General features: G+C 70.7%; 207 protein-coding genes, 15 pseudogenes and 1 riboswitch (2 of these 223 cut by a window edge). Of the genes and pseudogenes, 120 read left to right on the top strand and 102 right to left on the bottom strand.

The features are described 5' to 3' along the window. A pseudogene (locus ACFPIJ_RS16880) lies at positions 1-639 on the top strand (catalase) (its annotated part extends 633 nt beyond the left edge of the window); the annotation flags it as partial. 208 nt (positions 640-847) lie between these two features. Here the strand turns inward: ACFPIJ_RS16880 and ACFPIJ_RS16875 are convergent. Together ACFPIJ_RS16875 and ACFPIJ_RS16870 are read right to left on the bottom strand one after the other, a co-directional pair. Then, on the bottom strand, positions 848-1168 hold the full coding sequence (locus ACFPIJ_RS16875; protein ID WP_380115943.1) for a hypothetical protein: 321 nt from the start codon (positions 1166-1168) through the stop codon (positions 848-850). A gap of 25 nt (positions 1169-1193) precedes the next feature. Continuing rightward, positions 1194-1640, bottom strand: coding sequence for an Hsp20/alpha crystallin family protein (locus tag ACFPIJ_RS16870; RefSeq protein WP_380115942.1), 447 nt, complete (start codon positions 1638-1640; stop codon positions 1194-1196). 118 nt (positions 1641-1758) lie between these two features. On the opposite strand from ACFPIJ_RS16870, the gene ACFPIJ_RS16865 reads away from it, so the two are divergent. Further along, positions 1759-2376 (top strand): hypothetical protein, encoded by a 618-nt coding sequence (locus ACFPIJ_RS16865; protein WP_380115941.1) that lies wholly within the window; start codon positions 1759-1761, stop codon positions 2374-2376. A 32-nt stretch (positions 2377-2408) separates the two neighbouring features. Here the strand turns inward: ACFPIJ_RS16865 and ACFPIJ_RS16860 are convergent, their stop codons facing one another. Both ACFPIJ_RS16860 and ACFPIJ_RS16855 read right to left on the bottom strand, forming a co-directional pair. Beyond that, a complete protein-coding gene (locus ACFPIJ_RS16860; protein ID WP_380115940.1) occupies positions 2409-3542 on the bottom strand; it encodes a carboxylate-amine ligase in 1134 nt (377 codons plus the stop codon). 11 nt (positions 3543-3553) lie between these two features. Continuing rightward, entirely contained in the window at positions 3554-4507 is a 954-nt protein-coding gene (locus ACFPIJ_RS16855; protein ID WP_380115939.1) for a methyltransferase, read from the bottom strand. Positions 4508-4568: 61 nt separating this feature from the next. Between ACFPIJ_RS16855 and ACFPIJ_RS16850 the strand changes: the two genes are divergently transcribed. Further along, positions 4569-5603 (top strand): iron-containing redox enzyme family protein, encoded by a 1035-nt coding sequence (locus ACFPIJ_RS16850; RefSeq protein WP_380115938.1) that lies wholly within the window; start codon positions 4569-4571, stop codon positions 5601-5603. On the opposite strand, the gene ACFPIJ_RS16845 is transcribed toward ACFPIJ_RS16850, so the two are convergent. After that, positions 5555-5788, bottom strand: a complete 234-nt coding sequence (locus tag ACFPIJ_RS16845; RefSeq protein ID WP_380115937.1) for a CDGSH iron-sulfur domain-containing protein — start codon at positions 5786-5788, stop codon at positions 5555-5557. The genes ACFPIJ_RS16850 and ACFPIJ_RS16845 overlap by 49 nt on opposite strands. 35 nt (positions 5789-5823) lie before the next feature. Here ACFPIJ_RS16845 and ACFPIJ_RS16840 point away from each other — a divergent pair. Further along, positions 5824-5985, top strand: a pseudogene (locus ACFPIJ_RS16840) (transposase); the annotation flags it as partial. Between the two features lie 31 nt (positions 5986-6016). Here the strand turns inward: ACFPIJ_RS16840 and ACFPIJ_RS16835 are convergent. Beyond that, complete coding sequence (locus ACFPIJ_RS16835; RefSeq protein WP_380115935.1) at positions 6017-7666, bottom strand: sensor histidine kinase; 1650 nt, start codon at positions 7664-7666, stop codon at positions 6017-6019. Positions 7667-8160: 494 nt separating this feature from the next. Here ACFPIJ_RS16835 and ACFPIJ_RS16830 point away from each other — a divergent pair, with 494 nt between their 5' ends. After that, the gene (locus tag ACFPIJ_RS16830; protein WP_380115934.1) at positions 8161-8385 is read left to right on the top strand and encodes a hypothetical protein; all 225 of its coding nucleotides are present in this window, start codon (positions 8161-8163) and stop codon (positions 8383-8385) included. On the opposite strand, the gene ACFPIJ_RS16825 is transcribed toward ACFPIJ_RS16830, so the two are convergent. After that, entirely contained in the window at positions 8353-9549 is a 1197-nt protein-coding gene (locus tag ACFPIJ_RS16825; protein WP_380115932.1) for a cytochrome P450, read from the bottom strand. The genes ACFPIJ_RS16830 and ACFPIJ_RS16825 overlap by 33 nt on opposite strands. A gap of 36 nt (positions 9550-9585) precedes the next feature. Next, positions 9586-11163: an FAD-dependent oxidoreductase gene (locus ACFPIJ_RS16820; protein ID WP_380115931.1), complete on the bottom strand. Its 1578-nt coding sequence runs from the start codon at positions 11161-11163 to the stop codon at positions 9586-9588. 138 nt (positions 11164-11301) lie between these two features. Here ACFPIJ_RS16820 and ACFPIJ_RS16815 point away from each other — a divergent pair, with 138 nt between their 5' ends. Continuing rightward, the gene (locus tag ACFPIJ_RS16815) at positions 11302-12993 is read left to right on the top strand and encodes an NAD(P)/FAD-dependent oxidoreductase (RefSeq protein ID WP_380115930.1); all 1692 of its coding nucleotides are present in this window, start codon (positions 11302-11304) and stop codon (positions 12991-12993) included. A gap of 121 nt (positions 12994-13114) precedes the next feature. Here the strand turns inward: ACFPIJ_RS16815 and ACFPIJ_RS16810 are convergent, their stop codons facing one another. After that, on the bottom strand, positions 13115-13282 hold the full coding sequence (locus tag ACFPIJ_RS16810; protein ID WP_380115929.1) for a ricin-type beta-trefoil lectin domain protein: 168 nt from the start codon (positions 13280-13282) through the stop codon (positions 13115-13117). A 505-nt stretch (positions 13283-13787) separates the two neighbouring features. Between ACFPIJ_RS16810 and ACFPIJ_RS16805 the strand changes: the two genes are divergently transcribed. Then, positions 13788-14288 carry a hemerythrin domain-containing protein gene (locus ACFPIJ_RS16805; protein WP_380115927.1) on the top strand — a complete coding sequence of 167 codons (501 nt, stop codon included), beginning with the start codon at positions 13788-13790 and terminating at the stop codon, positions 14286-14288. A gap of 284 nt (positions 14289-14572) precedes the next feature. Here ACFPIJ_RS16805 and ACFPIJ_RS16800 read toward each other — a convergent pair whose 3' ends face one another. Continuing rightward, a complete protein-coding gene (locus ACFPIJ_RS16800; protein ID WP_380115925.1) occupies positions 14573-15889 on the bottom strand; it encodes an ABC transporter substrate-binding protein in 1317 nt (438 codons plus the stop codon). A 179-nt stretch (positions 15890-16068) separates the two neighbouring features. On the opposite strand from ACFPIJ_RS16800, the gene ACFPIJ_RS16795 reads away from it, so the two are divergent. Continuing rightward, positions 16069-16305, top strand: coding sequence for a hypothetical protein (locus ACFPIJ_RS16795; RefSeq protein WP_380115924.1), 237 nt, complete (start codon positions 16069-16071; stop codon positions 16303-16305). Between the two features lie 44 nt (positions 16306-16349). Here ACFPIJ_RS16795 and fucP read toward each other — a convergent pair whose 3' ends face one another. Further along, entirely contained in the window at positions 16350-17723 is a 1374-nt protein-coding gene (gene fucP / locus ACFPIJ_RS16790; protein WP_380115923.1) for an L-fucose:H+ symporter permease, read from the bottom strand. Positions 17724-17957: 234 nt separating this feature from the next. On the opposite strand from fucP, the gene ACFPIJ_RS16785 reads away from it, so the two are divergent. From ACFPIJ_RS16785 to ACFPIJ_RS16775, 3 genes are read left to right on the top strand one after another with little or no spacing between them, the layout of a single operon-like run. Then, complete coding sequence (locus ACFPIJ_RS16785) at positions 17958-18170, top strand: hypothetical protein (protein ID WP_380115921.1); 213 nt, start codon at positions 17958-17960, stop codon at positions 18168-18170. After that, the gene (locus ACFPIJ_RS16780; RefSeq protein ID WP_380115919.1) at positions 18071-18592 is read left to right on the top strand and encodes a penicillin acylase family protein; all 522 of its coding nucleotides are present in this window, start codon (positions 18071-18073) and stop codon (positions 18590-18592) included. Before ACFPIJ_RS16785 ends, ACFPIJ_RS16780 begins: the two co-directional genes overlap by 100 nt. Next, positions 18583-18870: a ribbon-helix-helix domain-containing protein gene (locus ACFPIJ_RS16775; protein WP_380115917.1), complete on the top strand. Its 288-nt coding sequence runs from the start codon at positions 18583-18585 to the stop codon at positions 18868-18870. The genes ACFPIJ_RS16780 and ACFPIJ_RS16775 overlap by 10 nt, the downstream gene beginning before the upstream one ends. 311 nt (positions 18871-19181) lie before the next feature. Here the strand turns inward: ACFPIJ_RS16775 and ACFPIJ_RS16770 are convergent, their stop codons facing one another. Then, positions 19182-19817, bottom strand: coding sequence for a TetR/AcrR family transcriptional regulator (locus ACFPIJ_RS16770; RefSeq protein ID WP_380115916.1), 636 nt, complete (start codon positions 19815-19817; stop codon positions 19182-19184). 136 nt (positions 19818-19953) lie between these two features. Here ACFPIJ_RS16770 and ACFPIJ_RS16765 point away from each other — a divergent pair, with 136 nt between their 5' ends. The 6 genes and pseudogenes from ACFPIJ_RS16765 to ACFPIJ_RS16740 form a co-directional block, all read left to right on the top strand. Then, positions 19954-21087: a VOC family protein gene (locus ACFPIJ_RS16765; protein WP_380115915.1), complete on the top strand. Its 1134-nt coding sequence runs from the start codon at positions 19954-19956 to the stop codon at positions 21085-21087. Beyond that, entirely contained in the window at positions 21084-22022 is a 939-nt protein-coding gene (locus tag ACFPIJ_RS16760) for a fumarylacetoacetate hydrolase family protein (RefSeq protein ID WP_380115914.1), read from the top strand. Before ACFPIJ_RS16765 ends, ACFPIJ_RS16760 begins: the two co-directional genes overlap by 4 nt. After that, positions 22019-23908 (top strand): acyl-CoA synthetase, encoded by a 1890-nt coding sequence (locus ACFPIJ_RS16755; RefSeq protein WP_380115913.1) that lies wholly within the window; start codon positions 22019-22021, stop codon positions 23906-23908. Before ACFPIJ_RS16760 ends, ACFPIJ_RS16755 begins: the two co-directional genes overlap by 4 nt. After that, a complete protein-coding gene (locus tag ACFPIJ_RS16750; protein ID WP_380115911.1) occupies positions 23905-24261 on the top strand; it encodes a DoxX family protein in 357 nt (118 codons plus the stop codon). The genes ACFPIJ_RS16755 and ACFPIJ_RS16750 overlap by 4 nt, the downstream gene beginning before the upstream one ends. Beyond that, complete coding sequence (mhpA, locus tag ACFPIJ_RS16745) at positions 24258-25763, top strand: bifunctional 3-(3-hydroxy-phenyl)propionate/3-hydroxycinnamic acid hydroxylase MhpA (protein WP_380115910.1); 1506 nt, start codon at positions 24258-24260, stop codon at positions 25761-25763. The genes ACFPIJ_RS16750 and mhpA overlap by 4 nt, the downstream gene beginning before the upstream one ends. Positions 25764-25873: 110 nt before the next feature. After that, a pseudogene (locus tag ACFPIJ_RS16740) lies at positions 25874-26175 on the top strand (IS6 family transposase); the annotation flags it as partial. Between the two features lie 94 nt (positions 26176-26269). Here the strand turns inward: ACFPIJ_RS16740 and ACFPIJ_RS16735 are convergent. Beyond that, the gene (locus tag ACFPIJ_RS16735; RefSeq protein WP_380115909.1) at positions 26270-26911 is read right to left on the bottom strand and encodes a TetR/AcrR family transcriptional regulator; all 642 of its coding nucleotides are present in this window, start codon (positions 26909-26911) and stop codon (positions 26270-26272) included. Positions 26912-27013: 102 nt separating this feature from the next. On the opposite strand from ACFPIJ_RS16735, the gene ACFPIJ_RS16730 reads away from it, so the two are divergent. Genes ACFPIJ_RS16730 through ACFPIJ_RS16720 form a run of 3 tightly spaced genes read left to right on the top strand, consistent with a single transcriptional unit; the run spans position 27014 to position 29651 of the window. Further along, entirely contained in the window at positions 27014-27934 is a 921-nt protein-coding gene (locus ACFPIJ_RS16730) for an NADP-dependent oxidoreductase (protein WP_380115908.1), read from the top strand. Between the two features lie 10 nt (positions 27935-27944). Beyond that, a complete protein-coding gene (locus tag ACFPIJ_RS16725) occupies positions 27945-28967 on the top strand; it encodes an LLM class flavin-dependent oxidoreductase (protein ID WP_380115907.1) in 1023 nt (340 codons plus the stop codon). A 9-nt stretch (positions 28968-28976) separates the two neighbouring features. Beyond that, positions 28977-29651 carry an SDR family NAD(P)-dependent oxidoreductase gene (locus ACFPIJ_RS16720; RefSeq protein WP_380115906.1) on the top strand — a complete coding sequence of 225 codons (675 nt, stop codon included), beginning with the start codon at positions 28977-28979 and terminating at the stop codon, positions 29649-29651. On the opposite strand, the gene ACFPIJ_RS16715 is transcribed toward ACFPIJ_RS16720, so the two are convergent. The 3 genes from ACFPIJ_RS16715 to ACFPIJ_RS16705 form a co-directional block, all read right to left on the bottom strand. Beyond that, the gene (locus ACFPIJ_RS16715; RefSeq protein ID WP_380115905.1) at positions 29536-30105 is read right to left on the bottom strand and encodes an SbtR family transcriptional regulator; all 570 of its coding nucleotides are present in this window, start codon (positions 30103-30105) and stop codon (positions 29536-29538) included. The two genes, ACFPIJ_RS16720 and ACFPIJ_RS16715, sit on opposite strands and share 116 nt — an antisense overlap. Before the next feature lie 273 nt (positions 30106-30378). Then, positions 30379-30726: a DUF6401 family natural product biosynthesis protein gene (locus ACFPIJ_RS16710; protein ID WP_380115904.1), complete on the bottom strand. Its 348-nt coding sequence runs from the start codon at positions 30724-30726 to the stop codon at positions 30379-30381. A gap of 232 nt (positions 30727-30958) precedes the next feature. Continuing rightward, entirely contained in the window at positions 30959-31876 is a 918-nt protein-coding gene (locus ACFPIJ_RS16705) for a mechanosensitive ion channel family protein (protein WP_380115903.1), read from the bottom strand. A 395-nt stretch (positions 31877-32271) separates the two neighbouring features. On the opposite strand from ACFPIJ_RS16705, the pseudogene ACFPIJ_RS16700 reads away from it, so the two are divergent. After that, positions 32272-32751 (top strand): annotated as a pseudogene (locus tag ACFPIJ_RS16700) (helix-turn-helix domain-containing protein); the annotation flags it as partial. Here ACFPIJ_RS16700 and ACFPIJ_RS16695 read toward each other — a convergent pair. Beyond that, positions 32734-33201 (bottom strand): annotated as a pseudogene (locus ACFPIJ_RS16695) (IS701 family transposase); the annotation flags it as partial. The pseudogenes ACFPIJ_RS16700 and ACFPIJ_RS16695 overlap by 18 nt on opposite strands. A gap of 195 nt (positions 33202-33396) precedes the next feature. Here ACFPIJ_RS16695 and ACFPIJ_RS16690 point away from each other — a divergent pair. Beyond that, positions 33397-34587 carry an IS630 family transposase gene (locus tag ACFPIJ_RS16690; protein WP_380115902.1) on the top strand — a complete coding sequence of 397 codons (1191 nt, stop codon included), beginning with the start codon at positions 33397-33399 and terminating at the stop codon, positions 34585-34587. Positions 34588-34658: 71 nt separating this feature from the next. Here the strand turns inward: ACFPIJ_RS16690 and ACFPIJ_RS16685 are convergent, their stop codons facing one another. Beyond that, a complete protein-coding gene (locus ACFPIJ_RS16685; RefSeq protein ID WP_380115901.1) occupies positions 34659-34931 on the bottom strand; it encodes a hypothetical protein in 273 nt (90 codons plus the stop codon). 151 nt (positions 34932-35082) lie between these two features. Continuing rightward, positions 35083-35484: a hypothetical protein gene (locus tag ACFPIJ_RS16680; RefSeq protein ID WP_380115899.1), complete on the bottom strand. Its 402-nt coding sequence runs from the start codon at positions 35482-35484 to the stop codon at positions 35083-35085. A 155-nt stretch (positions 35485-35639) separates the two neighbouring features. On the opposite strand from ACFPIJ_RS16680, the gene ACFPIJ_RS16675 reads away from it, so the two are divergent. The 8 genes and pseudogenes from ACFPIJ_RS16675 to ACFPIJ_RS16640 form a co-directional block, all read left to right on the top strand. Next, positions 35640-35822, top strand: a complete 183-nt coding sequence (locus ACFPIJ_RS16675) for a hypothetical protein (protein ID WP_380115897.1) — start codon at positions 35640-35642, stop codon at positions 35820-35822. A 419-nt stretch (positions 35823-36241) separates the two neighbouring features. Next, the gene (locus tag ACFPIJ_RS16670) at positions 36242-38548 is read left to right on the top strand and encodes a zinc ribbon domain-containing protein (protein ID WP_380115895.1); all 2307 of its coding nucleotides are present in this window, start codon (positions 36242-36244) and stop codon (positions 38546-38548) included. A 188-nt stretch (positions 38549-38736) separates the two neighbouring features. Then, complete coding sequence (locus ACFPIJ_RS16665) at positions 38737-38934, top strand: DEAD/DEAH box helicase family protein (RefSeq protein WP_380115893.1); 198 nt, start codon at positions 38737-38739, stop codon at positions 38932-38934. Positions 38935-39317: 383 nt separating this feature from the next. Continuing rightward, positions 39318-40211 carry a YihY/virulence factor BrkB family protein gene (locus ACFPIJ_RS16660; protein ID WP_380115891.1) on the top strand — a complete coding sequence of 298 codons (894 nt, stop codon included), beginning with the start codon at positions 39318-39320 and terminating at the stop codon, positions 40209-40211. Between the two features lie 616 nt (positions 40212-40827). Next, positions 40828-41628, top strand: coding sequence for a vWA domain-containing protein (locus ACFPIJ_RS16655; protein ID WP_380115890.1), 801 nt, complete (start codon positions 40828-40830; stop codon positions 41626-41628). Next, positions 41625-42944, top strand: coding sequence for a hypothetical protein (locus ACFPIJ_RS16650; protein ID WP_380115889.1), 1320 nt, complete (start codon positions 41625-41627; stop codon positions 42942-42944). Before ACFPIJ_RS16655 ends, ACFPIJ_RS16650 begins: the two co-directional genes overlap by 4 nt. Continuing rightward, complete coding sequence (locus ACFPIJ_RS16645; RefSeq protein ID WP_380115888.1) at positions 42941-44200, top strand: protein kinase domain-containing protein; 1260 nt, start codon at positions 42941-42943, stop codon at positions 44198-44200. The genes ACFPIJ_RS16650 and ACFPIJ_RS16645 overlap by 4 nt, the downstream gene beginning before the upstream one ends. A gap of 428 nt (positions 44201-44628) precedes the next feature. Beyond that, positions 44629-44697 (top strand): annotated as a pseudogene (locus ACFPIJ_RS16640) (hypothetical protein); the annotation flags it as partial. Positions 44698-44775: 78 nt separating this feature from the next. On the opposite strand, the gene ACFPIJ_RS16635 reads toward ACFPIJ_RS16640, so the two are convergent. The 3 genes from ACFPIJ_RS16635 to ACFPIJ_RS16625 form a co-directional block, all read right to left on the bottom strand. After that, the gene (locus tag ACFPIJ_RS16635) at positions 44776-45849 is read right to left on the bottom strand and encodes a fatty acid desaturase family protein (protein ID WP_380115887.1); all 1074 of its coding nucleotides are present in this window, start codon (positions 45847-45849) and stop codon (positions 44776-44778) included. Further along, positions 45797-46030, bottom strand: coding sequence for a 2Fe-2S iron-sulfur cluster-binding protein (locus tag ACFPIJ_RS16630; RefSeq protein WP_380116199.1), 234 nt, complete (start codon positions 46028-46030; stop codon positions 45797-45799). The genes ACFPIJ_RS16635 and ACFPIJ_RS16630 overlap by 53 nt, the downstream gene beginning before the upstream one ends. Before the next feature lie 949 nt (positions 46031-46979). After that, entirely contained in the window at positions 46980-48029 is a 1050-nt protein-coding gene (locus ACFPIJ_RS16625; RefSeq protein WP_380115886.1) for a fatty acid desaturase family protein, read from the bottom strand. A 108-nt stretch (positions 48030-48137) separates the two neighbouring features. Here ACFPIJ_RS16625 and ACFPIJ_RS16620 point away from each other — a divergent pair, with 108 nt between their 5' ends. The 3 genes from ACFPIJ_RS16620 (at position 48138) to ACFPIJ_RS16610 (ending at position 51762) form a co-directional block, all read left to right on the top strand. Then, positions 48138-49445 carry a sensor histidine kinase gene (locus ACFPIJ_RS16620; protein ID WP_380115885.1) on the top strand — a complete coding sequence of 436 codons (1308 nt, stop codon included), beginning with the start codon at positions 48138-48140 and terminating at the stop codon, positions 49443-49445. Continuing rightward, a complete protein-coding gene (locus ACFPIJ_RS16615; RefSeq protein ID WP_380115884.1) occupies positions 49397-50032 on the top strand; it encodes a LuxR C-terminal-related transcriptional regulator in 636 nt (211 codons plus the stop codon). The genes ACFPIJ_RS16620 and ACFPIJ_RS16615 overlap by 49 nt, the downstream gene beginning before the upstream one ends. Positions 50033-50880: 848 nt before the next feature. Next, complete coding sequence (locus ACFPIJ_RS16610; RefSeq protein ID WP_380115883.1) at positions 50881-51762, top strand: hypothetical protein; 882 nt, start codon at positions 50881-50883, stop codon at positions 51760-51762. A 389-nt stretch (positions 51763-52151) separates the two neighbouring features. Here the strand turns inward: ACFPIJ_RS16610 and ACFPIJ_RS16605 are convergent, their stop codons facing one another. After that, positions 52152-53144, bottom strand: a complete 993-nt coding sequence (locus ACFPIJ_RS16605) for a hypothetical protein (protein ID WP_380115882.1) — start codon at positions 53142-53144, stop codon at positions 52152-52154. A gap of 537 nt (positions 53145-53681) precedes the next feature. Next, entirely contained in the window at positions 53682-54146 is a 465-nt protein-coding gene (locus ACFPIJ_RS16600) for an SRPBCC family protein (RefSeq protein ID WP_380115881.1), read from the bottom strand. Positions 54147-54334: 188 nt separating this feature from the next. Between ACFPIJ_RS16600 and ACFPIJ_RS16595 the strand changes: the two genes are divergently transcribed. Then, positions 54335-54742 (top strand): STAS domain-containing protein, encoded by a 408-nt coding sequence (locus ACFPIJ_RS16595; RefSeq protein ID WP_380115880.1) that lies wholly within the window; start codon positions 54335-54337, stop codon positions 54740-54742. A 343-nt stretch (positions 54743-55085) separates the two neighbouring features. On the opposite strand, the gene ACFPIJ_RS16590 is transcribed toward ACFPIJ_RS16595, so the two are convergent. The 3 genes from ACFPIJ_RS16590 to ACFPIJ_RS16580 all read right to left on the bottom strand — a co-directional run bounded on the left by ACFPIJ_RS16590 (position 55086) and on the right by ACFPIJ_RS16580 (position 56432). Beyond that, the gene (locus ACFPIJ_RS16590) at positions 55086-55241 is read right to left on the bottom strand and encodes a hypothetical protein (protein WP_380115879.1); all 156 of its coding nucleotides are present in this window, start codon (positions 55239-55241) and stop codon (positions 55086-55088) included. Next, a complete protein-coding gene (locus ACFPIJ_RS16585; protein ID WP_380116197.1) occupies positions 55220-55774 on the bottom strand; it encodes a GAF domain-containing protein in 555 nt (184 codons plus the stop codon). The genes ACFPIJ_RS16590 and ACFPIJ_RS16585 overlap by 22 nt, the downstream gene beginning before the upstream one ends. 208 nt (positions 55775-55982) lie before the next feature. Next, positions 55983-56432: an STAS domain-containing protein gene (locus ACFPIJ_RS16580; protein WP_380115877.1), complete on the bottom strand. Its 450-nt coding sequence runs from the start codon at positions 56430-56432 to the stop codon at positions 55983-55985. Between the two features lie 753 nt (positions 56433-57185). Between ACFPIJ_RS16580 and ACFPIJ_RS16575 the strand changes: the two genes are divergently transcribed. Then, a complete protein-coding gene (locus tag ACFPIJ_RS16575; RefSeq protein ID WP_380115876.1) occupies positions 57186-57917 on the top strand; it encodes a GAF and ANTAR domain-containing protein in 732 nt (243 codons plus the stop codon). A gap of 37 nt (positions 57918-57954) precedes the next feature. Continuing rightward, positions 57955-58686, top strand: a complete 732-nt coding sequence (locus ACFPIJ_RS16570; protein ID WP_380115874.1) for a GAF and ANTAR domain-containing protein — start codon at positions 57955-57957, stop codon at positions 58684-58686. A gap of 373 nt (positions 58687-59059) precedes the next feature. Here ACFPIJ_RS16570 and ACFPIJ_RS16565 read toward each other — a convergent pair whose 3' ends face one another. Next, complete coding sequence (locus ACFPIJ_RS16565) at positions 59060-60133, bottom strand: SRPBCC family protein (RefSeq protein WP_380115873.1); 1074 nt, start codon at positions 60131-60133, stop codon at positions 59060-59062. Positions 60134-60187: 54 nt separating this feature from the next. Then, complete coding sequence (locus tag ACFPIJ_RS16560) at positions 60188-60805, bottom strand: hypothetical protein (protein WP_380115871.1); 618 nt, start codon at positions 60803-60805, stop codon at positions 60188-60190. Between the two features lie 888 nt (positions 60806-61693). Here ACFPIJ_RS16560 and ACFPIJ_RS16555 point away from each other — a divergent pair. Continuing rightward, positions 61694-62095, top strand: a pseudogene (locus tag ACFPIJ_RS16555) (transposase); the annotation flags it as partial. 85 nt (positions 62096-62180) lie between these two features. Further along, entirely contained in the window at positions 62181-62576 is a 396-nt protein-coding gene (locus ACFPIJ_RS16550; protein WP_380115870.1) for an SPW repeat protein, read from the top strand. Positions 62577-62934: 358 nt separating this feature from the next. Here ACFPIJ_RS16550 and ACFPIJ_RS16545 read toward each other — a convergent pair whose 3' ends face one another. The 8 genes and pseudogenes from ACFPIJ_RS16545 to ACFPIJ_RS16510 form a co-directional block, all read right to left on the bottom strand. After that, a complete protein-coding gene (locus tag ACFPIJ_RS16545) occupies positions 62935-63663 on the bottom strand; it encodes a GAF and ANTAR domain-containing protein (RefSeq protein ID WP_380115868.1) in 729 nt (242 codons plus the stop codon). 31 nt (positions 63664-63694) lie between these two features. Then, positions 63695-64393 (bottom strand): GAF and ANTAR domain-containing protein, encoded by a 699-nt coding sequence (locus ACFPIJ_RS16540; protein ID WP_380115867.1) that lies wholly within the window; start codon positions 64391-64393, stop codon positions 63695-63697. 277 nt (positions 64394-64670) lie between these two features. Next, positions 64671-64908: pseudogene (locus ACFPIJ_RS16535) on the bottom strand (transketolase); the annotation flags it as partial. Positions 64909-65093: 185 nt separating this feature from the next. Continuing rightward, a complete protein-coding gene (locus tag ACFPIJ_RS16530; protein ID WP_380115866.1) occupies positions 65094-65657 on the bottom strand; it encodes a hypothetical protein in 564 nt (187 codons plus the stop codon). A 68-nt stretch (positions 65658-65725) separates the two neighbouring features. Then, positions 65726-67090 (bottom strand): AI-2E family transporter, encoded by a 1365-nt coding sequence (locus ACFPIJ_RS16525; RefSeq protein WP_380115865.1) that lies wholly within the window; start codon positions 67088-67090, stop codon positions 65726-65728. 29 nt (positions 67091-67119) lie between these two features. Next, a complete protein-coding gene (locus ACFPIJ_RS16520; RefSeq protein WP_380116196.1) occupies positions 67120-68016 on the bottom strand; it encodes an acyl-CoA desaturase in 897 nt (298 codons plus the stop codon). 167 nt (positions 68017-68183) lie between these two features. Next, positions 68184-69422: a PP2C family protein-serine/threonine phosphatase gene (locus ACFPIJ_RS16515; protein WP_380116194.1), complete on the bottom strand. Its 1239-nt coding sequence runs from the start codon at positions 69420-69422 to the stop codon at positions 68184-68186. Positions 69423-69455: 33 nt separating this feature from the next. Beyond that, on the bottom strand, positions 69456-70454 hold the full coding sequence (locus tag ACFPIJ_RS16510) for a diacylglycerol/lipid kinase family protein (RefSeq protein ID WP_380115864.1): 999 nt from the start codon (positions 70452-70454) through the stop codon (positions 69456-69458). 344 nt (positions 70455-70798) lie between these two features. On the opposite strand from ACFPIJ_RS16510, the gene ACFPIJ_RS16505 reads away from it, so the two are divergent. From ACFPIJ_RS16505 to ACFPIJ_RS16445, 13 genes and pseudogenes are all read left to right on the top strand, one after another. Next, a complete protein-coding gene (locus tag ACFPIJ_RS16505; RefSeq protein WP_380115863.1) occupies positions 70799-71476 on the top strand; it encodes a hypothetical protein in 678 nt (225 codons plus the stop codon). Next, positions 71473-71907, top strand: coding sequence for a phage holin family protein (locus ACFPIJ_RS16500; protein WP_380115861.1), 435 nt, complete (start codon positions 71473-71475; stop codon positions 71905-71907). The genes ACFPIJ_RS16505 and ACFPIJ_RS16500 overlap by 4 nt, the downstream gene beginning before the upstream one ends. Next, on the top strand, positions 71865-72515 hold the full coding sequence (locus tag ACFPIJ_RS16495) for a DUF3618 domain-containing protein (protein WP_380115859.1): 651 nt from the start codon (positions 71865-71867) through the stop codon (positions 72513-72515). The genes ACFPIJ_RS16500 and ACFPIJ_RS16495 overlap by 43 nt, the downstream gene beginning before the upstream one ends. A gap of 345 nt (positions 72516-72860) precedes the next feature. Then, the gene (locus tag ACFPIJ_RS16490; RefSeq protein ID WP_380115857.1) at positions 72861-72989 is read left to right on the top strand and encodes a hypothetical protein; all 129 of its coding nucleotides are present in this window, start codon (positions 72861-72863) and stop codon (positions 72987-72989) included. 263 nt (positions 72990-73252) lie between these two features. Continuing rightward, positions 73253-74098, top strand: coding sequence for a SigB/SigF/SigG family RNA polymerase sigma factor (locus tag ACFPIJ_RS16485; RefSeq protein ID WP_380115856.1), 846 nt, complete (start codon positions 73253-73255; stop codon positions 74096-74098). Between the two features lie 49 nt (positions 74099-74147). Then, positions 74148-74882, top strand: a complete 735-nt coding sequence (locus tag ACFPIJ_RS16480; protein ID WP_380115855.1) for a CsbD family protein — start codon at positions 74148-74150, stop codon at positions 74880-74882. Between the two features lie 204 nt (positions 74883-75086). Then, a complete protein-coding gene (locus tag ACFPIJ_RS16475; RefSeq protein ID WP_380115854.1) occupies positions 75087-76046 on the top strand; it encodes an alpha/beta fold hydrolase in 960 nt (319 codons plus the stop codon). A gap of 259 nt (positions 76047-76305) precedes the next feature. Beyond that, on the top strand, positions 76306-76875 hold the full coding sequence (locus ACFPIJ_RS16470) for a DUF2231 domain-containing protein (protein ID WP_380115853.1): 570 nt from the start codon (positions 76306-76308) through the stop codon (positions 76873-76875). Between the two features lie 121 nt (positions 76876-76996). Further along, positions 76997-77401, top strand: coding sequence for a nucleoside monophosphate kinase (locus ACFPIJ_RS16465; RefSeq protein WP_380115852.1), 405 nt, complete (start codon positions 76997-76999; stop codon positions 77399-77401). 17 nt (positions 77402-77418) lie between these two features. Continuing rightward, on the top strand, positions 77419-77637 hold the full coding sequence (locus ACFPIJ_RS16460) for a hypothetical protein (protein WP_380115851.1): 219 nt from the start codon (positions 77419-77421) through the stop codon (positions 77635-77637). A 52-nt stretch (positions 77638-77689) separates the two neighbouring features. Continuing rightward, complete coding sequence (locus tag ACFPIJ_RS16455; protein ID WP_380115849.1) at positions 77690-78538, top strand: SMP-30/gluconolactonase/LRE family protein; 849 nt, start codon at positions 77690-77692, stop codon at positions 78536-78538. 117 nt (positions 78539-78655) lie between these two features. Next, complete coding sequence (locus tag ACFPIJ_RS16450; protein WP_380115848.1) at positions 78656-78937, top strand: GlsB/YeaQ/YmgE family stress response membrane protein; 282 nt, start codon at positions 78656-78658, stop codon at positions 78935-78937. Positions 78938-79146: 209 nt separating this feature from the next. Continuing rightward, positions 79147-79355, top strand: a pseudogene (locus tag ACFPIJ_RS16445) (DUF6158 family protein). A 75-nt stretch (positions 79356-79430) separates the two neighbouring features. Here ACFPIJ_RS16445 and ACFPIJ_RS16440 read toward each other — a convergent pair. Continuing rightward, positions 79431-80912 carry a serine/threonine-protein kinase gene (locus ACFPIJ_RS16440; protein ID WP_380115846.1) on the bottom strand — a complete coding sequence of 494 codons (1482 nt, stop codon included), beginning with the start codon at positions 80910-80912 and terminating at the stop codon, positions 79431-79433. Between the two features lie 288 nt (positions 80913-81200). Here ACFPIJ_RS16440 and ACFPIJ_RS16435 point away from each other — a divergent pair, with 288 nt between their 5' ends. Together ACFPIJ_RS16435 and ACFPIJ_RS16430 are read left to right on the top strand one after the other, a co-directional pair. Continuing rightward, positions 81201-81431, top strand: a complete 231-nt coding sequence (locus ACFPIJ_RS16435; protein ID WP_380115845.1) for a hypothetical protein — start codon at positions 81201-81203, stop codon at positions 81429-81431. An 80-nt stretch (positions 81432-81511) separates the two neighbouring features. Further along, positions 81512-81664, top strand: coding sequence for a hypothetical protein (locus ACFPIJ_RS16430; RefSeq protein WP_380115844.1), 153 nt, complete (start codon positions 81512-81514; stop codon positions 81662-81664). Between the two features lie 15 nt (positions 81665-81679). On the opposite strand, the pseudogene ACFPIJ_RS16425 reads toward ACFPIJ_RS16430, so the two are convergent. Next, positions 81680-82279 (bottom strand): annotated as a pseudogene (locus tag ACFPIJ_RS16425) (catalase); the annotation flags it as partial. A 318-nt stretch (positions 82280-82597) separates the two neighbouring features. On the opposite strand from ACFPIJ_RS16425, the gene ACFPIJ_RS16420 reads away from it, so the two are divergent. From ACFPIJ_RS16420 to ACFPIJ_RS16400, 5 genes are all read left to right on the top strand, one after another. Next, positions 82598-84019 carry a GDSL-type esterase/lipase family protein gene (locus ACFPIJ_RS16420; RefSeq protein ID WP_380115843.1) on the top strand — a complete coding sequence of 474 codons (1422 nt, stop codon included), beginning with the start codon at positions 82598-82600 and terminating at the stop codon, positions 84017-84019. A 451-nt stretch (positions 84020-84470) separates the two neighbouring features. Continuing rightward, positions 84471-88283, top strand: coding sequence for a GTPase (locus ACFPIJ_RS16415; protein WP_380115842.1), 3813 nt, complete (start codon positions 84471-84473; stop codon positions 88281-88283). Next, positions 88280-89899, top strand: coding sequence for a hypothetical protein (locus ACFPIJ_RS16410; protein WP_380115841.1), 1620 nt, complete (start codon positions 88280-88282; stop codon positions 89897-89899). Before ACFPIJ_RS16415 ends, ACFPIJ_RS16410 begins: the two co-directional genes overlap by 4 nt. Before the next feature lie 295 nt (positions 89900-90194). Continuing rightward, positions 90195-92465 (top strand): ATP-binding protein, encoded by a 2271-nt coding sequence (locus ACFPIJ_RS16405; RefSeq protein WP_380115840.1) that lies wholly within the window; start codon positions 90195-90197, stop codon positions 92463-92465. A gap of 129 nt (positions 92466-92594) precedes the next feature. After that, positions 92595-92807, top strand: coding sequence for a hypothetical protein (locus ACFPIJ_RS16400; RefSeq protein ID WP_380115838.1), 213 nt, complete (start codon positions 92595-92597; stop codon positions 92805-92807). Between the two features lie 54 nt (positions 92808-92861). On the opposite strand, the gene ACFPIJ_RS16395 is transcribed toward ACFPIJ_RS16400, so the two are convergent. The 7 genes and pseudogenes from ACFPIJ_RS16395 to ACFPIJ_RS16365 form a co-directional block, all read right to left on the bottom strand. Then, the gene (locus ACFPIJ_RS16395; protein WP_380115837.1) at positions 92862-94046 is read right to left on the bottom strand and encodes an MFS transporter; all 1185 of its coding nucleotides are present in this window, start codon (positions 94044-94046) and stop codon (positions 92862-92864) included. A gap of 193 nt (positions 94047-94239) precedes the next feature. Further along, the gene (locus ACFPIJ_RS16390; RefSeq protein ID WP_380116192.1) at positions 94240-95010 is read right to left on the bottom strand and encodes a LacI family DNA-binding transcriptional regulator; all 771 of its coding nucleotides are present in this window, start codon (positions 95008-95010) and stop codon (positions 94240-94242) included. Between the two features lie 84 nt (positions 95011-95094). After that, a pseudogene (locus ACFPIJ_RS16385) lies at positions 95095-95238 on the bottom strand (LacI family DNA-binding transcriptional regulator); the annotation flags it as partial. 76 nt (positions 95239-95314) lie between these two features. Then, positions 95315-95650: a hypothetical protein gene (locus tag ACFPIJ_RS16380; RefSeq protein ID WP_380115835.1), complete on the bottom strand. Its 336-nt coding sequence runs from the start codon at positions 95648-95650 to the stop codon at positions 95315-95317. A gap of 100 nt (positions 95651-95750) precedes the next feature. Then, positions 95751-96020: pseudogene (locus ACFPIJ_RS16375) on the bottom strand (Gfo/Idh/MocA family oxidoreductase); the annotation flags it as partial. 64 nt (positions 96021-96084) lie between these two features. Beyond that, complete coding sequence (locus tag ACFPIJ_RS16370) at positions 96085-97353, bottom strand: cytochrome P450 (RefSeq protein WP_380115834.1); 1269 nt, start codon at positions 97351-97353, stop codon at positions 96085-96087. A 55-nt stretch (positions 97354-97408) separates the two neighbouring features. Beyond that, on the bottom strand, positions 97409-99100 hold the full coding sequence (locus ACFPIJ_RS16365) for an FAD-dependent oxidoreductase (RefSeq protein WP_380115833.1): 1692 nt from the start codon (positions 99098-99100) through the stop codon (positions 97409-97411). An 85-nt stretch (positions 99101-99185) separates the two neighbouring features. Here ACFPIJ_RS16365 and ACFPIJ_RS16360 point away from each other — a divergent pair, with 85 nt between their 5' ends. Then, the gene (locus ACFPIJ_RS16360) at positions 99186-99488 is read left to right on the top strand and encodes a methyltransferase family protein (protein WP_380115832.1); all 303 of its coding nucleotides are present in this window, start codon (positions 99186-99188) and stop codon (positions 99486-99488) included. 225 nt (positions 99489-99713) lie between these two features. Here ACFPIJ_RS16360 and ACFPIJ_RS16355 read toward each other — a convergent pair whose 3' ends face one another. From ACFPIJ_RS16355 to ACFPIJ_RS16340, 4 genes and pseudogenes are all read right to left on the bottom strand, one after another. Then, positions 99714-99815: a hypothetical protein gene (locus ACFPIJ_RS16355; protein ID WP_380116191.1), complete on the bottom strand. Its 102-nt coding sequence runs from the start codon at positions 99813-99815 to the stop codon at positions 99714-99716. Between the two features lie 110 nt (positions 99816-99925). Beyond that, positions 99926-100099: pseudogene (locus tag ACFPIJ_RS16350) on the bottom strand (putative nucleotidyltransferase substrate binding domain-containing protein); the annotation flags it as partial. Then, the gene (locus ACFPIJ_RS16345; RefSeq protein WP_380115831.1) at positions 100045-100992 is read right to left on the bottom strand and encodes a CBS domain-containing protein; all 948 of its coding nucleotides are present in this window, start codon (positions 100990-100992) and stop codon (positions 100045-100047) included. The pseudogene ACFPIJ_RS16350 and the gene ACFPIJ_RS16345, both read right to left, overlap by 55 nt. Before the next feature lie 100 nt (positions 100993-101092). Next, a complete protein-coding gene (locus ACFPIJ_RS16340) occupies positions 101093-101413 on the bottom strand; it encodes a three-helix bundle dimerization domain-containing protein (protein ID WP_380115830.1) in 321 nt (106 codons plus the stop codon). A 32-nt stretch (positions 101414-101445) separates the two neighbouring features. Here ACFPIJ_RS16340 and ACFPIJ_RS16335 point away from each other — a divergent pair, with 32 nt between their 5' ends. The 4 genes from ACFPIJ_RS16335 to ACFPIJ_RS16320 all read left to right on the top strand — a co-directional run bounded on the left by ACFPIJ_RS16335 (position 101446) and on the right by ACFPIJ_RS16320 (position 103184). Then, positions 101446-102084: a hypothetical protein gene (locus ACFPIJ_RS16335; RefSeq protein ID WP_380115828.1), complete on the top strand. Its 639-nt coding sequence runs from the start codon at positions 101446-101448 to the stop codon at positions 102082-102084. A 62-nt stretch (positions 102085-102146) separates the two neighbouring features. Further along, positions 102147-102332, top strand: a complete 186-nt coding sequence (locus tag ACFPIJ_RS16330) for a hypothetical protein (protein ID WP_380115826.1) — start codon at positions 102147-102149, stop codon at positions 102330-102332. Positions 102333-102530: 198 nt separating this feature from the next. Beyond that, positions 102531-102959 carry a spore germination protein GerW family protein gene (locus tag ACFPIJ_RS16325; RefSeq protein WP_380115824.1) on the top strand — a complete coding sequence of 143 codons (429 nt, stop codon included), beginning with the start codon at positions 102531-102533 and terminating at the stop codon, positions 102957-102959. Between the two features lie 66 nt (positions 102960-103025). Beyond that, on the top strand, positions 103026-103184 hold the full coding sequence (locus ACFPIJ_RS16320) for a hypothetical protein (RefSeq protein ID WP_380115823.1): 159 nt from the start codon (positions 103026-103028) through the stop codon (positions 103182-103184). 49 nt (positions 103185-103233) lie between these two features. Here the strand turns inward: ACFPIJ_RS16320 and ACFPIJ_RS16315 are convergent, their stop codons facing one another. The 4 genes from ACFPIJ_RS16315 to ACFPIJ_RS16300 all read right to left on the bottom strand — a co-directional run bounded on the left by ACFPIJ_RS16315 (position 103234) and on the right by ACFPIJ_RS16300 (position 107711). Then, positions 103234-104088 carry a universal stress protein gene (locus ACFPIJ_RS16315; RefSeq protein ID WP_380115822.1) on the bottom strand — a complete coding sequence of 285 codons (855 nt, stop codon included), beginning with the start codon at positions 104086-104088 and terminating at the stop codon, positions 103234-103236. Between the two features lie 154 nt (positions 104089-104242). Further along, on the bottom strand, positions 104243-105475 hold the full coding sequence (locus tag ACFPIJ_RS16310) for an acetyl-CoA hydrolase/transferase family protein (protein WP_380115820.1): 1233 nt from the start codon (positions 105473-105475) through the stop codon (positions 104243-104245). Between the two features lie 218 nt (positions 105476-105693). Continuing rightward, positions 105694-107376, bottom strand: a complete 1683-nt coding sequence (locus tag ACFPIJ_RS16305; RefSeq protein WP_380115819.1) for a SulP family inorganic anion transporter — start codon at positions 107374-107376, stop codon at positions 105694-105696. Beyond that, positions 107373-107711 (bottom strand): ArsR/SmtB family transcription factor, encoded by a 339-nt coding sequence (locus ACFPIJ_RS16300; protein WP_380115818.1) that lies wholly within the window; start codon positions 107709-107711, stop codon positions 107373-107375. The genes ACFPIJ_RS16305 and ACFPIJ_RS16300 overlap by 4 nt, the downstream gene beginning before the upstream one ends. A 193-nt stretch (positions 107712-107904) precedes the next feature. On the opposite strand from ACFPIJ_RS16300, the gene ACFPIJ_RS16295 reads away from it, so the two are divergent. The 5 genes from ACFPIJ_RS16295 (at position 107905) to ACFPIJ_RS16275 (ending at position 114618) form a co-directional block, all read left to right on the top strand. Then, on the top strand, positions 107905-108594 hold the full coding sequence (locus ACFPIJ_RS16295; protein WP_380115817.1) for a CBS domain-containing protein: 690 nt from the start codon (positions 107905-107907) through the stop codon (positions 108592-108594). A gap of 51 nt (positions 108595-108645) precedes the next feature. Continuing rightward, complete coding sequence (locus tag ACFPIJ_RS16290) at positions 108646-109539, top strand: universal stress protein (RefSeq protein WP_380115816.1); 894 nt, start codon at positions 108646-108648, stop codon at positions 109537-109539. Positions 109540-109843: 304 nt separating this feature from the next. After that, positions 109844-112501: a bifunctional acetaldehyde-CoA/alcohol dehydrogenase gene (adhE, locus tag ACFPIJ_RS16285; RefSeq protein ID WP_380115814.1), complete on the top strand. Its 2658-nt coding sequence runs from the start codon at positions 109844-109846 to the stop codon at positions 112499-112501. Positions 112502-112675: 174 nt separating this feature from the next. Next, the gene (locus ACFPIJ_RS16280; RefSeq protein WP_380115813.1) at positions 112676-113656 is read left to right on the top strand and encodes an Acg family FMN-binding oxidoreductase; all 981 of its coding nucleotides are present in this window, start codon (positions 112676-112678) and stop codon (positions 113654-113656) included. A gap of 2 nt (positions 113657-113658) precedes the next feature. Beyond that, positions 113659-114618 carry an Acg family FMN-binding oxidoreductase gene (locus tag ACFPIJ_RS16275; protein WP_380115811.1) on the top strand — a complete coding sequence of 320 codons (960 nt, stop codon included), beginning with the start codon at positions 113659-113661 and terminating at the stop codon, positions 114616-114618. 38 nt (positions 114619-114656) lie between these two features. Here the strand turns inward: ACFPIJ_RS16275 and ppdK are convergent, their stop codons facing one another. Together ppdK and ACFPIJ_RS16265 are read right to left on the bottom strand one after the other, a co-directional pair. Then, the gene (gene ppdK / locus ACFPIJ_RS16270; RefSeq protein ID WP_380115810.1) at positions 114657-117329 is read right to left on the bottom strand and encodes a pyruvate, phosphate dikinase; all 2673 of its coding nucleotides are present in this window, start codon (positions 117327-117329) and stop codon (positions 114657-114659) included. Further along, the gene (locus ACFPIJ_RS16265) at positions 117310-117783 is read right to left on the bottom strand and encodes a CBS domain-containing protein (protein ID WP_380115809.1); all 474 of its coding nucleotides are present in this window, start codon (positions 117781-117783) and stop codon (positions 117310-117312) included. Before ACFPIJ_RS16265 ends, ppdK begins: the two co-directional genes overlap by 20 nt. A 197-nt stretch (positions 117784-117980) precedes the next feature. Between ACFPIJ_RS16265 and ACFPIJ_RS16260 the strand changes: the two genes are divergently transcribed. Continuing rightward, positions 117981-118676 carry a CBS domain-containing protein gene (locus tag ACFPIJ_RS16260; protein ID WP_380115808.1) on the top strand — a complete coding sequence of 232 codons (696 nt, stop codon included), beginning with the start codon at positions 117981-117983 and terminating at the stop codon, positions 118674-118676. 103 nt (positions 118677-118779) lie between these two features. Here ACFPIJ_RS16260 and ACFPIJ_RS16255 read toward each other — a convergent pair whose 3' ends face one another. The 3 genes from ACFPIJ_RS16255 to ACFPIJ_RS16245 all read right to left on the bottom strand — a co-directional run bounded on the left by ACFPIJ_RS16255 (position 118780) and on the right by ACFPIJ_RS16245 (position 122515). Then, a complete protein-coding gene (locus ACFPIJ_RS16255) occupies positions 118780-121338 on the bottom strand; it encodes a bifunctional acetate--CoA ligase family protein/GNAT family N-acetyltransferase (RefSeq protein WP_380115807.1) in 2559 nt (852 codons plus the stop codon). Positions 121339-121427: 89 nt separating this feature from the next. Then, on the bottom strand, positions 121428-122111 hold the full coding sequence (locus ACFPIJ_RS16250) for a CBS domain-containing protein (RefSeq protein WP_380115805.1): 684 nt from the start codon (positions 122109-122111) through the stop codon (positions 121428-121430). Between the two features lie 89 nt (positions 122112-122200). Continuing rightward, positions 122201-122515, bottom strand: a complete 315-nt coding sequence (locus ACFPIJ_RS16245; protein WP_380115803.1) for a hypothetical protein — start codon at positions 122513-122515, stop codon at positions 122201-122203. A 397-nt stretch (positions 122516-122912) separates the two neighbouring features. On the opposite strand from ACFPIJ_RS16245, the gene ACFPIJ_RS16240 reads away from it, so the two are divergent. The 11 genes and pseudogenes from ACFPIJ_RS16240 to ACFPIJ_RS16190 form a co-directional block, all read left to right on the top strand. Beyond that, a complete protein-coding gene (locus ACFPIJ_RS16240) occupies positions 122913-123458 on the top strand; it encodes a DoxX family membrane protein (protein WP_380115801.1) in 546 nt (181 codons plus the stop codon). Positions 123459-123560: 102 nt separating this feature from the next. Next, positions 123561-125813: a formate C-acetyltransferase gene (gene pflB, locus ACFPIJ_RS16235; RefSeq protein WP_380115799.1), complete on the top strand. Its 2253-nt coding sequence runs from the start codon at positions 123561-123563 to the stop codon at positions 125811-125813. Continuing rightward, positions 125810-126622: a pyruvate formate-lyase-activating protein gene (gene pflA, locus ACFPIJ_RS16230; protein WP_380115798.1), complete on the top strand. Its 813-nt coding sequence runs from the start codon at positions 125810-125812 to the stop codon at positions 126620-126622. Before pflB ends, pflA begins: the two co-directional genes overlap by 4 nt. Before the next feature lie 21 nt (positions 126623-126643). Continuing rightward, positions 126644-127117, top strand: a complete 474-nt coding sequence (locus ACFPIJ_RS16225; RefSeq protein ID WP_380115796.1) for a CoA-binding protein — start codon at positions 126644-126646, stop codon at positions 127115-127117. Positions 127118-127130: 13 nt separating this feature from the next. Next, complete coding sequence (locus ACFPIJ_RS16220; RefSeq protein WP_380115794.1) at positions 127131-127295, top strand: hypothetical protein; 165 nt, start codon at positions 127131-127133, stop codon at positions 127293-127295. Then, a complete protein-coding gene (locus ACFPIJ_RS16215) occupies positions 127292-128302 on the top strand; it encodes a zinc-dependent alcohol dehydrogenase (RefSeq protein WP_380115792.1) in 1011 nt (336 codons plus the stop codon). Before ACFPIJ_RS16220 ends, ACFPIJ_RS16215 begins: the two co-directional genes overlap by 4 nt. Positions 128303-129231: 929 nt before the next feature. Then, complete coding sequence (locus ACFPIJ_RS16210; RefSeq protein ID WP_380115791.1) at positions 129232-131346, top strand: sigma-70 family RNA polymerase sigma factor; 2115 nt, start codon at positions 129232-129234, stop codon at positions 131344-131346. A 113-nt stretch (positions 131347-131459) separates the two neighbouring features. Beyond that, entirely contained in the window at positions 131460-131735 is a 276-nt protein-coding gene (locus ACFPIJ_RS16205) for a hypothetical protein (RefSeq protein ID WP_380115790.1), read from the top strand. Next, complete coding sequence (locus ACFPIJ_RS16200) at positions 131732-133180, top strand: pectinesterase family protein (RefSeq protein WP_380115789.1); 1449 nt, start codon at positions 131732-131734, stop codon at positions 133178-133180. Before ACFPIJ_RS16205 ends, ACFPIJ_RS16200 begins: the two co-directional genes overlap by 4 nt. Further along, entirely contained in the window at positions 133177-134646 is a 1470-nt protein-coding gene (locus tag ACFPIJ_RS16195) for an RICIN domain-containing protein (protein ID WP_380115788.1), read from the top strand. Before ACFPIJ_RS16200 ends, ACFPIJ_RS16195 begins: the two co-directional genes overlap by 4 nt. Before the next feature lie 2 nt (positions 134647-134648). Further along, positions 134649-136892 (top strand): annotated as a pseudogene (locus ACFPIJ_RS16190) (rhamnogalacturonan lyase family protein); the annotation flags it as partial. A gap of 376 nt (positions 136893-137268) precedes the next feature. Here ACFPIJ_RS16190 and ACFPIJ_RS16185 read toward each other — a convergent pair. Continuing rightward, complete coding sequence (locus ACFPIJ_RS16185) at positions 137269-138111, bottom strand: SDR family oxidoreductase (RefSeq protein WP_380115787.1); 843 nt, start codon at positions 138109-138111, stop codon at positions 137269-137271. A 150-nt stretch (positions 138112-138261) separates the two neighbouring features. Between ACFPIJ_RS16185 and ACFPIJ_RS16180 the strand changes: the two genes are divergently transcribed. Continuing rightward, positions 138262-139167: a helix-turn-helix transcriptional regulator gene (locus ACFPIJ_RS16180; RefSeq protein ID WP_380115785.1), complete on the top strand. Its 906-nt coding sequence runs from the start codon at positions 138262-138264 to the stop codon at positions 139165-139167. A gap of 491 nt (positions 139168-139658) precedes the next feature. On the opposite strand, the gene ACFPIJ_RS16175 is transcribed toward ACFPIJ_RS16180, so the two are convergent. From ACFPIJ_RS16175 to ACFPIJ_RS16165, 3 genes and pseudogenes are all read right to left on the bottom strand, one after another. Further along, complete coding sequence (locus ACFPIJ_RS16175; protein WP_380115784.1) at positions 139659-140096, bottom strand: TetR-like C-terminal domain-containing protein; 438 nt, start codon at positions 140094-140096, stop codon at positions 139659-139661. 28 nt (positions 140097-140124) lie between these two features. After that, a pseudogene (locus ACFPIJ_RS16170) lies at positions 140125-140292 on the bottom strand (serine hydrolase); the annotation flags it as partial. 78 nt (positions 140293-140370) lie between these two features. Further along, the gene (locus tag ACFPIJ_RS16165; RefSeq protein ID WP_380115783.1) at positions 140371-141285 is read right to left on the bottom strand and encodes a helix-turn-helix transcriptional regulator; all 915 of its coding nucleotides are present in this window, start codon (positions 141283-141285) and stop codon (positions 140371-140373) included. A gap of 189 nt (positions 141286-141474) precedes the next feature. Here ACFPIJ_RS16165 and ACFPIJ_RS16160 point away from each other — a divergent pair, with 189 nt between their 5' ends. Together ACFPIJ_RS16160 and ACFPIJ_RS16155 are read left to right on the top strand one after the other, a co-directional pair. Next, entirely contained in the window at positions 141475-142335 is an 861-nt protein-coding gene (locus ACFPIJ_RS16160; RefSeq protein ID WP_380115782.1) for an SDR family NAD(P)-dependent oxidoreductase, read from the top strand. A gap of 225 nt (positions 142336-142560) precedes the next feature. Then, positions 142561-145440 (top strand): AAA family ATPase, encoded by a 2880-nt coding sequence (locus tag ACFPIJ_RS16155; RefSeq protein WP_380115781.1) that lies wholly within the window; start codon positions 142561-142563, stop codon positions 145438-145440. Positions 145441-145757: 317 nt separating this feature from the next. Here the strand turns inward: ACFPIJ_RS16155 and ACFPIJ_RS16150 are convergent, their stop codons facing one another. The 5 genes from ACFPIJ_RS16150 to ACFPIJ_RS16130 form a co-directional block, all read right to left on the bottom strand. Beyond that, positions 145758-146591, bottom strand: a complete 834-nt coding sequence (locus ACFPIJ_RS16150; protein WP_380115780.1) for a hypothetical protein — start codon at positions 146589-146591, stop codon at positions 145758-145760. A 318-nt stretch (positions 146592-146909) separates the two neighbouring features. After that, positions 146910-147350 carry a nucleoside hydrolase gene (locus ACFPIJ_RS16145; protein WP_380115779.1) on the bottom strand — a complete coding sequence of 147 codons (441 nt, stop codon included), beginning with the start codon at positions 147348-147350 and terminating at the stop codon, positions 146910-146912. 40 nt (positions 147351-147390) lie between these two features. Next, a complete protein-coding gene (locus ACFPIJ_RS16140) occupies positions 147391-147579 on the bottom strand; it encodes a hypothetical protein (protein ID WP_380115778.1) in 189 nt (62 codons plus the stop codon). Positions 147580-147639: 60 nt separating this feature from the next. After that, positions 147640-147876, bottom strand: coding sequence for a hypothetical protein (locus tag ACFPIJ_RS16135; RefSeq protein ID WP_380115777.1), 237 nt, complete (start codon positions 147874-147876; stop codon positions 147640-147642). A 120-nt stretch (positions 147877-147996) separates the two neighbouring features. Then, a complete protein-coding gene (locus tag ACFPIJ_RS16130; RefSeq protein ID WP_380115776.1) occupies positions 147997-149931 on the bottom strand; it encodes an ABC transporter ATP-binding protein in 1935 nt (644 codons plus the stop codon). Between the two features lie 267 nt (positions 149932-150198). Between ACFPIJ_RS16130 and ACFPIJ_RS16125 the strand changes: the two genes are divergently transcribed. Beyond that, complete coding sequence (locus ACFPIJ_RS16125) at positions 150199-150531, top strand: hypothetical protein (protein WP_380115775.1); 333 nt, start codon at positions 150199-150201, stop codon at positions 150529-150531. 150 nt (positions 150532-150681) lie between these two features. After that, positions 150682-151215, top strand: coding sequence for a GNAT family N-acetyltransferase (locus tag ACFPIJ_RS16120; RefSeq protein ID WP_380115774.1), 534 nt, complete (start codon positions 150682-150684; stop codon positions 151213-151215). On the opposite strand, the gene ACFPIJ_RS16115 is transcribed toward ACFPIJ_RS16120, so the two are convergent. After that, entirely contained in the window at positions 151188-151478 is a 291-nt protein-coding gene (locus ACFPIJ_RS16115) for a hypothetical protein (RefSeq protein ID WP_380115773.1), read from the bottom strand. The genes ACFPIJ_RS16120 and ACFPIJ_RS16115 overlap by 28 nt on opposite strands. A gap of 195 nt (positions 151479-151673) precedes the next feature. Next, on the bottom strand, positions 151674-152645 hold the full coding sequence (locus ACFPIJ_RS16110; protein ID WP_380115772.1) for an SDR family oxidoreductase: 972 nt from the start codon (positions 152643-152645) through the stop codon (positions 151674-151676). Between the two features lie 203 nt (positions 152646-152848). Here ACFPIJ_RS16110 and ACFPIJ_RS16105 point away from each other — a divergent pair, with 203 nt between their 5' ends. Next, positions 152849-153703: a helix-turn-helix transcriptional regulator gene (locus tag ACFPIJ_RS16105; RefSeq protein ID WP_380115771.1), complete on the top strand. Its 855-nt coding sequence runs from the start codon at positions 152849-152851 to the stop codon at positions 153701-153703. Between the two features lie 15 nt (positions 153704-153718). Here ACFPIJ_RS16105 and ACFPIJ_RS16100 read toward each other — a convergent pair whose 3' ends face one another. Genes ACFPIJ_RS16100 through ACFPIJ_RS16085 form a run of 4 tightly spaced genes read right to left on the bottom strand, consistent with a single transcriptional unit; the run spans position 153719 to position 161206 of the window. After that, positions 153719-156460 carry an FtsX-like permease family protein gene (locus ACFPIJ_RS16100; protein ID WP_380115770.1) on the bottom strand — a complete coding sequence of 914 codons (2742 nt, stop codon included), beginning with the start codon at positions 156458-156460 and terminating at the stop codon, positions 153719-153721. After that, positions 156457-159609 carry an FtsX-like permease family protein gene (locus ACFPIJ_RS16095; protein ID WP_380115769.1) on the bottom strand — a complete coding sequence of 1051 codons (3153 nt, stop codon included), beginning with the start codon at positions 159607-159609 and terminating at the stop codon, positions 156457-156459. The genes ACFPIJ_RS16100 and ACFPIJ_RS16095 overlap by 4 nt, the downstream gene beginning before the upstream one ends. Then, positions 159609-160286 (bottom strand): ABC transporter ATP-binding protein, encoded by a 678-nt coding sequence (locus tag ACFPIJ_RS16090; RefSeq protein WP_380115767.1) that lies wholly within the window; start codon positions 160284-160286, stop codon positions 159609-159611. Before ACFPIJ_RS16090 ends, ACFPIJ_RS16095 begins: the two co-directional genes overlap by 1 nt. After that, positions 160283-161206 (bottom strand): ABC transporter ATP-binding protein, encoded by a 924-nt coding sequence (locus tag ACFPIJ_RS16085; RefSeq protein ID WP_380115766.1) that lies wholly within the window; start codon positions 161204-161206, stop codon positions 160283-160285. Before ACFPIJ_RS16085 ends, ACFPIJ_RS16090 begins: the two co-directional genes overlap by 4 nt. A 293-nt stretch (positions 161207-161499) precedes the next feature. Between ACFPIJ_RS16085 and ACFPIJ_RS16080 the strand changes: the two genes are divergently transcribed. After that, positions 161500-161790, top strand: coding sequence for a TraR/DksA family transcriptional regulator (locus ACFPIJ_RS16080; protein ID WP_380115765.1), 291 nt, complete (start codon positions 161500-161502; stop codon positions 161788-161790). Positions 161791-161831: 41 nt separating this feature from the next. Here the strand turns inward: ACFPIJ_RS16080 and ACFPIJ_RS16075 are convergent, their stop codons facing one another. After that, complete coding sequence (locus tag ACFPIJ_RS16075) at positions 161832-162185, bottom strand: FKBP-type peptidyl-prolyl cis-trans isomerase (protein ID WP_380115764.1); 354 nt, start codon at positions 162183-162185, stop codon at positions 161832-161834. 147 nt (positions 162186-162332) lie between these two features. Further along, a complete protein-coding gene (locus ACFPIJ_RS16070; RefSeq protein WP_380115762.1) occupies positions 162333-163208 on the bottom strand; it encodes a helix-turn-helix transcriptional regulator in 876 nt (291 codons plus the stop codon). 122 nt (positions 163209-163330) lie between these two features. Between ACFPIJ_RS16070 and ACFPIJ_RS16065 the strand changes: the two genes are divergently transcribed. Both ACFPIJ_RS16065 and ACFPIJ_RS16060 read left to right on the top strand, forming a co-directional pair. Then, the gene (locus tag ACFPIJ_RS16065; RefSeq protein ID WP_380115761.1) at positions 163331-164218 is read left to right on the top strand and encodes an aldo/keto reductase; all 888 of its coding nucleotides are present in this window, start codon (positions 163331-163333) and stop codon (positions 164216-164218) included. Positions 164219-164240: 22 nt separating this feature from the next. Next, entirely contained in the window at positions 164241-165224 is a 984-nt protein-coding gene (locus ACFPIJ_RS16060; protein ID WP_380115760.1) for an aldo/keto reductase, read from the top strand. A gap of 95 nt (positions 165225-165319) precedes the next feature. Here the strand turns inward: ACFPIJ_RS16060 and ACFPIJ_RS16055 are convergent, their stop codons facing one another. The 4 genes from ACFPIJ_RS16055 to ACFPIJ_RS16040 all read right to left on the bottom strand — a co-directional run bounded on the left by ACFPIJ_RS16055 (position 165320) and on the right by ACFPIJ_RS16040 (position 167058). Further along, on the bottom strand, positions 165320-165817 hold the full coding sequence (locus ACFPIJ_RS16055; protein WP_380115758.1) for a hypothetical protein: 498 nt from the start codon (positions 165815-165817) through the stop codon (positions 165320-165322). A 42-nt stretch (positions 165818-165859) separates the two neighbouring features. Continuing rightward, positions 165860-166060, bottom strand: a complete 201-nt coding sequence (locus ACFPIJ_RS16050) for a hypothetical protein (RefSeq protein WP_380115756.1) — start codon at positions 166058-166060, stop codon at positions 165860-165862. Positions 166061-166156: 96 nt separating this feature from the next. Further along, positions 166157-166687, bottom strand: a complete 531-nt coding sequence (locus ACFPIJ_RS16045; RefSeq protein WP_380115754.1) for a hypothetical protein — start codon at positions 166685-166687, stop codon at positions 166157-166159. Between the two features lie 2 nt (positions 166688-166689). Next, on the bottom strand, positions 166690-167058 hold the full coding sequence (locus tag ACFPIJ_RS16040) for a hypothetical protein (protein WP_380115752.1): 369 nt from the start codon (positions 167056-167058) through the stop codon (positions 166690-166692). Between the two features lie 142 nt (positions 167059-167200). Between ACFPIJ_RS16040 and ACFPIJ_RS16035 the strand changes: the two genes are divergently transcribed. Further along, positions 167201-167644, top strand: coding sequence for a MarR family winged helix-turn-helix transcriptional regulator (locus tag ACFPIJ_RS16035; protein ID WP_380115751.1), 444 nt, complete (start codon positions 167201-167203; stop codon positions 167642-167644). A gap of 84 nt (positions 167645-167728) precedes the next feature. Here the strand turns inward: ACFPIJ_RS16035 and ACFPIJ_RS16030 are convergent, their stop codons facing one another. Both ACFPIJ_RS16030 and ACFPIJ_RS16025 read right to left on the bottom strand, forming a co-directional pair. Further along, a complete protein-coding gene (locus tag ACFPIJ_RS16030) occupies positions 167729-168925 on the bottom strand; it encodes a cytochrome P450 (protein ID WP_380115749.1) in 1197 nt (398 codons plus the stop codon). Between the two features lie 32 nt (positions 168926-168957). Next, the gene (locus tag ACFPIJ_RS16025; RefSeq protein WP_380115747.1) at positions 168958-169695 is read right to left on the bottom strand and encodes a GbsR/MarR family transcriptional regulator; all 738 of its coding nucleotides are present in this window, start codon (positions 169693-169695) and stop codon (positions 168958-168960) included. Positions 169696-169914: 219 nt separating this feature from the next. Here ACFPIJ_RS16025 and ACFPIJ_RS16020 point away from each other — a divergent pair, with 219 nt between their 5' ends. From ACFPIJ_RS16020 to ACFPIJ_RS15990, 7 genes are all read left to right on the top strand, one after another. After that, a complete protein-coding gene (locus ACFPIJ_RS16020; protein WP_380115745.1) occupies positions 169915-170580 on the top strand; it encodes a DUF4097 family beta strand repeat-containing protein in 666 nt (221 codons plus the stop codon). Positions 170581-170621: 41 nt separating this feature from the next. Then, complete coding sequence (locus tag ACFPIJ_RS16015; protein WP_380115744.1) at positions 170622-171398, top strand: alpha/beta hydrolase; 777 nt, start codon at positions 170622-170624, stop codon at positions 171396-171398. Positions 171399-171636: 238 nt separating this feature from the next. Continuing rightward, a complete protein-coding gene (locus ACFPIJ_RS16010) occupies positions 171637-172071 on the top strand; it encodes a VOC family protein (protein WP_380115743.1) in 435 nt (144 codons plus the stop codon). 20 nt (positions 172072-172091) lie between these two features. Then, on the top strand, positions 172092-172940 hold the full coding sequence (locus ACFPIJ_RS16005) for an SDR family oxidoreductase (RefSeq protein ID WP_380115742.1): 849 nt from the start codon (positions 172092-172094) through the stop codon (positions 172938-172940). A gap of 95 nt (positions 172941-173035) precedes the next feature. After that, positions 173036-174046, top strand: coding sequence for an alcohol dehydrogenase catalytic domain-containing protein (locus ACFPIJ_RS16000; protein WP_380115741.1), 1011 nt, complete (start codon positions 173036-173038; stop codon positions 174044-174046). A gap of 90 nt (positions 174047-174136) precedes the next feature. Then, the gene (locus ACFPIJ_RS15995; RefSeq protein ID WP_380115740.1) at positions 174137-174640 is read left to right on the top strand and encodes a SigE family RNA polymerase sigma factor; all 504 of its coding nucleotides are present in this window, start codon (positions 174137-174139) and stop codon (positions 174638-174640) included. After that, entirely contained in the window at positions 174637-176010 is a 1374-nt protein-coding gene (locus ACFPIJ_RS15990; protein ID WP_380115739.1) for a TolB family protein, read from the top strand. The genes ACFPIJ_RS15995 and ACFPIJ_RS15990 overlap by 4 nt, the downstream gene beginning before the upstream one ends. A gap of 179 nt (positions 176011-176189) precedes the next feature. Here the strand turns inward: ACFPIJ_RS15990 and ACFPIJ_RS15985 are convergent, their stop codons facing one another. Further along, the gene (locus ACFPIJ_RS15985; protein WP_380115737.1) at positions 176190-177755 is read right to left on the bottom strand and encodes a DUF2142 domain-containing protein; all 1566 of its coding nucleotides are present in this window, start codon (positions 177753-177755) and stop codon (positions 176190-176192) included. 476 nt (positions 177756-178231) lie between these two features. Here ACFPIJ_RS15985 and ACFPIJ_RS15980 point away from each other — a divergent pair, with 476 nt between their 5' ends. Together ACFPIJ_RS15980 and murJ are read left to right on the top strand one after the other, a co-directional pair. Beyond that, positions 178232-179398 (top strand): LCP family protein, encoded by a 1167-nt coding sequence (locus ACFPIJ_RS15980; RefSeq protein ID WP_380115736.1) that lies wholly within the window; start codon positions 178232-178234, stop codon positions 179396-179398. A 69-nt stretch (positions 179399-179467) separates the two neighbouring features. Next, positions 179468-181090, top strand: coding sequence for a murein biosynthesis integral membrane protein MurJ (gene murJ / locus ACFPIJ_RS15975; RefSeq protein ID WP_380115735.1), 1623 nt, complete (start codon positions 179468-179470; stop codon positions 181088-181090). On the opposite strand, the gene ACFPIJ_RS15970 is transcribed toward murJ, so the two are convergent. The 4 genes from ACFPIJ_RS15970 to ACFPIJ_RS15955 all read right to left on the bottom strand — a co-directional run bounded on the left by ACFPIJ_RS15970 (position 181072) and on the right by ACFPIJ_RS15955 (position 188304). Next, positions 181072-182085 (bottom strand): sugar transferase, encoded by a 1014-nt coding sequence (locus ACFPIJ_RS15970; RefSeq protein WP_380115734.1) that lies wholly within the window; start codon positions 182083-182085, stop codon positions 181072-181074. The genes murJ and ACFPIJ_RS15970 overlap by 19 nt on opposite strands. Positions 182086-182125: 40 nt before the next feature. Further along, on the bottom strand, positions 182126-184009 hold the full coding sequence (gene asnB / locus ACFPIJ_RS15965; protein ID WP_380115733.1) for an asparagine synthase (glutamine-hydrolyzing): 1884 nt from the start codon (positions 184007-184009) through the stop codon (positions 182126-182128). Positions 184010-184055: 46 nt separating this feature from the next. Next, positions 184056-184835 (bottom strand): WecB/TagA/CpsF family glycosyltransferase, encoded by a 780-nt coding sequence (locus ACFPIJ_RS15960; protein WP_380116189.1) that lies wholly within the window; start codon positions 184833-184835, stop codon positions 184056-184058. 820 nt (positions 184836-185655) lie between these two features. Further along, positions 185656-188304 carry a DUF6493 family protein gene (locus ACFPIJ_RS15955; RefSeq protein WP_380115731.1) on the bottom strand — a complete coding sequence of 883 codons (2649 nt, stop codon included), beginning with the start codon at positions 188302-188304 and terminating at the stop codon, positions 185656-185658. Between the two features lie 305 nt (positions 188305-188609). Between ACFPIJ_RS15955 and ACFPIJ_RS15950 the strand changes: the two genes are divergently transcribed. The 7 genes from ACFPIJ_RS15950 (at position 188610) to ACFPIJ_RS15920 (ending at position 194339) form a co-directional block, all read left to right on the top strand. Beyond that, entirely contained in the window at positions 188610-188819 is a 210-nt protein-coding gene (locus ACFPIJ_RS15950) for a hypothetical protein (RefSeq protein ID WP_380115729.1), read from the top strand. A gap of 48 nt (positions 188820-188867) precedes the next feature. Continuing rightward, on the top strand, positions 188868-189158 hold the full coding sequence (locus tag ACFPIJ_RS15945; RefSeq protein ID WP_380115728.1) for a hypothetical protein: 291 nt from the start codon (positions 188868-188870) through the stop codon (positions 189156-189158). Then, positions 189044-189898 (top strand): sulfite exporter TauE/SafE family protein, encoded by an 855-nt coding sequence (locus ACFPIJ_RS15940; protein ID WP_380116187.1) that lies wholly within the window; start codon positions 189044-189046, stop codon positions 189896-189898. The genes ACFPIJ_RS15945 and ACFPIJ_RS15940 overlap by 115 nt, the downstream gene beginning before the upstream one ends. Before the next feature lie 83 nt (positions 189899-189981). Beyond that, positions 189982-191226: a D-alanyl-D-alanine carboxypeptidase family protein gene (locus tag ACFPIJ_RS15935; protein WP_380115726.1), complete on the top strand. Its 1245-nt coding sequence runs from the start codon at positions 189982-189984 to the stop codon at positions 191224-191226. A gap of 272 nt (positions 191227-191498) precedes the next feature. Continuing rightward, positions 191499-191642: riboswitch (cyclic di-AMP (ydaO/yuaA leader) on the top strand. Positions 191643-192114: 472 nt separating this feature from the next. Then, positions 192115-192942 carry a hypothetical protein gene (locus tag ACFPIJ_RS15930; protein ID WP_380115725.1) on the top strand — a complete coding sequence of 276 codons (828 nt, stop codon included), beginning with the start codon at positions 192115-192117 and terminating at the stop codon, positions 192940-192942. 156 nt (positions 192943-193098) lie between these two features. After that, positions 193099-193836: an IS6 family transposase gene (locus tag ACFPIJ_RS15925; protein WP_380115723.1), complete on the top strand. Its 738-nt coding sequence runs from the start codon at positions 193099-193101 to the stop codon at positions 193834-193836. Between the two features lie 62 nt (positions 193837-193898). Continuing rightward, positions 193899-194339 carry a class I SAM-dependent methyltransferase gene (locus ACFPIJ_RS15920; protein ID WP_380115721.1) on the top strand — a complete coding sequence of 147 codons (441 nt, stop codon included), beginning with the start codon at positions 193899-193901 and terminating at the stop codon, positions 194337-194339. A gap of 99 nt (positions 194340-194438) precedes the next feature. Here ACFPIJ_RS15920 and ACFPIJ_RS15915 read toward each other — a convergent pair whose 3' ends face one another. The 5 genes from ACFPIJ_RS15915 to ACFPIJ_RS15895 are packed head-to-tail and all read right to left on the bottom strand — an operon-like array spanning position 194439 to position 198913. Next, positions 194439-195269 (bottom strand): class I SAM-dependent methyltransferase, encoded by an 831-nt coding sequence (locus ACFPIJ_RS15915; protein ID WP_380115720.1) that lies wholly within the window; start codon positions 195267-195269, stop codon positions 194439-194441. A gap of 10 nt (positions 195270-195279) precedes the next feature. Continuing rightward, the gene (locus tag ACFPIJ_RS15910) at positions 195280-196425 is read right to left on the bottom strand and encodes a glycosyltransferase (RefSeq protein WP_380115719.1); all 1146 of its coding nucleotides are present in this window, start codon (positions 196423-196425) and stop codon (positions 195280-195282) included. A 10-nt stretch (positions 196426-196435) separates the two neighbouring features. Continuing rightward, positions 196436-197272, bottom strand: a complete 837-nt coding sequence (locus tag ACFPIJ_RS15905; RefSeq protein WP_380115718.1) for a class I SAM-dependent methyltransferase — start codon at positions 197270-197272, stop codon at positions 196436-196438. After that, on the bottom strand, positions 197265-197774 hold the full coding sequence (locus ACFPIJ_RS15900) for a GrpB family protein (protein WP_380115716.1): 510 nt from the start codon (positions 197772-197774) through the stop codon (positions 197265-197267). Before ACFPIJ_RS15900 ends, ACFPIJ_RS15905 begins: the two co-directional genes overlap by 8 nt. Further along, positions 197774-198913: an alkaline phosphatase family protein gene (locus tag ACFPIJ_RS15895; protein ID WP_380115714.1), complete on the bottom strand. Its 1140-nt coding sequence runs from the start codon at positions 198911-198913 to the stop codon at positions 197774-197776. Before ACFPIJ_RS15895 ends, ACFPIJ_RS15900 begins: the two co-directional genes overlap by 1 nt. Before the next feature lie 594 nt (positions 198914-199507). On the opposite strand from ACFPIJ_RS15895, the gene ACFPIJ_RS15890 reads away from it, so the two are divergent. Genes ACFPIJ_RS15890 through ACFPIJ_RS15865 form a run of 6 tightly spaced genes read left to right on the top strand, consistent with a single transcriptional unit; the run spans position 199508 to position 206281 of the window. Then, positions 199508-200191: a nucleotidyl cyclase domain-containing protein gene (locus ACFPIJ_RS15890; protein WP_380115712.1), complete on the top strand. Its 684-nt coding sequence runs from the start codon at positions 199508-199510 to the stop codon at positions 200189-200191. An 11-nt stretch (positions 200192-200202) separates the two neighbouring features. Continuing rightward, on the top strand, positions 200203-201276 hold the full coding sequence (locus ACFPIJ_RS15885; RefSeq protein ID WP_380115711.1) for a hypothetical protein: 1074 nt from the start codon (positions 200203-200205) through the stop codon (positions 201274-201276). Then, complete coding sequence (locus ACFPIJ_RS15880) at positions 201273-202391, top strand: enolase C-terminal domain-like protein (protein ID WP_380115709.1); 1119 nt, start codon at positions 201273-201275, stop codon at positions 202389-202391. The genes ACFPIJ_RS15885 and ACFPIJ_RS15880 overlap by 4 nt, the downstream gene beginning before the upstream one ends. Beyond that, the gene (locus ACFPIJ_RS15875; RefSeq protein ID WP_380115707.1) at positions 202384-203421 is read left to right on the top strand and encodes an HAD family hydrolase; all 1038 of its coding nucleotides are present in this window, start codon (positions 202384-202386) and stop codon (positions 203419-203421) included. The genes ACFPIJ_RS15880 and ACFPIJ_RS15875 overlap by 8 nt, the downstream gene beginning before the upstream one ends. Next, complete coding sequence (locus tag ACFPIJ_RS15870) at positions 203418-204239, top strand: methyltransferase domain-containing protein (protein WP_380115706.1); 822 nt, start codon at positions 203418-203420, stop codon at positions 204237-204239. Before ACFPIJ_RS15875 ends, ACFPIJ_RS15870 begins: the two co-directional genes overlap by 4 nt. Next, positions 204236-206281 (top strand): phosphoketolase family protein, encoded by a 2046-nt coding sequence (locus tag ACFPIJ_RS15865; RefSeq protein ID WP_380115704.1) that lies wholly within the window; start codon positions 204236-204238, stop codon positions 206279-206281. The genes ACFPIJ_RS15870 and ACFPIJ_RS15865 overlap by 4 nt, the downstream gene beginning before the upstream one ends. Before the next feature lie 10 nt (positions 206282-206291). On the opposite strand, the gene ACFPIJ_RS15860 is transcribed toward ACFPIJ_RS15865, so the two are convergent. Continuing rightward, a complete protein-coding gene (locus ACFPIJ_RS15860; protein WP_380115703.1) occupies positions 206292-206966 on the bottom strand; it encodes an L-threonylcarbamoyladenylate synthase in 675 nt (224 codons plus the stop codon). 48 nt (positions 206967-207014) lie between these two features. Here ACFPIJ_RS15860 and ACFPIJ_RS15855 point away from each other — a divergent pair, with 48 nt between their 5' ends. The 7 genes from ACFPIJ_RS15855 (at position 207015) to ACFPIJ_RS15825 (ending at position 216077) form a co-directional block, all read left to right on the top strand. After that, entirely contained in the window at positions 207015-208928 is a 1914-nt protein-coding gene (locus tag ACFPIJ_RS15855; RefSeq protein WP_380115702.1) for an ABC transporter ATP-binding protein, read from the top strand. After that, positions 208925-210730 (top strand): ABC transporter ATP-binding protein, encoded by a 1806-nt coding sequence (locus ACFPIJ_RS15850; protein ID WP_380115700.1) that lies wholly within the window; start codon positions 208925-208927, stop codon positions 210728-210730. The genes ACFPIJ_RS15855 and ACFPIJ_RS15850 overlap by 4 nt, the downstream gene beginning before the upstream one ends. Then, positions 210727-211731, top strand: coding sequence for a carbohydrate ABC transporter permease (locus ACFPIJ_RS15845; protein ID WP_380115698.1), 1005 nt, complete (start codon positions 210727-210729; stop codon positions 211729-211731). Before ACFPIJ_RS15850 ends, ACFPIJ_RS15845 begins: the two co-directional genes overlap by 4 nt. Beyond that, on the top strand, positions 211728-212576 hold the full coding sequence (locus ACFPIJ_RS15840; RefSeq protein WP_380115696.1) for a carbohydrate ABC transporter permease: 849 nt from the start codon (positions 211728-211730) through the stop codon (positions 212574-212576). Before ACFPIJ_RS15845 ends, ACFPIJ_RS15840 begins: the two co-directional genes overlap by 4 nt. Next, on the top strand, positions 212576-213850 hold the full coding sequence (locus tag ACFPIJ_RS15835) for an ABC transporter substrate-binding protein (RefSeq protein ID WP_380115695.1): 1275 nt from the start codon (positions 212576-212578) through the stop codon (positions 213848-213850). The genes ACFPIJ_RS15840 and ACFPIJ_RS15835 overlap by 1 nt, the downstream gene beginning before the upstream one ends. A gap of 4 nt (positions 213851-213854) precedes the next feature. Continuing rightward, positions 213855-214928, top strand: coding sequence for a glycosyltransferase family 2 protein (locus ACFPIJ_RS15830; protein ID WP_380115694.1), 1074 nt, complete (start codon positions 213855-213857; stop codon positions 214926-214928). Between the two features lie 678 nt (positions 214929-215606). Beyond that, positions 215607-216077, top strand: a complete 471-nt coding sequence (locus ACFPIJ_RS15825) for a hypothetical protein (protein WP_380115693.1) — start codon at positions 215607-215609, stop codon at positions 216075-216077. Between the two features lie 23 nt (positions 216078-216100). Here the strand turns inward: ACFPIJ_RS15825 and ACFPIJ_RS15820 are convergent, their stop codons facing one another. Then, entirely contained in the window at positions 216101-216571 is a 471-nt protein-coding gene (locus ACFPIJ_RS15820) for a DUF1707 SHOCT-like domain-containing protein (RefSeq protein ID WP_380115690.1), read from the bottom strand. A gap of 47 nt (positions 216572-216618) precedes the next feature. Here ACFPIJ_RS15820 and ACFPIJ_RS15815 point away from each other — a divergent pair, with 47 nt between their 5' ends. Then, positions 216619-216921, top strand: coding sequence for a hypothetical protein (locus ACFPIJ_RS15815; protein WP_380115689.1), 303 nt, complete (start codon positions 216619-216621; stop codon positions 216919-216921). A gap of 38 nt (positions 216922-216959) precedes the next feature. Here ACFPIJ_RS15815 and gdhA read toward each other — a convergent pair whose 3' ends face one another. The 8 genes from gdhA to ACFPIJ_RS15775 all read right to left on the bottom strand — a co-directional run. Further along, positions 216960-218303, bottom strand: coding sequence for an NADP-specific glutamate dehydrogenase (gene gdhA, locus ACFPIJ_RS15810; protein WP_380115688.1), 1344 nt, complete (start codon positions 218301-218303; stop codon positions 216960-216962). A 333-nt stretch (positions 218304-218636) separates the two neighbouring features. Then, on the bottom strand, positions 218637-219527 hold the full coding sequence (locus tag ACFPIJ_RS15805) for an SDR family NAD(P)-dependent oxidoreductase (protein ID WP_380115687.1): 891 nt from the start codon (positions 219525-219527) through the stop codon (positions 218637-218639). Positions 219528-219565: 38 nt separating this feature from the next. Further along, a complete protein-coding gene (locus ACFPIJ_RS15800; protein WP_380115686.1) occupies positions 219566-220414 on the bottom strand; it encodes an SMP-30/gluconolactonase/LRE family protein in 849 nt (282 codons plus the stop codon). Beyond that, entirely contained in the window at positions 220411-220794 is a 384-nt protein-coding gene (locus ACFPIJ_RS15795) for a RidA family protein (RefSeq protein WP_380115685.1), read from the bottom strand. Before ACFPIJ_RS15795 ends, ACFPIJ_RS15800 begins: the two co-directional genes overlap by 4 nt. Beyond that, complete coding sequence (locus ACFPIJ_RS15790) at positions 220791-221993, bottom strand: CaiB/BaiF CoA transferase family protein (protein WP_380115684.1); 1203 nt, start codon at positions 221991-221993, stop codon at positions 220791-220793. Before ACFPIJ_RS15790 ends, ACFPIJ_RS15795 begins: the two co-directional genes overlap by 4 nt. Next, positions 221990-222985 carry an NADPH:quinone oxidoreductase family protein gene (locus tag ACFPIJ_RS15785; RefSeq protein WP_380115683.1) on the bottom strand — a complete coding sequence of 332 codons (996 nt, stop codon included), beginning with the start codon at positions 222983-222985 and terminating at the stop codon, positions 221990-221992. The genes ACFPIJ_RS15790 and ACFPIJ_RS15785 overlap by 4 nt, the downstream gene beginning before the upstream one ends. Then, positions 222986-224242 carry an aminotransferase-like domain-containing protein gene (locus tag ACFPIJ_RS15780; protein ID WP_380115682.1) on the bottom strand — a complete coding sequence of 419 codons (1257 nt, stop codon included), beginning with the start codon at positions 224240-224242 and terminating at the stop codon, positions 222986-222988. 91 nt (positions 224243-224333) lie between these two features. Further along, a protein-coding gene (locus ACFPIJ_RS15775) for an ABC transporter substrate-binding protein (RefSeq protein ID WP_380115681.1) crosses the window boundary here: on the bottom strand, positions 224334-225110 show its 3' portion. The gene runs 447 nt beyond the window's last position; only the last 777 of its 1224 coding nucleotides appear in the window; the start codon falls outside the window, past its right edge — the gene reads right to left on this strand; the stop codon is at positions 224334-224336.

Genomic DNA, 225110 nt, shown 5'->3' with positions numbered 1-225110 from the left:
ATCAAGGAGCGGCAGCTGCTGGCGCTGGCGAACATCGACCCCGTGCTGTGCGCGCGGGTCGCCGCCGGGCTGGGTCTGCCAGCTCCGGAACCGACCGAGCTCCTGATCGACGTCACACTCAGCCCCGCCCTGTCCCAGATCGGCGAGGTGTGGCCAACCGACGGCCGGACCGTCGGCGTCGTCGTCGACCCGAGCGGCGACCTCGGCGTAGTGGCCGCTGTGCGTACGGCGGTGTTCGCCGCGGGGATGACGCCGCTGCTGATCGCGCCGCACGGCGGTGTCGTGGGCGACCTGCCGGTGCAGCGGACGTTCGCCACCGCACGGTCGGTCGAGTTCGACGCGATCCTGCTCGCCGGCGCCCCGCGGCCGGCACCCGACGCGATCCCGGCCCGTGACGCGAAGGCGGGCGCGAAGCCGTCCGCCGTCGACCCGCGGGTGCTCCTGTTGGTCGAGGAGGGCTGGCGGCATGGCAAGGCGATCGGCGCGTACGGCGCGGGTTCGGCGGTCCTGACCGTCGCCGGCGTCGCCGGCACGCCCGGTGTGATCGCCGCCGATGACGCGGCCGACGTCTTCACCGAGGTGCAGGCGCTGATGGGCGCGCACCGGGTCTGGGAGCGGTTCCCGGCCTCTGTCGCCTGATCCCGTGCGAAAAATTGCGGCCGTCCCTCACCTCGAGGTGAGGGACGGCCGCCGCTTCAACGCCAGCACAGGCCTCGGGCTTGTGGACTGGCCTCGCCGCCGAGCTTGTCGCTGCACAGCCAGGTACTGCGGCTCGTCCGCGAGGCGAGCACGGTGCGCCCGGCCGCCTCGGTGTCGGATGTCAGCTTGCGCGCCACCCTCCCACCGCCTACCTGCCGTGGGACTTCCAGGTGACCTTGTCACCTGGAACGAATGTGGTCATGAAATGCGTGTACCCGTGCGTGTCCGGGACATGCACCACGCGCCGAGGTGACGGCCGACAACCCAAGACCCCCTCGCTGCCGACCGTCACGTCAGATGCGCTACCGCTCTTTGCACCGGTGGTGTCCTCCGGGCTCGAGCGGGTCGGCCACGACCGCTGGATCAGGCCGGTGAACTCGGCGCGGACGAGGTCATCGTCGTGGCTGACGAGGTCGGTGAACGCCTCGTCGAACCGGCGGTCCCATTCCGGCGACAGTCCGGTGTGCATGATGGCTCACCACCTCGTGCTCCGCTTAGCTGTCGAGGACCTTGTGCTCCTGCTCGGCGTGACCACCGACGGTGATCTTGCGGGGCTTCGCCTTCTCGGCGATCGGGATCCGAAGGGCAAGGACACCGTTCTGGTACGTCGCGTCGATGCGGTCGGTGTCCAGGGCTTCGCCGAGGAGCATCTGCCGGGAGAAGACGCCGAACGGTCGTTCGGTCAGGGCCGCCTGGGCCTGCTCGCCGAGGTCGATGGGGCGTCGCTCTGCGCGGACGGTCAGCACGTTGCGCTCGATGTCGATGTCGATCGCGTCTTTATCCACGCCGGGAAGGTCGAACACGATCACGAACTCGTCGCCGTTGCGGTACGCGTCCGCGGGCATGGCCGTCGGGCGGGACCATGTGCCGGTCGACGGGGCGCCGAACAGCTGCTGGGCGAGCCGGTTGACCTCGGTGAAGGGTTCGCTGCGCACCAACATTTGGACTACCTCCTGGGTCTCGACTGGTGGGTCAATGCGCGATACATTCGTTGTACCACGTCATCGGAACGATGACAAGCGGAACGTCAACGAATCGATGACACATGAGGAGAGGTTGATGGGCATGGCCGGACCGGACGCGCTGAGCACGGCCGTGGCGGCGATCGAGGCGGTGGCCGAGCGGTGCGCCGACGACCGGGAGGCCGTGGACGCCGACGCCGTCCTTGAGGCGCTGGTGCTGCTCCGGTCGGTCCAGGAGCGGCTCGCCGCCACCGAGCCGGCGCTCATCGCGGCCGCCAGGCGGTCCGGTGTCAGCTGGCAGGCCCTCGCGCCCGCGCTTGGCGTGGCCAGCCGTCAGGCCGCTGAGCGGCGCTACCTCAGGGCCGTACCGGCCGCCGGCAACCAGGGAACCCGCGAGGACCGGGTCCGCGCCGAGCGGGACCACCGGGCCGGGGTGCGCGCCGTCGCGCAATGGACCGCCGACAACACCGCGCACCTGCGCAGCCTCGCGGGGCAGGTCGCCGCACTGGCCAACGCACCCTCCGCTGCCGCCGCGGACCTCGACCGGCTCCACCGTGCCCTCGCCGATCCCGACGCGACCGCGCTGCCCGCGCTGCTCGCCGCGGTCCGGCAGCACCTGGGCCGGCACGCCGCGTTGGCGGAGCGGATCGACCAGGTCACGGCCAGCACCGACGAGGTGCTCCGCAACACGCAGCGGCACCGCGACGGAACGTAGACCGGCGCCGCGACGGACTGGAGGCGACGCCCTCAGACGCGCACGGCCAGCTCCCGCAGCACCGCCGGCAGGTCGCCGGTCCGCTCGAACGCCCGCCGCTGCCGGGTCGCGCCGGTGCCCTCGACCCGCAGCCTGGTCAGCTCGCCAGCGACCGCGTCCCGGTCGCCGTGGTGCACCAGCGCCGCCTCGACGGTCGCGACGAGCGCATCGATCATTTCCCAGACCGGTCTGGCCATCCGCCGCCGCACGTCCGTCAGCGAGCCGTCCAGGCCGCTGTGTGCCGCGCCCCAGTGCGCCGCCCGCAGCAGGTGGCCGGGCACCCGCGGCGCCGACCGGCCCGCTGCGATGTCAGTGAGCGCCGTAGCGACCAGCGCCCGGACCAGACCAGCGATGAGGACGGTGTCCTCGACGGCGAGGCAGACGTCGGCGACCCGGACCTCGACCGTCGGATAGCGGCCGGACGGGCGCGCCCACCACAGCACCATCGTCTCGTCGAGCATCGCGCCGGACGCGACGAGCTCTGCCACGGTCCGCTCGTAGTGTGCGACCGACTCCAGGTACGGTGACGGTCCCAGGCTCGGCCAGCGCTCCAGCTGGATGCTGCGCCAGCTGGCATGGCAGGTGTCCCCGCCCGCGTGAAACGGAGAGTTGGCCGAAAGCGCCTGCACGACCGGCAGCCACGGCCGCAGGTGATTGCAGACCTGGACGGCCACCTCCTGGTCCGGGACACCGACGTGGACGTGGCAGCCGCACAGCGCAGGGTCGTGGGCGATGGGCCCGTAGTGCCGGGCGATGGCGTGGAAGCGAGGGGTGTCCTCGACGGTGCGGTCCGGCTCGCCGATAGGGGTGGCGCCCACCGGTACCAGCGCGGCGCCGACCGATGCGGCGGCGGCTGCGGCGGCGGACCGGTTGCCGGCCAGGTGGCGGCGTAGCTGCGGCAGGGATGTGCACACGGGCGTGACCATCTCCATCATGCTGCGTCGGAACTCGACCCGGCTCAGCCCGAGCATGTCGTCGCTGAGCGCCGCGCGGGCGTCGTCCGCCATCGGCGTGTTTTGACCAGTGAAGGGGTCCAGCAGCAGGAACTCCTCCTCGACCCCGACGGTGAGGCGCTGCTGGGCGATGGTGCCGGCAACGGCCGCCGGACCGGATGCGGTCAGTGACATCGGTTTGCCTTTCAGGGCCGGGTCGCGGTGAGCACGGCGAGCGCGATCCGCTCCGCGTGTGCGTAGGCGGGACTGTCCAGGTTTTCGCTGTAGACGTCCGGATCGATCTCCCGATAGGTCCAGCGCAGGTCCGTGCCGGCCAGCCGGTACGCGGCCGCCGCCAGCAGAGGGTCTTCGCCGTCGACGATGTCGGTGCCGCTGAACAGCACCAGCGAGCCGCCCGCCGCCAGCCGCTGCACGGCGGCCTCGAGGATCGACAGCGGTAGGTCGTGGCCGTGCGGGCCGCCTCCGTCGCGGTAGGTCCGGCCCTCGGGGTCAATCATGAACGGCGGGTTGGACACGATCAGGTCGAAGTTGCCGTCGACGCCGTCGAGCAGGTCGCTGTGCCGGACGTCGACCCGCTGGGTGCCGGCGAGCGCGGCGTTGATCCGGGCGAACCGCACGGCCGCCGGGTTGATGTCGACCGCGACCACCTCCGCCTCCGGGGCGTGCTTGGCTACGGTCACCGCCACCGCACCTGACCCGCAGCCCACGTCCACGACGCGGCGCGGCTGGCGCTGGAGGGCACGCAGGTGCGCGACGGTGACGTCGGCCGTGCGGTGGGTGTCGGGCCCGAAGAAGACCGCATCCGGTGCCGACGGCGGGAACGCCGAGTGGAAGAACAGCTCACCGCCGTAGGTGGAGCACCGGACCATGCTCCGCCACACATCGCCGTCGCGCCGCAGCACGCCGGCGGCGTGCATCAGCGTCACGATGTCCTCGGGCAGCACGTCGGGTCCGAACGGGCGGCTCCAGCCGAACACGGCCCGCAGGTCACCGGCGCGGGCGCTACCGGGGCGATGGTTGACCCGTTCATGCGTGGCAGGTGTGACGGTGGTGAAGTGGTAGCCGGCGGCCTTCAACGCGCCGCCCAGCTGCCCAAGGGCGGTGTCCTGGTGCGACAGCGTCTCGGTGGCGGTGGCCATGACCTCCGGTTCCCCCGGAAAATACCCGCTTAACCCGCCCGGATGAGGGAATCCAACGGCCATGCTCATCCCCACCCCCCGAGGTCCCGTCTCCGCCGCGCTGGTCCGCACGCTGACCGGGAACGCGCCCGACCTGCCTGCCAGGCTGGGCCGGGACCTGGCCGCCGTCGGCGACCCGTTCACCGACGAGGACCTGCAGCTCACCCTGCACCTGTGCTACGAACTGCACTACCGTGGCTTCGACGATGTCGACGACCGATGGGAGTGGGACCCACATCTGTTGGCGCTGCGTCGCACCGCCGAGGACCGCTTCGAGTCCGCGCTGCGGCGCCTGGTGCCGATGCCCGCCCCGCTGCCGGCCCGCGACGTGCCGGCGGCGCTGACGGCGCTGGTCGAGCAGGACGAAGGGCCCTCACTGTCGAAGTTCCTCGCCGGGCGGGCGACGATGGAGCAGTTCCGCGAGTTCGTTATGCACCGGTCGGTGTACCACCAGCGAGAGGCCGACCCGCACACCTGGGCGATTCCCCGGCTGGCCGGCCGGGCGAAGGCCGCACTGGTCGAGATTCAGGCTGACGAGTACGGCGGCGGCCGGCTACCCCGGATGCACGCGGAGCTGTTCCGCGTCACAATGCGGGAACTCGGTCTGGACGACACCTACGGCGCATATCTGGACGCGGTGCCCGCCGTAACCCTCGCCACCAATAACCTCATGTCACTGTTCGGGCTGCACCGCCGGCTGCGCGGGGCAATCCTCGGCCACCTCGCCGTGTACGAGATGACCTCGTCACTGCCGAACCGCCGCTACGGCAACGGCCTGCGCCGGCTCGGCGGCAACGCCGACGCAACCCGCTTCTACGACGAGCACGTCGAGGCCGACGCGGTGCACGAGCAGATCGCCGCGCACGACCTGTGCGGGTCGTTCTGCGCCGACGACCCGAACCAGGCCACGACGGTGCTGTTCGGCGCGGCCTGCGCCCTCGCCCTCGACGCACGGTTCGCCGAGCACGTCCTTGACCGCTGGACCGCGCACGAGAGTTCCATGCGGGATCAGACGTCATCCAGCGGCCGCTTGCTGGCCGGAGCGCTCGGCGCCTGAAACCCGATGGCCTTGTGGGTGCCGTCGCAGAACGGTTTGATCGCGGACCGGCCACAGCGACACAGCGCGACGGTGGCCCGGCCGGGGTCCACGACCGCACCGTCCTGCGTGCGGAGCGTGAACGGGCCGCGCAACAGCAGCGGCCCGTCCTCGCAGACGGTGACGGAGGCAGGAGGATCTTCCATGACCATTGGGGTGCCCGCTGACCAGCAGAGCAAAACTGCGGTCCTGCCGTCAGCGGGTCTGTTCGAGGTTCACGTCGCTTCCCGCCGACGCGGTATGCGGCGCTGGCTACGGCGAGCGCAGCGATGAACGCACGAACCAGCGCAACGGCTACCGGCACCGGGACTGGGACACCCGCGCCGGCACGGAGGCTGTTGCGTTTTGGATGGTCAGTGGGCCCCACCCCGTGATCACCGTGCAGTGACGCCGTTGGTGTCGGTGAGCGGGAGCTCCGCCCGCAGGGTGGTCCCCGCGCCGGGTGGGCTGTCTAGTGAGATCCGGCCGCCGAGCGGGTCCACGCGGTCTTTGAGGCCGATGAGACCGGTGCCGCCGGTGAGGTTCGCGCCGCCGATACCGTCGTCGCGGACCGAAATGCGCAGGACTTCGTCGGTGGTCTCGAGGGTGACCGTGGCGGTGGAGGCTCGCGCGTGCTTGGCCACGTTCGTCAGCGCCTCGGCGACGACGTAGTAGGCGGTGACCTCGACCGGCTCAGGCAGTCGCGCCGGTGTCCGCACGTCCAGTTCCACCGGGAGGGATGAACGGCGAGCGAGCGCCTTGAGCGCGGGAGCGAGGCCACTTTGGGTGAGGATCGCCGGGTGGATTCCGCGCGCGATCTCGCGCAGGTCGTCCAGCGCGCCGGTCAGCCCGGCGGCGATGTTTTCGAGCTCCGCACTGAACTCGGCCTGCGCCGCACGCACCTGCAGCCCCAGGGAGACCAGCCTTTGCTGGGCTCCGTCGTGCAGGTCCCGCTCGATCCGTCGGCGCGTGTTGTCGGCGCTGGCGACGAGACGCGCGCGCGACTCCGCCAGTTCGCTGCGTGCCTCGGCGTTCGCGATCGCCTGTGCGATGAGGCCGGTGTACTCGAGCATCCGCTGCTCGGTGTCCGAGGGTAGCCGGTCACTTCGCGACGCGACGCCGATCGTGCCCCAGATGCGACCCTCGACCCAGATCGGGACGTCGACCGCGGAGCAGACTCCTTCTGCCCGGACGGTGTCGGGCAGGCTCGTCGATGTCAGGTCGTCGATGTCGAAGCGGGCAGCGCGGCCAGTCTCCCGAATCAAGGTCTGGGCGTGGCGACAGTCCAGCTTCCGGCGTACTCCGGGTTCAATGTACGCGAACCCGTGGCCGCCCATCACCGACGCCTCTCCGTCCGGCTCGAACCGCAATATGACGGTGACGTCGGAGTTGAAGAGCGCGCCGACCTCCTCGGCCACCGCGGCGAACACCAGATCCGACGCCGCCCCGCTGGCGATGAGCGTCGCCACCTGTCGCAAGGCGCCCTGCTCGTCGGCGACCCGACGAAGGTTGTTCCGCGCTTCGGCGTTGGCGATCGCGGTCGAGGTCAGCTCGGCGAAATCTGCCAGGCGGTCTTCCGTGCCGGCGGGGAATGCTGCTTCGCGTGGCGACCACACGGCCAGCATTCCCCAGAGGCGCCCTTCGACGGTGATCGGCGCGCCGACGGCCGACCGCATCCGTGGGCCATGCATAGTGGCTGTTGCGGCGCCGGAGTCGTGAGCCGAGAATCTGTCGATCCGCGCCGGTCGCCGTGTCTCGAACACGCGCGTGACCACGTTCCGGCCGTTGAGTGGCATTCGGACGCCTGTCGCAAGCAGATCACTCGTCCTGCTCCACGAACCGATCGCCACAGCGCTATCGGAGTCATACCGCGCTACAACCGTGGCCTCGGCAGCCAGTAACCGGCCCACCTCCTCGGCAACCACCGCAAATACTGACGCCGGCGGCGATCCCTGTGCGATGAGCGTCGTGAGCCGCCGGAGCGCAGCATGCTCGTCGGCGAGCCACCGCAGCTCGTCCGGGTCCCGCTCCGGCGCAGTTCCCATCATGTCCCATCATGACCGAGTCGGCTCCGGCCCGGGCCTCAGCGGTGGCGCGCACACCCACGGCCGGTTCGCCTCGCCGCAGGGCGGCCACCCGCCTCACATGTTCACTCAGGCAACGCTAGCCCACAGTGGTCAGTCCGTCTGATCGTGCCTCGGTACGCAGTCTCGCTTGTGGATGTCAGCCGCCGTTGACCACCGACCCTTGGGCGGTACGCCGCGGTGACGTGCGGCAACACCGTCGGCGGCGTGGGTGCTGCCAAACGACGAGCTGTCCTGTGCCGTCGTGCAACAGCACAAGGACGCTGGCCCCGGATCCCCGCCGACGCAATCCGCCGCACCGGCCGCGCCCTGTCTGCATCCTATGACCCGATCCACTGCGTACGGAGCGATCTTGCGGATTCCTTCTTGTCTCGTCGTACCTGATCGGGCTGATCGCCACGCTCGCGCCGACCGACGGGAGACTCGAATTTCTCCGCATCGATCAATGGGGCGAAGTGCTGACCCATCTCGGCAAAGGCATCATCGGCGTGCCGACGTGCATCTTCGACCTCCTGGGCTTGCTGGCCGGGGCCCTCGACAACGGCGTGGCCCAGACGTGGAACCGGGGCTCGTCCTCCAACGGCATGCCGAGCAGCCGGCAGATCGCCGTCACCGGGAGCGGGTGCGCGAATCTCCACGCTGCGCCGTCAGGCCCGGACGCGGTCGAACTGGATGGGTAGGTGTCGTGGGCCGCGTAGCACCGGGTTGAGCCGGTACGGTGGCGGGTCGGCGAGCAGTCGCGGATTTTCCAGCCGCCGGGCCAGCTCGGTGAGCGCGATCTGGGTTTCCAGCCGGGCCAGCGGGGCGCCGAAGCAGTGGTGGACCCCACCGCCGAAGCCCAGGTGCTGGCTCTCTTCCGGGCTGAAGCCCATGCTCTGCAGGTTGTGCCGGTCCGGCTCGAAGCGGTCGGGATCACGCACGTGGTCGGGGTCCCGGCTACCGGAGGCCAGGACGAGCCGGATCGTGGCGCCGGCCGCGATCGTGGTGTCGGCGATGTCGATGTCGTCCAGCGCCTTTCGCACCAGCATGTGCACAGGCGGTTCGTAGCGCAGCAGTTCCTCGACGATCGGGATGACGAAGTCGGGTTCCCGGCGGATCCGGTCGAGCAACTCGGGGTACCGCAGCAGGGTCAGCATGCCGTTGGTGATGAGGTTGACCGTGGTCTCGTGCCCGGCGACCAGCAACAGGGAGGCGGTGGTCAGCAGCTCTGCCCGCGACATCGCGTTCCTCGTGCGGTCGTCGGTGACGATCGCCGAGAGCAGGTCACCGCCCGGCATCTGCTGGTGGGCGTCGAGCAGCGCGGCGAAGTACCGGCCCATTTCGGCGGAGGCGTCACCGGCGTGGAGGTGCGCCTCGGGGGAGGCCTGCGGGCCGATGCCTTCGACGATGGCGTCGGCCCAGGCGTGGAACCGGGGCTCGTCTTCCACGGGCACACCGAGCAGCCGGCAGATCGCGGTCACCGGAAGCGGGTACGCGAAGTCGTCCACCAGATCGACCTCGGTCCGGCCGGACCAGCGGTCGATCAGTCCGGACACGATATCGAGCAGATCCGGGGCCATGCGGTCGATCCGCCCAGGCGTGTCAGGCGGGCCGTAATGCCGGTTCATGACCCGTCGCAGCTGGTCGTGCTCCGGCGGATCCGTGGAGATGAAGCCTCCCAGCGTCACCACATCCCGCGAACTGGTCCGGGGGTCATGCAGCAGGGCGACGATGTCCCGGTACCGGCTGACCACATAGCTGCCGTCGGCCTCGCGCACGACCGGGGTGGTGCGCAGCTGCCGGTAGAGCGGGTAGGGGTCAGCCCGGTTGGCATAGTCCAGGATCTGCTCGAAGACAGTGGCCATTGACGCGTTTCCCTTCCGCCGGTGGACAAACCAGGCTCAGCCGCCGTGCACGAGCACGGCGCGGCGCTGGCTGGGTCGGTGGCCGGTGAGCACTACAGTGGCGTGCGCGGACGGCTCCGACCGCACCTCGGCCGGCACCGGTTGCCGCGTCGCCGGCTGGTCGACGGTACGCAGCCGGGGCGGGAACGGTGCGGCCTGCTCGATGAGGCGACCGTAGAACTCCAGCCACATCCCGTGGTCGAAGCTGACCGCGGCGGTGATCCGACCCTGACGGCCGTAGACGGCAACGAACCGGCGCTGGGCGGTCGACCCCTGCGTAATGACGACCTCGTCGGCGTACGTGGGCACCCCGATCGACTTGATCTCGACGCCGAACTGGGTCGACCAGAACACCGGCAGCGCGACGTGCGGCCACAGGTCCGGCCCGGCGCTGATCATGTTGTGCGCCGCGATCTCGGCCTGATCGACGGCGTTACCCCAGTGCTCCATGGCCATGAACTGGTAGTCGTAGACCGGGTGCGGAAACCGTGCCACGTCGCCGGCCACGAAGATGTCGTCGGTGACCAGGCCGTTGACGTCGAACGCGCGGCACCCCGCGTCGCAGGCGACCCCCCAGTGCCCGGCCGCCAGGCCCGAACCGGCGAGCCACTCGACGTTGCGTTTGCCACCCAGCGCTGCCACGGCCACATCGACGTCGAGGGTGCTGCCGTCCGACAGCCGCGCCCGGCGGAGGCGACCGCTGGCGTCGCCCTCCAGCGCATGGACCGAGACCCCGCAGCGCAGATCGACGCCCGCATCGCGCTGCAGCTCGGCCGCGACCCGGCCCACTGCGGCGCCCAACGCCCCGGCCAGCGGTGCCGGCCCCCGGTCGACGACGGTGACGGGAAGGCCCAGCCCCCGGCAGTCGGAGGCGACCTCGCTGCCGATGAACCCAGCGCCGATGACCAGCACGTGCCCCGGGCCGGCGGCCAGCCGCTGCCGCAGCGCGGCAGCGTCGTCGCGGCCGCGCACCGTGTGCACGCCGTCCAGCGCCGCCTCGTCGGCGTTGGGCCATGGCCGGGCTCGTGCCCCGGTGGCGATCAACAGCCGGTCGAAGGCCACTTGCGAGCCGTCGGCGAGCAGCACGCGCTTGGTGTGCCGGTCCAGCCCGACGGCTGGCTGCCCCAGCAGCCAGTGGGCCTCCAGTGCGTCGCTGCGCGGCAGCGCCGTATGTTGCGCCGGCACCCACCCGGTCAGCACGTGTTTGGACAGCGGGATTCGATCGTACGGCTCGTAGGGTTCCTCCCCGATCAGCGTCAGCGACCCGGTGAACCCTTCACGGCGAAGGGTGTCCGCGGCGCGTAGCCCGGCCAGCGACGCACCGACGACGACAATCCGCTCGGCCCCGGCGGCGGCCTCGCGCGCCCGCGTGTCAGCTGGCTGCGCCTGATAGTCGAGCACGATCGCTCGTACCGGGCAGGCGGCCGCGGCCCGCAGCACTTTCTCCCGCTGTTCCTCGCCAGGGTTCGGCTCGTACAGCAGCGCCTCATCGCCGGGCATCCGGAACACCTCGGGCGCGGCGAACGCACATTGTCCGTACCCCTGGCAGCGGGTCAGATCGACCACCAGCCTCATGGGGCGAACGGTAGGGTGGCGTCTCGTACCACCACCTCACCCGAGATGGGTGAGCCACCGTGGGACCGATCAGGATTGTCGGACGGCGCTGCGGGTAGTACGGCACCTCCACCGTGATACGCGGGGAGGCGGTGCGCGATGAACGGGGCGGGTCCGCCGGTGCTGTTCATGGTCGGCGACGATCAGAAGGACCTCGACGCGCTGCGGCAGGCGCTGGACCGGCGGTTCGGCGCCGACTACCGGATCGTCGCGGAGACCGTGCCCGCGCGGGCACTGTCCGTGCTGGAAACGCTGCGCGACCGTGACGAACACGTCGCCGCCGTCATCGCGGAGCATCGGATGCCGAAGATGAGCGGCGAAGCGTTCCTGGTACGGGCACACCGGCTGCACCCGTTCGCCGGGCGTGCGCTGATCGCACCGGTTTTCGACCGCCCGGCCGAACAGGCGATCTTCCGCGGGATGGCGCTCGGGCGGATTGACATGATCCTGGTCAGGCCGTGGGACCCGGCCGACCACTGGCTGTACCCCCGCATCGGCGTCCTGCTCGACAACTGGGTGCAGGCGACCGAACAGCCGGGCGTCAGCGCGATGCGGATCGTCGCCGAACCCGGCGCGCCGCGCACCCACGAACTGCTGGACCTGCTCTACCGCAACGCCGTGCCGGTCCAATCGTTCCCACCCGACTCACCCGAGGGCCGGCACCTGCTGGAACTGGCCGGCCACGACGGGCAACAGGTGCCAGTGTGCGTGTACTTCGACGGGCGGGTCCAGGCCGACCCGTCGGTCCCGCAGATCGCCGAAGCAATGGGTTTTCACGCCCGGCCCGAGGCCGACCACTATGACATGACCGTCATCGGTGGCGGCCCGGCGGGCCTGTCGGCCGCTTTGTCCAGCGCCTCGGAAGGGCTGCACACCCTGGTGCTGGAGCCACTGACCACTGGCGGGCAAGCCGGCACCACCTCCATGATCCGCAACTATCTGGGCTTTCCGTACGGGGTCGGCGGCCGGGGGCTCACCATGCTCGCCCGCGGCCAAGCGCTGCTGTTCGGCGCCGAACTCGTCTTCGACCGCGCGGTCGGACTCGACGTACGCGACCGCCGACAGCTCATCACGCTCGCCGGCGGCAGCGAGGTGACCAGCGACGCCACCGTGCTCAGCACCGGCGTGCGGTACCGCCGGTTGCGCGCACCCGGCGTCGAGGACCTGCTCGGCGCCGGCGTGTTCTACGGCGCGGCCCTCTGCGAAGCACCCGCCACCCGCGGCCAACCCGTGTACATCGTCGGCGCCGGCAACTCCGCCGGCCAGGCCGCACTGCACCTGGCGCGGTACGCCGAACAGGTCACGATCGTCGCCCGGGGGGAAACCCTGTCCTCGACCATGTCGACCTACCTGGTCGAGCAGATCGCTCACCAGCGCAACATCACCGTCCGCACCAACACCCACATCACCCGTGCCACCGGCGCCGGGCGGCTGGAACAGCTCCAGCTGCACGACGCGGCGACCTGCCGCACCGAACAGGCTGCCGCATCGGCCCTGTTCATCCTCATCGGCGCCCATCCATGCACCGACTGGCTCCCCGCTGCACTCGCCCGCGACCCGGCCGGCTACCTGCTCACCGGACCGGACCTCGACCCCAACCGTCAGCCACCCCGCGGCTGGCCCCCGGCCCGCTGCCCGCTGCCGATGGAGACCAGCATCCCGGGCGTGTTCGCCGCCGGCGACGTTCGCCACGGATCAACGAAACGCGTGGCAGCGGCCGTCGGCGAAGGCGCCGCCGCCGTCCAGTTCGCACATCAGCACCTCGACGAGCTCGCCGACCGGCCCAGATGAGTCAGGCGGTCCTGCAGAGCTTGGAGGTTCGGGTCCAGAACGAATCGCGAGCACGGCAGAACCCGGGGGTCGAGGCTGGTCGGCTTCGACCTCCGGATCGGTGCCTGAGTCGCACACGGTGTCAGGTGCGCAGGCTCCACTGCTGGTTGGCGGCGCCGGTGCAGGACCAGAGCTGGCTTTTCGTGCCATTGGCGGTGGCGAGGGCGCCGGCGTCCAGGCACAGCCCGGACTGGACCCCGGTGATGGTGCCGTTGGCGTTGACGGCCGCTCGTTGGTGTTGGTTGATCACGCCGCCGAGGACTCGTCGCCGTCGAACAGGTGTGTCGATGGCGACGACTACATCTGGGTTGTGGTTGGGCGGATGCTGATCGTGGCCGGTGGCCGTTGAAGTGGCGTTCGTACTCGGCGACCACGGCACGGGCGTGTCGTTCGTCGGACACCAGCACCCGTGCAGTCGTACTCGTCGACGTTGGCCCCTGGCTGTGTCCCGGTGTTTCCTCGAGCGTCCCGGCGAGGGGGCGCTCGCCGGGACCAACAAGGTCGCCGACGCCGGCAAGGAGGCCGTCGACGACGGCACCAAGATCCACATGCACCGCTGGGGCGAGGAGACCGAGGCGGACCCGACCAGGACCAAACCCGACCTTACCGCCAGGAAGACTTCGAGGGCGAGGACCGTCCTGCCGTCCGACCTGTTGCATTCGGCCGGGCTATCCGGCGCCACCAGGCGTTTGCCGGTGTACCGCCGGGGTAGCCGTGCAGTGTCCCGTCAGTTTCGTAGCGGAGAGGCAAGGCCGATGTCCACCGACGCCATCGTCGTGCTCAAGGAAGACCACAAGAATGTCAAGCGGCTGTTCAAGGAGTTCCAGGCCGCGCAGGACGGTCCGGCGGCGAAGAAGGCGCGGATCGTCACGCAGATCCTGTCCGAGCTGACCGTGCACACGTACCTCGAGAACGAGGTCATGTACCCGGAGGTCCGACGCCTCCTGCCGGACCTGGACGACGACATCCTCGAGTCCTACGAGGAGCACCATGTCGCCGACGTGCTGTGCATGGAGCTCGCCACGATGACCCCGGACGACGAGCACTTCGACGCGAAGGTCACCGTCCTCATCGAGAGCGTCTCGCACCACATCGACGAGGAGGAGCAGGAGTGGTTCCCGAAGGTCCGTGACGGCCTCGGCCGTGCCCAGCTGCAGGAGATCGGCGCCCGGATGCAGGAGCTGCGCCCGGACGCGCCGACGACCCCCACCGAGCCGAAGGCGCTGAAGAAGGCCCTCGACGCGATCCGCGCCTGAGGGCCAGCTGCCGGGTCTGTCACGGACAGATTCGGCAGCTGGGCCGCGCCGGGTGTTCGAGGGGACTCCTCGCAACACTGCCGCCGCGTCGTGGTACGTGGTGGTTTCGTCCGACAGGCCACACCGATCACTCGACCAACGACCACCGAACCCGCCACCACAGGTCGTCGACCTCACCACCGCCCGGGTCCAACGACACCCGATCCTCGGCGGCATCAACGAATATTCGCAGGCAGCGTAACCGAACCACCTCGGCGCGCCTACCGTCCATGCCTGGCGCCGCGTCAGCGTGGCGGAATCTTGTCCTTGGTGACCGCGTTTTCGAGATCCCGGGCGAAGGCGTCCGGATCGCGGGTACGCACGTAGGTCGACACGGCGTCATAGAAGCCCTCCTGGAACTCCGGGCTCATGGCCTCGCCGTGGGCGACCGAAAGCAGCACCGATGAGCCCCAGAGGCTCTTCGAGGCATCCTGCTGGTAGTCGGACAGGGACGAAATATCGATGTTCCGGAGCACCGGTACCGACCCCTTCGCCTTGCTGAACGGAATCTGGGTCGCCGGCTTGCTGATGTCGCTGAGGAAGGCAAGGGCGTTCTTGGCGTTCTTGGCCCTGGTCGCGGCCACGAAGACGTCGACAACCGCGAGGAAGCTGTCGCCGGTGCCGGGAAACGCCACAGCTGCGAAGTCCTTGCCCTCCTGCGCGCCGTCGGCGACCAGCTCGCCGTACGCCGAGTCGTTCAGGGACTCGAAGGCGCAACCACCGGTGGCGAGCTTCTTTGTCGCCGCGTCCCAGGTCAACGTCCCGGCCTCGGGATCAGCGTAGGCGAGGATGTCGCCGAAGGTCCGCAGCGCCGCCCGCACCTGCGCGCTGCGCCAATTGAGGCGGTCGCCGGCCATGTCCTGCCAGCCCTTCACCCCGATCGTGCTGAGTAGCACGTTCTCGAACAGCTCGACGGTGGTGAACCGGTCCTTGCCGCCGAGACACAGGGGGGTGGCCCCGGACGCCTTGACCTTCTGCAGGCCGTCCAGGAAGACGGCGAGGGTGTAGTCGCCGGAGGGCAGCGGGACGCCGGCTCGGTGGAGTAGCTCGGCGTTGAGCCACAGCATGTTGCTGCGATGGGCACCCGTCGGCACCCCATACGGCTTGCCGCCGTGCATGAGCGAACGCAGGATGGTCGGCTGCATTGTCGCGTGGAGGTCACTTCCGGTGAAGACCGACGTGACGTCACGGATGACGCCGCGGTCGGCGTAGCCTTGCACGGACTTGCCCGCGAAGGTCTGCCAGACGTCGGGTGGGTTGCCATCCTGTAGCTGCTTCGCCAGTGCCACGACCGCCTGTGACCCGGCGCCGCCTGTGACCGCGGCGTTGACGACGTCGACATTCGGATTCGTCTGGTGCATGGCGGACAAGAGGACGTTCAATGCGGCGGCCTCCGACCCCGAGGTCCACCACGACACGACCTCGAGCTGCTTGGTGTCCGTCGTGGCGCTCGTCGGCTTCTGCGCGCCGCAGCCGGCCACGGCGAGCACCATGACCGCGACTGCCGCGACTGCCGCGACTGCGCGGCGCCGGCGGCTGACGGCATTGCCTTCCTTCGTCATCGGGAGCCTCCGAGGAACGCTTTCGCGGCTTGTCCCAGGACGACTGACATGAGACGGCGTCCTCCGAGATGACCGGTGGGGGTCTGACGCCTTCGAGGGTGTTGTCCTGTGAGGACTGGTCCATCAGCACGGCGCCGTGCCTCCACCGACCCTGACCGGCGAGTTGGAAGGAGGTACCGATGCTCCCCGCCGCGATCGACATCGCCGACGGCGACCTGGGCGCCGCAGTGCAGTTCACCACGCCCAACGCACTGCAATGCCGACACCGCCCGGTCACCTTCTACGACGTCAAGGTCGCCGCCGGCGGCAGCCACCACGCCGCCCTGCGCGCCCTCGGCAACCGTTGGCTGGAAATCCGCTGGGACTGCCTGCGCCTCGGCGTCACGTACGACGAGCAGGTCCACACCGCCGACTGACAACAACACCTGGTCCTCGCGGCGTGAGATTGGCAGCGGGTGTTTCATGCCGCGCCCCCGGTGACGGTGCTCGGCCCGGCGTCCCCGGGCTGGCTCGACTCAGTGCTTCCGCGGACGGAACCGGGCGCGGCCCTGAGGTCGTAGAGGGCGTAGAGCCCGACGACGGCGAAGCAGGCCGCTGGGACGACAAAGGAGATCGCCGCGCTCGTCTTGTCCACGAGCTTGCCCTGTACCAGCGGCATGATCGCGCCGCCCACGATCGCCATCACGAGGCCGGCGGCGCCGAACTTGGTCGCTGGCCCGAGCCCTTTGAGGGCAACGCCGTAGATCGTCGGGAACATGAGCGACAGGCAGAAGGACAGCGCGACCACGGCGAGGACCCCGGCGAGGTTGGGATTCAATATCGCGAACACGCAGAGCACCACCGCCAGCAAGGCCAGCACGGCGAGCACCTTGGTGGCGCGCACGCGACCGATCACCCACGTCATCAGGAAGCGTGATCCAAGGAAGACGAGCAAGCTGACCTGAAGGTAGGCGCCGCCCTTCTGCAGGCTGCCGCCCTGTGCCTGCTGCACATACTGGATCAGGAACGTCCAGGTGCACACCTGAGCCGCGACGTTCGCAAACTGGGCGATGACCCCGAAGCGGTACCGCTTGCTGCGCCACAGCACGCCGAAGAGGTGGCCGGTGCCGCCGGTGTGCGGGCCGGCATCAGGGAACTCCTCGACGATCGGCGGCGCCTTCTGAATCGCGATGGCGACGGCGATGACTAACAGGAGGAAGGCCAGCCCCAGATAAGGGCCCATGACGGCGCCGAGCTCGCCAGCGCGGATGACGTGCAGCTGGGCCGGGCTCAGCGACGAGATGTCCACCGGGTCCGCGAGTTTGGGCAGGATGAGCGTCGAAGCTAGCAGCACACCGATGTTCGTCCCCACCGGATTGAATGCCTGGGCGAAGTTCAGCCGCCGGGTCGCCGTCTCTTCCGGGCCGAGCGACATGACGAACGGGTTCGCGGAGGTCTCCAGGATCGAGCAGCCGGCGGCCATCGCAAACAAGGCCACTAGGAACGCCTCGTACGTCATGATCTTGCTCGCCGGATAGAAGAGGAAGGCACCCAGCGCCGCCAGCCCCAGTCCGGTAAGGATTCCCGTCTTGTAGCCGAAGCGCTGGTTGATAAGGGCCGCAGGGAGCGCTAACAGGAAGTATGCGCCGAAGTACGCCAACTGGACGAGCGACGCCTGGAAGGTGCTCATCTCGAAGATGCGCTTGAAGCCCGCCACCATCGGCGTGGTCAGGTCCTGCGCTATGCCCCAAGCGGTGAAACAGCCGACCAGAGCTATGAAGAGCAGTAGCATCCCGCGGCCAAGCAGTGGCCCCCGCTGTCCCCGCTCGTCTTCATCCGCTAATGGCGGCGCCATGCTGGCCGTCGGCGCTCCTTCCGTGACTCGCGCGTACCGGTGAGCGTGCCACCTGCGTGCCGCAACCCGCCCCGCACGGCACGGGCACGACCTGGCATGTAGGCAAGCTTGCACAGTTGCGTCACCCCGCGGGCCGCAAACCCCTGGAAATCGCCCGGATCCCGCCAGCCCCACCGCCCCGGCCCGCCCCGCGGGGTCGGCATGGAAATGGGAATGGATAGCGGCGGTCGGAGGTTGGATCCTGACAACCGCGCTCGTGCGCTGCGGCTCATCGCCGAGGCTCGGGATCTGATGGCCCCTGAAGGGTTGGCGATGCCGAAGGTGGAGGGGCTGAAGCGCCTGACCGGGTGCCCCCACGTCTGGAGCTATCTGTTCTTCGAGAATCCGCGCCTGACCGACGTCGAGGTGCTGGAGAAGGCGCTGCAATATCGGATTATTGCTCTTTGACCCACCGATTGGGTGGGGGGAGTAGAAGGTCGCACCGGCTACGCGCCGCACCACATAGTCATGGAGTGTGGCTGGCTCAGCGTGCTGGGGGCGAGCGTCGAGGGCGGCCACTCGGCGTTTGCCGGCAGTGCGGCGATAGCTGGCGTCCAGCAGTACACGCGGACGACCGCCTGTTCCAGATGGACGTGACCCGCCGCCAGACGTCCGGCACGCTCGCCGAACTGCTCGGCGCGTCGGCGATCCCGAGCGATGTGCAGATGCACACGATCGGGTTGCGGCGCGCGGCGGCGCGCGGCCTGCCGGCCCAGTCGCCGCCGGTCCGGGACAACCTGCAGGCGTACGCGGACGGCGTCAACGCCTTCACGGCGAGGCATGCGCCACCCGCGCAGTACGCGAGGCCGTGGACGGACCGATGCCGATGATCAGCATCCGGCCGCCAGTTGCGATGGTTGAGGAGTTGGACGGTCTGGCAGACGCGCAGCAGGCGCGGCGCTCCGATGTCATCCGGGAGGCGCTGGCGTTCTACGTCAGGGAGCGGACGGCTCCGGTGGGCCTGACAACGCCCAGCAGGCGCTTGAGGTACTGCGGAAGGTCGTTGCCGGTCGGTTCGGCAATCAGGCTGGGGCGGCGTAGCCGCAGGGATTCTGGCTCGGACCCCTTTACTCGGCCGGTCTATGCTTCTGGCGACCTGGGAGCTTGAACGAGCGCCGCTGCGCAGCCGGAATTGAACGCATTCAAGTTTGTGCCCAAAGCGCGTTGAACGCGTTCAACACCTGCCGGCGCTGAGCACCATCATCAACCTGCCATACGCACGCTGGGCTGCACGGATGAGGTTCTCGGCACTCGCACGGTCGGGCCGGCGCGGCGGTCGGCGCAGGTCTTCCGCGACTTCTTTGAACAACGCGATTGCTGGGTCGCGGAACGCGCACTCCTGGTCGGTTGCCGCCGGGCAGGCGGTCGCCGCCGTCGTAGCCGAATGCGTCTCGGTGCGCAACCCGGCGCGGTGCCCCGTCACGCGAGGTCGGGCAGCGGCCGCTGGCAGATCTCGTGGGCCTGGTCGCCGGGGAGGCCGAGCATGCGCAGCAGGTCCTCGGTGACCTGATCGGTGGCTTCGGCGTCGTCCCGCTCGGGCTGGTCGTGTAGCAGCTGGCCGAGGCACAGCGCGGCGCCGGCCACGATGACCATGGCCAGCTCCGGGTCGCGCACGCTGAAGCGTCCGGTGCGGACGCCGTCGGTGATGTCGCGACGGGCTCGCGGCGCGAGTCCCTTGTCGGAAGTGGCGAGGGCCAGGCCGTCGGTGAGCAGGACCCTGCTGAGCTCGGGACTGCGGCGGTGGAGGCGCCCGGTCAGGCGGAAGCTCTGGGCGAAAACATGGGCCGGGTCGTCCAGATCCTGCGTCAGCTCGTCGAGCAGGGCGCCGTGGCGCTCGAGGGCGTCCTCCACGGCGGCGTCGAAGAGCTGTTCTCTGCTGTTGAAGTGGTTGTAGAACGAGCCCATGCCCACGTCCGCGGCTTGTGTGAGCTCGAGGATCGGGGCGTTGAGCCTCCCGGCGGCGATGAAGGTCTGGGCTGCACGCACCAGTGCGGCCCGCGTGCTGGCCTTGCGCCGTTCCAGACGGTTCGGCGCGTCGCTGGTCTGCTGGGCCATGCGTGCTCCTCTGCAGGTCGGTGTCCGTCTGCAATCGTATCGTGACCTTCAGGAATGACGAAATCGTCAGAGACGCTTGACTGACGGTACGCTCGGAAGTGACGATTTCGTCATCGTTACGGAGGGGGCGGTCAAGGTGATCGACCAGCATGACCCGCACACCGGTCTGCACAGTGAGCAGGGCGCCCTGCGTGGCGAGCATCCGGGCAGAGCGCGCAACCCGATCGTCAAGGTCCGCGACCTGGCCTGGCTGGAGTTCGAGAAGCCGGACCTTGATCGGGCCGAGGTGTTCGCCCGGGCCTTCGGCTTCACGGTGTCGCTGCGCACCCAGGACGAGCTGCAGTTGCGCGGTGCCGATGCGGGTGTGCCCTGCGTGCTCATTCGCCGGGGCGCCCGCTCGCGGTTCATCGGCCCCGCCTTCATGGCCGCCGAACCGACGGACGTGCTGCGGCTCGCGGACGTGACCGGCAGGACCGTCACCGCGCTCCCGGAGAGCGTGGGCGGGGTGACAGTGGATCTGATCGACCCGAGCGCGGCGCGCGTACGCGTGGTCGCGGACACGCACGAACTCCCCGCGCTGCCCACCCAGCAGCCGCTGACGGTCAACGTCGGACACGACGTGACGCGGGTGAACGCCACCCAACGGCCGCCACGGGAGTCGGCCGCGGTGCAGCGGCTCGGTCACGTCGTGCTGCAGACCACGAAGTACCTCGCGACGCTCGACTGGTATCTCGAGCACCTGGGCCTGATCGTCAGCGACTTCCTCTACTACCAGGGACAGCGTGAGCGCGGCCCAGTCATGAGCTTCATCCGCTGCGACCGTGGCAGCACGCCCACCGACCACCACACACTCGCGATGGTCCTCGGCCCGGCCAACCGCTACGTGCACTCGGCCTACCAGGTCTCCGACCTCGACTCGCTGGCCGCCGGCGGCGAGTACCTGCTCGAGCGGGGCTACCGGCGGTCCTGGGGGATCGGCCGGCACATCCAGGGCAGCCAGCTCTTCGACTACTGGCGCGACCCGGACGGATTCCTGGTCGAGCACTTCAGCGACGGCGACCTGTTCGACTGCACGCTCGAGCCGGGCTGGGCGCCGATGACCGCCTCGGGTCTCGCCCAGTGGGGTCCGCCCGCGACCAAGGACTTCCTCGGCATCAAACCCGGCCGGGAAGCGTTTCGCGAGCTGCGCGCCGTCATCGGCGCGCTGCGCCAGGACAACGAGTTCGACCTCCACCGCCTCCGCGGTCTGCTGAAAGTAGCCACCTCATGAGCATTTCCGTCCTGCATACCGCTGACGCCTGGTGGGTGCTCACCTCCACCGGCGCCGCTAAGGTGAACACCAGGGCCACGACCACCGCTGGCCTGCTGGCCGACCGGCAGGCGGTCCTCGCGGCCGCGACGAGCGGGGACACCGTTCCGGTCGACGGCCTCGCTCCGGTCTCCCCGGTGACGGCGCCCTGCCGCGTCGCCGCCCAGATGACGAACTTCGCCTCCCACGTCAAGGACACGAACGGGAATCCCGGGACCGTCCCGTTGACGTTCTTCCGCAAGACGTCGGGCTCGGTCAGTGGCCCGTTCGACGACGTGGTCCGCCCCGGCCACGTGCGGCTGCTGGACTACGAGGTGGAGATCGGGCTCGTCTTCGGCCGCGAGATGCCCGTCGGCACGACCGTCACCGCGGACAATGTTGCCGACTACGTCGCGGGCCTGGTGGTCACCAACGACATCTCGGCGCGTGACGTGCAGCTTCCGCAGACGCAGTTCTACGAGGCCAAGTCGTACCCGACGTTCACCCCGGTCGGCCCCGCGCTGGTGCTGCTCGACGCCGACGAACTCAAGCGGTTCGCCGACCTGCGGCTGCAGTTGTGGGTCAACGGCGAACTCCGGCAGAACATGACGGCCGCCGACATGATCTACCAGCCCGTCCAGACGCTGCAGGCGCTGACCCGCTTCCAGCGACTCGACCCCGGTGACCTGCTGCTGACCGGCACGCCCGTCGGGACGGCCCTGAGCGCGCCGCCGAAGCCGGTCGAGATCGTCGCCTCGCTGCTGCCACCCGCAGTGAAGTGGAAGCTCTTCTTCCGCGGCCAGGCCCGCAACCCCAGGTATTTGAAGGACGGCGATGTCGTCGAGACCGCGATCGCCACCGACGACGGCGCGATCGACCTCGGCCGGCAGCGCACGGTCGTGAGGTACGCCCGATGACCGAGGACCTGCTGTGGCCGGACTACGCCACGCCCGACGATCTCGCCGCGATCGAGGCCGTGCCGCTCGAGGCGCGGGGGCTGCCCGAATCGACCTACGCATTGCTCGCACGAGCGGCGAGGCGCTGGCCGGACCGCACGGCGATCGCCGTGCTGCCCGACGCCGACCGCTGGCAGGAGCCGCTGCGCCGCACCTTCGCCGAACTGCTGGCTGATGTCCACCGGTACGCCAACCTGCTGCACGATTTCGGAGTGCGGCGCGGTGACGCCGTCGCTCTGATGGCACCGAACTGCGCCGAACTGATCATCGCGACGCTGGCCGCGCAGCTTGCCGGGATCGCGGCGCCCCTGGGCGGCGGCCTGTCCCGGCAGCACCTCGCCGAACTGCTCCGGCGCTCCGGCGCCCGTGTGCTGGTCGCGGCCGGGCCCGACCTCGCGCCGGACACCTGGGACACCGCGCAGGCGCTCGCCCGCGACGGCCTGCTCGAAGCCGTCCTCGTGCTCCGGCCCACCGGGGCGGCGGGCATGCCCGAGCCGCTGCCCGCCGTCGACGGCGTGCGCATCGGCTACCTCGGCGAGCTTGCCGCCGTCATGGACCCGTCCGCCATCGAGGGTGACCTGCCCCGATCCTTGGATCTGGCCGCGATGTTCCACACCGGCGGCACCACCGGTGCCCCGAAACTGGCGGCGCACACCCACGCCAACGAGGTCACCGATGCCTGGATGCTGGCCGCCAGTTCACTGTTCGACGCCGAGACCGTGGTCTTCGCAGCGCTTCCGCTGTTCCACGTGAACGCGCTCGTCGTCACCCTGCTCGCGCCCCTGTTCAAGGGGCAGACGGTGGTGTGGGCCGGCCCGCTGGGCTACCGCGAGCCTGCACTGTACGGCGAGTTCTGGAAGGTCGTCGAGCGTTATCGGATCGCAGCCATGAGCGCGGTGCCGACCGTGTACGCCGCGCTGGCACAGTGCCCGGTCGACGCCGACATCAGCAGCCTGCGGTTCCCGATGGTAGGGGCCGCGCCGCTGCCCGCCGCGGTCCGGGACAGCTTTCAGGCCCGCAGCGGGGCGATCCTGGTCGAGGGATACGGGCTGACCGAGGCGACCTGCGCGAGCGCGCGCAGCTTCCCAGAAGCATCGCGGCCACGCTCAGTCGGGCAGCGCCTGCCCTACCAGCAGATGAGGGTGATGCGTGCCGGCGCCGACGGAACCTGGGTGGACCTGCCCGCCGGCGAGAAAGGTCTGCTGGCAATCAGTGGCCCCACTGTCTTCCCCGGCTACGTCACCGGCCGTGACGGCAACGGCCACGTCCTGGACGGCCTCGGCAAGCTGGTCGACGGCTGGCTGGACACCGGTGACCTCGCAGGCATCGACGATGACGGCTTCGTATACCTCTCCGGCCGGGCCAAGGACCTCATCATCCGCGGCGGGCACAACATCGACCCCGCTGTCATCGAGGACGCGCTGCTGGCCCACCCGCAGGTCACCGCGGCCGGCGCGGTCGGGCGCCCCGACGCCCACGCCGGCGAGGTACCCGTCGCCTACGTCAGCCTCGCCTCCGGCGCCACGGTGACCGAGAACGACCTGCGTGACTGGGCACGCGAGCGGGTGCCGGACCCCGCCGCGGCACCCAAGGCCGTGACGGTCCTCGACGCGCTGCCCGTCACCGCCGTGGGCAAGCTGTACAAACCCGTGCTGCGGGCGGACGCCACCCGTAGGCAACTCCTCGCTGCGCTCGACGAGATCGCCGGGGTGCACGACATCGAAATCACGATCGAGGGCAGCGCCATCGTCACCACCGTCAAGGTCGCTCCGTCCGCCGACGAGGCGGCCATCAAGGCCGTCCTGGGCCGTTATGCCATCGAATGGCGATTGGTGGTGCTGTCATGACAACTACGTCCGCCATCCTCGCGGGGCTGCTCGCGTTGGTCTTCCTCGCCCTGGGCACGGCCAAGATCCTGGCGCTGGCGCCGATGCGCGAGCGGGCCGCGGAGGCAGGCTTCTCCACCGCCTCCTATCGCCGCATCGGCGTGCTCGAGATCGCCGGCGCGGCGGGATTGCTCACCGGCCTGATCGAGCCGCTGATCGGCGGTCTGGCCGGTGCCGGCCTGCTGCTCATGCTCGGCGGAGCCCTCGTTGTGCACCTGCGCAACGGCGACGGCACACGGAAGTTCACCCCCGCCGTCATCTGCGGAGTCCTCGTCGCCGCCTACCTGATGCTCCTGTTCGGTGCGACGCGGTGAGCGCGGTTCCTGTGGTGATCATCGGCGCTGGCCCCACCGGGCTCACCGCCGCGACGCTGCTCGGCCAGTACGGCGTCGATTGCCTGGTGCTCGAGCGGTGGGGGGCGGTGTACCCGCAGCCCCGCGCGGTCGCCCTCGACGACGAGGTCCACCGCATCCTCGCGCGCATCGGGCTCCGCGACGAGTTCGCCGCAATCTCCAGGCCGCACAAGGGGCTGCGGCTCCTCGACCGGAGGATGCGGGTGCTGGCCGAATTCCGGCGCGACGGCGAGCACGGCCGGCACGGCTACCCGGAAGGGAGCATGTTCGACCAGCCCGAGTTGGAGACGATCCTCCGCAGCAATCTCCAGCAGTACGGCAGCGTGACCCTCCGCGGCAGCACCGAGGTCACCGCCCTCACCCAGCAAGCCGGCGGCGTGCGGGTCGACTTCACCGACCAGATCACCGGCAGGCCGGACCACGTGCTCGCGCAGTACGCCCTGGGCTGCGACGGCGCCAACAGCCTGACCAGGACCTCGATCGGCGTCACCATGCGGGATCTGAAGTTCACGCAACACTGGCTCGTCGTCGACGTGGTCACCGACGCCGACCTCGGCCAGTGGGAAGGCGTGCACCAGGTCTGCGACCCCGTCCGCGCGGCCACGTACATGCGCGTCGGGCAGACCCGCTACCGCTGGGAGTTCCGCCTGACGCCAGGTGCAACGGCCGAACACTACCGCGACATCACCAGGTTGCATCCGTTGGTCACGCCGTGGACCAAGGACATCCCCGCCGAGGCGCTGCAGATCGTACGGGCGGCCGAGTACACCTTCCGCGGGCAGGTCGCCGACCGGTGGCGCGACCGGCGGGTTTTTCTGCTCGGCGACGCCGCCCACCTCACCCCACCGTTCATCGGCCAAGGCATGGCGGCCGGGCTGCGCGACGCGATGAACCTCGCCTGGAAGCTCGCCGGCGTGCTCGACGGGACCCTGCCCGACACCGTGCTCGACACCTACGAGATCGAACGCCAGGCACACGCCCGCTCAATGATCAGGCTGGCGATACTGCTCGGCGCCGCGATGACGGGGGGCGGCAAGCTCGGCAACATCATCCGTCATGTGGTGGCGCCGCGGTGGCGCCTCATACCCGGCCTCAGGCAGCGGGTCATGCACAGCGAGACACCTGCGCTTCGCCGGTCCGCGCTGGTGGTACGGCAAGTGCTGCGCCGCACCCTGGCCGGCACACTGTGCCCGAACGTGGTCCTCGACGGCGCCCGCCGTTTCGACGACGTGGCCGCGGGCCGGTTCGCGATCGTCACGTCCGTCACGCCGTCCGCCGCGCAACGAGCCGCAATCGAAGGCTGCGGCGCAGCTCTCGTCGTTGCCCGACCTGGCAGTGAGCTCCATCGCTGGCTGCGGCAAGGCGGCGCGCACGCCGCCGTCGTGCGCCCCGACGGCACGGTCATGCGCTCTGGGCGCGACCTGTCGGAGCTGTGCACCGCCCTGCCGGGTCCGTTGCATTAATCGATGCCCTGGTCAGGCAGGCTTGAACGGTGAAGTACTCGAACCGCCGACGTCCAGTCCTGCCACCGCGGTCAGCGTTCGCCGGGTTCCGGTTCCCGCCTGACATCATCATGGTCGCCGTCCGGCGCTTCTTGCGCTACAACCTGTCGTACCGCGACGTCGAGGAGCTGCTACTCGAGCGTGGTGTCGAGGTCGACCATGTCACCGTCTTCCGGTGGGTGCAGCGGTTCACGCCGCTGCTGGCCGACGCAGCCAGATTCGGCCGGCATGCGCCTTGGCGACAGATGGTTCACATGAGACCTATGTCAAGGTCAGCGGCGTCTGGCGGTATGTGTACCGCGCCGTCGATCAGGATGGGCAGGTCATCGACGTGCTCGTCTCCGCCCGCCGCGACGCTGCGGCGGCACGACGGAAGACCGGTCGGCACTCGCTTCAACGCGCCCTCCGATCGGCAAATGCAACAGCGCCCTTCCGCCTCCCGGGCGGTGACCACCGGCCGGGTTCGGTCAGCGTTTGTCCGGGGCGAAGCGGAGCATCGCCCGGTACATGCGGCGGGGCGCCGCCTGGGGCGGCAGCGGCTCGGCCGTGGTGGCGGCGCAGGCCTGCAGGAAGTACGCGACGAGGCGGCGTGAGGTCTCGGGGGCGGCGTCGGCGGTGGCGGTGAGGACGCCGGCGTTGGCCATCAGGAACATGACCATGTCCTCGGCGACGAAGTCGGCGCGGAGCCGGCCGGCGGCTTTGGCGCGCTCGACCACGACCAGGAAGTCGGCGAAGGAGCGGTCCCGGTCGGCCTCGAAGCGTTTGGCGGTGGGGAAGCTCATGGTCAGCACCAGGTTGAAGCCGCGGTCCTCGGCCTGCATCGCGCAGACCCGTTCGACGTACCCGCGGAACCCCTGCCACGGGTCCGGCTCGGCGAGCGCGTCGCGGGCGATGCCGGCGTACGCGGCCATCTTCTGCTCGAACGCGGCGGCGACGAGGTCGGCGCGCGTCGGGTAACGCCGGTAGAGCGTGCCGACGCCGACGCCCGCGCGGCGGGCGACCTCGTCCATGGGCACGTCGAGTCCGCACTCGGCGAATGCCTCCCGTGCCGCGGTGATGATGCGCTGCCGGTTGCGTTCGGCGTCCACGCGCAGGCCCGGCGTTGTCATGTGGGTCACGATACCGGCAAGTGGAGGATGTCGTCCACTTGTCTGCTACGCTCGGTCACACAAGTGGAAGGAAGCGTCCACTTCTTGTCTCCGGAGGTTTTCATGCGTGCTGTCGTCACTGCTGAGCAGGGCGCGAGCCCGACGCTGGCTGAGCTGGCCACGCCCGAGCCGGGCGCCGGCGAGGTGCTGGTGCGGGTCGAGGCGTCGTCGCTGAACGGGTTCGACACCGCGGTCGCCGCTGGGTACCTGGCCGGGATGATGGAGCACCGCTACCCGGTGGTTCTCGGTAAGGACTTCGCCGGCACGGTCGAGGCCGTCGGCGACGGCGTGACCCGCTTCGCCGTCGGCGACCGGGTGTTCGGCGTGGTCACGAAGGCGTTCCTCGGCGACGGCGGCTTCGGCGACTACGTGGTCGTCGGCGACGAGGTCGGCACGGCTGCGATCCCGGCCGGCCTGGACACCGTCATCGCCGGCGTCCTGGGCCTGGCCGGTACCGCCGCCGTCGACGCGCTCACCGCGTCCGCTCCCCGGGCGGGCGAGACCGTGCTGATCAGCGGCGCGACCGGCGGCGTCGGCGCGATCGCGGTCCAGTACGCCGCCGCGGCCGGCGCCCGGGTCATCGCCACCGCCCGCCCCGGCGCGGAGACGGACCTGGTCCGCTCGCTCGGCGCGACCGAGGTCGTCGACCACACCGGCGACCTCGCCGCGCAGGTCCGCGACCTCGCCCCGGACGGCGTGGACGTGGTGCTGCACCTGGCCGGCGACGGCGCCGCCCTGGCCACCCTGCTCGCGGAGAAGGGGCGCCTCGCCAGCACCCTCGGCCTCGGCCCGGACCAGCACCCGGCCGCCACCGCGGTCATGGCCCACCCGGCCCCCGCGACGCTGGACCGGCTCGCCGCCGACGCTGCCGCGGGACGGATCACTGTCCCGGTCGCCCGCACCTACCCACTTGCGGAGGTGCCGGCAGCGTTCGGCGACTTCGCGGGCGGCACCCTCGGCAAGCTCGCCATCACCTTCGACTGATTCGCGCGTCATGGAACTCGGCATCCTGTCGCTGAGCGACCTGCAGACCAGCCGCGACACCGGACGCAAGGTCGGTGCGGCCCAGCGGATCGCGGACACCATCGAATACGCCGTCCTCGGTGAGGAACTCGGGCTGGACGTGTTCGCGCTCGGCGAGCATCACAGCCTCGACTTCGCTGTGTCGTCCCCGGCCGTGGTCCTCGCCGCGATCGCCGCCCGCACCCAGCGGATCCGCCTCACCAGCGCCGTGACGGTGCTCAGCGTCCTCGACCCGGTCCGGGTCTATCAGGACTTCGCGACGCTGGACCTGGTCAGCGCCGGACGGGCCGAGATCATCGCCGGCCGCAGCGCGTTCACCGAACCGTTCGCGCTCTTCGGCGAGGACATGGCCGACTACGACGCGCTGTACGCGGAGAAGATCGACCTGCTGCTGCGGCTGCGCGCCGACGACCACGTCACCTGGACCGGGAAGTTCCGGCCACCGTTGCGGGACGCGCCGATCGCGCCCCGCGCGGTCCAGACCGAAATGCCGGTCTGGGCCGGGGTCGGCGGCTCACCCGGCAGCGCGGTCCGGGCTGGGCTGCTCGGCCTGCCGATGATCCTCGGCTACATCGGCGGGCCGCTCAGCCACGCCAAACAGGCCGTGGACCTGTACCGGGAAACGGGCGAACGCGCCGGGCACCCGGAGCGGCTGAGGGTCGGCATCTCCACCCACTTCTTCGCCGGCGCCACCGCGAAAGCCGCCCGCGACGTGTACCCGTACTACCACGAATATCTGCGGCCGAAGACACCCGGCGGGCGCGGCTTCCTGGTGAACCGGGCCGCGTTCGAGGCCGGCACCGCCCGCGGCCAGGCCATCATGGTCGGCTCGGCCGAGGAGATCGCCGAGAAGATCCTCGACGCCCGGGACATGCTCGGCATCGACCGGTTCTTCGGCCAGTTCGACTGGGGCGGCCTGCCCCGCAGCCTGGTCGAGGAGTCCCTGCACCGCTACGGCACCGAGATCGCCCCGGCCGTCCGCACCGCCACCTGAAGGAGATCCATGCCCGTCATCGCTGTCATCGGGGCCGGTCCCGGCCTCGGACTGTCCATCGCGAAACGGTTCGGCCGCGAAGGCTTCGCCGTCGGCCTCGTATCGCGCACCCAGCAGCACCTCGACACGCTTACCGCGACCCTGACCGCCGCCGGTATCCAGGCTGCCGGGTTCGCTGCGGACGCGACCGATCCCGCCGCCCTCGGCGGGGCGGTTGAGCAGATCGCCGCCCGGTTCGGCCCGATCGACGTGCTCAGCTTCTCCCCGAGCGCCCCCGACAACGCCGACCTGCGGCCGGTCGGTATCACCGACGTCACCCTCGCCGCCGTGCAGCCGCAACTGGAGTTCTACCTGGGCGGCGGGCTCGCCGCAGCCCAGCAGGTACTACCCGCGATGACCGAGCGCGGTGCCGGCACGATCCTGTTCACCACCGGCGGTACCTCCGCCGACCCCGGCATGATGCCCGCCTTCGGCAACATCGCCATCGGCGCCGGCGCCCTGCGCACCTACGCCCTCAGCCTGCACGCCGCGGTCGCCGAACACGGCGTCCACGTCGCGCACATCCCGCTCAGCGTGTGGATCGGCCGCGGCGGACCCGAGACCCAGCCCGACACCATCGCCGAGCACTACTGGACCGTCTACACCTCGGCAGAAGGCGCGGAGCACCCGTACGCCGCCCTATGACCGAGGTCCGGCCGCCGGGCGCGGCTGGGCGCTGGGCAGGCCACTGCCGGGCGATCGCGTCGGCCTCTGCCGGGTTCAGCGGGATGCCGAGCTCGCCGGTCTCCGGCGACCGGCGCAGACCGTTGATCAGCAGCTGCAGATAGCGCTGGTACGCGTAGGGGCGGACGGCGTGACCGTGGCGGGCCACCTCGCTGACCATCATCAGCCGCAGCTGCACGTCCTCGACGGTGACGTCGGTACGCAGCGAGCCCTCGGCATGCGCCTGTTCGAGGATCTGGCGGATCAGCGGCTCGATCCGGTCGCGGATCCGGTCGATGGGCGAGAAGCCGAGGTCGGGGGATGCCCCGGAGTCGGCGCCGAGAGCCAGGTCACGCAGCCCGCGGTCGGTGGCGTGCATCTGCGCGGCGTGCCGCAGGAACGTCGTGAGTCTCTCCCAGCCGGTCGGCGCCCGCAACGCTCCTCGACCACGCGGCCGTGCTCCTCCAGCCGCTCTTCGAAGGCGACCGCCAGCAGCGATTCCTTGGTCGGGAAGCGCCGGCAGGCGGTGCCGACGCCGACGCCCGCCCGGTGCGCCACGTCGTCGTGCCGGGACAACCGGCACGCACGGTTCTTAGGTGGCCCCGGCGCAGCAGTGCGCCGGGGCTACCCGACGCTGATTACAGTCGGCTCAAACAGCGGTTGAGACCGATGCGCAGCCGGACGGGTTTAGGCGCCGCTGCTCCTGCCTCTACGCCATGGCGCTGAAGGCCAAGCCGCACAGAGCCGTGAGCCGGACCGTAACGCCGTCTGCGCCGACCCAGCCCGCCAGATCGTGCTGCGGCGGTTGCCATCCGCGGTCGGTCGCCCCGTCCAGTAGTCCGTCGGCGTAGCTGGCCAACGCTGCGAGCGTCGGCCGACGGCCGCGGATGCCGAGCAGGTCCCGCACCTCGGCTGCGTGCTGGTCGACCTGCGCCGACAGGCCGGGAATCACAGCTGCTGCCGCGAGCCCGGCGGCGCCGATCCGTCGGTGGAGGCGGTCGAGCAGCATCTGCACGGTCGCGTGGTCGGCGCCCAGGTTCGAGGCGGGGATGCTCATGAAGTACGACCATAGAGCGGCCGTACCGGGGCGAAAAGACCGCAACCGCTCCTTTACCGGCATCATGACCGTTCGGCTGCCGACCGACTGGCCGACCGGGCGAGTCCGGGACGATCCGCTTGACCCGGCAACCTGGCAGGCATGCGGGACTGCCGGGTTGCCGCTGACACGAGCGGCGGTGGCATGGCCCGGGAGGGCCGCAACCACCACCGCCGCGGTCGAGCACCCCGCGCTACCGGGCTGTGGGGGGCCGTTGATCGGTCTGTGGCGGCACGGCCCGTGTGTCGTCATCCGCCGCGGACGGTGGCGACGGTGGGCGGGTGGCACGTTGGCCGGACTGGTCGCGGTACGCCGAAGAGGCTTGCTGGCCAGCGGCGACCGGCGTGGCGGCGGGCTGCGGCTTTTCTGCCATCAGTCGGTCGGCGTCGCTCTGGCCGGCCGTGTACGCCTTCGAGAGTTCGGAGCGGCGGGCCGACTCTGTCTCCACCCGGTCCAGCCATCTGTCCCAGCGCGCCTGCATCGGCTTCACCAGTCCGCCGCCGACGCCGACGATCAAGATGCCGGCCACGGTGGCGAGAACCGCGATCAGGACGGGGGTCGTGACAGTGGTCGCCACCCCGATCTGGTTGAGCGCGGCGATGACGCCGATACCGAGGATGAACACGGAGGCGATGTTCGCCACGGCGCGGCCGTAGGAGAATCCTCCCAACGCTGTAGCAACGATGTCTCTCACTGCGGAGGCGATGGCCGCGGCGACCACGATGATCAGGATCGCGACGAAGAGCCGCGGCAGCCAGGCGATCACAGCCGAGATGAGCGTGGAAACCGCATTCGGGCCCCAGATGTCGAACGCTATCCGCAGGGTGATCAGCAGCACCGCGTAGAAGACGAGCTGTGCAACGATGCCGGAGGCGTCGTAGCGGGACCGCGCCAGGCCTGTCTTGAGACCGCCGCGTTCTACCAGCCGGTCGAAGCCGACACGCTCCAGCAACTTGTCGACCGCCGTGCGCAGCAGGCGAGCCACCAGGTACCCGACGATCAGGATGACGATGAATGCGATCGCCCGAGGAAGGAAGGCAGCCGCGGATTGGAGCATGTTGCTCAGCGGGTTGCTGATGTCCACACTCCGCACGGCGAGGTAGTCGGACATTGTGACTCCTCGATTGTGGCCAGTGACTGGACCAGCCCCATACCCGATAAATCACCCGAAAACCAAAAATCACCACACCAGCCGGTCGCTCGGAGCACTCGAAACCGCAGCACCTTGATGTGTCACGGTGATCGCCGAGGGTCGGCGACCGTGTCCGCGGGCCGTGTCGCCCTCGGCGGAGTGCTACCTGACGTTGCACGGGCGCATGGCGCCCACCGGGTCACCGCCGTGCCAGGGCACGCTGGCGGCTCGCCAGCCGGTGCCGCTGACCCGCACGGCATCTCGGCACCTACTGCTGCCAGCGGTGTAGACAGCAGGCGGTCGATATGGCACGCCGTTGTCCTGCCTAGGTTCTGGCTTGTCGAAGGTCAGAACTGTGTTGGCGGGAGAACGGCGTGCGTCAGGCAAGGTTATGGGCCCGGCTGGCGGGAGTCGAGAAGGCGGTCGTTGAGCGTGTCGTCTTCGACGAGGGCGACGGTGTGGTGGTGTCGGTGCGGCCGGCTCGAGATCAGCGGCGCCGGTGTGGGGTGTTGCCGGCGGAGGTGCCCGGTTATGACCAGGGGCAGGGACGGCGTCGTTGGCGTGCGCTGGATCTGGGTCAGGTGCGGGTGTTCGTGGAGGCGGACGCGCCGCGGGTGCGTTGTCCGCGGCACGGGGTCGTGGTGGCGGCGGTGCCGTGGGCGCGGCACGGCGCTGGGCATACCTACGCGTTCGGCGAGCAGGTTGCGTGGCTGGTCACGCAGTGCTCCAAGACCGCGGTGACGCAGTTGATGCGCGTCAGCTGGCGCACGGGCGGCGCGATCGTGGCCCGGGTGTGGGCAGACGTCGACAGTCTGGTCGATCGGCTGGCCGGGCTGCGCCGCATCGGCATCGACGCCCGCCTCCCGTCGTTGCGGCAGATCGTCGCACCAGGTCCTGGGCAGATGCAGCTCCCGGTCCAGCAGCACCCGTCCACGCGGACTTGCATAGGCTAGGAATACGCCCAGCTGGCAGTTCTCGATCCTGCCGGCGGTGCCGGAGTACTGCCGCTGGACTCCAGCGGACTTGACGCCCTTCTTCAGGAATCCGGTCTCGTCGACGATGAGCACCCCATCGGGATCGCCGATCCGCGCGGCGACATAACTGCGCAGGTCGTCGCGGATCTCGTCGGCATCCCAGCATGCCGCGTTGAGCAGCCGCTGCATCTTGTCCGGCGCCCGGTCGCCCGCCGCCTCCGCGAGGGTCCAGCCGTTCTTGTCCGCCAGCGGCGACAACAGCCCGAGCAGATAACTGCGCGCCTGCCGACGCGGTTCCACCCGACCGAACCGAGGGGCGAGATCCGCCATCAAGTCCTCGAAGTCAGACAGTCAAACGGGAGCTGCGCGAATCGACACGACACAACAGTCTACATAGGATGATCAATTGGTCGATATCAGGCGATGGAAGCGCGTGATCAAGCCTCAGACCAGCAAAGATGTCAGACCCAGAAGTGCGGCTGGAGTGCTAGTGCCGCATCAGATAACCATTGCCCGTTTTGACGGGTGACGCTGCGGTGTGGCTTCCGCTCGGATGCCGCTGGCGATTTCAAGCTGGTGGTCGTGGCCGAACGAGTGCGGGTCCGGGAGATCGATGATGACGAGGGACAGCGGCTGCTGCGTATCGTGCGGCGAGGTACCGGGTCGGTGGTGACCTGGCGGCGGGCACAGATGGTACTGCTGTCCGCGCAGGGCATGGACCCGGTAAAGATCGCCCGGGTGACGTTCACCAGCCCGGACCGGGTCCGGGACGTGATCAGCAACTTCAACAGCGGCGGGTTCGACTCGCTGTATCCGAAGTACGCCGGCGGCCGACCACCGGTCTTTACCCTGCCGGCACGCAGGGAGATCAAGAAGATCGCCAAGTCCAAGCCGGCCGAACACGGCCTGCCGTTCTCGACCTGGAGCCTGGCCAAGCTGGCCGACTTCCTGGTCGCTGAGGGGGTGGTCGACGACATCAGCCACGAGGGCCTGCGAGAGGTTCTGCGTAAGGAAGGCGTCTCATTTCAACGGATAAAGACTTGGAAGACCTCACGCGACCCCGACTATCAGGTCAAGAAGGCGCGGGTCGAGCACTTGTACGCGATCGCCGACGGTGACGTCGCAGCCGAGCCGGGCGAACCGGCGGTGGTGTTCAGCATGGACGAGTTCGGTCCACTGAACCTGCAACCCCATCCCGGCCGGCAATGGGCCGAACGCGGTGGCCGGCACAAGGACCCCGATCGGCAACCCCGGCCCAGGCGGCGGGCGACTTACACCCGCCCACACGGGGTACGTCACTTGTTCGCCGCCCTGGAATTGGGGCGCGACACGATGTACGGGCACGTCAAGAAAAGCAAGAAGCGGGCCCAGTTCCTGGAGTTCTGCCGGTACCTGCGTAGCCTGCACCCGACCGAGGTGCGTATCACGACCATCGCCGACAACTACAGCCCGCACCTGAGCACCAAGGCCGACACCTCCGTCGGAGACTGGGCAGCGGCCAACAATGTGGAGATCGCCTACACCCCCACCAATTCGTCGTGGCTCAACCGCATCGAGGCCCAGTTCACCGCGTTGCGGTACTTCACTCTCGACGGCACCGACCACCAGAGCCACCGCGAACAGGCCAGCATGATCCGCCGCTACATCGCTTGGCGGAACCGCAACACCGACAACCCTCGGCTACGAAAGATCGTTCGGAAGGCAAGCGTCGCCTGAAGCGGAAGAAACGCGGCCAGAACAGCTTCAGAGAGGTGCACGTTCTCCGGTAGCGCAGTTCCGATCCCGTGTCACGTCTGTGATGCCCTGCGGCGCCGTAACTCTCGCAGCCATTCACGCACCTGGTCATCGTCATGCAGGTAGCCCCCACCCAGTCCATCTGGGAGGTCAATGCCATGCAGCAGATTCAGCGCCCACCAAGTCAGGTCATCCCAGACGAGGGCGTCGTCTCCGACCCAACGTGCGGCCCAGCGGTCGGCTTCATCCCGGCTCACCCGCCCCTCAACGACTGCGACGAAGAGTGCTTCGACCTCATCAAGAACCGGCTGACCGCCGAAACTCATGGAGCAACCGTACCGCCGGGGCAAACGTTGCCTGACGCGGCACTAGGAAAGAGCTGAGCCGTATCGGCTTGCCGCTCCAGGTCGCCGGCGGCATCAGCTGGGTCCATTCTCAATTGTGGCTGAGGCTGGTCGCGCTCGATCTGCGACCTGATCACCGTGTGGCGGCTCGAATGCCTGCGACGATCGCGGCAACTAGTAGCGCGAGCACGAGCACGAGCAGTACAACAAGACCCAGCAATAGCGTCAGTATCAAGATCAACACCACAGCAAGTTTCAGTTCGGGGCTTGTCCCTGACCAAGCACCCTTGATCGCAGCCCAGACAGGGTTCTTTCCCCGCAGCTTGGCTTTCAGCCCCTCGAAGACCGCCTGCGTGGTGGGCCCTCGGCTTGCCGCAAAATCGTTCAGATCGGCGGCCCAGTCCTCCACCTTCCGCGACGCCTTCGCAGTGGCGTAACGCAGGGCCGCTTCTCGCAGGTCACTCAGCGCAGGCGCGAGGCTCGTCGCCACGGGGGCGCTCTTGGTCGCGCCGCTGGCGGTGTTCGATGCTGTCATGTCGTGCTCTCCTCAGCAAGAGTACCTCCACGGTGCACTCGACTTTCGGAAAGCGCCGGGATGAACCGGCATGGCGGAGGAGATGGAAGAGCTCCATGTCGAAGGGTTAGCAACCCACGGCGGCCCCGAGCCATGCGTCGCCGTTCCGCGAGGGCGTGGCGAACGCCGAGCGGCCGTGCTTGGAGCCGACCATCTACACGGATCTGACATCGGCCCGCGTGCGGATCTGGGTGTGGACCACCATCCGCAACCAGCAGCCAGAGGCATGCCCGCCGACCGTGCTGAACCCCGTCACCCAGCGCCGCATCGACCGGCTCAAGCCCCAGATCGTGCGATAGGGCCAAGGCAGCACACCGCGACGGCGGCGCTCCAGCACATCAGGTCACCGGTCGGCGAGAACTCCTCGCCGACCGGCGGCCCTGCGCCAGTACGGCGCAGAGCCCGATGCGCTCCAAGCGAGCACCCAAGGCGGGCACCCAGGCGCCTACGGCACATCCGTGGAGCCGTCGCCGAACTCCCGAGCTGAAAGGCAGGCACATGGCGAGCCGCACCATCCAGCTGCTCGACGACGACCTCGAAGGAGGTCCCGCAGATGAGACCGTGCGCTTCGCGCTACGGCGTGTTTCAGAAATAGGTCTGGGCGGGGCTGCAGTATTGGCCATGTGGCCTTAGGGTCGGGTTCGTGGCGGGGGAGGCTGGTGTCCGGCGGCGTGGGCCGAACACGGCGGTGCCGTGGCGGTGGGACGGTCCGAGGTCGGTGTTGCGTCTGCCGGTGGATGTGCATGATCCGCGGGTGCGTCGGCATCTGGAGCGGGTGTTCGCGGCGGCGTTCTCGGTGCGGCGAGCGGTGCAGCGTGACACCCGGGCACGGGTGGATGCGTTCTGGGCGGCCCACCGGGAACGTGCCACAGTCGGCCCGGCCGCGGTGCGGGACCGGCTCGGTCTGACCCTGTCCGGTTTGGAGCATGCCGCCTACCGGCATCTGGACGCTGCCCCGCATCTGCGCCGGTATCTGACGAAGGCCCTGGCGATGCATCTGGCGGGTGGGGTGTGGCAGGCGGTGGACCGGCACCTGTTCCCCGACGTGTCCGGCCGCCGCCACGGCCCGCCACGCCCGGGTGGCTGGTGGGAGTTCAACACGATTCCTGGTCGGGCGCGGTCGCATACGAGGGCGCGGAAGTGGGAGACGTGGCGGCTGGTCGGTTCCCTTGCGGGGCACCGGGCCGTGTTCGAGCGTCCCTCGGCTGAGGGTGGCCGGTTGTGGCAACCACGCCGGATGCCTGTCGTGACCCCAACCGCGAGTTCCGCCGTGAGTTCCACCGTGGGTGCTGCGGCGGGTGCGCGGGCGCGGTCGTGGTGGGATCACGACGGTGCTCTCGCCGTGGTCCTGACCGGCACCGGCGACCGGGACCTGGTCCTGCCGGTCCGCCTCCCGCAAGGCCCCGCCCGCCGTCCGGTGCTGGAGCACTACCTCGCCGATCCGGACCGCTGGCACAAGGTCGACCTGGTCCGGCACCGCGACCCCGCCGCGTCTGGTGGCTGGCGGTACGAGGCACACCTGATGATCCTCGCCGACGGCCACACCTCACCAGCGGTCGCTGCCCGCCGGGAGGCAGCGGCTGGTCTGCACCGGCGGGGTGGGGTGGACGTCAACGTGTCCAACCTCGCCGTCGTGTCCATCCCGACCAGCCCAACCAGCCCGACCAGGCTCGCCGGTCCCGGCCGACCGACCGGCGACGCCGGGCTCCGAGCGACCCGCATCGCCAAGACCGGCGACGACGTCGAGCGACTGGCGGTGGAGGGGGTGCGGCAACGGCGGCGGAACCGGGCCCTGCAACGTTCCCGCCGTTGCAGCAACCCCACCCAATACCAGCTCTCCACCCGCCAACAACAACGTGCCGACCGGCGCCGCGCCGCAGGGCTCCCCGCAGTGCAGGTCGCGACACCCGCCGGCCCGCGGATCGCGAACGCGGCCGGGGTGCCGGTGCGCGCGTACCGCCACGATCAGCTGTCCACCAGCTACCGGCGGCTGCGCGCAGCTGCGGCCGCTGCCGGTGAGGCCCGCACCCAGGCGGGCCGGACCCGGGCCCGGACCGTCGCCGCCGACCTGGTCGCCATCCACGGACCGGACCTCATCGTCGAGACCGGCGACCTGCGGGTCTGGGCCCGACGGTGGGGCCGCAGCATGCACGCGTTCACCCCCGGCATGCTCCTGACCGCGCTGGACCATGAAACCGCGAAGGTCACCGCGGTGACCGCATCGAACGGTGCGACCGGAGGTGGGTTGGTGCGCGCGGGCACCCGGCACACCGCCTGGACCCAACACTGCCTCTGCGGCACCCGCGCCCCGAAATCCCTGGCGCACCGCCGCCACACCTGCCCGAACTGCGGCATCACCGGCGACCGGGACCTCGTCGCCGCTCGTCGGCGCCCACACCATCCTCACCGAACCCAGCACACCCGCATCGGCACGTATCGACTGGACCAACGCCCACACCACCCACGCCACCCTCGGCGTGGACACGATCAACCAAGGGCTGCAAGGAGCCCTGACCGAGTCAACCGGACACCACCGCCCCCACCCACACCCCCACGGTGCCAGTGGACGGCGACCGCAGCGCAGCACCCACCACCTGATACAGGACAGTGGATGCCGGCGTGCTCGGCGAACTACCGGAAAGGTGCCCCCGACAACCCCGGACGAGACCCCCACCGCACCACCACGCGGACAAGGGACCGCACCGGAACGACGAGACGCACACCCCGGACTGTTTCGTACCCGGACACCGACCGGATTATGAAACAGGTCTTAGACGGCGTCGATCACACGATCGACCTGAACGCGGCCAACGCGGCGGAGCTCCGAGACACCCTCGGACCGTTTCTGCGGGGCGCGACCTGCGTCCGGCGACGCAGCCCGTATCCGACTTCCCGCAACGACCGGCGCCCCGGGCGGGACGGTACCGCGATCCGCGCCTGCCCGCTCCGCCGGCTACGAGCTCAAAGACCGGGGACGGCTTCCCGGACCCGTCGTCGATGCGTACAAAGCTGCCACGGCTGGTGACGCATGAGCACCGACGGGACCGCAGGGGCGCCGACCCGAGGATGGCCGGTGCCGCAGCCCGCCCGGCCCGGCGGGCCACTCAGAGCGACCTGTCATCGGGTGCCGCGCACGGTGCCGGCGCAGCGCCCGACCCCAGCGATGCATGCACTTCCGGCGGCCTTCGGCCAGCGGGGTGTGCGGTGCTGACGATGCAGCAGGAGACGCCGGGTCCGGGGCCGGCCGATCGTGTCGACGCGGTCCTGCCGGACCTGCGGGTGTATCAACGGCAGGGCCTGGAGGCATTAGCTGCCGGGTTGGTCGGCGGCGGGCGGGGGCAGCTGCTGTCCGCATGCGGGACGGGCAAGACGCTGGTCGCTGTCCACGCGGCGGCGCAACTGGTCGCGTAGGGATTGGTGGTGATCGCCTGCCCGTCATTTGGTCTGATCGCGCAGACGTTGGCGGTCTGGGCCCGGTACGGCGCAGCGGACGATCCACGCACTGGGCTTCGCTGTTACCGCGGCCGGCAGGTCGAGGTGAGCCCGGCGGTACTTGGGGTGATTGACGACGTTCGGCTCGGGAACGTTCTGGCCGGAGAAGTGAGACCACGATGACGGATCGGCACCATACAGACCGCACAGATCACCATGCAGACCGCGACGCAGCTGAGGAACACCGCAGCGTCGAGCGAGGGCGGACACCGGCCGACGACCCGGACACCGCGCCGGCGCAACCCACAGCGACCCGCGGCCCGGACGAGCTCAGTGACTTGCCGGGCCGGTCGTATCTTGCGGTGCTGAAACGGACGATCAAGGAGCTCAGCAACGACAACGTCACCGTCTGGGCCGCCGCACTGACCTACTACGGCGTCCTGTCGATCTTCCCCGGCCTGCTGCTGCTGGTGACCGTGCTGCGGCTGTTCGGCTCCGGCACCGTCGGCAAGGTCACCGACAACCTCGCCGGGATCGCCCCGGGCGGGGTCGCCGACATCGTCACGGGCGCTGCGGAGAACCTGCAGAAGGGCCAGCAGGGCACTGCCGGGATCGTCGCTGTGCTCAGCCTCGTCACCGCGTTGTGGTCCGCGTCCGGCTACATCGGCGTGTTCATGCAGGCGTCCAATGCCATCTACGACGTGCCGGAGGGCCGCCCGGTGTGGAAGACGATCCCGATCCGGCTCGGCGTCACCCTCATCACCGGCGTCCTGCTCACCGCTGCCGCGCTCATGGTCGTCTTCACCGGCAGTCTCGCGGATCTGGTCGGCCACGCCCTCGGTATCGGTTCGTCCGTGGTGACGGTCTGGAACGTCGCGAAGTGGCCGGTCCTCGTCGTGATCGTCAGTTTGTTGTTCGCGATCCTGTACTGGGCCTCCCCGAACGCCAAACACGGTGGATTTCGGTGGGTCAGCCCCGGCGGTGTCCTTGCGGTCGTCATCTGGCTGGCCGCGTCGGCCGGGTTCGGGTTCTTTGTGGCGAACTTCGGCTCGTACAACAAGACGTACGGCAGCCTCGCCACGGTGATCATCTTCCTGGTCTGGTTGTGGATCAGCAACATCGCCATCCTCCTGGGCGCCGAGTTCGACGCCGAGATGCAACGCAGCCGTGCCATCCAGTCCGGCCACGACGAAACCGACGAGCCCTACATGGACCTGCGCGACACCCGCAAACTCGACATCGGCCACGACGAATGACCGACCCCAACTGATCCGTGCCGCGCCGATGGTCTCGGGCTGTGCGCCGACCGACGGGTGCCTGGTGCTGGGCTGCCGCGCGGGCCCGGGAACAACCGCTCATCGCCTCGGGCGGCCGGGTGATCCAGCGCAAGGTCAATCGGGCGGCTCCGGGAGACCGGCGCCGTCGCTCAGTGCGCCGTGGTGTTGCGGGCTAAGGCGCACAGCGCCACGAGCCTGACCGTCACACCCGTCCGCGCTGGCCCAGCCCTGCCAGATCGTGCCGCGGCAGCTGCCATCCGCGGTCGGTCGCCCCGTCCGACGGGGCATCTGGACATCCTTCCCCAGGGCACTGTCTGGTTTCAACGCGTCTGATCCGGAGGTGGAACCTCGGACAGCGGGGTACCCGCGACAGGTGGCCGAACCTGTGTGGCCATGCTGCTCGGTGCCATTGCGGCGCGGGCCATCTTGACGTCGCGATCATGATCGCTCCGCACGGCCACTTCCATGATCGAAGCGGGTCGGTCAGCTACCCGCGCACCATGTCGTGAGTTTTTCGGGTGCGCGTCGGCCGTGGTTGTTTTCCTGTGCCTGGGTAGTTGACTCGGCGATTCGTTCCCGCACTGTTGGAGTGGCTATGACCGACGCAATCCCTGGTCCTCCGGCCGGGACGCCCGCCGAGCCCGCCGAGCCCGCCGAGGCCGCAGCAGCCGCACCCGTAGCACCTGCCGTGGAGCAGACCAGCCTTGCCGCCCCGCCGCCCGCACCGCGCGGGCTGAACTACGCCGTGGACATTGTCTTCTGCGTCGACGTCACTGGCAGCATGACGCCGATCCTCGACCAGGTGAAGGCAAACGCTCTTCGCTTCTACGGCAACGTGCAGTCGAACCTCACGGCGAAGGGCAAGACCATCGACGAGCTGCGGGTTCGCGTCGTCGCGTTCCGTGACATCGTCGCGGACGGCGATGCGGCGCTGCAAGAGTCGCCGTTCTTCGAGCTGCCGGCCGAGGCGGCGGGTTTCAGCGACTTCGTCAACGGCCTGGTCGCCGAGGGTGGGGGCGACGCGCCCGAGTCCGGTCTGGAGGCCCTCGCGCTGGCCATGACTTCGCCGTGGACGACGCGCGGTGACCGTCGCCGCCAGGTCATTGTGGTGTGGACCGACCAGCCGGCGCACGCTCTGGACGCCTCCGTGCTCCCGCCCACGCTCACTGGGCGGGTGCCCGCCGACTTCAGCGCACTCACCGACATGTGGGAGGACCCGCAGGGCCCGCTCGGCTCGAGCAGCAAGCGTCTCATCCTCTTCGCGCCGGACGGACCCGGTTGGAGCGACATCTCCGGCGTTTGGGAGAACGTCGTCCACCATCCGTCGAAGGCTGGCGGCGGGCTGTCCGACGTCGACTACGGCACGATCATCGACTCGATCGGCAACTCCGTGTGAGCGACCAGCAGAAGGTCGAGCACCAGGAGCCCGAGGTCTTCGACGACGAAGAAGGGGCGGTGGCGGCCGACGTCGCTGCAGCCGACAGTGGGCCTCGAGACCCGAGCCGCGGCGGGGCCGGCGGGGCGGCGACCGAGGACGTGGAGGCCGCCGACAGCGGGACGTTGCAGGAGCGTGCGGCGCGTTTGGATACCGCCGAGATCGAGCAGGGTGAATCGCCCGTTCGAGAAGTCACGGACGCCCGGCGGTCGGCGGCGTGGGCCTCGCCCGCGCTGGAGGTGTCACCGGCGGGCCCGACGCTGTCCTTCGGCTTCAACCTCGGGAAGGTGCCGGGCCAGGGCGAGGACTCCGACCCGATCGTCCGCGAGGGGCGCGAACTTGGGCTGGTGGCTGTCTTCGACGGCATGGGCGGCGCGGGCGGCACCGTCTACGAGACTCCGGACGGGCCTCGTAGCGGTGCCTATCTCGCTTCCCGCGTCGCTCGGGACGTCGTCGAGGAGCGCATGCTCGCGCTGCTCGACCCGGAGTGGAATCTGGATGGCCCGGCAGCGGCGCGTGATTTGAGGCGCAGCGTCAAGCGTGCGCTCGCCGACACGCTGGCGGGGCTGAACGCGCCGCCGAGCGGCCTGCGGTCGCGGCTGCTGCGGGCGCTGCCGACGACAATGGCGTTGATGGCTCTGCAGTGCCGTGAGCCTCGTAGGGGGCGCTGGGCCGGGCATGTCTTCTGGAGCGGCGACTCGCGCGTCTACGTCTTCGATCCGGCGACCGGGGCCCACCAGCTCACCAGCGACGACTTGCGCGACCGAGGCGATGCGCTGGTGAACCTGCGGCAGGACTCAGTGGTGAGCAACGCGATGTCTGCGGACACCGACTTCGTTGTTCACCACCATCAGGTCGAGCTCACCGCGCCGTTTCTCGCGGTGGCCGCCACGGATGGGTGCTTCGGCTACGTGCGCACCCCGATCCACTTCGAGCACCTCGTCCTCGCTTCGCTGCGGGACTCCACCGAGTCCGAGTCCGGGTCCTGGTCACGGCTCCTGCAGCAGCGCATCGCCGCGATCGCGGGCGACGACGCCGCGATGGGCGTACTCGGCGTCGGCGCGGATCATGAGGAGTTCCGTCAGTTGTTCGCCGCACGGACGGCGGAGATCGAGCAGCGCTGCGTCGTCCCGCTCGACGAGCTCGAGTCCGAGGTGGGCCGCGCGGAGCATGCGGCCGCCGAGGCGCGCCGCCGCCATGCAGCGGTGCAGACGTCGCTGTGGGCGGCGTACAAGCCCGAGTACGAGCGCTATCTGGGCCGTGAGGAGGACAGGTGACCCGCAGTGTCGTGTTCCGGGCCGGCGACGTGCTGAACGGTTACCGGCTGTTTGAGGACTTCCGCGTGGTCGGCGCGGGCCTCTCCGAATGGAGCTTCGCCGAGCGCGGCGGCCGGACTTTTTTCATCAAGCGTTTCCTCAGCCCCACCTACCCAGAGGCCGACGCGCCGGGCAGCGAGCGGATCAAGGCGAAGAAGCGGGCGCGCTGCGCGGCGTTCGAGGCGCACCACCGCGGCGTCCAAGCTGCGATGGCGCCGCTCACCACCTACGGCGGTAACCTCATCGCCACGCTTGATTTCTTCCGCGTCGGTGCGAAGTACTACAAGGTCACCGAGAAGGTCGACGTGGCCGGCTTGCAGACGCGCGACGTCGCCTCCCTCGACTTTCCCACCCAGCTGGTGCTGCTGAAGACCGTCGCGCACAGCCTGAAAATTCTGCACGACCTGCGGATCGTGCACAGCGACCTCAAGCCGAGCAACGTGCTGATCAAGCGCACGGAGCTCGGTTACACAACCAAGCTCATCGACTTCGACAGTTCCTACATCGTCGGTAACCCGCCGCCGCCGGAGGAGATTGTGGGGACGATGAACTACTACTCGCCCGAACTGGTGCGCTACATCCAGGGCAGCGCTGCGCCCGGCGAGCTGACCGAAGCGTCTGACATCTTTGCCCTGGGGCTCATCTACGCCGAGTACCTCACCGGCGCCATGCCGTCTTTCGACCCCGCCCACCACGAGCCCGCGATCGCCGTGCTGCACGGACAGTCGCTGAAGCTCGGCCCCAGCCGGGCCCCGACATCGATCATCGATCTCGTCGAGCGGATGCTGGTGCCAGACCCGGCGGCACGACCGAGCGTGGCCCAGGTGCATTCGACGTTGATGAGCCTACGGGGCGGTGCCGCCCCGTCGACGACCGCGCGTGCGCCGGTTCCGATCCGCCCCCCCGTCGTGCCGCGCGACAGCGCAACGACTGCTGCGGCCACCAGCTCATCCACCCCCGGACCGCGCCGCGTGTCCGGCGACACTCCCTCCGCACTGCGCGGCAAGGGGGTGCGGATCGCGGGCGAGACCACCGCCACCGGTGCGCCGGTCCCGACCGCTTCGGCGCCCCCAACGCCCTCAGTGCCGTCAGCACCGCACACCTCAACGCCGCCTCACCCGACGACCGCTGACGACACTTCCGAACACCCGAAAGGCCGCGGACGCGCACTCCTGGGCAGATTGCTCGGCAAGACCGACAAGCGGCGGACACGATGAACACCCTCTGGCGGTGCAGTGTGTGCGAGGCGGTGAACCAAGGCGGCCGCGAGTGCTCGGCCTGCGGGGCGATGATGACACACCGATCAGCCGCGGCCACCGCCGTCCGGGGCCGGGTAGCACCAGTCCCGACGCTGCCCGACCCCCACCAGCCGCTCCCACCACCTGTCAAGCGGGCGATCAATCGGGAGCCCGTCATCGAGGAGGAGTGGCCCTACGACGACGAGCTCAGCTTCAAGCTGGTCCCACTGCCGGGCGGCTGCATCATGGTGGGCACACCGCGCGGCCGAATGGCGGGACGTCGTACACAACCCGTGGGTCGGCCTCGTCGTCGATGACGTGCCCTCGCCGTGGCGGCCATAGGCCGCCCACCGCGAAGGTTGCAGCTTCCCTGAACCCCGTTCGGGTAGGAACGCCGCTAGCAGCTCGGAATCTCGCGGATGCACGTCTCCCGGCTGCTGAAACGGTCCCTGCATCAGCTCCGGGCGGCATCCTGATCCCGGCAGCGGGGCCGTCTGAGCGAGAACCGATCCCCACACGTCCTTGACCCGCAATCGAGGGGCCCGCAGAGCACCCTACGCACTGGCTGACTTCCGGTTGGGCAGGGCGAGGCGGAAGATGGTTTTCCAGACGCTGGCGGTCTGGTGGGTGAGGGAGCCGGTGTTGTAGCGGAGGCCGAACCGTTCGCAGAGGTCGCGGATCTTCGGGGCGATCTCGGCGTAGCGGTTGCTGGGCAGGTCGGGGAAGAGGTGGTGTTCGATCTGGTGGCTGAGGTTGCCGGACATGAGGTGGAACAGCGGGCCGCCGTCGATGTTGGACGAGCCCAGCAGTTGGCGCACGTACCACTCGCCGCGCGTTTCGCCGTCGAGTTGGTCCTCGGTGAACACCTCGGAGCCTTCGGGGAAGTGGCCGCAGAAGATGATGGTGTGTGACCACACGTTGCGTGCCACGTTCGCGGTGAGGTTGCCGAGCAGGGCGGGCACGAACGACGGGCCGGCCAGCAGTGGGAACGCCACGTAGTCCTTGATGACCTGGCGGCGGGCCTTGCGCAGCACACCGCGCAGCTGGGTCAGTGCCTCGCTCCAGCTCTTCTCGCCACGCCAGGCACGTTCCAGTTCGACGTCGTAGATGGCGATGCCCCATTCGAACACAGCGGCCAAGGCGGCGTTGTAGATCGGTTGGGTGAGGTGGATCGGGTGCCAGGGCTGTTCGGGACTGACGCGCATCGTGCTGTATCCGATGTCGCGGTCCTTGCCCAGCACGTTGGTATAGGTGTGGTGCACGACGTTGTGTGAGTGTTTCCACATGCCGGCCGGGGCGGCGTGGTCCCATTCCCAGGTGGTGGAGTGGATTGCGGGGTCGTGCATCCAGTCCCACTGTCCGTGCAGGACGTTGTGGCCGATCTCCATGTTCTCCAGGATCTTCGCGACGGCCAGTGCCGCGGTGCCGGCCAGCCAGGCCGGCGGCAGGATCGAGACCGTCAGCAGTGTTCGGCCGCCCACCTCCAGGCCCCGCTGGACAGCGATGACCCTGCGGATGTAGCGGGCGTCGTGATCGCCGAGGCCGGCGGTCACCTCGTCACGGATCTGGTCGAGTTCACGGCCGATCTCCTTGAAGTCGACCTCGGTGAGATGTTCGGGCAGAGGCACAGTTGGTTCTCCTACACATCGATCTCGACGGGACGGCCGCCGCAGTGACGCAGGTCTGGATGAGCTCGTCCCAGTCGCCGTGCACGCGGCCGGTGCGCAGGTCGCGGACCCGGCCGGACCGCAGCCGCACCACGCAGCTGTGACAGATGCCCATGCGGCACCCCGCTGGGCATGAGCACACCGGCGTGCTCACCGACGGCCAGCAACGATGTGCCGCCGTCCGCGTGAGCTGTGCGTCCGCTCGCGACGAACCTGACCCCGGCCGCCGGCACCGCCGGACACCGGCGCGGCGGTGTCGGCAGCCGGGAAACGCTCCACCCGCAGGCGGTCACCGACGCCGGCCCGCCGCCAGTGCCGCTGCGCGGCGTCGAGCATCCCGGCCGGGCCGCACGCCCAGGTCTGGCGTTCACACCGGTCCGGGCAGATGTCACGAACCTGCGCCATCGTGATCCGGCCAGGAGGCACCCTCTTGGTGCGGGTATGCCGCTCGTACAACCGCAGCCACGTCGACCGTGTGGCCAGTGTTCGCAGGTACGAGCCGAAGACGACTCCTCGGCGGCCGACGCGCAGAGCACCAGCACCACGTCGGACATCCGATCCTGGGCGGCCAGGCTGTGCAGCGTCGCCGCCACCGGCGTGACCCCGCCGCCCGCCGTCAGGAACAGCAGCCGGTCGGGCAGCGGCTCAGGCAACATAAAGTCACCCTCTGCCGGGGTGAGGCGGATGATCGTCCCGGGCAGCAGCGGCGTGGTCAGCCGGGACGCCGCGTTCAGCACACGCCGACGCACGGTCGACCCACGGCTCCACCCGCCGGCGGTGGCCAAGGCGTCAGATGACGACAAACCGGTGCACCCCCTCAACGGCGCGCCACCTACCCTTGCGGAACCGCCGCTAACCTTGTCCCGCCAGCAGACCGCGGTCTCGTTCGCGTCGCCGGGACGCACCATGGCGTGTTCACGGATGCCGAAATGCAGGGTCCTGCCGTACAGGCCGCCGACCATGCGCGGGTTCGGCGGTCGGCGGGGATGAACGACGGCTCGTCGGCCATGGTGGTGTTGTTGCTCTCGAGCGAGGTCGGCAGAACGGTCGACCCTGCTGGGCCGGCCGACGCGCCTGAAGCGACCGTCGGCTCAGCGCGCCGCGTGTTCGGCCCGGGCCGGTGCGCCCACCTGGTGCAGGTATTGCAGGGCTTGGCGGTAGGAGGCGATGAGGCTGGTCTGTTCGTAGGCGACGCCGAGCTCGGCGCAGTACGCCTGCACGATCGGCTGGGCCTTGCGCAGGTTCGGGCTGGGCATGCCGGGGAACAGGTGGTGCTCGATCTGGTAGTTCAGGCCGCCCAGTGCGGCGTCGGTGAGCCAGCCGCCGTGGACGTTGCGGGAGGTCAGGACCTGCTTGCGCAGGTAGTCTTCGTCGCCGGTCGGGTGTGGCATGCCTTTGTGGTTGGGTGCGAACGTCATGCCGAGGTAGACGCCGAACAGCGCCTGGTGTACGAGCAGGAAGGCGATGGCCTGCAGCGGCGACAGGACGATCAGCAGTGCGGCGAGGTAGCCGACGGCGTGCAGGGTCAGCAGCGAGCTTTCCAGGCCGCGACGCTTGACCGTGCCGTTGCGCAGCGCCTTGATGCTGGACACCTTCAGGTCGGCGGCGAGCAGGGTGAGGAGGGGGAAGAACAGCGCGGCCTGGTGCCGGGTGATGAAGCCCTTCAACCCGCGCCGGCCCGGAGCCGACTCGGTGGCCCAGATGAGCACCTCCGGCGCGACGTCCGGGTCGAGGTCGTCGTGGTTGGGGTTGTTGTGGTGACGGGTGTGCTTGTCCATCCACCAGCCGTAGCTCATTCCGACGGCGAGGTTTCCGGCCAGCCGGCCGGCGACTTCGCTGGGACGTTTGGTGCGGAACACCTGGCGGTGTGCCAGGTCGTGTGCGACGAGCGCGACCTGGGTGAATGTGACGGCGAGGAACACGGCCGTCGCCAGCTGCCACCAGGACGCGCCGATGAGGAAGAACGCGGTCCAACCGCCGATGAACATGGACGCGACGACGCCCAGCCGTACGGCGTAGTAGGCGGGCCGGCGCTGCATCAGCCCCTCGCCGCTGATCCGGCGGGACAGGACGGCGAAGTCGCTGCCGGTCGTTGTCCGCGACGGCGGCACGGTGATCGTCGGTGTCGTGGTGATCTTCATGCCTCCAGTCAACCGGCCGGGGCATGGATCGTCAGGAGCGCTACGTCCTGCGGCCCGGTGGTGCTAGCACCACCCTTGAACCGCGCGCCGATGGGCACTATGTGACCTGTGGACGTAGCCGGGACCGGTGCACGGCTGGGCCGATGGGTCCGGCACGGTGTGCGCGGCGTACTGGCCGGCCTGGCCGCGGTCGGGCTGGCGTTCACCAACATTCCGCTGCTGGCCGTATCGGTTGTCGCCTTCGCCCTGGCGCCGGTGCCGTACCTCGGTCTGGCGCTGGTGCCCTGGACGATGACGCTGGTCCGGATGCGCGCCGATCTTGAACGTAGACGTGCCTCACGCACTGGTGTCCTTGTGACACGTCCCTACCATCCGCCCCCGCAACCGGCCGTGGCCGGCGGCTGGCAGCGCTTCCGGTGGACCGTGACGGATCCGGCCACCTGGCGCGACCTCGCCTGGCTCCTGCCCGGCGCGATCGTCGGGTTCACACTCGGGATGGTCGGCGTGCTCGTGCCGCTGTACGGCCTGGCCGGTCTGACGCTGACGCCCTTGTGGATCTGGCTCGGCACCGGCTGGTACGGGTACGGCGCCACCTGGTCCATCGACACGGTGCCCGCCGGCCTGCTCTGCCTACCGCAAGGCGCCGTCATCCTTGCCGCCGGCCTGTGGGTGGCGCCGTGGCTGCGCCGCGTCGACGCCCGCTTCGCCCGGCTCTTCCTGGCGCCCACGGAGGCGGCCGAGCTGCGGCTGCGCGTCACGCAGCTGACGACCACGCGCGCTGACACGGTGGACGCTCAGGCGGCCGAGCTGCGCCGCATCGAACGCGACCTGCACGACGGCGTCCAGGCTCGCCTCGTCTCGCTGAGCATAATGATCGGCCTGACCGACGAACTCATCGACCGGAACCCGGCCGAGGCCCACAAGCTGCTCGCCGAAGCGCGCGAGTCCAGCGGCGCGGCGCTCGTCGAGTTGCGGTACCTCGTCCGCGGCATCCATCCACCAGTCCTCGCCGAACGCGGACTCGGCGGCGCGGTCCGTGCACTTGCGCTGAGCCTACCGGTCCCGATCACGGTCGACATCGACCTGCCCGGAAGGCCAGACACACCCGTGGAGTCCGCGGTGTACTTCGCCGTCGCCGAGGCGCTGACCAACATGATCCGACACAGCCGCGCTCATACCGGATCGGTGTCCGTGCGGCACGCCGACAGCGCACTGACCGTAGTGGTCACCGATGACGGCACCGGCGGCGCCGACCCGGCCGCCGGCACCGGTCTGCGCGGTATCGAGCGACGCCTGGCCGCGTTCGATGGCACGATGGTGCTGTTCAGCCCGCCCGGAGGACCCACCGTCATCACCATGGAGGTGCCGTGCGCGTTGTTCTCGCCGAGGACCATGCCCTCCTCCGGGACGGACTGACCCGGCTGCTTCAGGCGTTCAACTTCGACGTTGTCGCAGCCGTCGACAACGGCCCCGCCCTGCTGCCCGCCCTGATCACCCACAAGCCCCAGGTGTCGATCATCGACGTCCGCCTCCCCCCGACATTCACCGACGAAGGTCTCCAGGCCGCGGTCGCGGCCCGAACCCGGATACCCGGCCTGCCGGTCCTCATGCTCTCCCAGCACGTCGAGCCCCTCTACGCCCGGGAACTGCTCAGCACTCCCCACGGCGGTGTGGGCTACCTGCTCAAGGATCGCGTGTCCAACGTCGGCGAGTTCGTCGACGCGGTTCATCGGGTCGCTGGCGGCGGCACCGCCATGGACCCCGAAGTGATCGCGCAACTGCTCACCCGCCGGGAGCCGCTCGCGGTGCTCACCAGCCGGGAGCGTCAAGTGCTCGGCGAGATGGCAGAAGGCCGCTCCAACGCCGCGATCGCGGCCAAACTCCGCATCACCGAGAAGGCCGTGAGCAAGCACATCAACAACATCCTCACCAAACTGGACATGCCACCCTCCGACGACGACAACCGCCGCGTCCTGGCCGTCCTGGCGTACCTCAACGCCTGAACGAACAGCAACGGACACCGACCGCCGATCACGCCGCCGGTTTCGACACTGCCCCCGGCCCCCGCCGCGAGCTGCCGTTCAACCCCAGCCGGGTCGTCGTCTACCGTCATCACCAAGGTGCCTCCGCACCGCAGCGGCCCTCCCGAGCGCCTGGCCAAAGGAACATTGTGAGGGCGCTGCCTGCATCAACGTCCTCACGGTGATGACGCGCACGAATAAGCGCAGCCCTCAGGGCCGCGCCGCAGGCATCCTCGAGAGCAATGCTCGCGCGGAGCGGCCCTTACCCGTACAGGGGTAGTCGGGCGCTGTATCGGTGCGACACATGGGACATCGAACGGGCGAAACGGTCCAGCTTCGGCACCACCACGTTGCACCGGACGTTGACCTCCGCAGCGCGGCTGGCCGTGCCGCGCCCGACAACGTGGCCGCCAGGAGGGGAGACGACGACCGACACTCCCCACCGGTACGGCATCGTCGACAGAGAGGCCGCTTTGCCGGGTAGGCGGCGAGTCACGCCGACCACCCATGGTGTCGCGCGAGTCGGCGTGGGGCCTCGCCCTGACGGCCCCGAACCAGCTGGAGACCACCGACGCGCCGCAGTGTCGTCGCCCGGCGGTGGCGGGAATGCCGTTTGCCGGGCCGCGGTCCGGGTACTGAGGGAGGTTGAGTTTGGGCACCAGCGATGTCTGGACCAACGCGTCGTTGACGAACCCGCGTAGGTCGTCATGTCCCTTCTGGTTGTGTGTCTGTCGCTGGTCATCCCGCCGCACGTGAACCGGTATCACTGCTCGTCGTGTCGACGGACCGGCGTGCCATCACCGGCACCCCGAGTGCTCCCGGAGGGAATCATGAGCAACAGCTTCGACCCCGACCACACCGACGACCGGAACCCATCCAGATCGCGCGCCGCACGGTCCGCGACGAGCGACCGCGACGCCCGCCGGCGTCCCGGTGGCCGTAACGGTCGCCGGCCCGGCGACCGGGGCGAGACCGACGCTCGGGCGTCGGACCTGGACGATCGCCGTGGCGTGGACCGGGAGACCGTCGTCGACCACGAACCCTTCGACGACCAGCCTGCACCCGACACACGGGATGCCCGGTCCACAGCGAGCTACCGGGACGACACCGACGCTCGGGCGTCGGACCTGGACGATCGCCGTGGCATCGATCGGGAGACCGTCATCGCCCGGGAGGAGGAGCGGTACGGAGGTGTCAAGATCGGCGCGGCCTTCTTCGGATGGCTCACCGCCATTGGCATGGCGGTCCTGCTCACCGCGCTGATCAGCGCCGCCGGAACCGCCATCAGCCTCGCGACCGGCACCGACCTCGGCAACGCCGCCGCCCAAGCCACCCAGGGATCCAAGACGATCGGTGCCATCGGTGCGCTCGCCCTGCTGATCATCACGTTCGTCGCCTACTACTGCGGCGGGCACGTCGCCGCTCGGATGGCCCGGTTCAACGGCGTCAGGCAAGGCGTCGCCGTCTGGCTGTGGGCCGTGGTCATCGCCGTCGTCGTAGCCATCCTCGGCCTGGTGGCCGGCGACCAGTACGACGTGCTCGCCAAACTCAATAGCCTGCCCAGGGTGCCGGTCAATGAAGGCACCGTGACGGCCGCAGGCGTCATCGCCCTGCTCGCCGTCGCTGTCGCCAGCCTCATCGGCGCCGTCCTCGGTGGACGCGCCGGCATGCGGTTCCACCGCAACGTAGACCGTGCCGGCTTGGGCCTCTGAACACCCCGATGAACCCCACCCCGACATGAGCAGGGTCTCGTGGCCGTTGACTGGGCGCTGGTCCACGCGCCGCGGACCCGGTCGGCAGCAAACGAAAAGCCGACCCCAGTAACACCCACCCCAACTTGTACCGCAGTCAGGCAGCCAGCGGCAAAGGGGGCAGCCCAAGGGCCCCCCGGGATTGGGGCCAGCGACTGTCGTAGCCCCTGCGCCGCAAAGGCCGCCCTGGGGCTACGAACGCCGGTCCTCTGCCGTCAAAACGCTCTGATGGCAGCGGCCACCGACCGGGGTCGTGTCCTGGTCGGTGGCCGTTGCCCACATCCTCTAAGCAAGGTGGGGTGAGATCCTCACCAATCTGGTAAATGCAGATCCGTACCGTACGCGGCGTGTCAGACGGCGGCGGCTTGAACCTCGGGAGCGTTGAGGATCGAGGACCTGTCCTTATGGCCTCGCTCGTATTCGAGCACCGCGCGGACCTGGTCGTCGTTCGCGTCCCGCAAGCGGGAACGGATCTCCGGGACGTTCATCGTGTCGTATCCGGGCCAGGGCTCTCTGCCTTGCAGGCTGCGGATGGCCGTCACGATCGGGGTACGGTTGCGGTTCGCGCGCTCATAAGCGTCGACCGTGGTCAGTTCGGTCTGGGAGAGTCGAGTCATCCGGTCCCGGATCTGCTCGACGGACAGACTGTCGTAGTCGGGAATGATGGTCCGCGCCTCCAGTTGCGCCCCGTCCGGCATGGCCCGGTCTCGAGCGAACCGCAGCACGTCGACGGCTGCGTCCCTGAGCTGATACATGTTCTCCCGCAGCTGCGGGAGCCGAAGCATCTGCACCGCGCCGATATTCTGGATCTGGTAGGCCGGTTCACCCTCGGCCTCTCCGAAGATCACCGCCTCGGCAAGTCGGTCCAGCGCCGTGAAGCACTCGGACAGCATGTCTTCGCTCCCTGCGCGCAGGTCAACGGCGAGTTTCGCGGTGACCTCGTCCCTGCAGGTCTGGGCGATCTGCTCCAACGCCCGATAGTTGGCGTCCAGCACGGCTGAGGCTGCGCACAGGTCGCGGGTGTTCTTCAACACCCGGTCTTCGCCGTCCGGGCTACGCAACAGTTGCAGGGGCATGGCCGACAAGGCGACGGCCTGCCCGCCGATGATCAGAGCTGCGTTGACGCCCAGGTATTGCAGGCTGCGGCGCGCTCCGAGATCACCCAGCCGATCGGACAGCTGATACGCCCGCTCGCGGGAGCGTCGCCGCTGAGACTCCAGCCGCCGCCGAAAGTCACCCTCAGGGGTGACAGCGATGTTCGTGGCGAGGAGGGTGGTCACGGAGAACTCGGCCGCGCGGGTTTCCTGCAGGTACTGAATGACCTTCGCCCGGACAGTCGCCATAGCGCTCACTCCTTGGATCGAATCGTGGTGGGATCTGACTCAGATCAGTGCCGAGTCCAGCTATTGCTCTGTGCAGCGGTTCGGCAGATAACCATGTCTGCCGGTTGTGGTGAACGCGCGCGCTCTGTCCGCAACGCCGTGTCACCTCAGGCGGCCGGTTGGCGTCGAACGGCAGCGGACCCGTGGCCGCCCGAACTGCCGCCGCCGCTGCGTCGATGTCGGCACGGACGCACCGACCGGAACATATCCGTCGTGAAATTTGCGGCCCGCATCGTCCGAATCCGATGGTCCGCTACTGCCGTCAGAAGCCTATGCAGTCGGCTCGGCGTTCTGCATCCGAATCGGATGCCAGGCCGAATGAAGAATGGATGACCCATCGGACCAGCAATCCACGTCGACTCCACCTGGCCGCGGTTCCGGAACTCTTCCATGAGCGCCTCCGCGAGTGCATCAGCGCCCCTGATGCCTACCTGTAGGTCGCCGACGAACCCGTCGGCGACCTGCGGGAGCGTGTCCGGCGACCTCGGGAAAGACGATCTACCTGTCGCTGCGTGGGGTGTCGCCACGCCACGCACCCGTGGCGTTGCCGCGCTGCTCGATGAATTCCTTGAATCGCTTGGTGGCCGCCTTCACCTGAAGATCGTCGACGCCGACGGCGCTGCCGATCTTCTCGGCCGTGCCTTCCGGCTGCCAGTTCATCTGGATGGTGACGCGTGTGTCCTGCTCGCCGAGGGGCTGGAAGCTGACCACGCCGCCATGTTTGGTGTCGCCGCCGACGCTCGACCACGCGATCCGCTGGTCGGGGTGCTGTTCGGTGATTTCGGCATCGAATTCGCGGCGGACGCCGCCGATCTTGGTCACCCAGTGTGTATGTCGGTCGTCGACCTGTCTGATCGACTCGACGCCACTCATGAACTGCGGGAACGACTCGAACTGCGTCCACTGGTTGTACGCCGTGCGCACCGGGACATGGACATCGACGGACTCTGTGACCGTGCTCATCGCGGCCTCCTCAGAACGGGTTCTTGGCGCAACTGCCCGGCAGCGCACGGAAGTAACGTCGCATCATCGCGACGTCACGGACCATAGACGTTTGCCGTCCGGCTCACCTGTGCCTACAGGTACCGTCGACAGTCGAGTGATCGCACCGGGTGGTGGCAGTTCGGTCTGATCGCGGTGATGATGTCGGTATGGACGCCGAAACGTCACCGTCGGCGGGGCTGGAGGCCACAGGTGGGCAGTTGACATGCCCGGTCGGCGCACGGCGGGACCTTGCAGTGTGCTGTCGGGTCGAGCACGGCGAGGTCTGGATCAGCGTGGCGGGCGTGCTCGACTACGCCACCCGTGACCTGCTTGCGGTTGTCGTGCACGACGCGCTGATGGCCAAGTGTCCGGACAGTCTGGTGGTGGATCTCGGTCGGGTCCGGCTGCTGGACGCCAGCGTGATCGGCATGCTGCTGCGGGCTCAGCAACTGGCCGACGGATGCCATGCCGCCCTGCGGGTGGCCAATCCACATGGAATCGTGCGTGACGCGTTACAGGCCACCGGGTCGTTATCGGTCCTGGCCGGTTCGCCCACCGAAGCCGGCCCTGCGTAATCAACCGCTTCCCGGGCAGGGCCCCGGTCGCCGCCGTCGTCGGGCTGCTCACCTACGGGCAGTTGCTGGTGGTGGCGGCGGTGCAGACCGCGGGGTCGCTGGTCGTCCATTCCGTTCACCGAACCGTTGCCGTAGGTCCCGTACGGCGATGTGCCGGTTCGCTTGCAGAGCGGCGGCGGGTTGTCCTCATGGCGGCAGCCTTCAACTGAGGCCAGGTACTGCCGAAGGCCAGAGCAGTCACGCGTCAAGATTCTCGGTCCCGCGTCGACGGTGCCCCGGCGCCGGTCGGGCGGCTGGACTGCGGCGAATCGGTGATTGGCGGTCCAGGTGTGTCGATCGGTGCTCAGCGGCGGTTGAGGTAGGCGTCGAGGCCGGCGAGGTCCTTGTCGGCGATGAAGACCTCGGTGACGTTGAGGGTGGCTTCCTCGACGTGCGGCGTGCAGCCCCAGGCCGAGTCGCCCCACCCGTCGGCGATCTTCAGCTCCGGCGGGCGGGGCACGGGGTGGCGCCGCCGAGTTGGCAGCGGTCGGGGTGCGGGCTGTTGGCGTGGGCGGCGGCAGCGGCGCGCAGTTTGTCGGCCAGCCGGTCGGCGGTGGCGGCCCGCCGGTCGGCGGTGGCGGCCCGCCGGTCGGCGTCGTCGCGGAGCTGCCGTTCCTTGACGACGGTGTGCAGGGCCACCAGTCGCAGGTCGAGGTGGCGGGCGACCAGGCCGGCGAGCTGGGTCAGGATGGTGGTCTGCGCGGTGGTGACCTGCCGGGGGTGGTAGTCCATGACGTTCACGGTGCCCAGCCGGTGGCCGTCGGAGGTCACGATCGGGGCGGCGACGTAGAAGCGGATGCCGAGTTGGCCGCGCACCAGAGGGTGGTCGAGGGTGCGCGGGTCGAGTTCGGCATCGGTGACCAGGTACGGGCCGCTGCTCAGGATCGCCGAGGTGCACAGGCCGGGTTCGGTGCCCACCTGCCGGACCCCGTCCAGACCGTGGGTGGCGGCGAGGAACACCCGATCGGCGTCGACGACGCTGACCGTGGCGATCGGGGTGCCGAACGCGGTCGCGGCCAGCTCGACGATGTCGTCGAATGTGCCGTCGGCGGCGGGATCGCTGCGGTCAGGTGCCCGGTGGGCGCGTCGAGGATTTCGTAGCGGCGCACCGCGGCCAGCCGCGCCGTCTCATCGTCCGAGGCCGCACCGGGCAACGTGTTGGTGATTGGGATGTGCTGCGTCGCGTCTGGCGACATGATGATCACCTTTCGGTGAGGGCTGTTTCGGGATTCGCGGCGCGGCGAGGTACCGCCACGGCGGCGCTGCGGTCGGGCCGGTACGGGGCGTGGCGGTCGGATGGCTGCGCGGCTGGTGTTGCAGCGGGTTGCGGGCCGCCGGTTTCGTCGCCGGGTGTCAGCAGCGCCAGGACTCCGGTCAGCTCCAGGACCCGGCGGACAATGCCGTGCGGCCGGCTGATGGTCAACGTGTGGCCATGCCGCTGCGCGCCGTTGTAGGCGCGGACGAACACGCCGATGCCGGAGCAGTCCAGGAACGTGAGGTCGTGCAGGTCCAGATTCGTGACACCCGGCGCCGCGGCGATGACGGTGTCCACGACGCTGCGGAGCTCATCACGCACGGACAGGTCGATCTCGCCGGATAGGGCCAGACCTACGTCATCAGGGCTGCCGAACACCTGATAGGAGAAGACCATGATGCGGTGCCTGCCCTCGGTGAAAGCCCGGAAAACAGGCCGACTCACCTGCTCCCAAAACCCAACGCCAGGGTCTGGGGCGGTTGGTCCGTCACCGCACAGTCTAGCCCCGCTTCGGCCAAATCGGCGTTGGCGTATGTGGGCAATCACGCGTCGATGAGGACACCTGCGGGTCGCTCACCACAGCGTGAGGGGCGGTAGTCATCGTGACCCCACCGGGCTGCGACCGGCCAGATAGGCAACGATCAACGACTGCATGGTCCGGTCCTGGTGACCCTCCAGGTGGCCCGGGAGTCCGTAGCCTGCAGGACAAATCCGTCGGAAAGGCCCCTCCGGGACGTCGGGCAAGTCCCGACGCGCGCCCTCAGCAGCCGACCCGGAAATCGTGCCGACGTCGGTGGCGCCCGTGACCAAGAGCGGTCGGGTCAGCGCAACTGCGTCCCCGGCGAGCGGGACCGAGCAACCCTGCCAGTCGAACAGGGCCGCTCAGGGGCTGAAGTGGTCGCCGCCGATGCCGTCGCAGGTCAGATGGGTGTCCGGAGGAACTGCGAGGGGTGCGCCCAGGTCCGCAGCCAGGCCGTCGGGGCAGCCAGGATACGATCGGTTTCGAGATGGCGGGTATTCGACCCGCGGCTGCTCCGGCCCCATGGCAGTGCCAATCTCCGAACTCGTTTTCGGAAGGTGTGCCATGAACCCGACGATGCGGGGCCGTCCCGTGCACCAGCAGCGCCGCTGGTTGGCTGTGCCAGCCCGGTGAGCGACAGCGACGACCCCATTGCCAGAGCGGTGGAATACGTGGCGCGGCAGCCGGTGGCGGGCGCCGCCGACGGTGTCGTGGGCGCGTTGCAGCGGCTGTGCAAAGCCGCGGTGGGGGCGTTGTCCGCGTCGGGTGCCGGGGTGAGCGTGATGGTAGAAGGCGGTGGCCGGGGCGTCGCGGCCGCCTCCGACCCGGCCAGCGAACGGATCGAGGAACTCCAGTTCGTCCTCGGTGAAGGGCCGTGCATCGACGCGTTCGCGTCGCGCCGCCCGGTCCTTGTGCCAGATCTGACGGACGGGGGGGCGCACCGGTGGCCGGCGTACACGTCTGCGGCGCACGATGGTGGCGTGCGCGCGGTCTTCGCCTTCCCGCTGCAGGTCGGCGCGGCCCGACTCGGGGTGCTCGATGTGTTCCGCACCCGAGCGGGGCTGCTGTCCAGTGTGGAACTGCGCCAGGCATTCGCCTTCGCCGACCTGGCGGTCAGGACGTTGCTCGACGGGCAGGACGACGCCATCGAGGGTGCGGCGGCCGACGGGTTGGACGAGGCGATCGGGCACAGCGCCGAGTTGTTCCAGGCCCAGGGGATGGTCATGGTCCAACTCGGGGTATCACTGGCTGAGGCGCTGGTCCGGATCCGGGCCTACACCTATGCGGAGAACCGTCGGCTCAACGACGTGGCCGGCGACATCGTCTCTCGCCGGCTCCGCTTCGACCCGGACCACTCGTGAGCACCCGTGAACCATGTCAGGAAGGCTAGGAGCACGCATGACCACGATCTCCGCGCAGCGGCTCGCGAATATCTTCGTCGAGGTAGCCGACACCCTCGTCGACGAATTCGATCTGATCGACTTCCTGCACATGCTCACCGACCGTACCGCGAGTCTCGTCGGCGCGTCGACGGTCGGGCTGTTGCTGGCCGACCCGCACGGCCAGCTGCAGTTCATGGCCGCCTCCGACGAGAACACCAAGCTCCTCGAACTGTTCCAGGTCCAAAATCATGAGGGCCCATGCCTGGACGCCTACAACACTGCCCAACCGGTGATCAACGCGGACCTGCGCGAGGCCGAAGCTCGGTGGCCGCGTTTCGCCCCCCGCGCCACCACGGCCGGGTTCCGCGCGGTGCATGCGTTCCCGCTCAGCCTCCGCAAGGACGTGATCGGCGCGTTGAACGTCTTCGGCACCGAGGTGGGTGGCGGCTTGGATGATGGCGACGTACAGATCATCCAAGCGCTCACCGACGTCGCCGCGATCGGGCTGCTCCAGGAACGGACCATCCGCCGTGGCGAGATCCTCACCGAACAGCTTCAAGGCGCGCTCAACAGCCGCGTCGTCATCGAACAGGCCAAAGGCGCGATGGCGCAAGCCCGCGGGATCAGCGTCGACGAGGCGTTCACGGTCATCCGCGGCTACGCCCGGCGCAACAACAAACGGCTCAGCGACGTCGCCCACACCATCGTCACCGACCCGGCCGGCCTGGCCAGCATCGCCGCCTTCTGACTTCCGCAATGCCCAGATCCAACGCCGCGCGCCCGCACCGCCGCTCCGACTGCCTCGATGGACCAGCCTGCCTGGATCCGGCGCCGGGCAGCGACCCTGGCCTGTCGTGCGTCACGGACCGCAGCCGTGAACGCGGCCGTCGCGATGACAGCCCCAGCCACCACTGCACCTAGCGGCAGTGGCAGCGCGGGCAGCGTCAACTGCAGGAGCGAGGCCAGCACGACGCTGCCGGCGATCGAGAGTGCAACGCGACGACGCATGATCAGTCCATCGGCACCTGGAGCGACGGAGTTGACGAAAACGGGCGACCGACGTTTCGGCAAAGTGCGTGATGAATTTCCTGCTGCATGCCTCCTCGTACGGCCGCGGCCGGTCAGCGAGCCCGGACGGCGTCCTGCCGCTGTCGCGTTGAGCGCGGCGGCCGCTGATGGGGCTCTTCTCCCTCCTCTTCCTCCTCGAACTGGCCCTCTGCCTCATCGTCGGATTCGCCTTCCTCATCGACCGGGCGGTCCTCTTGCTGCGCAGACCGGTCCTCCTCGCGGCCGCCCTCCTCCCGCTCACGCGCCTCCTGCTCCTCGCGCATCGCGGTCTCGTGGTCCTTGACGACCTCGCCGTCGCGGATCTCGCCGCGCCAGCCCTCGACCTCGTCAGGATTGAGGATGGTGTGCGTCATCACGTGGCGCCGGAAGTGCTTGAACTCCAGGCGGGCCCGGCGTCCCTGCGCACGCCAGAGGTTCCCGGTGTGCTCGAAGAGGCCCTGGGGGTGGTACTCCATGGCGAGCATGATGCGCGTCAGGTTGGGCGTCAGCTCGTGGAACGTGACGGCCCCGTCGACGTGGCCCTTCGCTCCCTTGGAACGCCAGACGATGCTCTCGTCGGGCACCTGCTGGGTGACCGTGGCCTCCCACGTGCGGTGGGACCAGAAGACCTGCGCCTTCCAGTTGGTCTTCTCGTCCGACGGCCGATCGACGCTCTCGACCTTCTTCATGAAGCTCGGGAACTCCTCGTACTGCGTCCACTGGTTGTAGGCGACCCGCACGGGCACGCCGACGTCGAGCGTCTCCTCGATGTTGATCAGCTTGAGCTTCTTGGCCTTGCCGCCCTTGCCGCCCTTGCCGCCCTTGCCGCCGCCGAACAGGCCCTTAACCTTCTCCTTCATGCCGGCCAGCCCTCCGCTGAACGCCGCCCGCATGGGCGACTTGCCCTCGGCCATCATCTGCGCCCCGGTCACCGCGGCGGCGAGGCCCGCTCCGCTCATGGGCGACTTGCTCTCGGCCATCTTCTGCGCCCCGGTCACCGCGGCGGCGAGGCCCGCTCCGCTCTTGCCGCTCGCGTAGTCGGTCAGGCGCTCGGTCACCGCGCCGATCTTGTGCTCGACGGCCGAGACCGCCCGGTCGCCGGCGGCCGAGACGAGGTTCCGCAGCTCGTGTACGAGCAGCTCTTGCACCTTCTGCCCGATGCCACCGTCGGGGTGCGGGCTCGATTGTCCAGTCATCGCACGCTACCCTTCCCTCCGCCGCACGGGTGGCCGCCCACCCGTTCGCGCGCCGGCCGCCACCGGCTCCTTGTCTTCCTCTTCGTCGTCCTCATGCTCGTAGTCCTCGGCAGGCGGCGGTGATTGGCGGGCGCCCTGCCGCGCCGAGCGGTCGTCGCCGCGCTCTCCGCGCTCTCCGCGCTCTCTGGGCGACGCGTTCTCTTCCTCGTCGTCCCATTCCGGCTCGCGCGCCGCCGCTCGGGGCCGCCGCGGCGGCCGCTCGCGCTCTTCGTCCACCGGCTCCCGGTCCTCGGGTCGCTGCTCCTGCTTGCGGGCCTTCCGGGGCTCGCGGAGCGTGTCGGCCCGCTCGCGCAAACGGCCGCTCACCGAGTCGATCCGACCGGTCACCGCGGCCCGTGCCGCATCCTTCGTGGCCTCCACCAGGGGTGCACCCAGCTCGCCCAGCTTGCCGATCTCCGGCAACGAACCGAGCGCTCGCACCCCGTGCTGCAGCAACCCACCCGGGCGGCCGAGCCGACCACTGGCGGCAGCGGCGGCCAGCAACAGTCCCCATCGCAACTTGCGCTGCCGCCCCAAGAGATAACCGATTCCGGCAGCCAGAGCCACCTGCGTCCTGCAGTTCACGGTCTCCCCTTTCGGCTCAGGTCCACCCAGCCGACATGCGCGGCCCGTGCTCTGCGGGAAGGACAGCGACCGGCGCGAACATGAGCAAAACTATCGTTTCGCTGCACTGAACGGGTGTGCTACCCCCTGTCCAGGGCAGAAACTCGGATTTCACGGCCACTTCACACCCACGTGTGACACGCGAATGGCCTGCCATCGGAGCCACCTCGCCGCCTGCCGACCGCAGGCGGCAGTAGCTTGCAGCGACGTCTGCGGGAACCCGCTCGACAGGGCCGACGCGCGGACTCCAACGGGTCAAGGACAGGAGACGGGAGACGCTGATAAGCACCAGCAAGCCCGCAGGTACCGAGGCCGGTGTCGACAAGCTGCGAGCCGACATCGCCGAGACGCGTACCGAACCGGAGAACACGGCGGAGGCACCGGCGGCCAAGGCCGACGTGAAGGCCCGGGCCATGGGCGCGGCGCGGCAGGCCGCTACCAGGACCCGTGAGCGTGGGCGGCAGGCTTTCGCCAAGATCAGCGAGCGGGGACACCAGACCAAGATCAACGCGCGGGAGTGTGGGCAGCCGTGACGAGAGTCAGGCAGTCCGCACAACGCCGCCCGGCACGGTGGGCCGGCACCGGCCTTGGTGCGCTGGCTGCGGCGGCGGGTGGCACCGCGCTGGCGTGGCAGCGCAGTAGGCGCAAGCCGCGGCGCCGTGCCGCGCGCTCTGCGGGCGCTAGCCGACCGGATCGACTGACTGCTGACCACCTGCTGCTGGCGTTCCGGCTGTTTCACCCCACCCACCTTCATCACGTTCCAGGCGCTGGTCGTCGGGTCGATCGCGCAAGGCCGACGCACGGTGTGCGGCATGCTGCTGGGTACCGTGCTGGAACGACTCTGGGCATCACGCACGGGCGCACCGGTTCTTCGCCACCGCCCGCTGGTGCGCCGACACGGTCGTCCTTGCCCTGCTCTCCCTGATCGTGGATCGGTTGCTGCCAAAGGGATCGCCGATCACCGTGGCGGTCGACGACACCCTGTTCAAACGCTCCGGTCGTAAGGTGTTCGGCGTCGCATGGCATCACGATGGTGCGGCGAAAGGGCCCAAGCCGATCGGGTTCGACAACTGCTGGGTCGTGGCCGGAATCGTTGTGCAGCTACCGTTTCTGCTCTGGCCGGTGTGCCTGCCGGTCCTCGCGCGACTCTGGCGGCCCCGATATGCCGGAAGCCTAGGTTTGTTCGGCGCGAGACTGGCTAGTGCATCGCCAGACTATGAGGGGGTGTGTGATGACTCGCCCAGATGCTGAAGGCTTCACCCCAGACAGCAGCTACCAGCGAGACAGAGCCGGCCAAGCCCGAACGGCAGTCAAAGAACGACCGGACGTTTCCGCAGTGCGAGCGCGGTACGACGAGGTCGCCGAGACGCCGACGTCGCAGTCCCTCGACGGGCTGATGCTCCTGGCCGGAGTATTCCTCGCGATCTCACCGTGGGTCGTCGGGTTCCGACCAGCCGAGGCCGACCTGGCCGTCAACAATCTGATCATTGGGGTCGTGGTCGCTTTGCTCGGAGCGGGTTACGCGGTGGCGTACGGCCGTACGCACGGCCTGGCGTGGGTATCGGCGGTCCTGGGGGTGTGGACGATCGTGGCACCGTGGACAATCCAGGGTCGCGACGTCGCCGGCGGCACCGTGATCACCAACGTCCTCGTCGGTGCCGTGATCACACTGTGCGGCCTCGGGGCGATGAGGATGGCGGCGAGCCGTCACGGCGCCAGCACGAATAGATAGGCTCGGCGCATGTTACACCGCGGCAAGCCGCATATGTGACGCCGCGGCAAGCACCGCCCACTGCGCGTCGCTGAGGTCATGCCGCCTCGTCACCGCTACGCTGCCACGAGGTCTCCGGTATTCAGGTTTGCTTGGTCGCTAACCCACTTACCGGAGACCTCACCGCATATCGATCACTGCCACGCCCGACGAACAACCGACACCCCCACTTACCAAACACGCCACAACAGCACGATCGTGCCAATCGGCCATGCACGCCGCAGCGAGCCTGTCACCCCGCGAGGGTGGCGAGCGCCCGCACCCCCCGCTGGCCGTGTGGCCAGGTCGCTGCCGGGCTGGCCGCGGCGCCTGCCCTCGCTCAGGTCGGCATGAGGTCGGGCAGGCTGTTCAGGTCGGTGACGACCAGGTTGGCGATGTCGCTGAGGCGCCGGTTGGTGCGTCTGGCGTACGCCCGCATCACGTTGAACGCGACGTCGACGGTGACACCTTGGGCCTGGGCGATCGCGCCCTTTGCCTGTTCGATGATGATCCGGCTGTTCAACGCGCCCTGCAGCTGCTCGGTGAGGACCTCCCCGCGGCTGATCGTTCGTTCCTGCAGCAGGCCGATGGAGGCGACGTCGGCCAGCGCCTGCATGATTTGCACGTCGGCGTCGTCCAGGTCGCCGACCTCGGTGCCGAACACCCCCATCGCGCCGATCACCTCTTGGCGGAGCCGCAGGGGGAACGCGTGGACCGACCGGAACCCGACCGAGGCGGCGACGGGCGCGAACCTCGGCCAGCGCTGGGTTGCGCGGCGCAGGTCGGCGTTGATGACCGGTGCGGCGGTGCGGTACGCGTCCAGGCACGGACCGTCGATGCCCTGGATCTGGAACAGTTCCAGGAGGCTGGTCGTCTCGTCCGAGGCCGCCATGAACTGCAACTGCCCCTTCGGGTCGGCCAGCAGCAGCCCGACGGTCGAGGCGTCGAGCAGGTCGGCGGCGCGGTCGGCGAGCATCTGCAGGAACTCGATCAGGTCGAACTCGTCGACCAGGGTGTCGGCGACCTCGACGAAGATCCCTGCGAGACGTTCCGGGGACACGGTGCTCATGATGGCCTCCCGACCTTGCCGAGTTGACGGTTCATGCGGAGCCCTCGGCGATGTCATGGTCGAGGCGGAGCCGGCGGGCGACGATGTCCGCGGCCACCTCGCTCAGCGGTCGGCCTGCCGCGTAAGCGTAGGCCCGCATCCGCACCAGCGCCTCGGCGATCGGGACGCCGAGCTGGATCATGACCATGCCTTGGGCCTGGAACAGGTCGGCGCGATGTTCGAACGCCTCGTCGAGCCCGTCCGAGCCGGGGGCGGTGCGTTCCTGACCATCCAGCAGGACGGTCACGGCACGGTCGGCGAACGTGAACGCCTGACCGAGATGCGACCGTGACAACGGACCCGGCTGGTCGCGGAACACGTCGATGACCCCGAGGCGGGCCGCACCGACCTGCAGGGGAAACGCGAACACCGCCCGCACCCCGGCGTCGGTCACCGCCGGGGTGTAGACGGGCCACCGGCGGTCTGCCGCGCCGTCGAGTTCGGGCATCAGCACGGGCCGGTTGGACGCGAACGCGTCGATGCAGGGTCCCTCGCCGAACGTGAACTGCAGCTCCTCGATCCGGGCGGTGTCCGGGTCGGAGGCGGCGGCCATGCCGTGGACACCGTCCACCGTCATCACGCTCACCCCCACCCCGGACGCGGCAAGGGCCTGCGCCGCGTCCACACACACCTGCCGCAACAGGCTGACCAGACTGCCGGGGAGCACCCGGTCGGTATCCGCGTCGTCCATGCCGGTCATCACCCCACCGGATCCGTGCCGGGGGACCAGATGCGCTGTCGTCGACTTCTGGGCATGGCAGCACCTTCCAAGCCAGGTGCTGCCAGTGGGCCAGGGCAGCCGGACGCCGCGCCGGCGCCTCTGCTGACCAGCCTACCCACAGGCGCCGGGCCGGGCATCCGCGGCGCGGGCCGGTCACGCGGGCCGGTCACCGGTGCCGCCGGTGGCGGGGTGGCAGCCTGCTGGACGCCGCCGGGCCGGGGTGTGCCGGCGGCGTCACCGATGCTGGCGTCAGCGAGTTCCAGCCCGTATCCGGACAGGTAGAGCTGGACGTACAGGGTGAGGCTGGAGTGGCCGCAGGACAGCACGAAACGGTCCCGGCCGAGCCACTGGTCGTCGGCCGGGTCGTGCCGCATGACCCGCTGGAACAGCAGGTAGGCCAGCGGGGCGAGGCTCATCGCGGTGCCTGGGTGGCCGTTGCCGACCTTCTGCACCGCGTCGGCCGCGAGGAGCCGCGTCGTGTCCACCGCTCGCACGTCGAGCGCGCCCCAGCCGGCCCGCTCGGCGACGGGCAGCGGAAGGGCCGGGTCGCGGTCGGACTGGACTTGCAACATGACGGTGTTCTCCCTCGTCGGTACGACCGCGGCTGCGGCTGGACGTGCAGGCACCGAACCACCGCCACCATTGCTGGCGGCGGTGGTTGGGTGAGCGCCTATCGGCCGGCGACGCCGGCGAGCCTGGCGCCGATTCCGGCGATCATCGTGGCCGGGCGTTGCTGCTCGCCCTGCTTGGCGCCGAGCGCGACGATCGCGCCGGTGAGGGCCGGGGTGACCCATTGCAGGGCCCGCAGCTGCTGCTGTGCGGTGGCGACGTCGCCGGGGGTGGCCGCGGACGGGATGGTGCCGCCGGTGGCGGGGACCTTCCCGGCGCGGGCGATCCTGGCGCCGAGGACGCCGCTGTACGCGGTGGTGCCGAGCGCGGCGACGGTCAGCACGGACTTGACGACCGTGTTGGCGGTGACGCCGGACTGGCCGGCGACCCGGTCGCGGTTGGCGATGAGGAGGCCGAGGCCGCCGATCAGGTGTGCGCCGATCGCGGCGGCGGACACCGGCGCCCACCGGGCCCAGCCGCGGGCGGCGGTGCGGGCCCGGTCGTCGGAGTCGGTGACGTCGTTGGCGGCGCCGTTGAGGCCGACCGCGCCCATCAGCGACCCGCCGAGCCAGACTGCGGCGCCGACGTCGTGCAGGGTACGGACCAGGGTGTGCTGCTCGTTCATGACGATCTCCTTGTGGTGTCGAGTGGTGTCGGATCGGTGCTCGGTGCGGGTGTCCGGTCGTGGTGCGGCTACGCCGTCGCCGTCGTGGACCGGTGTGCGGTGCCGATGCCGGCCGGTACGCGGTCCGGGCTGACCGAGGTGTCCCCGGCCGGCGGTGCGTCAGGGTCGGCTCGTTCGGTCTCGTCGTCGGCCGCGTGTTCCGCCGCGGCCTGGTCGGGGTCGGTGGACTCGGTGCCGGGTGACTTCCGGTCGGGGGTGGGTTCGCCGGCCGGGTGGGCGGCGAGGTACCGGATCGCGGTGTTGCCGACGGCGAGCAGCGGCACGGCGACGAGGCCGCCGACGATCCCGGCGGTGACGACCCCCGTGGCGATGGCGAGGATGACCGCGAGGGGGTGCAGGGCGACGGCGCGGCCCATGATGAGCGGCTGCAGCACGTGGCCTTCCAGCTGTTGGACCGCGATCACGATGCCCAGCACGATGAGTGCGGTGACGGGTCCTTGGGTGACGAGCGCGACGAGGATGGCGACGACACCGGACAGGGTGGCGCCGACGACGGGGATGAACGCGCCGAGGAACACCAGCGCCGCGAGGGGCAATGCGAGCGGCACGCGCAGGATGGCGAGGCCGATGCCGATGCCGGCGGCGTCGACGAACGCGACGAGGACGGTGGCCCGGACGTAGGACACCAGGGTGTGCCAGGAGTAGTGCCCGGCCCGCGCGGCCGGCACCTGGGCGGGGCGGGGCAGCAGCCGGCAGAGGAACTGCCAGATCTGGCCGCCGTCGCGGAGGAAGAAGAAGAGGGTGAACAGCACGACGAAGAACCCGGCGAGGACCTCGCCGAGGGTGGCGGCGGTGCTCAGCGCACCCGAGGTGAGGGCGCCCTGGTTCTTCGTCACGGTCTGCTGCAGCTGCTCGATGCCGTCGCTGAGCTGGGTCTGGGACAGGTGCATCGGACCCTGCGCCAGCCAGGTCTGCACCTCGTCGACGCCCTGACCCACCTGGGTGGAGAGCTGGTCGAACTGGCTGATGAACGTCTGCACGATCAGGGTGAGACTGCCACCGACGACCACGAGCCCGCCGACCAGGACGGTGGCGGCGGCGAGGGAGCGGTGCACGCCCCGGGTGCGCAGTGCGGCGGCGGCCGGCTCGAACAGCGCGGCCAGCAGCAACGCCACCACGACCGGGATGACCACCACGCTCAGCACGCCGATGAGTCGCAGCAGCAGGTAGGCGGCGGCGATGAACAGGATCAGCCGCCACGACCACGCCCCGGCGATCCGTATCCCGCGTGGGATGCCGTCGTCGACGGTCGGTCCGGCGTCCCCGACCAGAGCCTGTCCGGCGTGGCCGCTGAAGGGTGGCGCGACGGCGCCCTGCCGAGCGGTGTTCAGACGCGTCCGGGTCCGTTCACGTGCCTGCCTCAGCCAACTCACGGTCGTGCTCTCATCTCTGCTCGTCACGGTCATGTGGTGATGCGCTTGGCGGCCAGGCGCGCCGGGTCGGGCCAGCGCACGTCGCGCACCCAGCCGAACCGTTCGAACAGCCAGATGAGCCGCGCCGCCGGGTCGAGCTGCCCGCGCAGGACGCCGTGCCGGGCGCCGGTCGGATCGGCGTGGTGCGAGTTGTGCCAGCTCTCCCCGAAGGACAGCAGCGCGAGCGGCCAGAAGTTCGTGGCCTTGTCCTTGCTGGCGAACGGGCGCTCGCCGACGACGTGACAGATCGAGTTGACCGACCAGGTGACGTGGTGCAACAGCGCCATGCGCACGAGCCCGCCCCAGAAGAATCCGGTCAGCGCGCCGGTCCAGGAGCCGGTGACGAGGCCGCCGATGGCGGCGGGGGCGAGCAGCGACAGCGCCAGCAGCGGCGCGAACAGCCGGTCGACGATGCGGATGTCGCGGTCGGCGACGAGGTCGGGGGCGAACCGGGCCTTGTTGGTGATCTCCTGGTTGAGCAGCCAGCCGCAGTGCGCGTAGAGCAGCCCCTTGGCGAGCGCGCCCACGCTGGTGCCGTACCGCCAGGGGGAGTGCGGGTCGCCGTCCCGGTCGGTGAACGCGTGGTGGCGGCGATGGTCGGCGACCCATTTGGTGGGCGCACCCTCGATCGCGAACGACCCCGCCACGGCGAGGGCGATCCGCAGCGGCCGGACGGCCTTGAACGAACCGTGTGTGAGATGCCGGTGGAAGCCCACCGTCACCCCGGCGATCGCGACGAGGTACCCGCCGACGAGCAGGGCCGTGTCCAGCACGGACAGGCCCCAGCCCCAGGCGACGGGAACCGCCGCGAGCAGCGCCACGAACGGCGCCGCGACGAACACCCACAACATGACCAGTGCGCCAGTCGACTGGGTGCCTTCCAGCATGGGCTTCGGCCCCGGCAACCTGGCCGGCGCCTGATGGGATGGTTTGGTGGAGACGAGCACGCTCACGCATGACTCCTTGGCAAGACGGTCTCCTGATCGACGCCACGCATGGGTCCGGGCGGATCGGGACGAGGTGTGCGAAGGGGCCGCGGGAGTCTGGGCGGCGGTCAGCTACAGGCCGGTTTCTCGTTGCGCGAGGCCGGCGACGTACAGGCTGGGTGACTGTCGAGTACCCGGTGCCCGGTCCGGCAAACGGGCGGAGGTGACGGGCGCCGGTGAACGTGCGGGAAAGCGAGCGTTTCGCCACGTTCCAGTGCGGGTAGTATCGCCGCTGTCACCCCGGCCCCCGGTGATGCAACCGCCGACACCGCAGGTTGCGTCAGCCGCGAAGGGGAGGCCACCTGTGCACGTGATGCGGCCCGGCAGTTCCGGGATCTTCGTGCATCAGGCGCGGTCACCCGTCGGTCCGGGTCGCTGCCTACGGCCGAGGTCGCTGCTCGGCCCCTCCCCAAGCTCGATCCATCCGGTGACGTCCGGCCCGGTCGCCGTCGCCGTTCGGCACTTGAGAGCTTTGCACGCAACACAGGGGGAGTAGGAAAAAGGGGGGGAACGGGGGTTCCCGGACAACGACGTCCGGGAACCCCCTCACCGCGGGCGGCGACGGGCGTCATGGCGTTGCCGGCGGGACGTGCAGCACGAGGATGGCGGTGTCGTCGGTGATGCGCCGGTCGGGTGAAATTGAGCACCGTGCTCTCGATCAGGGCCGTGAGCACCTCCGCGGACGTGTCCGGGGCTGCGGCGAGCAGGCGGTGAAGCCGTTCGGTGCCGAACATTTCCCGTTCGGCTGGGCGCCGCGCCTCGGTAACCCCGTGGGTGTACATGATCAAGCTGTCGCCCGGAGCCAGCAGCGCCCGGCGGTCGCGGAGTCCCGGATCGGGCATGACGCCCAGGAGCAGTCCGGGGCTGCCCAACTCCACCACGTCGCCGTCGCCACGCCGGATCAACGCCGGCTCATGACCCCCGCAGCTGACCCGGACGCTGAACCCGCGCGGGTGTGGCCGGACGGCGGCGTAGACAGCGGTGAGGAACGGGCTGTCGTCGGTGAACCAGTCCAGCAGCGCCGCGTTCAAGTCGGTGAGGTTCACGCTCGGCGAGGCCCTGCGGGCGGCGACCGCCCGCAGGGTGTACCGGGCCAGCGCCGTCGTCTTCGCGGCGTGCGGACCCTTGCCGGACACATCCCCGACGACCACACCCCAACTGCCCCGTGCGGCGTGGAACACGTCGTAGAAGTCCCCGAGGACCTCCGCTTCCTGACCACCACGCAGATACCGGGCCGCGGCCTGCAGACCGGGAATGTGCGGCAGCCGTGGCGGAATGAGGCTCTCCTGCAGGGTGTGCGACAGCATCGCCGTCTCCTCGGCGGCGTCCAATGCCTGCGGCTACCGCCGCGGTCGTCCCCGGTCGTCGAGGAGCACCGCGGCGCGGCGAGCGGCGGCGTCGGCGTCCTCGGCCAGGTCTGGGTCGGCCGCGGGTTGCGGTACGCAGAGCCACAAGACGTCCGGCATCACCTCGACGGACAGCGTGGCGGCGGCCTCGATGAGGTCGCCGTCGAGCTGGCGTGGCTGTGACCGGTCGCTGATGACCTCGACCCTGGCACCTTGGAAGACCTCCATCGACGGGGTTCGGCCGTTGCGGCGGAGCAGGCCCCAGCCGAGCGCGGCCCACTGGCGCAGAGTTCGCGGCGTGAGCACCGCGATGTCGAGGACACCGTCGTCGGGCGCGGCTTCCCGCAGCAGTCGGACGCCTCCCTGGAGGCGCCCGACGTTGGCGATGAGCACCGAGCGTGCCCGCCGCCGGATCGGGGCTTCGTCGTCGATGCGGATCGTCACGCGCATCGGCCGGTCCTTGAGGTGCCGCACGGCGCCGAGCACGTATGCCGGCCAGCCGATGCGGGCCTTCGCCCGGTCCGAGGTGGCCTCGAGCATGTGCGCGTCGAAGCCCATGCCGGCCATGACGGCAAAGTGCTGACCGTCGACGACGCCCACGTCGAGGCGGCGCAGCCCGCCCTCGACCGCCACTTCGAGTGCCGTGGCGAGATCGGTGGAGAGGCCGAGGTTCGCGGCGAGCAGGTTGCCGGTCCCGGCCGGCAGGATCGCCATGGAGGCGTCCACGCCGACCATCGCCGAGACCGCCGACATCACGGTGCCGTCCCCGCCACACACGAAGATCACTTCTGCGCCCGACTCGACGGCGGCGTGGGTCTGGCCCGCGCCCGGGTCGGCCGGGGTCGTCTCGAACCACCGCGGAACGGGCCAGCCGGCGCCGACGAGGGCGTCGTCCACCGTCCGGCGCAGTGCACCGGCATCCTCGACCTTGGCCGGATTGACGACCACCGCAGATCGTGGCGACCGGTTGGCGCGGGTCGTGATTGTCATCATGGCGACGCTGCTTTCAGCACATAAGAATGACGATCTTATTCGAGGCAGTTGCGAATTACCCTCGCGACGGGCGGGCAAACATTTCTGCGGCTGAATAACACGCTGCATAACCCGGGTGATGAGGGGTAATCCAATGACGTCACCCGGGACCACGTTGGCGAGGCGTGATGCCACCGCTGCGCATGGTGGTCCGACATTTCCGCAGGCCGGTTGCGCTGTCACAGGTGTGACGGCCGCTGACAGCTGCTTCCAGAACCCGACGTCTGGTGATGTTCTATTCGTCGCTGTGATTGCCAGCATTTCGGGCACGCGGCGTTCACCCCCGTATTTGTGGAGGAAAAACAATGGCCGAACTCGACTTCGAGGATCGGATCCACGCCCCGAACGGAACCGCCGACGGTGGCGGCACCCGCGAGAAGGTGACCGCCGCGCTTGACACGGCCGGCTCCGCGGTGCGCGACACCGCGGGCACGGCGAAGGAGCAGGCCGGCCAGGTCGCCGGGGAGGCGAAGGCGCAGGCCCGCAACCTGGCCAGAGACGTCCGTGACCGCGCCGGTGCCGAGGTCCGCAGCCAGAACGACCGGCTCGCCGACGGTGTCCGCCGCTTCTCCGATGAGCTCGACGAGATGGTCGGCCAGCGCGGCGACTCACCGGCGAGCAAGGTCGTGTCGCAGGTGTCCCAGGGCGGCCGCCGGGTCGCGGACTACCTCGCCGAGCACGGTCCCGAAGGTGTCCTGGACGGCGTGCAGGACTTCGCGCGCCGCCGGCCCGGCACGTTCCTGCTCGCCGCGGTGGCAGCCGGTTTCGTCGCCGGACGGCTCGGCAAGGGCGTCTTCAGTGCCGGCGACTCATCGGACAGCACCGGCGCCAGGCCCGTGATGACGACCGTACCGGTGCAGCCGCAGACCGCCGGCATGCCCAGCACCTACGTGGGTTCGCCCGCCGTCCCCGCGGAGCCGTTCTCCGAGCCGTACGCCGAGCCCTACGCGGAGCCGTACGAGCCGGTCGGCACGCGCCCGTGACCACGGCACGGACGAACCACAGCGCTCCACCGGAGGAGCCCGGTTCGCTCGGCGAGATCATCGGCGACATCAGCGAGGGTCTGTCCCGGCTGTTTCGCCAGGAGGTCGAGCTGGCCAAGGTCGAGCTCAAGACCGAGGCGTCGAAGGCCGGAAGGGCCGCCGGCATGTTCGGCGGCGCCGGCATTGCCGGGCTGCTCGCCGCGATCATGCTCAGCTTCGCGCTGACGTACGCGCTGGACAACGTCATGCCCCTCGGTTGGGCCGCGCTGATCGTCGCGGTGCTGTGGGCGGTCGTCGCCGCGGTGCTGTTCACGGTGGCGCGCAGCCAGGCGCGCAGCATCTCACCGATGCCCACCCAGACCATCGAGACGCTGAAGGAGGACGCGAAATGGCTGAAGCACCCGACCACATCCGGGACGACATCGAGCTGACCCGGGCCCAGCTGGCCCACGACGTGGACCGGCTCGCCGACAAGACCAGTCCCACCCGCGTCGCGCAGCGCGGGTGGCAGAACACGAAGGCGAAGGTACTCGACGTGAAGGACCGCGTGAGTGATCGCGTGATGGGCGCTGCCCACGACGGCGGCGGCTCGATGCACGACAAGACGTCCGATGCCATGACCACGGTCAAGGACAAGACCACCGGTGCCGTGGACTCCGTCAAGGACACCGCCGGCGACGTCGCGGCACACGTCCAGCAGGCGCCGGCCGCCGTCAAGCGGCAGACGCAGGGCAGCCCGATCGCCGCTGGGCTCATCGCGTTCGGTGCCGGTCTGCTGGTCGCGTCGCTGCTGCCGGCGACGGACCTGGAGAAGCGGGCCGGACGGCAGGTCCGTGACCACGCCGACGACCTGATCGACCCGATCAAGGAGCCGTTCACCGAGGCCGCGCACGACCTCGGCGACAGCGCGAAGGACGCGGCCTCCGCGGTGCGTGACACCACGAAGGACGCGGCGCAGACCACGGCGCAGTCGGCGAAATCGACGGCGCAGGACGCGACCGCCGACGTCAAGCAGAACCTCAAGGCCACCAACGCGTAAGCGTGACCGCGGCATGAAGCATTCCGGTGGGAGTCCCGAACTCGGGGCTCCCACCGGGTGTTTGCAGGAGACCGCATGGCCGGCATCGAGTACACACAGCGCTTGGAGGCAGGGAGACCGACATGGCGGACCAGACTGGACACCGGCGCGGCCGGCGGGACGACACGGGGACGGATCACGGCAGCCGGCGGGAGAAGGCCGCACCCCCGCCGACGAGCCCGACCAGATGCCGAAACGACCGACCGCCACGCAAGGGCCGGACGAGCTCGGTCCGCTGCCCAGGCACTCCTATCTGCAGATCCTGAAACGGACGGTGAAGGAGTTCGGTGACGACAACATCACCGTGTGGGCGGCGGCCCTGACCTGCAGCGAAGCCGCGCGATCCAGGCCGGACATCCGGAGACCGAGGAGCCGTACGTCGAGCTGCGCGACACCCGCAAACTGAACACCGAACCGGCGGAAGCGGACGTGTAGCCGGGCGCCTGGGCGCGGCGCCGTGCTGCGTGTCGTGGTGAGAATCGATGCAGAATTCGACGCAAAAAGTGGTGTCGGTGGACGCCCACCTGTCGTATTCTGGGATCCGGGTCCACAGGCGCCGTGAGCGGTGCCTCGCCCAGTCAAATGGTGACCGCCAAGTCCCCGCGGATGCCCTTCGCCGTAGTGCAGCGGAAGCGCCACAGCGCTTGCCGAGTTGGCGCATGTGCCGACCAGCTGCGTGACCGCAAGGAGCGCCGTCAATGTCTACAGCTGTCCACCTTGCATCCCCACCGGCCGTGCCCGCCGGGACCACTGGCGGGAACACCGCCGACGGGCGACGTGCCAGATGGCGGCGGACCGACGCCGCCGCGTGGTCGTTACTGACCCGGCTTGCCGAACTCCCACCGGATCACGCCGACCGCGCCGGGCTCCGCAACCAGCTGATCGAGATGTACCTGCCACTCTCGCGCTACATCGCTCAGCGCTTCCGGTACCGTGGCGAACCCCTCGACGACCTCGTTCAAGTCGCGAACGTGGCGTTGGTCAAGTCGGTCGACCGGTTCGACATCGTCCACGGCGTGCCGTTCCCGAGCTATGCCATCCCGATGATCACCGGCGAGCTCAAGCGACACTTCCGCGACAGGTGCTGGGACGTCCGAGTGCCACGACGGATCCAGGAACTCCGGCTGCGAATCAACGGGGTCCTCGAGGAACTCACCCACGAACTCGGCCGGTCCCCGACCGTCGCCGACCTTGCCGCCCGTCTCGATGAAACCGACGAACGCATCATCGAAGGGCTCGAAGCAACGAGGGCGTACCGGACGCTGTCGCTGTCGACGCCGGCACACGGTGACGACAGCACCACCGAGCTCGGCGACCTGCTCGGCACCACCGATCGGGACCTCGAACAGGTGGACACGCGGGAATCCCTCCGCCCACTGCTGGCCCGGCTGCCGATCCGTGAGCAGCGGATCGTGACGCTGCGCTTCTTCGGCAACCTCACCCAGTCACAGATCGCCGCGGAGCTCGGCATGTCGCAGATGCACGTCTCGCGACTGCTCACCCAGATCCTGCGGACCCTCCACCACGCGCTGCTCGCCGGCTGAGGAGAGGCTCGGCATGGGACGCGGAACGGACAGGCGGAAGGTCGTCGTGGTGACCGGCGCGTCGAGCGGCATCGGGCGCGCCTCGGCACTCGCCTTCGCCGACCGGCGCGACCACCTGGTGTTGTCGGCCCGATCGGCCCGGGCTCCGGCCGAGGTGGCGGAGGAATGCCGGGCGCGTGGCGCCGTGGTCCAGGTGGTCACCGCCGACGTGACGGTGCCGGCAACCGTTGCGGCCCTCGCCGAGGCCGCCGTCGACGCTCCGAAGCGGGTCGCCGCCACGATCGTCCGATGTGCGCTCCGGCCCCGGACAGCCGTGTCGGTCGGACGCGCAAACCCCTTGTTCCAGCTCGGCTTCGTCGCGTTTCCGAGGGTCTACGACTGGCTGGTCGGCCCACTGATGCGCCGTGCGGCATTCTCACGCGAGCCGATGGAGCCGCACGAAGGCAACGTCTTCGCCGCCGACGCCGGTGACGCACTGCACGGACAGTGGTTGAACCAGACGCGCGAGGGCATGGAGAACATATGTCGTTCGCATGCGACGCCAACCCCGATCGATTCGGCGAGCAATGCGGGCGAACCTGGCGACACCAAAGACGGAAGAAGGACCCTCATGGGCCTCGACAACAAGATCGACAACAAGGCACAAGAGACGACTGGCAAGGTCAAGGAAGGTCTCGGCAAGGCCACCGACGACGACCAACTGGAAGCCGAAGGCAAGACCGACCAGGCGTCCGGCAGCCTGAAGCAGGCGGGCGAGAAGATCAAGGACGTTTTCAAGGGCTGATCGCCCCTGCATGCACACGCCCGACTCGATCCGCTGCGAGCCGGGCGTTGTGCGTAAGAGGCCCCGCGGCCGCGATTGGCAGTGACCCAGCTATCGCCCGGGTCGCGATTCGCCACCGGGCACCCGGGTAGTCACAGGGTGCACGGAAGCGCACCAGACGCCACCCGGCACCGCAGACAGCAGGAGCTACCCATCACCAGGACCATGCACCGACCGTCGCTCGATGCGGCGATGTCCACCGCCCGCACCGAAGGCCGGGCAGGAGTCGCGGGCCGGGCGATGGCGTACACCAAGGCGGGTGCCGGGGACCTGCTGCTGCTCGTCCACGGTCTGGGCGGTGACCGGCGAACCTGGGACCACGTCATCGACACGCTCGCCGCCACGCACACCGTGATCGCACCCGACCTGCCGGGACACGGCGAGTCCGACGCGCCCGCCGGCGACTATTCCCTCGGCGCGCACGCCTCGGCATTGCGGGATCTGCTCGTCGCCCTGGGGTATCAGTCGGCCACCGTCATCGGGCACAGCCTCGGCGGCGGTATCGCCATGCAGTTCGCCTACCAGTTTCCGGACCGCGTCGACCGGCTCGTGCTGATCAGCAGCGGGGGACTCGGTCCCCAGCTGACGCCGATGCTGCGGGCCGCGACCCTCCCCGGGGCGGAGACCGTCGTCGCCGGACTGGCCCGCCTGCCGGAGGCGCTCACGCTCGGCCTCCTGTCGGCCGCGTCCCGGCTTCCCGGCCTGGTCGCGAGGCCGGACGCCGGGCCGCTGGCCACCGGCCTGCGGCAGCTGCAGGATCCCCGCTCGCGACGTGGGTTCATCCGCACCGCCCGCACGGTCATCGACTGGCGCGGGCAGACCGTCAGCGCTGTCCAGCACCTGCGCCAGCTCACAGACCTGCCCGTCCTGCTCGCCTGGGGCAGCGACGACAGGACCATCCCCCCGTCCCATCACCGCGCCGTTGCCGAGCTTGTCGCCAACCCGCAGTTCATCGAGATCGCCGGTGTCGGGCACTACCCGCACGAGACCGCGCCAGGCCAGTTGCTGCCGGCCATAGCCACGTTTCTTGCCTCCACTGTGCCGTTCCGGTACAGCGAGGCACGGTGGCGCCACCTGCTGACACCGGACCCGGACCCGGACGCGCGCGACACGACATTGCTGTAGCAGCGGGCGCGGCGAGCCGCGCCGTTCGCCGAGTAGTTCGACCTTCTCCGTCGGGCCGGACACGATCAGGGTCGCCGCGCTCGATGACGGTGTCCGGCACGGCGGTCTCAATCCATGAGCGGAGGGACGCGACGGCGAGCGGCGCGCCGACGCCTTGGCGCCGGTCGGGGTTGTGACCCGCCGCCGCGGCGAGGCTTGCCGAGTATCCTGGCCAGGAGCGACTTCGTTTCGGCGGTGCGCGTCGGGGCAAGGGAACGCCATGCGCAGACTACTCGCCAAGCTTGAAGGTGCCGGCTCGCTCGATGGCGTTGCGGACCGGCTGCGCCGCGTTGCGGGCGCGACGTTCGGCAAGGGGCGGCTGGGCTCGGCGCTGCACGGGACGCCCTGGTTCGGCCACCCGCTGCACCCGGCCCTCGTGCAATTCCCGGTCGGGGCCTGGATGAGCACCGCCGTGCTTGACCTCCTGCCGGGCACCGAGCGCCCGGCGGCTGCGCTGCTGACCGTGGGCACCGCCGCGGCCGTGCCCGCGCTCGCGACCGGGCTGGCCGATTACACCACGCTGTCCCGTGAGCAGCGCCGCGTCGCGCTCGTGCACGTCGGTGCCAACACCGCGGCGTTCGGCCTCTTCGTCGCCTCGATCGCGGCCCGCGCGCGCGGCGATCACAGCCGGGGGCGCACGCTGTCCTTCGCCGGTCTCGGCCTCGCCGGTCTGGGCGCCTACCTCGGCGGCCACCTGGCCTTCAGCCAAGCCGCCGGTGTCGGGCCCGATGTTCGGCAGGCCCTGCGCGAGGAACAGCGGGAGGAAGCACCGGAACCCGCGCTGCCATGAGCTTGATGGGCCGGTCCGTCGGTCGGGCCGGAACGCTGCTCAGCCGAGCGGATCTCGGTGGCGGCGCGGGCGTTGAAGGCCGCGTCGCGCACGAGCGTCGCAGCGGTCCGTCCTTGCGGCGATGTGGCCCCGCCCCGCCCGCGCGTTACGTCACGTCAGCTCCGTCGTACGGACGGTCCCTCAGCCTTCACGGGGCGCTGATGAGCCGGATTTTCAGCAGGAGGGGTTCGAGCTGCGCGGGGGCGAGCGGCCTGGCGTGCGGGCCCACCTCGACCGCGGTGAACTGGTACCCGACGAGATCATCATGACCATGATCCGTGAGGCGTTGGCGGCCGCGAAGGCAGCCGGAGGCGGCTACGTCCTCGACGGGGTACCGCGGACCATGGAGCAGGCCCGGGCAACCTACGAGATCGGCCGGGAACTCGGCATGACCGCGGACGTGGCACTGCACCTGCGGGCCGCCGATGAGGAGCTGCTGCGCGCGCGGGCCGTGGTCGAGCGCCACCCGACGACACCGAGGACGTGATGCGGCACCGGCTGCGGGTGTACTACGACGTCACCCACCCGATCATCGCGTGGTACCGCCAACGCGGCATCCTGATCTCCATCGACGCCATGCGGCCGGCGAAGGATGTCGCCCACGACATCATCGACGCCCTGGAAGCCAAGCGGCGCACGACCCGCACGGATGCCGACGACGCATCGCACACCGCGGCCGCTGCCGGCGGGGGATGGCCCGTCGACTCGGGACCGGTCACGTAGGCCGTGGCGTCCCGGCCGGTCAGATATCGTTGAGGCCGTCTGGAGGCAACGCGTGCGCGCTGAACAGATCACGGATCCGGTCACGTATCACGGTGAGGGGCCGGTCTGGTCCCAGCGTTGGGGCGGACTCCGCTGGGTCGACATGCTCGCCGGTGATGTCCTGTCGCTGGCCGCCGACGCCACCATCACCCGCCGTCATGTCGGGAACGTCGCGGCGGCCGTGCGCCCCCGCAGGCACGGCGGCGCCGTCATCGGCGTCGAGCGGGGCTTCGTCCTCGAGGAGGTCGACGGCACGCTCACCCACCTGCCCGAGGTGTGGGCCGATCGCAGGAGCCGGATGAACGAGGGCGGCTGCGATCCCGACGGTCGCTTCTACTGCGGCTCGATGGCGTACGACCAGCGCACCGGTGCCGCCGCCCTGCACCGGCTGGACCCCGACCGCTCCGTGCACCTCATCCTCGACGGCGTCACGATCTCCAACGGCCTGGAGTGGAGCCCGGACGGCGCTCGCGCCTATTACAACGACACCGCAACCGGCCAGGTCGCGACGTTCGACTACGAGCCGGGCCGGGGATTGACCGGCCGGCGGTCCTTCGTGTCGATACCCGAGCGGTCCGGGCGGCCCGACGGATTGACCGTCGACGCCGAGGGCGGCGTCTGGGTCGCGTTGAACAAGGGTGGTGCCGTGCGCCGTTACACCGCGGCCGGCGTCCTGGACGACGTGGTCGAGGTGCCGACCGTGCATGTCACCGCCTGCGCGTTCGGCGGTGAGCGCCTCGACGAGCTGTTCATCACGACCTCGCGGGAAGGCGTCGAGCCGGGCGAGGACCCCGTCGCCGGCGCACTGTTCCGGACCACCGTGGGGCTGCGGGGCCTGCCCGTCCGGGAGTTCGCCGGCTGACGTACATGCGTGTCGGTCACTGGCCGGTGCTCCGGTGGTGTTTGTCGACGGGCAGCCGTGGGAAGACCTGTCGTGAAGCGGTACATCGATGCCGCAGACAGGAACGAGGAGGAACCAGTGACCGTCACCGGCATCATCACCGCACTCATCGTCGGCCTCATCGTGGGTGCGCTCGGGCGGCTCGTCGTGCCCGGCCGCCAGAACCTCCCGATCTGGCTGACCATCGTCGTCGGCGTCGTCGCCGCGCTGCTCGGCACCGTTCTCGCCAACGCCATCGGCGTCTCCACCGACACCCCCGGTGTGGACTGGGGCGAGCTGGTCGTCCAGGTGATCGTCGCCGCGATCGGTGTCGCTATCGTGGCCGCCGTCACTGGCCGTGGCCGCCGCAGCACGCTGTAGGGATCGCCGTTCCACGAAGAAGCTCTGTCGCGGTCCCCGGCCTCCCGGCCGGGGACCGCTTCGCGTGCGCTTGGACATCTTGATGCACGTCATGAGCGGACGCCGGCGCACGAGGGGTTGCCGTGGTACAGATGTTCCGCGCAGCGGAAGGCGGGTAACGGTCCGGCACGGATGAAACAGCGAAGCCTGAGCGTGCCGACGACGGCGCCATCGGGGGGTCGGCCGAGGCGCTGTCGGACGACGATCTGTCCCGTGAACTCGGTCATCTGGACGAGACCCGTGATGACACGTTCCGGCACGGCTCACCGCAGGCGTTGGAGCATCACGACGCACGCACCGCGAGCTGGAAGCCGAGTTCCTGCGCCGGTTCCCGGACCGCTCTGTGGACTCGAGGCGGCTGCACACCGAAAGCGAGTGACGACCCAGCCGGGCCATGACGACATCGTCCGGGAACGGCTCGGGCTGCCGCCGGCACCGGCGATGCCGTCGCCGCCTACCTCGTGTGGCTGGTGGTGTCGACGACCGGGTCGGTGCCGGTGCAGGTGACGGTCATGTCGACGGTGCGGTTGCCGTGCCCGAAGGTCACTGTGGCGGCTGCCGCCGGTCCAGCGTTCACCCAGTCGACCTTGAACGGGGCGGCCGGTGTCCACGACAGCAGGCGGGCGGCGCCGGACGCGGTGCAGTCGGCGCGCACGGTACCGCCGGTCGAGGTGAACGTCGTTGCCTGTCCGGGCGGTGGTGTCGTGCCCGGCGACGCGCTCGTGGTGCCACCAGCCGGGGTTGGGCTGCTGGCCGCCGGTGTGGTGGCGTCGCCCGACGCGATGCCCGCCGTGGGCAGGCTCGTCCCTGCCGCCGGCAGGGTCGTGGCCCTGGCCGACGGCTGGCCCGCACCGCCCGGCATGGTCACACCGTTGCTTGGCTCGGTGGGCCCGGGCCGCGCCGCAGTGGCATCGCCGGTGCTGCTGTGGGCGTCGGCCGACGGGGCCGGGTCCGGCGTGGGTAGCAGCGCCCAGCCCACGATGGCGGCCGTCGACGCCGCGAACACGCCCGCGGCGATGCGGGTGCGCTGTCGTCCCGGCGACGGCCGGGCCGAGCCCTCGACGGATGGCGCGCCACCGGAACGCTGCGGGGCACCGGCGACGGCAGCCGCGTCGGCGGCGGAGGCGAGCGCCGTGAGCGTGATGGCGACCTCACCGGCGGTGGGCCTGCCGGCCGGGTCTTTGCTCAGGCACCGCCGGCACAACTCGTCGAGCTCGGGTGCAACGCCGGGGATCGGCGGCAGCGGTGCGGGGTCGGTGTAGAGGTGCGCGTCGATCAGCTGGGTCGCGCCGGCCACGGTCCACGGCAGGTGCCCGGCGAGTAGCCGGTAGAGCAGCACACCGAGGGAGTACACGTCGGAAGCGGGAGTGACCGCGTCGTCGGTGATCCGCTCGGGCGCGAGGTAGTCGGGAGTGCCGAGTAGTTCCTCCTCGAGGTCGCCCGTGCCGGCGGGAGCGACGGCCGCGGCGATCCCGAAGTCGACGACCTTGGCACCGGCCGGGGCGATGATCACATTGGCCGGTTTGACGTCTCGGTGTACGAGGCCATCGGCGTGGGCGGCGGCCAGCCCGGCGGCGACCTCCGCGCAGATGCGGAACACGGCTGCCGGCGTCAGCGGCGCCGACGCGGCCCGCTCCTCCAGCGTCGGGCCCGGCACCAATTCCATCACTACGTACGGCGTGCGACGCCCCTCATGGACGGTCTCACCGAAGTCATGGACCTGCGCGACGTTCGGATGCGATAGCGCGGCGGCGGCCCTGGCCTCGACCCGGATACGCTGCCGCGACACCGTGTCGCCGGCATAGCGGCCGGCGAGCAGCTTCACCGCGACGTCACGACCCAGGACCGTGTCGTGCGCGCGCCACACCGTCGACATGCCACCGACGCCGAGCACGGCACCGAGGTGGTACCTGCCGCCGAGCACCTGTCCTTCCACCCGTCCAACCGTTCCCCATCGACACCGACCGAAACGTCACGGTTCGATCACCGGCCGCGCACAACGTTTCGTGGGATCAGGGCGGTCAGTACTGACGGCCGGCCGAGACGGCTTCGACCGTGCGTCAAGGAGACCTGACGACATTGTTCGGCGGTAGCCACGCTTCCGCCGTCGCGGAGGGGCTCAGACGTCGTCCGTGTCGCCGTCGGAACGCTCGACGTCGGCGCGCAGGTCGTCACGGCCGACGGGGGCGCCGTTGGTGTCGCGGGTGGCGTCATCGCGGGCCTCGTGGCCGCCGCTGTTGCCGGCCAGGCAGGTCCCGCGGTTTCCGAAGGGTCCTGGCGGCCCGGCAGGTCGGACCCGGCCGCTCGACCGACCGCCTCGGCGGCCGACGCTTCCCCGTCCGACCCGTCGGTGGCGTCGACGTGCAGCGTCACGTACCAGGTGAAGGGCACCTGGGACCGTGGCGCGTCCGTGCCCCTGTCGATCGTCAACACCAGCAGCACCGACGTCAGGTGATGGGCGCTGCAGTTCGACCTCCCGGACGGTCTCCAGGTGCGGGACGGCTGGAACGGTGTCTGCCAGCAGCAGGGCAACGGGTGAACGTGACGGCCCTGCCCGGCCACCCGGACCTCGCATCCGGCGCGTCGGTGCACGACGTCGGGACCACCATTGACGGCCCGGGCGCCGCCGGCATCCCCGACAGCTTCCTGCTCAACGGGGTCCACTGCCGCACGGCAGCCCAACCGTAAGCGCCGGTTCGTCCGCTACCGCGATGCGGCCGTCAGACCTATTTCGCGGGCGACGCGGGCGCCGAGGTCGGGGTCGACCCTGGCCCAGTAGTCGTTGATGGCACGTTCCTGGATGAAGCGCTCCACCCCCTGGTTCAGGTGCCAGGCGATGTTGTAGTTGTGCACGTCGCCCAGCGGCTGGTTGACCGGCAGCTGGGCGTAGTTCGGGCCGGTGCGGTAGCGCTGCGAGTCGCCGTACGCGAACATCCGCCCCAGCACCATCCGGTCAGGGCTGGGGCCGATGCCCGGGACCATGTTCGACACCTCGAACCCTGCCTGGACGACCTGGGCGAAGAAGTTCTCCGGGTTGCGGTTGAGCACCATCCGGCCGATCGGGATCGTCGGATAGTCCTTGTGTGGCCAGACCTTCGTGATGTCGAAGGGATTGAACCGGTAGTCGGCCGCGTCCTCGTACGGCATGATCTGCATCTCGAGGCGCCACGCCGGGTAGTCCTGGCGGCCGATCGCCTCCCACAGGTCGCGCCGGTGGAAGTCGAGGTCCTCGGCTTTCATGGCCCTGGCCTCGGCGTCGGTCATGTTCTGGATGCCCTGCTCGGTCTTGAAGTGGTACTTGACCCAGAACTGCCTTGCTCCCTCCGTTTCAGGGCCGTGCCACTACATCCAGCCGAATCCCAGCCGTACCCTCCGGTGCACGCATCACACCGGCCGGCGACCAGCACTGCGCTGCTCACGACAACGGCGGTGTAGCCGCTGCTCCGGGTACTGTTGCCGCCACCTGCGGGAGGTACGCGCCGAGCCGGCGGTCCCCGCCGGGTTGCTCCGGTATCCCTTGAACGGAAGTGCTGAAACGTCGTGACGTTCGACAACGGTTCCCGACGGCGTCGACTCGGCGCCGTGCTGCGGGAGGCCCGCTCCCTGCCAACGGTGCTCCTGATGGCATTCTGCCTGCTGGTCGGCATTCCAACGACGGTTGGGCTGACGCCGCACCAGGAGCTGGCGATCGCCGGCCAGGAGCTGTCGGTGGGTGCGCGCCCGCCCGGCTTCTCGCTGTCCGGACCGGCCCAGTTGGTGCAGATCGGCAACACCCGGATCGACATCGCGCCGCTGCAGGTCTTCGGACCCTTGCGCCCCCAGTTGACGCTGGGCCCGATCCAGCGCAACGCAGCGGCCGCGGCCGCGGTCGACCCCGCGACAGGCCCACACGTGCGTGCCGCCGCGATGTCCGCAGTCGGTAAAGGGTTTCTGCGCTGGTACGGCTGGGCGACGCTCGGCCTGCTCGCCTTCACCCTCGCCGCGACCGCGGTCACTGGCCACATCCGCGTGCTGGCCACCCTCCGGCGGCAGAGCCGGGCATCGTGTCGACAGCTGTCCGCGTCGCAGTTGTGGCACCGTGGCGCGGCGCAGAGCCTGCGGATGACGGCCGTCGCCGTCACGGTGACGATGCTGGCCTGGGCCGGCGCCGGGACGTTGGCCTACACAGGCACGGTGCAGGGTCTGCACGGCGTCCGGTCGCTCGCCGACCTCGTTGGTGCCCGGCACCTCGCGCCTATGCCGGTGGGTCCGAAGGTCACCGGCTACACCGGTGCGGTCATCGGCGACTCGCGTGCAGCGCGGGTCGGGGGCGCCCCGGTCGCCAACGCCACCGCGGACGACACCGCCTGCGGGCGCAGCTCGGACTCCCTCGCCGACGAGATCGGCAGGATGCAGGGTGCGCGCGTGCGCAACCTGGCCTGCTCCGGCGCGTCCATTCCGGGTGGCCTGCTCGGTCCGCAGATGCGGGGCGGACGGACGCTCCCCAGTCAGGTCGGGCTGCTGCAGCAGATGCGGGGGCTGAAATACGTCGTGGTTGTGATCGGCCCGAACGACCTTGCCTGGGGTGACTTCCTCACGTACTGCTACGCCGTCGCCGACTGCCACGACAACCTCACCCAGGGGGAGTTCGACTACCGGCTGGCCGCGTTCGACCGGGACTACGGCGAGCTGCTGCAGACACTCGACAACCTGCCGGACCGGCCGCAGATCATCGTCATGACGTCGTACGACGTGTTCAACCCCGACGCGAACTGTGCCGACGCCAGAGGGCCGGCCAACGCGAACGGGCTCGACCAGTCGAGCATCACGTTGCTGTCCAACCGGAACGCGGCGCTCAACGACGTGCTGCTCAGCGGTGCGCACAAGTACAAGTTCAGTACCGCCACCGCGCGGCTGGCCCCGTTGTGTTCGCCTGACAGCGACCGTCTCGGCGCCGACATCCAGGGACTGGACGGTTCGAACCCGTTCCATCCGACCGGTGTCGGGTCGATCCGGATGGCCTCGGCCGTGGTTCAGGAGATCAGGCCGGACGCCGGCGTGTGACGGTGCCAGGACGGCAGCGGTGGCTCGACGCGCTTGACCGGCGCCTGGATACTCGCTTGCCATCCCTGCGCGGCCTGCAGGCGTGGCGCGCGTACTGGTGCTGACAGGTGGTTGCCGGATCGGTGGAGGCGCCGCTGGCGTCCGGGGTCGGTTCATGGCCTTCCGGAGTCTTGTCGAGGGCTTGGCCGTCAAGTAAGAACGATCATTGTGACCGGTCCAGGCGGGTTGACCGCAGAGCGTGACCTTGTGACGGTGACGGTGCCTGGGGTTCAACGATTCGTTGGCGAGGCGCGGTCGACGGCGGATGTGGCGTCGGCGAGCGGGATCGTTTCGGATTTGACCGCTGCGATGGTGGCTGAGGTGACCGCGTCGTCTGAGGTGGTGCGGCCGGCCGGTGGCCGGGGGGATCTCGGCAAGTGTTTCGCCGGGGAGTTGGCGCTGCGTTCGCGCCGTGACCGGTCTGTCAGCGGAAAGTGATGGCGAGTTGACGACAGAGGTGGTGTCGCTTGAGGAGGCCGTTCGATCGGCCGTCGAGCAGGGACACGCGGAACTGAGGCGCCTGGATGACCTTACGGACGACCTGGTCAGGGCATTTGCGCAACGGCAGAGCGTTGCGCCGTCCTCGTCTGGCTTGATCACCCGGCTGGACGACTTCACCCGTGGGTTTCCGGGGGAACTGCGACGTCACCTCGATCGTGAGCGTGGGTCGCTCGGGTCGTTCAACATCGCGTTCTTCGGGCGCACCGGCGTCGGAAAGAGCACCCTGCTGTCGGTGTTCGGCCGGCTCGACGGGGAGTATGTCTCACCGGGCGTCAGCGATTGGACCACTGAGGTGCGTCCAATCGAGTGGCGGGATTGCCGGCTGATCGACACACCCGGGATCAACGGCTGGGGACGGACCGAGAGCCGCGACCATCTCGAGGCCAAGGCCCGCGAGGCAGTCGAGATCGCCGACATCGTGCTTCTGTGCTTTGACAACCAGTCTCAGCAGGAGATGGAGTTCGAGAAGATCGCCGCCTGGATCCGCGACCACGGAAAGCCGGTGGTGGCTGTCCTCAACGTCCGCAACCCGCGCTGGCGCCACCCCGCGAAAGTTCCCGAGGCTCGCCGCAGGAATCTGTCCGAATCGGTTCGCCAGCACACCGACAACATTCGGACCCAGCTCGTACAGATCGGGTTGCCCGACACGCCGGTCGTCGCGATCCACAGCCGACGGGCCTTGTTCGCACGCGCCACGACCCCCTTCCACGGCCCAGCCCAGAAGGACTTCCACCACGAACGGGAGGAGTTCGGGAAGGACTACCTCGATCGCTGGTCGAACTTCGGGACGCTGGAGCGCCTGGTCGTCGCCTCGATCGCGGAGGGCGGCGCCGATCTCCGGTTGGCCGCGCTGCGCGAGGACATCCGATCACGGTGCCGCCGAGGGGTCGGCGAACTCGAAGACCTGGCGGTCGAGATCGAGCAGGAAGCGGAATCCCGCGAACGCGAGGTCGAGTCGCTGTTTGCCGTGCTGGGCTATCCGGAAGACGCCGAACGTGCCGTGTGGCTGCACGATGCGGCTCTCAGCGGGGATCTGGTTGACGTGTCCGAGCAGGCGCGGGGCCGCCCGTACACGTCGCCGGTCAAAGGGTCGTTGGACCGCTTCGTCCGGCACCTCGCTGCCTCGCACCTCGCGGGATGTCACCGACAGGCGAAGGCCGACACGGATGACCTGATCCGGAGGGCATTCGACGAGCGCATGGCGATCGACGAGTCGAAGTTCACGGAGGTTGTGTTCGATCAAGGTGCCATTTCCGCTGCGGCGGAAGCCGTTTGGGCGGATCGCCGGGCGTTCCTGCAGCGTGAGCTTGAGGTCGTGGTGGAGCATCAGTCCATCGCCAGCGGGCCGGCGGTGTCGCACACCGCGATGATCCGCGGCGACGAGGGCGGCGGCGCGACGGGTGGTGTCGTCAGGGGGACGGGCATCGCGGTCGGTGCGGGCGCCCTCGCGGTGCCTGCGGTGGCCGCTCTCCTCTCGAACCCCGTAGGTTGGGTGATCGGCGCAGCTGCCGTGGGCGTCGGGATCGTAGGACAGGTCCAGCAGCATCTCGGCAAGAAGATGAGCGAGAAAGCGTCGGAGGAAGCACGAGAGGCGAAGGCTCAGGCGATCGTCGACTGCCATCGCGCTGTGGATCAGACGTTCGCCGGCTACGAGGATGCCCTCGTCTGCGACAGCCGGAAAGCGGCGTGGACGCTGTTGGCTCCTGCGGTCGGCGAGTCGCTCCGCGCCGCGATCGAGCTTCGCATGGCGCGCAGCCGGATCGCGCGGTTGATCCACAGCCTGCAGACCAACGCCGGTTCGATCAGGCCCGCACCCGCTGTGACCGACGTCCTGCTGCGGGCGCAGCGTCGGATGGGGGCATCGCCGGCCGAGGTGACCCGGGTATTGCTGGGCGAGGACTGGCTCGAGTCCGGCGTCGACCACCCGCCGGCGCAGATCGACCCTGCCGTCCACGAGGCGTACTCGCGTCGCCGGGAGGAGGACCACAGCCGGCTGACGCGGGCAATAGGTGCGGCATGGAGCGCACCGTCGACGGCAGACATCCACACGTGGCGAGACGACCTCGAGGACGCGGCCCGACACGACCCGGCGCTGTTCGACATCGCGCGAACCTTCTGGCGCGTCGACGGGGCACGACCAGCTCTTGCCGTTCTCGGTGACTACAACTCCGGAAAGACGTCGTTGATCCGCCGGATCGTGGTGGACAGCGGCCGGCAACCGCACGCGGCGTTCGACATCCGGGCGTCGCCCGCGACCGCAGCCGCGAACCGCCACCAGTTGCCCCGGTTCGATCTCGTAGACACGCCGGGCTTGCAGAGTGGACACGACGAGCACGACACCGCCGCGCTCGAGGCGATCGCCGAGGCGGCCCTCGTGTTCGTCGTCGTCCACATCAATCTGCTGGTCGGCGACACCTCGATACTGGAAGAGCTTTCGCGCGGCTCGGAGATGGTTGCCGCAAAAGGCGGGCGGATGGTGTTCCTCGTCAATCGATGCGACGAGCTGGGCGTGGATCCGCTGACCGCACCCGAAGCATTTCTCAACCTGCAGAACCGCAAACGCGAGGAACTGCGGGCAGCCCTCGCAACTCGTTCCATCGACGTCGAGATCGACAGAGTTCACGGCTTGTCTGGCGATCCGTTCGGCCTGGTGGGAGGCGATGCAACTGCAGAACCCGGTGATTTCGACGAGAATCGGATGTGGGACGGCGTGGCCGCATTGACGAACGCCATGTCGGCGCTCTCCGACGAGCAGCTGTCCGCTGCGGCGTCGTCGGCCGCCTTCGATGCGGCGGTCACCGGCCTCAAGCGTCACCAGCACACGCTTCAACAGGTGCGGGCCGACGGTACGAAAGACCTGCGTCGCTCGGAACCGGTGATCGCTGCCCTCCGGTCTGCAATGAAGGACGCCGTGGTCCTCGAAGGTTCACTGCGAGAGGACGCCCGCCGTATGGTGGACCGCCACTCGGCGGCGACGAAATCCGCAGTCGCGAGACTCGATCGGAAGGCCGGCCAGAAGCTGAAAGACCTTGTCGAGTCCTGGTGGAAGACTCCGCAGTTCGAAGCTGATCTCGAACGGTACCTTGCCGACGCGGCACGCAAACTGGACGAGTGGCACAGTGACCACATCTCAGCAATCGGACGGGAGATGAGCGCTGCTGAGTTCCAGGTGGCACCCGAGCTCGCGGCAGAGTTCAAGGCCCGGGGAAGCGCCTGGCACGAGGATCTGGCCGAGAACGCCGGCAACGTCGCAGGAGCCGCAGCGTCGCTTGCGAAAGCCCTGGGAAATCGGGACGCGGTCTACGCGATCGGCAAGCAGTTCGGCCACAAGTTCAAGCCGTGGGGTGCGGTGAAGGGCGGCGCCAAGGTCGCCAAGGCCGGGTTCGTCCTCGGGGCCGTCGCTACCGCCGTGGATGCCGCGACGATGGCCAATGACATCCACAAGGCCGTGAAACACAAGGACCAGCAGGAGTCGGCGTCACGGGAGATCGACGAAGCGGCTACCAGGATCGTCGAACAGATCGTGCGCGGTGAGCAGGGCGAAGGTCCCGTCGAATACCTCGAACAGCGGACCAAGGAGCTCGAGACATTGCTCGACGAGCACCTCGACCTCGAATCGTCGATCAGGGAACGGATGGACTCGGCGAAAGAGCAGGCCGAGGTGGCCGGGGCTCTGATCGCGACCGCGGACGAATTGATCGGCACGTCGGGGAGGAACGAATGACAGTTGTTGACATCGATGCAGTGCGAGACTGGCTGGGGCGACTCCCGGGCGGTTCGCTGGCTGGGCGGTACGTCGAGGACTGGGACGCGTTCGCGAAGCTGGACAGGCCGGTCGTGACCCTCTTCGGGTCCTACGACACCGGCAAGAGTTCCCTGCTCCGCCGGTTGCTCGTTGATTCGGGCGGCGACGTTCCCGGCTGGCTCACGATCAGCGCACGCCACGAAACCTTCGAGGTCAACGACATCGAGGTCGGTGGGTGCATCGTCCGCGACACTCCCGGATTCGCGGTCGGTGCGTCCGACATTCGTGCACAGAACAATTCGCGCCGAGCGATGGCGGCGGTCGGACTCACGGACGTCGGCATCGCGGTGCTGACCCCGCAGTTGGCGACCGCCGAACGTGACGTGCTCAAGAAGCTGTTCACGCGGGGATGGACGGCGGGGACGATGTGGTTCGTCATCTCGCGGTTCGACGAGGCGGGTGTGGACCCGGAGTACGACCTCGCGGAGTACCGGGAACTGGGTGATCGCAAGGTTCGCGAGTTGCGGGAACTGTTCGAACTGGACGACCGGACACCGGTTTTCGTCGTCTCGCAGGACCCGTTCCAGACGGCCGGGCCGGACACCGATCTCAGCAGGGAGACCTGGGATGACTTCCGGGGCTGGGACGGCATGAGGGATTTCGCGGATGCTTTCGAGGCGGTGTCCCTTTCGGCACTGCCCGGATGGCGACATGCGGCCGGGCAACGGTACTGGGCAGCGGTCCTGGACGAGACCGTGACCGAACTGCGCAGGCAACTGGCGGACTACACGGCACGTGCCGAAGTAGCTGCCAGTGGCGTCGCTCGCCGCGACGTATGGGAGAGCGAACTCGACACTCTCGATCGGGCCGCCCAGGCCAGCCTCGACGGTCTCGTCGAGGAGGTGATGCGGCGGTCGTGGGAGCCGAGTTCCGGCACCGATGAACTTCAGGCCGAGATTCAGCGCACGCTCGACGAGTGGTTTACCAAACACGAGGTCCGCCTCCAGCGGTTGCGGCAGTCGATCCGCAAGACCAAGGAGCGAGAGCGCGCCCGACCCTCCTGGGCCGGCTTTGCTTCGCTGGTCGCGACACTCGGATCCGGGCAGGACACGTCCACGACCCCGGCAGGGCCCGGCGGTGCCGCAGAACATGTCGAGACGGTCGGGACCATGGTGATCGGTCTGTTGAAGGCCGCGGCCAACGCAGCCGAGCCGACCGCCGGCAAGAAGGCCCGTTCGGCGAAGGCGGCTGGAAACCTGGGACGGCACATCGGCACCGCCGAAGCCGTGCTTCCCCTTGCCGTCTACCTGGCGAAAATCGTTGACGGGCAGCGAGCGGATCGCGCGCGCCTGAACCAGGACAAGGCTGCGGCCGGGCAGCGACAACAGGTCGTCACTGAATGCACGCAGCGCGCCCGTGACACCTGGCAGCCGTTCGTCGACGACGTGCGTGAAGAGATCGTGGCGGAGACGAGAGACCAGGTCGACCTCGACGCGAACCTGCGCCGACTCGTCGAGCAAATGCAAGAAGCTCTGGCGGAAGGCGAGGGTCTCGTTCGAGCGGGTACCGGGCCGCTGCTCGAGACAGAGGCATAAGGTGGGCGGGCCGCGATGAGGGTCATGATCCGCCGGTGATCGCATGTCGCCACGGCCCAACGGACCAGATGCTCTCGATCTTGATGAGCCACCCAGTCCGGGCATCGGCCTGGTCCCGGAAAGCGGTCACCGGACGCGGCTTGGCTGTTTGTGTCGTACCCCCTGGCGTGCGCGGATTGCCTGGTCAAACCCCGTTTTCAGTGCCTCGCGTGCCGACAGACCGCGGACCGCGGGATGGCGGCACCGGCGTACGCTCTCGGGATCAGATCGGTCGAGCGGTGTGTTTGGTGAGTAGGTGTCTCGAATCACGGAACAGCAGAGCTTCGGGGAATTGTTGCGTCGCCATCGGCACGCGGCGCGCCTGACGCTGGAGCAGCTCGCGGAAGCATCCGGGGTCAGCACGCGGACGCTGTCGGACATGGAGCGTGGGCGCAGCCGGGGACCTCAGCACCGGACGGTGACGGCGCTCGCCGACGCGCTCACCCTCGGGGAGGCCGACCGTGAGCAGCTGCTCCATCTGGCCCGGGACGGCCGTCTGCGGGATCACTGGACGCGCCCGACGGGGCTGTGCGAACTGCCCCGATCCGTCGGCGATTTCACCGGCCGCGCCGCGGAGCTCGCCTGGCTGGACGATCTGGTGCAGGAGGGCGGTTCCCCGGGTGTCGCCGGGGTGGGGCTCATCACCGGGCCGGCCGGGTTGGGGAAGACCACCTTCGCCGTCCGCGCCGCCCACGTCCTGCTGCCGAGGTTCCCGGACGGGGTGTGCTTCCTCGACCTGTACGGCATGTCCCCGCAGCCGCTCGCCACCGCCGACGCCCTGCTGCAGCTGCTGCGCGCGCTCGGTGTCGCCGACCCGCGGATACCGGGCGACACCGCCGGCCGGGCGTCGCTGTACCGGTCGCTGCTGCGGGACAGGCGGGTCCTGGTGGTGCTCGACAACGCCGCGTCCGAGGAGCAGGTCCGGGCACTGCTGCCGGGCGGCGGCGCGGCCCGGGTGGTGGTCACCAGCCGGCGGCTGCTGACCGGCCTGGAGGGCGTGCGCCGGCTCAACCTCGGGCCGCTGCCGGTGGCGGAGGCCATCGACCTGTTGACCGGGATCCTGGGCGAACGCTCCGCTTCGGACGGGGAGCCGGCGCTGACCCAGCTCGCGCAGTTGTGCGGTGGTCTGCCGCTCGCGCTGCGGATCGTCGGCAACCGGCTCGTCAGCCGGCCGGGCTGGAACGCCGCGGATCTCGCCGCCCGGCTGACGAACGAGAAGCGCCGACTGGACCAGCTCAGCGCCGGCGATCTCAAGATCGCGACGGCGTTCGGCTTGTCCTACGACCAGCTCGTCGGATCCGCCCGCCGGGTCTTCCGCCGGCTCGCGCTGGTGCCGGGCCGGGACTTCGACGCCGCGCTCGCCGCGGTGTTCGGCGGTACCCCGATCGAGGAGGCGTGGGATGCCCTCGACGAGCTCGTCGACCTCGGTCTGCTGCAGGACGGCACGTCGGGGCGGTACCGCTTCCACGATCTGGTCCGGCTGTTCGCCCGTGACCGGCTGCAGCAGGAGGACACCGCGGCGGAGCGCGACGCGGCCACCGCGAGGACGACGTCGTGGCTGCTGCGGATGGCCACCACCGCAGGGCGATGGTTCGAACCCGCCCACGGTCGTCCGGCCCGGGCCGACGCCGACCTCGCGGGCCTGTCCTCGCTGCAGGACGCCGAACGCTGGTTGCACGTGGATGCGGACAACTGGCTGGGGGCACTGCGGTATGCGGCGGATCACGGGCAGTACGAGGTCGTGCTCGACTGCGCCGAGGCGATGCGCTGGTTCGCTGACCGGTGGAAGCCGTGGACTCCGTGGCAGGAGGTCTTCGGCCGGGGTGCCGACGCCGCCACCGCGCTCGGTGACCGGGCCTATCAGGCTGCTCAGCTGAGCTTCCTGGCCCGGGTCCATCACGCGGTGCCACCCGCCGACCCGGACGTCACGATGCACCACGCGAACGCGGTGCTGGACGCCGCCACCCGCGGCGGTGTGACGGCGCAGATCGCCTGGGGACACATGTACGTCGGGCGCGCGCTGATCCGTTTCGGCCGGCTCGACGAGGCCGCCGCGTCGTTGTCCACGGCCGCGGACATGTTCAAGGCCGACCGCGACGTCGACGCGTATTCCCAGTGCCTCGGAGGGGTGGGGGAGTGCCTTCGCGGCGCCGGACGATACGCCGAGGCACTGGAGCGATACCTCGAGATGGCCGAACTGGCCGGCGACGAGGGATCGGGGATGACGCCCAGCATCGCGCCGCTCACCCGGGCGAACGCGCTCGCCGCCGCCGGCCTGTGTCTGGGGCTGCTCGACCGCCGTGCCGAAGCGATCGCCACGTTCGCCGAGGCGGTCGGCCTCTTCGAGCACTTCCCGCCGTCCGGTTCGCAGGGCCGCTGCCTGCAGGCCCTCGCAGGTGTCCTGGCCGACGAGGGCCGCGCCGACGAGAGCCGCCAGAAGTACGCGCGGGCGGGGGACGTGTTCGACGCCGCCGGTGATGCGGAGGCGGCCGGCCGCTGCCGTGACCTGGCGGCCGCCGAGCGCTGAACCGTCCCGCGAACGGCAGTCCCGGTTCTGCGTGCTGTTCTGCCCGGGCCGACAGTGCCGCTGGGTCTTGCATGGAGCGCGAAGCGGCGCGGCGAAGTGCCCACCGCCCGGCACCCACAGGAGCATTCCATGAGCGCACCGGGCATCCGTAACGTCGTGCTGGTCCACGGCGGTTTCGTCGACGGGTCCGGCTGGCAGTCCGTACACCGGCTGCTGACCGCCGACGGGTACACCGACTATCGGGTGGCAGAACGTTCGCCGCGGCCACTCCGAGGTCGCCGTCGACGCCCCGCAGCGCTGCGCGTCGCCGCAGCGTTCGCCGAACTCGCCCAAGCGATCTGACCGTGGACCGGCACGGGTCAACCGCGTCCGCCGATGCCACAAACGCAACGCCCCTCAGGCCGGCAGACTGCGTTCTGTCGAGCGGGTCATGACGGCCAGACCTGTCACGGCGAGCAGCGCGGCCGCGGCCGGGATGAGGAACACCGTGGGGAGCCCGATGACGGCGGCGCCGATGCCTCCGGCGGCGCCTCCGAGGGCGGAGCTGATGGCGGTGGAACTGAGGAAGATGGCTGACGCGGTCGCCACGGCGGTGGGAAGCAGGCCTTGGGCGACGATGATGCCCAGTGCGGCGAAGATGCCCCACACGCCGCCCATGAGGACCTGCCCGGTGAACAGTCCGGCGGCCGTACCGGTCGTGGCGAAGCAGATGTTGGCGGCGACGCCGAAGGCTGCGCCGAGCACCATCAGGCGCATCATGCCGATCCTGCGGGCCACGAGCACCGCGAGGGGCATCAGGACCAGTTCGACCAGCGGCTGGATGCCGATGACGGCGCCGCTCAACGCGGCGGGGTAGTGGAGCTGGTCGTTCATGTAGATCGGCAGGTACGCGTACTTGATCGATTCGCCGGCATAGACCAGGACGTAGAGTGCCGTGAACGCGAGCAATGGCAACATCGCCCGCAAGCCGGGACGGCGGCGTGTACCGGGCTCTGAGGTCGGGTCTGCTACGGCTGCTGCGGGGGATGTTCTGAGCGTCCCGAGCGGGATGATCTGGGCCAGCGTGGCGACCGCTGTCGCGAGCAGCATGATGCGGAGCGAGGTGTGGGCGGCCAGGAAGGAACCGGTGACCGGGCCGACGACCCAGCCGGCGGTCAGGGCCATCCGCACGATGGCGACCACACCGTCGTTGTTCGGGTTCGGGTGCGCGCTCGTCTCGTCGTGGATCGCGGCGAACAGCTGTGAGGTCGCGGCGCCGCCGAACGCGCCGATGACGGCGCTGAGCACGAAGGGCATCCACAGCTGGGTCGAGAACGCGATGGCCGCCCAACTGGCGAACCCGGCGACGGCACAGATGCGGAACAGGCCCAGGCGTCCGCCGGTGCGGTCCGACCGCGCACCGACCAGATAGCCGGCCACTGGTGCCGTCAGATTGGTCAGGTAGAACAACCCCGCGGCGGTCAGCGAGCCGCCGAGGTCGTTGACCAAGAACCGTGCGATCTGCGGGGCCGCCGCCGAGAAGCCGAGACCGGACAGGAACATCGCGATGGTCGTCCCGCGGTAGAGCGGTGAGGCGAGCATCAGCCGAACTGCCGACCTGTGCACCGCAGGCTCGGTGAACGGCACGTCCGTAGGAGGTGCCGACTCGGGGAGCGCCATGAGCTGTGCCCTTTCCACACGACCGTCGGTGCCGTGACAGCGTCCCGGCACATTGCTTACGGGCTGGGACGGTAAGGGCGAGAGCGCTCTCATGACCAGTGCCGGCGGCCAGCCGTCAGGGTTGCGGGGCCGTGCTCTCCCGCACGATCAGTTCGACCGGGAAGCGTTGCCGGTAGCCGGCCGGAACCGGGCCGTCCAGCAGCAGCCGCGTCGCGGTGGAAGCCATGTCCTCGACCGGCATCCGCATCGTGCTCAACGGAGGGTTCGCGCACACCGCGGCGATGCTGTCGTCGAACCCCACCACGCTGACGTCCTGCGGGACGCGCCGGCCGGTCGCAGTGATCGCCTGGACGGCGCCGGCGGCCATCAGATCGCACGCCACGAACATCGCATCGATGTCCGGGTGCAGGTCGAGCAGCTCGCGCGCGCCGTCGAAGCCGACCTCGCGTCGGAATCCCCCGCCGGTGCTCAGATCTGGCAGTCCGAACTCGTCGACGGCCCGCCGGTAACCGGACCGGCGGCTGATTCCGCAGGTGTCGTCGGGACCGTGGACAGCGGCGATACGCCGCCTGCCGAGCTGATGAAGGTACTGCACAGCGGCGTAGGCACCGTCGGCGTTGTCCGCCTCGACGGCCGGCACCGACCGTGAGGTCGCGACCAGTGACACCACTCGTCTGCATTGCTGGTGCAGCCGTGATGCGAGGGTGGGCGGGCCGTCGGCGAGCACCGCGCCGACCGACACCCGCCGGGCGATCGCGTCGACGGCCTCGACATCGTCCGGATTGGTGACGGTATGGATGCGCAGCTGCACGTCCCTGCCGTCGAGCACCGTCATGATCCCAGCCAGCACCCGGCTGTAGTACGGGTGCGAACTGATCCATCCCACCGCAGACACGGGCGAAGCCACCACGACATCGACGGCCGGTTGCTGACGCGACGCAAGGGCTCGCGCCGTCTGGTCAGGCACGTAACCCAGCTCAGCGATGATCTCCTTGACATGACGCCGGACCGACTCGGTCGCACCGGGCACGCCGTTCATCACCCGCGACACGGTCGAACGCGACACACCAGCCGCACGCGCGACGTCCTCAATCGTCAGCTTGGACCCAGCCATCTTGCGCACCCTTCACGGACAAGCCCTCAACAGCGGCGGCCGTAGGTCCGCGGACGACAACCCTTCCCGCCAGCCCTCAACCGACGTAAGGGCGTAACAACGGTACGCGATGGTCTGGCCGACATGAGGCGAGGGAAGCTTCCGCAACCGCTGGTAGCGGACGGGAACCGGAAGTTCGGTCAAGCCGCTGTCGTCTCCTCGGGCGCCGTACAGCCGCAGGCGACCCCCCGAACAGACTGTGGTCGGCCTTGACGACGAGTTCCCCCTGGGTGCCGTTGATCTCCCAGTGGAACCCGGTGGCGCGGGACGTGCCGCCGCGGAACTGCATCACGGCCACGGCCCCCGACTCGAGCAGACCGGTGACGGCGACCTGGTCCTCGGCACTCTTCGTCGCGACCGCCCCGCTCGTCACGTGGGTGATACCGCAACGGCGGAGCCGACCGGGCCTGCCGGCCGACGGCCGTCAGCACCCCCCTGCGGTGCGCGAGGTCGGCCAGCTCCTCGGCCTGCGCGAGGTCGGCACCGAGCGGCCACTCACTGAACACCGTCTTCCCCGCTTCGAGCGCAGGTCGGATGAGTTCCAGGTGCTGCGGAACCTTCACCGTCACGACCACGAGATCGACCTCCGTACTGCGGGCCAGCTCCGCTGCACTGCTGAAGGTCAGCGGCACCGCGTACTGCTCGCCGGCCGCACGCGCCGACTCGGCGCTGCTGGCACTGAGGCCCGCAACTCGTACCCATCGAGCCCGGCCAGTGCCGGCACATGGGCGGTGGCCGCCCATCCGCCGCTCGCGCTCAGGCCGACGACGCCGACGCGAATCAGCTGCTGATCAGGGGAGGTGGATGTCATCGCAGCACGCGTTCGCGGGCCGCCGTCTCGGTCACCGGGGCGACGGTGTCGAGGTCGACCTGCAGATGGCGGGGGCCGCGCAGGCTCGGGCTGGGCCGGTATGGTGGCGGGTCGGCCACCAGCCGGGGGTTTTGCAGCCGGCGAGCCAGCGTGGACAGGGCAACCTGGGTCTCGACCCGGGCGAGGGGGGCGCCGTAGCAGTAGTGGATGCCGCTGCCGTAGCCGAGGTGGGCGTTGTCGGTGCGGTCGGGGTCGAAGCGGTCCGGGTCGGGGAAACGGGCGGGGTCGCGGCTGCCGGCGGCGAGCATCAGCGCGAGCGGGGAGCCTTTCGGGATGGTGATGCCGGCGATGTCGATGTCGGCCAGGGTGCTGCGGCTGGACAGGAACTGGACCGGGGGTTCGTAGCGCAGCAACTCCTCGACCAGCGGGGTGTTCAGGTCGGGTTCGCGACGCAGCCGGTCGAGCACGTCGGGGTGGCGCAGCAGGGTGAGCATGCCGTTGGTGATGAGGTTGACGGTGGTTTCGTGGCCGGCGACCAGCAGCAGCGCGGCGGTGCTGAGCAGGTCGGCGCGGGACATCGGCCCGTGTGGGCCGGTGTCGGTGAGCAGCCCGGAGATCAGGTCGTCGTCGGGACGGCGGGCGTGGGCGTCGGCCAGCCCGTCGAGGTACCCGCCGAGTTCGGCGTTGACCTGGGCTCGCTTGCGCTGGCGCTCGGCGAACGTGCCCGTGGTCGGGTCGGCGGTTTCGACGATCGCGTCGGCCCAGTGATGGAAGCGCGGCTGGTCTTCGCGGGGGACGCCGAGCAGCCGGCAGATCGCGGTGACCGGCAGCGGGTAGGCGACGTCGTCGACGAGGTCGACACGGTGTCTGCCGGCAATGTTGTCGATCAGGTCGTTGGTAATCTCGGTCAGCCAGGGGCGCATGCCCTCGACACGGCCGGGGGCGCAGGGCGGACCGAACGGCCGGGTGGCCAGCTCCCGTAGCCGGTCATGCTCAGGCGGGTCACGGCTGATGAAGGACAGTGGCGGTCCGGGCATTCCCTCCTCAGGCTCGGGGATGGCGCCGGCCAGCTCGGGGTGACTGCGGGGGTCGGAGCTGACCCTGCGGTCGTGCAACAACGCGACGATCTCGCGGTAGGTGCTGACCAAGTAGGTGCCGTCGGGCTGGCGCGCCACCGGGGTCTCACGTAGCAGCGCGTACAGCGGGTATGGGTTGGCCCGGTTGGCCGGGTCGAGGATCTGCTCGAAGATGCTGGCCTGTGCCATGGCGGTTGCCTTTTCCTCGATGTTGCGGCGCCCTGCGGTGCGGCTGGCCGGCGCGCTAGTGGAGGTGGAGCAGCTCGGCGCGGCGCTCGCTGGGGTCATGGCCGGTCACCGCGACGGTGGCGTGGCGGTTGCGGGTGGTGTGGTCGGGAATCTGCGCCGAGACCGGCTGGGCGTCGGTCGGCTCGTCAACCCCGTGAACATCGGGCGGGAACGGCGCGCCGGTCTCGATCAGGCTCTGGTACGACTCCAGCCACTTGCCCTGGTCGAACCCGACTGCGGCGACGAGCCGGCCGCGGTCGCCGTAGGCGGCCACGAACTTGCGCTGTGCAACCGAGCCCTGGGCGATGACGACCTGGTCGGCGAGGGTCGGCACCCCGACGGATTTGATGTTGGTGCCGAACTGCGCCGACCAGAACACCGGGACGGCCTGGTGCGGCCACCGGTCGGCCGGGGCGCAGACCATGTTGTGGGCGGCGACCTGGGCCTGGGCGACGGCGTTGCCCCAGTGCTCCAGGGCCAGGAACTGGTAGTCGTACAGCGGGTGCGGGAAACGTGCCACGTCACCGGCCACGAACACGTCGTCGGTGGTCACCCCGTTGACGTCGAACACCCGGCAGCCGGCGTCGCAACCCACGCCCCAATCGCCGACGGCCAGGCCGCAGTCGCGCAGCCATTCGGTGTTGCGGACCGCCCCCAACGCCACCACGGCCACCTCCGCGTCCACCGTGCTGCCATCGGACAGGTGGGCGCGGCGTAGCCGCCCGGCGGTGTCACCCTCCAGGCGCGTGACGGTGACCCCGCAGCGCAGGTCGACGCCGTGCTCACGCTGCATGTCGGCGGCCACCGCGCCGATCATGCCGCCCAGGGCGCCGACCAGGGGTGTGGGTCCGCGCTCGACAAGGGTGACCGCCAGGTCCCGGTCCCGGCAGGCCGAGGCGACCTCGGAGCCGGTGAACCCGCCACCGATGACCAGCACCCGGCCGGGCCGGTCGGCCAGCCGGTGTCGCAGGCCGGCGGCGTCGTCCCGGGTGCGCAGCACGAATACCCCGTCAAGGGCTGCCTCATCGCGATTGAACCAGGGCCGGGCCCGGGTGCCGGTGGCGATCAACAGTCGGTCGTAGTCGATGATGCCGCCGTTGCCGAGGTGTACCTGCCTGCCGGCCGGGTCCAGCCCGGTGGCCGGCGTGCCGAGCAGCCACCGCACGCCGAGTTCGTCGACGCGGGGCAGGCCGGTGTGGTCTGGGGCCACCCATCCCTCGAGAACCTGCTTGGACAGCGGCGGCCGGTCGTAGGGCTGGTACGGCTCGTCCCCGATCATCGTCAGGGAGCCGGTGAAGCCATCCCCGCGCAGGGTCGCCGCGGCGGCAAGGCCAGCCAGCGACGCACCCACGATCACGATCCGGCCGTCGCGGCGGAAAGCCTCGGTCGCCGCATCGTGCCCGTCCGGCGAGGGTTGCTCACCTGTTTGCCGCCACCCGGCCGTCCGCGATGATGCGGCCGTCCTCGCAGACACTGCTGGCCCGGTCGTCGCGGATTCCACGGCGGCCTCCCGATCGTCGGCGCGGTCGACCAGGATCGCCTGCACCGGGCAGGCCGCCGCCGCCCGCAGCACCCGCTCCCGCTGAGCGTCATCGGGCTCCGGGTCGTACATCAACGCCTCGGCGCCCCGCATCCGGAACACGTCGGGGGCGAGGAAGGCGCACTGTGCGTACGCCTGGCAGCGCGTGAGGTTCACCACGACCCGCATAGCCGCGCCCTCCCACCAGAGGCAATTCGGTTTCGGTGTCCTTCCCGGCAGTCCTACCGAGAAACCCGCGAGGTGCAGATAGCTGGTGACCAGCGGCGGCGTGTTCGGCGTGATCAGGCACCGCACGACCATCGTGCCGCACCACCGGGTGGCGAGCCTGGTCACGACGGGTGCGTACCGGCTGTCCCGCAACCCGATGTACACCGGCCTGGCCGTCATCTACCTCGGCGTTGCGCTGGTGATCGGCTCGTGGTGGCCGGTGGTGCTGTGGCCGGCCGTGCTCCTGGCCGTGCACCGGCTGGTCATCCGGCCCGAGGAGCGCTACCTCGAGCAGCGGTTCGGCCCGGCCTACGCCGAGTACCGCGCCCGCGTGCGTCGCTGGCTCTGAGTCGGCTCCCCGTCAACTTCGTGGCATTCGAGTCCCATGAAGGTGCCGTGATGCCATGAAGCGCTTGATCAGCATTCCGCAGCACGAACGAGGAGGCTTGGCACGATGACCGATTTCTTGCAGGACCACGTCGGCGCGGACGACCACGCAGAACTCCGCTTCCCGCCAGGGTGTGCGCGGGCCGGCACCGGCCAGCGGCACCCGGCGGCGCGGTCGGATCACGGCTCAGCCGGGCAGCCGGGTGAGCCACGCCCGATCCACCCGCGACTGGACGAGGGCGATCGCGCGGAACGTCTCACGCAGGTGCCGGCGGGTGAGCGAGTCCAGGTCCTTCGGCGCGATGAATGTGCTCGTCGGCGTGCCTGAGGTGCGCAGCGCGCTCGGACCTCGTGGCGCAGCAGCAGCCCGTACACGTTGTCGAATCCGCCGGCCAGAGTGTCAGCCTCGTCAGTGGTGAGCAGCCCGAGCGCGGCGCCGCGGTGCAGCCGTTCGATCGTGGTGCCGCTGGCGTCGCCGGCCGTGATGGCGATCCACCGGGCGAGGGCGACGACGGGGGTCAGGCCGCCCGGTTTGAGGTCGAGTTGGCCGCGGTGTTCGCCGCTGTGGTGCACGACGAAGTCCCGGATGAACCCGGCTCAAGGCCGGAGACCTCCACAGGAGGGTCGGCCCAGACGAGCGCGGTGTCCACATCGGACATCGGTAGCGGCTCGCGCCGGGCCAGGGAGCCGAGCAGGACCCAGGAGTGCCGCACTCCGTCGAGTGCCGGGTGCTGCTGCAGGTGCAGCAGGCGCCGGATCGCCGCGTCGACGACCGCGGCGTGGATTGCCCCGATGTGTGTGGCGGGCACGGCGTCGTCGCACAGCTCGCCGAGCATCCGGGGCAGCAGGCGGCAGGCCGCGGCCAGCTCCGCGATGTCCCCGGCCGCGTCGATCGCCGACCGGATCAGCAACGGGTCGCGGACCTCGGCACCGGCGAGGTCGACTGCCCGGAGCACGCCGACCGGTCGCCCCGCCTGGTCGACCACCACGAGGTGGTGCACACCGCGTTCGATCATGCGCAACAGACCTTGGGCCCGCGTGGCGTTGCTCTCGACGATCAGCGCCGGCACCGTGGCGAGTTCAGTGACCGGGGCGTCGATGCCGATCTGGCCGGTCGCCACCGTCCGGCGGAAGTCGAGGTCGGTCACGATGCCGACACGCCCGCCGGTGCGGACGAGCGCACACGACAGTCCGGCCGCGCCGATGCGTTCGGCGACGTCACGAATCCGGTCCGTGGCGGCGCACCAGACGATCGGACGCATGAGGCGATCCAGTGGCTGCACGGCTTCGTGCAGCCCGACATCGTGGATGAGCCGAGGACGGGCGGAGCCGGGGTGCATCGCGGCGAAACGCAGCCGTTCGGGCCGGGCGAGAATGGCTCGTGGATCCGGTATCCGCAGGCACAGGCTCTCCTCGTGCGCCCGGACCCGTACCTGCCCGCCGAGGAAGTCCACGAACTCCTGCATGCCCGGCCCACCTTCCAGTTCCGGATACGGCAATCCTCGAGACGAATGTGGAGGTCGCCGTAACGTCCTGGTCGGCAAGCTCCGGGCATGGGGAGCCGGCCTAGTCATTGGGCTCGTCGAGGATGCGACGGGCGTCGCGCTCGATGAACACCGGGACGAACGCGTGCACCTCCGCGGTCGCGTACAAGTCCGTTACCTGATTGACGGTCTGGCGGACCACCTCGGGATCGTGGCGCCCGGCGTACCGCAGGATCAACCGTTGCGTAGCGTGTTCAGACGCATCGTTGCTGGCCGCTGCGCCGATGATCGTGGACTCGCGGCTGGACGTCCCGTGGCCGAGGGGACGTAGGTCCCGCCAGCATGGGTGCTTGTCCTCTGCACCGGGACGCCGCCGGCGCCGGATGCTGCTGGCACCACACAACGGGCACCAAACCAGAAGCCCCGGAGGGCACCATGAAGCGGAAGACGCTCGACATCCTCGTCGGTCTGGGCCTCGTCGTCCTGGCCGGACTGCTCCTGGTCGCCGGCCTGGTGCTGACCAGCAACGCGAACTTCGCCAACGACTACGTCAAGGACCAGCTCGGCCAGCAGCAGATCACGTTCAAGGCCGCAGATACGTTGACCGCGGAGGAGAAGCAGTCCGCGTGCCTGGTCAAGTACGCGGGGCAGCAGCTCACCACCGGCAAACAGGCGGAGTGCTACGCCAACGAGTTCATCGGCCTGCACCTCAAGTCCATCGCCGGCGGCAAGACCTACGCCCAGCTCGGCGACGTCCAGACCGGGCTGCGGGCCCAGATCGCCGCACTACCCAAGGACGACCCGGCCGTCACCGACCTCCAGAAGCAGCTGACCGACGCCACCGCCGCCCGGGAGACCGTGTTCAAGGGCGAGACCCTGCGCGGCCTGCTGCTCACCTCCTACGGGTTCAGCGAATTCGGCGTCAAGGCCGGCCAGGCCGCGCTCGTCGCCTACTTCGCCGCCGGACTGCTCCTCCTGGTCGGCGCCGCCGGCCTCGTTCACGCCGCCGCCACCCCGGCCAGCAAGGGCTTCGCCGTCCCGGAGAACACGGGCAAGGGACTCGTCAACGCCTGACCTGTCCACATGCGTCGCACTGCGACCCGGGCCTCCCAGTGAGTGCCCGGGTCAAGTGCGTCATGATCGACTACGTCCAGGCGGGCGACCACGAAGGCGTGCTGACCCACGGCATCGGCATCACCTGGCCGAACGCGCAGTCGAATCCGCAGATCGCGGTGCGCGCGGATGAGGCGGTACGGGTCGACGCGATTGGGTACCGGCAGCACGTGGTGGCGATCGACGTCGACGCGACGCAGGCGCGCTGAGCGTGCCGATCGCTGGCGGACCGCACATTCGGGTGAATTCGGGACGGGTCTCGCCGGAGTGCCGGACGGCACGCCGGGCCCGGGTCGGCCGACCTTGTCGGCAGCGTGGATCAGGCTGGAACCGCACGACAAGCGGGCGGAGTCACGACCGTGCGGCTCCGCGCGTCGGCGAAGGGAGATGTCACCATGAACCGGGCTGTGTTGGACGAGGCCGCGACGCTGCAGACCATCCGTGAGGTGATGGAGCAGGTGAGTGTCGGGCGGGTGTTCGGCGCCCCCATCAACCAGGCCGGGCTGACTGTGGTGCCGGTCGCGAAGATCGGCGCAGGTGGCGGCGCGGGCGGCGGCAGCGAACCCGCCGCGGGCGAGGAGAACGCCAGCGGCTCGGGCGGCGGCTTCGGCCTGACGGCCAAGCCGCTCGGCGTGTTCGTCATCGGCGGCGGCAAGGTCCGCTGGCGGCCCGCGGTTGACATCAACAAGATCATTCTTGGTGGGCAGGTCGTGGCGGTGACGGCGCTGCTGGTCGTTCGTGCACTGATCAAGGCGGGTGCTGTCGGTGGCGGGCGCCGCTGCCGCCCGGCCGGCCGTTTCGGCGCCGGTGTGCAGCGTTCGCCGCGCGCGCGGTGAGCTGCCGTACTCCGCGGGCCGGGCCACGCTGATCGCGCGCCCGCCGAGGCGGTCCGCTCGGTCACCGTGACCGGACCGGACCTGCTGTGGGTCGACGTCCAGGCCACCGCCGCCGCGGCGCGGGGCCCGCGATCACTGCCCTGGCTGGACGCCCTCGACAGCCACGCCGCGCTCCTCGTCTCCGCCTCCGGGCTGCGCCAGGTCACCGCAGACGTGGAGGGCTGAAGGTCACCACCCGTGACTGCCGTCGGCCCCACGACGCGATGCCGTAGCTTCACGCCGCCTTGGACGGATGTGCGATCAGCACCGGGCATTCGGCGTGGTGCATCAACTGCTGACCGACGGAGCCGAGCAGCAGACCCGTGAACCCACCATGGCCGCGGCTGCCGACCACGACGAGCTGCGCGGTGTGCGACACACCGATGAGGACCTTCGCCGTCCGGCCGACGGCGAGGTGCGCCTCGAGGGTGACGGACGGGTACTTGTCCTGCCAGCCGGACAGCGAAACCTCCAGCATCTCGCGTTGGATGGCCTGGACGGCGCTCAACGGCAGCACCGTCGGCGACGGCGGGACATATGCCCTGATCGCGACGACGTGGGTCCCGAGCGCGGCTGCGGCGTCGAACGCGAGGCCCAGCGCGGCGTCGGTGGCCGGTGAGCCGTCGACCCCGACCACGACCGGGCCGCCCGCCGCGGAATGTCCTCGCACGACCACGACAGGGACGCGGGCGTGGGTGGCGACCTGCTGACTGACCGAACCCATGAGCAGGTTGGTGATCCCGCCGGCGCCGCGGTTGCCGACGACGAGCAGCCGCGCTTGGTCGTCGCCGAAGTCGAGCAGTGTCGTCGCCGGTGCCGCATGTACCACCGTCGCGACGGCGTCGATGCCTGTGCCGCGGGCGCGGACGTTCGCGACGGCGGCGGCCGCCAGCTGCTCGGCCCGTCCCCGCACTGCCTCCGCCTCCTCGGCGGTCGCGCGGTAGTAGCTGCCCGCGGGCCAGCCGATCTGGTACGTGTGGACGATCTGCAGCGGTGCGCCGGTCCGCTGGGCCTCATCGGCCGCCCAGTCCACCGCGCGTTGCGACTCTTCGGATCCGTCGTATCCGACGACGATCTTCGTCTTGTCCATGGTCTCCTCCTCAGGTCCTGAGTGTTCGGCACCAGCGTGGGCCGGTCGGAACGGACGAGATAGAGGACTCTGGATCGTCTGGCGCGGGTCGATGGTCCCGCTGGCGTCCTGGCGTCCTGGCGTCCTGGCGTCCTGGCGTCCTGGCGTCCTGGCGTCAGGTCAGCAGCATGCCGAAGGTCCGGCCGGCGGCGCGCAGGCCGTCGCGGGCGTCCGGGTGCGCGGCCCGGTCGATGATCTGTTGGGCCTGTTCGACCGAGTCGCGGCCCCAGATCGAGGCGGTGCCCTGTTCGGTGACGATGTAGCTGTGCTGGAACGACGTCACGGGCCCGGACACCAGCGGCACGACGGAGGACACATCAGCCTTCGGGTGCCAGGACCGCAGTGCGATGACGGCATGCCCGCCGGGGGAGTGCATGGCGCCGACGATGAAATCTGTCTGCCCGCCGAAGCCCGAATGCGTCCGGTTGCCGATCCGGGTCGCGTTGGCCTGGGCGAACAGGTCGACCTGCAGGGCGCTGTTGACGCTCATCAGGTTGGGGTGCGCGGCGATCGTGCCCGGGTCGTTGGTCTTCTCGGTGCGCAGCATCCGCACCCGCGGGTTGCGGTCGACCCAGTCGTACAGCTCTGCCGAGCCGAAGCAGAACGACGCGGTGACCGGCGTGTCCCGGTCGAGGCAACCGGCCTTCTCCAGGGCGAGCGCACCGTCACTGAACATCTCCGACCAGATGCGAAGGCCCCGCCGGTCCAGCAGCGCTTCCAGGGTGGCGTCCGGGATCGCGCCGATCCCGAGCTGCAGCGTCGCCCGCGGCGGCACCAGCACGGCGACCCGTTCGCCGATCGCTGCCGACACCGTGTCCGGGGCGGCGACAGTGTGAGTGGCCAGTGGCTCGTCGATCTCCAGGAGGTAGTCGACCGCTTCGAGGGGCACCATGGCGTCGCCGTGGGTGCTCGGCATCGCGGTGTTGACCTGGGCGACAACGATGCCGCCGCGGGCGCGGGCCGCTTCGATCGCGGCGGGCAGGATGTTGACCTCGACGCCGAGGCTGACGGCTCCGCCGGTGGGGCGCGACGTGTGCAGGAGGACCACGTCGGGCGCGAGTCGCTGCTGGAACAGGTGCGGCACCAGCGACAGTCGGCATGGGAAGTAGTGCAGGCGTGGGTGTGCGCGCATACCGGGTCCGACGAACGCGGACTCGTAGATGACGCCGTCGCGGTCGGGCAGGCCGGGCTGGGCGTTGAGCATGAAGAGCCGGAACTCTGGGATTGAGGCGTCGGCGATGGCGAGCAGCCTGCGCGGGGCGGCGTAGTTGCCGCTCGCCACGATCCGGGGGCTGCTCGGCAGCGCGCTGAGGATCCGCCCGAGTTCCGACTCGGTCAGTGTTCGCATGCCGTGCTCCTCATCGAGGGTCTGCCGGCCGTGCCGCACGGCCTGGTCCACCCGCTCGGCTGCCGTCGCGCGGCATCCGGACTCGTGGATCACGCTAAGCGGCGTTGCGGGACGGCAGCAGGGCCGAACGGCACCGGTCACGGCGTACCAATGACCCATGCGGAACAGTCGGCGGGTGGTTGCGGCGCCGCGGAGTCTGTGGAGTTCGCACCGGCCTGTTACGGAAGCGGGGACTGGAGTCCGACGACGTGGGTCCGGGCATGGCCGATGGCGGCAAGGGTGTCGGGGAAGATCAGTCCGTCGCGGCGGAGGTCCTCGGCCACCCCGAGCGCGGCGAGGACCTTGTCGTGGCCGGTGGCGACGCCGGACAGCAGGACCGTGACACCACGCCGCCGCAGATGGGTGATCGTCTCGCCGAGCATGTGCGCGCCGGTCGCGTCGATCGTGGTGACGCGCGACATCCGCAGGATCACCACTCGCACGTCGGTGACCTGGGACAGTTCGATCAGGAAGTGGTGGGCGGCGGCGAAGAACAGCGGGCCGTCGAGGCGGTACGCGACGATGTGCTCGGCGAGCAGGCGGTGCTCCTCGGCGCTGTGGTCGCCGGGCTCCAGCGGCACCTGTTCCAGGCGGGCGCTGCGGGCGACGGCCCGCAGCGCCAGGACAGCCGCTGCCCCGATCCCGACGATGACGGCGGTGACCAGGTCGAACGCGACGGTCACAGTGAATGTCAGCGCCAGCACCACGGCGTCGCCGCGGGTGGACCGGGCCAGCGCGAGCAGCGTGCCGACCTCGACCATCCGCACCGTGGTCGCCAGCAGGACACCGGCCAGTGCCGCGAGCGGGATGCGGGACACCAGCGGCGCCGCGGCCAGCACGATCACCGCGAGCGCAACGGCGTGGGTCAGCGCCGCGAGCTTCGACCCGGCGCCGGCGCGGACGTTGACCGCGGTGCGGGCGATCGCCGCGGTCGCCGGGATCCCGCCGAACAGCGGCGAGGCGAGGTTCGCCAGCCCCTGACCGAACAGCTCCCGGTCCGGGTCGTGGCGTTGGTTGACGGTCATTCCGTCGGCGACGGTGGCCGACAGCAGGCTCTCCAGCGCGGCGAGCGCCGCGACGGCCACGGCGGACGGCAGGAGCGTGCCGATTGTGGCGAGATCGAGGAAGCTCAGCGACGGTGCAGGCAGGCTGTCCGGCAGTGTGCCGATGCGGGTCAGGCCGAGCGGGGCGATCTCGGCCACGGCCGTTGCCGCACCGACGGCGAGCAGTGAGAAGGGCAGCCCGGGTCGCAGTCGTGCGCCGATCAGCATCACCGTGGCGACACCGGCGGCCACGCAGACGGGCGCTGGGTGCGGATGGCTGGCGTAGCGGGCAAGGGCATCGGCCGCGATGGACCAGACCTTGTCGCCGTGGGCGCCGGCGACGCCGAGCGCTGCCGGCACCTGCTGCAGGGCGATGACGACCGCGATCCCGGCGGTGAATCCCTCGATGACGGGGGTTGGCAGGTAGCGCACGGCGCGGCCGAGCCTGGCCAGGGCCAGCGTGATGAGCAGCAGGCCGGCGAGCGCACCGACCATGAGGACGCCGGGGCCACCGAACTGCTGGACCACCGGCACCAGCACGACGGTCATCGCGCCGGTGGGACCGGACACCTGCAGGTTGGACCCGCCGAAGACGGCCGCGACCGCGCCGGCCACCACTGCGGTGACCAGCCCGGCCTGGGCGCCCAGGCCCGATGTGGCGCCGAAGGCCAACGCCAGGGGCAGGGCGACGACTGCCACCGTGAGCCCGGCGAGCAGGTCCCGGCGTGGTGCGCGGCGTACGGCGGTCCAGTCCGAGCGTTGCGGCAGCAGGCCGGTCAGGCGCCGGGTGGTGGTGCGCAACGCGGCCGACGCGGTCATCGGTCCTGCGGCTGGGCCTGGAGCTGCACCAGTAGCCCCTCGCGGTCGGTCAGCACCGCACCCAGGATCCGCCGCCCCGCGGCCAGCAGGTCGGCGACGTCCGGAGTGCTCAGGGCGTATGTCACGAGCGATCCGTCGCGGGTGGAGGTGACCAGGCCGGCCCGGCGGAGCACAGCAAGGTGCTGTGACATGCCCGGTGCCTCGATGCCGACCTCGGCCAGCAGGTCGCGCACCGGCTTCGGCCCGTCCTGCAGGAGCTCCAGCACCCGGATGCGGACTGGATGGCCCAGCGTGCGGAACAGTTCGGCCTTGGCCTGATACAGCGGTACGGACATGCTCTTCCCCGATCGTGTGGGCCGTAACTTGCTGACTTTAGCAGTTGCGAACATCTGCAACTCAAGAGCCTGGGCGGGAATCTGGCGAGGGGTCGTGTGCCCGGGACCAGGGGACTTTCGGCCCGTGCGCCGCTTCGGTCCCGCGGGTCAGCGTGGAGAGCAAGCCGAACGCCGCATGGAAGGGAACAGGTCGATGAGCTCGCTGCTGGTACGTGATGTGATGAGCACCGGTGTCGTCACGGTCGCACCCGATCTCGGGTACAAGCAGATCGTCGACCTCCTCATCGAGTTCGGGGTCAGCGCCGCGCCGGTCGTCGACGACCACCGCAGGGTGCTGGGGGTGGTGTCCGAGGCGGATCTGCTGCACAAGGTGGAGTTCAACGGCGCCGACGTGCACGCCAGACTCTTCGAACGCCGGCGCCTGCGCCTGGCGAAGGAGAAGGCGTCCGGTGAGACCGCCGCGGCGCTGATGACGGCCCCGGCGGTCACGGTCAAAGCGACGGCGACCCTCACTGAGGCGGCCCAGCTCATGGAGCACCGCAACGTGAAGCGGCTCCCTGTCGTCGACGACGATGGCAACCTGGTCGGCATCGTCTCGCGGCGGGACCTGTTGCGCCGGTACCTGCGCACCGATGATGCCATCCGCGGCGATGTCATCGAGTCGGTGCTTCGCGGCATCATGTGGATCGACCCGATTGAGGTCGACGTCACCGTTGTGGACGGGCACGTCACCCTCACCGGGAGGATCGACCGGCGCAGCAGCGCCCAGATCGCGGTCCGGCTGATCCGGGGGCTCGACGGTGTCGTCGGTGTCACGGACGACGCTCTCGCATGGGGCTTCGACGACACGACGACCCGGCTGAGCCATACGTTCGACGCCTGAGCGGACGCGGATGGCCAGGATTTCCACCGCTCTGACCTGACGGAGGACGACATGTCATCACGGATCAGGATCGTCGTGGGGTTCGACGGTTCCGTGGATTCCTGGGCGGCGGCGCGCTTCGCCGTCGTGGAAGCGGGCGTGGGCGGCGGTCTGGTCCGTCTGGTGCACTCGCTCCTCGACCGGATCGCGTACGCCACCCTGCTGCCGCCGGAACTGACCGGTGATTGTGACGCCGAGGCGGTCCGGCTGCTCGACCTGGCCCGTGCCGAACTGCTCCGAGCGAATCCTGGCGTCGACGTGCAGAGCATGATCGTGCAGCGGGCGCCAGGTGCCGCGCTGGTCCGGGTCTCCCGCTCGGCCGACCTCATCGTGCTCGGCCGGCACGGTCACGGCCGGGCTCCGGCCGGCGGCCGGTTTCAGCGCGTACACATCGGCGCGGTCGCGACGCACGTGTTGGCCTATGCCGCGTGTCCCGTGGTCGTCGTGGGCACCGTGGACGAGGACGCGCTGCGACGTCCGGTCGTGCTGGGACTCGACGCGGCAGCGCCGTCGTCGCCAGCGATCTCCTACGCATTCGAAGCTGCGCAGCGCCACGGCACCAGCATCCGGGTGTGCTACATCAGCAGGCCCGCCGGCCGGACCGACGATCCGCACGCTGATGCCGACGCGCGTCTGCAGCTCAGCCAGGCTCTGGCCGGCTGGCGAGCGACATTCGCCGATGTTCCTGTTGCGCTGGACGTCCTGCATGGGGTCGACCCCGCGGCGCGCCTTCTCGACGCGGCCGCGGACGCTTCACTCGTCGTCGTCGGCGCCAGGGACCGCTCGGGGGCGCCGCATGTGGGCTTCGGCGCGGTGCCAGAGACCTTGGCCCGCAACGCGGTGTGTCTGGTCGCTGTCGTCCGGACGCAACGGCAGGCGGTCACGCGTCCAGCCGTCATCGGCTGAATCGGCAAGGCTCCCGACGGCAGGTGAGTCACTGTGCGCCATCTTGTCACCGCAGCCGGCAGGCCCCGGTTCGACCGCGGAGATCGGTGCCAACCTCGGCGCGATCCTCACCGGTCGCGCGGCGGTGTGGCTGTTCGCGACTGGGTGGACGTCCGGCGCTGGGCCCACGGCGTTGCGGCGTGAGCGCCGATGGCGGGGCCTTGGTCATTCACTGCCGGGCCTTCGGGCACTGTGCCCGACGCCGCGACCGTCAAAGGATGAAGATGTGGACCGGACCGGTCCGTGCCGCCTCGGGAAGGAAGTGATGACGGTGACCGGGACCCTCGCTCCGTCGCTCGCCGAACAGGTCGACGTGCCCGTCGAAGGAGCAGCACCGGCCGTTGACCGGTTGGTGACCAGGGCGCTGCGGACACTGGACGCCTATGCCGCGCTGGGCCAGCAGCAGATCGACCACATCGTGAAGAAGGCGTCCGTCGCGGCGCTCAGCCAGCACGGCCGTCTTGCCGAACTGGCGATCGAGGAGACCGGCCGGGGCGTGTTCGAGGACAAGGCCGTCAAGAACGTCTTCGCCTGCGAGCACATCGCGCACAGCCTCGCCGGGCTGCGCAGCGTCGGTGTCGTGTCCCGCGACGAGATCAACGGCATCGTCGAGATCGCCGAGCCGGTCGGCGTCGTGTGCGCCGTCACGCCGGTGACCAACCCGACGTCGACCACCATCTTCAAGGCCCTGATCGCGCTCAAGACCCGCAACCCGGTCGTGTTCGCCTTCCATCCCGCCGCCCAGCGGTGCAGCGCCGAGGCCGCGCGGGTCGTCCGCGACGCCGCCATCGCCGCCGGCGCGCCCCGGGACTGCATCCAGTGGGTCGAGGCTCCGTCGATCGAGGCGACCCAGATGCTCATGCGGCATCCAGGGGTTGCCGTCATCCTCGCCACCGGCGGCGGTGGGATGGTCCGCGCCGCCTACTCGGCCGGTAAACCCGCCCTCGGCGTGGGCCCGGGCAACGTCCCCGCCTATATCGAACGCAGCGCAGACGTGGTGCGGGCTGTGCACGACATCGTGGTCTCCAAGACCTTCGACAACGGTATGATCTGCGCCTCCGAACAGGCCGTCATCCTCGACGCCGCCATCGCCGAGCAGGCCGTGGCGCAGTTCGAGCGGCTGCACGCCCACGTGGCGACCACGCACGAGAAGCAGCTGCTGGAGCAGTTCATCTTCGGCGCCGTGGCTGGCAGCAACTGCGCCGGCGCGAAGCTCAACGCCGACGTGGTCGGCCGCTCCGCGGCCTGGATCGCGGCAGGCGCCGGCTTCGACGTCCCCGCCGACACGTCCGTCATCCTCGTGCCCGTCGATGGCGTCGGTCCGCACGAGCCGCTGACCCGGGAGAAGCTCTGCCCGGTCCTGGCCATGCTGCGGGCCGGCTCGCAGGAGGAAGGCTTCCGCCTCGCCGAGCAAATGGTCGAGCTCGACGGGCTCGGCCACAGCGCGGTCATCCACACCGCCGACACCGCGACCGCGGAAGCCTACGGCAAACGCGTCAAAGCGGTCCGCATCATCTGGAACTCGCCGTCGTCGCAGGGCGGCATCGGCGACGTCTACAACGCCTTCATGCCGTCACTGACGCTCGGATGCGGTAGCTACGGCCGTAACTCCGTGTCAGGTAACGTGTCCGCGGTCAACCTGCTCAACATCAAGCGCATCGGACGGCGCACCAACAACCTGCAATGGTTCAAGGTCCCACCGAAGATCTACTTCGAGCCCAACGCCATCCGGTACCTCGCCGACATGCCCGACGTCCACCGCGTCACCATCGTCACCGACCCGACCATGACCCGCCTCGGCTATGTCGACCGCATCCGTGGCGTCCTGCGCAGCAGCGTCAACCCGGTCACCGTGCAGATCCTCGACAACGTCGAACCGGAACCGACGATGGCGACGGTCGAGCGCGGCGCCGAACTCATGCGCTCGTTCCGTCCGGACACCATCATCGCACTCGGCGGCGGCTCGCCGATGGACGCGGCCAAGGTGGTGTGGCTGCTGTACGAACACCCGGGCGTCGAGTTCACCGACATGCGGGAGAAGTTCTTCGACATCCGCAAGCGCGCCTTCACCTTCCCCACCCTCGGCCGGCTCGCCCGCCTCGTCTGCATCCCCACGACGTCCGGCACCGGCGCCGAGATCACCCCGTTCGCAGTCATCACCGACACCAAGACGGGCATGAAGTACCCCCTGGCCGACTACGCGCTCACCCCGAGCGTCGCGATCATCGACCCGGTGCTGACCGCGGACCTGCCGCCGAACGTCACCGCCGACAGCGGCTTCGACGCCCTCACCCACGCCACCGAGGCGTTCGTGTCCGTCTACGCCAACGACTACAGCGACGGCCTCGCCCTCCACGCGATCAAACTCATCTTCGAACACCTGCCCGCCGCGGTGCGGCACGGCAGCACCGATCCCCTTGCGCGAGAGAAGATGCACAACGCCGGAACGATCGCCGGCATGGCCTTCGGCAACGCCTTTCTCGGCATGGTGCACGCCCTCGCGCACACCCTCGGCGCCACCTTCCACATCGCGCACGGACGCACCAACGCGATCCTGCTGCCGCACGTGATCCGGCACAACGGCCAGGTCCCGGCGAAGCTGACCGCCTGGCCGAAGTACGAGCGCTACGTCGCCCACGAACGGTTCCAGCAGATCGCCCAGGCACTCGGCCTGCCCGCGAGCACGCCGGAGGAAGGGGTCGAGTCGTACGCCGCAGCGGTGGAGCGGCTGCGCGCCGAGGTCGGCATCGAAGCGTCGTTCCAGGCCGCCGGCGTCGACGAGCAGACGTTCCTGGACGCCCTGCCCCAGCAGGCGATGAACGCCTACCTCGACCAGTGCGCCCCGGCGAACCCCAGGATGCCGATGCTGGAGGACCTCCGCGACATCATGCGGACCGCCTACTACGGCACCACCCGGTCGTGAGCACAGGGCGGTGGTGAACCCGCGGCGAAGGTCCCGGCCAGGGCGGAACCTCGCCGCGGCGACCTCGCCGGCGCTCAGCGGGGCCATCGGTCCCACGAAGGTGTGACCATCGGCTCTGCTACCGGGTCCGCGTACAGGCGATCGTTGATGTGAGCCACTGATAGGGAGCCTGCCATGACACAGCACCTGCGAGCCGAGATCGACCAGGTCGCCGAGGCCTCGATCGCGGCACTGCGCGCACCGTCCATCCTGAACACCCAGCCGTGGCGGTGGCGGCTGGCCGGCAACCACGCCGAGCTGTGGGCCGACCGGTCCCGCCAGCTGGACGGTCTCGACCCTGACGGCAGGCTGCTGCTACTCAGTTGCGGCACCGCCCTGCACCACGCGACGGTCGCGCTGCTGGCCGCCGGCTTCGACGCCGACATCGCCAGGCTGACCGACCCCGCCCGGCCCGACCTGGTCGCCCGGGTCCGCCAGGGCAACCGGTGCACGGCGGACGATCTGCTGTACCGGGCGATCTATCAGCGACGTACCGACCGTCGCCCGTTCGGTGACGAGCGGCCCGTCGACGCGGTCCTCGACGAGCTGCGCGCCGCTGCTGAGCGGCACGGCGTCCACCTGCACGTGGTCCGCGCCGACCAGGTGACCGCGTTCGCCTCGGCGGTCGCGCACGCCGGCGACGTCGAACACGCCGACCCCCGCTTCCGCGAGGACCTGCTCGCCTGGACGACCCGGGCCCGCGAGGACCGCGACGGCGTCTCGGCCCGCAGCACTGTCACGCCCACGCACCGCACGATCGCCCCACGGGACTTCGACCTGGCCCGGCCTGCCGCTCTCGACGCCGGCACCGGCACCGACCGCGGCACCGTCTACGTCGTCTTCACCGTCGACGCCGAAGAGCCCGCAAACTGGGTCGCTGCGGGGGAGGCGCTGTCCGACGTCTGGCTCACCCTCACCGTCCGGGGGCTCGCCGCCTCGCCGATCAGCGAGGTCGTCGAGGTACTCCCGGTCCGTGTGGCGCTGCGCCGGCTGCTCGGCGGCGTGGGACACCCGGCGATCGCGATGCGGATCGGGACCCCCGTCGACGGCATCGAACCGGTTCCGGCGACCATCCGGCGCTCCGGCACCGACACCGTCGGCTCACCCGGACAGTAGGGATGACCACGGCAACTGTGGCGCTGGCCCGGGCGGCTGACACCGCCCGGCTGGCGCCGTCCGTGCACAACACCCAGCCGTGGCGGTGGGTCGTCCGAGGCGCCCGCCTGGAGCTGTACGCGGTGACCGGCCGGCAACTGCGCGAGCAGGACCCAGCCGGCCGGCTGATGCTCCTCAGCTGCGGCGCCGCCCTGCACCATGCCCGGGTCGCCCTGGACGCCGAGGGCTGGACGCACCGGGTCGAACGGCCCGCCGCCGAACCGCTCGCCGTCATCCACGCCGAAGCGGCAGGATCAGTGGACCCGCACGCGATGCATCGCCTGCAGCTGCTGCTGATCCGGCGGACCGACCGCCGGGTGGTCAGCGATGAGCCGGTCGCGCCGGATGTGCGGGAGGCGCTCGTGGACGCGGCCCGGCTGGGAGGAGCGCGCCTGCAGGTACTGAGCCGGGATCAGGTCCTGGAGCTCGCCGTCATGATCGAACACGCCGGTGACGCCCAGCGGCACGACGTACGGATGATCGCCGAGACCGCGACCTGGGTCGGCGGGGACCGCCCGGCCGGCACCGGGCTGCCCGACGCTGTGATCCCCGCCGAACTGCCGCTCACCACGGTCGCCGAACGCGACTTCGGAGTCAGCGGCACCCTGGAGGCCGGCGCCGGTCACGACAACGCCGCTGCCTACGCGGTGCTGTACGGCGACGGCGACGAGCCGGCCGACTGGCTGCGCGCCGGGGAAGCGTTGAGCGAGATCTGGCTCGCCGCGATCCATCGGGGGGCTGCGGTGCTGCCGCTGAGCAGCCCTGTCGAGCTGGACTTCACCCGGCAGGCACTGCGGCGGATACTCGGCGAGGTTGGCTACCCATACCTGGTGCTGCGGTTGGGTACCAGCGATCCCGACCACGCGGGCCCGGCGCACACGCCACGCCTACCGGGCGAGCAGGTCATCGAGATCGTGGACTGACCGCCCGGGACCTCCGTCCCGGGCGCGCGTCGGTCACGTCAGCGGGTGTCGGAGCCGGACGCAGCGACTGCGCTGCGTCCCGCCTCCAGCCGTGCGACCGGCACCCGGAACGGGGAGCACGACACGTAGTCCAGCCCGGCGTCGTGGAAGAAGTGGATGGACTCGGGGTCGCCGCCGTGTTCACCGCAGACGCCGATGTGCAGATCCGGGCGGGTGCGGCGGCCCTCGTCGACGGCGATGCGGACCAGCCGGCCGACGCCGTCGCGGTCGATCGACTCGAACGGTGAGACGCCGAAGATGCCGAGCTCCAGGTAGCGGGTGAAGAACGCCCCCTCGACGTCGTCGCGGGAGAAGCCCCAGCCCATCTGGGTGAGGTCGTTCGTGCCGAAGGAGAAGAAGTCCGCGGCGCGGGCGATCTCACCGGCGGTGAGCGCGGCACGTGGCACCTCGATCATGGTGCCGATCCTGGCGTCCACGCCGAGCGCACGCAGCAGCTGCAGCGCCTCCTCGCGGACGGCCTCGAGCTCCTGCACGGCACCGACGAGCGGCACCATGATCTCGGGGCGGACCGTGACACCCTGCTCCCGGCAGGCGAGGGTGGCCTCGGCGACGGCGCGGATCTGCATCGCGAACAGCCCGGGCACGACCAGACCGAGGCGGACCCCGCGCAGGCCGAGCATCGGGTTCTCCTCGTGCATGCGCTGGACCGCGTCCAGCAGCGCCCGGTCGTGGCCGTCCGGCTCGCCGCGTGACTCGGCGAGGGCGACCTTGACCGACAGTTCGGGAAGCGTCGGCAGGAATTCGTGCAGCGGCGGGTCGATCAGCCGGATCGTGACCGGCAGCCCGTTCATGGCCTGGAACAGATGCACGAAGTCCGCGCGTTGCAACGGCAGCAGGTCCGCCAGTGCGGCATCGCGTTCCGCGCCGGTGCGGGCGAGGATGAGCCGCTCGACGAGCGGTCGCCGTTCCCCCAGGAACATGTGCTCGGTGCGACACAGGCCGATGCCCTGCGCGCCGAAGCGGCGGGCGCGGGCGGCGTCGTCGAACGTGTCGGCGTTGGCCCGCACCGCGAGCCGCCGAACCTTGTCGGCGTGGCTGAGGAGCCGGTCGACGGCGGCGACGAGTGGGTCGGCGCCGGGAGAGAGGGCGCCTTCGAAGTAGCGCACGACCGGCGACGGCTGGACCGGGACCGCGCCGAGGAAGACGCTGCCGGTGGTGCCGTCGATGGAGACGATGTCGCCCTCGCGCACGACGTGTCCGCCGTCGATGGTGAATTGCCGGCGGTCGACGTCGACGTCGATGCCGTCGGCGCCGCACACGCACGTCTTGCCCATCCCGCGGGCGACGACGGCGGCGTGGGAGGTCTTGCCGCCGCGGCTGGTCAGGATGCCCTGCGCGGCGATCATGCCGGGCAGGTCGTCGGGGTTCGTCTCCCGGCGGACCAGGATCACCGCCGTCCCGCTTGCGGCGACCTCCGCGGCCTGCCGGGCGTCGAAGACCACCGCGCCGACCGCCGCGCCGGGCGACGCGGCGATGCCGGTGGCGATGCGTTCCGGCCGGCCGGCGAGGTCGAAGGCGGGGAACATCAGCTGCGCGAGCTGCGCCCCGGTCACCCGGGTCAGCGCCTCGTCGGCGTCGATGACGCCGTCGTCGATCAGTTGCGTGGCGATGACGAACGCCGCCGCCGCGGTCCGTTTGCCGACCCGGGTCTGCAGCATCCACAGCTTGCCGCGTTCGATGGTGAACTCGATGTCGCACAGGTCCCGGTAGTGCGTCTCGAGCTTCGCCATGATCGCCAGGAGTTCGTCATAGGAGCGCCGGTCGAGGCGGGCGAGGTCCTGCAGCGGCATGGTGTTGCGGATGCCGGCGACGACGTCCTCGCCCTGGGCGTTGGCGAGGTAGTCGCCGTAGACGCCGGGGGCGCCGGTGGCCGGGTCGCGGGTGAACGCCACGCCGGTGCCGGAGTCGGGGCCGAGGTTGCCGAAGACCATGGCGACGATGTTGACGGCGGTGCCGAGGTCGGCGGGGATGTGCTCCTGGCGGCGGTACAGCACGGCACGTTCGGCGTTCCAGGAGCTGAAGACGGCTCGGATCGACTGGTCGAGTTGGTCTCGCGGGTCCTGCGGGAACGATCGTCCGGTGTGTGCGGTGAAGATCTCCTTGTAGGTCGTGACGAGCGCCTGCAGGTCGCCGGCGTCCAGGCCGAGGTCGTCGGCGGTGCCCTTGGTCGCCTTCACCGCGTCCAGCGCGCGGTCGAACTGCTCGCCGGGGACGTCGCAGACGGTCTTGCCGAACATCTGGATCAGCCGCCGGTAGGAGTCCCAGGCGAACCGCTCGTCGCCGCCGGTCTGCGCGGCCAGGCCGATGACGGTCGTGTCGGTCAGCCCGACGTTGAGGATCGTCTCCATCATGCCCGGCATCGAGAACTTCGCACCGGAGCGCACGGAGACCAGCAACGGGTCGGCGGTGTCGCCGAGCCGCCGGCCCGCCTGCCGTTCCAGCCGCTCCAGATGCAGGTCGATTTCGTCGGCGAGGCCGAACGGTTCGTCGCCGGTGCGCAGGTACGCGCGGCACGCGTCAGTCGTGACTGTGAAGCCGGGCGGCACCGGCAACCCGAGATTCGCCATCTCGGCGAGGTTGCCACCCTTGCCGCCGAGCAGGTCCTTGAGTTCCTTGCTGCCCTCGGCGAAGTCATACACGTACTTGGTCACGGCCGGCCTCCTTCGGCGCGGTACGAACCGCTGGCGCCGGCTGGCACTGGCGGATGGTGAGAGTGCCCCGTACGACGCCCAGGTCGTCCACGACAAACGCCGCGTCGACACCGGCCGCGATGAGCGCTCGCGAGGCCCGGGCCACCGGCCACGTCTCGGGCACGGCGAGGGCGGCGGTCATGAGGTCACCGGCGACCGCCAGGCGTTGCCCGGCGCGGCGGCGACGGTGTCGGGGCGTGCCGGCGACGCGGGACCCGGCGGTGCAGCCGAACAGGTCCGGGTGATCAGCGGCTTCGACGGCACCGAGCAGACGGCCGAAGTCGTCGACGACGGCCACGATGGCGGCATCAACCGCCCAGCGACTGTCGACAACGTCGACAAGGTCCTGCAGGCAGGCACGTTCACCGATGGTGGCCGCTCCCGCGGTCATCCTGGTCGCCACGGTCAACGCCACAGCGCACCTCCAAGGGGTCCGTCTCGAAGCTATGCACCGCTGCTTGCCCGGGACAGGGCCGATGGACCTGGACGGGGGGGCCGGTCGAACGTCACCCGCAGAGGTGCCGTTGTGCCCTGCTGCGCATGTCCGTCGAGCCATACGGTCGGCTCAGGACAACGAGATGGAAGACATCAGCGTGACAAGGAGGCAATGCCATGGGCCGCTGGAACGTCACAGATGTGATGACGATCGGCGCGATATCGGTGCAGGAGGACACGCCGTTCAAGGAGATCGTCGACCTTCTGGACGCGCACGGTATCAATGCTGCCCCGGTCGTCGACGGATTCGACCGGGTCGTCGGCGTGGTGTCGTCGGCGGACCTGGTCCCGAAGATCGAGTTCGCCGGTGAAGACGACCATCTGCGGTTGTTCGAGCACCGGCATACCCGCCAGGCGCGCGGCAAGGCACACGCGACCGCTGCAGGTGAGCTGATGAACGCTCCGGCCATCACGGTCATGAGCACCACGTCCGTCGTCGCCGCCGCACGGATCATGGAGTCGGAAGCGCTCAAGCGGCTCCCGGTCGTCGACGACATGGGCCGGCTCATCGGCATGGTGACCCGCCGGGATCTGCTGAAGGTGTTCCTGCGCCCCGATGAGGAGATCCACCGGGAGATCGTCGCCGAGGCCATGGACGGGCTCGTCGGCGTCGACGGGTCGAAGCTGCGGGTTGAGGTCGACGACGGCATCGTCACCCTGCTGGGCGAGGTCGAGCGTGGCTCGTTCATCCCGGCCCTGGTTCGACAGGTCGAGCGCGTCGACGGGGTTGTCGACGTCGTCATTCAACTGTCGTTCGACCTGGACGACGCCAGTGACCAGTCGACGGGGTATCAGGCGCCCGTGATGTTCTGACACCAACCAGGTCGTGACCTGTCAGCGCGGTGCTCCGTCGCCGGCACCAGTATCGTGCCGTGAGGACTGGCGACGGTCGACGGGCCCGCGACTTCCAGGTGTGTCATGGGTTCGGCTCCCGGTTGGCGTCGATGCTCGGACGTTGCAGCAGGTCCCGCAGGTACGGATCCGGTTCGCTGCCGACCGCGGACAGCCTGAGCCGCACGTCGACGACCATGCACCCGGACTTTCCTGCCAGCACCGGTTCGAGCGCGAGTTCCGCGACCTCGGGGAGGTCCTCCGCGAGCCGCCCCAGCCGGAGCAGAAGATCTTCCAACGCTTCCGTGTCCGCGGCCGCGTCACCTCGATGGCTGGCCAGCAGCGACGCGCCGCGCAGCGACCGCCACATGGTCGCGGCGTCCCGGTCGGTGACCGGCAGGAGCCGCAGGACCGGGTCACCGCGCAACTCGGCGGGCCCGCCGAGGCCGACCGTCACCAGCGAACCGAACAACGGGTCGTGGGTGATCCCGGCGAACAGTTCGACACCAGGGGCGGCCATCCGCTGCACCACCACTGCCGGATCGTCCTCGCCGAGCGCCGCACCGATCAGGTGGCAGGCGTGCCGCACAGCCGCTTCATCGGCAAGACCGAGCTGGATCGCGCGGTCCGTACGCTGCCCGGGGTCGGCCGCCTTCAGTGCGACCGGATAGCCGAGGCTCGCGGCGACGGCGACGGCTGCGGCGGTGCCGTCGGCACGGTGGGCCTCGAGGACCGGTATGCCGTACGCCCGCAGCAGCTGCCGGGCGACACCTGCCGGCTGCCACCCGCCGCCGCGGAGCGCCCGACCGACGATCTCACGAGCGGCGGGTGCGTCAACGCCGGACAGTGCGGGACGCCCGCCGAGCGGTTCGCGTTGCCACGCGGCGTACCGCACCGCCCGGCCCAACGCATGCACGGCGGGCTCCGGCAGGCGGTACACGGGCACGCGGCGCCGGCCGAGCGCGGCGGGGGTGTCGGGGACACCGACCGCCACGACCGCGACCGGCAGGTCCGGGACCGCGTCGGCGGCCGCGGCCACCGCGCGCAGCGCCGCCGCGCCGTCGTTCGTGCGGGTCGCGACAAAGGTGACCACGAGCAGGTCCGCCTCGCCGGAATCGGCCGCCAGCCGGACCGCGCCGGCCATGGACTCCGCGGTGGCCGCGGTGCCGAGGTCGACCGGGTTGCCGTTGTCCTGCCCATCAGGCACCAGCCGTCTGAGCCGGTCGGTGGTCGCGGCACCGAACGCGGTCAGGGTGAGGCCGGCGGCTGCGGCGGTGTCGGCCGCCAGCACGTTGAGCCCGCGGGCGTTGCCGACGACCGCGAGCCGGCCGCCGACCGGCAGGGGCTGATCGACCAGGATCCTGGCCGTGTCGAGCAGTTCGCCGAGCGTGTCGGTGCGGATGACGCCCGCCTGCCGGAAGAGCGCGTCGACCGTGCCGTCGGCCGCCGCGTGCCGGCCGCTCTTCACGGCCAGCACCGGCTTGCGGCGGCCGATCGCCCGGGCGACCGTGGCGAACCGTCGTGGGTTGCCGAACGACTCGAGGTACAGCGCGACCGCTTGGGTGGCCGGGTCGTCGTGCCAGTACGCCAGCAGATCGTTACCGCTGACGTCGGCCTTGTCGCCGAGTGACACGAAACTGGACACGCCGACGCCGTCGTGGGCGGCGGCCTCCAGGATCGCCACGCCGATCGCCCCGGACTGTGACGCGACGGCGAGTCCACCGGCAGGGGGGAGCGTCGCGGCGAACGTTGCCGTGAGCCGCACCTTCGGGTCGGTGTTGAGCACACCGAGGCTGTCGGGGCCGACCAGCCGCATGCCGTGCCGTCGTGCCATGCGGACCAGGTCATTTCGTACGGTGTCGTCCAGGTCGGAGGTCAGGACGACCGCGGCGCGGACGCCGGCGGCGCAGCACTCGCGTAGCACGTCGGGCGCGGCTCTGCCGGGGACGGCGACGATCGCCAGGTCGATCGCCTCACCGACCAGCGCGACGGACGGCAGCGCGGGCAGGCCGCAGACGTCCCGGGCGCGAGGGTTGACCGCGAAGAGTTCGCCGTCGTACCCGCTGGCGATGAGCGCGGCGAGGACCTCGTGGCCGGCGCTGCCGGGTTGCCGGCCGGCGCCGATCACCACCACGGAGGCCGGCGCGAGCAGTGGCCTGAGCGACTGGTAAGCGGCGGTGCGGTCACGCTCGTCGACGGCCGCGAGCGCGGCCTCGTCAGGCAGCGTCGGGATCCGTACCCGGACGACACCAGGATCGCTGGACGTGCGTGGCACGCCGGGCGCGACGCCACGGCTGACGCGCAGCATCGCGCCGTTGCCGGCCAGGACGTCCCCGATGAGCTCCGTGACGCCCTGACGCCGGGCGGCCGCGGCCAGGTGTTCCAGCAGCAGGGTGCCGAGGCCTTCGCCGTGGTGCTCGTCGTGCACGAGGAGGGCGAAGTCCGCCTGGTCCGCGCCCACCCGTTCGTAGGAGCCGGCGGCGAGGACCTCGTCGCCGTGCAGGACGAGCAGCGCGAGGTGCTGCTCGTCCGCGGGCCTGGTCAGCCGTCGGACCTCCGCGTCGAGCCCGGCGCCGGCGCTGAAGAACCGTAGGTAACGGTTCTGCGCGGACATGCCCTCGTGCAACGCGAGCAGGGCGGGCATGTCCGATGTCGTGACGGGCCGGACCCGGACGACCCTGCCGTCCGCAGTCAGGCAGTCGGCCGGGGCCGCCGGCCTCGCCGGTCCGGCGTTCATCCGGACGCCGTACCGGCGAGGCCAGCGGCAACCACAGGCGCTGTGTCGATCGGTGAGCTGGTGTTGTCGAGGACTGTCACCACGCCGTCCACGGCGCCGGCGATCCTGACCGCCGTCAGCGCGTCACGACGGTGCTCTGCGCTGCCGGACAGGGTCACCACGCCGTCCTGGACCGCGGCGGTGATGCCCGCCCGCTCGAACCACAGACCGTGGACGAGCAACTCCTCCATGAGCTCACGTTCGATCGTCTCGTCGGATCGCAGAGCGCCACGCAACAGATCCCGGCGGGTGACGATCCCGACGAGGATCCCGGTAGCGTCGTCGAGCACCGGCAGCCGCTTCACCCGGTGCTGTTCCATCAGCGCGGCGGCGGTGCTCACGAGAGAGCCGGCGGTCACCGTGACCGGCGGTGCGGTCATCAGCTCTCCGGCGGTGTGGGCGTCCGCCTTGCGCCGTACTGCCGCGGGTTCGCCGGGCGATGGCACGGCATCGGCCGGATGCAATCTCGGCAGCAGGTCCGCCTCGGAGATGATGCCGATCACCCGGTCGTCGTCGCGGACGACCGGGACACCGCTCACGCCGAATTCGGTGATGACGTCGACGACGTGCTCGCAGGTGCAGTCGGCGGTCACGACGACCACCGACGGGTTCATGACATCTCGGACGCGTAGGTCGTTCATCGGTCTACCCCCTTCGCCGCCCACGATGCCCTGCGGCTGCCCCCGGCGTACGGGCCGAAGGACCCCTTCACGGCGGGTCCGTGGCACTATCAGGGCGGTTCGGGCGCGGTGAGCGGGTGCGACACGGCGTCCTGCGCTGCGATCGCTGCCATCGTCCGCTGGTATGCGGCCGGGTCGAGGCGTCCGGCGACCACCCGCCGGGCGACGGCGGCCTCGGCCAGCCCGAGCTGCTCATCGGCCGGGCGCTGCTGCTGCTCCGCCCGTCGTTGCGTGATCCGCCGGACGGCCAGCGCCGCGCGGGTCCCTGCGGCGTCGTCGGCGGCCCGGTAGACGGCCAGCACGGCCGCGGCTGCCAGGCCATACACCAGGACGACGACGGCGGTGACGATCAACATGTGCGCCATGGCTCAGCTCCGTGGAATCTAGGCGACAAGTGCGCTGCCGTACGTCACGACGACCACGAGTGCCGTCTGTGCGTGCGCCGCTGCGCCTCCGCCTGTGCGTCCCGGACCCGGCGAGGCGTCGTTCGTGCCTGTGTACCCATGCCGGCGGTCTCCAGTCGGTGTGAGCGCTGCCGTCAGCCTCCGTGCGCAAGGCGCGTCGGCGGATGGGGCGAAGGTCATCAATCCGCGTCCGTGCGGCCCTTCCCGCCCGGGACCTTCGGCGCTGTACCGACGACGCCGCAGGACCTTTGTCCCGCCGCTGGGGACCGGTCGACTCTGCTGGCGATCATCAATGAACGCGAGTCTGGTCACGTCAGCACATGAGGCCGATACCTCACCCCGAAGGGATGCGAGAACAATGGCCACCCTCGCCCACGGCGGCGCACGCACCGACACCACCACGACCGGCCCGAAGGCCGCGAACGCCAGCCGGTACGTCTTCGCCGGCGTGCGCATCGCGCTCGGCTGGGTCTTCCTGTGGGCGTTCCTCGACAAGCTGTTCGGGCTCGGCCACGAGACCGCCGAGAAGGCCGCCTGGATCAACGGCGGCAGCCCCACCAACGGGTTCCTCGGCCGCGCGGTTGCCGGCCCGTTCAAGGACTTCTACCACAGCTTCGCGGGTGCCGGCTGGGCGGACTGGCTGTTCATGCTCGGGCTGTTGGGCATCGGTGTCGCGCTGATCCTCGGCATCGGCATGCGGGTCGCGGCCGTCGCCGGGGCGCTGCTGCTCGTGCTCATGTGGACTGCGGTGCTGCCGCCGGAGAACAACCCGTTCATGGACGATCACCTGATCTACGCCGGCACCATCGTCGGGCTCGCGCTGACCCAGGCCGGCAACACGCTCGGCCTTGGGACGTGGTGGGGGAAGACAGCGCTGGTCAGCAGGGCGCCGTGGCTGAAGTGAACACCTGACAGGCATCCCAAGGCGGCAGGACTTCCGGCCCTGCCGCCGCCGGCCGTGCAGGGCGAGGCTTGAACCGCAGCAGGAACCATCGAGGAGGAACCGATGACCACCATCAGCGCCCCGGTCGAGGTCGCCGCCTGGCGCGGCTTCCACGGAGGCGCGTGGCGTGACCAGGTCGACGTGGCCGGGTTCGTCCGCGCCAACGTCCACCCGTACCACTGGGACGAAGGATTCCTGGCCGGTCCGACGCCGCGGACCACGCACGTGTGGGGGCTGCTGACCGCGATGTTCCCGCAGGAGCGGGAGCGTGGGATCTACGACGTCGACGCGCACACTCCGGCGTCGATCACCGCGCACGCGCCCGGGTACATCGATCGCGAGCACGAACTCATCGTCGGGCTGCAGACCGACGCGCCGCTGCGCCGGGCGATCATGCCGTTCGGCGGGTTGCGGATGGTGGAGAACGGGCTGCAGGCGTACGGGTACGAGCTCGACCCCGCCGTCAAGGAGGTCTTCACCCGGTACCGCAAGACCCACAACGCCGGGGTGTTCGACGCGTACACGCCGCAGATCCTCGCCGCGCGGAAGGCGGGCGTCATCACGGGTCTGCCGGATGCGTACGGGCGGGGCCGCATCATCGGCGACTACCGGCGGGTGCCGCTGTACGGGGTCGACTTCCTCATCACCGCGAAGCGCCTGGAAAAGGCCACTCTCGACACCTGCGCGGCGGTCGCCGACGTCATCCGCGACCGCGAGGAACTCGCCGAGCAGCTGCGGGCCCTGGAGGAGCTCAAGGCGATGGCCGCGGGCTACGGCTACGACATCTCCGGCCCGGCCCGCACCGCGCGGGAGGCCGTGCAGTGGCTGTACTTCGCGTACCTCGCCGCCACCAAGGAGCAGAACGGCGCCGCGATGTCGCTCGGGCGCACCTCGACGTTCCTGGACATCTACTTCGAACGCGACCTCGCCGAGGGCCGGCTCACCGAGTCCGGCGCGCAGGAACTCATCGACGACTTCGTCATGAAACTGCGCATCATCCGGTTCCTGCGCACGCCCGGGTACGACCAGCTGTTCTCCGGCGACCCGACCTGGGTCACCGAGTCGATCGGCGGGATGGGCGCCGACGGGCGGACCCTGGTGACGAAGACGTCGATGCGATACCTGCAGACGCTGTACAACCTGGGCCCGGCACCGGAACCGAACCTGACGGTGCTGTGGTCGCCGGCGCTGCCGGAGCCGTTCAAACGCTTCTGCGCGAAGGTGTCCCTCGATACCAGCGCCATCCAGTACGAGAACGACGACCTGCTGCGCCGCTACAGCGACGACGACACCGCGATCGCCTGCTGCGTCTCGGCGATGCGCGTCGGCAAGGACATGCAGTTCTTCGGCGCCCGGGTCAACGTCGCCAAGGCGCTGCTGTACGCCATCAACGGCGGCCGCGACGAGATGACCGGGGCCCAGGTCGCACCCGCGACCCCGCCGATCACCGGAGACGTCCTGGACTACGACGAGGTCCTCGCCGCGTTCGACCGGACCCTGGACTGGCTCGCCCGCACGTACGTGGAGGCGCTCAACATCATCCACTACATGCACGACAAGTACGCCTACGAGCGCCTCGAGATGGCGCTGCACGACTACCCGGTCCGCCGGTTCCTCGCCTGCGGCATCGCCGGACTCTCCGTCGCCGCCGACAGCCTCGCCGCGATCCGCTACGCCCACGTCGAGCCGATCCGCGACGCCACCGGCCTGGTCGTCGACTACGTCGTCGACGGCGACTACCCGGCCTACGGCAACGGCGACGACCGCGCCGACAGCATCGCCGTCTGGCTGGTCGAGGCATTCATGGACAAGGTCCGCGCCAACCCCACCTACCGCGACGCGATCCACACCCAGTCGGTGCTCACCATCACCTCCAACGTCGTCTACGGCAGGCACACCGGCAACACGCCGGACGGCCGCCGGGCCGGCGAGCCGTTCGCACCCGGCGCCAACCCGATGAACGGCCGCGACACCCACGGTATGGTCGCCTCGGCCCTGTCGGTGGCGAAACTGCCATACGCCGCGGCCCGCGACGGGATCTCCCTCACCAGCACCGTCACCCCCGACGGCCTCGGCCGCGCCGACACCGAACGGATCACCAACCTCGCCGGCATCCTCGACGCCTACACCGCCGCCGGCGGCTTCCACCTCAACATCAACGTACTGGACCGGGCGACCCTGCTCGACGCGATGGAACACCCGGAGCGGTACCCGCAGCTGACCATCCGTGTCTCCGGATACGCGGTCAACTTCGTCCGGCTGACCCCGGAGCAGCAGCGCGACGTGGTCAACCGCACCTTCCACGGCTCGACATGAGCCTCCCGATCGTCCCGTCAGCGGCCCCCCGCGACGGGACCACCCGGCCGGACGCCGCCGGTTCCCCCGATTGGTGGCGTCCGGTCCAGGGCCGGCTGCACTCCTGGGACGTCTCCACCGGTGTCGACGGGCCCGGCACCCGGTTCGTGGCGTTCCTCGCCGGCTGCCCGCTGCGCTGCCTGTACTGCCAGAACCCCGACACGTGGCACCTGCGTGACGGCACCTCGACCACCGCCGAGCAGGTCATCGGCCAGGTCCGCAACTTCGCCACGTTCGTGCAGACCACCGGCGGCGGCCTCACCGTCAGCGGTGGGGAACCGTTGCTGCAACCCGGGTTCACGCACGCGCTGTTCGCCGGTGCCAAGGAACTCGGCCTGCATACCGCCCTGGACACGTCCGGCGCGCTCGGCGCCCGCGCCACAGACGGCCTCCTCGACGTCACCGACCTGGTCCTGCTCGACATCAAGTCGTGGAACCCGGACCGGTACCGCCGCCTCACCGGCGCCGGGATCGGCCCGACACTGGACTTCGCCCGCCGCCTCGCCGACCGCGGAACTCCCGTCTGGGTCCGCTACGTGCTCGTCCCGGGCCTCACCGACAACCCGGCCGACGTCGCCGGCGTCGCCGGATTCGCGGCCGGTCTCGGCAACGTGGAACGCGTTGACGTCCTGCCCTTCCACCGCCTCGGTGCCGCCAAGTACGACCGGCTCGGCATCCCGTTCGCGCTGCGCGACACGGCCCCACCGGACGCCACTCTGCTGACCCGGGTCCGCGAGACGTTCGCTGCCGCCGGGCTCACCACCTACTGAACGACACTCAGGGAGGACGACATGCGCACCAAAGTGGCAGCATCGCAGTTCCTTGCCAGCAAACGCATCGCGGTGACCGGTGTGTCCCGCACACCGCAGGGTCACGGCAGCAACGTCGTGTACCGGCGGCTGAAGGAACGCGGCTACGACGTGTTCGCGATCAACCCGAACACCGACAAGGCCGAGGGCGACCGCTGCTACCCGAACCTCGGCGCAGTTCCCGGCGGCGTCGACGCCGTGGTCATCGGCACCCGACCGGAGACCGCCGAAGCGACGGTACGGGAGTGCGCCGACCTCGGCATCCGGCAGGTGTGGATGCACCGCTCCGTGGACGCCGGCAGCGTGTCCGCGACAGCCACCGCATACGGCCGCAGCCACGGCATGACCGTGATCGACGGCGGTTGCCCGCTGATGTACGACCCCGCCGCGGACCCCGGCCACAAGGTGATGCGCTGCGTGCTGGCGTGCACCGGCAGGATCCCCCGGAACGTGTGACGGGGAACCGGCGATGAGCAGGCGCGTCCGGATGTTCGGGGCCGCCCTCGTCCACCGGCTGGTCGACCTGTTCGTGATGGAACGCAAGTTGCTGCTCGGCATCAAGGAACGCGCCGGACGGCTCACACGGCAACACACCGAAAACGGGGGAGTGCAAGCACAGGAGGTACCGTCATGAAGGCCGCCGTCGTCACCGGATTCGACCAACCGTTGCGGATCGAGGAACTCCCGCGGCCCGTCCCCGCACCGGACCAGATGCTTGTGCGCATCACGGCGTCCGGGCTGTGCCACACCGACATCCACGCCGCGCACGGCGACTGGCCGGTGAAGCCCACACCACCGTTCATCCCCGGCCACGAGGGCGTCGGCGTGGTCGAAGCGGTCGGCAACGGTGTCGCCGGCGACTGGCTGGGCAAACGGGTCGCGATTCCCTGGCTCGCCGCCGCATGCGGGCGCTGCCGGTACTGCCTGACCGGCTGGGAGACGCTGTGCGAGCACCAGCTCAACAGCGGCTACTCCGTCAACGGCGCGTACGCCGAATACACGGCCGCCTACGAACGCGGCGTCGTCGAAGTGCCGGACGCTGTCTCCTCGCTGGATGCCGCACCGCTGACCTGTGCCGGGGTCACCACGTACAAGGCGATCAAGGTGGCACACGTGCGTCCCGCCGAACGGGTCGCCGTCTTCGGCGTCGGCGGCCTCGGCCACCTCGCGGTGCAGTACGCACGGCTCGTCGGCGGCCTCGTCACCGCCGTCGACGTCGAGCCGGAAAAGCTGGAACTGGCCCGCCGGCTCGGCGCGGACCACCTCGTCGATGCGCACGCCAGCAACCCCGTCGCGGAGATCCAGGCGATCGGCGGGGCGGACGTCGCGGTCGTGCTTGCCGCCAACGAGAAGCCGTTCGAGCAGGCGCTGCGGTCGCTGGCCCGGGGCGGCCGTCTCGTGTGCGTGGGCCTGCCCGCGGGCGGCAACATCCCCGTGCCCATCTTCGACACGGTGCTCGGTGGTAAGTCGATCATCGGCTCGATCGTCGGCACCCGCCAGGACCTCGCGGAGGTGTTCGCCCTGCACGCCGCCGGCCGGACCCGGGTCATCTCACAGACCCGCAAGCTCGACGAGGTCAACACCTGTTTCGACGAGATCCTGGCGGGCACGGTGCCGGCCCGGCTGGTGTTCGAGTTCTGAGGCCCTTCCCGGGACGGGCCGGATGACCCTGGCCCGTCCCGGCGCGGGCGGCGTAGGTCGGCGCAGGTCGGCACGACGGACTGACCGTCGGACGTAGGAGGTGGGAAAACCATGGTGGTCGGTGTCGAGCAACGACAGGTGGGTCCCGGCAGCGGCGGGCTTCCGGCTCTGTTCGGTGGATCTGGACGCACGGCCGACGGCGGTGGCGCATGGGCGGGTCCCGTCCGCCGAACTCGCATCGTGGCTCCCCGGGGCGCTCAGGCGGATCACCCATGAACTGCAACGCCAACGGGCGGCCATCGTCGAGGACCCGTTCGTCCGTCACCTGCGCACGGCAGCCGGCGTCAGGGTCGAGGCGGGTCTCCTGGTCCTCGAGCCGATCGAGACGCTGGCGGCGTCGTCGCATCCGGGCTGCCGGGCGGCCCGGCGATCATGGCGGTCGACGTGCTGCGTCACCACGAGTTCGAAGACGCCCGGACCGCACTTCGGACGTGGCTGTCCGCGAGGGGTTTCCGCCCGACCGGATCGAGCTGGGAACACCACCGGACAGGGTCCCGCAGGGACCCGACCCACGCGGTTGCCGACATCGTCGTGCCGTGTCGGTGGCGGTGACGAGTGCGGTCGGACCGCCGGTTGCGAAATCTGTTCCGCCAACTCACGTTCGATATTTGGGCTGGTGGCGGCGAGCACAAATCCCTCCAGCCCGTTCCAGCTCCAGGCCGTGACGGCATCACGGAGCGTGACTGTCGCAGAGGCCGCATCGAGTAGATGCCGCAGCGATGGGGGCGATAACAAGAATTGCGAACCAGTTTCGGCCCGTGTTTCCGGAGCTTTACACGCCTGTTCGGTTGTGCCAACATTCGGCTCGGCCAGGAGCGGCGGGTGGTTGCGGCCGCCGGGCGCCGAGGGTGCTGGTGAAGGGAACAGTGGTGACACAGGGTGAGGCCGTACCGGTGCAGGACACGACCTCGCTTGTGCAGGCCGCGCAGCGCGGCGACGACCGGGCCCTTGACGCGCTCGTCTCGGCGCATCTGCCGCTGGTGTACAACGTCACCGGGCGGGCCCTGCGCCGGCACGCCGACGTCGACGACGTCGTCCAGGAGACGATGATCCAGGTCGTCCGGGGGCTGCCGGGGCTGCGGGAGCCCGACCGGTTCCGGTCCTGGGTCGTGGCGATCGCCTACCGGCAGGTGCAGATGCACCTCCGCGGCGCGACCCGACGGCATCTGCCCGCGCGGGAGGTGCCGGAGGAGCTGCCCGACCCCGGGGGTGACGTCGAGGAGCGCAGCCTCACCGGGCTCATGCTCACCGGGCAGCGCAAGGAGCTGTCCGAGGCGACGCAGTGGCTCGACGACGCCGACCGGCACCTGCTCGCGCTGTGGTGGCAGGAGGTGACGGGGGAGCTGACCCGGGCCGAGCTGGCCGCGGCCGTGGGAATCAAGGCGACGCATGTCGCTGTGCGGGTGCAGCGGATGCGGGCCCAGCTCGACGGCGCCCGCGGTCTCGTCCGCGCCCTGCATGCCACGCCGCGATGCCCCGACCTGGCGGAGGTCCTCACGGCGTGGGACGGCGCGACCGACGCGCTCTGGCGCAAGCGGCTCACCCGGCACGTGCGCGGATGCCCGCGCTGTTCGGAGCTCTCGGCCGACCTGCTGGCGCCGGAGAAGCTGCTGCCGGGCATCGCCGCGCTGCCGCTGCCGCTGCTGTTCCCGGTCAAAGGCGTGCTCGCGAACCTGCAGCACTTCGTGCAGACGAAGGCGGCCGCGATTGCCGCCGTCGTCGTCGTGGCCGGCGGCGGGCTGGCGTTCGCGGTGTACGAGACACCGCTGACCGGTGAGGACCGCCCGGCCGACGTCGCCGCGCCGCGGGCCACCGGGGGAGGGGTCGCCCCCGACCCGCCGGGCGCCGCCGGGTCCGCGGCCCCGGGCGGCCAGGCGGGGCCTTCGAGCACCTCCGGCCTCGTCGGGGCCGAGTACTTCGTCGCCCCGGACGGCAACGACGGCGGCGACGGCAGCATCGGGCACCCGTTCGCGACGATCAACAAGGCCGCGTCGGTCGTGCAGCCGGGCCAGACGATCGCGCTGCGCGGCGGAACCTACCGGCTGGGCGCACCCGTCGTGTTGGACACCAACGGCACCGAGACGCACCGGATCACGCTCAGCGCGTTCCAGGACGAGAGGCCGGTCATCGACGCGAGCCGGATCCCGGCCGGCAAGTGGGCGTTCACGCAGCACGGCAGCTACTGGACCGTGCAGGGCCTGGAGGTCAAGAACTCCCTCAGCCACGCGTACGTGTGCGTGTCGTGCCGGCAGAACGTGTTCCGGCGCCTGTCCATGCACGACAACGTCGAGTCCGGGCTGACCCTGCGGGGCGAGGGCACGACCGGCAACCAGGTGCTCGACAGCGACTTCTTCGGCAATCACAACCCCGCCGACCAGGGTTCGTCCGGCATCGGCCTGGGCATCAAGTTCGGCTCCGGCGCGGACAACATCGTCCGCGGCTGCCGCGCGTTCAACAACGCCGACGACGGCTTCGACTTCGGCGACTTCGCCAGCCCGATCGACATCCAGCACAATTGGGCCTTCGGCAACGGCGTCAACCGCTGGAACGTGGCCGGCTGGAAGAGCAACGGCAACGGCTTCACGTTCGGCGGCGGCAGCCCACCCGCCGCGGCGAGCCACAGCGTGCGGCACAACGCGGCCTGGGGCAACATCCACAACGGCTTCGCCGACGGGGGGAATCCGGCCGAGCTGCGGCTGTCCAACAACACCGCCTACCGCAACGGCGCCACCGGCTTCGGCCTGCCCACCACCCCGGCGACGCTGCGCTCCAACGTGGCGATCGGCAACGATGACTCCGCCAGCCTGAGCGTTGGCGCCCACACCAGCCGCAACACCTGGGACGAGGGCACCTGGGACGCGACGATGTTCCGGTCCACCGACGCCACCGCCGCGCAGGGTCCGCGCCGCGCGGACGGCACCCTGCCGGCGACGGACTACCTGACCACGGGCAACGGCATGGGCGCGTCGATGTCCGAGTCGTGAAACTTTCACCGGTACCTCAGCGCTTTCACCAAAGTATTCCGAGTTCTCGTTATCCAGCGGAGTCCTCGTCATCTACGGGAGTGGTTCAGCCCCCGTTGTGAAAGAGGACTGTCATGTCCCCACCCCGCACCATCACCGCGGCCGCCGTCACGGCCGCGACATCCGCCGCCGTCACGGCCGCATCCGTCAGGCCGTCGGTAGCGGCCGCGACGCCGGCCGGCGGCAGCGTGCACACCCTGGCCGCCGGTGTGTCGTCGGCCAGGAGCGCCCCGCCTGGCCGCCCGTGGCGGCAGGACGCGCAGGTGTTGTACCGCGAGTCGAACGTCCGCATCACGGTGAAGACGCCGCAGCTGTCTCTGGCCGGCTCCGAAGGATGGAATCCCCTGTGAACACACGCAGAACGCTCGCCTTCGCCCTGGCCGCCGCCGCCGTGCCGGTGACCGTGCTGACCGTGGCCGTCTGGCCGTCGCAGGCGGCCACCGCACCGGTCGGCGGCGGGGTGTACACCCTGGCCTCCGGCGCGTCCGGGAAGTGCGTCGACGTCGTGGGTGCGTCGTTGGACAACAGTGCGCTGCTGGTGCAGGTCGCCTGCGACGCGACGGCCACACACATGCAGTGGAAGGCGGTGGCCCAGGCGAACAGCCAGTTCAACCTGGCCAACGGCAACAGCGGCCGGTGCATCGACGTACCGTCCGCGTCCACCACGCCCGGCACGCAGCTGCAGCAGTACGGTTGCGGCAACGGCACGAAGGTCAACCAGCTGTGGACGTTCACCGCGTCCAGCGCCGCGTCCGGCAAGTATCTGGTGAAGTCGGTCGCCACCGGCCTGTGCATCAGTGACAAGGACGGTTCGACGGCGGGCAACAACCCGATCGTCGAGGAGACCTGCTCCGACGTCTCCCGGATGCAGTTCTCGTTCAACTACGTCACCGGCGCCACCTCGGGGCCGAGCACCGGCACCGGGACCAGACCGACGGTGGCCGCCGACGGCTCCGGCACCTACAGGACGGTGCAGGCCGCGATCGACGCGGTGCCGGCGAACAACACCAGCCGGCGGGTCATCACCATCAAGGCCGGCACCTACCGCGAGATCGTGACCATCCCGGCCAACAAGCCCTTCATCACGCTGCAGGGCCTGGGCTCCGGGCCGAGCAACACGGTCATCGTGAACAACCACAGCTCGGCCGGCGGCTACGGCACCGCGGGCAGCGCGACCGTGTTCATCAACGGCCACGACTTCATCGCCCAGAACCTCACCATGTCCAACGACTACGGCGAGGGCAGCCAGGCGGTCGCGGCCAGCCTGAACGCCGACCGGGCCGTCTACAACAACGTCCGGTTCCTCGGCAACCAGGACACGATGCTCGTCTACCACTACCGCTCCTACATCGTGAACTCCTACGTCGAGGGCACCGTCGACTTCATCTTCGGCGGCGGCACCGCAGTGTTCAGCAACAGCTCGATCCACGAGCGGCGCACCTCCGGCGGGCCGATCACCGCCGCCAACACCGACGCCGGGCAGACCTACGGCCTGCTCTTCTACAGGTGCACCATCACCGGCGCGGTCAACAACACCACGCAGCTGGGGCGCCCGTGGGGCGCGGCCGGACAGGTCCTTTACCGGGAGTCCAGCCTCAGCGCGACGATCAGGACGTCCCAGCCGTGGATCGACATGTCGGCCAACTCGTGGAAGAACGCCCGGTTCTCCGAGTACAGGAACACCGGCGCCGGCGCCGGGACCAACAGCAACCGGCCGCAGCTCAGTGACGCGCAGGCCGCCAACTACACGCCGCAGAAGTATCTGGCCGGCACGGACGGATGGAACCCGCTGTGAACACTCGCAGGAAGCTCGCCATCGCACTGGCCGCGGCCACGGTCCCGGTGACCGTGCTGACGGTCGCCGTGTGGCCGTCGGAGGCGGCCACCGCCCCGGTCGCCGGCGGCGTCTACACCCTCGCGTCCGGCGCGTCCGGCAAGTGCGTCGACGTCACCGGCGCGTCGCCGGACAACAGCGCGCTGCTCGTCCAGGTCGCCTGCAACACGGCCGCGAAGGACCAGCAGTGGACCGCGGTCGACCGCTCCGGCGGCCGGTTCAACCTGGCGAACGTGAACAGCGGCCGGTGCGTCGACGTGCCGGGCTCGTCGACGACGTCCGGCACCCAGCTGCAGCAGTACGGCTGCGGCGACGGCACGAAGGCCAACCAGCTGTGGACGTTCACCGCGTCCAGCGCGGCCGCCGGCAAGTATCTGGTGAAGTCGGTCGCCACCGGGCTGTGCATCAGTGACAAGGACGGTTCGACGGCGGGCAACAACCCGATCGTCGAGGAGACCTGCTCCGACGTCGCCCGGATGCAGTTCGCCTTCAACTCCGTCAGCGGGTCGACGTCCGGTCCGACGACGGGAACCGGCGGACGGACCTGGTCGAACACCGCGGACGGTTTCGCGCAAGGGACCACGGGCGGCGCCGGCGGGACCACCGTCACCGTGACCACCTACGCGGATCTGCTGAAGTACGCCACGAACAGCGCGGCCTACGTCATCCGGGTCAACACCACGATCACGTATCCGACGTACGGGTACGAGATCCCGGTCGCTTCGAACAAGACCATCATCGGCGTCGGCCGGAACGGCAGGATCAAGGCCGGTGGCTTCTTCCTCGGCTCCGGCGTCCACAACGTCATCATCCGGAACCTGACGATCGGGGACACGGCGGTCGCCTCCGACGACCCAGACGACAAGGACTTCGACTACGACGGCATCCAGATGGACACCGCCGACCACGTGTGGATCGACCACAATACGTTCACGAACATCAACGACGGCTACATCGACTCGCGCAAGGACACCACGTTCGTCACCGCGTCGTGGAACGTGATGGGCAACCACAACAAGACGTTCGGCATCGGCTGGACCGACAACGTCACCGCCCGGATGACCATCCACCACAACTGGATCCACGACACCAACCAGCGCAACCCCAGCGCCGACAACCTGGCCTACGCGCACCTGTACAACAACTACCTGGCGAACATCTCCAGCTACGGCAACTACAGCCGCGGCTCGACCAGGATGGTGCTGGAGAACAGCTACTTCGACCACGTCACCAACCCGTACTACCCGGACAGCACCGCGCAGCTGAAGCAGTCCGGCTCGATCGTGGTCAACAGCAGCGGCCGCAAGGAGACGTCGGGTTCGGCGTTCGACCCGCACAGTTTCTACTCCTACACGCTCGACCCGGCGGCCGACGTGCCGAACCTGGTCAAGACCTACGCCGGCCCCCAGCCGAACATCGGAGTCTGACGATGAACACGTGGAGAGCGGCGGGAATCGCCGCAGCGGTCGCCCTGCCCGGTGTGGTCCTCGCGGTGTCGATCTGGCCGTCGCAGGCGGCGACGGCACCGGTCGGCAACGGCGTGTACACCCTCGCGTCCGGTGCCAGCGGCAAGTGCGTCGACGTGGTGGGCGGCTCGCTGGACAACAGCGCGCTGCTGGTCCAGGTGGCCTGCGATGCGGCCGCGACGCACATGCAGTGGAAGGCGGTCGCGCAGGCCTCGTCGCAGTTCAATCTGGCGAACGTGAACAGCGGCCGGTGCATCGACGTGCCGAGCGGGTCCACGACGTCCGGGACGCAGCTGCAGCAGTACGGCTGCGGCGACGGGACAAAGGTCAACCAGCTGTGGACGTTCACCGCCTCCGGCGCCGCGGCCGGGAAGTATCTGGTGAAGTCCGCCGCGAGCGGTCTGTGCCTCAGCGACAAGGACGGCTCGACCGCCGGGAACAACCCGATCGTCGAGGAGACCTGCTCCGACGTTGCTCGGATGCAGTGGAACTTCACCTACGTGAGCGGCGCAACCTCCGGCCCTACGACGCCGTCGGGGACGGGGCGCCAGGCCGAGAAACTCAACCGGGGACTCGTCAGCGTCCGATCCGGCAGTGGCAACTACGTGTCGTGGCGGCTGCTCGGGACGGACCCGTCCGGCGTGGCGTTCAACCTCTACCGGGCCGGGACCAAGGTCAACGCGAGCCCGATCACGAACTCCACCAACTACTACGACGCCGGCGCCGCCGCCGGTGCCGCCTACACCGTGCGACCCGTCGTCGGCGGCACGGAACAGAGCAACTCGGAGGCGGCGTTCCAGGTCGGCAGCAACGGATACTTCGACATCCCCATCACGGCCCCGGCCGGCGGCACGACACCCGACGGCGTCGCCTACACCTACACGGCCAACGACGCCTCCGTCGGTGACCTGGACGGCGACGGGCAGTACGAGGTCGTGCTCAAGTGGGACCCGACCAACTCGAAGGACAACTCGCAGTCCGGGTACACCGGCAACGTCTTCATCGACGCGTACCGGCTGGGCGGCACCCGGCTGTGGCGCATCGACCTGGGCCGCAACATCCGGGCCGGCGCGCACTACACCCAGTTCCAGGTGTACGACTACGACGGTGACGGCAAGGCCGAGATCGCGATGAAGACGTCCGACGGTACCAAGGACGGCACCGGCGTGGTCATCGGCAGCTCCTCCGCCGACTACCGCAACTCCTCCGGCTACGTGCTGTCCGGGCCGGAGTACCTCACCATGTTCAACGGCCAGACCGGTAGGGCGATGTCCACGGTCAACTACGACGTGCCGCGCGGGACGGTCTCCAGCTGGGGCGACTCCTACGGCAACCGCGTCGACCGGTTCCTGGCCGGCACCGCCTACCTGGACGGGCAGCGCCCTTCGCTGATCGAGTCGCGGGGCTACTACACCCGGACCGTCATCACCGCCTGGGACTTCCGCAACGGTGCCCTGACCGAGCGCTGGAAGTTCGACTCCAACAGCGCCGGCAGCCAGTACACCGGCCAGGGTAATCACCAGCTCGCCATCGCCGACCTCGACCAGGACGGCAAGGACGAGATCGCGTTCGGCGCCATGGCCGTCAACGACAACGGCACCGCCATGTGGAACACCAAGCAGGGTCACGGCGACGCCTACGACGTCGGCGACCTCGACCCGAGCCACGCGGGCCTCGAGGTGTTCAAGGTCGACGAGAACACCGGCTCGAAGGCCGGCTGGATGGCCGACGGCAGGACCGGTTCGCTGCTGTGGTCCTGGCCGACCTGCGGCTGCGACAACGGCCGCGGCCGATCCGACGATGTCTACGCCGGCAGCGCCGGGGCCGAGTCGTGGAGCACCGGCACCTCGGGCCTGTACAACACCAAGGGCGTGCAGATCAGCACCCGCCGCCCGGCCGCGGTGAACTTCGTGGTCTGGTGGGACGCCGACCCGGTGCGGGAACTCCTCGACGCCACGCACATCGACAAGTACGGCACCAGCGGCGACACCCGCCTGCTCACCGCGAGCGGCGTGCACTCCAACAACAGCACCAAATCCACCCCGTCGCTGACCGCCGACCTGTTCGGCGACTGGCGCGAGGAGGTCATCTGGCCCACGTCGGACGACAAGGCCCTGCGGGTCTACGTCAGCACCGCGGTCACCGACCGGCGGCTCGTGACGCTGATGCACGACATCCAGTACCGCGAGGGTGTGGCCTGGCAGAACACGGCATACAACCAGCCACCGCACCCGAGCTTCTTCCTCGGTGACGGCATGGCACGCCACCCGCCCCGAAGATCTACACCCCGTGATGACAGGGGCCGGCGGGCGGGCCGGCTGGCACCCCCGCTCGCCGGCCCCTGCTCCGGGGACCACGCTGCGGGGCGGCAGCGGCGACCGTCATCGCCGGTATCGCTGGAACCATGCTGCCGGAGCAGGCCGCCGAGGTGGTCGGCGATCCGGCTGCCGAGGGCTTCGCCCGGACTGCGACGGCGCAGACCGCGACCGTGGAAGACGACGGCTTCGCCGGGATGCTCACACGCCTCGGCCTGGTGCCGGACAACCACTCCGCCCTGTCACCCCCGACTCGTGGCGGTGCTGCTCAGGCGCCGGTGTGGGCGAGCGAGGACGACAGTTCCCGGTAGGCGTCGGCCTGGGCGAGCAGGGTCTTCGCCTTCTGCTCGAGAGCCGCCACCGCGTCGGCGCCGGCCGCCCAGCGCACCGGCAGGTCGTCGGACCCGACGAGCTGGATCAACGCGCCCGCGAGCCTCGCGGGGTCGCCGCCCTGCCGACCGTTCATGCCGCTCCACATGGTGACGGTCTGCTTGGTGCGTTCGATGTAGTCGTCGATCGTCGGCTCGGCGTAGCGCGTCGACTCGGCGCTGAGCAGTTCGGTGCGGAAGAAGCCGGGCTCGACGAGCATCGTGCGGATCCCGAACGGCGCGACCTCCGGCGCGAGGGACTCCATCCAGCCTTCGAGGCCGAACTTCGCCGCCGCGTACGCCGACGTGAACTCCGCGCCGACGAAACCGGCCACCGACGAGATCGACACGACCAGCCCGGAACGCTGGGCGCGCATGACCGGCAGGACCGCACGGGTGACGTTCAGCGGACCGAACAGGTTCGTCTCGACCTGGGCCCGGAAGTCCTCGTCGGTGAGCTCCTCGAAGAACCCGGCGTAGAAGTTGCCGGCGTTGTTCACCAGCACGTCGACGTGGCCGAACCGGTCCACGGCGGCGCGCACTGCGGCCTGGGCGCTCGCGGGGTCGGTCACGTCGAGCCGGACCGTGAGCAGGTCGCCGGCGTCGCCGACCGCCTGGGACACCTTCTGCGGGTCACGGCCGGTCGCGACGACCGCGTACCCGGCGGCGAGCGCCGCCTTGGCGATGTCCATGCCCATGCCGCGGGCGGCGCCGGTGATCAGTAGAACCTTCTGCTCAGCCATGATCTTGTCCTTCGTCGAGTGGACCACCGAGGCTGTGGCCGGGTGGATGCCTTCCAGGCAACCCGTTCCCGCGGACGCGGAGAAGTCACTGCCGGAGGGTGTACCGGCAGCCCACCTCTCCCGCCCGCGATCCGGCCTAGCCTGGAGGTCATGGACAACCGTGCCGAGGTGAAGGCGTTCCTCAGCTCCCGCCGCGCCAGGCTCACACCGGAGCAGGCGGGCCTGGCGGGCTGGAGCCGCAACCGCCGGGTGCCCGGCCTGCGCCGCGGCGAGGTCGCCGACCTCGCCGGGGTCAGCGTCGAGTACTACGCGCATCTCGAACGCGGCGACCTCGCCGGCGTCTCCGACAGCGTCCTGGACGCCCTCGCCCGCGCCCTGCAGCTCGACGAGGCCGAACACCAGCACCTGGCCGACCTGGCGCGCACCGCCGGTCCCGCACCCCGCACCCGCCGCAAACCTCCCGCGCCGCAGGTCCGGCCGAGCGTCGCCCGCGTGCTGGAACTGATGACCGACATCCCCGCCTGGGTCGGCAACGGCCGCGGCGATGTCCTCGCGGCGAACGCTCTCGCCGAAGCCCTGTACGCGCCCATGTTCGACGAACCCGCCCGCCCCGCCAACCACGCCCGCTTCATCTTCCTGAGCCCGCAGGCCCGCACCTTTTGGCGCGACTGGGACCGCATCGCCTCCGACACCGTGGCCATGCTGCGCACCGAGGCCGGCCGCGACCCGTACGACAAGGCACTCACCGACCTCGTCGGCGAGCTCAGCACCCGCAGCGAGGACTTCCGCACCCGCTGGGCGGCCCACGACGTCCGCCTGCACCGCACCGGCACCAAACAGTTCCGCCACCCGGCCGTCGGCGACCTCGACCTGCAGTTCGAGACCATGCTCCTGACCGCGGACGCGGGCCTGGCCATGACCGTGTTCAGCGCACCGGCCGGCACCGCCGCCGACGACGCGCTCCGCCTGCTGGCCAGCTGGGCCGTCACCCGACACACCAACGACCGTGGAGCCGAGGCCCCGCCGCCTCGCCATGGGCGGGGAAACGACGCCTGACCTCCGTAGTCCGCCCCTACCCGTTCGCCGGACGATGCCGTCAGGGGGTCGCCGAGGCGGTCGCGGGTGTCGGCCTGGCCGCGACGGTCGCCGAGGCGGCGGTGCAGGGTGAGCGCCTGCGTGCAATGGACGAAGGCGGTGCGGTGGTCGCCGAGTTGCCGTGGTATCAGCCCAGGTTGTTGAGCGCCCGGGCGATCGCCTGGAACGGTGGCCGGTCGGTCTGCGTACGGGACGTGTATCTCATCGCCGGTCAGCAGGTCACGGTGACCGTCAACCCGGCCGACGTCGCGTGCCTGTTCGCCAGCGGCCGGGCGGACAGTTCCACCTGGGTGCAGCCCCGTGACCTCGCGAGCACGCGGACCAGCGGCGGCCGGATGCGTCACACCGCTGTGTGGACCGGCTGGCACGGGCTGGTGCTTCGGGGCTTACCACCGCACACGGCGGGCGCTGTGCTGCGGAGGTCGGCAGCACTTCCGGCCGGTGCGGCCGCTTCAGGACCTGGCGGCGCGGAAATGGGCGAGCAGGATCTCGATTCGGGCGACGGCATGCCCAGGGCGTAGCCGGCCGTTGCGGCCGAGCACGACCAGTCCGTGCAGCGCTGCCCATATGACCTCGGTGAGACTGTCGATGTCGCTTGTAGCGGTAACGGTGGCGACCGCCTCCCGCAGTTCACTGAATGCCTCGGCTGGCGGCGCCGGGGTGTCCTGCGCACCGAAGTGCAGTCGCGTGGACCGGGTGAACATCGCGTCGTAGAGCGCGGGGCTCTTCGCGGCGAAGTCGTTGAAGGCGGCGGCTACCCGGCCGATCTCGTCGCCGGGCGCGGCACTGTCGCGACGGGCCGCCCGCAGCGTCCCGGCGAGTTCGCCGAAGCCCTCCAGCGCGACCGCTTCGACGATGTCCTCCATCGATCCGAAGTGCTTGTACAGCACCGGCTGGCTGTATTCGCAGCGGAAGGCCGGTCAGGCGGTGCACCAGTTCGCCGAGCAGGTGGCCGTAGTTCAGGACGTGGTACCCGGAGGCCGAGCCGGGCCGCCACCAGGGCGCCTGGGCCGCCATCCGGGCCGCCGCGGCCCGGACGTCGTACAGGTCCGTGGGCTGCGCCGGGTGATCGAGGCCCGAGACACCCGAGGTGTGCGACTACCTCAACGACCTCCGGCAGCATGCGCACTGAGCCGCCGAGCCGCCGAGCCGCCGAGCCGCCCGTCAGGCCGGGTCGGTCACGGCGTCGTGGGGGGATGCGCGCCGCACGACGTCGGGTGCCCGGGTGGGGCGGGCCGGACCCTGCTCGATGGAGAGCGCCAGGAGCCGCATGTTGTCGTGCGACGGGCTGCCGGGATCCGTGGAGTAGATGAAGAGCGTCTGTTCCTCGTCGCCGGGCAGCGCCAGCGCCTCGTAGCGGACGGTGATCGGTCCGACGGCGGGATGCCGCATGTGTTTGGTTCCGTGCGTACGCTCGTGCACCCGGTGTCCGTTCCACCAGGACCGGAACTCCGGGCTCTTGATGGTCAGCTCACCGACCAGCTCGTTGAGCTGGGTGTCGTCGGGGAACCGGCCGGCATACAGACGCAGGGTGCCGACGACCTCGGCCGCCACGGTAGACCAGTTGACGAAGGCCTCCCGGGCGGCCGGATCGAGGAAGACCCACCGCGTGTAGTTGCGCTGCCGCACGGGCAGGTTGGGCCAGTCGGTGAGCAGGGCCCGCGCGAGCGGGTTGGCCGCGAGGACGTCCGTGCGGCGGCCGACGATGAACGCCGGATGGTCGACCATCGATGCGATGAGCTGCTGCATGGCCGGCCGGACGCGCTGGACCGGTAGCTGCGTGGCGCGATGCCGGGCCGGCCGGGCCAGATCGGCGAGGTGGGCGCGGGCGGCCGGCTCGAGCTGGAAGACCCGGCTCAAGGCGTCGAGAACCGCGGCCGACGGGCTGGCGTGCCGGCCCTGCTCCAGCCGGGTGTAGTAGTCGACGCTCACCCCGGCGAGCTGGGCGACCTCTTCCCGGCGCAGGCCGCGCACCCTCCGGCCGGGCTCGCCCGGGTAGCTGGCGATGCCCGCCGCCTCCGGCGTCATGTCGGCCCGGCACTTGCGCAAGAAGTCACCCAGATCTGCCTGTCCTGCCATGCCGCAATGATGACGCCGGGCGCGATCCGGCGCCCATACGTTGGGTGGGCACGCCGTTCCCAGGCACGCCGTTCCCAGGCATGACAGGGCTCGGCTGACCGTGTCGGCGACCAGCGAGGCGTTCCACGATGCAATGGCACCCCGCCACCGGGGACGCCATCGATCGCCGACCGTCAAGGAGACATTCCCATGTCGTACCCCACCACCCGACCCGCAACCTGGTTCGTCACCGGCGCGTCCCGCGGGCTCGGTCTCGAGCTGGTGAAGCAGCTGCTGCGGCGCGGTGACAACGTCGCCGCGACCACCCGCTCGGCCGAGCGGCTCAGCGCGGCGCTGGGCTCCGCCGACACGTCCCGGCTGCTGATCCTGCCGGTCGACCTCGCCGACGAGAAGGTCGTCGGCGCGGCCGTGGCCGAGACCGCCGACCGGTTCGGCGGCGTCGACGTCGTGGTCAACAACGCCGGCTACGGCCTGCTCGGCGCCGTTGAGGAGGTCACCGACGCCGAGGCGCGGGAGCTGTTCGACGTTCAGGTCTTCGGGACGTGGAACGTCCTGCGCGCCGTCCTGCCGGGGATGCGGGAGCGCCGCGAGGGTCACATCCTCAACATCTCGTCCATCCTGGGGCTGACCGCCTTCCCGGGCTGGGGCGCGTACTGCGCCGCCAAGTACGCCTTGGAGGGCCTCACCAGCTCCCTGGCCGGCGAGCTCGCCGGCTTCGGCATCAACGTCAATCTGGTCGAGCCCGGCTACATGCGCACCGACTTCCTGCGTACCGACAGCCTGCGCCTGCCCGAGCGGGTCGCCGACGGCTACGACGCCATCCGGGAGATGACCGACGCCCACCTTGCCATGCCGGGCACGCAGCTCGGGGACCCCGCGAAGGCCGCCACCGCGATCATCACGATCGCGCAGACCGGCGTCGCCCCGTTGCATCAGATCCTCGGCTCGGACTCCTACGGCCTGGCCAAGGCCCGCATCGAGGCGCTGAGCGGCGACATCGAGGCCGGCCGGCAGCTCGCCGCCAGCACCGACATCGCCGTTGGCGCCTGACGGCGTCCGGAGCACCCCGGCCGGACCCGGCCGCTTCCGGAAGGGCGGCGCGCGCGACGGTGTGAGGTAACTCATGCGGTCCTGACTACGCAGAGTGGCAGAGTTTCCCATGACGGTATTGCTGGTCGCGCCCGCCCGCAGGACGGGCGAGGACCGTAGGCGCCGGTGGGTCGGGCATGAGCCGCTCAGGAACGCCAGGTGCCGCAGGGACGTGGGGATGTCGCGGTGATCGATGCAGACGCCTCCCGGCGGGATGGACACCACCACACCGGGCATCCGGTGGGATCACGGCCCGGCGTCGAGCTGCTTGGCCGCGCCGACGAGCTGGAGCTGATCGACTCGTTGCTCGCCGGGCGCGGCCACGCCTGCCCAGGCTTGATCTTGCGTGGCGACCCCGGCGTCGGCAAGACCGCGTTGCTGGACGTCGCCGCAGCGCGGGCCGAAGCGGCCGGGACACGGGTCCTGCGGGCCTCCGGCGTGGCGTTCGAGACCGAGATAGGCCTCTCGGCACTGCATCAGCTGATCTACCCGCTGAGCGACCTTGTCGATCGGCTCGTCGGCCACCACCGCGACGTCCTTCGCCACGTCCTCGGCCTCGGGGCGGGATCGTCACACGACCCGTTGGTCGTCTCGACGGCGGTGCGCGCCCTGCTGCGCGAAGCGGCCGCCGAGCGCCCGCTCCTGGTGCTGATCGACGACGTGCCGTGGATCGACCGCGCCAGCGCCACGGTCCTGGGCTTCAGCGTCCGCCGCATCGGCGACGATCCGATCACGTTCCTCGCCGCCGCACGCATCGACGCCGACTGCATCTTCGACCAGGCCGGGCTGCCCGAGCGGGAGATCGGGCCACTGGCAGAGCCGCAGGCGGCCACGCTGCTGGACGCGCGGTACCCGGACCTGGCACCTCCGGTACGCCGGCGATTGCTGGCCGAGGCGGCCGGCATCCCGCTCGCACTGCGGGAACTGCCCGCATCGCTGACCGACCGACTGCGCCGCGGCCAGGACCCGCTACCCGCCCACCTGCCGCTGAACAGGCGGCTGATGGCAGCCCTGGCCGCCGAGATCCAGGCACTGCCCGCGCCGACCCGAACGCTGCTGCTGCTGGCCGCGCTGGAGGCCGACGGGCGAATGGCCACCATCCGGGCCGCTGCACAAGACTCCATGGACGTCGATGACCTCACCCCGGCGCGCCAGGCGAACCTGATCCGCGTGGACATGAGCGCCGACGTCGTGTCGTTTCGCTACCCACTGATCCGCTCGGCGATCGTGCAACTGTCGTCGCAGCGTGAGCGCCGGACCGCGCACCTGGCCCTGGCCGCGGCCCTGACCGACGACCCGTCTCGCCGGGCCTGGCATCTGGCGGCGGCGGCGACCGGACCGGATGAGGTCGCAGCCCGAGCGCTGGAAGAGGCTGCCAAGGCCGCCTGGCAGCGCGGCGCCCTGCCCAGGGCGGCGACCCGGGCGTTGGACGATGCGACCATCTCCGACCAGAGGCATGGCGCGTCCGCCGCGGTGGCCGCGCTGATACGCGCCGGCGAACTCAGCCCACATGCCGCCGATCGGTGCCGCCGGCTGGTCGAGGCCGCCTTCCTCGCCAACATGACAGGCCAGTTCGACCAGGTGCCGCGGCTGCTGGCAGCCGCCGGGCAGGCACAGGACTCGCCGACCGGACTGATCTTCGCCGTCACGGCTTACCTCCTGACGGCTGTCGAGGGCGATGTCGATGCCGCCCACCAGCTGCTGGCCCGGGCGCTCGATGACGTCGGCGAGGCCCCCGGACCCAACGACTGGGACGCCTACGGGATCCTGTTCACGCTGTTGCTCGTCGGCATCTACGGCGCCCGCCCCGAGCCGTGGGAACTGCTCAACTCCGCGCTGACACGGTTCGCACCGCAGACCGTAACCCCGTTCCGGCTGTGCTACGACGCGTTCGTCGACCCCGCCCGCACCGCCGGCACGGTCCGGGAAGGCCTCGCCCGCGCCTTCGCGGCGCTGCCCGCCGACGCGGCGCCCTGGCAGATCCTGCCCCTGGCCTACGCGGCCGTCGGGGTGGATGCGCTGTCCGACTACCGGCGCGTGGTCCGGCGCATGGTCGAACACGAACGCGACGGCGGTGCCATCACCATGGTCACCGCCGGGTTGCTGCTGCTGTGCATCGACTCATATCACCGCGGGCAATGGGACGAGGCCGAGGACCTGGCGCGGGAAGGGCTGGACCTGGCAGCGGCTCACGGCTACCACCTTCTCGAGGGTCAGCATCGCGTGCATCTGGCTTACCTCGCGGCCGGCCGCGGGAACGTCGAGCTCGCCCGGACCCTCGACGAGATCACGACCTGGGCGGCGCCGCGCCGCGTCGGGATGACGCAAGCGTCCGCCGGGCACACCCGCACCCTCATGGCGTTGGGCCAGGGTGACTACGAAGGCGCGCACGCGCATGCGACGCAGGTCAATCCGGCCGGCGATCCCAACACCGGGGTCCCGGGTCGATGGACGCTGCTGGATCTGGTCGAAGCGGCCGTCCGTACCGGGCGGACCGCCCAGGCCCGCGCGAACGTCGCCGCCGCCCAGCAGGCCGGCATCGACCGCATCTCCACGCGCACAGCGTTGATCACCGCCGGAGCCGCCGCCCTGGCCGCCGACGACGAGCAGGCCGGCCCGCTGTTCGAAGCCGCGCTGTCCCTACCCGAGGCCGACCGCTGGCCCTTCGAACAGGCCCGCATCCAACTCGCCTACGGACAACGACTACGCCGCACCCGGGACACCGCCCGCGCCCGCTCGCAGCTCCGCGCCGCCCTGGCGACGCTCGAGCGGCTCGGTGCCCGACCCTGGGCGACGCGGGCCCGCAACGAGCTGCGCGCCACCGGGATCGCCACCGTCGCCGGGCCGGACGTCGGCGTCGCACTCACCGCGCAGGAACGACAGATCGCCACGTTGGCCGCCACCGGCCTGACCAACAAGCAAGTCGGCCAACGGCTGCACCTGTCCCACCGCACCGTCGGCGGCCACCTGCACCGGATCTTCCCGAAGCTCGGCATCACCTCACGCGCCGCACTCCGCGACGCGCTGGAGACGATCACTCCAGGTGGCGACGAGCACGCGCCATAGCCGCAGTGCTCCTCGGTCTCGGCGTTCGGGTTGTCGCTCCAGACATGCACGACGGTGCCGAGGTTGCGGGCCGGGGCGTTGATCGTCTGGTTGCCCTGGAACCGGTCCGGGGTCCAGGTTTCGTAGCCCCACGTCGGGTTCGGCTTGCCGCCGCCGAGCACGTAGTACGTCGGGTCCCACGACTGGTTCGTGATCGTGTGCCCGCGGTCGAGCAGCGCCTGCGGTGAGAGGCCGTAGTTGTACCAGAACTCCACGAGGATGTTCGTCGCCGGCTCGCAGGTGTGCCTGGAGCCGCTCGTCGTCGCGGACGAGGTCGTTCAGGCCACCGAACCGGATGCTTCTGTCGGTGGCCAGGAACGCCTCCAGCCGCTCGGCGGCCTGGGTCGCGTGCAGGCGCACGACCAGGGCGACGGCCCGGGTCGCGGCGTGGTGCTGCCAGTACTCGAAGCCGGCGGGTGCGGGCAGCACGGCCCGCACCACCGCGTCGGTGGCCAGGTCGCCGACCGGTGCCGGGCGCCGGCGGCGCGGACCTTCACCCACTCGATGGAGGTGCCGTCGTACACGTTGCGCAGGTGTGGCAGCAGGGCGGTCAGCCCGGCCTGCTCGACGAGGTCGAACGCCTGCTCGGACGGCATCCTCTTGGTGAGGTCGGCGGCCAGCGGCGGCACGATCTCGTCGCTGTCGCCGTCCATGGTGTACAGGATGTCGGCGATCCTCGTGTTGCTGCCCAGCCGCTGCGGGAAACGCTGCAGGTGGGCGCGCAGCGCCGGCAGCAGCGGCCGGGCCGCCTCGCCCATGGACGGCAGCAGCGACAGCAGGAACGTGTCGTGCTCCCGGTCGTCGGCCACCAGGTTGGCCTCGACGAGGCGCAGCAGCGGATCGCCGGTCAGCTGCCACAGCGCGAAGGCGGCCTGGCCCCGCTCGTACGGGCGGAATCCGCGCTCGAAGCAGGTGCGGACCTCATCGACGGCGCTGCCGGTGCCCCCGATCTCGCCGATGGCCCGGCACAGCTGGCTGCCGAAGACCCGCTCGTGGGTGTTCTCGTGGGCGAGGGCGGCGGTCAGCGGCTCCAGCGCCCCGGTCGCGCCCCGCACGCCCAGCTGCCCGGCCAGCCAGCCGATCTCGGCGTGGCCGTAGTCCTGCCGGCCCACGAGGGCGACCCGCTCGGTCGGGCGGCGATGTCGGCGCGGGCGTCGCGGGTCCAGGCGCCGCCGTCGAGGGGTCGCCGGCGCGGAACGCGTCCACGACGGCGTCGACGAGCCGCGGCGGCCACGAGCGGACAGTGTAGGGCGTCACCTACGGGGTCATCGGGTGGTGAGATCTCCGATCGAGCGGACGGCGGCGTCGGTCAGGGCGGGAAGGTGGCGAATCGGGGCACCGTCGCGCGGGTCATGCGGGAGACGTGTTCGGCCGCTGCGCGAACAGCGGCGGAACATAGCCAGGGACGGAGCTCGCGGGGTGGGTGGCCCTCACCTGCGCGGGACGCGGTCGATGAGGGCGTCGATCGCGTTGGTGAGGTGGGCGGCGTCGGTCATGACGAGGTACCGCTGCCCGTGTCCGCCCGGCACCCAGGCGTTGGTGCCGTCGGCGGCGACGGTGTTGTGGCCGCCCGTCCCGGCGAGCGTGTAGACGCGGCCCGTCCCGGCAACGGCGTAGTAGGCGGCCGTCGGGTCCCAGGTGCCGTCGGTCTGGCTGGTGCCGCAGCCGTAGAGCAGGTCGAACACGGCCCGGACGGGGTTGCTGGCCGGGTGGGTGGCGCAGACACGGTTGCCGGCGAACACCTGTGCGCCGATCTCGAATCCGTCGTAGACGGTCGGCGTGGCCCAGGTCGCGACCACCTGCCGCGTGGCGGGCAGGTCCAGCCCGAAGTTCCATTCCGGTGCGCTCGCCACCGGATACTCGCCGCCCATGATGACCGTCCCGGCGACCTTGCGGGCAATGAGCGCCGCGTCAGTACGGGGCGAGCTGCGCGAGGTTGGTGAGCGCGCCGATCGACAGGATTGTCACACTGTGGTCGGGCTGGGACCGCAGCAGCCGGCGGTACAGCGCGACCGCGTCGACCGGCCGGCCGGTGTGCGGGTAGCGCTCGGCGAGCAGGCGGCTGTAGGTCTGGTCGACGGGTGCGGCGCCCGAGGGCACGCCGATCGGGATGTCCGGCCTCCCGTACCAGGTGTTGAGGGCGTCGAGCCCGGCCGCGTTTCACGGATTGTCCACGTCGGACATCACCCCGAGGATCTGGACCCGGCCGGTGCTGGCGGCGCTGTGCACCACGGACAGCGCCGCGACGTCGTCCCACCACTGACCGAAGTCGGTGTCGACGATGAGCCTGACCGGCCCGGACGGCGGACCACCGGCAGGCTCGGCGGCGGCGGGCTCGGCCACCGCGACGAGGAGCATGGCGAGGACCGTGGCGAGAGCGAGGCGCGGCAGGCGCACGGGAACTCCGATGATCGTCGGGATCGTTGCCCCACCCTTGCGCGTATGGTGATCGTTTGGCAGCGCCGAGTGACCGGGATGCCGCTGCTGATCGGCCCGTATCCGGCGGGCCGGAGGCGGTCACCGCGGCGACTGGTAGCCCGCGGACTGCAGCGCGAACAGTTCGGCGTACTGGCCGCCGGCCGTGACGAGCTCGTCGTGGGTGCCGGATTCGATGAGCCGGCCGTGGTCGAGGACGAAGATGCGGTCGGCGTGGCGGACGTTCGCCAGCCGGTGGGTGATGAGGATGGTCGTCGCGCGGCCCTGCCGGTCGCGGATCGCCTGGAACAGGGCGTCCTCGGCGCGCGGGTCGAGCGCGGAGGACGGCTCGTCCATGATGAGCAGGTCGGCGGTGCGCAGGAACCCGCGGGCGGCGGTGATGCGCTGCCATTGACCGCCGGAGAGGTCCTGCCCGTTGGCGAACGTGCGGTCCAGCAGCGTCTCGTACCCGTGCGGCAGTTCGACGATCATGTCGTGGGCGACGGCGCGGGCGGCGGCGGCCTCGATGCGGTGCTGGTCCGGTTCGGCGTCGATGTCGCCGAGGGCGATGTTCGTCGCGGCGGTGAACGGCCACTTGTGGTATTCCTGGGTGACGACCCCGATCCGCTCGCGCAGCCGGTCGGTGTCCCAGTCGTGCAGCGGCCGGCCGTTCCAGGTGACGGCGCCGGTGTCGGGTTCGCGGAGGGCGGCGATGATCGCGGCGAGCGTGGTCTTGCCGGAGCCGTTCTCGCCCACGAACGCCACCGTCTGCCCGGCCGTGATGGACAGGGTGACGTCGTCGACGGCCGGACTGTTCCGCTCCGGGTAGGCCAGGCTCACCGCCTGGACCTCGACGGCCTGCAGCGGTCCCGGCGCGGGCCGGCCGGCCCGTTCGGCGGGCAGGTAGTCGGCGGCGCGGGTCATGAAACCGGTGTAGTCGCTGACGTGCTGCCCCTCGGCGTAGATCCGGTCGATCTGGAACGTGACCGCGGTCAACGCCCGCTGCGCGGCCTGGACGGCGAACACGCACGTCGCCGCGGCGGCCAGGGGGATCTGCCCGTCGAGCAGCAGGATCCCGAGCAGGGCGTAGACGGCGCCGGTGGCGACGCCGCCGACGACCGAGCCGAGACTGGTCGTGGTGGTGACCTTGCGGGCCAGGTCGAGCTGGATGCGGGTCTCGGCGCCCATCACCCGGTCGTACTGGTCGAGCAGGAACCCGCGCAGCCCGTAGGAGCGCAGCTCCGCCGCTGAGTCCCGGTCGGCCATCAGCTGATGCAGCAGCCACAACCGGCGCCGCCGCACCGACCCGGCGATGTACGTCCGGTACCGCTCGTGCCCGGCCCGCAGCGACGCCCACGCCTGCGGCAGCGTCGCGACCAGCAGGGCGAGCAGCAGCAGCGGGTGGATGACGACGACCGCGACGGCGACGGCGAGCAGCCCGGCGAGCCCGGCGAGGAAGTTCAGCGCGCCCTCGACCAGGTCGATGACCGAGCTGCTGCCCCGCGACGCGCGCTCCATGTCGTCGGCGAACGCGTCGGCGTCAAACGCGTCGAGCCGCACCGCCGTCGTGGTGGCGAACAGCGCCCGCTCGACCTCGCAGTCGACGCGCGGCGTGAGGCCGTTCAACGCGTACCCGGTGGCGATCCCGAGCCCGGACCGGATCGCGATCGCCGCGGCCAGCCCGAGCAGCGCGGGCAGCGCCGCCCACACCCGATCCGGGGTCGGACCGGCGGCGAACAGCTCGACCAGCACCCGCTGCGTGGCCAGCAGCCCGAATGTCGCCATCACGCCGGAGCCGATCGTCGAGCCGGCCACGACCAGCGTCCGGGTCCGGTCGGCGCGCCAACTGGTCCGCAACGCCTCCGCGAGGAGCCGCGGCAGCTCGGCGAACACCGCCAGCACACCCGCCTCGGCCCGTGCGCGCACGCCGGTCTCCCACCACATCGCGCGCAGCTCCGGCAACGCCGACTCGCCCTCGGCCGGGCCGGGCTGCTTCGGTACGCCGGTGCTGGATGCCGCTTCAACCTGGGATGTCATCGAATCGTCCCCCTCCGATGCAGGCGGTGCCCTGTGCTCAACCGTGCCACCGCATCGGCCGGCGCCGTTGCGATTCGGGAATGAACGCCCTGAATGAATCAGGGCATCCTCGCGTGGCACGATGGCCGGCGATGCAGCACGTATCCCTGACCTGGGCGGACGTCGACCCCGCCCGGCACCCGTTCGACCCGGACGCCGTGCACGACCTCGTGCGGGCCCTGGCCCCGGCGGGCGGCGGGCCGGCGCCGTACCGGTACGACCCGGCCCGTGCACGTCGACCACGACAGCAGTGCCGTCAGCCAGTCGCGCGAAGAAGCCCGGCGCGTGCGAACGCCGCCGACCCGAGTGGTCGTCCCACATGAGCCAGAACGCCTGCGAGGAAATCGTCACCAGCGCTGGGTCGACGTCGAACAACGTCAGCTGATCGGCCCGCTGGAGACCATCGAGGGCATCGACCGCATCACCGTTGCAAACCCTGAGCTGACCGCGATCGCACAGCGGTACACCGGCGAACAGCACCGCCCGACCGCCTCCGTGATCGTTGCAGCCGAGGCACTGCTCCCGGCCTTGGTCTCGCTGATCGACACAACCGTGCGATGACCCCCGACCCGGGAGACATCGCGCTGGTCCTTGTGGTGACCGCAGCACCGTTCCCGGCCCGCCGAGCAGGCGCGTTGGCGTTCGGGTCTGCCGATGAGCGCCTGCGTGGTCATGGTTTCGACCCGAACCGCGGCAAAGGATCATGCTCCGATGAGCATCCATATCCGACAGTTCCAGCGAGGTGCCGAGGCCGAATTCGTATCGGGGTTGGAGTGGCTCTTCGACCCGCCCGGCAGCCGTCCCTCGGATTGGGATCGCGACCGCGCCGTCGAGCGCACCGCACAGGTCCTCGACCACGAAAACGTGGCGCTGTTCGCAGCCCGCTCGTATCAGGATCAGCTGGTCGGCGTAGCCAGCGTCTACCTCGACATCCTTTCGGTTCGCTTCGGTCGTCGGGCTTCGATCGAAGATCTCGCCGTGCATCCCGAGTGGCGCTCCGGAGGTGTCGGCGCCAGCTTGCTGACGGCCGCAAGGGCGTGGGCGCACGACCGCGGCGCCAACTACGTCTTCCTGGAGTCCGGCGTTGCGCGGACCGACGCACATCGCTTCTACCTTCGCGAAGGTGCAATGCACGCGGCCTCGGCGTTCAGGTGGACCGCTCAGCGTGTTGATGCTGGTGGGTCGGGCAGAGAGGGGTGCCATGAGTGCGCGGGCAGTCAGTCCCCGGACCAGCCCCAGAAGTAGATCTCGGTCGGTACACCGGCGGTGTCATGTAGGACGGCGCATCGTCCGAACCAGCGGCGTTCGGCCAAATCGTCGATCACCTCCAGGTGGTCGCGAGTGACCTTCTCGACGCCGGCCCGGTCGAGCGCCTCCGCGGTGGTCACCGGAGCGATCGTTCCGTACTCGGGCTCGCCGTGCTCGGCGAAGCGCCGATCAAACTCGAACGGCGAGGTCACAGCCGCATCGAGCCAACCGAACTTCTGCGGCTCGCCGTCGGGCAGCACTCGCCGCATGTCGAGGATCGAATGGGTGCCCGACTCTTGGACCCTCTCGTCGGCGAAGAGCTCGTCGATGGTTCGGGGGCGGTTCGGATAATCGCGCGCGCACTTGCCCCACTCGCCCGGAACCGCCGTGGGTCGGCGGGCGAGCCGCGAGCTTGTGCATCACAGTGTCCGCTGATCGGATGTGGCGTCGAGTCGTCACCGCGTTGACGGGCCTTTGGCCCGTTGCTCGTTCGGGAAGGACGCGTGGGTGAGGTCCTCCGAGATCCGCCACATGCGCCTGGCGTCGTCCTCGCTGCGCAACCGGGAGTAGGTTTCCTGCTCGGCGGGCGCGCCGCCGAGATGCCCTGGACCGCTCGGGCCGTAGAAGCGGCCGCCCTGGGCCTCGGCGGAGGTGGCCGCGAGCAGCGCCGGAAGCACCGCCGTCTCGACGGTGCCGAGGAGGATGCCACGGCTGGACAGCGCGCGGATGAGGCGCACGCCGGTGGAGTCCTTCGTCCGGCCGAGCTCGGGACGCGCGGCCAGGAGGCTGGTGGGCGCGACGCCGGGGTGGGAGATGTTGCTGGTGATGCCCCAGTCGCCGGCCCGGCTGCGCCGCTCCAGCTCGAGCCCGAACAGGCCGAACGCGATCTTGGACTGGCTGTACGCCTTACGGCCGTGGTAGGACCGTTCCCAGTTCAGGTCGTCCCAGTTGATGGCGTTCGAGTTCGCCGCGACGCTGAGCTGTGAGGTCACCCGCGCGCGTCCCGCCCGCAGCAGCGGCAGCAGATGGCTGACGAGTGCGAAGTGGCCGAGGTGGTTGCTGCCGAACTGCAGTTCGAACCCGTCGGTGGTGCGCTGCCGCGCCGGCGGGGTCATCACGCCGGCGTTGTTGACGAGGAGGTGGATCGGCCGGTCCTCGGCACGCAGGTTGGCGCCGAGCGCCGCCACCGACTCCAGCGACGACAGGTCCAGCGCGCGCAGCGACAGGACGGCGTTGGGGTACCGCTGCCTGACGGTCGCGATCGCCGCTTCGCCCTTGCGGAGGTTCCGGACGGGCATGACGACCTCGGCGCCGGCGGCGGCGAGGCGCGTCGTGAGGCCCAGGCCGATGCCGTCACTGGCGCCGGTGACCACGGCGAGCTTTCCGGTGAGGTCGGGGACGGTGATGTCCGGTTGCCTGCGTGCCATGGAGCACTCCTCGGATCGGCGCCGCGACGACTGCGCAGCGTGACGTGGTCCCAGGCTGCGCCCGATCCGCGGCGACATCCACGGCCTGGTGATCCCAGGCTGTCCGAACCCCCAATGGCGGGAGGGGCGGATCGGTGATCCCAGGCTGCGGTCCGGTTGCGGTGTCAGGATCGGAGCATGCACCGCAGAGCAGGAGAACGGACATGATCGACCGGGCCGGGCTCGCCGAGTTCCTGCGCCACCGCCGCGAGGCGCTGCAGCCTGAGGACGTCGGCCTGCCGCGCGGGCAGCGGCGCAGGACGTCCGGGCTGCGGCGCGAGGAGGTCGCCGCGCTCTGCCACATCTCCGCCGACTACTACAGCCGGCTGGAGCGCGCGCGTGGGCCGCACCCGTCCGCGCAGATGATCGCGTCGATCGCGCAGGGGCTGCACCTGTCCCTGGACGAGCGCGACCACCTGTTCCGCCTCGCCGGGCAGAACCCGCCCACCAGGGGCGCGACCAGCGAGCACATCAGCCCCGGGCTGCTGCGCATCTTTGACCGGCTCACCGACACACCCGCCGAGATCGTCACCGAGCTCGGTGAGACGCTGCGGCAGACGCCGCTCGACGTCGCGCTCAACGGCGACCTCACCAGGTACACCGGCCCGGCCCGCAGCATCGGGTACCGGTGGTTCACCGATCCCGAGTGCCGGGCGCTGTACCACCCCGACGACCACGCGCTGCACTCGCGCGTCTTCGCCGCCGGCCTGCGCAAGACGGTCACGCTGCGCGGGCAGGATTCGTGGGCCGCGCATCTGCAGCGCCTGCTGCTCGCCTGCAGCGAGGAGTTCCGTGCCGTCTGGGACCAGCACGAGATCGGGGTCCGCTACAGCCACACCAAGCGGTTCATCCACCCGGAAGTCGGTGAGCTCGAGCTGGCCTGCCAGGGGCTGCTCGACCCGGACCAGTCGCATTCGCTGCTGGTGTACACGGCGGTGCCCGGCAGCGAGACCTACGAGAAACTGCAGCTGCTCTCGGTCGTCGGCACCCAGCGCATCAGCGCGCCGGCCAGCAGCTGAGGGCGGCGTTGAGCGTCATTCGCCGGCGCGGAGCACCTCGCCCAGCTGCCGGCGGCGGCGCAGCGCCGCCTCGGCCGGGACCACGACGGCGACCGCCGCCAGCAGCGCCGCGCCCAGCAGCGCGAGCCACCCCCACGGCAAAGCCAGGGCAGGGTCGACGGCCTGGCGGGTGAGCAGCCGCATCTCCAGCGGGCCGAGTGTGAGCCGGGCCAGCGCCGCGCCGAGCAGCGGGCCGCCGACCGCGGCGAGCAGCACCGCGGGCAGCAGTTCGCCGGCCGCGATCCAGCGGGCGTCGCGTGGCCGCAGACCGAGAGTGCGCAGGCGGGTCAGGGTCTGCCAGCGCTGTGGTGCGCCGGCGGCGGCGCCGAGCGCGAGCCCGAGCAGTCCGAGTGCCAGCAGGGTGGCGGCGGCGGTACGGGCAAGCCGCAGCAGCCCCGCGGTCAGCGGCGCGGCCCGGCGGGTGCGTTCCACGTCGGCGCGCAGCACGACGTTCGCGGTGGCGTCGCCGGCGGTGGCGACGGCGCGGGCGGTGCCTACGCCGGTGACCCAGACGGTGTTGGGGACGGTGGGCAGGCCGGCGGCGGCGAGGCCGGCGGTGTCCACGACGACGACATCGGTGGCGTCGCCGATCGCCGGGGCGGTGCCGACGGCGGTGAGCCGGATCGCCGGGGCACCGTCCGGCTGGGGCAGTTGCAGGTGCATGCCGGGTTGGAGGGTGCCGTCGCCGGAGAGCACCAGCGCCGGGACGTCGCCGGGGGCGGGGTCCGCGAGCCGGTCGAGCGCCGGCACGTCCGGCAGCGGGGTCGCGGCGAGCAGCCGCCGGAACGCGGCGGTGTCGACGACCACCAAGCGGGGGGCGGTGATCACGGTGTCGGCGATGACCCGGGCCCGGTCGGTGACCTGCGCGACGACGACGTGGTCGATACCGGGTGCAGCGGCGACGCGCGCGGCGAGGGTGGGTGTCGAGGCGGCCGCGGCCGGGGCGACGTCGAGGCGGGCGTCGGCGCCGACCGTACGCCACGAGCCGTCCGTGACCCCCTGACGGGCGGTGGCGTCGAGGACGAGGGCGAACGACGCGAGCGCGGTGGCGGTCACCAGCGCCAGCGGCGGGAGGACCCGGCCGGCGGTGGCGGCGGCCCGGGCGGCGCCGAACACGGAGAGGGGGCGGCGCGAGCGCATGGCCTGCCGCAGCGCGAGGCGGGTGCCGGCCGGCAGCAGCCGCAGCAGCAGGAGCGCCACGGCGACCGCGCCGAGCGCCGGTGCGCTGGTGGGCAGGCCCGCGCTGGCGTCGGGGGTCGACGCCGCGCCGGTCGGAGCGATGCCGCGTTGGTGCAGCGCGACGAGGGCACCGGCTGCGGCGACGAGGAGCGCGACGTCCAGCGCGGCGCGGCGCAGTCGCCGGGTGCGCCGGGTCCAGCGGCGGGCGCTGCGGTTCGCCGGGGTGCGCCGGTCGGTGGTGGCGCGGGCGGCGGCGAGCGTGCCGAATGCCGGTGCGGCGATGGCGGCGGCCACCGCGAGGGGCACCGCCGTCAGCACGGAGACGCCGGGGGCGACGGCACGGGCGAGGGCGAGACCGACCGCGGTGGCGACCAGTGCCGCCGCGGTTGACTCGATGAACAGCTCCGCGCCGAGGTCGGGCAGGGCCGCCCCGCGGTGCCGGGCGGCGGTGATGGCCGGGACGTGGCGGCGCACCAGCAGATCGGCGGCGACGAGCAGCACCAGTACCGTGGCCGAAACGATACCGGTGAGCAGCACGGATGCCTGAGCGGCGGCGGCGTTGACCTGGGTTCGGGCGTCGCGCAGCACCGTGTCGAGCTGCGACTCCCAGCGCAGCGCCTCGTCGGGGCCGCTGGAGGCGCCGGAGGTGGCCTTGAGCTGCACGACGGTCGCGGCGAGCGTGGCCGCGCCGGACCAGGTGAGGGCGTCCGGTCGGGGGGCGAACCGGACGGTGCGCTGCAGCTGGTCCTGGTCGAAGGCGAGGCGGGCGTCGGGCAGCGAGTCGCGGGACAGCAGCCCGCCGAGCCGGGTGGTGCCGACGCCGTCGGCGCCGGCCACGGGGTGCAGCACCGACGGTGCAAGCCGCCAGGCGGGGTCTGCGTCGTCGGCGGGCCGGAAGATGCCGCTGACCCGGACGTCCTTGACCTGTTTGTGCTCGTCCTTGAGGGCGATGGTGTCGCCGGGGGACAGGCCGAGCGCCGCGGCGTCCGCTTCGGACAGCCCGACCTGGACCGGCCAGGGCGGGCCGACGTACGGCGCCACCACGAACCGGTCGGTTCCGGCCGCGGCGGCGGGTCCCGGTGCGGTGCCGGCGATCCAGGTGACGGCGGGGCCGCCACCGTCGGCGGCGAGGTAGGCGAGCTGGAAGGTGCGCAGGACACTGCCGTCGGTGACGTTGAGGACCGGGCTGGTGACGACGGCGACCGGTGGTTGCAGGACGGCGTGCAGGCCGGCGCCGAGTTCGAACGACGCCCGGTCGCGGAAGTCGTCGACGTCGTCGGCGAGCAGCGGCGCGCGGAGCCGTCCGCCGCTGGGCCCGTCGTCGCGTTCGAACCGGCTGTGCACGAGGACATCGGCGTCGCCGCCGGCCCGGCGGACGGTGTCCCGGACGGCGTCGTCGGCGGTGGTGCGCAACAGCGGCGGGACCGCGCCGGCGAGGAAGGCGACCGCCGCGACGACGGCGGCGGCGAGCAGCAGCGGTCCCGCGTCGGCGCGGGCCCGGCCGCGGATGCTGGGCCAGTGCAGGGCCGGCCGGTTCACGACGCCACCCGCAGGTGGGCGGCGTCGGCCCGGCGGACCTGGACGGAGACGACGGCGGCGACCGCGACGGTGCACCCGGCCAGCAGCAGCAGGAGCAGGGCCGTCTCGGCGGCCCACGGCCACAGCGGTTGCGCCGACGGTACGGGCGCCGCGCCGGTGGCGGAGCGCACCAGCAGCGGTGCCACGAGCCGAGTGGCGAGCCCGCCGACCACGGCGCCGGCGACGAGCAGGGGCACCAGCACCGCGGCGTGCTGGCCGAGCAGGACCGCCCGGATGTCGCGCCGGGCCATGCCGATGCCCCGCAGCCGCGCCACCTCCAGCGCGCGGACCTGCAGGTCGCAGGTGACGTGCAGGACGACACCGGCGAGCAGCAGCAGCGCGGCGGCCGGCACGAGCAGCCGGAGCGCGGCGGGCAGGCCGGCGCGTAGCGGGCCGCCGCTGAGCCGGGTGGTTTCCTCGGCGCGGGTGCTGACGGTGCCGAGGCGCAGCGCCGCGACCCGGCCGGCGGCGTCGCCGGTGGGGTGGCCGACCCACCAGGCGTCGACCGGGAACGTGAGGTCGCCGGCGACGGCGAGCGCGCGGGAGAGCAGGTCGAGGTCGGCGAGGACCGCGGCCGCACCGGGAGCGGCGGGGACTGCCGGCAGCACCTCGGCGACGACGATCGGCACGGCCGTGGTGCCGACGGTGATGCTCAGCGGCGTCCCGCGTTTCGCGCCGATCTCGTCGGCGAAGCGGGCGGACACGGCGACCGGGACAGGCCCGGGGTCCGCGAACGCGGTGGCGACGAGGGTGCGGGCGGCGTCCGGCGCGCCGTCGAGCTGGACGGTCCCGGTCAGGCGCAGGTCCGCGCCGGTGACGGCGACGGCCGGGTCGGCCACCTGCGTGGGGACCGGCGCGGCGGAGGTCGCGGTCCACGGTCCGGTGGGTGGTGTGCCGCCCGGCACGGTAAGCGTGACGTCGACCTTGCTGCTGCCGCCTGTGGTGTTGTCGCCCGTTCCTTCGACTTTCAGGGACACCGCGACGAGCTGCAGCCCGCCGGCGGTCGCGCAGGCCGGCAGCCGGTGCGGGGTCGCGTCCAGCGGCACGGGTGGTGCGCTGCAGGGGGTGCGCAGGCCGGTGGCGTCCTGCAGGAGCAGCCGGGGGGTCACGACGAGCTCGGCGCCGCCGGCGGTGCCGGTGAGAGCGAGTGCGGCGCCGGCCGGGACCGCGATGCCGGCGGCGGGGGAGGCCGGGGCGAGGGTGGCGCCGACGCCGGTCCAGGTCCGGTCGCCGTCGAGCCGGCCGCGCAGCAGGGCGTCGGCGTGGGCGGTGTGCACGGCGACGAGCCGCGGCGGGTCGCCGGCGTTGCCGAGCCACTGCCCGACGGCGACACCCCGGTTGACGGCGGGACTCACCGTGCCGCCGGTCGCGGCGGCCACGGTGTCGCCCTGCCCGGCGTCCGGCGGGGTGGTGAGGGTCAGCACGAGGTCGGTGCCGGCGGACACGTCGGCCTGGTCGTGCTGCGAACGGTGCCAGGTGGCGTCGAACGCGACACCGAACGTGCCGGCGGCGCAGGCGAGGCCGACGAGCAGGCCGGCGGCGACCGCCTGCGGGCGGCGGGCGGCCTCGAACGCGGCCAGCGGCAGGACGAGCCCGCGGGCGCGGCGGGCGAGCCGGTCGGCGCCGTGCAGGGCCGGCAGAACCAGGCGCAGCGCCAGCGCGGCACCGGCGGTGAGCAGCAGCGCCGGGGCGAGGACGCGGACCACGTCGGCGCGGCTGGTGGCGGCGGCGGGTTGCGCGGACAGCTGCCACCAGCCTGCCCCGGCGAACGCGACGAGCAGCAGGTCGGCGCCGGACCGGGCGAGCAGTTCGCGGCGCTGCCGGCGCTCGCCGGGCGCGGGGCCCGGCCGGACAGCGAGGACGATGAGCACCGCGGCCAGCGCGACCGCGCCGGCCGCGACGGTGAGCGTCTGCGGGCCGGTCACGACCGGGTGGGTGCCGAGCCCGGCGCCGTCCAGCGGTGGTAGGTGGGTGAGGGCGGCGTGCAGGGCTGAGGAGGCGGGGATCGCCAGGGCGGCGGCGAGGACGGCGAGCGCGCCGGCCTCCACGGCGGCGGTGACAGCGAGTTGGCGAGGGCTGGTGCCGAGGGCGACGAGCAGGGCGGTCTCGTCGGCACGGACGCCGGCGGTGAGCCGGCCGGCGAGGGCCAGGGCGGTGGCGGCGAGGATGCCGCCGAGCACGGCGACGGCGAGCACGACGGCGGTCGTGACACGGCGCTGGTCATCGGCGGCGCGCAGGGTCACCGGCAGGGCAGAGTAGACCCGTTCCAGCCCGACGCGGTCGCCGAGGGCACGGGCGAGGCGGCGGTCCGCGGCACCGACGGCGACGGCGGCGGCGTCGAGGGCGCGGCGGGTGGCACGCGACAGGTCCGGGTGCGCGGTGACCTGCAGCCGGTCGATGGTGGCGCCGGTGGTGAGCAGGTCGGTGAGGTCGACGATGAGCGGGCCGTACACGTTGACGGGTTGACCGAAGCGGCCGTCGAGGTAGCCCAGGGCGGAGCCGGTCGCGGCGAGCGGGTCGCGGTCCCAGCCGGCGCCGGGCAGCGGGCGGACGACACCGACGACGGTGACGTCGAGCGGGGGGACAGCGGCGTGGGCGAGCTCCGCGCCGAGCTGCAGCCGGCTGCCGGGGCCGACGCCGAGCAGCTGCGCGGTCTGCTCCAGCAGTACCGCTTCCAAGGGCGCCTTCGCGGCCTGCGGCCAGCGTCCCGCGGTGAGCTGGGCGCGGGCCGGCAGGTCGTCCATGGCGGTCAGGTATGTCTGGGGCGCGACGGTCGTGCCGGCGGCGACCGCCGCCGGCAGGGCCCGCAGGATGCTCGACGCGCGGGTATGGGTGGTGGTGGGGAACGGTGCCAGGGCGCCGGCGATGACGTCACGGGCGTCGCCAGCCACGGCACCGGCGTGCGGGCCCTCGATGGTGCCGGTGTACGCGGTGACGTCGACGGTGTCGGGCGCGGCGCGGGCGGCGGCGACCTCGTAGGCCCGCTCGGCGGTGCGGGTGGTGAGCAGGGCACATGTGCCGAGCAGGGTGGCGCCGACGGTGACGACGCCGAGCAGCGCGGCGAGCAGCGGCCATTGCGCGCCGGCCCGGCGGATGAGCAGGCTGAGCATCAGTCGAGCTGCCCGTCGTGGATGGTGATGACGCGGTCGGCGAGCGCCATCATCACCGGGTCGTGGGTGGAGACGAGCGCGGTGACGCCCTCGGACTCGACGACGCCGCGGATCAGTGCCATCACCGCCAGGCCGGTTTCGGCGTCGAGCTGGCCGGTGGGTTCGTCGGCGATGAGCAGCCGGGGCGAGCCTGCCAGGGCCCGGGCGATCGCGACCCGCTGCTGCTGGCCGCCGGACAGTTCGGTGGGGCGCTGCTCCGCGTGCTCGGTGAGCCCGACGAGCCCGAGCAGCAGTTCGACGCGGTGTTCGCGCTCGGCGGGAGCGACGCGGGCCAGCCGCAGCGGGGCGCCGACGTTCTCTGCGGCCGACAGCACCGGGATCAGCCCGAAGGTCTGGAACACGTAGGAGACCTTCTCCCGGCGCAGCCGGGACAGCCCGTCCTCGTCGAGGGCGGTGACGTCGGTGCCGTCGATGTGCACGGTGCCGCCGTCCGGGCGGTCCAGGCCGCCGATGACGTTGAGCAGGGTCGTCTTGCCGGAGCCGGACCGGCCGACGAGGGCGACCATGGTGCCGGCCCGGACGTCGAACGACACGCCTCTAAGCGCGTGGACCGCGGTCGGTCCGGCGCCGAAGCGGCGGTGGATGTCGCGTACCGACAGCAGCGGCGCGGCGGTCACGCGCTGTCCGCCGTTTCCGCTGTGTCGGGGCGGATCGTGACGTGGTCGGGTTCCAGGGCCAGGCGGACCCGCCGGGTCAGGGCGAGCGCCTCACGGAAGTCGCGGGGCACCTGGACCCGGCCGGCGCGGTCCATCACGGCGTACTCCTCGGCGATCACGTGGGTGTCGCCCTCGGCGTTGGTGGTGGCGCGGCGCAGCACCTCGCTGCTGGTCCGGCCGTCGCGGATGGCCACCGTCCGCTCGACCTGGCCGCTCACCGCAGGGTCGTGGGTCACCACCACCACGGTCACGCCGAAGCGCCGGTTGACGTCCCGCAACGCCCCGAACACCTCGGCCGACGTCGCGGTGTCCAGTTCGCCGGTGGGCTCGTCGGCCAGCAGGACCCGCGGCTGGTTCGCCAGCGCCACGGCGATGGCGACGCGCATCTGCTGACCGCCGGACAGCTGGGACGGGCGCCGGTCGCCGCAGTCGGCGACGCCGAGGGTTGCGAGGAGCTCGGCGGCACGGTCCCGGCGGGCCTTGACCGGGGTGCGGGCCGTCGTCATCGGCAGGTCCACCATCTGCCGGGCGGTCAGGTACGGCACAAGGTTGCTGGCCGTCTGCTGGCGCACGAACCCCACGGTGTGCCGCCGGTAGCGGACCCGGTCGGCGCGGGACATGGCCAGCAGGTTCCACCGGTCGACCCGCGCCCGTCCGGCGGTCGGCGCGTCGATCCCGGCGAGGATGGACAGCAGCGTCGACTTGCCCGACCCGGAGGCGCCCACGACGGCGACCATCTCTCCGCTGTCCACGGCGAGGTCGAGTCCCTGCAGCGCCTGCACCTCGACCGACCCGGTCTGGTAGATGCGCACGAGGCTCTCACAGACGATCAGCGCGTCGCGGCCGAACTCGGGCGCCCGCGCCGGTGGCGTGCTCGACATGACCCTCCTCGGCGACTCCGTGGGTGTCTGAGAATGCCACACCGACCCGCACTCCCCACGTTCTGAACGCCGTCGACCGTTGCCGCCCCACCGGGATCGTCGCACGGTCAACAGGCGAGCACCGTCGGTGTGGAACGTGACCCCGGGTTGCCGGCGATCGGCAACGCACGGCGGTCAACTTCGCCGACGGCTGCCGGTGGCATCCCTGGCACGGGCGGGCACGCTGGAGGTGCACGGTAGTCGGGACCGCTCGAAGGACGTGCGATCCCGGCCCGCGGCACAGGAGGACTCTCGTGACGAGCACGATGCAGCAACCAGTGGAACTGCTCCGGGACAGACTGGAGCACGCATTCGCCATGCACACCAACCGCCTGAACGAGCTCACGCTTCGCGGCGGCATGACCGATCCCGCCACGTTCGAGGCCAGGGTCGAAGGGGCGCGGCGGGGCATCGCCGACACCGCACAGGCGTTGCGCCGCATGTCGGAGGGCACCTACGGCCGCTGCGACGCGTGCGGGACCACCATCGCCTGGCAACGACTGGTCGCGGTGCCGCACGCCCGCCGCTGCTCGCAGTGCCGGTAGCGCCGGCTGCTGCACCAGCTGTGACCCAGGTCCGCTCAGCGTCATACGTCAATGTGGTTAACGGTGAGCGCAAACGGTGTCGATGAGTCGATCGGCCTTGACGGCATGCGGCATGCGTTCTTCGGGCGTGGCCGGCAACCGCGGAGCACGCGTACGCGGCTGTCGACGAGCTCGCCGCCCGTAGGCTCGACCTGGGAACGCCCGCGGTCCAGGCCTTCCATCACCTCGATCGTCCGTCCCAACTGGGCCAGCCCGACGACCGCCTCGAGGGTGGACCTCCGCGACCACGATGAGTCGAAGACCTTGCCGTCGCGCAAGGTGGCAATGACATGGTCCGCTGTGACCGTCTGGCCGGGCGTGACCGCCGCACAAAGCTCCTGAACCAGGACGGTCACGGTCAGGTCGCCCGGTTCGATGTCACCCGCGGTTGTCGTCGTCGACGGCGAGCGCGGCGGACACCAGGTCCGCGACCGGCAAGGTGCGCAGCGGAACCTCGCCGTCTTCGGTGAGGATGGTGGCGGCAGTCCAGGCCATGACCGACGTCAGCCCGCCGGCTGGACCGTGGCGGCTTGTGTTGCGGCCCAGGTGGCGAGCAGTTGCAGGCCGTCGCCGCTCGGTGTGCCCGGCTCGGCGGTGTACGTCAGGACCACCAGCGGATCGTCGCCGGGCAGTTCGAGGGCCTCGAAGTCTAGTTCCAGGTCGCCGACGGCCGGGTGGCGGAAGTGCTTCACGCCGTGGCGGTGCACGTAGACGTCCTGGGCGGCCCACCAGCCGCGGAAGGGCTCGCTGCGCATGGACAGCTCGCCGATCAGGTTCACCAGGTGCTGGTCGTGCGGATGCTGGGCGGCGGCGGTACGGAGCGCGGCCACCGCGGCCCGGGCCACCAGCGCCCACTGCGGGTAGAACGCCTGCGCGTGCGGGTCCAGGAACGTGAAACGCGTCGAGTTCACCGGCAAGGCGGTGCCCGTGGCGAACATGGGCGCGTAGAGGGCCATGCCCAGGGGGTTCGCGGCCAGGATGTCGAAGCGGTGGTTGCGCAGGAACGCCGGGACGCCGGTCATCGAGTCGAGCACCCGGCGGATCGTGGGCCGGATCTCGGGAGCCTTGTCCCGGCGGGCGCGGGTGCGGGCCGACTGGGGGCCGGCGGCGCGGGCGAGCAGGTGCAGGTGCGCGGTCTCCGTCTCGTTGAGTTGCAGCGCGCGGGCGACGCCGTCCAGGACGCTGTCGGAGACGCCGGCGAGGTTGCCGCGTTCCAGCCGGGTGTAGTACTCGACGCTGACCCCGGCCAGTGCGGCGACCTCACCCCGGCGCAGCCCGGCGACCCGGCGGCTGCCGTACGCGGGGATTCCGGCCTGCTCCGGGGTCACCTTCGCCCGGCGCGAGCTCAGGAACGCGCGTACCTCGCTGCGATTGTCCACGTACCCAAGGCTAAGCGGCTCACCCGGCGGGAGGGGGTCCCTGGCAGAACCCCTTTCAGCGGTGTCTCCCTGCCGGAGGTGGGTAGGTGTTTGCTCGACTGGACGAAGGAGGGACCATCACCATGCGAGCCATCCCGCACCTGACCTTGAACAACGGCGTCGAGCTGCCCGCCATCGGGTTCGGCGTGTTCCAGACGCCGCCGGACGAGACCCTGGCCGCCGTCGATGCCGCGCTGGCGGCCGGGTACCGGCACATCGACACCGCCGCGGCGTACAACAACGAGCGGCAGGTCGGCGAGGCCATCGCCAAGTCCGGCGTCGACCGCTCCGAGGTGTTCATCGAGACCAAGATCTGGATCAGTGACTACGGCTACGCCGAGACGCTGCACGGCTTCGACAAGAGCGCCGGCAAGCTCGGCGTCGACCAGATCGACCTGCTCATCCTGCACCAGGCGCTGCCGTCGGAGTTCGACCGGACCCTGGAGGCGTACCGGGCGCTGGAGACGTTGCTCGCCGACGGCAGGGTCCGTGCCATCGGCGTCTCCAACTTCATGGTCGAGCACCTCACGGCGCTGCTGGACAAGGCGACGGTCGTGCCGGCGGTGAACCAGATCGAGGTGCACCCGTATTTCGCGCAGCGGCAGGTGCAGGCGTTCGGCGCGCAGCACGGCATTCTGGCCCAGGCGTGGTCACCGATCGGTGGCATCACCTTCTACCGCGAGAGCCGGCACACCAGCACCCTGCAGGACCCGGTGATCGGCGCGATCGCGGAGGCCACCGGCAAGACCCCGGCGCAGGTGATGCTGCGCTGGCACCTGCAGCAGGGGCGTTCGGTGATCCCCAAGTCGACGAAGCCGGCGCGCATCGCGGAGAACCTCGACGTCTTCGACTTCGACCTCACCGCCGACCAGCTGGCCGCGATCGACGGCCTCGACACCGACACCCGTGGCGGCCCCGAGCCGGAGGCCATCACGATGGCGACCTTCGGCCGCCCGATCCCAGAAGCCTGATGTACGAACGGAAGGACACACCATGCGTACCGCCAAACTCGGCGAACTCGAGGTCTCCCGCATCGGACTCGGTGCGATGGGAATGTCGCACGGCTACAGCGGCGCCGGCAGCGACGACGCCGAGTCGATCCGCACCATCCACCGGGCGATCGAGCTCGGGGTCACGCTGATCGACACCGCGGAGATCTACGGCCCGTACGTCAACGAGGAGCTCGTCGGCCGGGCCCTGCAGGGCCGCCGCGACCAGGTGGTGCTGGCCACCAAGTTCGGCCTCGTCTCCCACGACGGCCGGGTGCAGTCGGGCCTGGACAGCAGCCCGGCCAACATCCGTGCCGCCGTCGAGGGCTCGCTGCGGCGCCTCAGCACCGACCGCATCGACCTGTACTACCAGCACCGCGTCGACCCGGGCACCCCCATCGAGGACACCATGGGCGCGCTCGCGGGGTTGGTGCAGGAGGGCAAGGTCCGGTACGTCGGCCTGTCCGAGGCCTGGGTCGACACCATCCGCCGCGCCCACGCGGTGCACCCGGTCACGGCCCTGCAGTCCGAGTACTCACTGTGGACACGTGACCAGGAACAGCTCCTGCCCGTCCTGCGTGAGCTGGGCATCGGCCTGGTCGCGTACTCCCCGCTCGGCCGCGGCTTCCTCACCGGCGCCCTGCGCACCCAGGCCGACGTGGAACGCCTCGACGACAGCGACTTCCGCAAGAACAACCCGCGCTTCACCGGCGAGAACCTCCAGCACAACCTGCGCCTCGCCGCCGAGGTGCAGGCCGTCGCCGACCGGATCGGCGTCACCTCGGCCCAGGTGGCCCTGGCCTGGCTGCTGGCCCAGGGCGACGACATCGTCCCCATCCCCGGCACCAAGCGGGTCACCCGCGTGGAGGAGAACGCCGCCGCCGACGCCGTCACGCTCACACCGGAGCAGGTCGCCACGCTCACCGCCCTGCCCGTCGCCGAGGGCGGCCACCACACCGAGGAACAGATGCAGGTGATCGAGCGCTGATCCTGGGCCGGCCGGTCCACCTCAGCGGTGCCCCGGCCGGCCGCCCCGCCGACGCTCGAACGACCGTGCGGCCCGACCGAGCCCGTGCCGCACGCTCAGGACTCCTCCCCGAGATCCTTCCGGAAGGCGGTCAGCAGCACCTGCTTGTAGCTGTCCATGGTGACGGCGTGGTCACGGAGTTGATCGTCGGTGAGGGGCTGGCGGCCGATGAGCGCGAGCCACACCTCTCGGCCCAGCTGTTCGGCCCGTTCGGCGATGGGCCGGGTGTGCGGACTGCAGAACAGATCCAACGTTGTGCGGCTCTCCCCGAGCCGCCGCCGCAGATTGCCGAGGTACTCCCGATAGGACTGGTCGGTTTCGTGGTCCTCGCGTACTGCGTGCCCAGCGGCGCCGAGCCTCCTGAACTGGTCGTAGATCAGCAGGAACTCGACGATGATCGAGCGCCGGTGTTCGAGGTTGCGGAAGTACGACGCTTCGTAGGCCTGCCGCCGCTCTCGCCTGCTGGTGGCGAACAAGGTCAAGGCCGAACTGCCGATCGCGGCGATGAGTGTGAATGCGCCGGTGACAAGCAGAGGTGCCAGGCTGGCGTCCAACGTCGACCTCCCATGGCGGGCGTGCCTTCATGCGCGATCCTTTCAGAGACCATCACTCGGTGGGCGCACCCGGGCGACGCCCCGCGCAAGTGGGTTCGGATCGGGTCGGCCCGCCGACGGGCCTGTTCCCAGGGCGCCGAGCCAGATGATCCGGTCGATGCCGGTGGCCACGGCGGCCTGAGCGCCTGCGGTGAGCGTCCCGGCGGTGGAGCCCCTGACGGCGCCGAGGCCGGACAGCAGCACGTCGCATCCGGCCGAGGTGCCGTGAACTCCGAGGCTGGTGCTGCCCTACCCCGGATCCTGCTCGCCGTGCGTCGGATGCCGCCGCGGTCGGAGCCGTCAGCTCGGGTTCGTCGTGGGTGCTCGGCGCCGGTCGAGGACCAGCACGAGGATGTACGCCTCGAGGAGCGCGGGCACGGACCAGAAGCCGAGACTGAGCACCGTGAGCGGAACGGGTTGATGCAGGACATTGAACGGTCCCATGAACTCGGAGAACGCGGTGGCGAGCCACACGACGAACGCCAGGCGCAGGGCACGCTGGTGCAGACCCGGTGGCCAAGCCGCGGCGATCGACCGGTACACGAACGCGACGGCGATGCCGAACGCGACCAGGCCGGCGAGGATCAGGACGGGCGTCTCGATGATGCGTGGCAGCGGTTCGAGCGACTTCCACACGGCGATGACCTTTGGGTGCTGCGTGTCGGGATCGAACAGCAGACCTTCCCTGCCCGCCTGCGAGCCGCCGAGGAACCCGAACGTCAGGAACGTGCCCAGGACGAAGGCGAGCCCGCCCGCGCCGCCGGCAGACACCGTCCGGGCGAGCGATGCCGATGCGTTCACGTCGGTGCGGGCGGCGTGCTGTTCCGCCATGGTCAGCCCTCCCGTTCCGTCCGGTCGATGAGCCGGTCCGGGTCGGTCTGGGCAATCTGTTGCAGCAGGCGGCGAGCGGTCTCGACGTCGGCCGCGTCGAACCGTTCGAAAATGCGCGTGGTGACCGCGCCGATCCGGTCGCGCAGTTGGGTGTATCGCGCGGTGCCGGCCGTGGTGAGCGATGCGACACCGTCATCGACGTCGACGAGTCCTGCATCGGCCAGCGCCGCGAGCAGCTCGGCAACGGCTGCGGTGTCCAGCCCGTTGGTGGCGAGCAGGTTCGACAGTGCCTCCGTGGGAGTCGGGCCCTGCAGCCCGAGGGCGTTCAGGGTGAACCATGCCGGCATGGTGAGGCCCTCGGCGTCGAGCACAGTGACGAGCGGGGCGGTCAACGTACGTTGGGCGAGTGCGAGGGCAGTACCGAACGGGAGCCTGGTTGCCTGTGTCATCATCGTCCTCCAAGGTTAGACAGACACCTGTCCAACGTACGAACTAGACAGGAGACTGTCAATAATGTCGACTGAAGCATCGTCCGTGCCGCTCGTCGGACTCCTGCTCCGCCTCGCCGCGCAGCAATGGGGCGCCGACATGGACGCCGCCCTCCAGACCCAGGGCGTCAGCGGTCTCACCCCGGCGCACGCCAACGTCATCCCGTTCGTGCCTGCCGAGGGCATCCAGATCGGCGAGCTTGCTCGGCTGGCCAAGGTCCGCAAGCAGTCGATGGCCAACTCGGTCGAGCTGCTGAGCGCCGCCGGCTACGTCACCCGACGCCCGGACCCCGCTGACGGACGCGCCAGCCTCATCTTCCTCACCGACAAGGGCCGGGCGCTCTGGCCGGCCTCCCGCGTCGCCGGCGCACGGGTCGAGCAGGACTGGGCGACCATCGTCGGCCGCGACAACCTCGAACAGCTCCGTCACACGCTCATGCAGTTGCTGCGGTTCGACGCGCAGCACTGAGCCTCCTGTGGCCCGTCGCGACGTGCGCCTTGCCGCGGCGTGAACCTGCATGACGTGGCGGACGGAGGACGCTCAGACCAGAGGTCAGAACTCCACCTCGAGGGTGACCAGCCGGTGGCCGAGCGGTGGGGCGGAGTGCCGGTCCGGGCTCTTGTACGCCGGCCGCAGGTGCGGGAACCGGTCGAGCAGGATCCGGAAGCACTCGTCGGCCTCCATGCGGGCCAGTGCCGCGCCCAGGCAGTAGAAGGCGCCCATGCCGAAAGCGGTGTGCCGGTTGGGTTTGCGGGTGATGTCGAAACGGTCCGGGTCGGCGAACACGTCGGGGTCGCGGTTGCCGGCGAGCATGGCCAGGTAGAACTGTTCGCCGACGGGGAATGCGTGCCCGGCCACCTCGACCGGCTCGCCGCTGACCCGCACGATCACCCCGGCCGGGCCGTCGCAGCGCAGCATCTCCTCGACGGCCGAGGCGGTGAGCGTGGGGTCCGACTTGAGCAGCGCGAGCTGGTCCGGGTTGTCGAGGAGCAGCAGCAGGCCGTTGGCGATCAGCCCCGCGGTGGTCTCGTGCCCGGCGAACAGCAGCAGCACGCAGTTGGCGACGATCTCGTCCTCGGTGACGGTGCCGTCGCGTTCCGCGGCGACGAACATGCTCAGGATGTCCTCGCGGGGCTGCCGGCGCCGCTGCTCGACCAGGACGCGCAGGTGGTCCTGCATCTCCAGGACGCTGCGCTGCGCCTGCCGCAGCCTGTCCATGTCCGCGAGCTGGAAGACCGCGAGGATGTCGCGGGACCAGACCTGCAGCTGGAGGCGGTCGCTCGTCGGCATGCCCAGGATCTCGGCGATGACGTTGGCCGGCAGCGGATACGCCAGGTCCTTGACGACGTCCATGCGCCCGTGCGGCGCCACCGCGTCGAGCAGCTCGTGGGTGATCTCGCGGACCCGTGGGCGCAGGGCGTCGACGGTGACCGGCGTGAAGTACCGCTTCAGCAGCTGTTGGAACCGGACATGGTCCACCGGGTCGGTGTGGCCCATCCACAGCTGGATCGAGCGGCGCAACGGCAGCAGCTCCTCCTGCTCCGCCGGGCTCAGCCGCTCCAGACCCTTGCCCAGGTTGGCGGTGTCCAGCCGGCGGTCCTTGAGCGCGGCGACGATGTCTGCGTGCCGGGTGAGCAGGTGCGCGCCGAGCTGCGGGATCCGGCTGACCGGGCTCTCGGCCCGGATCCGGTGCAGCAGTGGCATCGGGTCAGCCATCGCCTCGGGTGTGAAGATGTCGTACGACCGCATGCCCCGATCCTCGTCGACGGATCGGCCGATGGCTATGTCAGCGGCGGTGCCGGATTTGGCGACGGGTGTACCTCGGGCTTGGTGGAGAGGACCTCGCGGACCTGTTCGGCGGCGCGGAAGATGCTCTCGCTGATGAAGTCGCTGAAGCGGGCGATGTTCTCGAGGCGGACGGCGGCGGGTCTGCCGGGGCCGAGGACGGTGACGCCCCGCCGGGCGATGTCGGCGACCTGGGCGATGCCGCGGGCGCTGGCGATCGTCGACTGATACCAGACGTCGTCGTCGACGGAGTAGCGGTCGCGGCGGCGTTCGTCGCGGCTGCGGCGGACCAGGCCCTGCTCTTCGAGGAACGCCACGGCCTTGGACACCGATGCCGGGCTGACCTGGAGGTGCTGGACGAGCTCGGACGCGGTGAGGCTGCCCGCGTCGGCGACGAAGAGGCACGCGAGGACGCGGGCCACCATCTTCGGCAGGCCCTGCTGCATCAGCAGGGTGGTGAACGACTCCTCGTACTCACGCACGGCCTCGTCGTCGCGGCCGGGCGCCGGCGTGCCCGCGGGTGGGGTGGGCCGGCGCCGGTGGGCGCGGTGTTCGGTGGCGCGGTGGGCCAGGTCGGCGCGGTATGCGGTGGGGCCGCCGTTGCGCATCACCTCACGCGTGATCGTCGAGGTGGGCCGGTCGAGCCCTCTGGCGATCTCCGCGTAGGCGAGGCTGTCGGCCAGCCCCAGCGCGATCTTCTGGCGTTCCTGCTGGGTGAGTCTGCCTCCCGGCACGGTGATCTCCCTTCGTGGTGCCACCAGCGTAGCGTTCGTCTCAGGCCAATGCAACGCAACGGCACTAGATCATTGCATTAGGCGCCAGCCCGTTGCAACGAAATAGGTGCACTGAGCTGCTTAGATCTGCGTGTGAAGCAATGATTCTGTTGCGAGATCTGGAAAGGCAACGTAGCGTTTCGCATGTCAGAAACACCGGAACGAACACAGGAGCGCATGATGCAGCACTTCGACACCCCGGCCCCGATCGCCGCCGTCCTGGACATCCCCGCGGGGCGCATCCAGGTCATCGCCGCCGACCGCGTCAACACCGTGGTCGAGGTCCGGCCGGCCGACCCGGCCAAGAACCGCGACGTCCGCACCGCCGAACTGACCACGGTCGACTACGCCGACGGCGTCCTGCGGGTCCGCACCGCCGAGTCCGGGAACAAGCTCATCGGCAACTCCGGCTCGGTGGAGGTCACCGTCCAGTTGCCGGCCGGTTCCCGCGTCCAGGCCAGGTCCGCCGCCACCGAGCTGCGGGGCGTCGGCCGGCTCGGTGACGTCGCCGTCGACGGCGCGTACCGCCAGATCAAGATCGACGAGGCGGCGAGTGTGCGCCTCACCGCGATCGACGGCGACGTCGAGGTCGGCCGGCTCAACGGGCCCGCGGAGATCAGCACCGCCCGCGGCAGCATCCGGATCGCCGAGGCGGTCCGCGGCACGGTCGTCCTGCAGACCCAGTCCGGCGACATCGCGGTTGCCGCCGCGGCCGGAGTGTCGGCCGCGCTGGACGCCGGCACCGGCTACGGCCGGGTCAGCAACGCCCTCAAGAACAACGGCACCGCCGAGCTCGACATCCGCGCCACCACTGCCAAGGGCGACATCACCGCCCGCAGCCTCTGAACCCCACCGACCCCCGCAACGAGGACACGAAGGAGAGTTCCATGACCGCGCAATGGACCGGAATGGTCACCGTCGAGGACACCGCCCTGGCCGTCACCGACACCGGCGGCACCGGTATCCCGGTGCTCTACCTCAACGGACAGTTCGCCACCCAGGGCTACTGGGGCCGGGTCATCGCCGACCTGGGCCCGCAGTGGCGGCACATCACCTACGACGAGCGGGCCCGGGGCCGCAAGTCGAAGCGCTCCGCGGACTACTCGTTCGAGGCCGCCGTCCGCGACGTCGACGCCGTGCTCGCGGCGCGCAACGTCGACCGGGCGCTGGTCGTCGGCTGGTCCTACGGCGCGGTCGTCGCGGCGCACTGGGCCGCCCGCAACCCGGAGCGCACCATCGGCGCGGTCCTGGTCGACGGCGCGTTCCCGCACGACTGGCTCGACGACGCGATGGAGCTGCGGATCCGCAAGCTGTTCAAGCGGATCAGCTGGTTCACCGTGCCGCTGCGGGCGACCGGTCTGGCCCCGCGGATGTCCGCGGCGGAGCAGGCAGAGAGCAACATCGAGCTCGGCAAGCTGTCCCGCGAGCGGGAGATGGGCCCGGTGCTGGACGACATCAAGGTCCAGACCCGCTACGTGGTCGCGTCGGGCACGTCGTTCGGCAGCAAGGGCGACGAGCAGGAGCAGATCCGCGCCAGCCTCGACCAGGTGCTCGAGCGCAACCCGAACATCAAGATCAGCGCGAAGGTTGCGAGCAACCATGGCGCGATCCTCAAGAAGGACGCGGCGGCGATTGCCCGGGCGGTTCGCGAGGTCGCGGCGTGACCCACGACGTCCCCCTCACTCCAGCGGCGGCTGGGGGAGGGGGACGTAGTGCTGCCCTGCGGCTCCGGGCGCGGAAACGTCGGGTCACCCGGGGAAGGAACCACGTGCCACACCGGAGGGGTGGTACAGGGCCTCTCAGCAGCTCAAGGCGGGAGGAGATCCCGCCGACCCAGCTCATCGAAAAGCTGTCGCGGGTAGCGTTTTGAAAGGCGCTCGGCTTGAACCCGAGGAGGCATCGATGACCCAGACAATTGCGCCGTCATTCGAGGGCGTGCATCATGTCGCATTCACCGTCAGGGACCTCGACAAGAGTGTCGAGTGGTACAGGAAGGTCTTTCAGGGTGATGTGGTGGAGGGGAAGCTGCCGCATTACGGGCGCGAGTGGAGCGGATACGCCGAACTCGTCGTCGAGCCCCGGACCGGGCTGACGATCGGTCTGCATCACAACAACGCCAACCAGGGCGAGGAGATGGATGAGACCCGCACCGGGCTGGACCACATCTCGCTGAAGGTCGACGGGCGTCAGGGCCTGCAGGCCTGGGCCGACTGGCTCGACCGTCTCGGTGTTGCGCACTCCGGCATCCAGAGCATGAACGAGCCGTTCACCTTCTCGACGATCGTGTTCCGGGATATCGACAACAACCAGCTAGAGGTAATCGCCGTCGACGTCTAGCGATGGATGAGGAGACTGACGTGACCAAGGTGCTTATCACGGGATGCGGCACTGGTTTCGGACACGAGGTGGCCATGCGTCTGGCGGAGAAGGGCTTCGACGTCATCGCCGCCGTGGAGATCTGGGCTCAGGTGCAGACCCTGAAGCAGCAGGCAGCTCAGCGCGACGTGCAGCTGCAGGTGGAGAAGCTCGACGTCACCGACGAGGGAGACCGTCGGAAGGCGTTGACGTGGGACGTCGAGGTGCTGGTGAACAACGCCGGCGTCGGCGAGGGCGGCTCGACGCTCGACATCCCGGCATTGAACATCCGCCGGGAATTCGAGGTGAACGTCACCGGACCGCTGCTCCTGACACAGGGCATCGCCAAGCAGATGGTCAAGCGCGGAAAGGGACGTATCGTGTGGGTCTCCTCTCGGGAGGGGCTCAACGTCAACCCCTTCACCGGCATCTATGCGGCGTCCAAGCATGCGATCGAGGCCATCGCCGAGACGATGGCGATGGAGTTGCAGGAGTTCGGCGTCGAGGTCGCCACCATCAATCCCGGACCGTTCCTGACCGGCTTCAACGATCGGATGTTCCAGACCTGGCAGAGTTGGGCGGACGACCCGTCCGAGCGGCTCTTCGACTACTCGAAACTCGCTTTTCCGCGCGCCCAGTTCGACCCCGAGCCGGTCTACGCCACGATGACCGCCGTCGCCGCCGGCGACGTGGACACCTATCGCAACCTGGAACCCAAGCAGATGATCGACGAGACCAAGCGCCTTCAGCAGGCACCGTGGGACAGGAAGACGACGGACGGTTTGGGCACCCGACCCGGGCAACTTCAGGCCTCCTACGACATGGAGCCCGAAACCCCGATCGCTGTGTAGTCGTCGGCAATCTCCGCTGGGGAGAGCAGATCATGCAGATGCGAGCCGCTCGGATGCACGGGTACCAACAACCGCTTCGGGTCGAAGAGGTTCCGGTGCCCGAGATCAGCCCGGACGGGATCCTGGTGAAAGTCGCCGCGGCGGGCATGTGCCGCAGCGACTACCAGCTCGTTGACGGCTACTTCAAGGACCCGTTCCCCGTACCGTTTCCGTATATCCCCGGGCATGAGATCGCCGGTCGCGTGGCAGGGTTGGGCAGCGCGGTGCCGGCTGCAGTGCGCCTTTCCGAAGGCGACATGGTCGTGGTCTACCCGAGCTGGGGTGACGGCACCTGCCGGCAGTGTCGCGAGGGCAACGAGCAGTTGTGCAGCGGCGACGGACGATGGGTGGGCTTCGGGCCGCCGGGGGGCTTCGCCGAGTACATCGCCGTGCCCTACCGCTTCGCGATCCCGGTGTCCGGGGCCGGTGCGGAGACGCCGGAGATACTCGCGCCGCTGACCGACGCGGGCGTGACCCCCTACCGTGGGTTGAAGAAGCTCCGCGACGCCGGCAAGCTCGGGCCGGGTCGCACGGTCGGCATCACCGGCATCGGTGGCCTGGGCGCCTACGCGGTCCAGTACGCCAGGCTGTTCGCGGGCGGATCCACGGTGATCGCGCTCGGTCGAACTGACAGTAAGCTGGCCGTCGCGGTGGAGAACGGCGCACACCATGGGATCAACACCAGGGACAAGTCCGTTGAGGCCATCCAGGACGAGCTCGCCGAACGCACCGGCCGGCGCACCGTCGACGCCATCCTGGACTGCGCGGGCGCCAAGGCGTCGGTCTCACTGGGGTTTGACCTGCTGGGCGTCGAAGGCGCGCTGGTGTCCGTCGGGCTGATGAGCGACCGCGTGGAGCACCGTCTGTTTCCCTTCGTCGGAACGGAGCTGTCCTACCACGGATCGTTCTGGTCCGACTACAACGACCTCGTCGAGGTGCTGGCACTCGCCGACGCCGGGAAGATCAGGCACAACATCACCAAGGTGCGCCTCGAGGACATCAACGAAAACCTGGAGTCCCTCGGCCGCGGCGGCGTCGTCGGCCGCCAGGTCATAGTGTTCGACTGAGTCCATGAACGGCGTCCGCGAACGTCCCGGAAATTCGTTCCCAACCAAATGAAGGCCCGCACCACTCAGAGTGGGTGAAGGAGGCCAGGGTTGCGGGATGAACGGGAGTACGTCCAGTACGCGCAGACACGTCTGCCGGCACTGCGCCGGTTGGCGTATCGGCTGTGCGGCGACTGGTCGGGCGCGGACGACCTGGTGCAGGAGTGTCTCGTCGCGCTCTACCGGCACTGGCGCAGGGCGTCGGCGGCCGACGAGCTCGACGCGTACGTGCGCACCATGCTCGTGCACACGTACCTGTCCGAACGGCAACGCTCCTGGAGCCGCCGGGTCCACCCCTTCGCGGAGGTGACCCCGCCACCGGCGCCACCGGCCGCCCCTGAACAGCGCGTCGACCTGCTCGCCGCCCTGGCCAGGCTGACCCGCGGCCAGCGGGCGGTGCTCGTGCTGCGCTACTGGGAGGACCTGGACGTGGCGCAGACCGCCGTGCTGCTCGGCTGCTCGCCCGGCACCGTCAAGAGCCAGACCTCCGACGCCATCGCGGCCCTGCGCCGCCTGCTGCCCAACTACGTGCCGGGAGGGTCGGACCTGCCATGAAAGAGCTGTTCGCGAACCTGCCCGACGAGCAGGCACCCCCACCACCCCCCGGCTACCTCGACACCGTCCTCACGGTGGCCCGCCGCTCCGCCCGCCGGCGCCGCGCGGTTGGGGTTGCGGCCTGGACGGCCGTGCTCCTGGCCGTCATTGCCGTCGCTGTTCCGCTGGTACGGCCACCGTCACAGCCGGCCGCACCCAGCACCCGGGCCACCCTGCCGTCCCGCTTCGCCGGGTACTCCGTCCTCACCGCCGACGCCTCCCGGTCCCCGGCCGGGCGGGCGATCGCCCTGTACGGGTACGGCAACGGCGAGCTGTTCAACATGCACCAGCCGCTCGTCGCCGGCGCCGACGGCAACACGTACCGGCGCATCGCCGCGATGCAGGACCGCGAGCTGCCCGCCGCGCTGCTGTCCCCGGACGGCACCCGCGTCCTGTTCGGCGACGACCGCGCCGCCGTCACCGACCTGCAACTGCTCGACCTGACCAACGGCCGGCAACGCCCCGTCCCCGTCGGCCAGGCGGTCGGGGTACGGCTCCTCGCGTGGTCCCCGGACGGCCGGTACGTGGCGTACAGCGCGGCACCCGTACCCGGGAACACCGACAACATCGGCAACTTCGTGGACTACGAGGTGGCCCGCACCGGCACGCTGCGGATCCTCGACCTCACCACCGGCAACAGCACGCCGGTGCCCGCCGCGACCCCCGCGTGGAAGGCGGCGTTCGCTCCCGACAGCCACCGCCTCGCGGTCCAGGTCGGCCGGCAACTGCACCTGCTCGACGTGTCCGGCGCGTCGTCGGGGGTTGTCGACCTTCCCGCCGACCGGCAGCTCGTGGGCAACGTCGGCTGGTCGCTGGACGGCGCCGCCTTCGCCACCATGCCGCTGCCCGTCGACGGCCAGGCCAGCGGCAGTACCGGCCACGACACGTATCTCACTGAGCGGCAGACCCTGACATTCGTGCCGGTGCCCGGCGTCGGCGGCCCCGTGACGCCCTCGTTCGACGCCGTGCAGCTGCTGGGGTGGAGCGCTCCGGAGCAGGTCCTTGTTCTGGACGCCGATGCGGTGGGGCACCTGACGATCGCCCTGGTCGACTTGCGCGACGGCAGCCGCCGCGTGCTGTCCCGGTTCGACACCGGTTCGTCGTGCGAGTTCGGCACCCAGTCGTGCCAGGTCTTCGACCTGCAACTGGCGACGGGCCTGCTGCCCGGGGTGACGGCCCGCGACGCCGGCTGGGCGCACCGCGGCCCGTGGCCCGTGTGGTTCATGGTCACGGTAGGCGTCCCCATCGCCGGGGTCACTGTGCTGATGTGGTGGCTCATCCGCCGCCGGTCGCGACGGTTGCCCACCGGCACATCGCCTACGGGCAACTGAACCGAGGCGTGCGCAATGTCGCCGCAGACCCCTTGACTGAGGGTCAAGGGGTCGTGTCGTCGCCCGGCTCGATCACCTGAAAATGCGCAGCCGCCCATCGGCGGGACCCTCGGATGCTGCCGATGCGCCGGTCGACTCCGCGATCCCGGCGTGACGCCGCGCCTGACGGAGGCAGCGTCTCACCGGACGTTCGGCATGGACGGCAACGCGTGCTGTTTCGGTGGTGCGTGGACGGGACCACGCGGACTGTCGCCGGCCACCACCGCGGCCAGCACCGCGAGGATCGCGCCGCCGGCCAGCACCGCCAGCAACGGCGGCAGCGCGCCGGACGGTGGCCGCCAGACGCCCGTGAACGGGTCGAGGCGGGCGCCCGGGCCGGACTGGAAACGCGTCATCACGAACGCCAGCAGGTACACGTGCAGGACTGCGGCCACGCCGGTCAGGACGGTGCAGTAGGGGCGTAGCCGGTGCCGCGCGGCAAGGCGGCGCTCGAACTGCGGCGCGCAGGCGGCGCACAGCACCACGCCGGCGGCTGCCGGCATCGCGTACCGGCCTTGCGCGAACCAGCCGATGATCGGCAGATAGTGCAGTTCCAGGGCCAGGAGCAGGCCGAGGCAGGCGGTGCCGAGTGAGGCGGCGACGAGGATGAGCCGGCGGCCGCCGTGGATCAGGCTCGGCACCACCACGGCGCCCAGCAGCAGGCACCACGCCGCGATGACCACCAGCGGCGGCTTGGTCTCGCCGTAGTCGAACTGGCCGACGACCTGTTTGAGGTAGAACGGGATGCGCCGGGTGACCAGGACCTGCGCGAGCTCCGACGGGGCGGGGTGCTGGGCGTCGCGGGCGACCGGAGCGACGCCGGCCACGCCGGAGTACGCCATCCAGCCGAGCGAACCGGCCAGGCCGAGCAGCCATGAGCCGGCAATGATCCAGCGCGTCTCGCGGCGCCGCCACAGCTGGGCGATGCGGCCGGGGCGGGCCAGCGCCGCGCACGCCGTCACGACGAGCATCAGCAGTACGGGCCCGAGTTGGCGGACGGTGAGCAGCACCAGCGAACCGACCGCGACCAGCACCAGCAGGCGGCGCACGGCGTGATCGCCGAGCCGTGCGTGGGGCGCCCGCAGCAGGGCGAGCAGCGCGCAGCAGACGGCGACGCCCGCGGCGATCTCGAGGCCGTTCGGGTTGACCGAGCCGGCCAGGTTCGCCGCCATCGGCGTCGCGGTGAGCACGACACCGAGCGCGAGCAGCCGGCTGCCGAGCCGCAGCGCGGCGCCGGCCGCGCCGGCCAGGAGCGCGGCCGCGGCCAGCGCCGAGATGAGCCGCGCGAGCAGGATGCCGGTCCGGTCGGGCGCGAGCACCAGCGGCGCACCGACGAGCAGGTAGTAGACCGGGCTGTACCTGGCCGCCCCGCTCGGCGTGAGGACGCGGGCCCGGTCGGTGGTCCAGTGTTGGCAGTCGGCCGGGCGCGCCGGGCGGGGCGCCCAGGCGCAGTCGACGTTGCTGTTGCTGGGCATCAGGCTCGCCGGTACCAGGAACGCGGGCTTGCGGTCGTCGCGCCGGTCGACGACCGTGCGGTGGGTGGTGAGCTGTCCGGTGGTCACGGCGTAGGCACGGGCGATGTGGTCCTTCTCGTCGTACGTGCCGTTGACCGGCAGCGCGAGCGCCCATCCGGCTGCGATCAGGAAGAACGCCGGCAGGTAGAGCCACCACCGCGGCGCTGGCCCCGCGACGCTACTGCGCCGCATGGAGGGCAGGACGTACCGGCATGGGCTCCCCGCGAGTGACGTTCGTTGACGGCTGCGTAGTGCGTGCGGCCCGTTCGTACCCAGGCACGGACGGGATACACCGGCGGCGCGGACCCGGGGCACCGGTTTCGTAGGGGTGGAAATCGGGGTTGATGTCGCAGGACACCGCGGCCGCCGGTCCACCCGCTCCGTAGGTTTCTCCTGTCCGACGTGTCTCGTGAACAGGAGCCGGCCCGGTGACCTCTCCGGATGAACCGCACCGATCCGGTGATCCGGTGACCGACCGATCCGGTGATCCGGTGACCGACCGGCCCGGTGATCCGGTGACCGACCGATCCGGTGATCCGGTGACCGACCGATCCGGTGATCCGGTGACCGACCGATCCGGTGATCCGGTGACCGACCGGCCCGGCCGCGCGTGTGGCCGGGCAACCGTGACGACCGACCGGCCCGGTCGCGTGTACGGTCGGGCAACCGTGACGACCGAGCGGGATCAGCGCGAAGGGCGTAAGGATCCGTCATGGGCGCGGTGGTGCATCGTGCTCGGCACGATCCTGGCCGTGCTGGCCGGCGCGGTACCCGTGGCGAAGGAGGCCCTGCTCTCGTACGCGATGCGCGGCGTTGTCCAGCAGAACCTGCTCGGCGACACCGGCAACCAGGCCCAGCAGCCCGGCCACGCGTCCGTCACCGGGGCGAAGAACATCCTGCTCATCGGTGTCGACGCCCGCCCCGGCCAGGACCCTCACGAACCCGTCCGCTCCGACTCGATCATCATCCTGCACATCCCGGCGACGTATGACGCCGCGTACATGGTCTCGATCCCTCGGGACACCTGGGTCGAGATCCCGCCGTACGACAACGGGGCCAGGCAGTACCCGGGCGGCGACGACAAGGTCAACGCCGCGTACGCGTACGGTGGCAACGGCCTCACCGGGCCGGCTGCCCGCAGCCATGCCGTCGAGCTGCTCGCCCTGACGATCAAGAAGCTGTGCGGGGTGACGTTCGACGGCGCGGCGATCGTCGACTTCACCGGCTTCCAACAGGTCGTCAACGTGCTCGGCGGGGTCGACATGTACGTGGATCAGGAGACCACGTCCGTGAGCATCGGTCACAACAGCAAGGGCGGGACCGAGGTCCCCTTCCGGCAGTACACCAGAGACGACGGCGGCCAGGGCCTGGACCCGGTTCCGGGCGTGACCCCGGTGGCCTACCACGTCGGCTACCAGCACCTCGCACCGTGGCAGGCCCTCGACTACGTCCGGCAACGCGAGACCCTTCCCAACGGCGACTACGACCGGCAACGCCACCAGCAGCAGTTCATCAAGGCCGTCTTCAAGGGGATGCTCAGCAAGGACGTGCTCACCAACCCGATGCGGTTCAACAAGGTCCTCGAGGTCGCCGGCAAGGCGATCACCATCGACGGCGGCGGCATCGACCTGGCCGACTGGGCGTACGCGATGCGCGGCGTGAGCGGCGACGACGTGGTCACCATCAAGTCGAACGAGGGCACGTTCAACCAGTCGCCCGGCAACGGCACCGCCGAAGCCCTCGACCAGACCACCGTCAACCTGCTCGCCGCCGTACGCGCCGACCAGGTCAAGAGCTTCCTCGCCGCGCATCCCCAACTGGTCGCCGGTGGCTGACCGGCCGGCCTGGTGAAGGTCGGCGGGACAGCCGGATCGTCCCTGGGACGCGCGGGCCGGGGAGCGGCCGTGGCGACGCTGGCATCGCGGGCGGCTGGATTCGTCAGGATCCTGGTGCTGGCGGCCGTGCTCGGACTCGGTAGCCGGTTACTGGACAGCTACAACCTGGCGAACGCGCTGCCGAACGTGGTGTACGACCTGGTGGTCGGGGGTGCGATGGCGAGCGTCATCGTGCCGATGCTGACCCGGGCGGCGCTGACGGAGCCCGACGGTGGCGTGGTCTACGCCCAGCGACTGTTGTCGATGATCGGCTTCGGCCTGGGGGCGGTCACCCTGGTCGCCACGGTGCTGGCCCCTGTTCTGGTGGACCTGTTCACGCCCGGCTTCACCGCGGACCAACGGCATCTGACGGTCGTGTTCACCCGGTTCTTCCTGCCGCAGATCCTGTTCTACGGCATGAGCGCCGCGGCGGGCGCCGTGCTGAACATCCGGGGCCGGTTCGCCGCACCGATGTGGGCGCCGCTGGCCAACAGCCTGGTCGTCACCGCGGTCGGGTTGTTGTACTTCGTGGTCGGCGGCGCGACCAGCATGCAGGCGTTGACCACGCCCCATCTGCTGCTGCTGAGCCTGGGCACCAGCGCCGGAGTCTTCGCCCAGATGGCCATGGTGATGTGGGCGCTGGCCCGCAGCGGTTTTCCGTTCCGGCCCCGGCTCGATCCCCGGGGCATCGGGATGCGCCGGATCGGCCGGCTCGGCGGCTGGATGCTGTTCTCCGTCGCCGCGGCCCAGGTGCTGTTCACGGTCGCCACGAGATCGGCGTCGATCGGCGGGCCGGGTGGGATCAGCGCGTACCAGAACGCGTACGCGTTGTTCCAGATGCCGTTCGCGGTGATCACCCTGTCGGTGATGACCGTGATGCTGCCCCGGTTGAGCCGCAGTGCGGCTCGCCTGGATCACCGCCGGATCACCGACGACCTGTCGTTGGGCATCCGGTTGGCCGTCGTTGCCCTCGCCCCGGTCTCGGCGGTCATGGTGGCGCTCGGACCGCAGCTCGCCGCGCTCCTGTTCGCCCACGGGCGCAGCGACGCGTCGACCGTGGGCCTGCTCGGGACGGTCATGGCGGTGTTCGGGCTGGCCCTGGTGCCGTTCAGCGGGTACGCGATCCTGCTGCGCGGGTTCTACGCCATGCAGGACACCAGGACGCCGGCGCTGATCGCCAGTGGGGTCAGCGCCGTCGGCGTGGCCGGCTGCCTGGCCGCCGGTGCGTTCCTGCCCCGCGCGGACATCGTCGTGGGCATCCCGATCGCCTACGGGGCGGCGTACACCACCGGCCTCATCACCGCGGGTCTGGTCCTGCGCCACCGGCTGGGCCGCATCGACGGTCGCAGGCTGGTGAGCACGCACGCCCGGGTGCTGCTCGCGGCCACGGCCGCCGCCGGTGTCGCCACCGCGGTCGCGCACCTCCTGGCTCCGCTGACCGGGCCGCTCGTCGTCGTCGCCGCGGCCGGCGTGCCCGGCGGGATCGCGTACGTCGTCGCCGCGCGGCTCCTGCGCCTCACCGAAATCGGCCGGCTGGTGGCCACCGCCACCGCGGGGATCCGGTCCGGAGACGGACCGGAACGGACCGGCACCGACCGGCCTGACCGGCCTGACCGGTTGAGCGCGGGTGCGCCTCACGCGCCGGGGAGCTGACCCGCGTGCTCGATCGGCTCGGACGGGCCGCCGGACCCGTTGGCCGGATCAGCGGTGGTGCGGTTGGAGGGCACGAGCGGCGGGTCGCTGTGGTACCGGCGCTCGCCGCGAATCGTGGTCAGCACCGCGCGGCCGAGCAGCCGCAGGTCGAACATCACGCTCTGGTGCTGGATGTAGGCGAGGTCCTTCTCCAGCCGTTCCTGCGGTGGCATGTGGAACTTCTCGATCTGGGCGAGACACGCGATCCCCGGCCGGACCGTGTGCCGTTCGGCGTAGCCGGGCACGGTCCTCAGGTGGGAGAGCACCAGTATCGTCCGCAGCGGGCGCGGGCCGACCAGGCTCATCGTGCCGCCCAGGACGTTGATCAGCTCCGGGAGCTCGTCCAGGTGCCAGCGGCGCAACCGCTGGCCGACCCGTAGCGTGCGCGGATCTCCCGCGGGTGACGCCACGGGGCCGGTGAGCCTCTCCGCGCCGTACCGCATGCTGCGGAACTTGAACTGCCGGAACGTGGCACCACCCAGGCCGACGGAGTTCTTGGTGAAGAAGACCGGGCCCGGCTCCTCGAACCAGATGAGCAGCCCGATGATCGGCCACAGCGGCAGCGTGAGGGCGAGCCCGACGGACGCGCCGACGATGTCGAGCAGCCGCTTCCCCCGGGGCACCCGGCGGCGAGGGACCGTGCTCGGGGCGTGGTAGGCGAGGACCATGCGCTGGACCCCCAACGAGGGCGGCGCGTTGTCCTCCACGATCCCGGCCGTGGCGGCGCTGAGCACGATCCCGCCCGCGAACGCCCCGGTCACGATCAGCAGAGCGGCTCGCGCCGGGACGTCGTAGCCCAGGCGCACCCAGAGCCACGGCGACAGGATCAGCCCCACCGAGACGAGGAAGGCGATCCGGCAGATCCAGGCCCGCGTTGTCCGGGAGATCAGTGACGTGAGGACGACGGCCGGCAGCAACGCCAGGACGATCGACAGGAGCAACACCCAATAGTTCACGGTCTCCTACCCTCAGCAGTACTACTCGTGACGGCAGGCGCTAGAGGTACGCCTTCTCCTGCTCGGCCCACATGGTGAAAAGCAACAGGATCCAGATCTCCCGGGCATGCTCGGCCGTGCCGCTCAGGTGCCGGTCGACGATCGCGTTCACCTCGTCGAACTGCAGGTAGCCCTGCCGCTCCAGGACATCCCGGCTCAGGTACTCGCGGAGCAACGGTCGGAACACACCGCGCAGCCATCTGGGGAGCGGGGCGTTGAAGCCCTTCTTGCGCATCGCGATGATCTCCGGCGGCAGCAGATCGGCCATCGTCCGGCGCAGCAGGAGCTTCGGCCGCAGACCGGGGGACTTCAGCCGGCCCGGCAGGGAGAAGGCGAACTCGATCATCGAGGTGGCGAGCAACGGGACCCGCACCTCCAGCGAATGCGCCATGCTCAGCCGGTCGACCTTGGTCAGCACGTCGTCGGGGAGGTACACCTGGGCATCGGTGTACTGGAACCGGGTCAGCCGGTCGAAGCCGGCGCCGGCCCGGTCGTGCGGCTCGTGCGTGTCGTAGGTGTCGGTCATCCCGGCGAACACGTCGGGCCGCAGGATCCGTGCCTTGTGCGCCTCGCGGAAGACCACCCGCCACAGGTAATGACTGCGACCCGGGTGCTCGACCGCGTTCTCGATGAACCGTCGCGTCTTGAAGTCGAAGCTCGCCCGGGCACTCGAGCGGGGCAGGAACCGCAGCAGCGAGGGAGCGATCCGCACCGTCAGCGCCCGGGGCAGGTGCCGGTAGTAGCGGGCGAGCTTGTCCGCCTGGTACGTCAGGTAGCCGGCGAAGAGCTCGTCCCCGCCGTCCCCGCTCAACGCCACCGTCACCTGCCGCCGGGCGAGTTCGCACAGGTAGTAGGTGGGCACCATGGACGGGTCGGCGAACGGCTCGTCGAAGCAGGGCAGCATGCCATCCGCCACATCCTGTGCGCGTGGTTCGACCAACAGCGCGGTGTGCTTGGTGCCGAACCGCCGCGCGACCAGGGCGGCCGCGCTGCGTTCGTCGTAGGACCGGTCCGCGAAGCCCACCGAGAACGTCTTCAGGACGGCGTCCGGCTCCGCCAGGCGGGCCGCGGCGACGACAGTGCTGGAATCCATGCCACCGCTGAGGAAGAAGCCGAGCGGTACGTCGGCGACCATCTGCTGGCGGACGCTGTCGACAACCAGGTCGCGCAGCATCTGACGGGCCGAGGCCGCCGTCAGGTCGCGGCGCGGCGCCACGTCGGCGAGGGCCCAGTAGCGCTCGATGGTGTACGCGCCGTCCTGCCACACCAGCGCCGTGCCCGGTTCCAGCTTGCGAATCTTGCGGTACATGGTCCGGGGCGCGGGCACGTACATCAGCGACAGGTATGCGCTGAACGCCTGCAGGTCCGGCGAGCGGTCGGAGACGGCGCACAGCACCGCCTTCATCTCCGAGCCGAAGACCAGACCGCCGTCGCGCTCCGCGTAGTAGAGCGGCTTCACCCCGACGCGGTCGCGACACACCACCAGACGACGCCTGGCCTCGTCGTACAACGCGATGGCGAACATGCCCTCCAGGTGCCGCACGAAGTCCGAGCCGTGCTCCTCGTACAGGTGCGGAATGACCTCGGCGTCGCTGCCGGAAGCGAACCGGTGACCCCGAGCGGCGAGCTCGCGGCGTAGGCGCTGATAGTTGTAGATCTCTCCGTTGAGCACCGCGTGCACGGTCCCGTCCTCGGACCGCACCGGCTGCTGACCGTGCTCCACGTCGATGACGGCCAGGCGCCGCACGGCCAGGCCGACCGTGTCGCCGAGGTGGAAGCCTTCTTCGTCGGGGCCGCGGTGCGTCAGGGCGCGGCACATGACACGCAACCGGTCCGGGTCGACCGTGCCCGCGTCGGCGGTCACGATGCCGGTGATCCCGCACATCGAATTCTCCCTTTCGATTGATCGGTGACAGCGGTGGCGGGCGCGATCAGACCGGCGGCGGGTCGGGCAGCCGGAACGCCGGTTCCGGCGCGGCCGGCGTCCACAGCTGCATCTTCTGCGCGGACAACCGGAGCAGGTAGCCGGGTCCGAGGAGCAGGTAACGGCGCCAGAGCCGGCGCGGCTCGAACATCAACCGCCACAGCCAGGCCAGTCCGTACCGCTGCATCGGTCGCGGCGCGGGAGCGAGCCTGCCGGCGTGATAGTCGAACGCAGCCCCGACGGCCATCAGGGGCATGGCCAGCAGCGGCCGCATCGCATGGACGAAGGTCTCCTGCCGCGGGCAGCCGAGGCCGACCAGGACCAGGCGGGCCCCCGAGCGGTTGATCCGATCGGCGATCTGCGCGGGCTCGCCGGGCCGGGCGGGACGGAACTTCGACGCTTCGGCGCCGGCGATCCGCAACTGCGGCAGCATCCCGGTCAGCGACGCCGCCAACTGCTCGACGGTTTGCGCCGTCGAGCCGTACAGATAGACCGGCAACGCCTCGGCGGCCGCCCGCCGCAGCACCCGCAGCGTCAGCTCCGGCCCGCTGACCCATTCCCGCAGGCCCGCCGCGTGCAGCAGGTTGAGCGCCCACCGTACCGGCTGGCCGTCCGCCGCCACCACGTCGAAGGCATTCAGCCGGGCGCCGAACACACGGTCCGAAACCCCGGTCATCACGCCGTGCACGGCCAATGCGGTGAGGATGAACGGGCGCCTGTCGACGGCTGCCGCGACCACCTTCTCGACCGCCGCGTCGTAGTCGATGACGTCGACCATGACGCCCATCACGCTACGTTTGCCGGCATCGATCCCATGCGGCGCACGCCGCAATGCCGGACCGCCCGCCTCGCGGGAGCGGTCCAGCTCGAACCCGGTAGCCAAACGCGTTCCTTTCGTGTCGCCCACCCGCACGCCGCGCTGACCGCGCGGGTCGCACGCCGGCACATCACCCGCGCCGGACCCGCTGCGGGCGTAGCCGAGCCGTACCCCTTCGGCGGCCGATCACGCCGCCCGATGGCACGATGCGGGGTGGCTTCGCGAGGTGAGGTAGCGCACGCCTCGGCACACGGCCGACGCCGCCGTGGGGGCATGACGACCGTGCGGGGCGCTTTCGGCGCAGATCCGGCAGCGGCCCACGCGGCGAGCGGTGGACGCGGCGCTCGGAACGCGCGTCAGGCGGGGGACGGGCGCCGGATCAGCGGGGAGTTCGACGGCACGGCGCTGCCCGGCCAGGCCGTCGCCGGCGCGTCGCGAGGAGATCTTCCACCGGACCTGACCGTGGCGCGTCGGGGCGCCCGGATCACCGCGGCACGAGTACCGAGATTCGTCAGGATGCTTCGGGCCGATCGCCGGCCGGTCCGGCGTCAGCTGGGTGACCTGCCGCCGACTGGCTCGCCGGTGAACGGCCGGCGTCCCGGGCGGTGCGGGCTGCTCGGGCGGCGGTGACCGCTCCGCTGGTGAGCGCCCGGCGCCAGGGCAGGGTGCCGTCGATCTCGACCTGGAGCGAGAAGCTGAGGAGGCGTTCGGGAGGCGCGGGTCGGGGGTGCCGGCCGCCGCGTCCAGGAAGCTGGCGCGGACCACCGACCGTCCAAGGAGGGCGCGTCCGTCACTCGCGTGTGGGGTCCGGGTGGTCAAGCGGGTCGGCGGTGCGTAGCGATCGTGCGGCAGCGGCGGTCCTCGACGTACCGGTGGCCGCGGCCAGCCACTGCTGCAGGCCGGGTGCGGTGACCGGTGCGCCGGCCCGCAGGTGCTCGTCGCGGAGCAGTTCCACCAGCGAGTACAGGCCTCGGGTGGTCCGGTCCAGGGACGGCAGCAGGGTGGTGAGGACCGCCCGGACCTGCGCGCCGCGCCCGGCGGTGGCCAGGTCGGCCAGCGACGCGGCCCACCGGTTCAGGGGTACCACCGCAGCCAGCGTCGTCATCGCGGACGCGAGCGCCTCGGGGCTCATCCGCTGGGGCAGCAGGTCCACGGCGGCGTCGACCGCGGCAACACGGTCGCTGACCCTGGCGCTCGCCAGGCCCGCGGCGACGGTGTACGGGCTCAGTGGCGGCAGCTCGACGACTGTCTGGCTGAGCAGGCTCAGGGCGTGGGCTCCGGCGCCGCCGTCGACGGTGCCGTCGAGGGACGCGAGCTGGTGCGGAAGTGCGATGGCCAGGAGTGGTTCGATGTTGCCGGGCCAGATCGAGGCCAGCCACGGGTGCCACGGCGCGCCGGGCAGCCGGTCGGACGAGGGGTTCACGGCGCCGAGCGTCACGGTCGGCAGTGCCGGGTCGGTGGGTGCCGGCGGTGCGGCCGGTCCGAGCGCGGTGACCCGGATCCGGCTGTACTGCCGTTCCGGGTCGAACGACACCCGCCACGTGGGTGCCCGTCCGGCGCCGGCCGCGTCGTAGCCGGGCCCGCGGCCGATCAGAGATGGATCGTCTCCCCGCGGTGTACGGGACCGGGCCGCCGCGATCCACAGTGGACGGTCGGCTCGGGTGGGTGTCGTCGGTGGCGGTCCGCCGAGAGCGTACCGGAGGGCGGCACCCACGGCGCCGGGTACGGCGGCCGCGGCGGCCCGGATCGCCGGGTCCGCGCTTGCCGCGGCGGGTCCGAGCCGCAGCAGCGCGGCGACCGCGTCGAGCGGATCCGGCGGGGCGCCCGTGGACAGCCGCTGGACGAGCACGGCCGGCGCGATCCAGCCGCCGGCATGGGTCGGTTCCGCGCACGGGGCGTACCGGCGCCCGGCGCGCAAGGCCGACTCCACGGCGGCGGCCCGCCCGGCGAGCAGCTGCAGCTGGGGTGCCAGCGGCGGCAGCCACCGCACCGGCGGCGTATGGGCCGCGGCGAGCACCACGCCGGCCACGACGTCGAGCAGGTGGTCCGATTCCCAGCTCGGGCCGTCGCGCAGCAGGCGTGCCGCCCGCCGGGCAAGGCTGGCGTACTCGACGGGATCGGGGCCGAGCCGGGCGGCCGCGCAGAGCGCGCGTTCGAGCAGTTCCGCGTCGGTCGGGTCGGCCAGCAGGACGGCGAACGCCTCGGCCAGCTCCGCCGGGTCGGTGATCGGCGCCACCGCATCGGGCATTGGTACCGGTGCGGTGCTGTCCGGCCGGGGGACCGGTGCCGCGACCGCGGGTGGGGCGTCGTCGCCGAGCCAGCGGCGGGCCGCCGTCGCGACCGCGGGCGCCAGCGACGGCAACGCGGCCAGGACCGGGCCGGGCTCGCCGCGTACCCGCAACTGCTCGGCGGCGGCGGCCTGGACGTCGGCGTGCGGATGGCCGAGCGCGGCGGCGACGACCGCGGACGACTGTCCGGCACCGGCCCGCGCCGCGAGGGCGAGCGCCTTCATCGCGGTGGACTTCGCCGGTACGAGGACCGCGGCGGCAAGCCCGGCGGCGAGGGCCGCGGCGTTGCCGTCGTGGTCGAGCCGGCCCGCCTTCTCCACCGCCGTGAGGGCGTCGACGGCGAGCGTGACGGTGGGCCCCACGGAACTGCGCAACAGGGTCGCGTAGCCGGCCTGGCGGGCGGCGCGTTCGTCGACGGACGGCGCCAGCGCGGCATGCAGGCGGGAGTACCAGCCGGCACGGTACTGCGGGAAGCCGAGCCCGAGCGCGGCGACCGTCGCGTCCAGCACCCGTGCGCGGTCGATCGTGGCATCGGAAAGCAGGTCGAGGACCGCGTCGTGCCAGGACTGCACGGGCGCGCCACTGTACTTGTCAACGTTGGCGAGGCTCACCTGCCGGTTGCCCTCGACCTCGAAGATCCGCCAGAACGCCCGGGCCAGCAGGTCCGGATCGGCCCGAAGCAGGTCCGAGCGGCGTCCACCGGCGCTGAACCGCCCACCGAGCTGGTTGACCATCGCCAGCGCATAGTCGTCGTCGGCGTCTAGCGTGACGAGGCCGTCGCGTTCGGCCCGGCGGATCTCGTTGAAGTCAGGGGCGCTGAAGTCCTCGGTCGCCATCGTGTGCAGCACGTGCCGGGCGAGCGCGGTCACGAACCGGCCGCCCCGGGATCGGGCGACCCGCAGCTGGTCGTCGTCCGGTGGCCAGTACAGCCGGTCCGCCGGCGCGGCGGCGAAGACGATCAGATCCAGCCGCCGGCCCTCCGCCGGCGTGTACCGGTCCTTGCGGCCGTCGAGGTCGTCCCGCCACCTGTAACGCTCCCAGGCGTGCAGCGCCGGCCGGTGCAGCGCCGCCCGCTCGTCGGCGGTGAACGCGCACACTCGGTCGAGCAGCACCCCGTCGTCGAGCGCCAGGAGTTCGGTCAACGTCACCACATTGGCAGGTTAGACGCGCCGTGGAGGCCCGGCGGTGCGGCCCCGTCCGCGGGAGTTCGGCGCAGCGGCCGACATCATGCCGCCGAGTTCCTGGACAGGGCGATGGGCTGGCCGTCCTTGGGAAGGGGCAGCGAGTGGTGGTCCAGGGGCGCGACGTAACCCGGTTGCCGGCGGCCTGCACGGCGGCCTGCGTGCCCACCATGCCGCGGTTGGCGTGCTGCTGGGCGATCTGGTTGCGCAGGCCGTCTGCCTGTGCCTGCAGTTGCTGCGTGGTCTGCCGCCGCTGCCACACCTGGTTGAAGAATGTGGAGATCGCGCTGACGATAGCGATCGTCTCCATGACCGGCATCGATCCCGTCCCCCTGTCACGCAGTGGTGCACAGCCGTGCGCCAAGCGTGAGGTTGATCTCGCCGCGGCGTCAACGGCGATCCATGAAAGCGGCTACCCGACGACGACTCGGCTCATCCGGTCAGGTTCCGTTCGACGTCCGCTCAGTGGCGACATCCTCCGGTAGCGCAGCGCCGGCGCCGTCGCCGGCGCGATGTCCGCTGGCGCCGGCTACATGGTCGACGTTGGCCGAGGCGACGCCGAGTTCTCCTGGAACGGCCTGGCCGACACCATGATCCGCGGCGGCCTCGACGGCGCACTCAGCGCCGGCGTCGACAAGTTCACAAAACTCCCCAAACTCGGCGGCAGATCCCCACACGGTGGCGATGGGGGTGGCGGCGACGTGCGGGCATCCGGCGGCGGTGGCGGGTCCACCGGCCTGCAGCGGCCGCTGGTGAGCTGGTTCGCCGCCGGTGCGGTACCGCTGGCGATCCTCGGGCGGTACTGCTGGACCACGCCCCGCTGAGTGCGCTCAAGCAGCTGCTGGGGTTCCTGATCGGTGTGGTCCTCTGGCGCCGCTTCCATCCCCGTCCCGGCAAGCCCGGTGACCGGGCGTTCGCCGGCATCGGCGCCGCCTCGGGATTCGGCTCGGCCCTCTTGGGGTCGGTCGGCCCGCTGACCGCACCGTTCTTCCTCGCCTACGGCCTGGCCCGCGCCGCCTACATCGGCACCGAGGCGGCCGCGGCGCTCACCATGCACCTGACCAAGATCGCCGTCTACGGCGCCGGTGACCTGCTCACCGGACAGGTCCTGCTCTACGGCGCCGCGCTGACCCCGGCCACGATCGCCGGGGCGTGGGCGGGCAGAAAGATTGTCGGGCGGATCAGCGACCGGGTCTTTATCGGACTGGTCGAGGCCGGTCTCGTCGGCGCCGGGTTGCTTTTCTTGCCGGACTCGCATAATGCGACACCCGACGTGACGGCGGATCTGGGAGAGCGACGATGCCGTAGCCGGCGGCCTGGACGTCGCCCTCCAGGACCAGCCCGCCCGGCGCGGCGGGGTGAGCTGCACGCCCGTACGGAGCAGTTGAGCGCGGTGCCGGCCGGCTCGGACCGCACGGTGAGGGTGAGGCGCCGGCAGCCAGGGCTGCTGGCCACCCGGATGATCGCCTTCCGGCATGCCGATATGGGGACAGTGGCACGACGTTCGACTGTGGCGAGCCAGCTCCCCGACGGCCATGAAGTCGATGGCATTTTGAGACGTTAGCCGGCGGTCGCATCGGGTAGCGCGGAACGCCGCGTTCGTACCGCGGCTTGAAATTTGGGGCGATCGGCTGTGGGGAGTTCAAGTTGACCAAGACCAGTGTGGAGCCGGTGGTTGTACCGCGGCAGGCTCGTCGTCGAGGGCTGTGGCTGTCTGTGGCCGCGGTGGTCGTGGTGCTCGCCGTCGGCGGATTCGTCACGCTCAGGCTGGTCAGTCCGGTGCCGGCGCCACGGATCGTGCAGACCGTGCCGCGGGTATACGCAATCCCAGGCGTTCCGCCAGTGTTGCCGTGGCCGGAGGCCGGGCAGTCAGCGGTTGAGATTGACGGGCTCGGCCGGCTGGGCTCCTCCGGTGGTTCCCGACCCGTGCCGATCGCTAGCGTCGCCAAGGTGATGACCGCGTACGTTGTCCTGCGGGATCATCCCCTGCGCCTGGACGAGAACGGCCCCACGCTGACCGTCTCGGCTGAGGAGGCCGCCGCTTATCCGTCTCAGCTCGCCTCCGGCCAGTCGCTGGTCCAGGTTGTGGCCGGCGAGGTGCTCACCGAACGGCAAGCCCTCCAGGCCCTGCTTTTGCCCTCGGCCAACAACATCGCCCACATCCTCGCCCGGTGGGACGCCGGCAGCAGCGATGCGTTCGTGGCCAAAATGAACCAGGCCGCAGCCGGCCTCGGGATGGCAGACACGCGCTATACCGACCCGTCCGGGCTCGCACCGTCCACCGTCAGCACCGCTGCCGACCAGGTCACCCTGGGCCGGGTGGCAATGCAGGTGCCGGTGTTGGCGCAGATTGTGGCGATGCCGCAGGCCACGCTGCCCGTCGTCGGGCCGGCCAGGAACGTCAACACACAGCTTGGTAAGGACGGGATCGTCGGCATCAAGACCGGCTCCACCGATGAGGCCGGCGGCTGCCTGCTCTTCGCGGCCGAGATCTCCGCAGAAGGGCAGCGGCTCAGGATCATCGGCGCCGTACTCGCACCCGGCCCGAACATGGCAGACGCCTTCGAGGCCACCCGTCGCCTGATCCAAGCCAGCAGCAGCCTGCCGCACAAGTACCGGGTCGTGCGCGCCGGAGATATTGTGGCGACCGCCCGGGGACCGATGGGCAGGAGCACAACCCTTGCCGCAACCGGCGACGTGGACGTGCTCGGCTGGCCCGGCTTGGCCTACCAGATCGATACCCTGACCACTATGCCGCGCCGCCACATTGCAGCGGGGACCCATGTCGGCACGCTCAAGCTCACTGCCTCAGCCACGGCCGTAACCACTGCCCTGCAGACCACTCAGGCACTCGCACCACCCAGCCGGTGGGAGAGGATCACGCACGGGTGACTGCCGGCGTCCTGCTGTGGCGTCACCCGAACACACCCGCGCCGGTTCGCACCTGGCACGGGCGGCCGCACCGGGGAACGGTCGACGATGGAGACCGTTCCCCCGGTCATACACGAATCACATCGCCGGGCTGCCGAACGCCCGATAGCTGAAACGTGTAGTTAATTCCTTACGTTCCGCTTAGATTTCCGTCGGACGCTTCACGCGCATTTGCGTACCCGCTAGGGTCATGAAATCAACTGTGGCTAACCGTCACCGCCTAGGGTGACTCCACAGTGGATCCGCTGAGTCGTGTTCGCACGAGCCGGGGAACCAGGCACAACTGGGGTGAATCCACGGGGCCACGTGCCGCGAGGTAGGGCGAGCTTCCCGCCCGAACCCGTCAGCTAACCCGGCAGGCGGTGCCGGAAGGAGTAGTGCGTGCAAACCCTCGCGTCGCATCACATCTGCCGCCTGACCTCGACCCGCGGCCCGGGCGCCCATTGGGCGTCGACGGTGATGAGACGGTGTCCGGTTCAGTAGCCGTTTCGGCGCCGACACCCGCACACCCACGACGCGACACCGACCCAGCTATCACTGTCCACTTTGGACAGTTAGTGGGCAGTGCCGCTGACCACCCCTGCCGACACCAGCTTCGGCGGCAGGGGGCGATACCGGCCGCCCGGACGCAGAACGACCGCGCCGTCCGGCGCCGGCCCCAGCCGTCGCGTTCCAGCATGCAATGTCGAGGTTCCCGTGCAGCACCTGTTCACATCACAGCACAACAAAACCAGTCCGCCCTCCGGAAGCCGCCGCCCTCGGCGGCCTCGGCGGTTTGCCGCCGGATGTGCAGCGTGACGTTCTTGGTCTGCTGCCGCACCGAATCCGCGCCGGCCGGAGGGAGGCCGAATGTCCACCGGCGAGACTGAGGTCCAGCAGGACAGCGCCGCGAACGTTCGCGGCCCTCGTCACCTGCAACGTTCCCGCCGCGGCCGCCACGCGGCCCGCCCCCGGATCGGGCTGTACCTCGGCGCAGCCATCATCGCCGCCACGGGGATCGGTTGGTCTTTGCTGCCGACATCGTCGGCCACTACCCCGGGTATCGCAGTACATGCCGACATGGCGCTGGCGGACGACGCGGACCGAGCGAGGGTCGCCGAGAACGACGCTTCCCGCAGCAAACAACGCGGCCAGGTACAGCCCAGCCGGCAACCGACCGCAACGGCCACGGCCCATCCGAAGCCGTCGCAGACGAAGCCGAGCGCACCAGCGTCGTCGTCACCAGCGTCCTCGCCGTCGCCGACCGTCCGCGGCCCCGTCGGCGGGCTGACCCAGGCCGAGATGAACAACGCCGTGGCCATCATCGAAGCCGGCCAGCAACTGAAACTGCCCCGACGCGCGTTCGTGGTGGCGATCGCCACCGCGTTGCAGGAAAGCCATCTGAGAAACCTCGCGAATGCGAACCTGCCGGAGTCGTTGAAGCACCCGAACGAAGGCGTCGGGTACGACCACGATTCGGTCGGGCTCTTCCAGCAGCGACCCAACTGGGGGACCGTCGCCCAGCTGATGGATCCGCACGAATCCGCGCGCCGCTTCTACTCCGCGCTGGCGAAGATCCCCGGCTGGGAGCAGCTGCAGATCACCGTAGCGGCGCAAACCGTCCAAGTGTCCGCCTATCCAGACGCCTACGCGAAGTGGCAGACCCTCGCTCAGCAGATTGTCGACGCCGTCGCGTAGCGCGCCCGGGGTTCCCTCCGGCGGTCACGGATTGATCATTATAGTGACGCGGCCGAGGGGTCGGGCTGCGCTCCCGGTTCCGTGGGTCGGCTTCTCTCGGTTGTCTTCGCGGGGTCTGTTGCATTGATCGATGCCCTGGTCAGGCAGGCTTGAACGGTGAAGCACTCGAACCGCCGGCGTCCAGTCCAGCCACCACGGTCAGCGTTCGCCGGGTTCCAGTTCCCGCCCGACGTCATCATGGTCGCCGTCCGGCTCTACCTGCGGTACAACCTCTCCTACCGCGACGTCGAGGAGTTGCTACTTGAGCGTGGTGTTGAGGTCGACCACGTCACCGTCTTCCGCTGGGTGCAACGCTTCACCCCGCTGCTGGTCGACGCGGCCCGGTTCTGCCGGCACGCACCCGGCGACAGATGGTTCACCGACGAGACATACGTCAAGGTCAACGGTGTCTGGCGATTCGTGTACCGGGCCGTCGACCAGCACGGCCAGGTCACCGACGTACTCGTGTCCGCCCGCCGCGACGCCGTGGCGGCACGACGGTTCCTCCGCCGGGCGATGGCCACGATGAAGGTACGGCCCGCCGAGGTGATCACCGACGCGGCGCCGGTGTACCCAGCGGTCCTCGATGACCTGGTCCCATCGGCGTGGCACCACGTCGAACGCCACGCCAACAACCGGGTCGAAGCAGACCACAGCCAGCTCAAGCACCGGCTCAGACCAATGCGCGGACTACAGACCGCCCAGACCGCCCAGACCGCCCAGACCGCCCAGACGATCATCGCCGGACACGCATTCATGCAGAACCTCCGCCGCGGACACTATGAACTCGGCATCGACGCCCCACGCGGACTCCGCGTCGCCGCGGCGTTGGCCGAACTCGCCACCGCCATCTGAAGACCAGGTCGGCACTCGCTTCAACCTGCCCTCCCGCGCTTCGCGCGAGCAGCGATCGGCACATGCAACAGCGCCGCCTGGACCGTCTTCGCCTCGTCGAGGTGCCCTTTGTGCCCGAGGTGCGGCTGTATCTGGCTGAGGACGCCATCGTGTGGTGGGCCAGGATGGAAGCACAGGCTGGCGTGAAGCGACCGCCTCCGTTCTGGTCTTCCGCGTGGGCCGGGGGCAAGGCGATCGCCCGATATGTCCTGGACCATCCGGCGGCAGTGGCCGGCCGACGGGTTCTGGATCTGGCTGCCGGTTCGGGGTTGGTCGCCATCGCAGCAGGAAAGGCCGGCGCGGCAGTTGCGGCGCGCGGCGCCCAGGTGCTCGTCGGCGATCCCGGCCGGGAACATCTGCCCCGCGGCCGCATGCAGACTGTTGCTACCTACCGGTTGCCGCTCGTGGACGTCTTCGCAGACGCCCAACTGACCCAGATGAACGTGCTGCGGCTGCGCCGATAGCCTCAACGCAACGGACCCCTGGGCGGGATCGCCGTCTACAGCCTGGTCCGCCGGGCCCGCCGCACCCCGAAGACCTGACCGGCGACGACCGCCCGACGCTCACCCGGCGTCGGCGGGGTTGTCAGCCCCCGCCGACGCGTGTGCGCCGTCCGGTTCGCGGCGGCCCACGATCGAGTAGAAGCTCAGGACCTCGGGGAACGTGCCGCCGGGGGAGAGCTCGTGGAGCCCCTGCCGCAGGTCCCGCTCGAAGGCGTCGCGCTGGTCGCCCAGGACGGCCGGGCTCGCGAACGAGGTCGAGTACAGGTAGCCGACGATCCGGTCGGTCGTCCACACGGTCTCGGTCTCGTACTGTCGCGTCCGCAGGCTGAAGCCGGCCTCGGTCAGGAAGTCGCCGTGCCGGCCGGTGACGCCGAAGGCCTGGTTCCCGGCGCGGCGTTCCTGGCCGAGGTACCGCTGGATCGTACGCACGGCCACCGCGTGCCACTCGGTCCGGACGTCCCACACGTCGCTGCCGCCGCCGAGCACCGCGACGACCCCGGTCCCGGTCAGCCAGTCGCGGGCCCGGGCCGACAGCAGCCGCCGATCCATCCAGTGGAACGACGAGCCGGCGACGACGAGGTCGGCGCTCCCGTCCGCCAGCTCGAGCGTCTCGGCCGGCCCGACGAGCCACGTGACGTTGCCGATCGCCTGCCGGTCGGCCTTGCGCCGGGCGAGCGCCACCATCGCCGGGTCGGCATCGATCGCGGTCACGGTGTCGAAGGCGCGGCTGAGCGGGAGCGCCACCTCGCCGGTACCGCAGCCGAGGTCGACGACGTGCCGCCCGTGGGTCCCGACGCTGAGGCGCACCAGGTCGTCCAGCATCGCCGCCGGATACGCGGGCCGGAACTGCGCGTAGTACTCGGCGGTGCTGGTGAAGATCGGCCGGTTCATCGTGGTCCCGTCACTGGTGCAGCTCCTTGCCCCGCCCCTCGGCCATCGCCAGGCAGTAGGCGAGATGGAAGGGCAGGCCCGCGTATCCGTATATTGTCTCGTTGGAGGCGTTGCGGTGCGGGTCCGCCTCCAGCCGCCCGGCCCACTCGTCGATGAGGAAGCCCGGGTTGCGGCCGATCACCTCCCGGAAGAGCGCGACGGCGTCGGCCCACCGGCCCTGCGCCTGCCGGAGCAGGCCCAGGTTGAGCGTGATGTGGTCCAGGTGCGGCGCGGCCGACCGGGCCTCGGACAGGGTCTGCTCGGCGGCTGCCTCGTCGCCCAGTGTCAGCTGCAGGACGCCGACCATGTTGGCTGCCACGCCGTCTTCGGGGGAACCTTCCGCCGCCCGGGTGAACGCGGCGAGGGCGTCGCGGTCGCGGCCGGCGGAGCGCAGCACGTGCCCGTGCAGGTAGGCCAGCTCCGGATCGTCGGACGCGGCGACCGCCCGCTGGGCGAGGTCCAGGCTCTCCTCGAAGCGCCCGAGCCGTCGTACCGACAGCGCGATCTGCATGAGCAGGAACGGGTTGTCGCCCTCGGTGTCCAGTCGCCCCTGCAGCAGGCCGAGGTACATGCGCAGCTTGGCGTCGCGAACCGCGATCGGGCGGGAGAAGCCGTTGTGGTTGAGCACGACGTCGGACGGCGCCCAGCCGCGGCCCGACTCGGCCAGGGACGGCGCCACCGTCTCGGCGACCCGGCCGTGGTAGCGGATGCCGGGGTCGCGGCGGAACAGACGGACCACCGGGTCGGTGTAGAAGCCGCCGTTGGGGAAGAAGTTGTACCGCGTGACGCCGAACGCATGCCGCCCCGCGCCCGCCTCGGAGGCGAGCCGCCGTACGCTCGCCGCCGCCGCTTCCGGCAGCCGCTCGTCGGCGTCGAGCACCAGGATCCAGTCGGAGGTGGCCGCGTCCAGGGCGCGGTTGCGGGCCTTGGCGAAGTCGCCGTCGAGCGTGTCGGTGAGCACGACGGCCCCGGCCGCCACGGCGATCTCCATGGTCGCGTCGGTGGACCCGGTGTCGACGACGACCATCTCGTCGACGGCGGGCGCGGCGGACTCCAGGCACCCGCGCAGGAAGGCTTCCTCGTTCTTGACGATCATGCACAGCGAGACGGTCGCCATCGCCCGCCCCTCACCGCTGCCGGGGGCCGGCGGAGACGAACAGCCCGGTGGACTTGGTGACGGTGAAGGCGCCGTCGCGGGCGATGCGCTCCTCGACGTCGGCCCGCAGCGCGTCCAGGTCGACCGCGTCGCGCCACGACGGCAGCGACGCGACGTAGGCGATGACCGGGTCGGCCTCCTTGACGACCAGGCCGTCGTCATAGCTGCGGACGGTGACGTCGGTGAAGGCCTCCCGCAGCTGCTCGGCGCCGTTGGTCAGGTCGAAGCGGCTGGTGTCGACGCCGCCCTCGAAGACCTGCCGGCCGGGCCGCGCGTGCCGCTGGGCGAGCTCCGTCAGCTCGCGCAGGTGGTCGGGCCCGTTGGTGGCCGTGAACGCCCGGCCGGCCGGCTTGAGGACGCGGGCGAGCTCGCGCAGGGCCTGCGGCCGCTCGTCGACGAGGTACAGCATGTGGTTGGCGATGACCGCGTCGAACGTGCCGGCCGGGAACGACAGGCCGAGCACGTCCTCGGCCCGGTACGCCGTCTGCGGGGGCAGCACGGAGCCAAGGCTGGTGCGGACGCTCTCGATCATCGTGGGGGAGCGGTCCGACAGGGTCAGCCGGACGCCCGGCGGGAGCGCGGCGGCCGCCTCCTGCCACAACCAGGCCGAGCCGCAGCCGACCTCGAGGACGGTCGCCTCCGGCGCCAGGTCGAGCTGCTCGGCGACCCACCGGGGCCAGGAGATCGACGCGGTGGACCAGTTGGCGTGCAGAGCGATCCGGGCGTTGATGCCGTCCGGGGTCTGGTACTGCGCCTTCACCCCGTCGGCCGCCTCGCGCCCGACCTTCGTCGCCGTGTTGTCAGTCATGCGTGCCTCCCGTTGTCCGATTGCCGTCGAGGATGCTGAGGATGAACGGGGCCTTGGCGCCCGTGTATCGGTCGGTGTCGTGCGGGTGCTCGGCGGCGAGGCGCTCCTTCAGCGCGGCGTACTCGGCCCGCACGGCCGGGTCGCGCCGGAGCCGGTCGCGGAACTCGAGGCGCTTGTGCCAGTACTCGCCGCCGTGCTCGGTGAGGTGGATGTGAACGGTGCGGCCGCCGTCACGCAAGAACGTGCGGCCCTCGACGCCGGCGGTGCCGAAGGACAGGTAGCCGCCGTCGGTGAGCCGCTGCGCGACGGCGTCGTGGTCCTCGGGCCGCACCCCGACGAGGATGTCGACGATGGGCTTGGCGACGAGGCCGGGCACGGCCGTCGAGCCGATGTGCTCGATCGCGGCCGGGACCGGGGCGCACAGCCGCGACAGCCGGGCGGCGGTCTCCCGGAACACCTGCGGCCAGACCGGATCGGGGGCGGCCAGGGTGAGCTCGCGCATCACAGCACCTGGGCGCACAGGGGGATGAGCATCTCCGCGTCGGACAGGCCGCCGTGGTGGCCGCGGAACACGTTGGGGTACAACGGATCCTTCCACCACACCGTCTCGCCCGGCGCCGGCAGCACTACGATCTCGCCGACCCGCTCGCGCAGCCGGCCGGTGACCCGGTCGCCGAAGACGCCCTCGTCGATCAGCTCGTCGGTCAGGTGTACGGTGGCGACCCCGTCGAGCCGCGACCGGAGCTCCTTGGCGATGTCGTTCGCGGTGTCCGCCTCGCGGACGTGCAGGAAACAGTCGCGAGGAGAGCCGGCCGGCCCGGTCTGCGGTTCGACGGACCATCGGCGCAGCAGGTCGGGCAGGGCCGGCCACAGCTCGTTCAGGTGGACCGTCGTGTCCGGGTCCATCGCGACGTGGCCGTGGTCGGCGGTGAGCAGCACGACGGTGCCGGCCGGCAGGGCGGCGAGCATGGCGTCGAGCTCGCGCAGGACCTGGGTGGCCTTCTCGCGGTACTGCGCCGACTCCGGCCCGCTGATGTGCGCGACGGCGTCCATCTCGTTGACGTAGAGCACCGAGTAGCGCGGGCCGGGCCGGGCCAGGTCGGCCACCACGTTCGCGATCGCGCCGGTGATGGTGTCGTAGCCGGCCAGCGCGGCCGGGCGCAGCACCACGGACGAGAACGTCGACGGGGTGAACTTCGCGCTCTGGTGGACGGTGGACGGTACCCCGGCGTCGGCGAGCCGCTGGTACACGGTGCCGAAGGGCAGCAGCCGCAAGGGATCCGGGGCGGCCGGGAGCAGGGTGTCGCGGGTGGTGTCCTTGGCGTAGGAGTACATGAGCGGGGCGACCAGCGCGTCGAGCGACGGCTCGTGGACGATCCACTCGTAGAGCCCGGTCTCGCCGACGGTGAGCCCGGTGTGCAGCGTGGTGACGTTCGCGGCCGTGGTGCTCGGGAACTGGGTGCGGATCGGGGCGCTGAAGCCGGTCAGCCGCGGCAGCCGGTCGCGCAGCTGCTCGAAGATGGGCCAGCCCAGCCCGTCGACGAGGATGAGCAGGACGTTGCGGGCCGTCGGCAGCCCCGCGAACGGTCGCCCGCCGGGTGCTGCGAACAGGCCGAGCACCAGCTCCGGTATCTCCGTCAACCTGGTCGGTTCGCTTTCGGGCAAGGTGCTACCCCCTCCTGTTGTCGACGGCTTTCAGGAAACGCTCAGGGATGGCGTTTGCAGTGGTGCACGCCTATTTATGGCGAGGACCGCGGCAACTGTTTCGCGCCAGATGTGATCACTGCGGAATATAGAGCGTAGGGTGAAGTTCGCATGCTGTCCCCCGTGGACCAGTGACGACTTACGTGCGACGATAAGAAACGTACCCCAGGTCCGTGGTGGCTGCCACCCGGTCGCGTCGATCCGCAAGGCTCCGACCGGCCGGAAAACGCTCTCTCACGCCGGCGTACCAGGCGATTCATTGACGGCTACGGCGTCAAAGTCGATCCCCCTAAGTTGCGTCTTCGCGCGTTAGGGGTGGACAACTGGATGGTGCGGCGAGTAGCAATTTGTAGACGTCACTCGACGCACCACAAAGCGAACATCACACGGGGAGTGGACGCATCTCGTGCTCCGATCGGTGTTGCCGGTCATGCTGCGCCTTCTGTGCCTCACCGCCGCCCCCGTTGTTGCAGACCGAGTGATCGGCGTGGGCAACCATCAATCTGCGGACGGAAGGCCAGGGCAACACTCGTGACGATCTCGGCCTATCAGACCAAGTATCTCCGCGCCGGGGAGACCCCATCCGGTTCGGAGCGGGACGTGCTCTACTGCGACCCGCTCACCTCGCTGGTCGCCTACCCATCGTTCGAGCAGCATCTCATCCGGATGCTGCCCGCCCTGGCCCGCGACGAGGTCCACATCGCGATCGGCGATGTGGACGGCCTGCGCGACTACGTGTCGCAGCGGCGCACCGCCGACCCGTACAGCTTCGGCCACCTCGCCGGCAACGCGTGCATGCGCGCCGTCGGCGCGGTCACCAGCACCTGGGCCGCCCGGGAGCTGCAGGAGGCCGACTTCCACATCTGCGGCACCTTCGGCGGCGACGAGGTCATCGCCGCCGCGGCCGGGATCAGCCATGACGCGTTCGCCATGAAGATCCACAGCCTCTGCGACGACATCAAGACGAGCTCCCCGCGGCCGTGCAGCTTCGCGCTGGCCACCCTCGAACCGTGCGCGCTGGAGCCAGCGGATGCCCGCAGCGCCTACCGCGTCCTCGTGTCGGCCGTCGATGCCCGGCTGTTCTCCATGAAGGAGGACGCCAAGCTCGCCGGCCGGCACCTGGAGGGTGCCGTGACCGACCTCGGATCGGTCTGTCTGGCCGACGAGCTCGAACTGACCGCAGACCTCGAACTGACCGCGACGATCGGAGGCTGAACATGACCAGTATGAGCGTGCGCCCGGCGGCCACTCAGATGCGGGAGCTGGCCGAGGAGTACGGCGTGCCCTTCCTCGACGTCGCGCTGATCGCGGCCAACGCCGAGGGCGCCCGGCCGCTGCGCGACTACCCGCGGGCCCGCATGCAGCTGCGCCCGGCCGGCTCGGACGAGGTCTGGCAGATCATCCTGCCCTTCGACAACGAGCAGTCCCGCTTCGAGGTCGCCGACGGCGCGCTGCGCTTCGAGGACGAGCCCATCGCCGACGTCGTGGCGCTGGAGAACGACGACGTGGTGCTGACCTACCTGCGGGCCGGCGGCCGGTCCATCACGCTGAACACCCACTCCCGGTCGAAGTGCACCGGCTGCATGTTCTGCCCCAACGTCATCGAGGACGCCTCCGACGACACGCTGACGTCCGAGGGCGAGCTCGCCGAGCTGCTCGAGTGGCTGCAGGCCGACAACGGCTGGACCGACCTCAGCCACGCCGACGTCATCACCGTCTGCAGCGGCTGCTTCCACTATCCGGCGATGGCGATCGAGCACATGGCGGCGATTCGCCGCGCGGCCGGCCGGTACGGCTTCACGGGCCGCCTGCACCTGCTGTCGTCGGTGCTGCGTGACCGCGACGACCTGGCCCGGCTGCGTGACCAGGCCGGCGACTTCCACCTGACGCTCACCCTGGAGTGCTTCGAGCGGCGCACGCTGCTGCTCAAGGACACCAAGGCGTCGCTGACCCTGGAGCGCTCCGCCGAGATCATGGACGACTGCCGCGACCTCGGCATCGTCGCCGACTTCACCTACGTCGCCGGCCTGGATTCCTACGCGCGGGCGGTCGAGGGCATCTCGTACCTGGCGCCGCACGCCGGCACGTTCCCGCGGATCCAGGTGTACCAGGCCCACAACGACTACATGCGGCGCGCCCGGCACCGCGACGCCGAGGACCTGCGGTACTTCCTGCGGCTGCGCGGCGAGCTGGAGGCGGTCTTCGCGCCGACCGGCCTGGCCCCGCGCTCGTGGGAGAACTACCGGCCGCTGTGGTATTCCAGCTTCAACGGCCGGCCGGTGGCCGGCCCCCGGGTGTGAACCCGGTCCCCGTCGTCCGGGTCGGCCTGCACGAGCTCGACCTGCCGGCCCCGGCGCCGGCCGTCCACCACCCGGCGGTCCGGGCCGACGCGCGCACCGACGCCGTCCGCGGCTGGCTCGTCGGCGTGAGCGACGGCCGCCGGTGGGGCTGGTGGGGTCCGGTCGGGGCGGCCGTCGCCCAGCAGGTCCCGGCCCTGGTCGCGGCCGCGTTCCCGCGGCTGCCCGCCGAGGCGGATCCGGCCGGCTTCGGCCGCCGGGTCCGCCGGGCCACCCGGCACGCCCATACCGGGCTGCTCGCGCTCGTCGTCGGCGCGCTCGAGCTGGCGCTGTGGGACCTGGCCGGCCAGCGGGCCGGGCTGCCGGTGTGGCGGCTGCTGGCTCCGGCCGCCGCCACCGACCGGGTGCCCGCCTACGCCACCTGCTTCGGCGTGCGCGGCGGGCCGGCCCGGGTGAGCACCGCGATGGACGCGATCGCCGATGCCTACGCCGTGCAGAAGTGGAACGCGGCCCTGCTCGGCCCCGACCTGATCGGCGCCGCCACCGGCTTCGTGCGCCGGCACGGCCCCGGCCGCCTCGCCGTCGACTTCCACGGCGCGTGGCCGCCGGAGCGGGTCGCCGCGGCGTGCGCGCCGCTGGCGGGCGGGCTCGCCTGGGTCGAGGAGCCCTACCACCCGGACGAGGTCGACCGGGGCCGGCCTGGCGAGTTCGGCGCCGCCCACGCCGCCGGCGAGCACTGCTACGGCGTCGCCGACACGGCCCAGCTGCGGGCCGGGGCGGTCGACGTCTGGCAGCCCGACGCCGTCTTCTGCGGCGGCCTGATGAGCCTGCTCGCCATCGTGCGGGCCGCGGCCGGCGCCGGGGCCCGGTGCGCGCCGCACGGCGGGGGCCTGCTGCCGGCCCTGCACCTCGCCGCCATCGGCGAGCGGATCGACGCGGTCGAGCTGCACCTGCTGCTCGAGCCGCGGCGCTGCGCCCACCTGGCCGACCCGCCGGTGCCGGGCCCCGGCGGGCCCTTCGACGCCCACCCTGGCGCGCTGCCGGTGCCGGCCGCGCCCGGCTGGGGCGGCGAGCTGAGCCCGCAACTCGGAACCAACCTGGAGGTAGTCGATGTCTGACCGCCGCCCCGTGCTGCTCGTGGACGCCGGTGGCACCCTGGTCACCCGGACCCGCCCCGGTCTCGCCGGCCGGGTCGTGCAGGTGCTCCGCGCCGCCGGCGACGGCCGGCCCGAGCGCCGGTTGCGGGCCGCCGTGCTGACCGCGGCCGACCCCGAGGCGTGCCTGCGCGCCCTCGGCCCGCTCGAGGCCCCGGCCCGCGCCGCCGTCTGGGCGGAGCTGACCGGCGACCCCGGCGACGCCGTCGTCCTGCCCGGCGCCGAGGAGCTGCTCGGCACCGCGGTCGGGCTGGGCTGGCGGGTCGTCGTGGCGACGAACGCCGGGCCGGGCACGCCGCCGCTGCCGGACGAGCTCGGCCGCCACGTCGACGCCGTCGCCGAGTCCCGGGCCTACGGCATCGTGAAGGACGACCCGCGCTTCTGGGCCCGGCTGGTCGAGCAGGAGCGCGTGGACCCGGCCGCCGCCCTCGTCGTCGGCGACGACCACGAGGCCGACCAGCGCGCCCCCGAGGCGGCCGGGCTGCAGACCCAGCCGGTCGGCCGCGGCGGCCGGACCACGGCGGAGCTCGCCGCCCGGCTGCGCGACGCCGGCCCCCGCCCCGAGGACGCCGCCGCGCTGGTCGCCGGGCGGCGCGAGTGGTGGGCCGGCCGGGACGTCGTCTCCGCCCCGCACCTGGCCCACCTGGTCGTCCGGGTCACCCGGGCCCGGGTCCGCCTCACCGCCGGGCCGGCCGGGGCGAACGCCATGGTCGTGCGCCGCCAGGACCGGCCGCCGGGCGTCATCGCGGCCGCCGGCCCGCTGCCGGACGTGGCGTGGCTGCACCTGCCCCGCGACCGCCGGCCCTACCAGGCGCCCGCCGACCTCCGGGCCCTGCTCGACCGGGAGGGGCTCAGCCTCGACGTGCTCTCGGCGTCGGACCGCCGGCACGCCCTGGCCATGATCCGCGAGGCCCGCGTCACCGAGACGGTCACCGAGCGGATGGCCGACCTGGTGCTCTTCCTCAAGGACCACGCGAAAGGCGCCCGCCGATGAGCTACGACCAGGACCTGTTCGCCGGTACCGCGGCCTACTACGCGCGCTACCGCCCCCCGTACCCGGCCGCGGCGATCGCCTGCCTCGTCGACGGTTTCCGGCTGGGCGCCGCGACCCCCGTCCTCGACCTCGGCTGCGGCACCGGCCAGCTCGCCGTCCCCCTCGCCGGGGCGGGCTGCCGGGTCTGGGCGGTCGACCCCGACCCGGACATGATCGCCGAGGGCTCCACGCTGCTCCCGCCGGACCTGCCCGGCCAGGTCCGCTGGGTCACCGCCCGTAGCGAGGACCTGCGCGCCACGGACCTGCCGCCGCTGCGGCTGTGCACGATGGGCGCCTCGTTCCACTGGATGGACCGCGACGCTGTGCTCGCCTTCCTCGACACGGTGGTCGAGCCCGGCGGCGGCATCGCCCTGCTGTCCGGCTCAGCCAGCATCTTCTCCCGCAGCGACGGCCTGGAGGGCGCCTGGCTGGAGGTCACCCGGGAGGTCGTCACCGAGTTCCTCGGCCCCCGCCGCCGCGCCGGAAGCGGCACCTACAGCCACCCCAAGCGCAGCCACGAGCAGGTCCTGGCCAGCTCGGCGTTCGGCGCGGTCGAGGCGCACCGCTTCACCACCACCCGGCCGCTTTCCGTCGACGCCGTGATCGGCCAGCAGCTGTCCACCTCGTACGCGTCCCCGACGCAGCTCGGCGACCGGCTGCCGGACTTCCGGCGGGAGCTGGCGCGACGGCTGGAGGCGATCGTGCCGCCCGGGGGCTTCCCCACGGTGGAGCACACCGACGTGATCCTCGCCCGGCGCGGGGGAGGCGAGGCCGGATGACCGCCGTCCAGGGCGCCGACGAGCTCCACACCGACCCGGGCGCACCAGCCGGCGGCGCGGCCTTCGACTACTGGCGGGCCGCCTGCCTGCTCAGCTTCAGCCACGCGGCCGGACTCACCTGGCCGCCGCCCGGCGAGCCGCAGCGCGCCCGCGCGGCCGGGCACTGGGGCTGCAACCCCGGCATCGCCTGGGCCGCCGCACACCTCGCCCAGGAGTCCGGCGACGACGGCTTCCTGCTCGTCGTCGGCACCGGGCACGCCGGGAGCTTCACCTTCGCTCACCAGGCGCTGCGCTCGGGCGCCCCGGCCGCCGCGGTCAGCGCCGCCACCGCCCGCTACGGCGCGCCCGGCGGCGACCCGTCGGAGCTACTCGGCGAGCCGGGTGTGCCCTACGTCGGCGGCGAGCTCGGCCCGGCCCTCGGCGTCGGGCAGGGCATCGCCGCGGCTACGCCCGGCCTGGCCGTCGCCGTCGTCATCGGCGACGGCGAGTGCGAGACGCCAGCCGCCCTCGCCGCGTTCGCGCACCACGACGTGCTGCGCCCCGCCGACGGCGCCTGCTGGCTGCCGGTCGTCAACGTCAACGGGGCCCGGATGGGCGCGGCCGCCCGCTTCTCGCCGCGGCACCTGCGGGACCTGCTGACCGGTCTGGGGTACACCGTGCTCGGCAGCGGCCCGCACACCGAGGAGGCCGGCCCGGCCGCCCGCCGCGCCTGGGAGCTCGCCCGGGCCGGCCGGTCCGTCGTCTGGCTCAGCGTCACCGACAAGGGCTGGCCGGCGCCCGTCGGCCTCGGCCACCGCCCCTTTCGCGGCCGCGACGCGCACAAGCTGACCGGCCTCGACCTCACCGACCCCGGCCTGCGCGGCGCCGTGCGCGACTGGCTCGGCGCGCTCAACGACCCGCCCGTCGTCGGCCCCGACGGCCGCGTCCCGGACCACATCCGCCACCTGGCCCGCCGGATGCGCACCGAGCTGCCGACCCCTGACCGCCCGGAACGGCCCGTACCCCGGCCGCCGGCCGCCACCACGGCCTCCGGCGGCGACGCCCCGCCCATGGACGAGGCGTCGCCCATGGACGAGGTCGACCGGGTACTCGCCGGGCGGGCCGTGCGGGTGCTGTCGCCCGACGAGGGCGCCTCCAACCGGCTGCACCGCTGCCTCGCCGGCGGGCTGGTCACCGAGGTCCTCGCCGAGGAGCTGTGCAGCGCCTGGGCGTGGGGGCACACCGAGGCCGGCATGCCCGCCGCCGTCGTCACCTATGAGGCCTTCGCGCCGCTGCTCGCCACGCAGCTCGCGCAGTACCTGAAGCTGCTGAAGGCCCGCCCGCCCGCCGGCCGCCCGCCGCTGGCCGTGGTGCTGACCAGCCTCGGGTGGGGCAACGCGCCGACGCACCAGAACACCGACCTGGCGGGAGTGCTGCTGGCGCGGGCCGCCGACGCTCCGGTCCGGGCCGCCTTCCCTATCGGGGCGCGCTCCGCCGCCGATCGGCTCGGCGCGCTCCTCGACGACCGCGACGCCGTCGCCATGCTGGTGTGCTCGAAGCAGCCGTTGCCCGACCTGCCCGACCCGGGCGGGCCCGCGGTGCGGATCCGGCTCGCCACCGGGGACGACGACGCGACGATCCTCGCCGTCGGCGACGTGGCCGTGCGCGAGGCGGTCGCCGCGATGGGGCTCGCCGCGGTGCACGGGGTGCGCATCGGCGTGGTCGCCGTGGTCGAGCCCGGGCGGCTCCGGGGCGCCTCCCGGCAGGCCGTGCGGGAGGCGTGCGCGCCGCCGAAGCCCGTCGTGTGCGTCTCGTGGGTGGCGGCCCACCACCTCGCCGCCGTGTATGCGTCGGCGGGGGCGGGATCGGCCGCGTGGCTGGGGTACCGGGAACGCTGGGGCGCGACGCCGTGGGACACCCTCGCGGCGAACCGCCTCACCCGCTGGTCCCTGCTCACCGAGCTGCACACCGCCGGCTGCCCGCTGCCCCCGTCGCTGTTGCGCCCCGCCGACGCCCCTCCGGGCCCGCTCGTCCCGGCCGGCCTCGAGGCGGTGCCGCTGTGACCGCGATCGTTCACCCCTCCAGCAGCGCCGCCTCGACCGCCCGGGCGTGCACGGCCCCGGCCCGGGTGACGACCGGCTCGGCGGTGCAGTCCACCACCGTCAGCCCGACGCCGAGCGGGCAGACGCCGCCGTCGAGCAGTACGTCCAGCGGAGCGTTGTACGCCTCGGCGAAGGCCAGCACCGCCGCCGGGCTCAGCGCCGGCGCCCGCTGCGCCGCCGTCGCCCCGTCGCTACGGCTGACGACCGACGTGGCGACGGGGTTGCGGGTGCGGGCCGCGAGCGCCCCGAGCGGCCCCGGATCCCGGGTCACCATCGCCGGGCCGTCGCCGAGCCACGGGTACCGTCCGGCCTCCCGCTCCTCCCGCCACGGCAGCAGCAGCGCCAGGTCGCCCGGCCACAGCCGCTCGGCCAGCCGCCCGGCGTCCGGCGAGACCACGAACCGCGCCGCCACCGCCGCGTCGGACGGCAGGACCAGCGCCAGGGGCTTCACCGACGGGCGGCCCTTGACGGCGAAGATGCGCCGGCAGGCGGCCTCGTCGGTGACGTCGGCGCACAGCATGTACCACCGGCGGGTCGGCACCGCCACGATCCCCCCGGCGTCCACGGCCTCGGCGCAGGCGTCGAGTGCCGCGTCGCCGCCGGCCGCGGGCAGCACCCGCACCGCCGTCACTTGTCCATCACGCACCCAGGTTCACCCACCTTCGGTGACGTGTCCACCCACCGGGGAGGCATTGTGAGCGACAACGGCAACGCCCAGCGGCTATGGCCGGCGATCGCCCGGCGGGAGCGGCAGCGGCGCGAGGCCGCCGGCCAGCTGGTGACCCTCGCCCGCCAGGCCGGTGCCGGCCTCGTCGGCGGCACCCTCGCCCTGCACGTGCTGTCCGGGCTCGCCCCCGTCACCTTCATGGTCGGCGTCGGCGTGGCCCTGCAGCACCTTGCGGCGGGCGGTGACCTCGGTGCCGCCGGGCGGTGGCTCGGCCTGGCCCTGGGTGCCTTCGTCGTGCAGCAGGGCCTCGCGCCGCTGCTGTTGCTGCTGTCCAAGGAGATCGCCCGGCGGGTCGACCGTTACTGCCTGACCCGGTTCATGACCTTCGCGCTGCTGGACGCGCCGCTGCCGGTGATGGAGCGCCCCGACGTCGCCGACCGGCTCACCTACGTCGACGAGATCTTCGAGCAGTGGACGTTCACGCCCGGCGCGGCGACCGAGGGTGGCATCGCGCTCGCCGGCCGCTACACCCAGCTCGCCGGGGCCGTCGCCGTCCTCGCCTGGACCGCCGGATGGTGGCCGGCCCTCATCGCCGCCGTCGTCGCCCTCGTCGTCCGCCGCGGCCGCTCCGAGGCGTTCTTCCACTGGGGCCGGCTCAACCGCGAGTTCACCCCCTACCAGCGCCAGACCGCCTACGTGCGCGAGCTGGCCACCAGCACCCGGGCCGCCAAGGACATCCGCACCCTGGGCCTCATCGGCTGGGTCGAGGAGCGCTACGCGGCCGAGGCCGGGGGGTTGCACGAGCGGCTGTGGTACTGGCGGCGACGCCTCTACGGCGGCCCGTTCGTGATCTACACCGTCCTGGCCGTCGCCGGGGCCGCCGCGGCGCTCGTCGCCATCGCCCGCGTCGCGGACGGCGGCCCGCCCGGCTCGGCGGCCGTCGGCGCCACGGCGATGGCGGTGCAGGCGCTCGCCCTGTGTGCCCGCTTCGGCATCGTGTTCCAGGAGTCCGACATCAAGATGGTCTTCGGCCGCGGCGCCTGGGAGGCGTTGCTCGAGATCGACGACATCGCCCGCGGCGCCACCGGCGAGCCGTCGCGCACCCGCGCCGTCGCGGGCCCGGCCCCCGCCGCCGGCCCGGTCCGCGCCGGTGTGCGCTTCGAGGGCGTGCGTTTCGCCTACCGCCCGGACCGCCCGGTCATCGACGGCCTCGACCTCGAGCTGCGGGCCGGCACGTCCACCGCGATCGTCGGCGTCAACGGCGCCGGCAAGACGACGATGGTGAAGCTCCTCGCCGGCCTGTACCGCCCCGACGCCGGCACGGTCCGCGTCGACGGCACCGACCTGCGCGACCTCGACCCGGCCGCCTGGACCCGGGCGATCGCGGTGACGTTCCAGGACTTCGTGCGGTACGAGGCGAGCCTGCGCGACAACGTCGCCATGAGCGCGATCGGGCACCGCAACGACAGCGCCGGCATCCTCGCCGAGCTGGCCCGGGTCGGGCTGGAGGACCTGGCGGCATCGCTGCCGGACGGGCTCGAGACGCCGCTGACCCGCGCGCTGCCCGGCGGCCGGGAGCTCTCCGGCGGCCAGTGGCAGCGCCTGGCACTGGCCCGGTCGCTGTTCGCGGTCCGGCACGGCGCCTCCGTGCTCGTCCTCGACGAGCCGACGTCGCAGCTCGACGCCCGCGGCGAGGCCGAGTTCTTCGACCGCTTCCTCGACCTCACCGAGGGTCTCACCAGCGTCGTCATCTCGCACCGGTTCTCGTCCGTGCGCCGCGCCGACCGGATCGTCGTCCTCGACGGCGGCCGGGTCAGCGAGGCCGGCGGCCACGACGAGCTCGTCGCCGCCGGCGGCACCTACGCATCCATGTTCGCCGTGCAGGCGCGGCGGTTCGCGACCGAGGCCGGCCCGGCCGGCGGCAAGGAGATGCAGCTGTGACGGAGACGCTGTTCTGCATTCGGTACCTCTTCGCCCTCGGCTGGCGGCTCGACCGGCGGCGGCTGCTCATCGGGGCCGGCCTGCTGGCCCTGGCAGCACTGGCCACGCCCGTCGTGGCGATCGGCCTCGGCCGGCTCGTCGACGGCGTCGCCGCGGGAGACTGGGCCGTCGCCGCGCGCTGGGCCGTCATCGCCGCAGCCGCCCTCGGCGCCGAGCTCACCCTCGACAACTTCGCCCACATCTACTACTTCGAGCTCTCCGAGCGCATCGACGAGGAGCTCAACCGCGACCTCATCCGCCTGGTCAACGGCACCAGCCGGCTCGACCGCCGCGACGATCCGGCCTTCGCCGACCGGATCGACCTGCTCCGCCAGGACGTGCTGCAGATGCGGATGACGGTCCAGTCCGGCCTGCAGCTCGGCGCGATCGCCGCGCAGATCCTCTTCACCGCCGTGCTCCTGGCCACCCTGTCGCCGGTCCTGCTGCTCCTGCCGCTCGTAGCGCTCGCCCCCGTGTTCCTCGGCCGCCGCGCCGAGCAGGTCCTGCAGGCCGCCCGCGAGGCTCAGTCGCCCCTCACCCGCTCGATCCGGCATCTGCGGCTGCTCACCACGAACCCGGCCAGTCACAAGGAGATCCAGATCGCCGGCAGCGCGGCCTACTTCGTCGCGCAGCAGGGCCGCCTCCTGGACGCCTACGGCTCCGCCATGCGCCGGGCCCAGCGGCGCCACTCGGCGCTCGTCGCCGCCGGCCAGCTCATCTTCGCCCTCGTCTACGTCGGCTCGGTCCTGTGGGTCTACAACCTCGCCCGCAGCGGTGCCGCCAGCATCGGCGACGTCGTCCTGGTCGTCTCCCTTGCCACCCAGGTCGGCGCCCAGATGGCCAGCGGCCTCGACCTGCTCGGCACCGTGCACCGCTCGGCCGCCGGGCTGCGCCGCTTCCTGGCGCTGGAACACGACACCGCCGCGGTCGCCGCCGGATCCGCCCCCGAGGGCGCCGCCCCGGCCGCCGTCGGCGACGGCATCCGCCTCGAGTCGGTCGGCTTCACCTACCCCGGCGCCCGGGCCGAGACCCTGCACGACATCGACCTGCACCTGCCGGCCGGCGGCTCCGTCGCCCTCGTCGGCGAGAACGGCGCCGGCAAGAGCACCCTCATCGCGCTGCTGCTCGGCCTCTACGCGCCCACCCGCGGGCGGATCGTCGTCGACGGCACCGACCTCGCCGGGGTCGCCCCCGAGCAGTGGCGAACCCGGGTCGCCGCGCTGTTCCAGGACTTCGCCAAGGTCGAGCTCTCACTGCAGCACAGCGTCGGCGTCGGCGACCTGCCCCGGATCGAGTCCCGCGACGCCGTCCGCGGCGCCGTCGACCGGGCCGGCGCGGGACCCCTCGCCGACCGGATCGGCGGCCCCGACACCCTGCTCGGCAACGGCTACGGCGACGGGCAGGACCTGTCCGGCGGGCAGTGGCAGCGGATCGGCTTCGCCCGCACGCTCATGCGGCGCCGCCCGCTGCTGCTCGCCCTCGACGAGCCTGCCTCGGCCCTGGACGCCCTGGCCGAGCAGCAACTCGTCGACGCCTACCAGGCGATGGCGAAGGAGGTCGCGGTCACGGTCGGCGGCGTGACCCTCTTCGTCACCCACCGCCTCTCCACCGTCCGCCTGGCCGACCTCGTCGTCGTGCTCGAGGGCGGCCGCATCGTCGAACGCGGCAGCCACGGCGAGCTGATGGCGCTCGACGGCCGGTACGCCGACCTCTACCGCAGTCAGGCCCGAGCCTACGCCGACACGTCATGGGGGACGTCATGACCACATTGGACACTCGCGAGCAGGAACGCGTCGACCGGGCCGGCCCGGGCGAGCAGGAACGCGTCGACCGGGCCGGCCCGCCGCCCGCCGGGGACCAGGAACGCAACCGGCACGGGCCGCGGCGGCGGCGCCGGGAGACCCTGCTGGGGCTGGCGCTGACCGCGCCGGCGATGGTGCCGCTGCTCGTGTTCGTCATCGGGCCCAGCGCCGCGGTGGCGGTGATCTCGCTCTACCACTGGAGCCTCCTCGGCGACGCCCCCGTGTTCGCGGGCGTCGACAACTACACCAAGCTGGTCCACGACGAGAAGTTCTGGCAGGCGCTGCGGCAGACGGCGTACTTCGCGCTGCTGACCGTACCCACGACCGTCGGGCTCGGCTTCGTCCTCGGCTGGGCGCTGTTCCGGCGGGTCCGCAGCGGGCACATCCTCGGGGCGGTCATCTTCTCGCCGTACGTGCTGCCGCCGATCGCCACCCTGCTCACCTGGTCGTGGATCTTCCACGGCCGCTACGGGGTCCTCAACGCGCTGCTCGGCCACCTCGGGATCGGGCCGGTCGACTGGCTCGGCGACCCGGACTGGATCGTGCCGTCGATGGCGTTCTACACCGTGTGGGCCGGCACCGGCTTCAGCCTGGTGCTCTACCTGTCGAGCTTCGGCCGCATCCCGCGCGAGGTGTTCGAGGCGGCCGCCGTCGACGGCGCCGGGAACGGGCGCATCCTGCGCCGCATCGTGTTCCCGCTCAGCGGTCCGACCACCTACCTGCTCGTCATCTTCAACGTGACCGCCGCGCTCAAGATGTTCGTCGTCAGCTACATGTTCACCGCCGGCACCGGTGGCACCGGGCGCAGCGGGCTGACCGTGAACCTCTACCAGTACCAGCAGGCCTTCGTGAACTTCGAGGGCGGCTACGGCGGGGCGGTCGCGACCACCCTCACCGCCGTGATCATGGCGGTGCTCGCTGTCGGCGCGGCCCTCGGACAGCGGAAGGTCTTCTACCAATGAGCCGGACGACCCCTCCCACCTGGCGCGAGCGGGCCGGCAGCGTGCTGCTCTACGGCGCCGGCCTGGTCTTCGCCCTGCCCGTCTACTGGATGCTCGTCCTGTCGATGTCCCGGCCCGACCAGGCCGCGTCCACGGCGCCGCCGCTGGTGCCGACGGTACCGTGGCGCAACTTCGACGCCGTGTTCAGCGCCCAGGACTGGCCGCGGTACTTCGCCAACACGATTCTGGTCGCGGTCTCGATCGCGGTGCTGGCCACCCTCACCTCCTGCCTGGCCGCATACGCGCTGGCCAACGTGCGGCTGCCCGGCAAGCGCATCCTGTTCGGTCTCGTCATCGCCGCGTTCGTGGTGCCGACCGAACTCGGCTTCGTGCCCAACTTCGTGCTCATGCGGGCAACCGGCCTGCTCAACACGTACTGGTCGCTGATCCTGCCGTTCGCGGCCAGCCCATTGGGAATCTTCATCCTGCGGCAGCGGTTCCTCGCGCTGCCCCGCGAGCTGTGGGAGGTCGCCCAGACGGAGGGGTGCTCGCATCTGCGGTACCTCTTCACGATCGTCCTGCCGAGCAGCCGCTCCGCGGTCGCGGTGACGGCACTGATCAGCTTCATCGCCGGCTGGAACCTCTTCGAGTGGCCGCTCATCTTCACCACCGACGAGACCGTGCGGCCGGTCCAGGTCGCGCTGTCCTACTTCAACAACGTCGACGCCGGCTCGTCGCCCACGATCCTCGCCGCGGCGGGCGTCCTGGTCACGGTGCCGGTGCTCGCGATCTACCTGCTGGCCCGCCGCCAGCTCACGGCGGCGATGACCGGCGAGTCCCCGATCGGAGGAACAGGAGAACGATGATGACGAGACAACCCTGGCTGGCCTGTCTGAGCGTCGCCGCGGTCCTGGCCACGACCTCGGCGTGCGGTGGCGCCGAGGCCGTGGCCCAGGGCGGGCGGATCACCGTGACGGTCGGCACGGCCAACGCGGGCGCGGTGCTGGCGTCGGTGACCAAGATCGTCGAGGACTTCAACGCGAGCCAGTCCGAGATCACCGTCAAGCTGCAGCAGTACCCCGACGCCGCGACCCTGCTGCAGAAGACCCTCGTGCAGCTCTCGGGCGGCGCCCCACCGACGCTGTCGCCCTGCCAGCCGTCGTGGTCGGCCGCCTACGCGAAGGTCAACGGCCTGACGGACCCGAGCACGATGCTCGGCGCCCCCGAGGCGCTGAGCAAGAAGGACCTCGACGACTTCCATCCGGCCCTGCTGAAGTCCACGAAGGTCGGCGGCAAGCAGGTCTCGCTGCCATTCGACCGCAACATCTCCTTCCTGTACTACAACAAGCAGCTGCTGCAGCAGGCCGGCCTGAGCACGCCGCCGGCCACGTGGGAGCAGTTCGCGCTGTACGCCGAGCAGCTGACCAAGGGCGACACGTACGCCGCGGACTTCTTCAACTCGCCGTACATGGTCGCCGTCTGGGACGCGATGGTCCACGCCTACGGCGGCAAGGTCCTCAACGACGAGCAGACCCGGGTGGCGTTCAACTCCCAGGCCGGCCGCGACGCCCTGCAGTTCTGGGTCGACCTGGCGAAGAAGAAGGTGGTCCGGGTCGCGTCGGAACCCTCGGCCGGCCAGCTCAACTTCGGCGCCGGCAAGACTGCGTTCTTCATCAACGACAGCAGCTCCATGTCGTTCAACGCCCAGGCCGTCGGCGGCAAGTTCGAGATGGCCGCCGCGCCGATGCCGGCCGGGCCCGCGGGCGCCTTCTCCGAACTCGGCGGGGCCAACATCTGCCTGTTCAACAAGGCCCCGAAGAACGTGCAGGCGGCTGGCTTCCGGTTCATCTCCTACCTGCTGAGCACGTCGAACAACGGCGACTTCGTCAAGGCGTCCAACTACCTGCCCAACCGCGCCAGCACCGTCGAGGCGCTCAAGGACTACTACGCCCAGAACCCGATCCCGGCGACCGCGGTCGGCCAGCTCCAACACGCCGTCGACCCGCCGACAGTCCAGGGCTGGTCGCAGGCAGCCGCCGCCATCCTGGTCCACCTCATGAACGCGGTGCGCGGCGACGAGACCGTCGAGTCCGCGCTCGCCAAGGCGGAGAAGGAAGTCAATGACATCCTCCAGCAGTGACCCGATGAGCATCAGCGTCGTCATCCCGTCCTACAACGCTGGCCCGCAGGTGAGCCGGCTCCTGCAGGACCTGGCCGCCTGTGCGGTGGACCCCGGCGACAGCATCGAGGTGGTGGTGGCCGACGACGGCTCCACCGACGGCACCGATGACCTGCTCGCGGGCCTCAGCCTGCCGTACCAGCTCACCTATCTCTATCTGCCCCGGACCGAAGCCTCCGGCCGGGCCACCGCCCGCAACGCCGCCATCGGCAAGGCATCCGGCGACGTGATCGTCATGCTCGACGCCGACCAGACCGTGGAGCCCGGCTTCCTGGCCGCTCACGCCGCCTACCACCGCCTGCGCCCGGACCTGGTGGTCGCCGGCCCGCGCGGTGACCTGGTCGACGGCGAGCTGGCCGGCTGGGACGGCCGCGAGCTGGTCATGGCCGAGTTCTCCGAGAACCTCAACAACCTGGCCACCCGCTGGCACTACGCATTCAGCTGCAACTTGTCCGTCCGCCGCACCCATCTGCAGGCGGTCGGCGGCTTCGACGAGGGCTTCCGCGGCTGGGGCCTGGAGGACTCGGAGCTGGGCTACCGCCTGCACCGCCTGGGCCTGGCCTTCGCCTTCAACCCGGCGGCGGTGACCTACCAGACCCGGCGCCACATCACCCCGGCCATGTTCGACGAGTGGCGGGCCAACCTGGACCACTTCGTCGCCAAGCACCACGGCACGGCCGACGTCGCCATCCAGCAGATCATCTGCCGCGCCCTGGACCCGGCGGACTGGAGCCTGGACTGGCTGCAGTGCATGGTCCGCATGGAGTTCGCCGCCCGCGGCCTGGCCGGCCGCCTCCCCGAGCCGGCCGCCTACACCCTGCTGGAGGCGGCCGACGCCGACGCCGACGCGGCCCTGGCCCGCCTGCCGGAGCTGGCCGCCGCGCACGACCTTGTCGTCATCGACGACACCGGCGACGGCCGGCTGGGCGGCCCCGCCCAGACCCTGACGACCGCGAAGGAGCTTGCCTACTTCCACCGACCGTCCGCGCAGGCGCGGCAACGCATCCTCGAGCGCTACCGCGCCACCACGAGCGGGTAGCCCCGGACCGGTACGACGTCGCCGTCCCGGCCGCCGGCCACTTCCAGGTCGCGCTGCACCAGAACGGCGGCGGCACCGGCAACTCGAACCGGCCCTGACCCGGCAGGATCTCGGCGTCCGGGCGGCGGTGGCGGGCCCCGGCCCCACCGACCTCCCGGACTGCCTGGTCCCGGTCCTCGACCAGCGCTGTGCTTGCACCAGGGCGCGGATGGATCGCAGCGTGCGTGGCCGGCCGGGGCGCTTGGGTCCGGAGGCGGCCGCGTGGCGACGGGCGATGAGATTGCGGTGCCAGCGTAGGACGGTGTCGGGGCGAACGACGAGCCGCAGCCCATGGAGCGCGTCCGTTGGCAGCCGGTGCGGCAGCGCTGCCAGGAACGCCCGATCGGTCGGGTCGAACCGCACCCTCTCGTTGCCCAACTGGCGTTGCGGCACCATGATCTGGTGGCGCAGGGCGAGGGTCTCGGCGTCCTTGTCCCGGTCGCTCATCGGCAGTAAGCGCAGGATCGCGAGTGCGTTCGTCACGCCGAGGTACGCCAGTACTGGGGCGCCTACAAGAACGTGAGGAAGGACCCGCCGAGCGGCTGGCAGTTCCTCGCGCCGTGCCCGCTCAACCAGCCCAACTGCGCGCCCAGCCAGACGGCCCCGGGCGGCGGCACGGTGCCGATCTAGGGTGGGTCGATGAGAGGACTTCGGTTCCTGGTCGCGGTGGCGCTGCTCCCGGCGCTCGCCGCGGTCGCCGGGTGCTCGCCGCGCGAGGTGTTCCTGGCGGCCGCGGGCTGGAGCGACGGGCAGCCGGTCGTCGTCCTCGCGCCGTGCAAGGGCAGCAAGGTCACCCAGGTGGCGGTTTACGAGGAGTCCGGGTCGGCGTGGGAGGTGACCAACGACGCCGGGGTCGACTACGCGGAGTTCCCGCTGTTCTCGACCCCGGCCGGGTGGACGCAGACGATCGGTGAGCTGCGGGAGCTGCGCGACGACACCTCGTACGCCGTGCTGGGCGAGATCAGCGGACACCCGCCGGTCGCCGGAGTGCGGTTCACGGCGCCCCAGTTACGCGAGCTCGGGCCCGACGAGGTGCTCGCCCGGCCCGGCAAGACGGGGGAGCTGATGTCGAAGGCCGCGTACCGGAAGTTCGCCCGCGGCGCCTGCTGACCGCCTTCGGATACCGGCGGCGGTCAGTCCAGGATGGTGTAGAGGATCGCGGTGGCGACGGACAGCAGGACGCCGACGGTGCCGCAGCTGAGGCCGGCGACGGCGTAACCGCGGCCGCCGGTGGTGACGCCGGCGGCGGCGCGGGCCGCCGACGCGCGCAGGAAGACGGCGCCGAGCACGACGGCGATGACGCCCGCGACCAGGCCGACCGGCGTGCAGACCGCGGCCGGGATCGAGAAGATGCCGAGCACGAGGGCGAGCACTGGCCCCACCGGCTCGGCGGCGGGCTTCTGCCGGGCGGGCGCGACGGGCAGCGGCGGCAGGTCCCGCACGACGCGCATCAGCTCGCCCAAGGTGCGGGCCGCGTACGTGTGCCGGGTCCGCGCGTCGAACTCCGACAGGCTGAGCCGGCCCTCGGACAGGCAGGTGCCCAGGTGCGCCACGACGGCCTCGCGGTCGGCGTCGGACGCCCGGAACGACGGCGACGGGTACATGCCTCGACCGTACTGCGACCGGGCAGCCGCATAGGGTGTGCAGCACGATGAACGAGCTTTCCGGCGAGGATGAGATCCGGGCGCTGCACGAGCGGCACGCGCCGGACCGCCGCACGTTCGACCTGGTGTGGCAGGACTGCGTGACCGTGTGGCGGATCGCCGAGCGGCTCGTCACGACCGAGGACGCCGCGCTGGTGAAGTTCGGTTGCCTGGTTCACGACATCGGCGTGTACCGGCTGGCCGGGCGGCCGGACAGAGCTGTAGACCGCCGGCGCCGGGTAGCGCCGGACCGCCTCTTGCCGTGCGCGAACCAGGCCTCCCTCGGCACCGAACGCCGCGGCCGGTTTTGACCGGCCACGGCGTCACGAAGCCGTGCGGGCGGGCCCCGTCAGATCAGACCGTGCGCGAGCATCGCCTCGGCGACGCGGCGGAATCCGTCGATGTTGGCGCCGACGACGTAGTTGCCGGGGACGCCGTACTCCTCGGCGGTGGCGTAACAGCGGTCATGGATGTCACGCATGATGGCGTGCAGCCGCTGTTCGGAGTACTCGAACGTCCACGAGTCGCGGGAGGCGTTCTGCTGCATCTCCAGGGCGCTTGCGGCGACACCGCCGGCGTTGGCTGCCTTGCCGGGTGCGAACCGGACGCCCGCCTCCTCGAGGGCGCGGATCGCCTCCGGGCTGGTCGGCATGTTGGCGCCCTCGACCACGATCTTGCAGCCACCCTTGATGAGCGCGTCGGCGTCGTCCGCGCTGATCTCGTTCTGCGTCGCCGACGGCACGGCGACCTCGCACGGCACCTCCCACACCGACCGGCCGGGAACGAAGGTGGCGTGCGGCCGGGTGGCGATGTAGGCGTCGATGCGGGCTCGGCGGACCTCCTTGAGGTCCTTGAGCAGGTCGAGGTCGATGCCCTGTTCGTCGAGGACGTAGCCGGAGGAGTCGGAGCAGGCCACGACGATGCCGCCGAGCTGGTGCACCTTCTCGATCGCGTAGATCGCCACGTTGCCGGAGCCGGAGACCACGACCCGCTTGCCGTCGAAGCTGTCACCGGCGGCACGCAGCATCTGCTCGGCGAAGAAGACCGCGCCGTAGCCGGTGGCCTCCTTGCGCACCTGAGCACCGCCGTAGCTGAGGCCCTTGCCGGTCAGCACGCCCGACTCGTACCGGTTGGTGATGCGCTTGTACTGCCCGAACAGGTAGCCGATCTCGCGGGCACCCACGCCGATGTCACCGGCCGGCACGTCGGTGTGCTCGCCGAGGTGGCGGTACAGCTCGGTCATGAACGACTGGCAGAACCGCATCACCTCCCGGTCGGAGCGGCCCTTCGGGTCGAAATCCGACCCGCCCTTGCCGCCGCCGATCGGCATCCCGGTCAGCGCGTTCTTGAACACCTGCTCGAAGCCGAGGAACTTCACGATCCCGAGATACACCGACGGGTGGAACCGCAGCCCGCCCTTGTACGGCCCGAGCGCGGAGTTGAACTCGACCCGGAACCCGCGGTTGATGTGCACCTCGCCGCGGTCGTCCTCCCACGGCACCCGGAAGATGATCTGACGTTCCGGCTCGCAGATCCGCTCGATGATCTTCGCGTCGGCGTATTCGGGGTGCTTGTCCAGCGCGGGCGCGACGCTGTCGAGCACCTCGCGGACCGCCTGGTGGAACTCCCCTTCGCCCGGGTTGCGGTGCACCACCGCGGTGAAGATCGACTCAAGCTTGGTCCGTGTCGGCACGGGTCCCTCCGGTGTGACGTGCTCTGCTCCGCTATGTGGTCGGCCGAGCCCACTCCGTCGGGGGATCGCGCTGCCGCGACAGGTTCGGTCTAGCCCTGGCCGGACGCGAAGCGTACAGGCGCGTTCACCTGCGGATCCACCGCCCAGGACGGCACGCCGCCGCGCCGGCGAACAAAAATCGGCCACCGTGGTTCTGCGAACGGTCGCCACCGTGCTCAGCGAGCGTCCGGGCGACCTCTAGGAGATCGACTTCCATCCCGCGTGATCTTGGTCATGCCCCCGCCTTACCCGCCGGGCCGCGTGGCTGGACTCCGTCCGCAAACCCGTTGTGCTTCAGTCGAGAAACTCGGTGCGCACGCGGTGCACTCCCGCCGGCTGCTGGCGGTGCGCGAGGTCGGTGGCGAAAGCCTCGGCGATCGCATCGACGGTCCAGGTGTCGCGCCGCAGGACCGGATCGAGAATGCCCGGATGGGTGCACAGCATCAGTTCGGCGCCGTTGATTCGCACGACCTGCCCGGTGATCGCGGTGCTCAGATCGGACAGCAGGTAGACGACCAGCGGGGCGTTGACCTCGGGTGCGAGGCCGATGTTCTGGCCGCCCGCTTCGCCGCCGACGAATTCCTGGTACACCGTGGCCATTCGAGTGTGCGCGTTCGGCGAGATCGCGTTGACCCGGATGCCCCGGCCGCGCATGTCCTCGGCCCACGAATACGTCAGCGTCGCCACCGCCGCCTTGCTCGCACCGTAGATCGCCGACGCGGTCTTGCCCATCTGCTCACCGGAGGTCACGTTCAGCACCACCCCGCGACCGCGGTCGACCATCCGGCGCAGCGCCAGTACGCCGCACGCGGCCGTGCCGTACAGGTTGACGTCAATGGTGCGACGCAACGGATCGGGCTGTTGGTCCTGAGGCAGCGCCAGCGAGAAGTACCCGGCGTTGTTCACCAACCCGTCGATGGCCCCGAACTCGCTGACGCACCGCTCGATGAGGGCGTCGGCCTGGGACCAGTCGGTGATGTCGGCCGGATGCGCCACCGCCTGGCCACCCGCCTTCACGATCGCGGCGGCCACCTCGTTCGCCTCGTCGACGTCGATGTCGTTGACCACCACCGCGGCTCCCGCCTCGGCGATGGCCCGCGCGTACGCCGCGCCGAGCCCGCGGCCGGCACCCGTGATCACCACGGCGCGCCCGGCGAGAAGGTTGAAGACATCGGGGCTTGTCACGTCGCTGTTCCCTTCGTACGGGGTCGGATGTGCAGTCATCACGGCGAACCGGCGCCGGGAACGTCCACGCGAACCGACTCGATGGCCCCACCGCGCTCCACTGCGGTGCGGGTCGGGTCGAACGTCCCCGCAGTGCAGACGAAAAGGGTCCTGAGATCCGGGCCGCCGAGCGTGCACGCGATTGCCTCGGCGTCCCCGGTGCTGACCCGGTCGGTGACCCGACCGCCCTCGACAACCCGGACGACCTCGTGGGCCCCGATCGACGCGAACCAGATCCCACCCTCGGCGTCCAGACAGATGCCGTCCGGGATCTGTTCGCCCAGATCAGCAAAGACCTTCCGGCCCGTCAGTACGCCGTTGGCCTTCACCTCGAAGCTGGTGAGCTGGTGCCGGAAGGATTCCGCGACGATGAGTCGCCGACCCTCGTCGGCGAAGACCATGCCGTTGGGCACCAGGAGATCGTCGGCCGCCACCTTGATCCGCCCGGTCCGGCTGACCGTTGCCAGGACCGTGGTCCGGGGTTCCTCGCCGCCGTAGAAGTCGAATCCGATGTTGCCGACATAGGACCGGCCCGAGGCATCAACCAGGAGTTCGTTGCTGAGCCCAGGATGCAGGGTCCGCAGGTCGGCCACCTTGTTGGTGCGGCCACCCCGGACGCGAAGGAGCTTGCGGTCCTGCATGGAGACGACCAGGAGCTCACCCTGAGCGTCCCACCCAAGGCCCGCCGGTTCGCTGGCCAACTCCAACACCACGCGCAGGCGTTGGCCGTCGAGTCGCCACACTTTGCCATCGTGCTGGTCGGAGAAGTAGAGAGTGCCCTCTCTCCACCGTGGACACTCCGGATAGGCCAGATCGCCCACGACAACCTTTGTGCGGCGCTTCTTCATCGGTGCGCCCCTGAGGCGATCGCCTCAACCTCGAGCAGGAACCGCTCGTCGAGCAGATCGGCGATCACAGCGGTACCGGCTGCGTCGATGCCCGCCAGGAACTTCTTCTTCGCCGCGGCGTACGCGGGGTAGTGCGCCCGGTCGGTCAAATAGCAGTTGATGCGCATGACGCTGTCCAACCCGAGGCCGAATCCGCTCAGGACGTCGGTGAGGTTGCGGAAGCACTGCTCGGCCTGCGCCGCGGGATCCCCCGGTCCGACCAGTTGGCCGTCCGGACCGATCGCCACCTGGCCCGAGACCACCACGGTGCCGTCGACTTCGACGCCCTGCGCGAATCCCTCAAACGACAGATGGTCAGGCGAGTACGTTCGGCGGTTCACATTGCCTCCTCGGGCGACTGGTACTGCGGCGGCCCGGCCGTTGCGCCGAGCCACTCGGCGAAGACCTCGTTCGTGTGCTGACCCGCGTCGGGAACCGGCCGGGTCACCCGCAACGGCGTGTCCGACAACCGCACGGTCACGCCGGCCATGGGAATCGCCCCCACCCCGGGCTGGTCGACGGAGAGGATCTGGCCCCGCTGCACCAGATGCGGGTCGACGACCACGTCGGCAACGGTCGCGACGACCGAGCAGGGAACAGCGTGGGCGTCCAACTGACTCACCACGGAGTCGGCTGGGAGCTGCCCGGTCCATTGCGCCAACGCCTGCTCGAGCTCGTCCTGACGAAGCTGCCGTCCGCGCAGGTCCGCCAGTTCGGGATCGGCCGCCAGATCAGGACGGCCCATCGCCTGGCACAGTCGCGGGAACATGCGATCGTCGCCCGCTGAGATCAGTACCCAACGCCCGTCGGCCGCCTGGAAGGTCCCGGCGGGCGTACTGAACCGGTCACGGTTGCCGTTTCGGGTCAACACATCCTTGTCTCGCACCGCTTGTGGAATCGCCGTCAGCAGGAAGGAGACGGCGCTGTCGAGCAGGGACGCGTCCACGACCTGTCCCCGGCCGGTGCGGTGGCGCGCCTGCAGTGCCGCCAGGATCCCCGACAGCGCGTACAACCCGGTGCTGTAGTCGCAGATGAACGCGCCGGTCAGCATCGGCGGCCCGGCCGGATCGCCGGTCAACGACATCAGGCCGCTCATGGCCTGAGCGACCGAGTCGTAGCAGCGACGGTCGGCGTAGGGGCCGTCCTGGCCGAAGCCACTGATCCGGGCGATGATGAGGCGCGGGTTCGCGGCGTGGAGTTGCTCCGGTGCCAGCTCCATCGCTTCCAGTGTTCTGGGCACGAAATTCTCCACCAGCACATCGGTTCGGGCGATCAGGTCGAGGAACCGTTGACGTCCGACGGCGGTTCGCAGATCGATGGCGATGGCGCGCTTGTTGCGGTTCAGCGCCAGGAAGTAGTAGCTCTGGCCGTCGACGCCCGGACCGACATGGCGGGTATGTTCCGGGCGACCGGGTGGCTCGATCCGGACCACGTCGGCCCCCATGTCGCCCAGCATCATCGTGCAGTACGGCCCCGCGATGAACCGGGACAGGTCGAGCACCCGGATCCCGGCGAGGGCGCCGTCGGCCTGGTCGGTCATGTGGTCTGTCCCATCATCAGCAGGATCCGCCCTTGGTGGGCGCGCGACTCAAGCTCGACCAGGGCAGCCGATGCCTGATCCAGCGGCAGCCGGCGAGCGATGTGCGGGCCCCACCGGCCCTGCGCCAACCCGTCGATCAGTACGTCCACGGCGGCACTCTGCGACGCGTTGTTCGGATTCAGGAATGGTCCGCCGAAAACGCCATGGACGGTCAGGTTACGCATCAGCAGTCGGTTGGCCGCGATCGCCGGAAACTCCCCGGACGCGTAGCCGACCACCACGTACCGGCCGTCCTCGGACAGGATCCGCTGAGCCTGCGTGCCCCAGCCTCCGCCGACGGCGTCGATGACCACGTCCACGCCTTCCCGACCCCGCAGCTGGCGCCATTGCGTCACCAGGTCCGCGGGATCGGGTGCCACCACGGCGACGGCGCCGGCCCGTACCGCCGACGCCATCCGCGCGGCGTCAGCGCCAGCAACGAAGACCTCGGCACCAACGGCGCCACCCACCGAGACAGCGGCGGTGCCGAGCGCTCCCGACGAGCCGAGCACCAACAGCCGTTCGCCCGGTCGAAGGCCGGCCCGATCGACCAACGCCCGGTAGGCCGTGCCAAAGGCGATCGGAAACGCCGCGGCGGCATCCAGGTCGACGGAGTCGGGGACCGCGACCACCTGATCGGCCGGCATCATGACCTCGTCGGCGAATCCGCCGGTCCGGCACACCGCCAGCACCCGGGTCCCGAGAAGTCCCGCGTCGACGCCCGCGCCGCTTCGGACAATCGTTCCGGCCACTTCGGAGCCGGGCACGAAGGGAGTTGTGTGCTGATCCTGGTATCGACCACCGGTCATCAGTAGGTCGGTGAAGTTGACCCCCGCCGCCGTCACCGCTATGACGACATGTCCGGGACGGACGGCCAGTTCCGGAGTCTCTTCAACGACGAGTTCGGCCGGTGAACCGATCGATCTGCACACAACCCTTCGCACCTCAGCCACCTACTGCTTCACGTTGTCCCGGATCGCCTTTCCGAGCGCGGCCAGGCCTCGGCGCAGTTCATGGTCGGGCGCGTGGCTGAACGCGATCCGGAGGAAGCCGCGTCCGGCCTCGGCACCCATGAACTTCTCACCCGGTCGGCAGAACACGCCGGCCATCGAGGCATCGCGTTGCGCGGATTCCCAGTCGACCGACTCGTCCAGGGCGAGCCACAGGTAGAACGCGCCCTCGGGAACGGAGAAGGTGACGTGCTCACCGCAGTGTTCGCGGACCGTCTCCACAGCGATGTCGCGCTTGCGGCGGTAGACCTCGTTGGCCCGCTCGATGTGCGGCTCGAGTTTGCCCTCGGCGAGGAACTCGGCCATCAGCCGGGCGGTCCACTGGCTGGTGCCCAGGTCCTGGCGCACCGCGGCGAGAGCCCCGATCAGCTCCTTCGGGCCGGCCATCCAGCCCAGGCGCAGCGCCGGCGCGACGGTCTTGGAGAAGCTGCTCGACTGGATGACCCGACCATTGCGGTCCAGGCTCAACAGGGTCGGCAGGTGCTCACCCTCGTACCGCAGATCGCCATAGACGTTGTCCTCCAACACGACGAGGTCGTACTCCTCGGCCAGTTCGAGGATCCGCAGCCGACGCTTCAGCGGCATGACCACGCCGGTGGGCAGCTGGAATGTCGGGATGACGTAGAGGAACTTCGGCCGTACGCCGTCGGCGACGAACTCCTTCAGCCGCGATTCGAGCGACTCCGGCACCATGCCATGCTCGTCGATCTCGACGGCCCGCATGTCGGCGCCACGCATCTGCATGAAACGCATCGCATACGGGAACGACGCCGCTTCGACCAGTGCGCCCTCGCCGGGATCCAGGAAGGCGTTGATCGCCATGGCGATCGCCTGCACTGATCCGCTGGTCAGGATGTAGTTGTCGGCCTCGAGCCAGTCGATGCCCTGCTTGGCCCCCATCCACTGGGCCAACTGCTCGCGCATGCCCGTGTGCCCGAGTACCAGTTCGATGTAGCTCGAGATATAGATGATGTCATCGTTGGCTTTGTCGTAGTCGAACGAGATGTACTCCAGAGCACGACCTTCGTCGCGATCGATGATGCGGGCGGAGAGCTCCTTGAGCTCCTCCAGCGGGAAGGTCTCTTCGGCGGCGATGCCCTGGTCGAAGTTGAACGTCACTGGAGCCGGCGGATCGGGGAAAAACAGCGGCGCGCCACCCTGGGCGAGCGCGGAGGCAAGCCTCTCAACCTTGGCGGGCATGGGTCCCTTCCTTCGTTCAACTGGTCGTCCTGAGCGCCCTTCGTGACGCTCAGGACGAAGATCATGGCTGCGACTGGGTTACGTCACGCGACTAGCGGGTCGCCGGGTAGCGGCCCTCTTTGAGCACGGTGACCGGGATGATCTTCACGCCACTGGCGTCGACCGCCGGGCCGTGCGAGGCCGGTGTGAACTTGTAGGCCGTCAGTGCCCAGTGGCCCTTCACGTCGGGCGTCACGGTCTCCAACCACTTCGACTGAACCGCGGCGTCGGTGATCGTGCCGGTCGCTTCGGCGGCCTTGGCCGCCAGCATGACCGCGTCGTAGGCGAAGAAGACGTTCAGCGGCAGGGTGATGTCCCCGTGCTTCTTCAGCGCGGCGATCATGGTGTCCGCGCCCGTGGCGTTCGGCTGCTCGGCGCCCTGAACCGCGGCCGCCAGCACATGCACGAAGGTGTTCTTCGTCTGGTCGGTGCCAACCATGCCGGCGGGGGCGGCCTGGGTCAGCAGGCTGGTCACCGAGGCGGTCGCGTCGGTCAGCAGCGGAACGTCCGTCCAGTTGATCTTCACCCGGCTCTCCAGCGCGTAGCCGATCGGTGCGCCACCGCCGACCACATAGAGCAGGCCCGGGCTCGTGGCCTTCAGCCGCTCGAGCTGTGCCGTCATGTCGAGGTCTTGCGCGGCATACGTCTCGGCGCTCAGAGCGATGCCAGCCGTCTGCAGGGCGGCGACCGTCGCGGCCGCCGTGGCGGTCGAGAACGCGTCCTTGCCGCTGAGCATGGCGACCTTGGTGATGCCGCGATCCTTGGCGTAATCGGCCAGCGACTTGGCCCAGGTTTCCGGAACCGGCGGCGTCTTGAACATGTAGGGGTA

The organism is Dactylosporangium cerinum, assembly GCF_042653625.1.
Lineage (GTDB): Bacteria > Actinomycetota > Actinomycetes > Mycobacteriales > Micromonosporaceae > Dactylosporangium > Dactylosporangium cerinum.
This window is presented reverse-complemented; position numbering and strand designations above follow the sequence as displayed.

What these genes read in the sequence shown, in the direction of transcription:
- ACFPIJ_RS16770 (WP_380115916.1), bottom strand. Translation starts at nt 19,817, where the DNA reads ATGGCCCAGCAGACCAGCGACGCGCCGAACCGTCTGGAACGGCGCAAG.
- ACFPIJ_RS16045 (WP_380115754.1), bottom strand. Translation starts at nt 166,687, where the DNA reads ATGGCGGAACAGCACGCCGCCCGCACCGACGTGAACGCATCGGCATCG.
- ACFPIJ_RS15820 (WP_380115690.1), bottom strand. Translation starts at nt 216,571, where the DNA reads ATGTACCCGTCGCCGTCGTTCCGGGCGTCCGACGCCGACCGCGAGGCC.
- ACFPIJ_RS16015 (WP_380115744.1), top strand. Translation starts at nt 170,622, where the DNA reads ATGACCGCGCAATGGACCGGAATGGTCACCGTCGAGGACACCGCCCTG.
- ACFPIJ_RS16865 (WP_380115941.1), top strand. Translation starts at nt 1,759, where the DNA reads ATGGGCATGGCCGGACCGGACGCGCTGAGCACGGCCGTGGCGGCGATC.
- ACFPIJ_RS16295 (WP_380115817.1), top strand. Translation starts at nt 107,905, where the DNA reads ATGAGCTCGCTGCTGGTACGTGATGTGATGAGCACCGGTGTCGTCACG.
- ACFPIJ_RS16095 (WP_380115769.1), bottom strand. Translation starts at nt 159,609, where the DNA reads ATGCTCAGCCTGCTCATCCGCCGGGCCGGCGCGCAATGGCCGCTGCTC.
- ACFPIJ_RS16255 (WP_380115807.1), bottom strand. Translation starts at nt 121,338, where the DNA reads ATGCCCGCCCTGCTCGCGTTGCACGAGGGCATGTCCGCGCAGAACCGT.
- ACFPIJ_RS16815 (WP_380115930.1), top strand. Translation starts at nt 11,302, where the DNA reads ATGAACGGGGCGGGTCCGCCGGTGCTGTTCATGGTCGGCGACGATCAG.
- ACFPIJ_RS15815 (WP_380115689.1), top strand. Translation starts at nt 216,619, where the DNA reads ATGAACGAGCTTTCCGGCGAGGATGAGATCCGGGCGCTGCACGAGCGG.
- ACFPIJ_RS15900 (WP_380115716.1), bottom strand. Translation starts at nt 197,774, where the DNA reads ATGCGCGAGCTCACCCTGGCCGCCCCCGATCCGGTCTGGCCGCAGGTG.
- ACFPIJ_RS16805 (WP_380115927.1), top strand. Translation starts at nt 13,788, where the DNA reads ATGTCCACCGACGCCATCGTCGTGCTCAAGGAAGACCACAAGAATGTC.
- ACFPIJ_RS16310 (WP_380115820.1), bottom strand. Translation starts at nt 105,475, where the DNA reads ATGCGAACACTGACCGAGTCGGAACTCGGGCGGATCCTCAGCGCGCTG.
- ACFPIJ_RS16370 (WP_380115834.1), bottom strand. Translation starts at nt 97,353, where the DNA reads ATGGCACAGGCCAGCATCTTCGAGCAGATCCTCGACCCGGCCAACCGG.
- ACFPIJ_RS16625 (WP_380115886.1), bottom strand. Translation starts at nt 48,029, where the DNA reads ATGAAGATCACCACGACACCGACGATCACCGTGCCGCCGTCGCGGACA.
- ACFPIJ_RS16680 (WP_380115899.1), bottom strand. Translation starts at nt 35,484, where the DNA reads ATGACAGCATCGAACACCGCCAGCGGCGCGACCAAGAGCGCCCCCGTG.
- ACFPIJ_RS15870 (WP_380115706.1), top strand. Translation starts at nt 203,418, where the DNA reads ATGAGCTACGACCAGGACCTGTTCGCCGGTACCGCGGCCTACTACGCG.
- ACFPIJ_RS16735 (WP_380115909.1), bottom strand. Translation starts at nt 26,911, where the DNA reads ATGACAACGCCGGGCCTGCGCGTGGACGCCGAACGCAACCGGCAGCGC.
- ACFPIJ_RS15930 (WP_380115725.1), top strand. Translation starts at nt 192,115, where the DNA reads ATGTCCACCGGCGAGACTGAGGTCCAGCAGGACAGCGCCGCGAACGTT.
- ACFPIJ_RS16130 (WP_380115776.1), bottom strand. Translation starts at nt 149,931, where the DNA reads ATGACATCCCAGGTTGAAGCGGCATCCAGCACCGGCGTACCGAAGCAG.
- ACFPIJ_RS16400 (WP_380115838.1), top strand. Translation starts at nt 92,595, where the DNA reads ATGAGCGCACCGGGCATCCGTAACGTCGTGCTGGTCCACGGCGGTTTC.
- ACFPIJ_RS15790 (WP_380115684.1), bottom strand. Translation starts at nt 221,993, where the DNA reads ATGACCGACCAGGCCGACGGCGCCCTCGCCGGGATCCGGGTGCTCGAC.
- ACFPIJ_RS16850 (WP_380115938.1), top strand. Translation starts at nt 4,569, where the DNA reads ATGCTCATCCCCACCCCCCGAGGTCCCGTCTCCGCCGCGCTGGTCCGC.
- ACFPIJ_RS16145 (WP_380115779.1), bottom strand. Translation starts at nt 147,350, where the DNA reads ATGGGCGGCGAGTATCCGGTGGCGAGCGCACCGGAATGGAACTTCGGG.
- ACFPIJ_RS16570 (WP_380115874.1), top strand. Translation starts at nt 57,955, where the DNA reads ATGACCACGATCTCCGCGCAGCGGCTCGCGAATATCTTCGTCGAGGTA.
- ACFPIJ_RS15865 (WP_380115704.1), top strand. Translation starts at nt 204,236, where the DNA reads ATGACCGCCGTCCAGGGCGCCGACGAGCTCCACACCGACCCGGGCGCA.
- ACFPIJ_RS16860 (WP_380115940.1), bottom strand. Translation starts at nt 3,542, where the DNA reads ATGTCACTGACCGCATCCGGTCCGGCGGCCGTTGCCGGCACCATCGCC.
- ACFPIJ_RS16215 (WP_380115792.1), top strand. Translation starts at nt 127,292, where the DNA reads ATGAAGGCCGCCGTCGTCACCGGATTCGACCAACCGTTGCGGATCGAG.
- ACFPIJ_RS15875 (WP_380115707.1), top strand. Translation starts at nt 202,384, where the DNA reads ATGTCTGACCGCCGCCCCGTGCTGCTCGTGGACGCCGGTGGCACCCTG.
- ACFPIJ_RS15910 (WP_380115719.1), bottom strand. Translation starts at nt 196,425, where the DNA reads ATGGCGACCGTCTCGCTGTGCATGATCGTCAAGAACGAGGAAGCCTTC.
- ACFPIJ_RS16085 (WP_380115766.1), bottom strand. Translation starts at nt 161,206, where the DNA reads ATGTCGAGCACGCCACCGGCGCGGGCGCCCGAGTTCGGCCGCGACGCG.
- ACFPIJ_RS16800 (WP_380115925.1), bottom strand. Translation starts at nt 15,889, where the DNA reads ATGACGAAGGAAGGCAATGCCGTCAGCCGCCGGCGCCGCGCAGTCGCG.
- ACFPIJ_RS16205 (WP_380115790.1), top strand. Translation starts at nt 131,460, where the DNA reads ATGTCCCCACCCCGCACCATCACCGCGGCCGCCGTCACGGCCGCGACA.
- ACFPIJ_RS15915 (WP_380115720.1), bottom strand. Translation starts at nt 195,269, where the DNA reads ATGAACCGGCCGATCTTCACCAGCACCGCCGAGTACTACGCGCAGTTC.
- ACFPIJ_RS16825 (WP_380115932.1), bottom strand. Translation starts at nt 9,549, where the DNA reads ATGGCCACTGTCTTCGAGCAGATCCTGGACTATGCCAACCGGGCTGAC.
- ACFPIJ_RS15845 (WP_380115698.1), top strand. Translation starts at nt 210,727, where the DNA reads ATGACCACATTGGACACTCGCGAGCAGGAACGCGTCGACCGGGCCGGC.
- ACFPIJ_RS16300 (WP_380115818.1), bottom strand. Translation starts at nt 107,711, where the DNA reads ATGTCCGTACCGCTGTATCAGGCCAAGGCCGAACTGTTCCGCACGCTG.
- ACFPIJ_RS16245 (WP_380115803.1), bottom strand. Translation starts at nt 122,515, where the DNA reads ATGGCGCACATGTTGATCGTCACCGCCGTCGTCGTCCTGGTGTATGGC.
- ACFPIJ_RS16010 (WP_380115743.1), top strand. Translation starts at nt 171,637, where the DNA reads ATGACCCAGACAATTGCGCCGTCATTCGAGGGCGTGCATCATGTCGCA.
- ACFPIJ_RS16120 (WP_380115774.1), top strand. Translation starts at nt 150,682, where the DNA reads ATGAGCATCCATATCCGACAGTTCCAGCGAGGTGCCGAGGCCGAATTC.
- ACFPIJ_RS16465 (WP_380115852.1), top strand. Translation starts at nt 76,997, where the DNA reads ATGTGGCCCCGCCCCGCCCGCGCGTTACGTCACGTCAGCTCCGTCGTA.
- ACFPIJ_RS16220 (WP_380115794.1), top strand. Translation starts at nt 127,131, where the DNA reads ATGAGCAGGCGCGTCCGGATGTTCGGGGCCGCCCTCGTCCACCGGCTG.
- adhE (WP_380115814.1), top strand. Translation starts at nt 109,844, where the DNA reads ATGACGGTGACCGGGACCCTCGCTCCGTCGCTCGCCGAACAGGTCGAC.
- asnB (WP_380115733.1), bottom strand. Translation starts at nt 184,009, where the DNA reads ATGTGCGGGATCACCGGCATCGTGACCGCCGACGCGGGCACGGTCGAC.
- ACFPIJ_RS15905 (WP_380115718.1), bottom strand. Translation starts at nt 197,272, where the DNA reads ATGACTGACAACACGGCGACGAAGGTCGGGCGCGAGGCGGCCGACGGG.
- ACFPIJ_RS16665 (WP_380115893.1), top strand. Translation starts at nt 38,737, where the DNA reads ATGCAGCAGGAGACGCCGGGTCCGGGGCCGGCCGATCGTGTCGACGCG.
- ACFPIJ_RS16225 (WP_380115796.1), top strand. Translation starts at nt 126,644, where the DNA reads ATGCGCACCAAAGTGGCAGCATCGCAGTTCCTTGCCAGCAAACGCATC.
- ACFPIJ_RS16060 (WP_380115760.1), top strand. Translation starts at nt 164,241, where the DNA reads ATGCGTACCGCCAAACTCGGCGAACTCGAGGTCTCCCGCATCGGACTC.
- ACFPIJ_RS16395 (WP_380115837.1), bottom strand. Translation starts at nt 94,046, where the DNA reads ATGCTCGCCTCACCGCTCTACCGCGGGACGACCATCGCGATGTTCCTG.
- ACFPIJ_RS16845 (WP_380115937.1), bottom strand. Translation starts at nt 5,788, where the DNA reads ATGGAAGATCCTCCTGCCTCCGTCACCGTCTGCGAGGACGGGCCGCTG.
- ACFPIJ_RS16410 (WP_380115841.1), top strand. Translation starts at nt 88,280, where the DNA reads ATGACAGTTGTTGACATCGATGCAGTGCGAGACTGGCTGGGGCGACTC.
- ACFPIJ_RS16020 (WP_380115745.1), top strand. Translation starts at nt 169,915, where the DNA reads ATGCAGCACTTCGACACCCCGGCCCCGATCGCCGCCGTCCTGGACATC.
- ACFPIJ_RS16260 (WP_380115808.1), top strand. Translation starts at nt 117,981, where the DNA reads ATGGGCCGCTGGAACGTCACAGATGTGATGACGATCGGCGCGATATCG.
- ACFPIJ_RS16545 (WP_380115868.1), bottom strand. Translation starts at nt 63,663, where the DNA reads ATGAGCACCGTGTCCCCGGAACGTCTCGCAGGGATCTTCGTCGAGGTC.
- ACFPIJ_RS16470 (WP_380115853.1), top strand. Translation starts at nt 76,306, where the DNA reads ATGCGCAGACTACTCGCCAAGCTTGAAGGTGCCGGCTCGCTCGATGGC.
- ACFPIJ_RS15920 (WP_380115721.1), top strand. Translation starts at nt 193,899, where the DNA reads ATGCAACAGCGCCGCCTGGACCGTCTTCGCCTCGTCGAGGTGCCCTTT.
- ACFPIJ_RS16530 (WP_380115866.1), bottom strand. Translation starts at nt 65,657, where the DNA reads ATGAACGAGCAGCACACCCTGGTCCGTACCCTGCACGACGTCGGCGCC.
- ACFPIJ_RS16795 (WP_380115924.1), top strand. Translation starts at nt 16,069, where the DNA reads ATGCTCCCCGCCGCGATCGACATCGCCGACGGCGACCTGGGCGCCGCA.
- ACFPIJ_RS16420 (WP_380115843.1), top strand. Translation starts at nt 82,598, where the DNA reads ATGGCATTCTGCCTGCTGGTCGGCATTCCAACGACGGTTGGGCTGACG.
- ACFPIJ_RS15945 (WP_380115728.1), top strand. Translation starts at nt 188,868, where the DNA reads ATGGTCGACGTTGGCCGAGGCGACGCCGAGTTCTCCTGGAACGGCCTG.
- ACFPIJ_RS16600 (WP_380115881.1), bottom strand. Translation starts at nt 54,146, where the DNA reads ATGAGCACGGTCACAGAGTCCGTCGATGTCCATGTCCCGGTGCGCACG.
- ACFPIJ_RS16495 (WP_380115859.1), top strand. Translation starts at nt 71,865, where the DNA reads ATGGCTGAAGCACCCGACCACATCCGGGACGACATCGAGCTGACCCGG.
- ACFPIJ_RS16030 (WP_380115749.1), bottom strand. Translation starts at nt 168,925, where the DNA reads ATGCGGTCGTACGACATCTTCACACCCGAGGCGATGGCTGACCCGATG.
- ACFPIJ_RS16870 (WP_380115942.1), bottom strand. Translation starts at nt 1,640, where the DNA reads ATGTTGGTGCGCAGCGAACCCTTCACCGAGGTCAACCGGCTCGCCCAG.
- pflA (WP_380115798.1), top strand. Translation starts at nt 125,810, where the DNA reads ATGAGCCTCCCGATCGTCCCGTCAGCGGCCCCCCGCGACGGGACCACC.
- ACFPIJ_RS16180 (WP_380115785.1), top strand. Translation starts at nt 138,262, where the DNA reads ATGGACAACCGTGCCGAGGTGAAGGCGTTCCTCAGCTCCCGCCGCGCC.
- ACFPIJ_RS16250 (WP_380115805.1), bottom strand. Translation starts at nt 122,111, where the DNA reads ATGAACGACCTACGCGTCCGAGATGTCATGAACCCGTCGGTGGTCGTC.
- ACFPIJ_RS16485 (WP_380115856.1), top strand. Translation starts at nt 73,253, where the DNA reads ATGTCTACAGCTGTCCACCTTGCATCCCCACCGGCCGTGCCCGCCGGG.
- ACFPIJ_RS16750 (WP_380115911.1), top strand. Translation starts at nt 23,905, where the DNA reads ATGACAACTACGTCCGCCATCCTCGCGGGGCTGCTCGCGTTGGTCTTC.
- ACFPIJ_RS16760 (WP_380115914.1), top strand. Translation starts at nt 21,084, where the DNA reads ATGAGCATTTCCGTCCTGCATACCGCTGACGCCTGGTGGGTGCTCACC.
- ACFPIJ_RS16730 (WP_380115908.1), top strand. Translation starts at nt 27,014, where the DNA reads ATGCGTGCTGTCGTCACTGCTGAGCAGGGCGCGAGCCCGACGCTGGCT.
- ACFPIJ_RS16875 (WP_380115943.1), bottom strand. Translation starts at nt 1,168, where the DNA reads ATGCACACCGGACTGTCGCCGGAATGGGACCGCCGGTTCGACGAGGCG.
- ACFPIJ_RS16280 (WP_380115813.1), top strand. Translation starts at nt 112,676, where the DNA reads ATGACACAGCACCTGCGAGCCGAGATCGACCAGGTCGCCGAGGCCTCG.
- ACFPIJ_RS16595 (WP_380115880.1), top strand. Translation starts at nt 54,335, where the DNA reads ATGGACGCCGAAACGTCACCGTCGGCGGGGCTGGAGGCCACAGGTGGG.
- ACFPIJ_RS15985 (WP_380115737.1), bottom strand. Translation starts at nt 177,755, where the DNA reads ATGCGGCGCAGTAGCGTCGCGGGGCCAGCGCCGCGGTGGTGGCTCTAC.
- ACFPIJ_RS15840 (WP_380115696.1), top strand. Translation starts at nt 211,728, where the DNA reads ATGAGCCGGACGACCCCTCCCACCTGGCGCGAGCGGGCCGGCAGCGTG.
- ACFPIJ_RS16540 (WP_380115867.1), bottom strand. Translation starts at nt 64,393, where the DNA reads ATGGACGACGCGGATACCGACCGGGTGCTCCCCGGCAGTCTGGTCAGC.
- ACFPIJ_RS16710 (WP_380115904.1), bottom strand. Translation starts at nt 30,726, where the DNA reads ATGAGCATCCCCGCCTCGAACCTGGGCGCCGACCACGCGACCGTGCAG.
- ACFPIJ_RS16720 (WP_380115906.1), top strand. Translation starts at nt 28,977, where the DNA reads ATGCCCGTCATCGCTGTCATCGGGGCCGGTCCCGGCCTCGGACTGTCC.
- ACFPIJ_RS16185 (WP_380115787.1), bottom strand. Translation starts at nt 138,111, where the DNA reads ATGGCTGAGCAGAAGGTTCTACTGATCACCGGCGCCGCCCGCGGCATG.
- ACFPIJ_RS16510 (WP_380115864.1), bottom strand. Translation starts at nt 70,454, where the DNA reads ATGATGACAATCACGACCCGCGCCAACCGGTCGCCACGATCTGCGGTG.
- ACFPIJ_RS16685 (WP_380115901.1), bottom strand. Translation starts at nt 34,931, where the DNA reads ATGAGTTTCGGCGGTCAGCCGGTTCTTGATGAGGTCGAAGCACTCTTC.
- ACFPIJ_RS15885 (WP_380115711.1), top strand. Translation starts at nt 200,203, where the DNA reads ATGAGCGTGCGCCCGGCGGCCACTCAGATGCGGGAGCTGGCCGAGGAG.
- ACFPIJ_RS16065 (WP_380115761.1), top strand. Translation starts at nt 163,331, where the DNA reads ATGCGAGCCATCCCGCACCTGACCTTGAACAACGGCGTCGAGCTGCCC.
- ACFPIJ_RS16345 (WP_380115831.1), bottom strand. Translation starts at nt 100,992, where the DNA reads ATGCAGGAGTTCGTGGACTTCCTCGGCGGGCAGGTACGGGTCCGGGCG.
- ACFPIJ_RS16110 (WP_380115772.1), bottom strand. Translation starts at nt 152,645, where the DNA reads ATGGCACGCAGGCAACCGGACATCACCGTCCCCGACCTCACCGGAAAG.
- ACFPIJ_RS16505 (WP_380115863.1), top strand. Translation starts at nt 70,799, where the DNA reads ATGGCCGAACTCGACTTCGAGGATCGGATCCACGCCCCGAACGGAACC.
- ACFPIJ_RS16775 (WP_380115917.1), top strand. Translation starts at nt 18,583, where the DNA reads ATGCCGATGATCAGCATCCGGCCGCCAGTTGCGATGGTTGAGGAGTTG.
- ACFPIJ_RS15800 (WP_380115686.1), bottom strand. Translation starts at nt 220,414, where the DNA reads ATGAAGAAGCGCCGCACAAAGGTTGTCGTGGGCGATCTGGCCTATCCG.
- ACFPIJ_RS15990 (WP_380115739.1), top strand. Translation starts at nt 174,637, where the DNA reads ATGAAAGAGCTGTTCGCGAACCTGCCCGACGAGCAGGCACCCCCACCA.
- pflB (WP_380115799.1), top strand. Translation starts at nt 123,561, where the DNA reads ATGACCACCATCAGCGCCCCGGTCGAGGTCGCCGCCTGGCGCGGCTTC.
- ACFPIJ_RS16160 (WP_380115782.1), top strand. Translation starts at nt 141,475, where the DNA reads ATGTCGTACCCCACCACCCGACCCGCAACCTGGTTCGTCACCGGCGCG.
- ACFPIJ_RS16275 (WP_380115811.1), top strand. Translation starts at nt 113,659, where the DNA reads ATGACCACGGCAACTGTGGCGCTGGCCCGGGCGGCTGACACCGCCCGG.
- fucP (WP_380115923.1), bottom strand. Translation starts at nt 17,723, where the DNA reads ATGGCGCCGCCATTAGCGGATGAAGACGAGCGGGGACAGCGGGGGCCA.
- ACFPIJ_RS15780 (WP_380115682.1), bottom strand. Translation starts at nt 224,242, where the DNA reads ATGCCCGCCAAGGTTGAGAGGCTTGCCTCCGCGCTCGCCCAGGGTGGC.
- ACFPIJ_RS16365 (WP_380115833.1), bottom strand. Translation starts at nt 99,100, where the DNA reads ATGCGGGTCGTGGTGAACCTCACGCGCTGCCAGGCGTACGCACAGTGC.
- ACFPIJ_RS15825 (WP_380115693.1), top strand. Translation starts at nt 215,607, where the DNA reads ATGAGAGGACTTCGGTTCCTGGTCGCGGTGGCGCTGCTCCCGGCGCTC.
- ACFPIJ_RS16240 (WP_380115801.1), top strand. Translation starts at nt 122,913, where the DNA reads ATGGCCACCCTCGCCCACGGCGGCGCACGCACCGACACCACCACGACC.
- ACFPIJ_RS16035 (WP_380115751.1), top strand. Translation starts at nt 167,201, where the DNA reads ATGTCGACTGAAGCATCGTCCGTGCCGCTCGTCGGACTCCTGCTCCGC.
- ACFPIJ_RS16475 (WP_380115854.1), top strand. Translation starts at nt 75,087, where the DNA reads ATGCACCGACCGTCGCTCGATGCGGCGATGTCCACCGCCCGCACCGAA.
- ACFPIJ_RS16835 (WP_380115935.1), bottom strand. Translation starts at nt 7,666, where the DNA reads ATGGGAACTGCGCCGGAGCGGGACCCGGACGAGCTGCGGTGGCTCGCC.
- ACFPIJ_RS16605 (WP_380115882.1), bottom strand. Translation starts at nt 53,144, where the DNA reads ATGGCGACTGTCCGGGCGAAGGTCATTCAGTACCTGCAGGAAACCCGC.
- ACFPIJ_RS16855 (WP_380115939.1), bottom strand. Translation starts at nt 4,507, where the DNA reads ATGGCCACCGCCACCGAGACGCTGTCGCACCAGGACACCGCCCTTGGG.
- ACFPIJ_RS16515 (WP_380116194.1), bottom strand. Translation starts at nt 69,422, where the DNA reads ATGCTGTCGCACACCCTGCAGGAGAGCCTCATTCCGCCACGGCTGCCG.
- ACFPIJ_RS16755 (WP_380115913.1), top strand. Translation starts at nt 22,019, where the DNA reads ATGACCGAGGACCTGCTGTGGCCGGACTACGCCACGCCCGACGATCTC.
- ACFPIJ_RS15960 (WP_380116189.1), bottom strand. Translation starts at nt 184,835, where the DNA reads ATGGGCGTCATGGTCGACGTCATCGACTACGACGCGGCGGTCGAGAAG.
- ACFPIJ_RS16520 (WP_380116196.1), bottom strand. Translation starts at nt 68,016, where the DNA reads ATGCTGGAAGGCACCCAGTCGACTGGCGCACTGGTCATGTTGTGGGTG.
- ACFPIJ_RS16725 (WP_380115907.1), top strand. Translation starts at nt 27,945, where the DNA reads ATGGAACTCGGCATCCTGTCGCTGAGCGACCTGCAGACCAGCCGCGAC.
- ACFPIJ_RS16330 (WP_380115826.1), top strand. Translation starts at nt 102,147, where the DNA reads ATGATCGACTACGTCCAGGCGGGCGACCACGAAGGCGTGCTGACCCAC.
- ACFPIJ_RS16820 (WP_380115931.1), bottom strand. Translation starts at nt 11,163, where the DNA reads ATGAGGCTGGTGGTCGATCTGACCCGCTGCCAGGGGTACGGACAATGT.
- ACFPIJ_RS16705 (WP_380115903.1), bottom strand. Translation starts at nt 31,876, where the DNA reads ATGTCCGACTACCTCGCCGTGCGGAGTGTGGACATCAGCAACCCGCTG.
- ACFPIJ_RS16105 (WP_380115771.1), top strand. Translation starts at nt 152,849, where the DNA reads ATGATCGACCGGGCCGGGCTCGCCGAGTTCCTGCGCCACCGCCGCGAG.
- ACFPIJ_RS15830 (WP_380115694.1), top strand. Translation starts at nt 213,855, where the DNA reads ATGAGCATCAGCGTCGTCATCCCGTCCTACAACGCTGGCCCGCAGGTG.
- ACFPIJ_RS16290 (WP_380115816.1), top strand. Translation starts at nt 108,646, where the DNA reads ATGTCATCACGGATCAGGATCGTCGTGGGGTTCGACGGTTCCGTGGAT.
- ACFPIJ_RS15835 (WP_380115695.1), top strand. Translation starts at nt 212,576, where the DNA reads ATGACGAGACAACCCTGGCTGGCCTGTCTGAGCGTCGCCGCGGTCCTG.
- ACFPIJ_RS16335 (WP_380115828.1), top strand. Translation starts at nt 101,446, where the DNA reads ATGAAGCGGAAGACGCTCGACATCCTCGTCGGTCTGGGCCTCGTCGTC.
- ACFPIJ_RS16315 (WP_380115822.1), bottom strand. Translation starts at nt 104,088, where the DNA reads ATGGACAAGACGAAGATCGTCGTCGGATACGACGGATCCGAAGAGTCG.
- ACFPIJ_RS16305 (WP_380115819.1), bottom strand. Translation starts at nt 107,376, where the DNA reads ATGACCGCGTCGGCCGCGTTGCGCACCACCACCCGGCGCCTGACCGGC.
- ACFPIJ_RS16655 (WP_380115890.1), top strand. Translation starts at nt 40,828, where the DNA reads ATGACCGACGCAATCCCTGGTCCTCCGGCCGGGACGCCCGCCGAGCCC.
- ACFPIJ_RS16580 (WP_380115877.1), bottom strand. Translation starts at nt 56,432, where the DNA reads ATGGTCTTCTCCTATCAGGTGTTCGGCAGCCCTGATGACGTAGGTCTG.
- ACFPIJ_RS16165 (WP_380115783.1), bottom strand. Translation starts at nt 141,285, where the DNA reads ATGGCAGGACAGGCAGATCTGGGTGACTTCTTGCGCAAGTGCCGGGCC.
- ACFPIJ_RS16610 (WP_380115883.1), top strand. Translation starts at nt 50,881, where the DNA reads ATGAGCAACAGCTTCGACCCCGACCACACCGACGACCGGAACCCATCC.